The sequence below is a fragment of the Sinomonas terrae genome (assembly GCF_022539255.1).
Taxonomy (GTDB): domain Bacteria; phylum Actinomycetota; class Actinomycetes; order Actinomycetales; family Micrococcaceae; genus Sinomonas; species Sinomonas terrae.
The window spans coordinates 1,535,273-1,761,640 of the sequence record NZ_JAKZBV010000001.1; the positions used below are offsets into that span (position 1 = coordinate 1,535,273).

Genomic DNA, 226,368 nt, shown 5'->3' on the forward strand with positions numbered 1-226,368 from the left:
CTCGTGGGTGGCCTCGTGACTGTCTACGTCCTCCTGTGGCTGCGTGACGGGGGCATCAGGCTCCCTGGGGGAGTGCTCGGTCTCCTGGGGGAGATCCTCCGGCAGTACGTGCCCTCGCCCATCCCGATCACCTATGCACCGATCTTCCGGAACCGCAGTCCCCTTGAGCTGTGGCTCTTCACGTACAGCGGGCTCATCGTCTGGGCCGCAGCGCTCGTCGGCGTCAGCGTCGCGGTCCTCCGTGGCCAGCAGACCCTCGGAAGGCGGGACGACAGCCTGCAGCTTGCCAGGCGACTTGTGCATCAAGGGGGCGGAAGCCTCTCGTGGATGACGCTCTGGCCGCCGAACCGCTTCTGGTTCGACGAGCGGTCGACGGCGGGCATCGCCTTCCAGCAGCACGGCCGGGTTGCGCTGTCTGTTGCCGGTCCGATCGGCGCCGCGACGCGTTGGACCGCCGCGGTCGAGGGCTTCATCGGGTACTGCTCGCGCCACGCCCTCGTGCCGTGCTTCTATTCCGTCACAGAGGAGTTCTGGCCGCTCCTGCGCGACCGGGGCTTCCGACGGGTCGAGGTCGCCAAGGAGACGCGTCTTCGCGTGCGGGAGCTCGAGTTCAAGGGCAAGGACTGGCAGAACGTGCGGACGGCCGTGAACCGCGCCCGAAAGCTCGGGGTCCGCGCCGAATGGTCACGCTACGTGGCCCTCGGCCCTCAGCGGCGGTCGCAGCTGCACGTTCTCGCTGAGGAGTGGTCCGCGCAGAAGGCCCTCCCAGACATGGGGTTCACGCTGGGCGGCCTCGATGAGCTGATGGATCCGGAAGTCCTGCTGTGCCTCGCGGTCGATGGCGAGGGAACGCTTCACGGCGCGACGAGCTGGCTCCCCGTCTACCGTGAAGGCCGCGTGGTGAGCTGGACCCTCGACTTCATGAGGCGAAGCCCGGACGGGTTCCCCGGAGTGATGGAATTCCTCGTGGCCTCGGCGGTAACCCAGCTCCGCTCCGCGGTCGACACCATTTCGCTTTCAGGCTCACCGCTTTCGTCCGACATGAGCGGAGAGCGCGCGGCTGTGGAGGGGGAGGACGAGTTGCTCGGCCGGATTCTCGACGCGACCGGTCAGGCCCTCGAGCCCGTTTATGGGTTCCGTTCGCTCGCGCGCTTCAAATCCCACTTCCAGCCGGAATACCATGCGCTCTACATGTACTACCAGGACACCTTGCATCTCCCTGCCATTGGCAGGGCTCTGGCCGAGGCGTATCTGCCGGGTATCACGACGAGACATCGCATGCGCCTACTGCGGAGCCTCGTAAGGTAAACGGCGATTAGTGACCTTATCGGTCAAGAATATTCACAGAGGACAAACAACAGGGGCCCCGGAGTTACCCGGGGCCCCGTGCGAATAAGCCGAGGTCAGAGGGCAGTAACGCCCGTGGCCTGCGGGCCCTTGGAGCCCTGGCCGATCTCGAACTCAACGCGCTGGTTCTCCTCAAGCGTGCGGAAGCCCGTCGACTTGATCTCCGAATAGTGGACGAAGACGTCGCCTTCGGCGTCGTCCGGAGTGATGAAGCCGAAGCCCTTCTCAGCGTTGAACCACTTGACGGTTCCCTGTGCCATTCCTTGATTCTCCTGTGGATTGCCGATCGATGGCCTTCCGCCGGTGCGGAAAGCCCAGTTACTCCGCGGGAAGAACCTGACACGCACTGTTATCAGGAGCTTCGCGCTCGCAACGGTCTTGCGAGCATGTTCTGCTAGCTGAACAAGCTGCTAGCTCACAGATACTGCTGACTACTCAAGACTGGTTATAGCCAATCATGCTCGGAAGGCACGGTCAATGGCATAGAAAGACGTGGCCCTAATTCCGAGAGAACAATTTCTGAATCGAGGGACTCAGCCTGCGTTCGGAAGGGGCAGGAGCTGCCCCCGACGCACGACTGCGGCGAGGCCGAGTTCCGAATCGGTCGCTACGAGGTCCGCACACAGGCCGCGGCGCAGGCTCCCGAATTCGTCAATCCGGCCGAGCACTTCTGCGGGGACTGCGGTCGCCGAACGCACGGCCGCTGCGACCGGGACGCCGGCCTCCACGGTCGTGCGGACGACTTCGAGCAGGGTCGCCGTGCCGCCGGCGATGGCCCCGTTGGCGTCGAGGGTGGCGACGCCATCCCGCACAGTGACGGCCGAAGGCCCGAGCATGTACTGGCCGTCCCCGAGCCCTGCGGCCGCCATCGAGTCGGTCACGAGCGCGATGTTCTCCTCACCGACCAGCGAGAAGACGGTCCGTACTGTGGCGGGGTCAAGATGCACGCCGTCCGCGACGAGTTCGATCACAGCGCGCCCTGCCGCGGCCGCCCGTAGGCACGCGGCGACTGGACCCGGCGAGCGGTGGTGCAGCGGCGGCATGCCGTTGAACAGGTGGGTCACTGTCGGAAGGGTTTCCTCGCCGTCGAACCCTGCCGTCGTCAGCTCGTCGGTAGCCTGGGCCAAGGAAGCCTCGGCTGTGGCATCGTCGCAGTCCGTGTGCCCGAGCGACGGGGTGACGCCATGCTGGATGAGAAGGTCCACGAGCGCCGCGGCTCCGGGGAGCTCTGGCGCATAGGTCATGGTCTCGAGGTTCCCCTCGGCGGCCTCGATGAGGTCCTCCGCGAGGCCGATGTCTGGTTCGAGCAGGAAGTCCGGGTTCTGGGCTCCGCAGCGCGCGGACGAGAGGAACGGGCCCTCGAGGTGGATTCCGCTGACGAGGCCTTCAGCGTCGAGGCGCGCGAACAGCCGTACGCCCCTCAGGAGATCTTCGGGCGGGGCGGTGACGAGGCTTGCGAGCAGCCCAGTTGTCCCCGAGCGGTGAAGGAAGTCGAGCGCGCGCCGCGCTGCTTCCTCATCTCCGCTCGGAAAGTCACCCCCGGCAGCGCCGTGGCAATGGAGGTCTACAAGCCCGGGGAGCAGGAGTGCGCCGTCGGGAAGAGAAAGCTCCTCGCCGCCGAATTCGGCGGTGTCAAAATCCGCGGCCGGCCCCGCGTAGGCGATCCGGTCGCCCTCGATGGCGACCAGACCGGCGTCGAGCATCTCCCCGTCGCTCACGATGCGGCCGCGCGCGACCAGGCGGGTCTGCTGGGAGGAGGGGGTGCTCATACGACGATCATAGGCGAGCAGGCCCGGCCGCGTCCGTCTTCTGTCGTTTCGAAGCGGCTCGGCGACTATGGACTAGACGGTATGGAGTGACCGCCTCGTGTGGGTGGTTGCGGGCCGGGGCCTCTCTCGCGCAGATTCGTGGGTTACCGGACAGAGTTCCCTGCCCGGCCTATCCGACATGCGTGGGGAGGCCCCGAATCTTCTATGTCGCGTCAAGCTGCTGCGAGTGCGTCGCGGTGGAGTGCGTTGAGGGTGCGGTAGAGGTGGCGGGCGAGGTATCTCTTGAGGCAGCGACGGATCTCGCGTGTGGTTCTGCCTTCGGCTGTGCGTCGTTCGGCGTAGGCACGGCTGTCGGGATCGTGGACCATTCGGGTGATGGTGGCCATGTGCAGGGCCCGGTTGAGGCGTCTGTCGCCTCCTCGGTTGAGCCGGTATCGGACGATGTTCCCGGAAGAAGCCGGGACGGGGCTGACCCCGGCAAGAGTGGCGAAAGCGGCCTCGGAGCGGACCCTCCCGAGGTGTGACCAGGCGGTGTAGACCACGGCGGCGGTGACCGGTCCTATGCCGGTCATCTCCAGCAGGGGCGCGGCGGGGCTAGCCTTGACGAGCTCGGATGTGCAGTGCTGGTTGTCCGCGAGCTCCTCGTCCAGAACGCGGATTCGTTTGGCAAGGCGGACCGCCTCCGTCCGGGCGGTGGCAGCCGCGACGCCCTCTTCCCGTGCCCGCCATCGCGCCATCTCCGTGACCTGGGTGGCTGAGAGGGGCCGGCGGGCGTCGATCCCGAGGTCGACGGTCCGGGCCAGGGCAGTGAGTGCGTTGACCTTGGCCGTGCGCTCGAGCGTCATCTGCTCCCTTGCCGCGATGAGCACTCGCAGGGCAGCGCGCACGCCCTCATCCTGGCGTGGGATACGCAGGCGGGTGCCCTCGAGCGGGAGGGCTGCGGCCGCGATCGCGGCCGCGTCCAGCGGATCGGATTTCCCTGTGGTGGTTCGTGAGCGAACGTAGCCCCTGGGGGCTTCCACAGCCTCGAAGCCGGCCTTCACGACTGCCGCTGCGAGCTGGGCTCCATAGCTGCCGATTCCCTCGATGACCCAGAGTGCGTCTGCGTCTCCTCCCGTGCGGCGGGCCGCCCAGTCGAGGGCCCTCCGCATGCCCGCCGCGGTGGCCGGGAATTGCTGGCAGCCGAGCTGTTCACCGGTCGCCGCGCGGACCATGGCAAGGGTGTGGGTGCGGGCGTGGGTGTCCACGCCGATGACGAACGGGCGCGTCTGTGCGACAGTAGTCTTCGCGGCCACGGGGTTCCTTCCTCGAGTAGGGGCAGATGCTTCTGGCCGCGGCGCGGCCGGCGTCGGCCCGGGTGAAGGTCACTCCGAGGCATTCCTGTGATGGGCCACGGCCCCGCAGGGGTCGGGCAGTCTTCTGATCAAGCCATCGGTGTGGGCCGGGCGGGCGCCGGGCACCAACCCCCATGGCTGGACAATTCGGGGCGAAGGCCTATGAAGGGGCCAGTGTTCATTCGAGTCACAGCCGAGGAGAAGGCGTCCAGCACCTACCCTGCCAGCCGGTCCCGGACCAGCCGCTCCAAGACTCACAGGTGTTCATTGAGCGTACGAGTGTTGGGCTGGATGTGCACGCCCGTTCGGTTGCCGCGGCGGCGATCGACGGGGTGACCGGCGAGCTGGTGCAGGCCAGGCTCGCCCCGTCCGAGGAGGCGATCACGGGCTGGCTTGCTGGTCTTCCGGGCCCGGTCGCGGTGGTCTACGAGGCTGGCCCGACGGGGTTCGGGCTCTCGAGGGCCTTGACCTCACAGGGGGTCAGGTGCGTGGTCGCCGCCCCGTCCCGGCTCCAGCGCCCGTCGGGGGACCGGGTCAAGACCGATGCCCGGGACGCGGTCCATCTGGCCAGGCTGCTGCGCCTGGACGAGGTCACCCCCGTCTCTGTCCCGACCGCGGAGCAGGAGTCCGCCCGGGATCTGGTCCGGGCGCGGGAGGACTGCCGCGGGGACCTGATGCGCGCCCGGCACCGGCTCTCGAAGCTGCTGCTGCGCCACGGGATCGTCTACGAGGGCGGCGATGCCTGGACCGGGGCCCATGACGCGTGGCTGCGCAGGGATGCGGCTCCCATGCTGGCCTCGGAGGCTACCAGGACGGCGTTCGACTCGGACTACGAGACGGTCCTGGCTGTCAAGGCCCGTCGGGACCGGCTCGACCGCGCGATCGAGGAGCTTGCCGCGGCAAGCGAGTTCGCCCCCCTGGTGCACCGGCTGGGCTGCCTGCGCGGAGTCAGCACCCTGACCGGGTTCGCCCTCGCGGTGGAGATCGGGGACTGGCACCGCTTCACCGGGGCGACGATCGGCTCCTTCGTCGGGCTGACCCCGTCGGAGCACTCCTCAGGCTCCTCCCGCGCCCAGGGACCGATCACGAAGACAGGCAACGCGCACGTCCGTCGGCTCCTGGTCGAGGCCGCCTGGCACCATCGGCCCCGCTACACGGTGGGCAGGACCATGCAGGAGCGGTGGGAGCTCGCCCCGCCGGCTGCGCGCGTGCACGGCGATGAGGGAAACCGGCGCCTGCACGCCCGCTGGGTGACATTCCTCGAGCGGCGCAAGCGCCCCACCGTGGCCGATGTCGCCATTGCCCGCGAGCTGGCCGGCTGGTGCTGGTCCCTGGCCGTCATGGACGACTAAGGCCCCCACCGCAGACCGCTTCGCCGGGGACTATGAGGCTGGCGGCAGCGCGTGGAGCTATCCGCGCCCGTTCTATGAGCAGGCCCCGGAGGGGGTCCACGCTCGTTTCTAGACACGCGGCCCAGCTCCAGCCGAAACACCGTCCTGCGGTAGCCAACCCGCGCATATCAGTCTGACCGCGCGTCGACCACGACACGCTCGCCACCCCAACCCCAGCGAAGCACCCGAGGTGCCGCCGGGAAGTTACCCCGACGGCACCTCACCATGCCCACTTGACAGCACACCACTCCATATCAGAACAGCCTGCTCTCGGAGTCGTCGACGCCGCGCATGGCGTCGTAGTCGAGTGTGAGGCAGTCGATGCCCCGATCGGTCGCGAGGACCCGAGCCTGCGGCTTGATCTGCTGCGCCGCGAAGACGCCCCGCACGGGCGCGAGCAGCGGGTCACGGTTGAGGAGCTCGAGGTACCGGGTGAGTTGCTCGACGCCGTCGATATCCCCGCGCCGTTTGAGCTCGACGGCGACAGTCCGCCCGTCGGCGTCCCGGGCCAGGATGTCGACCGGGCCGATCGCGGTCGCGTATTCGCGGCGGATGAGCGTGTACCCGGTGCCCAGCGTCTCGATCTGCTCGGCAAGGAGCCGCTGGAGATCAGCCTCGACGCCGTCCTTGATGAGCCCCGGGTCCACGCCCAGCTCGTGGCTCGAATCATGCAGGTGCTCGTGGATGTTCACGATGAGGCGGTCGTCCGACTTGGTCGACTGGACGGTCCACTGCTCGATGACCCCGTCCTCGAACTGGACTCCCTCGGCGTCCCCCGCCGTGACGCGGAGGCTGGCGGGCGGGCTCATCCAGTTGAGGGGCTTGTAGGAGCCGCCATCGGAATGAACCAGGACGGAACCGTCGGCCTTGACGAGCAGGAGCCGGGTCGCGAGGGGGAGGTGGGCCTTGAGGCGGCCTTCGTAGTCCACCGAGCAGCGGGCAATGACGAGTCGCACCCGAGAACTCTACCGCCGCGGACGCGCAGGGTCGTGACGGATCAGCCCCGAGGGCGCGAGAGAATGAGGGCATGCCGCGTTCCAACCGTCCCCGTCGTCCGGCACGCCCCGTGTCCGGTGGTCGCGGCCGCCAATCCGGTGCGTCCAAACCGGAGGACGGCGGCGAGGACTTCGATCTCGAACGGGTCCTTGCCGGCTTCGCGCGGCTCGAGTCCGCACCCGACGGCGACTGGCGCGTCCGACAGGTGACGACTCGGAATGCCGCGAAGGAGTACACCTGCCCGGGCTGCTCCCGCACGATCCCCCCGGGAGTCGCCCATCTCGTCGTGTGGGCGGACGACCACCTGTTCGGCGAGGAGGCAGGCATCGCCGAGCGGAGGCACTGGCACACGCACTGCTGGCGGACGCGCACTTACAGATATCGGTAAGGGCGGGAGAGGCGGCGGATATTCTGGCGTCATGCCCTTCGATCCTGCCTCCTACGAGTTCGCCCCGACGTCAGGTCCCGTGGACATCCGCGCGAACACGGTACTGCCCGCTCGCCGCGAGAACATCGAACTTCGGACCGACGACGGGCTCACTCTCGTCGGCGAACTCGCACTGCCTGCGGAGGGTGAGCCCAAGGCGAGCCTCGTGACGCTCCACCCGCTTCCCACCCACGGCGGCTTCATGGACTCGCACGTATTTCGGAAGGCATCGTTCCGGCTGCCGGCGCTCGCGGGCATCGCCGTCGTCCGCTTCAACACCCGCGGGACCTCGAGCCCCCGCGGCACGAGTGAGGGCGGCTTCGAGGAAGGCATCGGCGAACGGGCGGACGTCGAGGCCGCCGTACGTTTCGCGACCGAGCGGGGGCTTCCGAGGCGCTGGCTCGTCGGCTGGTCCTTCGGGACGGAGCTGGCCCTGAAATACGGTGCGCTCCCGCCGGTCGAGCCGCAGATCGAAGGCGCAGTCCTGCTCTCGCCGCCCCTCCACCGAGCGGGCGAGGAGGACCTCGCCAGATGGGCGTCGTCGGGCAAGCCGCTCACCGTGCTCGTGCCTGAGCACGACGACTACCTGCGGCCAGCCGAGGCGCGCGAGCGGTTCGCGGCCGTGCCGCAGGCGAAGGTCATCGGGGTCGACGGCGCAAAGCACCTGTGGGTCGGGGAGAAGTTCGTCGAGCGCGTTCTCAGCGAGACCGTGGCGACGGTGACCAGCGGAACCCCAGGGGAGGGAACGGGCCTGCCGACATCGTGGGAAGGACCCATCGCGCTCGCTGCCGGCTGACCCCCGGGCAGGCCACCGAGCCGGGGCCTGAGGGTCAGTGCTGGTCTTGCCGGACGATGAAGACCTCCCGGATCAGAAGCATCGCTGCCGCTGCCGTCGGGATCGCGATCAGGGCCCCGAGGACGCCCAAGAGACTGCCGCCCGCAATGACCGAGATGACGGCGACCGGGCCCGGGACTGCGACGGCCTTCTGCATGATCCGAGGCGAGACGAAGTAGGCCTCGAACTGCAGGTAGCCGAAATACGCGATGGCAAGCACGACGGCGGTCTGCCAGCCGGCCGTGAGGGCAACCAGGACGATCGTCGTGCCGGCGATCACGCCGCCTACGAGCGGGATGAACGCGAGGAACCCCACCACGAACGCGAGGAGCGCGGCGAACGGCACTTGGAGGATGCTCATGACGATGAACGCATACGTCGCATTGAGCACCGCAACGCACACCTGGCCGATCACGTAGTTGCCCACCGACCGAGTGATCTCCTCCGAGAGCGCCTCGACCCGAGCCCTGCGCGAGCGGGGGGCGAGACGGTAGCCCCAGGCCTTGATGGCCGGGAGCGCGGCGAGGAAGTACAGGCTCAGGACAAGGACGACGAGCGCGCCGAACGTCGTGTTGGCGATCGTGGTGCCCACGCCGAGCACGCCGCCGAAGACGTTCGTGACCGCCTCGGAATTCTGGCCGAATTTCTGGAGTTCATCGGTGATGCGCTGCTTGATTCCGAACTGTTCGTCAAGGCTGCGGTACCAGTCCGAGTGCACGATGCTGTTGATCCAGTTGGGGAACGCGGTGACCAACTGGCTGATCTGGTCGACGAGCGTTGGGATGAGAGTCCCGAAGAATGCCGCGAAGATGGCGAGGAGTGCCAGCAGGGTGATCGCGATCCCTGCAGCGCGTGGCACGCGGCGTCCCTCGAGCCAGCGGACCACGGGGTCCAGGCCGAGGGAGATGAAGAGGGCGGTCAGGATCCACACGAGAAGCTGTGTCGTGTGCTGGGTGATGTAGTAGAGCGCAAGGGCGATGCCGACGCCGACTGTGCCCATGAAGCCGACGTAGACAGGGTGCTGGGTCGACATGCGCGGTCCCGGTTTGCCGAACTCGCTCTCGGGTTCAGGTTCGGCGGCCTCGAGGAGCGGGGGCATCTGGAACCTCACACGCGGCTGTGCTCCCGGGATCGGGCGCCGAAGCCGGGTCGCGAAGGAGCGCATATCCCACTGCCGCCCGACCGCTCGGGCACGGGCTTCCTCCCGCGAGGGTCTCCCGAGTCCGGCCGGACTGTCATCCGGCTTTCGATCCGGTTCGTCTGCCACAGCTTCTGCCTTCCAATCGGGCCTTTTGTCACCCTATCAGCCGCGTGATCTCGCGGTTGAGAGGGAGAAGGGACTGTGATCCGAAGAGTCCGACTCGGCCTTCAGATCACGATTTGGTTACCATTAACCGTCCCCTTCCCCGACGTGAGGTGTTTTCTGTGCGAGTCAAGACCGCAGCCGCGCTCGTGCTGCTGGGCCTGATAGCTCTTGTGGCCGGCATCGGCCAGCTGACGTTCTGGGCGCCCCCCAGCACTGTGACGGCGACTCTCCCCGCCGGCACGAAGGCGGCCCCGCTGACCGTGATCGATTCAAAGCTCGAGAGCCTCCGGGGAGGGCAATCCGAGATATCGATCAAGGGTGACGGCGCGTTCGTCCTTGCCACTGGGCGCCCGGACGACGTCGCCGCCTGGGTCGGCAAGACGGCCCACACCACGATCAACGGAGGCTCAGCTGACGGAAAGCAGCTGACCGTGAACTATACGGCGGGCGACCCTTCGGCGCCCTCGCCAGCCGGTGCCGATACGTTCGCGACGACCCAAAACGCCTCCGGCACCCTCGACTACCACTGGAACCTCCCGGACAACGGCAACTGGCAGCTCGTCGTCGCTACAGACGGCACGAAGCCCGCTCCGCAGAACATCACCGTGACGTGGCCCAGCAACGCGACGACTCCATGGGGCGTTCCGCTCATCGTCCTCGGATGCCTCCTGATCCTCGCGGGCGTCGCGCTCATTGTGCTCAAGGGCCGTTGGCCCGGCTCCGGGCAGCGCGTGACTGCCTCTGGGGGTCCGAATGCCACTCCGCGGGGCTCCCAGCCTGACGCCCCCGCCGCCGGGCGCGTCGAGCGCCGCGCCGTCGCCCGTTCCGCGTCGGCTGTGGCCGCCGTCGTCCTTGCCCTCACCGGCGGTGCGGCCGCTGCCCAAGCCGCGCCGAGCCCTGTTCCCTCGGCCAGCCCCTCCGGGTCTGCCAGCCCTGCGCCCTCGGCCAGCCCGTCCGGCTCTGCCAGCGCAAGCCCCTCGGCCTCGCCGAGCGCGGCGCCGAACGCTCAGGACAAGGTCCTTGTCGACGAGCAGCTCCAGCGGATCCTTGACCAGGTCGCGACCACCGTCGCGGCTGGCGATCAGGCCAAGGACGCTACCAAACTGCAGCCTCGCGTCGACGATTCGGCGCTTCAGGCGAGGACCCAGAACTACAAGATCCGTGCGTCGGTGTCCTCCGCGGCGGCCCTCGCGCCAGTCCGGAGCTCTCGCCTCCTCACGACCGTCGTGACGGTCCAGCGCAGCTGGCCCCGCACTGTCGTCGCCGTGACGCAGGGCGACGGCAATACGACGCCGCAGGTCCTGACGCTCAAGCAGAACGACGCGCGGTCCAACTACAAGCTGGTCGAGGCCTCCCCGCTTCTCCCGGCCGCGACCTTCCCCAATGCCCTCAGGGCTGGTGCCCAGCAGGTTGGGCTCGACTCGAAGGACGGGATTGCCTACAGCCCGAACCTCGCGCTGGCTGGTCTCGGCGACCGTCTGACGAACGTCAACGGCTCGTGGAAGGACAACATCCCCGACAACGCCTACATCAAGGACACCTTGGGCTACGAGTCGGACATTGTGAACGCAAGCCCGAACGGCAATCTCGTGTTCACCCATAGCCCGACCGGCAACGACACTGTCGCCTATCGCACCGCGGATGGTGGAGCGCTCGTCATCGCGGCCCTCCAGTTCACGATCGACGGTACGCCCAAGTCGGCTGGCGACAAGCTCACCGTCCAGGACGATGCTGCGGCCCTCGCCGGGGGTAAGGAGGCGACGACCAAGATGAGCCTCCAATTCCTCGAGTCCGTCGCGCTGTACATTCCGCCGGTGGGCTCGAAGCAGCAGCTCACCCTCGTATCGGCGACTCGCAATCTCGTGGGCGCGAGCGTGAGCTAGCCCTCACCTACGAGATTTTCGCGAGGGGCGGAGGCGCTGTGAGCGTCTCCGCCCCTCGCACTATGGTGGAGGCATGAGCGTTCCCGGTTCCCGCCAGCCAAGCCCTCTGCCCTCGATGAGCCTCCGCGGCGCCGTCGACCTCTCGGCGCTCAAGGCGCGCGCCACAGCGACGCCACCCGCGCATACGGCGAATGCCAGCGCGGGGAACACTACAGCAGGCAGTTCTTCCGCGCCTGCTGGGACCACCAGCGGGGAGCAGCCGGAGGCCGGCCAGACGATTCAGATCGACGAGGCCAACTTCCCCCAACTCGTGCAGCTCTCGGCCCAGGTGCCGGTCGTCGTCCTCCTGTGGGCGCAGTACTCGCCTGAATCGCAACGCATGCGGGACGAGCTCGCCGCTGAAGTCGCGGGCTACGGCGGACGCCTCGCGTACGCGACGGCGGACATTGAGGCGTTCCCCCAGCTTGCCCAAGCTCTGGCGGTCCAGGCCGTTCCCACTGCCATCGCGTTCCTGAAGGGGCAGCCGATCCCGCTCTTCCAGGGAGCGGCTGCCCCAGCCCAGTCTCGCCAGCTTTTCGAAGAGCTCCTCCGCGTCGCAGAGGCCAACGGCGTGACGGGCACAGTCGACGGCGAGTCGGCGGCCGAGCCTGCAGAGCCTCCCCTCCCGCCACGCCTCCAGGAGGCGTACGAGGCGCTCGAGGTGGGCAACTATGCCGCGGCTGAGGCCGCCCTGACGAAAGAGCTCGCCGAACACCCCGCCGATCATGAGGCCAAGGCCATGCTTGCGCAGGTCCACCTCATGTCTCGTGTCGAGCTTCTGGGGCAGGATGAGGCCGATCGGGCACGCGCCGCGGCAGCTTCGTCACCTGACGACGTCGACGCGCAGCTCACGGTAGCCGACCTGGACCTCGTGGGGGGCCACATCGAGGACGCGTTTGCGCGGCTCGTGGGCTTCATCGGGCGCAACTTCGGGCCTGAGCGTGAGCAGGTCCGGGTGCGCCTGCTCGAGCTCTTCGAAGTGGTCGGCACGACGGATCCGCGCGTCAGCTCGGCTCGCCAGCAGCTTGCCCGCGCGCTCTTCTAGTCCCCCGGACCGGGAGGATTCCTCCTCGGGGTGTCCTCCGTAGGAGGGATCCCATTGCTCGGTCGGCTTGCTAGCGTGAGCTCATGACACTGCCCAGCTACCCCGTGCCTGAGGGTGCGGGGTACCCCGTCGGTTCGGCGCTCTCGATCCGAGGCCTCGCCAAGGCCTTCGGAGGCAAGCCGGCCGTCAATGGCATCAGCCTCGAAGTGCCCACCGGGTCGTTCTATGGGCTCGTTGGTCCCAACGGTGCCGGGAAGACGACGACCTTGTCCATGGCGACGGGTCTTCTGCGCCCGGACGCGGGGACAGCGCTCGTGTTGGGCATCGACGTATGGCAGGACCCGCTCGGCGCCAAGCGTCTCATGGGCGTGCTGCCCGACGGTGTCCGGCTCTTCGACCGGCTCAGCGGAGAGCAGCTCATCACCTATGCGGGCCTCCTGCACGGCCTTGACAGGGCGACCGTGGCGGCACGCACCCGTGACCTCCTAGAAGCGTTCGACCTCACGGCCGATGCGCGGACCCTCGTCGTGGACTATTCCGCGGGCATGACCAAGAAGATCGCGCTCGCCGCCTCCCTCGTGCATGCGCCGCGCCTGCTGGTCCTCGACGAGCCGTTCGAGTCGGTCGATCCCGTCTCCGCCGCCAACATCCGCGCCATCCTGACCGACTACGTCCACTCCGGCGGAACGGTGATTGTCTCGAGCCACGTGATGGACCTCGTGCAGCGGATGTGCGACCACGTCGCCGTCGTCGCCCAGGGCCAGCTGCTGGCCGCGGGGACCGTCGACGAGGTGAGGGGCGAGTCGACGCTCGAGGACCGCTTCGTCGAACTCGTCGGCGGCCACGGTCCGGCGGAGGGGCTCTCGTGGTTGCGCACCTGATCACCCTCAAGCTAGTGCTCCTGCGCAACGGCCTGCGCCGTAGCGTGGGACAGCTCGTCGGCCTCATCATCGGGTCGCTCTACGGGCTCGGGCTGCTGTTCCTCGCCGTCCTCGGCCTCGTCCTGCTGCGCCTCGAAGACCCGGGCATCGCGGAACCCATCGTCGTGCTCGGCGGGTCTGCACTCGTCGCCGGATGGGCCTTCGCGCCGATCCTGATCTCCGGCGTCGACCTCACGCTTGATCCTGCGCGTTTCGCGCTCTATCCCATCCCGCTGTCCCGGCTGCTAGTCGGCCAGGCACTGGCCGGCATCATCGGCGTGCCAGGCGCCTGCACCGCCGTCGCCCTCGCCGCGACGGCGGTGACGTGGGCGCGCGGCCCACTCACATTCAGCGCGGGAGTCGTGGGCGCGGCGCTCGCGCTCGGTCTCTGCATCGTGGTGAGCCGCCTCGTCGCGAGCGCAGTGACCGACCTCGCCACGTCGCGGCGGTTCCGCGAGGGCAGCCGTATGGTCATGATGGTTCCTATCGTCCTGCTCGGGCCCATCGTCGGGATTGCGATACGTGGAATGGAGACGAACCTCGAAGCGATGCGCGCGCTCGCGCAGGTCCTCGCGTGGACGCCGCTCGGGGCGGCGCTCGCCGTGCCGGGCGCGGTCGCCGAGGGGCATCTGCTCGAGGCGTTCGCCAAACTCCTGATTGCGGTCGCGTCCCTCGTCGTCGCGGCCTGGGCCTGGTCACGTGCGCTGGCGCGGGCGCTTGTCACTCCTTCGAGCCGGGCGTCCTCTGGGAGCAAGGCCGGGCGGAGGGGGCTGGGGCCGTTCGGGTGGATGCCAGCCAGCCCGGCCGGTGCGGTTGCCGCTCGGGCCCTGACGTACTGGGTCCGTGACCCGCGCTATGGAACCGCGCTCATCATCGTCCCGCTCGTCCCGGTGATCCTGTTCTTCACCTCGGCACAGCAGCACCAGTCCGACGTGTTCCTCCTTTCGGGCCCGCTGGCCGCGTTCCTCCTCGCATGGTCGCTCGCGACAGACGTCTCCTACGACTCGACCGCGTTCTCGCTCCACCTCACATCCGGCGTCCGCGGCCGCGCCGACCGCTGGGGGAGGGCGCTCGCACTCCTGACTTTTGCAGTGCCAGGCGCGATCGTGATCGCGCTCGTGCCGTTCGTGGTCTCAGGACGGTGGGACCTTCTGCCCGGATACCTGGGGCTCGCGTTGGGCGTCCTGCTGAGTGGGAGCGGGCTCGCCTCGGTCGTGTCTTCGAGGTTCACCGTGACCGTTCCGCTCCCGGGCGAGAGTCCCTTCAAGCGTCCGCCCGGCAACGCCACGCAGACGTTCCTCGTCCAGATCGGCGGCCTGCTCACTCTTGGCCTGCTCGTCCTGCCCGAGATCGTGCTCGTGGCGCTCTCAGTCGGGACGGGGGAGACGGGGTACGGCTGGGCCGCGCTTCTCGTCGGCGTCGTCCTCGGGAGCGCCCTCTTCGTCCTAGGAATAGCCCTCGGGGGAATGTGGCTGGACCGTCGCGGGCCGGAGGTCTATGCCTCCCTCGTTCGCTCCGGATGAGGCACTCCTCGGCGGACGATTTGGCCCCGGCAATGTCGGGGCCCGTTGCTAGCATGGAGTAATGAGCACAGCTGACCCCTTCGACCCGTATGCGAATGATCCGCGGGAACCCTCGGCTGCCGGTTCAACGGCGACCATCGAGCGCGAGGAGGTCCGCGAGGAACTCGAGCCTGGCGATCGCGAGCGGTTCTCGCACTATGTCCGCAAAGAGAAGATCATGGAGTCCGCCCTCACCGGAGAACCCGTGATCGCCCTGTGCGGCAAGGTGTGGACTCCAGGTCGGGACCCGAAGAAGTTCCCGATCTGCCCCACGTGCAAAGAGATCTACGAGGGTCTCCGCCCCGGCAACGACGGGAATAACGGCAACAACGGCGACGACGCGTAAGTGGCCACGGGTGGTGCCCGGGGCCTTATGTCCCGGGCCTACCGCGGCCTCGTCATAGGGCTCCTGGCCATTGTCACGTGCAGCGCTTTCGAGGCGATGGCGGTCACCACGGCGATGCCCGTGGTCGCCGCGAACCTCGGAGGGCAGCGCTCGTATGGCCTAGCCTTCTCGCTCTATCTCACCGCGTCCTTGGCCGCTACGGCGGCGGCTGGCTCTTGGAGCGATCGGGCGGGCCCACGCCCGTCCCTGCTCACGGGTCTCTTCCTTATGTGCGGGGGGCTCCTCCTGTGCGGCGGAGCCTGGGACTTCACGGTGTTCACGATGGGCCGCATGGTGTCCGGGGCAGGCGCCGGATTCATGATCGTGCCCGTGTACGTGATCATCGGCCAAGCACTGCCGTCGGTGCTCCAACCCGTTGTGTTCGGCTGGTTCAGCGCGGCGTGGGTCGTTCCCTCGCTCGTCGGCCCGTACGTCTCGGGACTTCTCGCAGAGCATGTGAGCTGGCGCTGGGCCTTCTTCGGCGTTGTTCCCATCGTCGTCGTGGCGGTGCTGCTCATGTGGCCTCGGGTCAAGTCTCTGGGCGCGCCCGAGGAGAAGTCGATGGTGGCAGGCGAGGGCCGTCGTCGTGCCCTTCTCGGTGCTGGGCTCGCCGCTGGCGTCGCGGTAGCTCAGTGGGCGGCGCAGTCATCTGCCGATCCGGAGATCAGGACTGCCGTCACGCCCGTGGTCCTCGCGCTCTTGGGAGCCGCCGGGCTGGCTGCCGTTGTGCTGACCGTTCCCCGGCTTCTGCCAGCCGGATCCTTCCGCGTCGCGCGCGGGCTGCCCGCCGTCGTCGTCGTTCGCGGGCTCTTGACGCTCGCCTTCTTCGGGGCTGAGGCGTTCGTGCCCCTCATGCTCGTGGACCGCTACGGGCTCGAGCCGTCGATCGCGGGACTCGCGCTCACCGGCGGGGCGCTCGGCTGGACCGTCGGCTCCTTCGCGCAGACCAAAGGCTGGCTTCCACGGCCGGCGTTTCTCGTGGTTGGCCCTGCGGTGGTGGCCGCCTCGATGGGTGCCGTCGCTCTCGTGGTCCTTGCACAGGCTCCCCCGCTCCTGCTCGCGTCGGCGTGGGCAGTCGCGGGCATGGGGATGGGCCTGGCGACGTCGACGACGTCGGTGCTCGTGCTCGAGTTGAGCGACGCGGCCGAGCGCGGCAGGAATTCGGCCTCACTTCAGTTGGCCGATATGCTCGGTGGAGTGATTGGAACCGCCGGAGCAGGAACGCTGTACTCCCTGATGCTGACCCCGGACATGGTCCCCGGGCCTGGTGCCTTCGCCCTCTTGGTCGGTGCCCTCGCCGTCTCCGCGTTCCTGAGCGGGGCTGCGGGGTCGAGGACCAGCCCGCCGTTGCCCGCTGTCCGTGAGGCGGATCGGGCGTGACGGATACGCTCTTCGGCGGACCGGAGTCTTCGCGAGCGCTCTCCCCGGCCTACCCTGAGCGGGCAGCTTGGGGCACCGCGCCCAAGCTGCGCGCCTGGCAGCAGGAAGCGCTCGACAAGTACCTCGAGCGAGCGCCGAAGGACTACCTTGCGGTGGCAACCCCCGGTGCCGGCAAGACGACCTTCGCGCTCCGCGTCGCGTCCACCCTGATCGACCGGGGGCTCGTCAACCGAATCACGATTGTGGCCCCGACCGACCACCTCAAGCGCCAGTGGGCCGATGCGGCTGCGCGTGTTGGGATCGCGATCGACCCGAACTTCAAGAACTCGGACGGCCGACACGGGCGTGACTTCATCGGCGTCGCCGTCACCTACGCCCAGGTGGCGAGCAAGCCGCTCCTCCATCGGGCCAAGACCGAGGCTGCTCGGACCCTGGTCATCCTCGATGAGATCCACCACGGCGGCGAGTCGCTCTCGTGGGGCGACGGTCTGCGCGAGGCGTTCGATCCCGCCGTGCGGCGGCTCGCCCTCACCGGTACGCCCTTTCGCTCCGACACGTCGCCCATCCCGTTCGTGGACTACGTCGAGGACGCAGACGGGATCCGCCGTTCGAAGGCCGACTACACGTACGGCTACGGCCAGGCGCTCCGTGATCATGTGGTGCGGCCAGTCATCTTCATGGCGTATTCCGGGCAGATGAGGTGGCGCACGAGCGCAGGCGAGGAGATGGCCGCGTCGCTGGGTGAAGCCGCCGTGACCAAGGACGTCACCGCGCAGGCGTGGCGGACAGCCCTCAATCCGCAGGGAGAGTGGATCCCCGCGGTCCTCGCCGCGGCGGATCGACGGCTCACCGAGGTCAGGCGCACTGTGCCTGACGCCGGGGGTCTCGTCATCGCGACCGACCACGAGGATGCGCGCGCGTACGCGGGTCAGCTGAAGAAGATCACGGGCGAATCGCCAGCCATCATCCTTTCCGACGACGCGAAGGCCTCGAGCCGGATCGAGGAGTTCTCCGCCGACGAATCGCGATGGATGGTTGCGGTTCGCATGGTGTCCGAAGGGGTCGACGTGCCGCGCCTCGCCGTGGGCGTCTACGCGACGTCGACGTCGACGCCGCTGTTCTTCGCCCAGGCTGTGGGGCGGTTCGTGCGCGCACGACGGCGGGGGGAGACGGCGTCGGTATTCCTCCCTTCGGTGCCCCAGCTCATGGCGCTCGCGAATTCGATGGAGGCAGAGCGGGACCACGCGCTGGACCGACCCTCGTCCGACGAAGACGGGATCATGGACCTCGAGGAGTCCCTCCTCGACGAGGCGAACCGCGAAGAGAAAGCCTCGGACACGCTTGCCAAAGGCAAATATGAGGCGCTCGAGTCTCAGGCGGCGTTCGACAGGGTGCTGTTCGACGGCGGTGAGTTCGGTACGGGCGGTGAGATCGGTTCTGACGAGGAACTCGACTTTCTCGGCATCCCCGGTCTGCTCGACGCCGACCAGGTTGCGATGCTGCTCCGCCAGCGCCAGCACGAGCAGGTGTCCCGGCGCAAGTCCAAGCCCGCGTCGTCGTCCCCGGCCGGAGTTCCGGACCACCGTCTCCTCATGGACCTGCGCCACGAACTCGCCAAGAATGTCTCCGCGTGGAGCGCCCGTACCGGAACCCCCCACGGCGTCGTCCACACGAAACTGAGGGAAGTGTGCGGTGGTCCCGCCGTCGCTCAGGCGAGTGAAGATCAGCTGCGCGCGCGACTCAAGAAGCTGCAGGAGTGGTTCATCGGGCGCGCCTAGCCGCGCGACCCGCACGAGCGCTGTTCGACGCCGGGTTCACCGTCCCGACGCCCCACCCGTTGCGCCGTCATCTTCGCTGGGTGCGCTCTGGATGCGCCGTCACTTTCGCCGGGTGCCCTCCGGTCGCGCGGTCACCTTCGCTGGGTGCGCTTCGGTCGCGCCGTCACTTTCGCCGGGTGCGCTTCGGTCGCGCGGTCACCTTCGCTGGGTGCGCTTCGGTCGCGCCGTCACCTTCGCTGGGTGCGCTCCGGTCGCGCCGTCACTTTCGCAGGGTGCCTGTGGATAACCGTCGGCCGGTTCCGGCGGCAGCAGCAAGACTGGGGGAATGACGAAGCGCGCGCCCATCCCCGATCATCTTTCTCAACGACCATTCACCCAACCGGAGGCCGTTGCCGCCGCGGTGAGCCGTGGGCGGCTCAGGGCCTCCGACCTGAGGAAGCTGAGTCGGTTGATCTATGTGCCAGCAGGAGTCGAACCCGGCCTGGCCGACCGTCTACGTGCCCATCTTGGAGTGACTCCGGCCGCTTGGGGTTCGCACCAGACGGCGGCGGGCATCCATGGTCTTGCGGTGCCGCCATGGCTCACCGACCATGAACTCATTCACCTCAGCAAGCCTCACGGTCTGCCGCGCGTGCGCCGACGAGGGGTTGTCGGTCACGAAGTTCGCTTTCGTCCCTCCGAGCTCTGCTTTGTCGATGGATTGCGGGTTACCACGCCTGCTCGGACGTGGCTGGATCTTGCCATGCAGCTTCCTCACGAACACCTAGTGGCTTTGGGGGATCAACTCCTGCGCCGTCCGCGTCCACAATTTGAAGGGCGAGCCGAACCATTTGCCACGAGCGCTTCTCTCGGTGAATTGCTTTCCGCTCATCCGAACATGAAAGGGGTCGTCCGCTGCCGGATGGCTCTAGAGGACATGCGGGTCGGCTCGGATTCGGCTCCGGAGACCCTATTGCGGCTTGCCATTCTTCATGCCGGATTACCCGAGCCCGAGCTGCAGATAGAACTACGGCCTGGTGATCCCTTTTCGCCTTCTGGGGACATGGGGTACCGAGAGTTCAGGATCGTCATCCAGTATGAAGGCGCACACCACGACGATGAGGCGCAGCGTCTGGCAGACGCGCGTCGTGACCGGGCGTTTCGTCGGGCTGGGTGGCTGGTGATTCACGTGAGGCTGGAAGATCTCCGCGAAGATTTCGGGGGAGTAATCCGTCGCATCAAGCGCGGGATTCGGCAGCGCGCAGCCTAGGGCCCTGTGGAGGTGACGGGGCGAGGGGTGGGGACCCTGCGGAGGTGACGGGGCGAGGGGTGGGGACCCTGCGGAGGTGACGGGGCGAGGGGTGGGGACCCTGCGGAGGTGACGGGGCGAGGGGTGATGGGGCGAGGGGTGGGGACCCTGCGGAGGTGACGGGGCGAGGGGTGACGGGGCGAGGGGTGGGGGCCCTGCGGAGGTGACGGGGCGAGGGGTGACGGGGCGAGGGGTGGGGACCCTGCGGAGGTGACGGGGCGAGGGGTGGGGACCCTGCGGAGGTGACGGGGCGAGGGGTGACGGGGCGAGGGGTGGGGGCCCTGCGGAGGTGACGGGCGAGGGGTGGGGACCCTGCGGAGGTGACGGGGCGAGGGGTGGGGGCCCTGCGGAGGTGACGGGGCGAGGGGTGACGGGGCGAGGGGTGGGGACCCTGCGGAGGTGACGGGGCGAGGGGTGGGGACCCTGCGGAGGTGACGGGGCGAGGGGTGACGGGGCGAGGGGTGGGGGCCCTGCGGAGGTGACGGGCGAGGGGTGGGGACCCTGCGGAGGTGACGGGGCGAGGGGTGGGGGCCCTGCGGAGGTGACGGGGCGAGGGGTGGGGGCCCTGCGGAGGTGACGGGGCGAGGGGTGGGGACCCCGCGGAGGTGACGGGGCGAGGGGTGGGGCGGACGAACGTTAGGCGAGGGTGATCCCCGCCTCCTCCAGTTCGCGGAACGTGGGGGAGAGATCAGAGGCAATCCCGGCGCAGAGGCCTGAGAGCACTCTCGTACGGTACCCCGCTCGGACGGCGTCGAGGGCGGTTGCCCGCACGCAGTAGTCGGTTGCGATGCCGGCGACATCGACGTCGGTCACCTCGCGCTTGGCGAGCCACTCGTCGAGGGCCGGAGAGTCGTCAGAGGAACCTTGGGCGTCGCCGGCCTGGGCGAGGTGTCCCTCGAACCCCGAATAGGCCGCGGCGTACTGGCCCTTGCGGAACATGGCATCGACACTGGACACGTCGAGGCTTGGGTGGAACGAAGAGCCCTGGGTGCCGGCGACGCAGTGTGGCGGCCACGAGTCCACGTAGTCGGGTGTTTCGGAGAAATGCGCACCGGGTTGGATGTGCCAGTCCTGCGTCGTCACGATCGCCCCGTACTCATTCCCGTGCCGTGCGACGTAGTCGGTGAGCCGCGCCGCGACTGCCGCCCCGCCGTCGACCGCCAGGGACCCGCCCTCACAGAAGTCGTTCTGCACGTCGATGATGATGAGCGCTCGCTTCATGGCTCCATTTTCGGCCCTCACAGCTGCCTTCACTCCCGATCTTCGAGGTAGACGGTCGGAATCACAGCCTCGCCGCGGTGCATGCGCCGCGCCGAGGCGGGGAGTTCAGCGATCGAGGCCTCATGCCGCGCCCGCGCCCGCTCGACCCCTTCGGGCCCAGTCCAGCCCGGTTGCAGCTCGCCCTTGACGATGAAGTGCTCGAGAAGGAGACGGTCGTTGCTGTCGCCCATGGGAGGGCGGCCGACGCCGATGACCTCGGTGGTTGCCGTGCCCCGTTCGTCGAGGCGGCGCAGGGCGTACTTGCGTCCGCCGACCGATTGCTTGTTCTTGGCGGCCTTGGCGACGGAGACGAACTCCCCGTCGTCGTCCGTCCGGCTCACAAGCTTGTAGACCATTGAGGCTGTCGGGGCGCCCGAGCCGGTGACGAGCGCAGTTCCCACGCCGTACGAGTCGACGGGCGCCGCGGCGAGGGCCGCGATGGCGTATTCGTCGAGATCCGAGGTCACGACAATCCTCGTGTTGACGTTCCCGAGCTCGTCGAGGAGCCGTCGGACCGAATGCGCCTGACCGATGAGATCCCCCGAGTCGAGGCGGACGGCGCCCAGCCGCTCACCGGCGATCTCGACCGCGGCACGGACGGCGGACTCGACGTCGTACGTGTCGACGAGCAGCGTGGTGTCCGCCCCCATCGAGGCGATCTGCGCCTCGAACGCCGCGCGCTCGGTGTCGTGGAGCAGCGTGAACGAGTGCGCGGCCGTGCCCACGGTGCGGATCCCGTACCGGAGCCCGGCTTCGAGATTCGAGGTGCTCGCGAAACCGGCGACGACGGCGGCGCGGGCCGCGGCGACGGCAGCCTCCTCGTGGGTCCGGCGAGACCCCATCTCAATGCACGGGCGCCCGTTTGCGGCGATCGTCATGCGTGACGCTGCCGACGCGATGGCGGAATCGTGGTTGAGCACGGAGAGGAGGTACGTCTCGAGGATGCAGGCCTCGGCGAACGTCGATTCGACGATGAGGATCGGGGAGTTGGGAAAATAGGCCTCGCCCTCGGCGTAGCCCCAGACATCCCCGGAGAACCGGAAATCGGCCAAGTAGTCGAGCGTCTCGCGGTTCACGACGCGTGCGCGCTCGAGGAACCCGAGTTCCGTCTCGGAGAAGCGGAAGCCTGAGATCCCCTCGAGCAGCCGGCCGGTCCCCGCCACGACGCCGTACCGCCGCCCGTCGGGAAGCCGCCGCGCAAAGACCTCGAACACGGCGCTGCGATGCGCGGCGCCCGAGTGCAGGGAAGCCTGGAGCATCGTGAGCTCGTAGTGGTCAGTGAAGAGCGATGTGCGGGGCGGTTCCTGCGGCGAGTATTCCTTGGAGCTCGAAGAGGTCACGGCCTTACTCTATCTGCGGGCCGGGCGAGTGGATGCGCGAGGACCTGGGCACGGGCCTGCCTAGAATGGAAGCCATGAGCCTGAGCGTCGCCACGGAACCAAGTCCTGGCCTCCGCGAAGAGACGACGGCGGGAACGGACACCGCGCACATCGTCCCGTGGAACCTCGTCGTCTGGAACGACCCCGTCAACCTCATGAGCTACGTGAGCTACGTGTTCCAGACCTACTTCGGCTATACCGAGGCGAAGGCGGAGGCACTCATGATGCAGGTTCACACCGAGGGACGCTCGATCGTCTCGCACGGTTCCAAGGAGACTGTCGAGCGGCAGGCCGTCGCAATGCACAACTACGGGCTCTGGGCCACGGTCGAGAGGGCCGGCGAAGATGGCTGAGCCGTTCACATACGGCCGGAAGGGCATCAGCGCGCGCTTCGAGGACGCCGAGCGGGAGCTCCTCAGAGGGCTGTTCCGAGATGTCGTCGCCCTTCTCGAGCCGGAGGCGCAGCCCGACGAGGATCCGCTCGCCGCGCTTGTCGGGATCAGCCCGACTGCCTCCGAGCCCGAGGACCCGGCGGTCAAGCGCCTGCTCCCTAACGTTTCGAAGGACGACGCAGAGGCGTCGCTTGAGTTCCGCCGGTTCACCGAGCGCTCCCTTCGGGAGACGAAGGCGGGCGCGCTGCGTGCTGCCGCGCTCGGGCTTGAGGCCCGCGACGTCGTCCTCGACGGGACGGCGGCCGCCCATTGGGCGACGGCGCTCACAGACGTCCGCCTCGTCCTCGCCGAGCGGCTCGGCATCAGGACGGAAGAGGACGCGGAGCGCGTCCACTCGGTCGCCGACTGGTCCGACGTCGGGGATGACGACGTCGATGCGTACCTCGCGCTCGTCTACAACTTCGTGACTTGGCTCCAGACGACGCTCATCGACGCAATGATGACCGCCCATCAGGCGGAGGCGGGCCGCACGAGGCGGCGCGGCGAAACGCCGGGCGCCGGAAAGGGTTAGGTGGATGATCAGAAGGGCTGACAGCGGAGAGGACGCGATGCTCGAGCGCTCGGAAAGGCCGATCGGGATCTTCGACTCGGGCGTTGGCGGCCTCACGGTCGCCCGAGCGGTCATCGACCAGCTGCCGAACGAGTCCGTTCTGTACGTGGGCGATACGGCCCACGGTCCCTACGGACCCCTTCCGATCGCCGAGGTCCGCGCGAACGCGCTCGGCGTGATGGACGAGCTCGTCGATTCGGGCGTCAAGCTCCTGACGATCGCGTGCAACTCGGCCTCGGCCGCCGTCCTGCGGGACGCCCGGGAGCGCTACACGGCGCGTTACGGCATCCCGGTCATCGAGGTCATCCAGCCGGCCGTGCGCCGAGCCGTGGTCGCGACCCGCAACGGCAGGGTCGGCGTCATCGGCACGAGCGCGACGGTGGGCTCCCGTGCGTACGAGGACACTTTCGCGGCCGCGCCCGATCTGGACATCACGTCGGCAGCGTGCCCTGAGTTCGTTCCCTACGTGGAAGCGGGCGTGACGACAGGCCCTGAACTCCTCAAGGCGGCCGAGAGCTACCTCGCGCCCCTCCGCGAGGCTGGCGTGGACACCCTCGTGCTGGGCTGCACCCACTACCCCCTCCTGACCGGTGTCATCAGCTACGTCATGGGCGACGGCGTGACGCTGGTATCGAGCGCCGAGGAGACCGCGAAGGATGTCTATCGGGCACTCGTGAGCCACGGCCTCGAGCGGCGATCCTCAGAGCCGCCCACCCACACCTTCCTCGCGACGGGCGACGCCGCACAGTTCGAGGTCTTGGCCCGCCGCTTCCTCGGCCCGGAGGTGCAGCGCGTCGAGCATGCCGAGCACGTCGCTGCCCACTACCCCACGGGAAGCCTCGCGCGCATCACGCCGGAGATGATCGAGGCGGCGCGCGAGGATGCGAGCGCGGGCAGCATGGGGCGTGTCTCCTATTTCGTGGAGCCCTCCGCGGCCGTTGACCCGCCCGCGGATAGGATGCACCCGTGAAGCTCACTATCGTCGGCTGCAGCGGCTCCTTCCCCGGCCCGAGTTCGCCGGCGAGCTGCTACCTCCTGACGGCGAACGACGGCGACCGCGATTGGCGGGTCCTCCTCGATCTCGGCTCGGGTGCGCTCGGGACCCTGCAGCGGTACATGGACCTCGAGGACATCGACGGGGTCCTGCTCAGCCACCTTCACCCCGACCACTGCATGGACCTCACGGGCCTCCAGGTCGCGATCCATTGGGACCCGAAGGGCTGGGCGGCGGGGCGAGTTCCAGTCTGGGGTCCGGAAGCGACGGCGCGGCGGATCTCGATTGCTCTCGACATGGAGCCCGCGGCGGACCTCCACCAGGACTTCGAATTCCACACGTGGACTGTCGGGGAGACAGTCGAGCTCGGGCCGTTCCGCTTCGGCGTCCATGCCGCGCGGCACCCGATCGCAGAGGCATACGCCATGCGCATCGAAGCCGTCGAGCCGCGGCGTGACGGGACGACCGAGCGGCGTGTCCTCGCCTATTCAGGGGACACTGACTCGTGCCCGGGCCTGCTCGACGCCGCGCGGGATGCGGACATGTTCCTGTGCGAGGCGGCGTATCACGAGGGCCGGGACGACGCGATCGACGGCGTGCACCTCACCGGGCTCCGGGCTGGCCAGACAGCGTCCGACGCCGGAGCCAAGCGCCTGCTTCTGACGCACCTCCCCGTCTGGAACGACGCCAATCGGACGGTGGCCGAGGCGCAGCAGGCCTACTCGGGCCCGATCTCAGTCGCCGTCGCGGGCGTCCACTACATCGTCTGAGCTGTCGCTGCCCGACGGCTTCTGACGCTTCCCCCGCAGCATCACGAGGGTGAACGCGGTGGCTCCGCCGAGGAAGACAAGCCCGGCGACCCACGTGTTGACTCGCAGCCCGAGGATCAGGTTGGCGTAGTCCGAGCGCATGAGCTCGATGACGAAGCGACCGGCCGTGTACACCATGACGTAGAGCGAGAACTCGGCTCCGCGGGGAAGCCGGAAGCGGCGGGAGGCGAAGATGATCGCGAAGCCGCCGAGCGTGCACCACAGGGCTTCGTAGAGGAATGTGGGCTGGAAGTACCCGATGACGATGGGACTGCCGTCTGGGCCGAGCGCCGCCGCGCCGGTCGCCGGGTCCATCTGATGGATCTGGAGGCCCCACGGGAGCGAGGTCGGGTCTCCGTAGAGTTCGTTGTTGAACCAGTTTCCGAGGCGGCCGAGTGCCTGCGCGAACAGGAGTCCGGGTGCGAGGGCATCAGCGAAGGCGGGAAGGCTCGCCTTCAAGCGGCGGCAGCCGATCCATGCACCCAGGCCGCCGAGGGCGATAGCGCCCCAGATTCCGAGCCCGCCGTCCCAGATCGCGAACGCGTTCCACGGGTTCTTCCCAGGCAGGAAGTAGAGCTCCGGGTCGGTGATGACGTGGTAGATGCGGCCACCCACGATCCCGAACGGGACGGCCCAGAGCGCGATGTCGAGGACCTCACCCGGCTTGCCCCCTCGATGCACCCAGCGCCGGCTCGTAAGCCAGAGGGCCACGCCGATGCCAGCAAGGATGCACAACGCATAGAAGTGGACCGAGAGCGGGCCGATCTTGACCGCGTTGATCGTCGGCGACGGAATGTAGGCGGGGAGCACGCTCTTCAGTCTAAAGGCCCGCGGGGACGCTGAGCTAAAGGCCTGCGGGGACCCTGAACTAAAGGCCTGCGGGGACGCTGAACTAAAGGCCCGCGGGGACGCCGGGCCGTCACAGCATCTCGAGCGGCACTGGCCTGCTCGGCCGAGGGAAGGCCTCGTCGAGTTCGGCCAGATCCTGGGCGGTGAGGCGCAGGTCGAGGGCTTCCCGGTTCTGAGCTGTGTGCTCGGGGGTCGACGATTTGGGGATTGCCATGACGCCCTCGTGGCGCAGGACCCATGCGAGGGCGATCTGGGCGTCGGTGGCTCCGTGCCGCCGGGCGATCTCGGCGAGGGCGGGGTGGCCGAGCACCCGTCCCTGTTCGATGGGGGAGTAGGCCATGACCGGCACGCCCGCCGACTCGAGCTCGGGAAGGAGGTCGAGTTCGATTCCGCGCCGGGTGAGGTTGTAGAGAACCTGGTCCGTCTGCGAACCGTGAGATCCAGTGGCGCCACCCAGACCGCCCAGACCGCCCAGGCTACGCAGTTCGGCGAGGTCCGCAGGATCCAGGTTGCTCACGCCCCAACCACGGATCAGGCCCGCTCCCTCGAGCTCGATGAGCGCCTCGATGCTCTCCGCGAGCGGCACGGCGCCCCTCCAGTGGTAGAGGTACAGGTCGAGATAGTCCGTCTCCAGGCGGCGGAGACTGGCCTCTAGAGCTGCCCGTGTCCCTCGTCTTGTGGCATTCCACGGCAGGACCTTGCTCACGAGGAACACCTCGTCCCGACGGCCGGCGATTGCTTCCGCGACGAGTTCTTCGGACCGTCCGTCGCCGTACATTTCGGCGGTGTCGATGAGGGTGAGGCCGAGGTCCAGTCCGGAGCGCAGTGCGCGCAGCTCGTCGGCACGCCGAGAGCGCTCCTCGCCCATGTACCACGTACCCTGCCCGAGGCGGGGCACCCGGGTACCGTTGGGAAGCGCAAGGCGCGGGACGCCGCCGTCGTTCGCACCGTCGTCGTTCGCGTGAGCATTGGGCATGGCTCCCAGCGTAGCGGGCGCCGCAGCCCCCTGGATTGTCCCGCCAACCCGTGGACGACGGCGGGCGGCGGCTAAGCTGGTGCCATGACCCCGAGCACTCCCATGAGCCCCTCTGTGCGCGCCGACGGGCGCAACCCTGACGAACTGCGTCCCATCAGCATCACGCGAGGCTGGTCGAAGCAGGCCGAGGGTTCTGCGCTCATCGAGTTCGGCAACACGCGCGTGCTGTGCACGGCGTCCTTCACGGAAGGGGTCCCGCGCTGGCTCAAGGGTGAAGGCCGCGGCTGGGTCACCGCTGAATACGCCATGCTCCCGCGTGCGACCAATACGCGCTCCGACCGCGAGTCCGTCAAGGGCCGGATCGGCGGGCGCACCCATGAGATCTCGCGGCTCATCGGCCGCTCGCTCCGTTCGATCATCGACACGAAGGCGCTCGGCGAGAACACGATCGTGCTGGACTGCGATGTGCTGCAGGCAGACGGGGGCACGCGCACCGCCGCGATCACGGGAGCCTTTGTGGCGCTCGCCGAGGCCGTCCGCTGGGCAAAGGACAAGGGCCTCGTCGAGCCCGGAGCGGAGCCCCTCACGGACACTGTTTCGGCGGTCTCGGTCGGCATCATCGACGGCGTGCCGATGCTCGACCTCCCGTACGTCGAGGACGTGCGCGCCGAGACGGACATGAACGTCGTGGTGACTGGCTCCGGCAAGTTCGTGGAGGTCCAGGGCACCGCGGAAGGCGCGCCGTTCGACCGCGATGAGCTCAACAACCTTCTCGACCTGGCCCTCATCGGCACGGCCCAGCTCGCCGACATCCAGCGGGAGACGCTCGCTGAGGCGCTGAGGACGGCCCCGTGAGCGCCGGAGCGCCTCGCCTCGTCCTCGCGACCCACAATCAGGGCAAGCTGCGCGAACTGCGGGACTTGCTGCGCGGTCAGGTACAAGGGCTCGATGTGGACACGCAAGTCGTGGACGCGGCCGCGGTGGGCGGCCCCGACGTCGTCGAGGACGGCGTCTCGTTCGCGGAGAACTCGCTGCTCAAGGCTCGGGCAGTTTCCGCTGCCACCGGCCTCGTCGCGATCGCGGACGATTCCGGCCTCGCCGTCGACGTGCTCGGCGGAGCGCCCGGCATCTTCTCCGCCCGGTGGGCCGGGCGGCACGGCGACGACCAGGCGAATCTCAACCTCCTTCTCGCCCAGCTCTCGGACGTACGCGACGAGCACCGTGGTGCGGCGTTCGTATGTGCCGCCGCGCTCGTGGCCCCGGCACCGGACGGCGGAGACCCGTTCGAGCACGTTGAATACGGCGAACTCAAGGGAACGCTCCTGCGCGAGCCGCGCGGCGAGGGCGGATTCGGCTACGATCCGATCCTGCTTCCCGAGGGGCTCGACCGCAGCTGTGCAGAGTTGAGCCGCGAAGAGAAGAACGCGATCAGCCACCGCGGGCATGCGTTCCGCGCGCTGCTCCCCGCGATCGTTCGGGCCCTTTCCTAGCGCACGCGCTCCGTTGCCCGCTCGGGCGCGCCCGATCCCACGTAGCGGTGTCGCCCGGACAGGGCGCCGAAGACGGCGGCGAAGCAGCCCACACCGGCGAAGAGCACGGCGACGGCCGTGAAGGAGCCCGTTGCTGCGCGCAGCTGGGCGACGAGGAGAGTTCCGGTCGAGCCGAGCCCGTAGCCGAAGCCCTGCATCATTCCGGAGAGGCGTGCGGCCGTCCCGGCGTCGTGCGTGCGCAGCATCGCCATCGTGAGTGCTAGCGCCGTGAGGCTACCCTGGCCGAGCCCGAGCATCGCGGCCCACGCCCAGATGCCGCCGAGCGGGCCCACGATGCAGAGCGCAAATCCGCACCCCGTGAGCAGTGCAGCGACGACGTTGGGTGCGCTCTGCCGTGCCAGACGCGCCGCGAGGGACGGCGCCACGAGCGAGCCGGCCATCTGCAGGATGATCGAGAACGAGGCGAGCAGTCCCGCTGTCGCTCCGTCCACCCCACGTTCGCGGAGGATCGGAGCCAACCACGCGAAGACGCTGAACGACATCATGGCCTGGCCGACCATGAAGAGGGTCACCTGCCAGGCGATCGGATCCCGCGCGAGACGCGGGCCGTGGCCTTCGGCCGTGTGCAGGGGCTCCCGGCCGTTCCACGCGAGCGGCGCGAAGACGAGGGCGACGACGGCGGCCGGCACCGCCCATGCGCCTAGCGCGAGCTGCCACGAACCAGTCGCCGCGAGCAGGGGATACGTGAAGCCCGCAGCAAGCGCGGCAGAGGCGACGATCGCCGTCGTGTAGAGCCCGCTCATGAGCCCGAGGAGATGCGGAAAGTCCCTCTTCACAAGACCTGGGAGCAGGACGTTCCCCAACGCGATGGCAAAGCCGCAGGCCGCCGTGCCGATGAGGAGCGAGGGCAGCGAGCCCAGGCCGGGAAACGTCGTCGGCCGCGCCAGCAGACCGAGCGTGAGGATCGCCATCGCTGAGAGAAGGACGCGTTCCGCGCCGAAGCGCCGGGCAAGCGGTGGTGCGAGCGGAGCGAAGATGCCGAGGCAGGCCACGGGGGCGGTCGTGAGGACGGTGACCGCCCAGCCTGGGACTCCGGCGTCGGCCTGGACCTCAGCCAGAATGGCCGAAAAGCTCGAGAAGACGGTGCGGAGGTTGAGGCCGACGAGGATCAGGCACACGCCGAGCGCCGCGAGCCTCTGCCTCTGCGACATTCAGCGGCCCTCGGGGCGCTCCGCGTCGCCGTCCTCCATGAGGGGCAGCCCGGCGGAACCGCGGCGCTTCGCCGCTCGCGCCTTGGCGAACTCCACGAAGATCGGGATGAGGGAAACGAGCACGATGACGAGGAAGATGAGGTCGATGTTCCGGCCGACCCACGCGTAGTGCCCAAGCCAGGCGCCGAGCAGCGTCACACCTGCAGCCCAGGGGATCGCTCCGAGCACGTTGTAGAGGAGGAACTTCCGCCGTTCCATGCCGGCAACGCCGACGATGACCGGGACGAACGTGCGAATGATGGGAACGAAGCGAGCGAGGATGAGCGACTGCCCGCCGTGGCGCTCGAAGAATTCGTGGGCCTTGCGAACGTTCTCCTGCTTGAAGAATCGCGAGTCAGGGCGAGTGAACAGCGCCGGCCCGAGCTTCGCTCCGATGAGGAACCCGCCCTGATTGCCGATGATCGCCGCGATGACCACGAACAGCGCGAGGAGCCAGATGTTGAATTGGATCGCGCCGGTTGCCACGAGGAGTCCGGCCGTGAACAGCATCGAGTCGCCGGGCAGGAAGAACCCGATGAGGAGGCCCGTCTCGGCGAAGATGATGACGCACACCACGAGCACAATCCACGGACCGAGGGGCGAGTCGCGGAGGAAGACATCGGGGTTGAGCCAATCCGGAAGGATGGAGGCCCTCGGCTGTACGGCCGCCGTGACGGCGGCGAAGTGGGTCAGGGCGGCGGGAATCACTTGCCCAGCCTACCGGAGGCGCCGTGGCGGTCCCGGGAGAGGGCGGGGGGCGTGGCTAGACTCGCCACCGTGGCCCTTGACTTCACTGCGATCGACTTCGAGACCGCCAACGGATTCCGGGGTTCGCCGTGCGCCGTCGGTCTGGTCAAGGTGAGGGGCGGGCGCCTCATCGAGACCGCGACGTGGCTCATGCGGCCTCCCGCGGGGCACGACGTATTCGACCCGCGGAACGTCGCCATCCACGGCATCAGGGCCGACGACGTCGCCCAGCACCCGCGGTTCGGGGATCTGTTCGCCGAGATCGGCGGGTTCATCGGCGAGGACGTGCTTGTCGCGCACAACGCAGCGTTCGATCTCGGCGTCATCCGCTCCGCACTCGAGGTGTCCGGGCTCCCAAGCCCCGCTTACGACTACGCCTGCACGGTCGTCCTGTCCCGTAGGACTTACGACCTGCCCTCCCACTCCCTTCCGTTCGTCGCGGAGGCTGCGGGCGTGCCCCTCGTGAACCACCACGACGCGAGCGAGGATGCGGCGGCGTGCGCTGGGATCCTCGTCGACATCGCCCAGCGGCACGGAGCCTCGGACGTCGCTGAGCTCTACGACGCGCTCCACCTCGCGCTGCCGCGGCATCCCGAGTTCGTGCCTGGGCGGGACGCCCCTTCGGCTGCGACCGCGAAGGCGCTCCGCGGCCCTGCTTCGCCCCGGCGGTGGGCGAATTGGCCCGAGGAGGGGGCGAACCCCGAGGCCAATGCGGGCGCCGATCCGGCCCACCCGCTCTTCGGCCACCGCATTGTCTTCACCGGCGCGCTCGGGATGAGCAGAGCGGAAGCGAAGTCACGCGCCGCAGACCACGGCGCCCAGCCCGCGAGCTCGGTGACCCGCGCGACAACGCTCCTGGTGGTGGGCGACGGCTTCGTCGCAGCGGATCTTCGGGCGGGCGGGGGGACGGGGCGAGTGACGTCGAAGGCGCGGAGGGCGCTCGAGCTTCGCTCGGCCGGATATCGCGTAGAGGTCTTGTCCGAGGGGGAGTTCCTCCAGATGCTCGGCGGGGTGTGGCCTGCGCGGAGCGCGTGAAATGCAGTCCTGTCTGCAACGAGGCCTGCCTGCAACGCGCGTCTGTCGTAGTACGCAACATTCCTTTTCGATGACGCGTCAGCTTCCTAGGCTGGAAGGGTGACGACTTCGACCGATCCTGCCCCTCGCAGCGCTCTCCGCCGTGCCTTCGAATTTCCCAATCCCGTGAACGAATACGCGGCACGGAGCACGGCCGGGATCATTGTCGTCCTGAGCCTCGCCGTGCTCGCCGTCGGACTCTTGACGGGTTGGGGCTGGCCCCTGTGGCTCATTGCGCTCGGCTTCTGGCTCCGCGTCGCGGGCGGCCCGCGCTATTCGCCGGCCGGCCGGCTCGCCGTCCACGTGATCGTCCCGCGGCTCGGCAAGCGCAGACTCGTCGCGGGGCCGCCGAAGCGTTTCGCCCAGACGATCGGGGCCGTTCTCTCGACCGCAGCCGCCGTTCTGTGGACCGCGGGACTCGCGCCCGTGGCCTGGGTCCTCCTCGGACTCCTTATCGTCGCCGCCTCACTCGAATCCTTCGCGGGCTTCTGCCTCGGCTGCTGGATCTTCGGCCGCCTCCAGAACGCGGGAATCATTCCAGAGGGCGTCTGCGAGGCCTGCAGCAACATCGCCCTGCGAAGAGGCTGAGGCCCAAGCGTCAGGCCGCCCCTAGCGAGGAAGTTCAGTCGGGGGCGCCTGCCGAGTCCGCGAGCATCTTCGCGACGCGGGCGACGACGTCCGCTCCCTCGAGGCGTGCGGTCCATTCTGCGGGAATGGACTCGTGGCCCCACGCGGTTCCGAGAAGCGCCCCGGTGATGGCCGCTGCGTCCACACTTACCTCGGAAGCTCTCCGAACTGACTCCCCGAAGGCTGCAGAATCTCCTTCCGGGCCCGCGGAGAGTGCTGCCCGGACGGCCCCAGCCAGCGACAATGCCGCCGGGCCGGCACCTGAACGCAGCTTTTCGGAAGAGCCGGTCGCGAGCGCCTGGACGATGTCCTGCTCAGGGGAGCGGAGGCCGGAGACCGCAGCTCTCGCCTCGTCGATGGCCCCGGCGAGGCGGGAACCCGTCAGCGTTGCGTGCACGGCGTGGGCCACAGCGACGGACGCTTGGACGGCGTCGGGATGGCCATGGGTGAGGGTTGCGCTGTCGACCGCCATGGTGAGCACGGCCGACGACGGGGTCCCCGGGACGAGGCCGAGGGGCGCCGTCCGGGCGGCGGCAGCAGCGTCGTGGAACTCGGGGCCACGCGGACGGGCTGCGGTTCCCATCTCTCCCGACGCAAGGGAGGCGACCCACGCCGGACGCACGGGAAGCGGCCGTGCGACGGACTCTTCCGCATCAATCCAGCGCGGCGGGGCTGGCGGCGCGGACGAGGGCAACGTCACACCCTGGCCCACGGCCCAGCGCAGCTCGGCGAGCCACAGCGTCGCAGCCTGATCGGCATAGACCCCTTCGTTCGCCCATTCGAGCACCTGGACAAGAGCATCGGCGGTGTACAGCGCGAGCTGTCCGTCCGCGCCGAGCCGCAGGCCGCCGTCGTCCGCACCCCTCTCGGTTCCGCTGTCCGCACTGCCTGCGTGCGCGAGAGAGACGGCCTCCGCTGTGGCAAGGCCCAGAAGGCAGCCGTGGATGCTCGATCGAATGCTCGGGGTGCTCGTCACCCCTGCAATCTACCTCCGCTTTCGCGAGCCCTTTCCAAGCTGCGGGCGGCCGGGTATGTCGAGGGCCACACGCCGAGCATCGCGAAGGAAGGTAGCATGAGGGCGGTCAAGCGCCCGACCATCCCTGTGGTGGGTGCTGAGAGAAGACCTTCGCCCTCGGGCGGCGCCGCCGTCCCCACCGACGACTCGAAAGAGGAATCCCATGACCACCCCTGCGGTCACCACCGCTGCGGCCGTTCCTTCGGATACGAAGGAGTTCGGCATTGTCGCGAAGCTCGCGGCCGAGGCATTCGGCACGTTCCTTCTCGTCTTCGGCGGCCTCGGCGTTGCCCTCTTCAGCAATCCCTCCTCGGCCCCGTTGCCTGCTCCGCTCGCGATCGGCCTCAGCATCGCCGTCAGCATCGCGGCCTTCGGCCATATCTCGGGCGGCCACTTCAACCCGGCCGTGACACTCGGAACCGCCGTTGCCGGCCGTACTCCGTGGAGGCGCGTCCCGGGCTACATCGTGGCGCAGCTCGTCGGCGGTGCCATCGGCGCCCTGATCCTCTGGATCGCCGTTAAGACGCTCCCGGGCCTTTCGAACGTCCAGACCATCTTCACGCAGCTCTCGAACGGCGTGGACAGCCTTTCGCCGAACAAGTTCCCGATGGCCGCCGGTCTGCTCGCCGAGGTCGTTGCGACCGCTGCGTTCCTCGCCATCATCCTCGCCGCCACGTCGAAGCGTGCCGCGAAGGGCGTGGCCCCTTGGGCCATCGGCCTCGGCCTCGCGATCCTCGTCCAGGCCATCGCCCCGATCACGAACGCGTCGCTCAACCCGGCCCGCTCCACTGCGACTGTGATCTTCGCCGAGCCCACGGCGCTCGGGCAGCTGTGGATCTTCTGGGTCGCGCCGCTCCTCGGCGCCGCGATCGCGGGCCTGATCTTCCGCGGCTTCGGTTCCCCCGAGGACGTCATCGTCACGGGCGCCCCGGGCGCACCCTCCTTCACGACGGTCGAGGGCGAACCGACCCCCGGCATCACGGTCGCCGAGGAGGAGGAGGCCTCGGGCCACGGCTCTCACCGCGCGGAGCGGCAGTCAGAGGCGGCCGACGGCGAGCCCACTGATGCAGCGCTCGGCAAGGGCACGCTCGGCGAGGGGGCGGAGGTTCACCCGACCGCCGAGACTCCGGGTTCCGACGAGGACGACGCGAAAGACTTCTTCGACAAGAACAAGTAAGCCTCTTTGATGCTTCTGAGCGGGTGGCACCGGGAATTGTCGGTGCCACCCGTTAGCCTCCCAGCATGAAGATCCTCCACACGTCTGACTGGCATCTCGGGCGCTCATTCCACGGGCTCGGCCTCCTCGCCGCCCAGAGGGAATGGCTCGACGGACTCGTGGACTTCGTCACGAGCGAGAAGGTCGAGGCAGTGCTGATTGCGGGCGATGTGTACGACAGGGCATTGCCTGCCGTGGACGTCGTCGCTCTGCTCGACCGGGCGCTCGTCGAGCTCACCCAAGCAGGCGCACAAGTGGTCCTGACGAGCGGCAATCATGACTCGGCTGTGCGCTTGGGCTTCGGCTCGCGTCTCCTCGCACGGGGCGGGGTGCATCTGCGGACGCGCATCGCCGACATCGATGTCCCTGTGCTCCTTGCGGGCGAGGACGGGACCGAGGTGGCTGTCTACGGGCTGCCGTACCTCGAGCCGCGCCTCGTCGCCGCGGAACTCGGGGCCGAGGGCTCGGGGCACGTTCCGGTCACGCGTGCGGCGCTCGACCGGGTGCGGTCGGATCTCGAGAAGCGTCGCGGCTCCGCTGACCTCCACTCGATCGTGATGGCACACACATTCGCTTCAGGCGGGGTGCCAGCCGAGAGCGAGCGTGCCCTGGCAGTCGGCGGCCTCGACGTCGTCCCCGCCGAACTGTTCGATGGCTTCGACTATGCCGCGCTCGGGCATCTCCACGGGCGTCAGCGCCTCACTGACACCGTTCGCTACTCGGGCTCCCCGCTCGCCTACTCCTTCGGCGAGGCCAAGCAGTCGAAGGGTGCGTGGCTGCTCGAGTTCTCGACGTCGGGCCTGGAGTCCGTGACCGAGGTCGGCTGGCCGACAGCCCATCGGCTCGCGGTGCTGCGCGGCACGCTCGAAGAGCTCCTCGCCGATCCTGCGCACGCTTCGGCCGAGGGTGCATGCTGTCATATAACGCTCACGGATGCCGAGCGGCCGCAGCGTGCCATGGAACGCCTGCGCGTCCGTTTCCCGCTTGCGCTCTCGCTCCAGTTCGAGCCGGAGGGCGGCCGCGAGAGAGCCGCTTCGACGTACAGTGGCCGGCTCGCGGCGGCGCGGGACGATCTCGAGGTGTGCTGCGGGTTCTTCGACCACGTGCGTGGCCGCGGCCCGGACGAGCGGGAGCGCTCGGCTCTCACCGACGCCCTTGAGTCGGTCCGGCTTGCGGAGGCCGGCAAATGAGACTCCACCGCCTCGAGCTGGCCGCGTTCGGTCCGTTCGCCACTCGGCAGAGCATCGACTTCGATGCCCTCGCCGAGCATGGACTCTTCCTTCTCAACGGGGCTACCGGGGCGGGGAAGACCAGCGTCCTCGACGCCGTCTGCTTCGCCCTGTACGGGGGCCTGCCCGGTGCCCGGCAGGGGAGCAAGTCGCTCAAGAGCCACCACGCTGACGCCTCAGCCGAGCCGTTCGTCGAGCTTGAGTTCAGTGCGCAGGGCCGGCGCTTGGAGGTCCGGCGCACTCCCGCCTGGGATCGCCCGAGCGCACGGTCCAAGAACGGTTTCACTTCCCAGCAGGCGAGCACCCAACTGCGTGAGCTCGTTGACGGTGACTGGCAGGCCCTCTCGACGCGGAACGACGAGGCCGCGGGCATGCTTCGCGACGTGCTGGGGATGGACCGCGAGCAGTTCACTCGCGTTGCCATGCTCCCTCAGGGCGAGTTCGCCGCGTTCCTGCGTGCGGATCCGAAGGACCGCGAGAAGCTCCTCGAAAGCCTCTTCGCCACGGGGCGCTACGCCGACGTCGAGGCAGAGCTCTCAGCGATGGCACAGGAAGCAGAGGCGAGCGCGACGGCGGCCGAGAGCGCCGCACGGATGCCCCTCCGCCAGCTCGCGGCCGAGCTCGCAGCCCACCCCGAGCTCGCTGCCCGTGCCGAGCTCGCAGGCCATACCGAGCTCGCTGCCCACCCCGAGCTAGAGGGCGTGACAGCTGACGGGGCGGTCCTGACCGAGGCGGAGGAGTGGTTCCGCGCGACAGATGCTTCCTTCGAGGTCCTCGCAGAGCGCGCGCAGGCGGCTATCGCGCGGGCCCGGGATGAGGTAGCGAGCGCTCGCGTCGCGGAGGAGAAGTGCAGGCGCGCGGCGGAGGATGCCGCAGAGCTCGCAGCGGCGCGGGAGCGGCAGGAACGCTGGGAGTCCAAGTCGGCGGAGCATGCGGCGCGGCTCGACCGCCTGGAGCGTGCGCGGGCGGCTTCGGCGCTGCGTCCGGAGCTGGAGGAGGATCGCCGTGCCGCCGCGGCTTGCGCAGCCGCCGAAGGGGAGCTCAGCGCCGCGCTCGGCGCGGCTGCGGCCGTGGGCTGGGCAGGAACGGACGACGGCGAGCTCTCGCCGGGCGAGCTGCGCACCGGGGCCGGGGACACTCGCGCGCAGGCCGCCGTGCTCGCGGAACGCATCCCGCTGGAGGACGAGCTCGACCACCTCACCTCCGAGCAGGACAAGGCCGCCTCGGCGGCTCGACGTGGGCGCGAGTTGCTTTCACGCTTGGACTCGGAACGGTCCGAGACGGATCGAGCTGAGGCGGCGCTTGCAGCCGAGCGGGAGAGGATCCAGCCGCTCGCTGCGGCACGGGCAGGAGACGAGCGCGACGAGCAGTCGGCGCGGACCGTGGTGGATGCCGTCAAGGAGTACCGGGCCGCGGTCGGGCAGCAGGCAGCTGCGGAACAGCTCCTCCTTCGGCGCCGTAGCGAGGCGCTCGAACTCCGTGGACGGTGGCTCGACCTTCGTCAGGAGCGCCTCGACCACACAGCCTTCGAGCTGGCCGCCAGGCTTGAGGATGGGGTGGACTGCCCCGTCTGCGGGTCTCCGGACCACCCACGGCCGGCTATGGGGGACGAGGATCCTCTGCGATTCGTCGACCGCGAGAAGGAGGCTGCCGCTGCGGCTGAGGCCGGTGTGGAGAGTGAGCGTTCGGCGGCCGCCGGTCTCGCGGATGCGCGGGCAAGGGTGGCCGCGGTAATAGCCCGTGGGGGAGATGCTGATCCCGACAAGGCAGCACGAGTCCTGGCTGAGGCGACCGCTCGGCTGCAGGATGCGCGCGCAGCCGAGGGACGGCTTGAAGAGGTCTCGCAACAGATTGCAGCGATTGAAGCCCGGCGCCGTGAGGCGGCTGCGGAGCGCGAGGCGGCCGCGACTGAGCTGGCGGTCGCCGAGGCAACCCTCGCCCGGCTCGCAAGCGAGATCGCGCAGCGCCAGAGCGACCTCATCGAGTGGCGGGTGGGCTGGCCGAGCCTCAGCGCCAGACACAGCGCTCTCACGGCCCTTGTTCGTGCCCTCGAGCCGCTTGCGGATACCGCCGCGACGGTCGCCGCCGAGCGCGCCCACGCGGCCAGGGCCGCGGCAGCCCTCGATGCTGCACTCGACGGGACATGTTTCGCGGACGCGGAGGCCGCCCGATCGGCCCTGCTCACGGAGGACGAGGCCAAGGTTCTGCAGTCTGCGGTTGAGTCGTATGCCGCGGAGGAGCAGGCGATCGCAGGATTGCTTTCGTCCGCGGCGGCGACGCGTGCCCTCGCCGCGGAGCAGTCGGCCGGGCTTGAATCCGCTCCAGATCCGGCCGAGCGACTTGAAGGGTGCCAGCGTGAACTGGCCAGAGCAGAGGCGGAGCTCGCTTCGGCTCACGCAGCCCGGCATTCGGCGGTGGCTGCGCGTACACGTTGCGAAACGCTGCACGAGGAATTCGCGCACGCGCTCCCTGTCGTGAGGTCGGCCCGTTCGCGCGCTGACCTGCTCGGCGAGCTCCAGAGGACCGCGCGCGGGAGTGGCGACAATCGGCTCAGGATGTCGCTTCATCGCTACGTGCTCGCGGCACGGCTCGAGCAGGTCGCCCTCGCCGCGACCGAGCGGCTCGCCGTCATGAGCGACGGTCGCTTCAGCCTCGAGCACAGCGACGCCTTGGCCGCGCGGGGCGCCGCGTCCGGGCTTGGGCTCGAGGTCTTCGATGCCTGGACCGGTCAGCGGCGTGACCCTTCGACCCTGTCCGGCGGAGAGTCGTTCATGGCGTCGCTCGCTTTGGCACTGGGACTCGCGGATGTCGTGCAGCACGAGGCCGGCGGCATCGATATCGAGACGCTGTTCGTCGACGAGGGTTTCGGAAGCCTCGACGAGCAGACGCTCGAACAGGTCATGGAGGCGATTGAGGGACTTCGCGACGGAGGGCGCACTGTGGGGCTCGTGAGCCACGTCGCCGAACTCAAGCAGAGGATCCCTGCACAGATCCGCGTCACGAAGGGCCGCTCAGGGTCGAGCGTGACAGTCGTGGCCGGCGGGGATGCTCTCTAGGGCCGTCGCGCATGGAATAAGGCGTGCCCGTGTCGACCCGAGTCTCTGTCTTATCGCGCTACAAGGTCCTGCCAAACCTTGCGGGCTGCTGTAATCCGCGCTGGGCCTCACTTCCGCCGTCGCGGCCCTGAGGGGCAGAAGCAGCGCTGGTCGCGCCAGTGGCAGCCAGCAGGAGCCCTTCTTGCGCTCGGTGGGGTGATCGCCGTCGTCCGCCGCGGCAGGGGCGGAGGTCTCCGCCAACAGATCTCCAGGAGATCTCCGTCAGCCGACGGCAACGGCAATGCGCCGAGCGGACTCCTTGAGCGTCTGGCCAATCTCCTCGACCTCGATGTTCCCGCCCAGATGCACGACGGCGAGTGCGGACGGCCGCTGACGCGGGGTCAGGATGGGCGCGGCGATCGCGAAGACGCCGGGGATCACCTCGTCGTGGCTGACCGCGTACCCTCGTTCCCGGGCTTCCTCGGCCTCCGGCCGATAGGGGACTTCTGGCATCCGACGTTCCCATTCAGCCCGCCCTATGGCGGACTGGATAGCGATCCCGGGGGCTCCCGAGGAGACGCTATGCCGAGTGCCGGGGCGCTGTGCGATGGTCGTGCCGTTGTGGCGTGGCTCGACGGTCGCGAGCGTGACGCAGTCCGCATGGTCCCACACGACGACGAAGGCGGTCATGCCGAGTTCTTCGGCGATGCGGCCGAGTTCCGGTGCCGCGGCGGACTGCAGGTCGCGGGCGACGCCGCGCGCCAGGACCGCGAGGCCGGCACCGGGCTGGAGCCGCCCCGAATCGTCCCGTTCGATGAGGGAGTGGTCCTCGAGCGTGCGGATGATGCGGTAGGCGATCGAGCGGTGTAAGCCGAGCGAGTCGGCGAGCTCCGCGATCGTGAGCGGTGAGCGCGCGTCGGCGAGAACCTCGAGCGCCCGGATCCCTCGCGAGAGGGTCTGGGAGTGGGCCGCCGTCTCCGTTGCCTGCGGCATGGATGCTCCTTTCGGGGGCGACTCGGACCGAGAGGATCTGGTCGTAGAGTCTTGTGCAGGGCCGCACCTCACCCTACAGTTGAAATGTTCGATATCGGGACGTTCTGTTCAATTATAGAACTTTTATCCCGCAAACTACAGAGTACTCCCGCAAACTACAGAGCCTCGGCAGAATGTGACCGCCTGAGGAGGTGTCGCGCATGATCGCGCAGCCCGGAGGGGTCCCCCAGAGGACTGGGCGGCCCGTGAGCGCTCGCGCTCACCACTTCCGGGGCAGTCTTGGCCGCTTCGCGACCGGCGTGGCGATCGTGACCTTCGATGGCGTGACGAAGCGCCACGGCATCACCGTCAATTCCTTCACGTCGGTCTCCCTCGACCCCCCGCTTGTGCTCGTGAGCATCGCGCGCAACACGCGGGCCCACGACGAGCTCGCCGGGCGGCCCTTCACGGTGAACATCCTCGGGGCCGAGCAGAAGGCCCTTGCCATGCACTTCGCCGGCACCCCAGGGGTCGAGCCCCAGTGGGTCGAGGGGAGCATGGCTCCACGCCTCAGCAGGGTCCTCGCCTATTTCGAGTGCAAGCCTTGGGCTGCCTACGACGGTGGCGACCACACTCTCTATCTTGGCGAGGTTGTCGACTTCAACTATCGCTCCGGGGACGCCCTTGCTTTCGCGAGCGGCCGCTTCACGACAATCCCTGAGAGCCAGCTCGGCGTGGAGGACCTGCTCTAGAAACGATCGACGACGACGGGAGAAGCACCATGGGCATCCGGACCGGCCAGCAGTTCCTGGACAAGCTCAATTCGATGCGGCCGCATCTGGTGATCGACGGCGAGGTGGTTTCCGAGAACCTCACCGAATACCGCGCGTTCAGGGGACTCGCGCGGACCTACGCGAGCCTCTTCGACATGCAGCACGATCCCCAATTCCGGGACCGGCTGACCTACCCGTCGCCCGCCACGGGCGAGTCCGTCAACGCATCGTTCCTCGTTCCGCGCTCGAAGGAGGACCTTGCGAAACGACGCGACGCGATGTCGGTGTGGGCCGAATACTCCAACGGCTTCCTCGGCCGCACGGGCGACTACATGAACTCTGCCCTCACCGCCCTCAGCGCCGCGAAGAAGTTCTTCGCCCAGGCCGATCCTGTCTTCGGGGAGCGCGTTGAGGCGTACTACGAGATGGCGCGGGAGAACGATCTTCTCGCGACCCACACCCTCATCCCACCGCAGGCCAACCGCTCCGTCTCGGGCTCCGAACAGCTGGGCGGCCAACTCGCGGCCCGCATCGTCGAAGAGAAGGACGACGGCGTCGTCATCCGCGGCGCGCGCATGCTCGCCACGATCGCGCCCATCGCGGACGAGCTGCTCGTCTTCCCCTCGACCGTGCTTCGCGGCACCCCTGAGGACGCGCCGTACTCGTTCGCCTTCGCCATCCAGAACGACGCGCCAGGCTTGCGCTATCTGTGCCGCACCACGCTGCATCACGGGGGGAGCCACCACGATGAGCCGCTCGCGAGCCGCTTCGAAGAGGTGGACGCCGTCGTGGTGTTCGACGACGTCTTCGTTCCGAACGAGCGCCTCTTCATGCTCGGGCATCCGGAGCTGTGCAATCAGTGGTATTCGGAGACGGGCGCCGCTGCGCTCATGACTCATCAGGTCGTGACCCGTACTGTGGCCAAGAGCGAGTTCTTCCTGGGGCTGGCTTCCGAGATCGGGGCGACCATCGGGATCGACGGCTTCCAGCACATCCAAGAGGACCTTGCCGAGCTCATCAAGGACGTGGAGATCGGCAAGGCGCTCGTCGTCGCCTCCGAGGCGCAGGCGGAGCTGAGCGATGACGGCGTCATGCTCCCGCACTGGCCGACGCTCAACGCGGCTCGGAACTGGTACCCGAAGGTTTCGCAGCGCTATCCCGAGATCATTCGGAAGTTCTGCGCCTCAGGCCTCATGGCGCTCCCCGGCGAGGCGGACCTCTACATCGCGCGCGACGACATCGATATGTACCTTCAGGGCAAATCACTCACTGGCCCTGAGCGGATACGCCTGTTCAAGCTCGCCTACGACGCATCCATCACCGGCTTCGCAGGCAGGCAGGCGCTCTACGAGTACTTCTTCTTCGGGGACCCGGTGCGCATGGCGGGGGCGCTCGTGAACAGCTACGACCGCGAGCCTGTCCGTGCGCGCGTCCGGGAGCTCCTGCACCGCGAGGACTGAGGTCTCGGGCCCAGAACGACGACGGCGGCCCTCCCCAATGTGGGGAGGGCCGCCGTTTCACTTGGGCGGGCCCGGTGCTCGGCCGGGATCCGGGTCAGCTGTGGCTTGAAGTCGCGTCGCTGACGGCGCGGTCTCGTACCAGCCTGATGTGCTCGAGCATCGCGTCGTGGGCCTGCTGGGGGTCCCCCGATTCGAAGGCGTCGAGGATTCGAGTGTGCTCCGCGATGGCATTCTCGGCGTCCGTGACGCCGAGGTTGCCGAAGAACCGGAAGCGCTGCACCTGACCGCCGAGCGCTCGGTAGGCATTGAGCAGGAAGCGGTTCTGGGCGCTTTCGGCGATGAGCCGGTGGAAGCGCTCGTCCGCCTCCCAGTAGGCTCCGTACTCCGCAAATGTCGGGCCTGTGGGAGCGCCCCGAAGGTCATCGACCGCCTGCTCGAGCTCTTCCCGGAGGTCCGCTGTCACGTGGGCGCAAGCGCGCTCTGCGATGGCGGGTTCGATGATGGCGCGTGCAGCCATGAGCTCATCGAGCTCCTCCGCTGTGAAGAGGGGAGCCACCCGGTAGCCCTTGAGCGCCTCGCGCCGGACGAGTCCAGTGGCCTCAAGCCGGGCCAGAGCCTCGCGGATCGGTGTCTGAGAGACCTCGAGCTCCTGAGCAGTCCGGTCGATGCCGATGGCCTGCCCGGGCTCGAGCCGGCCGTCCATGAGGGACGCGAGCAGTTCCTGGTACACGTAGTCAGCCAGGAGCTGTCGGTTGGCTGGCCGACGGCCACTCGAAACGGCGTGCATGGGTCGAATCCTATCGGATATGGTCTCGAACACTGAGGCTCCTGAAGCTCTTGCTAGTGGTGCATCACCGGCTCGTCGAGCAGTTCGTCAGACTTGGCCGTCCGGAAGAACTTCGTCAGGAACATCATGAGGGCTCCGAGGAACGCGAAGACCCCGAGCGAGATGACACCCCAGGCGCCGCTCGTCGTCGGCATCGCCGAGTTGAACGCCGTCCGCATGAGCGGGGCAACGAAGCCACCGAGGTTGCCGAGCGAGTTGATGAGCCCGATGCCCGCCGCGGCGGCCGCCCCGGTGAGGAACGACGTCGGGTAGGCCCACGTGATCGGTCCGACGGCGAGGAAGCTCGCGACGGCAAGCGTGATGAACACGATGCCAAGCAGCGGCTGGTTGGTCATACCCGCCCACGCGGAGCCCACGATGAAGAGGCCGGTGCCGATGTAGAGGAGCGTGCCCCAGTTGCGGCGGCGGGCCACGGTGTGCGCGGCGCGGCCGAGGAAGTAGCAGGCGAACAGGCCCACGAGCCACGGGATCGCCGAGACGAGACCGACTTCCCAGCCGACCTTCTTGCCGAGCAGCCCGGCGACCTCCTGGGGGAGGTAGAACGTGGTGCCGTACACCGCGATCTGCAGGGCGAAGTAGATGACCGTGAAGTACCAGACCTTCCAGTTCGCCATGGCGGCCCAGATGCCCTTCGGCCCGTCCTGGTTGCGTGCATGGTCCTCAACAGCCATCGCATTGGAGAGCGCGAGTTTCTCGTCGTCGTCGAGGAATTTCGCCTTGGCCGGGCTGTTGGTGAGAAGGAACAGCGCGGCTATGCCGGCGAGGATCGCGAGGATGCCCTCGCCGAAGAACATGACCTGCCAGCCTCGGGCGAAGCCGAGGGAGTCGCCGAAGCTGATCAGGCCGCCGCTCATCGGGGCGCCGATCATCTGTGAGAAGGGCTGCGCGAGATAGAAGATCGCGAACATCTGCACGCGGACCTTGTTCGGGAACCACTCGGAGAGGAACATGATGACGCCCGGGAACAGCCCAGCCTCGGTGACACCGAGGAGGAAGCGCAGCACGTTGAACATGACGTCGTTCGACGTGAAGGCGAAGGCTGCTGCCACGATTCCCCACGTGATGGAGATGCGGGCCAGCCAGAAGCGGGCGCCGAAGCGCTTGAGCAAGAGGTTGCTCGGGACTTCGAAGATGGCGTAGCCGATGAAGAAGATGCCGGCGCCGAGGGCGAACGCGGCGTCACTGACGCCACGGTCAGCCTTGAGTGCAGCTTGGGCGAAACCGACATTCGTGCGGTCAAGGAACGCGACGAAATAGAGGATCACCAGCATCGGCATGAGGTGCCGAGCCGCCTTGCTGATGGCGGACTTCAGCTTGGCGTCGTCGATGGACGACGCCGTGAGCGTCCTTTCGGAGGGTGCGGGTGCGGACACTTCAAGCTCTCCTTTGAGTTGAACTTCTCGTGAGACGGGTGCGTTAACTAGTGCTGCTGCAGCGCCATCAGCGCTGCAGCAGCGACATCAGTGCTGAAGCAGCGAAACTGCGCCGAAGGCGACGAGGGCGAGGCCTACCGCGAGGAACAGGAGACGGGACTTCGACCAGGTGCCCAGAAGGGATTTCATAGGTGCTCCGATCAGTGCATGTAGAGGCCGCCGTCGACGTTCAGGGTCTGGCCCGTCACGAAGCCGGCGTCCTCGCTGATGAGGTAGGCGATGGCCGCAGCGATGTCGCGGGGCGTGCCGATGCGGGGCAGAACGCCGTCGGCCGCCATCGCGGTCTTGCGCTCATCGGTGAGGGTCCCGCCCATGATGTCGGTGTCGATGGGGCCGGGGGAGATCACATTGACGGTGATTCCGTTCTGGCCGAGTTCGCGGGCGACGCTGCGCGAGAAGCCGATGATGCCGGCCTTCGCCGCGGAGTAGGGGGTCTTGCTGTACGTGCCGCCGCCGCGCTGGGCCGAGACCGACGCCAGGCTGACGACGCGTCCCACACCGTTCTTGACCATCGACTCGACGGCCCTGCGCGTTGCGTAGTGGACGCCGTTGAGGTTGATGTTCATGACCCGGTTCCACTCCTCAGGGGTGACCTCGAGGTACGGGACGGGTGACGAGACGCCGGCCAGGTTCACGAGCGCGACGATCTGGGGCAGGGCTCCTTCGAGTTCGTCGAAGGCAACGCGGACCTGGGCCTCGTTCGAGACGTCCGCGCCGGCGCCGGCGGCCTGGACGCCGTGCTCGAGGGCGATCTCCTCGGCGACGCCCTTGGCGGCCTCTGCATCGAGATCGATGATCCCCACGTTCCAGCCGCGCTCGGCCAGGTAGTGGGCTGACGCACGGCCGATGCCACGCGGAGACGCGGCACCCGTGAGGACGACGGTCCGGGATTCAGGGAAGACGGTCATGGGGAAGTTCTCCTAGTTGATGGGTGCCGGGCCGAGCTCGTCCATGAGCTTCTTGATGGCCACGTAGGCCTTGTTCCGGTAGGCGACGAGCTCAGGGGTGCGGTCCGCGGGCACGTTCAGGTACCCGGCGCCAGACTTGGTGCCGAACTTCCCCGCCTCGACGAGCTCACGGAGCGATTCGGGCGTGGCGAAGCGCTCGGGCCACCGGGTCTGGAGGGACGCGTAGCAGAACGCATAGACGTCGAGGCCTGCCATGTCTGCGATCGCGAACGGGCCGAAGGCCGGGAGGCGGAAGCCGAACGTCGTGCGGACGATCGTGTCGATGTCCTCGGGCGTGGCAATGCCCTCTTCGACGATCTGCGTCGCCTCATGGAACAGCGCGTACTGGAGGCGGTTGAGCACGAAGCCCGTGGAATCCTTGACGCGCGCGCTCTCCTTGCCGGTCGAGGCGACGATCTCCTCGACGAAGGGCAGGATGCTCTCGTCGGTTCCCTCGTGCGGGATGAGTTCGACGCCCGGGATGAACGGCGCGGGGTTCGAGAAGTGCACTCCGAGGAAGCGCTCCGGGCGCTCGACGGCGGTCGCGAGTTCCCCGATGCGGATGGTCGAGGTGTTGGAGCCGATGATCGCCTCCGGGCGCGCAGCTGCGCTGATGCGGCGGAGCGTCTCGTGCTTGATCTCGATCTTCTCTGGCACGGCCTCCTCGATGAAGTCCGCGTCAGCCACGGCGTCCTCGATGGACGCTGCGGGGGAGAGGTTCGCCTCGATGCGTTCGACGGCGTCCGCCGGGAAGAGGCCCTGCTCCGCGAAGTCAGCGGCCTCGGCAAGGAGCCGATCGTAGTTCTTCTTGGCGATCTCCTCGGAGATGTCGGCGATCTTGACCGTCGCGCCGGCGAGGGCGAGCGACTGGGCGATGCCACCTCCCATGTAGCCGGAGCCGACGACGGCAATCTTCTTCTGCGATGCCGAATTGGTCATGCTGGGGGTCCTTCCTAGGCCTTGGGCAGGAGCGAACGGATGTACTTCTGATTCGTGGCGCACACGCCGAGGCTGTCGCCGCCGTACTGCTCGGTGAGGATGATGCCGTTGAAGCCGAGCTTGAGGGCGTCCCGGAACACCTGGCGGTAGTTGATGAGGCCCGTTTCCATGGTCGACGGCACTGAGGTTGCCCAGCTGCCGTCCGCGGCCTCGTCGCGCGTGTAGTTCTTGACGTGCCAGTAGTTGGCGTAGGGGAGCGTCTTGGCGAAGAGCTCGCGCCAGTCCTCGACGGGGCGGTGGAGGCGGATGAGGTTCGCGACGTCCGGGTTGAGTCCGACGTTGTCGAGCCCGACCGCCTCAACGAACCGGACTGCGCTGTCTGCCGTGCCGAGGTACGTGTCCTCGTACAGCTCGAGGGCGACCGGCAGGCCGACCTCGGCCGCGTGCTTGCCGAGCTCGCGGATGCGGCTGACGGCGAGCTCCCACGTCTCGCGGTTGTCTGGGTCCTTCGGCCCCTCGGCCGTCCAGAACCACAGGGCCTTCTTCTGGGCCTCGCTGAAGGGCTGGTGCAGCCCGGTCGAGAAGACCTGCATGCCCCATTCGGCGGCGGCGTCGATCGTGCGGTGCGCGTACTCGAGGTTCCGCTCTTCGTGGCCGGGCATGATGACGCTCTGCCGCTGAAGGTGGACCGAGGGGATGCCCACGCCGTGCGAGGCTGCGATGGAGAGGAACTCGTCGCGGCGCGAGGGGGAGAGGTCGGCCGGGCGGACGTGGCTGTCGGCGAGCTCGGCGAGGTTGAACCCGACCTCCTCGATCTGGGCGAACATGTCGTCCCAGACCTCGGGATCGGCGTCGTGCATGTTCACGCCCTGGGCGTCAGTCGCGGCGAAGCCGTGGAGGCACGTGGCAATGGGCCAGGTTTCTGCGGTGTAGTGAGGATTCTCCGGCATGGTGCTCCGTTGCATGGGTTGGTCGATCGTTCCTGATCGTAGATCCTATAGGATATACAGTGAACTAAGTCACCGCTCAAAGTCAAGCTGACGCGGTCAGGCTTGGCTAGGGCTTCTCAGAGTCCCGATGCTGCTTCGCGGAGTTCCGGTGCGAGGACGCGGATGACGGCGGAGTCGTCTTCTGCCTCCAGCCCCAGCGACTGCCCCAGGAGGAAGAGCTGCTCGGCCGCGGCCGCGACGGGGGTGGGGAGTCCGGCGGTCCGGGCGGCCCGGCCCACGATGCCGAGATCCTTCACGAAGATGTCGAGGCGGCTCAGCACCGGCGCGCCGCCGTCGTCGTACGCGCTGAGCATGCGCCGGCCGCGGTCCCCGAGCATGAACGAGCCCGCCGCGCCCGCCGTGAGGGCCTCGAGGGTGCGCGCCCGGTCGAGTCCGAGCGCGTCCGCGAGGGCGAGCGCCTCGGCTGCTGCGGCGATGTGCACGCCGCAGAGGAGCTGGTTGACGGTCTTGAGGGCTTGGCCGTCCCCGGCGCGATCGCCGACGACCGAGAGCGTCGAAGCCAGCAGGTCGAGCACGGGACGGGCGCGCTCGAGGGCCGACGGCGAGGCGCCGACGACGACGAGCAGGTCGCCCTTGCCGGCTCGCACCGGGCCGCCGGATAGGGGAGCGTCCACGAGGTCGACGCCGAGCTCCGCCAGGCGCTCCGCGGTTCCTCCGACGGCTTCGGTCCCGACGGTGCTCGTCAGGATCACGACGGCCCCCCGGGAGAGCTCTGGTGCGACCCCCGCCTCGCCGAACAGGACGTCCTCGAGCTGGGCCCCGTTGCGAACTGCCAGCAGGATCGCGTCGGCCCCGCTCGCCGCCTCGCGTGCCGATCCGAACGTCTCGACCCCGGCATCCCTGGCTAGTGCGAGGCGCTGTTCGGCGATGTCGAAGCCGTGGACGGTGAGGCCCGTGGCGAGCCGGGATGCCATCGGCAGGCCCATGGCCCCGAGGCCGAGGACGGCTACGGTGTAGCCGTGGGGAGCAGATTCAGTCATTGATCGATTCCTTCTGGTAGCTGAGCTTCTCCACTACGTCGGCCAGCGAGGCGTCGTCGCCGACGTTGCCCGCGAAGACCACGTACGGGATGCCGAGGGCGGGGCCGTCCATCGGCTCCCACAGCGAGACGATTCCAGGGAGCATGGGGCCCCGGACCATGGCGTGGCGGATCCCGAGCCCATGGGCGGCGACGTCGGAGGACGTGATGCCGCCCTTGGCGACGACGAAGCGTGGGCGGACGGCCGCGAGCGTCTGGCGCACGACGTCGACAAGAGCTGCCGAGACGCGGCGGGCAATCGCGAGGCTTCCCGCGGCGCTGTCTGCGGTGACGAGGGTGCGGCTCGTGTGCACGACGACGTCGCCCGTTGCCAGCGAGGCGGCCACGCGCTCCGCGGTCTCGGCGATGTGCGATTCGTCGCCCGCCAGGACGCGCTCGACGTCGAGCTCGATGACGCGTGCGGAGGGGAGGCGGCGCAGCAGCGCGTCGAGCTGACGGGTCGTCTGCCCCACGTGGGAGCCGACGACGACGAGACCGCCGCGCCGTGGGGCATCGGGCCCGAGCGCCTCGGCGGAGCTGAGCGGCGCCCTGACCTCCTGGCCGATCCGGCCCCTCACGAACGGTGGGCCTACCCGATAGATGAACTTCTTGCCGCGCCGCTCGGCCTCGGAAAGGCCGAGGGCGAGGCGCCGGAAGTCGTTCTCGGTGACAATGTCGACGGCGATAGGCGTCCGGTCCGCTGCCGGCTCGAGGGCATCCGCGATCGCGATCGCGCTCTCCGCGGGGGTCCCGGCGCGAAGGATCGCGAGGTCGAGCACGATCACGCTGTTCGCAGGAAAGCGTCCGCCCGACTTCTCCTCGATGTACTCCGCGAGGCTCGAGCTGCGGTAGCCGAAGGTCGCGTCGCGCGCGAACTCCGTGTCGGCGACCGGTGTGAGTCCTCCGGAGCCGCTGCGCGTGTAGTGCGTGCCGCCGATGGTCACCCGGCCGGCGTCGGGAAAGGCCGGGACGATGACCACCCCGTCGGCGCCGAGCCCGTTCTGCGCCTCGAGGGTCGCGGCAATCGTGTCGGTCTCGAGCGGGAAGTGGCCGCGAAGAGTCGAGTCGCTGCGGCTCGTGAAGGCGAGCTCGAGGCCGGACTCCCGAGCGGCGGCGAGCGCGTTCGTGACAACCGCGCGATTGCGCTCTGCTGCCTCGTCTGGATCGAGGCTGCGGGTGTTGGTGAGGACGTAGACCGCGGCGGGACGCGGGTCCAGCCCGAAGGCCCAGCGGAAGTCGCCAGGCTCCCAAGCGGTGAGGACGGGCAGGTCGGCGACGGACTGCGTTCCGGTCGGATCGTCGTCGAGGACTACGAGAATGCGCTTCGAGGCGGAGACGGAATCCGCGACCGCATGGGCGGGGACGTCGGCGTCGGCGGGGAAGTCCGCGAGCAGTTCTTCTTCGAGGATCACAAGCACCTCATCGTGAAGGGGATTGGTAAGATGTCTGACATATGGTGACATGCGGTGGATCACACCGCAAGGACCGCTGGATCGGGGATCCCGACGGCGGCCTAGACTACGAGGGGCAAGGGACGGAGGACGTTTGGCTCGCAAGTCACTCGTCGGCGAGGTTGCCGATGACCTTCTGGACCGGATCGTGGGGAGCGAGTTCCCGCCCGGCGCTCTTGTACCGGGCGAACTCGAGCTCTCGGCCCAGCATCAGGTCAGCCGCATGACGGTGCGCGAGGCGATGAAGACGCTCGAAGCCCAGAGGATCCTGAGCGTCCAGCGGGGACGCGGCACCTTCGTCAATCCCGTCGAGCAGTGGAACTCGCTCGACGCGGTCCTGCGCGCAGCTTCGGCAGCGGTGGGGAATGATGTCGCGGCCGTTCAGCTCATCGAGTTGCGCCGCATGCTCGAAACCGGTGCCTGCGCGCTCGCGGCCCAGAGGGTGACCCCGGAGGACCTGGACCGCCTGCGGGGGTGCCTGGACGACATGCGGGCGAACCACGAGCGGGGCGGCCTCGACGAATTCGTCGCCGCCGACCTCGCGTTTCACGATGTGATCCTCGAGGCCTCGGGGAATGTCTTCCTCACAGCCGTCTTCCAACCGCTTCACCGGGTCCTCGCGGCCCGCCGAGCCGAGACCTCGAAGGTTCCGGAGATCCAGCGCCACGCCATTGCGATGCACGAGCGGGTCCTCGCCGCCCTCGAGACGGCGGACCCGCGGGCGGCGCGTGAAGCCATGGACGAGCATATGACGCAGACGCTCGAGGATCTCATGACGTTCATCCAGCACAAGGCCGGCCTCTAGCGTCCCCCTGCAGCCTGAAGCGCGGCCCGAGTGCTGAGGACCTCGTCGAGGACCTCCTCGAGGGACTCGGCCCGGTGGGCGAAGCGGCCGAGGAACAGGCCGTCGACGTCATCCGCGATCTCGCCGAGGAGCCCGGGCCGCGCGCTCCCACCGTAGATTACGCGGGAGCCCGCGAAATCGGGGGACGAATCGAGATGGCGGCGAAGATGCGCGCACACGGACCGGATGTAGTCCGGTTCGGCGGGGGAGTCGGCGCCGATGGCCCAGAGGGGTTCGTAGGCGACGATGACGTGCCCGTTCCGGCCAGCGGCGCGGGCAGAGGAGAGGGCGTCGTCGACCTGCCGCACGCATTCCTGAGCAACGGATTCCGGGTCGCCGCGTTCGGCCTCGCCGACGCACAGGACCGGCGCGAGGCCGTTCCGGAGCGCGGCGTCGGTCTTTGCGCGGACGACGGCGTCGGTCTCGCCGAAGAGGCGGCGGCGCTCGGCGTGCCCGACCTCGACGACGCGACAGCCGACCTCCGCGATCTCCGCCCCGCTGACCTCCCCGGTGAACGCCCCCTCGTCCTCCATCGCCAGATCCTGGGCGCCGACGGCGGCGACGCCGCGGAGGAGATCCACCGCGGCGGTCACCGAAAGGTAGCTCGGGATGACAAAGAGCTCAGCCGCGCCGTCGCGCACCGCTGGGTGCGCCCGGGCGACCTCCGCGACTGCACTGCACCACGCGAGGGTCCTCGCGTGGCTGAAGTACATCTTGAGGCTCACCCCGACGAGGTATGGCGCCATGTCACACGCCCTCGTAGGCGCAGAGCTCCTGGACCTTCTCGTTCGAAGGGCTCGTCTCGTCGAACTCGTAGGTGAGCCATTCGCGGACGTTGCGGCGCGCGAGCTCCAGGCCGACCACGCGCTGGCCCATGCAGAGAACCTGCGCGTTGTTCGAGAGCACGGCACGCTCGACCGAGAACGAATCGTGGGCCGTGACAGCGCGGATCCCAGCCACCTTGTTCGCCGCGATCGCGACGCCGAGGCCAGTTCCGCAGATGAGGACGGCGCGGTCGGCCTCGCCGCGGGCGACGATCTCGGCAGCGCTGGTCGCGATGGTCGGGTAGTTCGTGTGCCCGTCCGCACCCACGCCGACATCCGTGACGGACGCGACGAGCTCGCTCGCCTCGAGGTCCTTCTTGATGGCTTCCTTGTAATCGAATCCAGCGTCGTCGGAGCCGACGACGATGCGCCACTGTCGGGCCATGTTGTGCTCCTCTTCTTGTGGGATGTGGGTAGGTTCAGGTGTTTCAGGGGGCGACGTCGGTGCGCTCGCCCCTGCTGAGCAGGGCCGCGACCGTCGTCACAATGAGGGCGAGCGAGACGGCACCGGGATCGGGCACGCCGAGGGCCTTCTCGCCGTGCGAGCGCGCGCGGCCCAGGCCGGGCATGAGATCTGCGGTGCGCTCGGCGGCGGCTGTCGCAGCCTGCGCGGCGGCATCCCACGCATCGGAGAGGGAGGCCCCCTCGTCCACGCGGGCCGCGAGGGTCTCGGCGAACGGAACGAGGGCGTCGACGAGGGTCTTGTCGCCCACACGGGCCTTTCCGTACGACCGCACGGCCTCTGACGCCGAGAGCACGCCAGCTCGGACGCCCTCTGCAGAGACCGGCTCCGCATCGCCGAGCTGGCCGCCGAGTGTCCGGAGGATGACTCCCCACAGGGCGCCCGAGGTCCCTCCCGCGCGATCGGCCCACGCGTCGGCTGCGCGCGAGAGCAGAGTGCCCGCGCCCGCTCGGAGCTCGACGAGGGCCGCCGCCTCGGCCGCGGCCGCCCGAGCCCCGCGCTGCATGCCGATGCCGTGGTCGCCGTCGCCCGCGATCGCGTCGATGCGGCCCAGCTCGTCCGCGTGTTCGTCAATCGTCTGGCGGGTTGCGTCGAGCAGCTCGGCGATGCGCCGCGCCGCCTCGCTCGAGGCGGCAGACGCCGAAGGCACCGTCGCGCGCTCGTCGGCATCGCCGTCGTCCGCCGTTGGCGTGAGGGAAGCGCGGTCCACTGCGCCGCAGCGGTAGGCCGGTGTGTCGGCGGGAGCGAGCCACAGGCGCTCGAGCTCGTCGTCGAGCCACAGGAGCGTGAGCGATACGCCCGCCATGTCGAAGCTCGTGCAGAACTCGCCCACCTGGGGGTCGACGATCGTAAGGCCCGCGGATTCGAGGAGGTCCGCCACCCGCGCGTAGACGACGAAGAGCTCCTCGGACTTGACCGAGCCGAGCCCGTTGACCACCGGCACCACCCTGCCGCCCGGCTTGGAGGCCCCCGCCGGCACCTCGGCATCGGCGAGGAGTTGTTCGACGAACAGCTCGGCGAGGCCGTTGGCGGTCGGGATGTCCGTCTCGTCGAGCCCCGGTTCGCCGTGGATCCCGAGACCGATCGCCATCCTCCCCTCGGGAACCGTGAAGAGCGGCTCGGCCGCCCCCGGCATCGTGCAACCGGTGAAGGCGACGCCGAGCGAGCGCGTCCGATCATTCGCGAGACGCGCGACGCGCTCAACGCCGTCGAGGTCGTAGCCGAGCGACGCCGCGGCTCCCGCAACCTTGAAGACGGTGAGGTCGCCGGCAATGCCCCGGCGCTTCTCTGCGTCCTGGGGAGGAGCGGAGAAGATGTCGTCCGTGACGGTGACCGTGCGGCAGTCGATGCCGTCGGCGCGCAGCGCTTCCTGCGCTTCGGTGAAGTGCAGGACGTCGCCCGCATAGTTCCCGTAGCTGAGCAGCACTCCGCGGCCGCGGTGGCTCGCCCGCGCCACAGATTCGACCTGATGGGCGGACGGCGAGGCGAAGAGGTTTCCCATTGCGGCCCCGTGGGCCAGCCCGGGGCCCACAAGGCCCGCGAAGGCCGGGTAGTGCCCGCTCCCGCCGCCGATCACGACGGCGACTTCAGGCTCCGCGGCCTGGGTGGAGCGGGTTACGCCCCCGTAGACCTTGCGGACCCAGCGGCCATTGGCGCGGACGAAGCCCTCCACCATGTCATCTGCGAAATCGGCCGGTTCATTCCAGAGCCGTGTCATGAGCTGCTGCCTCCACTTGAGTCATTGTCTTCTTCAGATCCTATAGGATATATGGCCAATTCGAAAGGTCGCCGGTCACAAGGGAGAATCATTCGGCCTCAACGTTCGCTCCTCGTCAAGCCGCGTGCACTCCCGTGAAGGCGCCGACTTGTGAGGGTCGGCAGAGTTGAGGCATGTCTACCACCACGTTCACGGCTGCATCGACGGCGAGTGTTCCGAGGACGTCGCAGCGGGTCCGTTCCTCCGGGCAGGCAACCTTCCACGCCCGGTGGGCCGCGGCGGCCGCGGGGGCCGGCGTCGTCGTGCATCTTGCGATGGCGAGCGCCGGGGGAGTGATGGCGGCAGCGGCCGTTGTCATGGCGATAGCGTGCGTTCCCTGCGCGTCGGGTCTGTGGCGGGCGCCGTCGGTGCGTTCCGCTCGCGTCCTTGTGGGGATGTCGCTCGGGATGGCCCTCCTGCATGGTGCGCTGCTCCTCGGCGCGGCCCCGGCGCTAGGCCATGCGGGAATGGCTGGCATGAGCGGCTCGGGCGCGGCCCCCGCCCCAACGAGCCACGCGGCGTCGTCCCTGCCCGCTAGCGGGGAGACGCGTGGTTCCACGGACGGCGACGCCCTGATGCTGGCGGCCATGGGCACCGACTTCACCGCCGCGATGCTCGCCGCGAGCTGGATCCGAAGGTCTGCGCTAGCGTGACGTGGTGAGCATCGCCACCAACCCCTCCGACGGAACCCAACTCGCGTACGAAGTCTCGGGGGAAGGGCCCGGCGTTCTCCTGCTCCACGGCTCGGCGCTTTCGCGCGCGATTTGGAGAGGCCTGGGCTACCTGCGAGCACTCGAGGGATTCACCGTCGTCCGGATGGACCTGCGTGGCCACGGGCGGAGCGGCAAACCGCACACCCCGGATGGCTACCGCATGCCTCTGGTCGTCGAGGACGTGATGACGGTCCTCGACGACGCTCGCGTTGAAGCCGCCCACCTCGTCGGCTACTCGTTCGGTTCCCGCGTGGCCTTCGCTCTGGCTGCGAGGGAGCCGCAGAGGGTCTTGAGCCTCGCGACCCTCGGCGGCACCTACCGCGGACAGCGCGGGGAGGTCGAGAAGGTCTTCTTCCCCGGGTACCTCGAGGCCCTGCGCACTGGGGGAATGCGTGCCTTCGCCGACGGCTTCCAAGCCGCCGGGAATCAGCTCGACCCGTCGACGCGCGCTGCGTTCCTCGCCAACGACGCGGAGGCGATTGCGGCCTACTTCGAGGCAACTGAGGAGGGCGAGGGGGTCCCGGAGACGGTCCTGGCCCAGCTCTCCATGCCTGCGCTGCTGATGGCGGGAACGCTCGATCTGCCGCGGCTCGAGCAGTCCCGGCGGGCGTCGGAGATCATGCCGCACGCCCGCTTCGTGGAACTGCCCGGCCGCACTCACGCCTCGACGCTGTTTCCTGCGGGTCCGGTGCTGGACGAACTCGTGCCGTTCTTGCGCAGCGCCGTCGCGGCGAGATAGGCGAAGAACTCTCGCAGACCGTACTCCCACGGCGGGAGCTCCTCGCACAGACCCACGACATTGGCGAGGGTGCCGAGCCTGGGACTCGAGATCTCCACCCGGTCCCCCACCCGATGCGTGAACCCCTTCCCCGACTCGCCTCGATCCTGTACCGGTGCGAAGAGCGTTCCGGTGAAGAGCGCGAACCCGTCCGGGTACTGGTGATGGCGGCCCACGGTCGCCGCGATGAGCTCCTCGAACGGCCGGCTGATGTGGGCGAGGCTGTTGCGGCCTTCGAGCCGGAACCCGTCCGTTCCCTGCACGTCGAGCAGGATCTCCTCGTTGCGCAGGGAGTCGAGTGTGAACGCGCCGTCGAAGAGCCGGATGAAGGGCCCGAGAGCGCACGAGCCATTGTTGTCCTTGGCCTTGCCGAGGAGGAGGGCGCTCCGGCCCTCGATGTCGCGCAGGTTGACATCGTTGCCGAGGGTCGCGCCCACGGCGCGGCCGTCGGGGGCGACGACGAGAACCAGCTCGGGCTCCGGGTTGTTCCATTCGGACGCCTCGAGGATCCCGATCTGCGAGCCGTAGCCCACCGACGAGAGCACCGGGGCCTTGCTGAAGACCTCAGGATCCTTCCCGATCCCGACCTCGAGGTACTGGGACCACAGTCCCTCCTCCTTGAGGACGGCCTTGGCCTTTTCGGCCTCCACGCTGCCGGGGCGAACACCGTCGAGGCTTCCGCCGAGTGCTGCTCCCACTCGCTCTCGCAAGGTGACGGCCCGGGCCGGGTCGCCCGCGGCGCGCTCCTCGATGACACGCTCGATCATGCTCTCCACGAACGTCACCCCACAGGCCTTGACCACTTGGAGGTCGACCGGCGCGATCACATGGGGGCCTGAGCGATCCCCTTCCTCGGCCGCCTCGATCACCTCGGCGGTGGACCAGCGGGGAGCCTGACGTTCGACGGCGCCGCGTACGACGGCGGCCGGGTCGCCCGAGGCCAGCAGGCCGGCCACGGTCGGGGTCTCCGCTTGGAGGTCGTAGACGTCGCCTCCCCGGACGGCGACGACGCGTGGGCCCCCTGCCTCGGGGTCCCAGACCCTTCCCACGAGGAGTGCCGCTTCGGCGTCTTCGGGCAGGACGTGGTTGGGGTCACTCATTCCGCCGCCCCCTCCGCGGCCTCCGGCAGGTGCCACACGCCGTCGACCCTCTGCGGGATGTGCCAGGGGTTCGCGTCCTGCAGGGCCTCGGGGAGTGCTGCCTCGGGCCAGCCCTGGTATGCGACAGGGCGCAGGAAGCGCCGAATGGCCGCCGTCCCGACCGAGGTGGTGTTGCTGGACGTCGCCGGGTAGGGGCCGCCGTGGTGCTGGGCATAGCTGACCGTCACGCCCGTCGGCCATTGGTTCCAGAGCACGCGCCCGCTGCGTTCGGCGAGCAGCTGCGTGAGTTCGTCGGTCGAGTCCTGCCCGACATCGCTCGCGGTCCCCTGGACCGTCGTCGTGAGCTGCCCTTCGAGGAGGCCGACGAGCCGGAGGAGTTCCTCGCCGTCGGCATAACGCAGCACGAGGCTTGCCGGGCCGAACATCTCGCGGCGGAGCAGTTCGGGATCGCTGAAGGCCTCGCTCGCGTCGGCGACGAGGACGGTCGGCTGCGGAACTTCGTCGAAGCTGCCGGGAACGAGCACCCGGACACCTGGCCGCGACGACACGTGCTCCACCGACTGCGCGTAGCCCGCCGCCAGGTGTCCGGTGAGGAGCGAGTGGCCGGCGACGCCGCGCAGGGCCTCCTCGAGCGGCTCCTGCAGCTCCACATCCTCGCCTGCGGGCACGAACAACAGCCCGGGCTTCGTGCAGAACTGCCCCATTCCCAAGGTGAAGGAGCCGACGTACTCGGAGATGACCTCGTCCCGCCGCTCGAGCCACGCGCTCGGCGTGACGACGACCGCGTTGATCCCGCCGAGCTCGCCGTAGAACGGGATGGGCTCGGGGCGTTTCGCCGCGAGATCCATGAGAGCCCGGCCGCCCGCCGTCGAGCCGGTGAAGCCGATCGCCTTGACCAGCGGGTGCTTGACGAGCTCTGTGCCCGCCTCACGTCCCGTGACGAGGGCGAAGAGTCCGGCTGGCGCTCCGGCCGCTTCGAGTCCCCGGACGAGGGCTGCCGCGGTGAGGACCGCGAGCTCCGGGTGGGCTTCGTGGCCCTTGTGCACGACGGCGCAGCCTGCTGCGAGGGCGGACGCCGTGTCACCGCCTGCGACGCTGAACGCGAAGGGGAAGTTGGAGGCGCCGAAGACGCCGACAACTCCGAGCGGGACATTCACCCGGCGGATATCCGGGCGCGGGCCCATGCCCCATTCGGGGTCCGCATGGTCGATCGTCGCGTCGAGGTGCTCGCCAGCGCGGATCTCCTCCGCGAAGAGCCGCAGCTGGAACACGCTCCGGCGCAGTTCACCGGTGAGACGCGGTTCCGAGAGGTGCGTTTCGCGCGCGGCGACTTGGATGAGGGCTTCCGCATCGGCCTCGAGGGCCGATGCGACGGACTCGAGCCATTCCGCCCGCGTCTGCGGAGTCGCGCTCCTTCCCTTGAGGAACGCCTCGTGGGCTGCCTCCACCGTCTGGGCGAGCTCCTCCGCCGTCGTCTGCTGGGTCATGGCGTCCTGCCTGGTCGCGTCCTCGCTCATAGCATCCTGTCTCGTAGCGTTCTGGTTCGTCGGGGCGTGGCTCGTGGATCCGTGGCTCGTGGATCCGTGCCTCGTAGGGTTGTGGCTCATCGGGCGTCTCCCGCCAAGGTCGGGGAGGAGACCGCGGCGCGGGCGCCTACCTCTGCCCAGCCCGGGCCTGCCGGGAACTCCCAGCGCTGCCGGGAGGCCGCGAGGATCTCGGCTCCCGTCCCCGGGCGCTGCGGCGCGACGTACCGGCCGCGCTCGATCCGGACGGGCTCCGCGAAGTGCTCGTGGAGGTGGTCGACGTACTCGATCATCCGATTCTCCTGCGTGCCCGAGACCGCGGCAAAGTCGAAGAACGAGAAGTGCTGGGCGAGCTCGCAGAGCCCCACGCCGCCCGCATGGGGGCAGACTGCAACGCCGAACTGGGCCGCCAAGAGGATGTTCGCGATGTTCTCATTCACCCCCGCGACCCGCGTGGCGTCGATTTGGAGGACATCGATGGCGCCCGCCTGCAGGAGCTGCTTCACCACGATCCGGTTCGCCACGGCCTCGCCCGTAGCGACCCGGATCGGCGCGACCCCCTTCCGGATGGCGGCGTGGCCGAGGATGTCGTCCGTGCTCGTCGGCTCCTCGATCCAGTAGGGCTCGAACTCGCCGAGCGCCTTGACCCAGTCGATCGCCTCGGCGACATCCCAGCGCTGGTTCGCGTCGATCCCGATAGGAAGGGCGCCTACTGCCTCCCGAGCGAGCCGCAGGCGCCGGCGGTCGTCCTCGACGCTCCCGCCGACCTTGAGCTTAATCATGGAGAAGCCGTCGGCGGCCGCTTCCTTGCTGAGCCGGACGAGCTTCTCGTCGCTGTAGCCGAGCCAGCCGGGCGAGGTCGTGTAGGCGGGGTAGCCGTTCGCCTTCAGCTCCGCGATGCGCTCAGCCTTGCCGTGTTGCCCGGTCCGGAGGAGGTCCAGGGCGTTGGCGGGGCTGAGGGTGTCGGAAATGTGGGTGAAGTCGACGATGTCGACGATTTCCTCAGGGCTCAGCTCGCTCAGGAGGAGCCAGAGCGGCTTGCCTTCCCGGCGTGCCCGAAGGTCCCACAGCGCGTTGACGAGCGCACCACAGGCCATGTGGCTCACGCCTTTCTCAGGCCCGAGCCAGCGGAGCTGGGAATCGTGGACGAGGCGCCGTGACGCGTCGCCGAGGTCGGCCACGAGCGCGTCGGCGTCGAGACCGGTCAGAAGGCCGGCGTAGGACTCGATGGCCTTGACCACGATTTCATTGCCGCGGCCGCCCGTGAAGACGAAGCCGTGGCCCTCCTCGGCGTCGTCAGTTCTGATGACGACGTACGCGGCCGAATAGTCCGGATCGACGTTGACGGCATCGGATCCGTCGAGCTCGAGCGAGGTGGGGAAGCGAATGTCCTGAGTCGTGATGGAAGAAATGCGGGCCATGGGACTCTCTCGTCGTCGAAGTGGTGATCCTATACGATATAGAGGAGCGTACCGGAGGGTCGCGCCCGTTCATTTACGCATTCATGTACGCGTCTCCGCATTCATGTACGCGCCGGTCGAGGGTGGCTAGCCTGTCGGTATGGTCGTCTCCGACTCCATTCTGGATTGGCTCGTCGAATCAGACCCCGCGTTGCGCTGGCAAGTGGAACGCGACCTCGTGCGTTCGCCTGAACACGTGTGGGAGGCGACCCGGAGCCGCGTTTCGAGCGAAGGGCTCGGTGCCCGCCTCCTCGCCCTGCAGGAGCCGGACGGCCAGTGGGCGGGAGGATCGTACTTTCCGGGCGACTTCGACTTCAACGGTCCGGAAGCCGCCGAGGGTGCTGGCCAGCCTTGGACGGCGACGACCTGGGCGCTCAACTCACTCCGCGAGTGGGGGCTCGACGCGACAGCGCTCGAGGGAACCGCACAGCTCCTCGCGGCGAACAGCCGCTGGGACTATGGCAACCTCCCGTATTGGGGCGGCGAGGTCGACTGCTGCATCAACGCCTACACCCTCGCCAACGGGGCGTGGCTCGGCGCCGACGTCTCCGGCATCGCCCAGTGGTTCCTCGACCACAGGATGGACGACGGCGGGTGGAACTGCGAGTGGGTCACCGGATCGACGCGCTCCTCGTTCCACTCGACGCTCAACACACTCCGCGGCCTCCTTTATTACGAGGCTGCGTCTTACGCGCCTGGGTATTACGCGCCTGCGTATTACGAGGCTGCATGTTACGAGGCTGCGACGGGCGGCGGCACTGCGGAGACCGGCAGGAGGGGCGAGCTCCGGAGCGCCCGCAAAGCGGGGGAGGAGTATCTGCTCGAGCGCCACCTGCTCCGGACGCTCAGGACCGGCCAGATCGTCGGTCCTTGGGCGACCAGCTTCGCGTATCCGTTTCGTTGGCAGTACAACGCGCTGCGCGCGCTGGACTACTTCAGGTGCGCCGCGCTCCAGGACGCCATCCCGGCGGATGACCGCCTCAAGGAGGCTGCCGCCGTCGTCCGCGCAGCCCGCCGTGAGGACGGCAAGTGGCTCCAAGGCAAGGTCCTTCCCGGGCGTGTCTGGTTCGACGTGGACGTGCCGGAGGGCCAGCCGTCGAAGTGGCTCACGTTCTACGGCACGCGGGTCCTGCAGTGGCTGGACGGCGCTGAATGGTTGGATGGTTGAGTGGCTAGACGGCGCTGAATGGTTGGATGGCTGAGTGGTTGGATGGCTGAGTCGTTGGACGGCTGAATGGCCGGACGGGCTCAGACCCTCCGCGCCCTGTAGCCCGTGGGCGACTCCCCGAAAGCCGCCCGGAAGATGCGGCTGAAGTGTGCCGAGTCGAGGAAGCCCCAACGGGCGGCGATTACGGTCACGGGACGATCGGCGAGCACGGGATCTCGGAGGTCGCGCCGACACCGCTCGAGGCGCCGCTCGCGGATCGACGCGGCAACGGTTGTTCCGAGCTCTCGGAACAGGTCGTGCAGATGTCGGGTGGAGATGTAGTGGGCTGCGGCGATTGAGCCGGGGGAGAGCTCGGGGTCGCCGAGGTGGGATTCGATGAAGTCATGGACCCGGGCGAGGAGGATCTGATGCGGATCGCGTGAGGCCGAGACCCGAGCGTCGAGCTCACTGTTGAACAGCGTGGTCACGAGGTCGAGCGCGTTGTGGACGAGCCGAGCGCCGTTGGGCCCCGCGATCGCGTCGAGGTTCTCGGCGAGACGGATGAGGAACGGGCTCACGAGCTGGCCGAGACCGCTCGAGCCGCTGATCGCGGTCGCCGTCACCTGGGCCATGGCCTCGGCCGGAAGGTCGAGGGCGGAGTGCGGGAACATGAGCACGAGCGAGCGGAAGTCGCCGTCGAACGCGAGCGTGTAGGGCCGGTCGGTCGAGTACACGGCGAGGTCGCCCGGCTGCAGGACTGCCTCTCTGCCGTCCTGCAGGAGCAAGCCCGTTCCGGCCAGCTGGATCCCGAGCTTGAAGTACTTGAGGTTCGACGAGGCGACGAGTTCCTCGGTGCGGTGTACGGCGTGCCCGCTCGCGTCGACCTCGATCATGGCGAGGTCGTCGGGCAGGAGCCGCTTGCCTCGAATCGTCCCTCGGAAGCCCGCTGGCCTGTCGACGGTGACCTTGAGCGGTACGAAGGATTCCGACGTCGCGCGGCGCCAGGTGTCGACGTCGTGTGCGACGGCGAGGTCGAGGGCCGGCGTCATTGCCGGCGTGAGTGGGGTCATCCTGGTCCTCCCTTAGATGATGGCGCCCTTAGATGATGGCGCCCTTAGATGATGGCGTCCTTAGATGAGGGCGTCGAGAAGCGTGTCGAGCTGGGCGATGAGCTTGTCGGGTGAGTGATGCGCGGGGGAGAGGGTGGCCGTGATCTGTGCCCCGAGCACGAGATCCATCACGGCTCCGAGGGCATTCTCGAGGTCGTTGCCTCGGTAGCCGGCACTGATGAGCAGTTGGCCCAGCGAGGCTCGCCATTGCTCCATCGACCGATCGTGTACAGCGGCCTTCGCCGGGTCCTGGAGCGCCTTCTGCCAGAAGGCGATCGCGACCCGCGCCTCGTTGAGCCGCTCGTCGTCGAGGGGCAGGATCTCGTGGCAGTAGGCGCGGACGGCGTCCCGGCCGGAGCGCCCCGAGGTGGCTTCTTCCATGCGCCGATTGGTCTGGGCGAAGATGTGCTCGAACGCGAAGTCCAGCAGTCGATCCTTGGTGGGGAAGTAGGGCTTGAGGGCGCCGTTCGCGAAGCCGGCCTCGGCCGCGATGTCCCGCATCGTGGCTCCGTCGAGCCCCTTCTCGGCGATGATCCGCCAGGTCGCGTCCACGAGCTCCACTCGGCGCTGGTCATGGTCCACGATCTTGGGCATCGGTCTGCGGCACCTTCCCGACATCTTTTTTCTACAGCTGTTGTGATTCACCTTACAGGCGCTTACTGTCTACGTCTATAGAAAAAACCGTTTCTCCCCGGAGGCACCATGAGCACTGAGACGACGACGTCCACAACCGACCAGGCCGCACACCAGGGCCAGCACGCTTGCCACAGCGCGGCAGAGGAAGCGACGGAAGGCGGTGCCTACGGCCTCACTACGGCAGCCGAGATCACGGCAGTCCGCGAAATCCTTGCCGAGGCCGGGCGCTGGAACGAGGGGACTCGTGTTGCGTACCTCGGGCTCGTCGACCCGCCCCGGGGGACTGCCGTTGATGATCCCGTGGAGCGCCGCTTCCGGGCGTTCCTCCACGACACCTCCGGCGCCCGGCCGCACGACGTCGTCGTCTCCGTGACGCACCGCGGCCTCGTCTCCGACGTCGAGCTCGACACGTCCATCATGGGCGAGCTGCCCGTCCTCGAGGAGGAGTTCGAGGCAGTCGAGGAGATCCTGAACGGGGACGAGCGCTGGCTTGCCGCACTCGCTGCCCGAGACCTCGACGTCGCGAAGGTCCGTGTCGCGCCCCTCTCTGCCGGCGTCTTCGAGTACCCCGAGGAGAAGGGCCGGCGGATCCTGCGCGGACTCGCGTTCGTCCAGGAGTTCCCGGAGGACCTGCCGTGGGCGCACCCGGTCGACGGGCTCGTCGCCTACGTCGACATCGTCAACCGCACGGTGGACCAGGTCCTCGACTTCGGGCCGGTTCCCATTCCGGCGGAGCACGGGAACTTCACCGATCCCGAGCTCACCGGCCCGCTGCGCACGAGCCAGAAGCCGATCGAGATCACCCAGCCCGAGGGCCCGAGCTTCACCGTCACCGACGGCAACCACGTCGAGTGGGAGAAGTGGAGCCTCGACATCGGCTTCGACGTCCGCGAGGGACTGGTGCTGCACAACATCGCGTTCGACGACGACGCGTCAGACACCCCGCGCAAGGCGGGCACCGCGCGTCGTCGCCGGATTCTGGACCGCGCCTCGATCGCCGAGATGGTGGTGCCCTACGGCGACCCCTCGCCAGTGCGCTCATGGCAGAACTACTTCGACACGGGAGAGTACCTCGTGGGCCAGTACGCCAACTCCCTCGAGCTCGGCTGCGACTGCCTGGGCGAGATCACGTACCTCAGCCCGGTCGTGAGCGACGCGTTCGGCAACCCGCGCACGATCCGCAACGGAATCTGCATGCACGAGGAGGACTGGTCGATCCTCGCCAAGCACTCGGACCTGTGGGCAGGTGTCAACTACGTGCGCCGCAACCGACGGCTCGTGATCAGCTTCTTCACGACGATCGGCAACTACGACTACGGCTTCTACTGGTACCTGCACCTCGACGGCACCATCGAGTTCGAGGCAAAGGCAACCGGCGTCGTCTTCACGAGCGCCTACCCCGGCAAGGGGTACGAATACGCCTCCGAGATGGCCCCGGGCCTGGGCGCGCCCTTCCACCAGCACCTCTTCAGCGCGCGTCTGGACTTCGCGCTCGACGGCGGCCCGAACCGCGTCGAGGAGGAGGACGTCGTCCGCGTTCCTGTGGGCCCCGGCAACGAGCGCGGCAACGCGTTCACGCGCAAGCGCACCGTGATCAGGAGCGAGTCCGAGGGCGCCCGGACTGCGGACATGGCCGCGGGCCGAACCTGGATCGTCTCGAACCCGGACTCACTCAACCGGCTCGGTGAGCCCGTGGGCTACAAGCTCCACCCGCAGGGGCAGCCCACGCTGCTCGCCGACCCGTCGTCGTCGGTCGCGAAGCGCGCCGCCTTCGCCACCAAGGAGCTGTGGGTCACGGCGTATGACGAGGCCGAGCGCTACCCGACCGGAGACTTCGTCAACCAGCACTCCGGCGGCGCGGGCCTGCCGGCGTTCCAAGCCCAGGACCGTGAGCTCGACGGCGCGCAGCTCGTCGTGTGGCACACGTTCGGCCTCACGCACTTCCCGCGCACCGAGGACTGGCCCATCATGCCCGTCGACCATGTGGGGTTCCGCCTCCGGCCCGAGGGGTTCTTCGACCGCAGCCCGGTCCTCGACGTCCCGCCCACGGCTCCCCGCGAGGGTGGCCACTGCCACTCCTAGTCGCTGCTTGATCCCACGCGCAAGCCTCGCTTCCGAGGACAAGAAGCGTTCGCTGTGGGACAAGTCACTCGGTATGCGGCCGCAGCACGATGGTGCTGTGGCCGCAGCCGCATCCTACGATTTTTGAGACTGGAGAATCCCATGAGCATCGAGACGAGCTCGCCCCGCCCGGGCTCACACAGCACAGCGGGGAGCACGCAGACCGTGACACACGCAAAGGAGCGCAGGCTCGGTGTGGCATCCGTGACCATGATGATCATCGCCGCGTCGGCACCGCTTACTGTCCTGGCCGGCGGCGTGACGACCACCTTTGCCGTGACCGGGCTCCTCGGCGTGCCCCTGTCCTTCCTCATCCTCGGCGCCGTGCTGGCCATCTTCGCGGTCGGATATGCGGCGATGAGCCGTCACGTCACGAACGCCGGCGCCTTCTACGCGTACGTCGCCCAGGGCATCTCCCGCCCGGCAGGGGTGGGCGGGTCCCTCGTGGCCCTCATGTCGTACAACCTCATGCAGGTCGGCATCTACGGACTCTTCGGCTTCACGGTCTCATCGCTCCTGTCCTCGCGGTTCGGCCTCAACGTCCCGTGGTGGATCCCGGTGATCATCTGCATCGCCGTCGTCGCAGTGCTCGGCGTGAACCGAGTGGACCTTTCGGCCAAAGTCCTGGGTGGCCTCGTGGCGCTCGAGTTCCTCGTCGTCATTGTCTACGACGTCGTCTCGTTCGCCGTCGCCCCCGAGGGCGTCACGGCGGCCCCCCTTTCACCCGCGAGCCTCTTCCTCCCCGGCGTCGGCGCCGTGCTCTCGTTCGGCATCGCGGCGTTCATGGGCTTCGAATCCGCCGCGATCTACAGCGAGGAGGCCAAGGACCCGCACCGCACCATCCCTCGCGCGACCTACACCGCCGTCGCCGTCATCGCCGTCTTCTACGCCGTGTCCTCGTGGGCCATGGCGGTCGGAACCGGACCCTCACAGCTCTTCGATGCGGCAGGCAAGCAGGGGCCGGACCTCGTCTTCACGTTCCTCTCGGGCCACGTCGGCCAGCTCATTGCGGAGACTGCACAGGTGCTGTTCTGCACGAGCCTCTTCGCGGCCCTCGTCAGCTTCCACAATGCCGTGGCGCGCTACTTCTTCTCCCTCGGCCGCGAGCGTGTGATCCCCGCATGGCTCGAGGCGACGAGCCGCCATGGCGCGCCCAAGGCCGGCTCGCTCGTGCAGACGGGCATCGCCGTCCTCGTGACCGTCGGCTTCGCAATCGCCGGCAACGGCGCAGATCCGCTCTATCCCGTGCTCACGATGTTCACGTGGCTCACGAACGCCGGCGCGATGGGCCTCGTGCTGCTCATGGCGATCGTTTCTGCCGCCGTCATCGGCTTCTTCCGGCGCCGCCGCCACTTGGCGCAGGGCCTCTGGTCCGCCGTCGTTGCGCCTGCGATAGGCGCCGTAGCGCTCGCGGTCGTGTTCGGACTCATCGTCGCGAACTTCGACGTGCTGCTCGGCCAGACTGAGTCCAGCCCGGTCAGCTTCATCCTGCCAGCCCTCATCATCGTCCCCGGCGTAGTGGGGATCTTCTGGGCCCTCCGCCTGCGAAAGGCGAAGCCAGCCCTCTACCAGCGCATCGGGCACGGCGAGGAAGGCGCGAAGACGCACCATCTCGGCGAGGACGACTAGCTTCCCTTCAGGCCGCCGGCTCCCGGTCCGCCAGGAGTCGGCGGACTTCGTCGTCACTGCATTGCGGAAAGCCCTCGTAAGCCCCACCCACTGAGAGAAACGCGAGCGGCTGGCGCGGGCAGACGACGCGGTCCGCGACCTCATCGAGGTCTTTCACGACGCTCGGGGGCGCGACCGGCACGGCGAGGATGACGCTGGAGGCCCCGGCCGCCCGCACCGCGGAAACGGCTGCTCGGGCGGTGTCCCCGGTCGCCGCTCCGTCGTCGCACACGATCACCGTCCGTCCCGCCGCGTTCTGGTGCCGTCCCCCGAGGAAGACGTCCTCCTGCCGCTCGAGCTCTGCGGTCTCGCGTTCCCGGACGCGCTCGAGCGACGCATTCGTGAACCCTGCGGCCAGGAGGCGGCGGATCAGGGGGCGGTCCAGGTCAGCGCAGCGCTCGCCGTCGCACGAGGCGATCGCTCCGAACGCGACCTCCTCATGACCGGGAATGCCCAGCTTCCTTGCGGGGACGACGTCGAAGGGCAGCCCGAGCGCGTGGCCCACCTCCGCAGCGACGGGAACCCCGCCCCGGCTGAGTCCGACGACGAGGGGGAGAGCGCGCGCTGACGGCGCCGGGAGCACCGAGTCTCTGAGCGCCGACGCGAGGACACGGCCCGCATGGGCGCGGTCCAAGTAGAGGCCCGTGCCCTCATCCGCTGGTCCAGCCCCCGGCGACGAGGCCATGATGTCAGTATGCGCGCTCACGCCCACGAGAGGTGGGTAATGGTGCTCCAAGGTGGTGGTGAAGTGTGAATCCTGGGGGAGCTGACGAGCTCCGGAGGCGGCTCGAGCGGGCGGCCGAGCTGAGGGCCGCAGGGGACGTGGAGAACGATCCCGAACTCGCGGCCGAGGAGGAGCTGCGTAAGAAGCGGCTCAAGTTCGATCCCGCGGCTCGGGCCGAGTACCTGGTCCGGGACGCGATGGCGCGCGGTGAGTTCGACAACCTCAAATACGCTGGGAAGCCGATTCCGGGGCTCGGGGGAACCTACGATCCAGACTGGTGGATCAAGGGACTCATCCAGCGTGAGCACCTGTCCGGCCTCGGGCCGAAGGCGCTGCTCCTGCGCGTCGAGGATGCGGAGCTGGATGAGCGCCTTGACACCCTGTTCACGGAGCGCGAGGTGCGGGCAGCGGTCGAGGACTTCAACGCGCGCGTGATCGACGCGCGGCGTCAGCTCGAGGGCGGCCCCCCTGTGGTCACCAAGACGCGCGACGTCGAGGGCGAGGTTCGTCGCTGGCGGGAGCGGCGAGAGCTGCGCGCCGTGGCGACGCGGCGCGAGGAGGAAGCGGCCGCAGCCGAGGAGGAGGTCCGCAGGAAGCAGCGGACGTGGTGGCGCCGCCTCTGGCGGGGGCAGCACTAGAGTTCACATCTCCGGTGCCGCCCCCCGCTCATCGACCTGTCAGTAGCTCGCGGGCCGATCGCCGTCGTCCCCGGCGCTCTTCGCGGCTGTCTGCGAGAAGCGTAGGGCGAGCTCTTCGCTCGAGCGGGCGAGGATGGCTACGTCCGCGCCGACGAGGACGAAGCGGGCCCCCGCGCCGATGTACCGCCGGGCTGTGGCCTCGACGAAGGCGTTGACGCCCGCGGGCTTCCCGGCCTCCTGGGCGGCGGCAAGGCAGCGTTCGACGGCCTGGATCACGTCTGGGTGCTCCTGCTGTCCCAGATAGCCCATCGAGGCGGCGAGATCGGAGGGGCCGATGAAGATCGCGTCGATGCCGTCGACGGCCAGGATCTCCTCGACGTTCTCGACCGCCTCGCTCGTCTCGATCTGCACCGCGAGCGAGATGGTCTCGTCGGCCCGGGCGAGGTAGTCCGGGATGCGGTTCCACCGGGCGGCACGGGCGAGGGCGGAGCCGACGCCGCGCACACCGTGCGGCGGGTACCGCACGGCCGCGACAGCCGCCCGAGCCTGCTCGGCGTCGTTCACCATCGGGATCAGCAGGTTCTGCGCACCGAGGTCGAGGTACTGCTTGATGAGCACCACGTCGTTCCACGGCAGGCGCACCATCGGCAGGACCGGATAGCCGTGCACGGCATGGAGCTGGGCGAGGACTGACTCGAGCGAGTTCGGGCTGTGCTCGGTGTCGATGAGGAGCCAGTCCGCGCCGGAGCCGGCCATGATCTCGGCGACCAAGGGGCTGCCGGAGCAGACCCAGAGGCCGATCTTCGCACCGGGCTCTCCAGCTTCAGCGCCAGTCTGGGCGAGCGCGTGCCGGAAGGTGCGCTCGGGTTCTAGACGAAACGGCATGTCACCGCCCCCAAAGGCCCGTAGTCCGCGTACACCGTGTCTCCTTCGTAGACCCACATGGGGCGTGTGAACGATCCGGCGAGGACGAGGTCGCCGGCCCGGAGCGACTGCCCGTGCTGGGCGAGCTTGTCGGCGAGCCACGCGACGCCCGACGCCGGGTGGTTGAGGACGCCGGCCGCGACGCCGGTCTCCACGATCTCCTGATTCTGGTACAGGAGAGCGGAGACCCAGCGGAGGTCGACGTCGTGCGGCCGCACGGGGCGCCCGCCCACCACCATCGCGCCCATCGCCGCGTTGTCCGAGATCGTGTCCACGATCGTGCGGCCCTGCATCTCGATCCGGGAATCGAGGATCTCCAGGGCCGGGACGACATAGTCGGTCGCGTCGAGGACGTCGAACAGCGTGATCCCTGGCCCCTTGAGGTCCTGATTCAGCCGGAACGCAAGCTCGACCTCGATCCGCGGATGGGTGTAGCGCTTCCAATCCACGACCGAGCCGTTCTCGAGGACCATGTCGTCGAAGATGACGCCGTAGTCCGGCTCGGTGATGCCGGTCGCGGCCTGCATGGCCTTGGACGTCAGCCCGATCTTGCGGCCGACCACGCGCTTGCCCTGGGCCTCGAGCCGGGAGGCCCACAGCTTCTGGACTGCGTACGAATCCTCGATGTCCATGCCCTCGTAGCGGGTGTGGAGCAGCGGGACGGGCGTGCGCGTCCGCCCCGCCTCCACGAGCTCATCGGCGATCGTCTCGATGGTCTGGGGATCGAGCACGTCTCAGACCTGGCTTCCGAGCTTGAAGCCCTTCGAGGCCTCGCCATGGTACGAGCCGGACTCGTCGCCGGCGCGGGTGTAGGAGAAGCCGTCCGCGCCGATCGTCACGGCCAGCTCGGACTTGTCCTCGCGCTTGATGACCTCCTGCGGGTTGCCGTCGAGGTCGAGCACGAGGGAGGCCTCGGTGTACCAGGACGGGACCACCGGGTTGCCCCACCAGTCACGGCGCTGGTTGTCATGGACGTCCCACGTGATCGTGGGGTTGTCCGGGTCGCCCGTGTAGTAGTCCTGCGTGTAGATCTCCACCCGGTGCCCGTCGGGGTCGAGGATGTAGAGGTAGAACGCGTTCGAGACACCATGGCGGCCCGGGCCGCGCTCGATCCGGTCCGACATGCGCAGGGCGCCCATCTTGTCGCAGATCTGGATGATGTTGTGCTTCTCGTGGGTGGAGAACGCGATGTGGTGCAGGCGCGGGCCGTCGCCACCGGTCAGTGCCGTGTCGTGGACGGTCTCCTTGCGGTGCAGCCACGCCGCGTAGGTGGTGCCCTCGGAGTCCTTGATGTCCTCCGAGACCCGGAAGCCGAGGCCCTCGAGGTAGACGCGCCCGCGCGGGACGTCCGGGGTGACCTGGTTGAAGTGGTCCAGCCGCACGAGCTCGCCGGCCGAGTACAGGTCGTAGCGCATGTGCAGACGCTCCACGTGCTCGACCTCGTAGAAGAACTCGTACGGGAAGCCCAACGGGTCCTCGACGCGCACGGCATCGCCGATGCCGCGCACGAAGCCCTCCTTGCGCCGCTCTGTCCGGCAGCCGAGCTCCTTGAAGTAGGCCTCGCCCTTGTCCACGTCCTCCGGTGTGCGGACCCGGAACGCGAACGCGGCGGCGGCCGCGATCGGGCCCTTGCGCAGCACGAGGTTGTGGTGGATGAACTCCTCGAAGGAGCGCAGGTAGATCGCCTCGTCGTCCTCGTACGTCACGTGCAGGCCGAGCAGGTCCACGTAGAAGTCACGCGACTTCTTCAGGTCGGTGACCACGAGGTCGAGGTACGCGCAGCGGACGATGTCCGGCGCTGGCACGGAGGGGGTGGGAACGGACGTGCTAGCGGTCATTGTCTTCTTCTCCTCTTTGAGCTGTCAGTTCTTCGAGCTGTCAGTGAGCAGAGCCCGAGTCTCAGGCGCCGAACCTGGGGGTGTGGACGTCGCCGAGCGTGATGTGGACGGCCTGCTGGTCGGTGTAGAAGTCGATCGAGCGGTAGCCGCCCTCGTGGCCGAGACCCGAGGCCTTGACTCCGCCGAAAGGGGTACGCAGATCTCGGACGTTGTGCGAGTTGAGCCACACCATGCCCGCATTGATCGACTGCGCAAAGTTGTGGGCTCGCTTGAGATCGTTCGTCCACACGTAGGCGGCGAGGCCGTACTTCGTATTGTTGGCGAGCGAAAGGGCCTCATCGTCGTCGTCGAACGGAGTGATGGCGACGACGGGGCCGAAGATCTCTTCCTGGAAGATCCGCGCGTCCGGCTTGACGTCGGCGAACACGGTCGGCGCGACATACGAGCCATGCTCCTGGCCCTCGGGGAGGTTCTCGGGACGGCCGCCACCGGCGAGGAGCCGGCCCTCCGACTTGCCGATCTCGACGTAGCTCATGACCTTCTCGTAGTGCTCCGGGTGCACGAGCGCGCCGACCTGCGTCTTCGGGTCGTGCGGGTCGCCGACCACGATGTTCTTGGCCCGCTCCGCGTAGCGCTCGGTGAACTCGTCGTAGATGCTGCGCTCGACGAGTATCCGCGACCCGGCGGTGCAGCGCTCGCCGTTGAGGGAGAAGACGCCGAACAGCGTCGAGTCGATCGCGGCGTCGAGATCGGCGTCGGCGAAGACGACGGCCGGGGACTTGCCGCCGAGCTCCATCGACATGCCCTTGAGGTTCTCCGCGCAGTTGCGGAAGATGAGCTGCCCGGTCGAGGACTCGCCGGTGAAGGAGATGAGCGGGACATCGGGGTGCTTTACGAGCGAATCGCCGGCGGTCTCGCCGAAGCCATTGACGAGGTTGAAGACGCCCTCGGGCAGGCCGGCCTCCTCGAAGATGTCGGCCCAGAGCGACGCCGAGAGCGGCGTGAACTCGGCCGGCTTGAGCACCACGGTGCAGCCCGACGCGATCGACGGCGCGAGCTTCCACGACTCGAGCATGAACGGCGTGTTCCACGGCGTGATGAGGCCGGCGACGCCGATCGGCTTGCGGTTGACGTAGTTGAGCTGGCTGCCGGGGACCTTGAGGGCATTGTCCTGCTGGGCAACGATGAGGTCCGCGAAGAAGCGGAAGTTCTCCGCCGCGCGCTGCGCCTGGCCGCGGGCCTGCGTGATCGGGAGGCCCGTGTCGAAGGTCTCCATCTCGGCGAGGCGGTCCTCCTGGGCCTCGACGGCGTCGGCGATCGCGTTGAGGATCCGAGCGCGGGCCCGCGGCTTCATGCGCGGCCATGGACCGTGCTCAAACGCTTCGGTCGCGGCGGCGACGGCGGCGTCGATGTCCGCCTTCTGGCCGGAGGCAGCGGTCGCGTACGTCGTGTTCGTGACGGGGTCGAGGACCTCGAAGGTCTCTCCGCCGATCGAGTCGACACGCTTGCCGCCGATGTAGTGCTGCAGATGGGTCGGCAGGTTCTCGGGCACAAAGTGCTTGCTCATGCTGGGGCTCCTTCTTTCAGAGGTTCGGGAAATTGGGGTGCGCATCGGTGCGCTCGAGGTAGGCGTCGAGGGTCGCGGAACGGTGTCGGCGAGCAGCGAGTTCGATCTCCGCCGTCGGGGCACCGTTCTCGATGAGCTTCAGGAGCTCCTCGTGCTCGGTGACCGATTCGCTCGCGCGTTCGGGGACGAAGCTGAACGTCGAGCCGCGGAGGGCCGTGAGGCGGTTCCAGCCGCGGTGCACGAGGTCCAGGATGTGCGGGTTCGGGCAGTGCTCGAACAGCACGCTGTGGAAGTCATGGTTGAGCTGGGTGAATTTCACTGGGTCGAAGTTCTCGGGGAAGTCCGCGAGCATCGTCTGCATGCGGGCGTTGACTTCGCGAGCGGCCTCGAGGTCAGAGCGGCCGACGGCGGGCGCGGACAGGGCGGTCGCGGCACCTTCGACGAGGCTCAGGGTCTGCATCGTGTACAGGTACTCGACCGGGTCGATTCCCGCGACGGTCGCGCCGACATTCTTCTCGAAGGTCACGAGCCCCTCGGCCTCGAGCCGGCGAACCGCCTCGCGGACGGGCACCACGGAGACGTCGAGTTCGGTTGCGACCTGGGCGAGCACGAGGCGAGCCCCGGGAGCGAGGGTCCCCGAGACAATCCGCTCGTGAAGCCACTCGTAGGCTAGCTGGGACTTGCTGAGCGCAGGTGCCGTTTCCTCGGCGGCGGCACTCATGGCTTGGCCATCTCGGCGCCGGATGTCTCCGCCTCGTACTTCGCCCGCCACTCGGCGTTCATCGGGAACAGCCCGTTCACCGGGTTGCCCTCGGCGACCCGCTCCGCGACCCACGCCTCCTCGCGCTCCTGGGCTGCGGCGTCGTTCGCGACCTCCTCGACGAGCTGCGGGGGGATGACCACGAGGCCGTCCTCGTCGCCGACGATGACGTCGCCCGGCTGCACGGCGGCCCCGCCGCATGCGACGGTCTCGTCGACGGCCCACGGAACGTGCTTCCGACCGAGGACAGCCGGGTGCGCGCTCGACCCCCAGACGGGGATGTCCATTCCGGAGACCGGGCCGAAGTCGCGGATGCCCCCGTCGGTGATGATCGCCTCGGCCCCGAGGACTTGGGCGCGGAGGGCGAGGACGTCCCCGAGCGTGCCCGCGCCCTTCTCACCGCGGGCGTCCATGACGAGGATGTCGCCGGGGCGGAGGGAATCGACCGCTCGCTTCTGCGCGTTGTACCCGCCGCCGTGCGTCTTGAAGAGGTCTTCCCGTGCCGGGATGTAGCGGAGCGTGCGCGCGATGCCGACGATCTTCGCGCCGGGCTTCGTGGGGATGAGTCCCTCGATGTGGCAGTTCTGCATTCCGCGCTTCCGGAGCTGGACGCTCAGCGTCGCGGTGCCGACGGACCGTAGCGTGGCCTCGAGTTCGGGAGTGAGGACGCTTGCAGGGCGCCCGTCCCGCGGGGCGACACCAGCGGCCTCGGGCGAGCCCCACGCATCGATGCGCTCGGCGTCGTTCACCTTCGGCATCGCTCCGATGGGGGAAAGGATCAAATCGGACTCGACGACCTTGTTCGACAGGCGGCCGGTGCTGACCGGGGCCCCGTCGAGACCCGTGCCGTCCACCTCGACCTCGAGGACGTCCCCGGGCTGGGCCACGGTGGCTCCCGCGGGAGTTCCGGTCAGGATGATGTCGCCCGGATGAAGGGTCATGAGCCGTGAAAGGTCCGCGACCAGCTGGGCGAACGGGAAGATGAGCGTGGAGGTCGAATCCTCCTGGACGAGTTCGCCGTTGCGCCACGTGCGGACACGGAGGTTGGTCGGATCGAGCTCCTGGGCCGGCAGGAGGCGTGGGCCGATCGGGGCGATCCCGTCGACGCCCTTTGAGCGGAGGTTGGAGCCCTTGTCCGGCCAGCGGAGGTCGGCCAGCCCGGCGTCGTTCGCGGCCGTCACCCAGCCGACGTGCTGCCATGCCTCATCGATACCCACGTTGCGGGCACGGCCGCCCATGACGAGCGCCACCTCGCCCTCGAAGGTGAAGAGTTCGACGCCCTGGGGACGCTCGAGCTCCGCGTCCGAGAGTGCGAGCGACGTGGCCGGCTTGAGGAAGTAGGAGGGGACCTCGGGGGTGCGGCCCCGCTGCGCTGCGCGGCTCGGGTAGTTGAGGTGGACCGCAATGACCTTGCCAGCGGCGTCCAGATGTTCCTGCGTGAGCTGTTCCACGAAAGCCCTCTCCCTCGAGTCGTCATGATGTCGCCTCTCGGCGTGATCCTGATCGTATACGAAAATCGTATACGAAGTCGGGAGGTGACTCAAGAGGCATTATTCGCCCGCACCATGGACTCGAAGGCGCCTCATGAAAATCAGCCTCGTCGACGACGTCATGCTGGCCGGCTCGTGAACGGACACCGTCGGCGTCGTCGCCTTCCCCGAGGACGTGACCCATTAGCGGACGGGCGGAACACAGGACTGGAGCACGGAGGCGAGCGCTGGCATCCACCGACAGTGCCGTCGCGTACCACGTAGATCGCTCGGGTGAGCACGGATATTTCTGCGAAAACGTCCGCGCTGACCACTGAGATTCACCCATTCCCGCACTTAGTGACTCCTTTCGTCCGTATAAACTGACGTCCTTGTGCGGGTGTTTGTTTCCTTCAATTGGCCTGTCCAAGGAGCTGTTTTTGCTGTCCTCATTCGCACGATCATCAGAAATGAGAAACTCTCCATGAAGAAGCTTTCTAAAGTTGCAGCGGCGGTCGCGATTTCCACCGCAGCGGTTTTCGCCTCGGAGCCGTGAGTTTCTACCGGCACATCAATTATGCCGGGAGCGCCTTCGGGACCTCTTATATGCGCGGCTCGGAGTACGTGGACGGGATGGGGATAGGGGTGAGGAGGGGTGAGGAGGGGTGAGGAAGATGCTTGAGGGGCGCATATCAAGGATGGGATGCATTCGGTCTTCCGTCGCGATCGCTATCGCGATGCTCGTTTCATCCTGTTCTACGGATACAGGGGGATCGATCCCTCCTGATCTGACAGGCAAGGTAAAGCTGGACTACGAGAATTCGCTTATAGTCTTCCCGTTGGATGCCTACAAGATTTCGACGGATGATTTCTCAAGGATTCTTCTCGCGCGAGAAGTCATCCTCACCACCTGCATGAAGAAGTTCGGATTCAATGATGATCCCAAAGCTGCCTATTCGAAGGCTGAGAATCGCAACTTCGGTGTATGGAACGTGGACCGGGTGCGACAGTACGGGTTCGGGTTTGCCGGCGAGAAGTCTGCGTCCAGCCAAGCGCATGATGAAGCCGGCGTCTGGGGGAACGCGCGATACAAGTGCCTGGGGAGCGAAAAGGCAGCATTGGAGCAGATCACGCCGCAGGACCAGTTCATGAACGGCGGTATCGCCAATGAGCTTTCGATGAGGAGCCTCAACCTTGCGTCGCAGACGGACGCGTGGAAGAAGTCTAAGGAGGAGTGGGCTAGCTGTATCTCCTCTGGGGGTCTCACCCCTGGTCAGGGCCCAGCCGAGTGGTCGAGTCAGCAGGCTCTTGACCTGCTGATCCGAACTGATCAGGCCAACTCCTCGCCAGCGGACGTGTCCGAGGGGATCAGAATCGCCACGGTCGAGGCCGAGTGCAACCAAAAGACCCGTTTGACGCAGACTTTGGGGGATATTCAGGCCAGCTATCAGCTGCCACTTATTAGGCAGAACGAAGCGGCACTTGCGGAGCTCAAGAAGGAGGGGGAAAAGTACGTAAGCGCCGCCGATGAAGTATTGCGTGAGAAGCAATGAGCCGTGCTGCCGAAGATCATGGATCGCCTTCAAGTGCAGGCCTCAAAAGACTTCCCAGACGATGGCTGGTCATCGTCTTGCTCGTGACCGGCATCGTCGCCGCGTCGGCTGGCCTTTTTGCGGGGCGCATCCTCGGCCAGTCGGAGATCATTCGTCCGGAAGACTCCATGGCCGACTTGCCGGTATACGCTTCTGTCACCAGGAGAATAGTTGATGACCGGCTCACGTTCTCCGGAGTCATCAAGCCCGGTCCCGAGATCCCGCTACAGATCGACCTGGACGGTCAGGAGCCGATGGTAGTTCGGCAGACTCTCCGATCGGGGGATGTGGCCGAGTGGGGGAGTCTGGCTGCTGTCCTCTCTGGGCGCCCGTACTTCCTCGTTCCGGGACCCCTTCCGCTCTACCGTGACCTCGACCAGGGCGATGAGGGCGACGATGTCCTGGCACTTCAAAGAGCGCTCCGACTCCTGGGCTATCCGACGTCGGAAGGCGGGGTTGTCGACTGGTCGACGATTGACGCCGTCCGTGACCTCTATGCAAGCGAAGGCTTCAAGCTGGATGCCGGGCGCCCCCAAGCATCGTCCCCGCGCGCGGGCGGGGGAGGCGCCGCCTTGACTGACTCCGCCTCCGCACAGGAAAAGCCTGGGTTGATCGCGTTCAGGCAGTTCGTCGTCCTGCCCAGTCAAACGGTGAAGATCGTGGCGGCAACGCCGGCGGGTCAACGAGTGACTTCGGAGCATCCAGTCGTGAAGTTCCAAATAGAGGACAACTTTGCGGAGTTCGTCGCGGATGTCCAGCAGGTTCGTTCACTCAGGGTCGGCCAGACGGTGACGGTACGAGTGGCCGAGAAGCAAGTTCAGGGCAAGGTGGCGACGGTCGGCCCGTTCAAGGAGGCCAGCGGCGGGTTAAGGGCTGGTCATCTCGTGACGGTCACACCCGCGAACCAGGCCGACGTCTCCCAGTTCATCCCGAATATGAGCGTTACGGTGCTGGGCAACGGTGGGGCGGAGGAGTCGCTAGCGGTGCCACTTTCGGCCATTCGACAAGACGGAGAGGGGACTTACGTTCTGCGAATGAGCGGCACGCCGGGCAACGAGACGGGTGAGGCGCAACGGATACCGGTGTCCGTCGTTCGCGCTGGGGGAGGTTTCGCCGCCGTGTCTGGCGAGGTGAGTGTGGGGGACAGGATAAAGCTCTCTTGACGCCAGATGATGCGCCGCAACACACCGCTCACCCCCAGTTTGGTCCGAGGAGGGAAGATCCGGCGATCCAGTTGCAGGGCGTTTCCCGAATCTATCCCAGCTCCGATGAGCCAGCTCTTAGGGACGTCTCCCTCACGATCTGTCGCGGTGAATACGTTGCGCTCGTCGGCCAGTCAGGGTCGGGCAAGTCCACCCTGCTGAACATGATCGGACTATTGGACACGCCGAGCTCAGGTGAGCTGTTGCTCTTTGGGGAAAACCTTAAGGGCATGCGGCAGCGGCGGCGCGATGCCATTCGGTCTCATTCGATTGGATTTGTCTTTCAGTCTTCACACGTCATCGGCAGCGAGAGCGTGATCGCAAACGCCGCCATTGGGCTGCGCGTCCAGGGAGTTCCGCTGGTTGATCGGGCTGGTTCAGCTCTGGAGGCGCTTGAATTTGTAGGCTTAGAGCATAAGCGACGAGTGCTCGCCAAACTTCTTTCGGGTGGGGAGCGCCAACGTCTCGCGATTGCACGGGCAATCTCCACAAGGCCGTTGATCGTTCTTGCCGATGAGCCGACGGGGAATTTGGACCCGAGCAGCCGTGAGCGCGTCATCCAGTACCTCAGGAAACTGAATTCCGAGGGGGCGACGGTGGTCATAGTTACCCACGACAGGGAGGTCGCGAGTCAAGCAGATCGTCGGATAGAGATTCGGGACGGACGGCTCGTCCTCGACTCGCTTACTCCCTCAGGACGCAATATCTCGGAGGTCCGCGAGGAGGGTGATCAAGTCCGAACTCTGCCGTCAAGTACCCCGGCCAGGGGTCAATTCTTGCGTTCGTTGTCCGACGACTGGAGCGATGCATTCAACGCGCTCTCGTCTCGAGTCCTGCGCACGGTGACCTTGATCCTCGCTTTTGCCATCGCTATCGGAGGGATGACCGCTGCAATCGGGATTGGTTCGACGACCTCCAATGCGATCAACAACCGCTTGGCAATCGCCTCGCAGGATAGAGTCTCGCTATCTATCTATGACGGCCCCTCAGTCCTGAATAGCGGGTTTGAGGAATTGGAGTTGGGCGTGCAACGAATCTCGGAAGTCCCTCGTGTGGTGGCCGCCTCGTACCTGTTCTCAGCGGTGGCCGCAGACGTCCGCATCACTCATATAACGCCGACCGAGCCAGAGCCTGACGCACCACTGACATTACACGCTGCATCCTCAAGCTATTTCAGCGACCTCGACATCGAGACCTATCCCCGAAACGCCTCGAGCCTACTCGGCAACGCCGAACTCGGCCCCTTGGCCATCATTTCGACTAAGGCGGCAGAAGAACTGGGTATTTCGTTCAGACCAGAGTATGGCCCCGCTCCGGGGTCCAGTATCTGGGTTGAAGGGGCGCTCGTTCCCGTAGTCGGCATCTTTAGGCCAACCGCAGACTCAGCCGAGTTGAGTTCGGCGGTGTTTGTGGATCCGGATTCTCTGAGAGGTGTGACACGGGCGGAATTGAAGGTCAGCGTTCGCACCGAGAAGGGCTTCGCGGCGGCGGTCGCGAAAGTTGCGTCGCTCGCCTATGCGCCCGGTGATCCAGGCAAGGCCAGAGTGGATGTGGGTGCTGATATCCAGTCAATCAGACAGGAGGTTTCTTCCGACTTGGGAGCTCTGATCGCGCTGCTTTCGCTGGTCTTGATGCTCCTCGCCACCATTACCGCAGCGTCTTCAATGTATCTGACTGTTCAGAGCAGGTCTGCGGAGATTGCGTTGCGCCGCGCCATTGGATCGACCCGTTGGTTGGTCTGCAGAACCTTCATTCTCGAGGGTCTGATTATCGGTGCTATCGCTGGTCTCGCAGGGGGCATTCTCGGCACTGCCACGACCATCATTGTGTCCCTGATTCAAGGATGGCCTCCGGTTCTTCCTTCGGAGATGGCTTGGGTGAGCTTCGTCCTGGGCGTAATTACAGGTGTCGTCAGCGCAATCTATCCGGCATGGGTCGCGAGCAGGAAGGATCCCGCTATCGCGATTCGGGACTAGCTTTCGGGCTCAGCCGGCCAGGAACTCGATGGCGGCCTGCTTGAAGGCCCGCGCGGTCACGGCATTGACGTGATTCCGGCCGGGGACGAGGACGACCTGAGCTTGGGGCACGAGCCCGTGGAGCGCTTCGATCCCCGCGGCCCGCTCGTCCTTCTCGCCGGCGACGATCAGGATCGGCTGCCTGGGGACGGCCTCGGCGGCGTCAAAGGGCTCCTCCTTGATCGCCTCGACGAGCGAGAGGAGCGCGTACATGTCCGAACCGGGCGAGGCGAGGGCCATCGTCACGAGCGCCGCAGTGGAATCGTCCTCGATGGGCGTCCCGTCCGCGAGGAATCGCTGGGCAGCGGCGAGGTCGAATTCGGCGAGCGGGTCTCGGCCGCTCGGGCCGCCCAGCACAAGGCGCCGCACCAATGCAGGCTGCGTCGCCCCGAACTCCCACGCGAGCCGCGAGCCGAGGGAGTAGCCGATGACGTCCAGCCCAGTGTCAGGGTGCCCCGCGATGAGCGGGCGGGCGCCGGCGTCGGTCGCGATCTGCAGGAGGTCGGCGCGGATCCGGCTGGGCGAGTAGGAGTCCACATCCTCGGGTGCGGCGCTCAGGCCATGGCCGGGAAGGTCGACGGCGATGACGCGCCGCCCAGCCTCGAGCAGCGCAGGGATCCAGCCGCTCTGCTCCCAGTTGAGCGCGACGGAGGAAGCGAAGCCGTGGATCAGCAGGACGGGCGGCAGGGCCGCCGCGTCGTCGGGCTCGAACGTCTGGACGTTGAGGCCCGGGTCCGTTCCCTCGACCGTGTGATGCGCCGCAGCCCCCGCATGCCGCCCCGCCGCCATCGTCATCAGTCCCTCTTCCATGAGTCCCAGAACTCCCAACCCCAGACCTCTTAATCTTCGTCCAGATTCGCGCTCAAGCGGACGCGCCGCTTGGGTGCTTCCTCTGTCGGGACCGTGCCGACGATTCCGGCGGTGTCGTCCGGGACTTCGAAGACGACGAGGGGCTCGCCGACTTTGATCACGTCGCCCGGGGCTCCGTGGACCTTGAGGACCATGCCGGATTGGGGCGAGGGCAGCTCGAGGGCGGACTTGGTGGTTTCGACCTCGACGAGCGGCTGGTTCCGCTCGACCTGGTCGCCTTCGGCGACGAGCCATTCGAGGACCGTGGCCTCGATGAGGCCTTCGCCGAGGTCGGGGAGGGGGAAGGGAAGCTCAGCCACGCTTGTACTCCAATACTCGTTGGATGCCGAAAAGGATCCGGTCGATGTTCGGGATGTACTCGTCCTCCAGGTCGCCTGAGGGATACGGTACGTCGAACCCGGTGACGCGCTCAACGGGTGCCTTGAGGGTCCCGAAGCAGCGCTCGGTGATGATCTGGGCCACCTCAGCGCCGAGCCCGGAGGTCCGCGGGGCTTCGTGGACGACGACGGCGCGCCGCGTCTTCCCCACGGAGGCCGCCAGGGCGTCGGCGTGGATGGGCTTGAGCCAGCGCAGGTCCAGAACCTCGACGTCGATGCCGTCCTCGGCAGCGAGCTCGGCGACCTGCAGGCACCGGGCGACCATCGCTCCCCACGCGACGAGCGTGAGGTGACGGCCCGGGCGAGCGATCCGTGCCCCGGCTGCGCCGTCAGCGACCGGCGACTTCCCGCCGTCGTCCAGTCCGCTTTCGGTAATGACCTGGCCCTTCTGCCAGTAGCGCGACTTGGGCTCCATGAAGATGACCGGGTCGGGCATGCGAGCCGCGGCCTTCAGGAGCGTGTAGCCCTGCTGGGGGTCGGCGGGGGAGACGACCTTGAGGCCGGGGACGTGGGCGAAGAGCGCCTCGAGGCTCTCGCCATGGTGCTCGGGGGCGCGGATGCCGCCGAAGCTGGGCACGCGCAGCGTCACGGGCATGGGCAGGGTCCCGCGGCTGCGGTAGTTCATGCGCCCGAGCTGGCACACGATCTGGTTCACGGCCGGGTAGGCGAAGCCGTCGAACTGGACCTCGGGAATCGGGTGGAACCCGGCCATCGCGAGCCCGATCGACATGCCGAGGATCCCGGATTCGGCGAGCGGGGTGTCGAAGACCCGCGCGGCGCCGTGCTTCCCAGCCAGGCCCGAGGTAACGCGGAAGACGCCGCCGAGCGTGCCGACGTCCTCGCCGAGCACAAGGGCCTTGGGGTCCTCGGCGAGGATCTCGTCGAGGGCCAGGTTGAGTGCGCCCTGGAGTGAGAGCTCCAGCGGTGCTGCGGACGCAGCCGTTCCGGCCATCATCGTCTCCGTTCCGCCCATGGGCGCCATCAGCGTCTCACTCATGATCGGACTCCTCACGCAGTTCGGTCTCTTCCTGCCAATTGGCCTTCTGCCGCTGCAGTTCGTCGGTGGGCTCCTGGAAGACCAGGTCGAACATTTCGGTGCCCGGGCGCGGTCTGAGGTCGATCACGCCGGCCCGGACCCGCTCCGCTTCGGCTGCACCCGCGGCGTCGGCCGCGTCGAGCTCCGCCGCGGTTGCGGCGCCTGCAGTCAGAATCCCTTCGCGCAGCCGGGCGATCGGGTCTGCCCCGGCGTCCGCGCGCTCGTCCTCGAGGGACCGGTAGCGGCCGGGGTCGTCGGAGGTCGCGTGCGGCCCCCGGCGGTAGGTCATCGCCTCGACGATCGCGGGGCCGTGCCCGGCGCGGGCGTGCGCGACGGCGCGGCGGGTCGCGGTCAGGACCGCGGGGGCGTCGTTGCCGTCGACTTGGATGGCAGGGATGCCGTAGCCGGCACCCCGGGTGGCGACGCTGCCGCCCGCGACCTGTTTCTCTGTCGGCACGGAGATGGCCCAGCCGTTGTTCTGCACAAAGAAGACGACGGGGGCGTTGAAGACGGCGGCGAAGTTCATCGCCTCGTGCACATCGCCCTGGCTCGAGGCACCGTCGCCGAGATAGGTGACAGCGATGTTGTAGCCGTCTGCGGGAAGCTCGCCCTGGGCCTCGAGGGTCTGGCCGTGTGCCCAGCCGACGGCATGGAGCACGGAGCCGGCGACGACGGCCTGGATCGGCGCGACATGGGTCTCCGCCGGGTTCCACAGGCCGCCGTGCCAAGTGGCCTTGTGCGTCGACATGTACTCCACCATGTCCACGCCGCACGCCAGCGCGACGCCGAGTTCCCGGTAGGTCGGGAACACGAAGTCGCGCTTGGGGTCCACGGCGAGGGCGGAGCCGACCTGTGCAGCCTCCTGGCCCAGTTCGGGTGCGTAGGCCGGCACGATGCCCTGCCGCTGCCAGGAGATGGCCGCGAGATCGAGGTGACGGACGGCGGTCATGAGCCGGTAGAGCTCCACGAGCTCGTTCCCTGTGACGGGTTCCACGGCGGGAAGCTCGGCGAGCGGCGCCCGAGGCGCCCCCGCGAGGCCAGCGCGGCCGCGCGTCGTCGTGCGTTGTACTGAAGTCTGCATAGCAAGACCGTAGTTTCGGCGCGCAGGCTGTGCAACGGGAGCGGGTATTTCTATACAAACTGTTGACGCGACGGCCTGTGTGGCTCGAATCACTCAGCACTGTGCCCACCCACACAGAACTGCCCCGGCCTCCGGACGTTGCCACGCGCTCCAGCGCAGGGCAGGGTCCGGAACCCGGGGCAGTCAGAGGTGTTGCGCTAGGCCTTCGACACCACGGCCGACGCCGAGCGTCGCCTCAAGGCGCTGGCGGCAGCCAGGACAATGACGAGGGCAAATGTGCTCAACAGCTGCGGCCGCGAGTCGTCCCCGATCAGTCCGACCGCGAAGATCGCCGCGAGCAGGACGAGGCCGAGCGAGGTCAGCCACGGGAATCCTGCCATGCGGAGCGGCAGCGCGACGCCGTCGCGGTCGGCCCGGCTCCGGAGGACGAGCTGGGAGACGAGGGCAGAGCCCCACACCATGAGGCACGTCGACCCCACGATGTTCAGCAGCACCGGGAGCACGTGGTCGGGGAAGATGAGCTCGAGCACGGTCGCGACCACGCCGAACGTAACGCTCGCGAGTACCGCGACGGCAGGGACGCGCGAGGCAGTGAGGGACTTGAGGGCGCGGGGCGCCTCGCCGCGCTCGGCGAGGGAGAACACCATGCGCGACGCACCGTACAGGTTCGCGTTGAGCGCCGACAGGAGTGCGACGACGGCGACGAGCGTGATCGCGGTTGCGGCGCCAGGCATCCCGGCGGCATCGAGGACGCCGGCGAAGGGGCTCTTGAGCGCGTCGGATCCCGAGGGGATGACCGCGGCGATGATGAAGATCGAGCCGATGTAGAACACGAGAATGCGCCAGACGACGGTGCGAACGGCCTTGCCGACGCTCCGGGCCGGGTCCCGCGTCTCCGCCGCCGCGACCGAGACGATCTCCGTGCCGCCGAACGCGAACGCGACCACGAACAGCGCGGTAGCAATTCCTTCGAAGCCGTGCGGCGCAAAGCCGCCGAAGTTGGCAAGTCCGGGGGAGTGGGCGCCGGGGATCCAGCCGAACAGGAGTGCGGCACCGATGACGAGGAAGCCGACGATCGCAGCGACCTTGAGGAGCGCGAACCAGAATTCGAACTCGCCGAAGTTGCGGACGCGGGTCAGGTTGACGGCGGTGAGGGCCGCGATGAATACGAGGGCCATGAGCCACACGGGCAGCGCCGGGAAGACGCTCGCGAGCAAGCCCGCTGCGCCGAGGGATTCGGCCGCGATGACGACGACGAGCTGTATCCACCACAGCCAGCCGACGGTGGCGCCGGCCACGGGGCCGAACGCGCGGGCGGTGTAGACGGAGAACGCGCCGCTGTTCGGGTTCGCCGCGGCCATCTCCCCGAGCGCCCACATGACGAGGATGATGAGGCCGCCGGCGACCAGATAGGAGATCAGGACGGCCGGTCCGGCGGCCTGGATGCCGGCGCCCGATCCGATGAAGAGCCCAGCGCCGATGGCGCTGCCGAGGCCCATCATGGTGAGCTGTCGGGGCTTGAGGGCGGCGCCGAGCGTCGACGTCGTTGTCACGCTCGCCTGAACTGCCGTTGCTTGTTCAGATCGTGCCGTTGCTTGTTCGGTGTCTGCTGCTTGTGCCATTCGCTCCGTCGCTTCTGCACTCTGCCTAGGTGTCATTGACCCTCTTCGGTTCTTCGATGGCCCCAGCGGGGTGTGCCGGGCCAGGGGACGATGACGAGGATAGCCTCATTTTCCGCGGCTGTGTGGCACGGATCACGGGCCTGAGCAGACTGCTGGGATCCGGCTCGCTGGCCGCCCGCCGGCTGAGCAGAATGCGCAATGACGGAATATTGAGGCATCAATCTGTACCATCGTGAAAAAGCTTGCGCGGCGCCGGGGCCGGGCTGGAAGTGGGAGGTCCCTGATGCGGGTTGACGAGCTCGACGCGAAGATCGTCCGGCTGTTCACCGAGGAGCAGCGCATGTCCGTCCTCGAGGCCTCGCGCCTCCTCAAAGTCGCTCGGGCAACCGTGCAGGCGCGCCTCGATCGGATGACCGCCAACGGCGTCATCGCCCAATGGGTGCCCCAGCCTGAGCCACGCGCGTTCGGGTTCCCCGTCGTCGCCTTCTGCTTCCTCACGATCAACCAGGACCTTGGGCACGACGCCGTCTCAAAGGCCCTGGGCGCGATCCCGGAGGTCATCGAAGTCCACACCGTCTCTGGCGACAGTGACCTCATGGCCCGAGTCGCTGCCCGGTCCAACTCCGATCTGCAGCGGGTCCTCGACATCATCATGGCGACCAGGGCCGTGGTCCGGTCGTCGAGCGTGATCGCGCTCAACACCCACTTCGAGGGCCGCACCCTGCCGCTCCTCGAGGCCGCGGCGAAGGGCTGACCCGCCCCCCACGCGGATGGGCCGGACGACGACGGCGGCGCGTCACTTTTGCCGTCGACACTGGAGCAGGCGTATCATTAGTTAGGGTCAACGTGACTTTAACTAACGGACTGACCTGTTCCCACCGAATCTCTCTCGTCCACCGAATCTCTCTCGTTCACCGAAGGAGGCCCAATGAGCACTCTCTTCGCCGGCCCCTTCGGCGCGAACGTCTCGGAACGCGCCCAGCTTCCGCCGTCGTTGGCGATTTCGACCGTGATCTTCGCGCTCAAACCCGGTCGCGACGCCGGGAAGCCGACGCTCTGGCTCCCCCTCGTCCGGCGGGTCAAGGAACCGTTCAAAGGCCAATGGGCGCTTCCCGGCGGCCCGCTCACCGCAACGGAATCGCTTGAGGATGCCGCCCGCCGAAACCTCGGGGAGACCACGGGGCTCGCGCCCGAATACCTCGAACAGCTCTACGCGTTCGGCGGCCTCGACCGCGCGCAGCGGCCCGGTCAAGGCAGCCAACGGGTGGTGTCGATCGTGTACTGGGCCCTCGTGCGGCCCACGGAGGCCGAGCTCCTCGTCGACGGTGAGGGGGAGGCAGAGAACGTCGCCTGGCACCGAGCGGACACCGCGGGCGAGGGTGAGGGCGGCCTGGCGTTCGACCATCGCGAGATCATCGACTACGCCCTCTGGCGGTTGCGCAACAAGCTCGAGTACGCCCAGATCGCCTACCACTTCCTCGGCGAGACCTTCACCCTCGCCCAGCTCCGAGAGGTCTACGAGGCGGTCCTCGGACGGCCCCTCGATCCCGCGAACTTCCGCCGCCAGCTCAAATCCGTCCCGCAGATCGAGCCGACGGACCAGTTCCTCGAGGGCGGGAAACACCGCCCTCCCCGCCTCTACCGCTACACCGGCCCTGTCCAAAGGAGCACGACATGACGTCCGTCGCAACCGCCATCGACCTCATCACCCGCGCTGAGGCGGAACGCCTCGCTGAAGGAGCGGCTGCGTCTCACGCTGCGTCCGGATCCACTGCTGCCACGAGCACCTGCAGCGCCGACCTTTCGAAGGGGCCGTGGGAGTTCGACGCCGCGGAGGCTCTCCGGGGAGCGCCCGCCTACGGGCCGGGCGCTTCGAGCGGGGACGTCGCCCCGGCGTCGACGCCGCGCCAGGGCCAGCTCCCGCAGGAGTACAAGGAAGCCAGCGAGGACGAACTGCATGCCCGGATTCGTGCAGCGAAGAAGGCCCTCGGGGACCGCGTCGTCGTGCTCGGCCACTTCTATCAGCGGGACGAAGTCGTGGAGCACGCGGACTTCATGGGCGACTCCTTCCAGCTCGCGAACGCCGCCCTGACCCGGCCCGACGCCGAGGCCATCGTGTTCTGCGGCGTCCACTTCATGGCGGAGACGGCGGACATCCTCTCGCGCGATGACCAGGCGGTGATCCTGCCCAACCTCGCCGCGGGCTGCTCGATGGCGGACATGGCCGACATCGACTCGGTCCAGGAATGCTGGGAGCAGCTCGAGGAGCTGTTCGGCACCGAGCCCGACGCCGACGGACGCGTCCCCGTCATCCCCGTCACGTACATGAACTCCTCCGCCGCACTCAAGGGCTTCTGCGGTGAGCACGGCGGCATTGTGTGCACGTCGTCGAACGCGGCGACGGTTCTCGAGTGGGCGTTCGAGCGTGGCCAGCGGGTGCTCTTCTTCCCCGACCAGCACCTCGGCCGCAACACCGCCAAGGCCATGGGCGTGCCGCTCGAGCAGATGCCCATGTGGAGCCCGCGCAAGCCGTGGGGCGGCACGGACCCCGAGACCCTCCGGGATTCGCGCGTCATCCTGTGGCACGGCTTCTGCTCCGTGCACAAGCGCTTCAACGTGGCGCAGATCGAGAAGGCCCGCGCCGACTACCCAGGGGTGCGCGTCATTGTCCACCCCGAGTGCCCCATGGAGGTGGTCGATGCGGCCGACGAGTACGGCTCCACCGACTACATCCGCAAGGCTATCGCCGCTGCCACCGAGCCGACCGTGTTCGCCATCGGCACCGAGGTCAACCTGGTGAACCGGCTCGCCGCCGAATACCCGCAGCACACCATCTTCTGCCTCGATCCCGTCATCTGCCCTTGCTCGACGATGTACCGCATCCACCCCGGCTATCTCGCGTGGGTCCTCGAAGGGCTCGTCGAGGGCGAGGTGCGCAACCGCATCGAGGTCCAGGAGGATGTCGCCGCGACGGCTCGCGTGGCGCTCGAACGGATGCTGGCGGCGCGGCCGTGAGCGAGCCCAGCCCAGCCCGCCGGTCGGCCAGCCCAGCCCCCCGGTCGGCTCGTCGCTCCATCCGACCTCGTCTTGCAATTGTCGGCAGCGGAGCCGCCGGGCTCTTCGCCGCGATCTCTGCCGCGGAGGCGGGGGCCGACGTCGTCCTTCTCACGAAGGCCGCGCTCGCAGAGAGCAACAGCATGCTCGCCCAGGGGGGCTTCTCCGCCGTCCTTCCCGAAGGGCAGCGAGCGCCGGGGGACAGCGTCGAAAGCCACGTGGCGGACACGATGGCGGCGGGCGCCCAGCTGGGCACTCGAGCCGCTGTTGTGCTGATGTGCCAGCGGGCGGCGAGCTCTGTTGAGAGCCTCCTCTCCCACGGTGTCGCTTTCGACCGCGGCCCTGACGGCCGGCTGCTCCTCGGCCTTGAGGCCGCCCACTCGTTCCCGCGCATCCTTCACGCTGGCGGGGACGCAAGCGGCGCTGGCATCACTCGCGCGCTCATCGCGCGCGTGCGCAGTCTCGAATCCGAAGGGCGCCTTGAGGTTCTCGAGCGCGCGATGGCCACGGAGGTCGTGCTCGAGGCCGGCGCAATCGCGGGCGTCGACTACGTTCCGGCGGCCGGCCGGGAGTCAGGAGCGGCTGGAACGTCTGTACGACGTCGGGTCGAAGCTGACGCCGTCCTGCTCGCCACTGGGGGAGCCGGCCAGCTTTTCGCCCAGACCACGAACCCGAGCGTGGCAACGGGCGACGGCGTGGCCCTCGCCTTCCGAGCCGGCGCCGTGCTGCGCGACCTCGAGTTCTACCAGTTCCATCCGACGGCGCTCCAGCTCCGTGGCGACGACGGGACGTTGCGCTCCTCCCTCATCTCGGAAGCTGTGCGCGGTGAGGGTGCGGTGATCCGTGACGCTTCGGGCCGGCGCTTTGTGACCGACTACCACCCACTCGGCGAACTCGCCCCCCGGGACGCCGTCTCGCGGGCGCTCGCCCTCCACAGCAGGGCTGGCGGCGGCGAAGCGTACCTCGACGCCACCGGAATTGAGGCCGAACGCGGCGCCGGATTCCTCGCGCGGCGCTTCCCGAGCCTCGACGCCATGACGCGCGCGGCAGGCTACGACTGGCGGCGAGATCTCCTCCCGATCGCCCCCGCGGCGCACTACTGGATGGGCGGGGTCGCCACCGACCTCGACGGTGCGACGAGTGTCCCCGGCCTCTATGCTGCCGGAGAGGTGGCCTGCACAGGCGTCCATGGGGCGAATCGCCTCGCCTCGAACTCGCTCCTGGAAGGCGTTGTGTTCGCAGCACGCGCCGTCGAGCATTTCCTGACACAGCCGAGGGGGTGGGCGGGGCCCGACCAGCGTGACGTGCCCGACGAAGCCATGCCTGAGCTCGCGCTGTCACCGGGTCGCTCGGCGTCGGCCGGACGCTCGGCGTCGGCCGGTCGCTCGGCGTCGGCCGGTCGCTCGGCGTCGGCCGGTCGCTCGGCGTCGGCCGGTCGCTCGGCGTCGGCCACTCAATCGTCGTCGTCCTCCATTCGCTCGGCGACCCACGCCGAGGTCGCGGCGCTCATGGAGCGAGACGCGGGTGTCCTGCGCGATGCCGAGGGTCTCGCCCGCGCGGCTGCTGAGCTCGCGACGCTCTCCTCGGGAGACCCCGAGACCGAGAATCTCATCCTTGCCGGCAGGCTCCTCGTCGCGGCGGCAGCCGCGCGTGAGGAATCAGTCGGAGCCCATTTCCGACTCGACTTCCCCGGCCGCCGCTCTGCCGAGGGCAACGCGGAAGTCGCGGTCGACGTCGCACGCCAGCCTGTCCTGGCGGGAAGGAGCGCCTCATGACGGCGCACGCTGTTCAGGCCGCTCGGCCACTCGTCTCGGCTAGCCCCATGCCTCCCGCCCCGGCGGCGCTCGGGCGCGTCCTCGAGCTCGCCTATGCCGAGGACGCGCCCCACGGCGACATCACATCGCTCGCCCTCATCCCGGAATCGGCGCGGGCCACCGCCGAGCTCCGAGCTCGGGTCCCCGGCGTCTTCTCGGGCGGCCCGGTCATCGAGGCGGGCTTCCGGCTCCACGACCCGCAGGTCAGGGTCGAGTTGCTCATTCCTGAGGGAGCTGCCTTTGAGACTGGCACTGTCCTAGCCCGTGTCTCGGGCCGGGCGCGCGAGCTGCTCACCGCGGAGCGGGTGGTGCTCAATCTGGTCCAGCGGATGAGCGCCATTGCCACCCTCACTGCCCGATATGTGGCATTGACCACGGGAACGAAGGCCCGGATCGTGGACACGCGCAAGACCACCCCGGGCCTCCGAGAGCTCGAACGCTATGCGGTGCGCTGCGGCGGTGGCCGGAACCATCGCTTCAGCCTCTCCGACGCGGTCATGGCCAAGGACAATCACCTCGCGGTTCTGACCGGGGGAGACCCTGCCAAGCTCACCGACGTGCTGCGCGCCGCGCGCGACCGGCTCGGTCACACGACCCATTTCGAGGTCGAGGTGGACGCGATCGAGCAGATCGAGCCCGTGCTCGCCGCGGGGGTGGACACGATCATGCTCGACAACTTCACTCCTGAGCAGCTTCGCGAAGGCGTCGCGCTCGTCGCGGGGCGTGCGATTGTCGAGGCGAGCGGCGGCGTGAACCTTGGCACTGTCGCAGCGATCGCGGCCTCGGGCGTGGACGTCATCTCAGTCGGCGCGCTCACGCACTCGGTCGTCAACCTCGACTTGGGCCTCGATGTTGTGCTGGACGCTTCCCAGCTCAGGACTTCGGAGGGAGATCTGGCGTGATCTACCTCGACGCCGCCGGCACGACTCCTGTGCGCCGAGAGGTCCTCGAGGCGATGTGGCCCTACCTCACGGGCGATTTTGGGAACGCCTCGAGCCATCACGAGCTCGGCGAGCGGGCGCGGGCCGCGCTCGAGTCGGCGCGTGCCGACGTAGCGCGCGTCCTCGGCTGCCGGTCCGGCGAGGTGACTTTCACCTCGGGCGGCACGGAGGCAGACAACTTGGCGGTCAAGGGGATCGCGCTCGCGCGGCGGACGGCGGACGCACGGCGCAACCGGGTTGCCGTGAGCGCCATCGAGCACCCGGCGGTCCTCGAGTCCGCGCGGAGCCTCGCCCGCCTCCATGGGTTCGCCGTCGACGTCGTCCCGGTCGACGGGGCGGGTCGGATCACGCCCGAGTCGCTCGCCGCCGTCGTCGGCCCCGAGACGGCAGTTGTCTCCGTGATGTACGCAAACAACGAGGTGGGCACTGTCCAGCCGCTCGCCGAGCTCGCCGCCGTGGCCAGTGCGGCGCGGGTGCCGCTCCACACCGACGCGGTGCAGGCTGCGGGAATGCTCCCGCTCGATGTGCGCGAGCTCGGTGTCGACGCCCTCAGCATCTCCGGCCACAAGCTGGGCGCGCCCAAGGGTGTCGGAGTGTTGTACTCCGCGGGTCGGCTGACCGTCGAGCCACTCGTCGACGGCGGAGGCCAGGAGCGCGGGCTACGCTCGGGAACCGAGAACGTCGCGGGCGCCGTCGCCCTCGCCACAGCCTTGCGGCTCGCCGAGGCAGAGCGTCCGACGGCGGCGCCGCGCCTCGCGGGCCTCCGCCGTGCGTTCGTTGACCGCGTCACCGAGCTAGTGCCCGACGCCGTCATCACGGGCGACCCCGAACAACGTCTGCCCGGGAGCGCATCCTTCTGCTTCCCTCGCGTCAGCGGCGAGTCGGTGCTGCTCGAGCTCGAGCGCCGGGGGGTGGTGTGCTCCTCGGGGTCGGCATGCGCTGCGGGCTCGAGTGATCCCTCACATGTGCTCCTCGCGCTGGGCATCGATGCGGAGACCGCGCAGACGGCAGTGCGCTTCACGCTCCCGCCCACGATTACCCGAGAAGAACTCGAGACGGCCGCCCTCGCCCTCGGCGACTCCTATGCCGCGGTGACCGGCATCGCCCATCGGTAAGCCGAAGACCGCGGGCGGGTGGCCGGGACCGCGGGCGGGTGACCGGGGTCGCGGACGGCTAGCCGGGGTCGCGACGGGTAGCCGGGGTCGCGACGGGTAGCCGGGGTCGCGACGGGTAGCCGGGACCGCGGGCGGGCAGCCGGGACCGCGGGCGGGCAGCCGGGACCGCGGGCGGGCAGCCGGGACCGCGGGCGGGCAGCCGGGACCGCGGGCGGGCAGAGGATACGGCGCTACGGCAGCGGAAATCTGGGCCTCAGGACTCGGCCTCAGGAACGGTAGTGGTTCAGAACGGAGGCGGTGCATCTCCTTCTGGGTACGTGATATAGCGGTGGCCTGATGGAGCGGTCCACTCCAAAGTTCCGGGTGGAGGCGGGGCATGGGGTGAGGCGCTAGGGACGCTCGATCCGGAGTCTCCGGGCGCCGAATTTCTTCGAGCGTCGCCTCCCGGACCTTCCGGACGGTGCTCTGGAGCCTCCGGAAGGTGCTCAACGCCAATCTGGGCGACCTTCCAATGGCCCAGGGTCTTGAGCCGGTGGTGCTCGCGGCAGAGCAGCGCGAGGTTGTTTGTGTCCGTCGCTCCGCCCTCTGACCATTCTTGAGTGTGGTCGGCCTCGACCGCCGCGGCCGGCTTGTCGCAGCCGGGGAATCGGCAGGTCCTGTCCCGCGCACCAAGGAAGCGCCGCATCGCAAGCGTGGGCGTGTAACGCCGTCGTCCGACGGCAAGGGGAGCGCCGGTGTCCGGGTCGACATACAGCCGAGTCCAAGTCGAAGCCTCGGAGGCCAGAAGCCGGGCCGCTTCGCAATCAATCGCCCCGTAACCGACGATCTCACCGGGCGCATCTGAGCCGCCGAGTATCGTGCGCGCGGGAATCGTCACAATGAGTTCGGTACGGACGCCGCCGGTTGGTCCCTGAGGCCTCGGACTGCCCTTCACGGCGTCGGGATGCGGAGTGAGTCCGGCGATGCTGTCGCAGCCTGGGTCGGGATGCGGAGTGAGTCCCGCGATGCTGTCGCAGCCTGGGTCGGGATGCGGAGCGAGTCCCGCGATTCCCTCACAGGCTGCGTCCGTTAGTAGATCCGCCAACGCATCGGCCCTGAGTTGGTTGATCGTCCGGCCTTCTACCGGACCCTGCAGCGATCGGGCGATGGCCTCCAGACGCGTGTCAATTGCGGCGCCCGTCTCAAGGGGGAGATAGGCCGAAAGCCAGCACATCCCGTCCTGCGCCGGTTCAAGGTCAACACGCCGGTGGGCGGACGCTCGTTCCTTTCGGGCTTCCAACGACTCACCTGCATGGTTCTCGGCCAAGCGGCGGAGCCGGCGCCTCAGAGTACCTTGACTAGGAAGCTGATCCGAGTCGGGCGGACAGGCGATCGTGACGGCCTGAGCAGCGAACGTGCTGAGGCCCTCCGGCGGGACGGGGGCGGCGGCCTCGAGGATCGCGTTGGCCCGACGGCGGGGGAGATCCCCGGAGGCCATGCGGTCTAGGAGGGGCGCCCAAGCGGGAGCCGTGATGGTAAGGGCCTCTGCAACTGCAGCCTTCGCAGTGCGCTGGGAGATCCGCAGCGCCGCCGCCATCTCCGAGGCGGCCACGCTGGGGGCATCCAGTCGGTGGACCGGATTCTCCGAAGAACCGCCGACTGCCGCCGTGAGCGCTGCGAGGGCCACGGCCTTTCTGGCCTCAAGTCGGGCCTGCTCTGCGTCGATCTCCTGCAGTTCGACCACGAGGGCGTCAGCACGCGCTGCTCGCGCCCGGACCACGATGGCCGCAGGGGAAAGGGTTGCCTCCCAAAGTGCTTCGAGCTCATCGTCGTCCTCCCGCAGATCAAAGAGGGCTGGATCGACGCGGGGCGGGTCTAGTAGCCTCGCGGATGGGTGAGCGCTGAGGTCCCAGCCGTCCTCCCCCAGAGGATCGGCTGGAATCACCCACGACGCCCCTCGATATCCATGGCTCAAGTCTCCGGGAGGGGTCCGACATTTCTGGCTGACCCCGAACAGGAGGATTCAGGCGTACGCGCCCCTGCTGGGATTGAACCCCAGCTCAGGCAACTCGTGCCTGCTCAGCGATTCGCGGGCGGCGCAGGCAACTCGTGCTAGCTCAAGCATTGCTGCAGGCTGAGATAACTCGTGCCAGGTCGCGCCATACCGCGCTGGATCAGGCGTTCCGCGCTCGTCGGAACACCCAGTAACGCAGCAGGACGAAACGGGCCGCGGTCGCTACCCAGCCCGCGAGGGTCGTGGTCCACAGCTCCTCGGCGACGCCAGCGTTCGGCTCGGCCCACAGGAGGGCCCAGAGGCTCCCGCTCGTGAGCGCGAGGGCGATGACGAGGGCCACGAGACCCTGAAGATGGTCGTGGAGGCGGCGCCGCCGCTCGTGGATGTGGAAGGTGAACCGACGGTTCAGCTCGGTGTTGAGCAGTGACGTCACGATGAGAGCGGTGGCATTCGCCCCGGTCGGGCCGATTGGGAAGCGCAGGCTCGCGTAGAGGCCCATGGAGGCCGCCGTGCAGATGACGCCAACTCCCGTAAACCTCGCGAGCTGCCGAACGACCGGACGACGGGCGGCGCCCCGCACCCAGCCCCACCGCGAGGATGCGGTGAGGGCGTTGGGCCGGGGGCCGTCCGTCATCGTGGGCGGTGTCGACGTCATTGCTTCAGCTTGCCATCAACTTCTGTGCCCGCGCTGTGCCGCAGCGATGCTTGCCCAAGGTGTGGGCCAGCTACTGGCGGCCGCGGAGGGGTCGGTTGGCGATGACGGGTGCTGTTCCGGTGTGGCCGTTGCGGGTGGCGGCGATGTGGTGGATGCGGTCGCGGCAGGCGTACCAGCCGATGACCATGAGGATGATGGCGATGGCGGTGGCCAGGAGGGTCCAGGGGGAGTCGGCCAGGATCATGGTCAGGACGACGGCGAGGAAGGCCAGGGTGAGGTAGCCGGTGTAGGGGGCGCCGGGCATGCGGAAGGCGGGGCGTTCGAGCCAGCCCTTGGCGGCCCAGCGTTGGAGCTGGATCTGGCAGATGACGATGGTGGCCCAGGTGGCGATGATGCCGACGGAGGCGACGTTCAGGACGATCTCGAAGGCGTCGGCGGGGACGAGGTAGTTCAGGGGGACGCCCAGGAGGGAGACGGCGGCGGTGATGGCGATGCCGCCGTAGGGCACTCCTGCCTTGTTCATGCGCAGGGCGAATTTGGGGGCGGAGCCGGCGGCGGCCATGGAGCGCAGGATGCGCCCGGTGGAGTAGAGGCCGGCGTTGAGGGAGGAGAGGGAGGCGGTGAGGACGACGAGGTTCATGATGACGTCGACGCCGTTGACGCCGATGTGGCCGAAGAAGGTCACGAAGGGGCTCACGCCCTCCTGGTAGTCGGTGTAGGGCAGCAGGAGGGAGAGCAGGACGACGGAGCCGACGTAGAACACGGCGATGCGGGCGACGACGGAGTTGATGGCCCGGGGCATGATCCTGGCGGGGTCCTGGGTCTCCCCGGCGGCGGTGCCGACGAGTTCGACGGAGGCGTAGGCGAACACGACGCCCTGCATGAGCAGGATCATGGGCATGATCCCGGCGGGGAAGATGCCGCCGTGGGCGGCGATCAGGCCGGGTCCGACGGGGCCGCCGGTGGGGGTGCCGAAGACGACGAAGTAGATGCCCAGGGCCAGGAAGGCCAGCAGGGCGGCGACCTTGATCAGGGCGAACCAGAATTCCATCTCGCCGAAGACCTTCACGGAGACCAGGTTCAGGGCCAGGACCAGGACCAGGGCGATCAGGGCCCAGGCCCATTGGGGGACGGTGTCGATCCAGGGCACGTACCGGCCGAAGAAGTGCATGTAGAGGGCGGCGGCGGTGGTGTCGACGATGGTGGTCATGGCCCAGTTGATCCAGTAGAACCAGCCGGAGACGAAGGCTGCCTTCTCGCCGAAGAACTCGCGGGCGTAGGAGACGAAGGACCCGGAGGAGGGCCGGTGCAGGACGAGCTCGCCCAGGGCGCGCAGGATCAGGAAGACGAAGAGGCCGCAGATCGCGTAGGAGAGCACCAGGGAGGGCCCCGCGGCGGCCAGGCGGCCGCCGGCGCCGAGGAACAGGCCGGTGCCGATCGCGCCGCCGATCGCGATCATCTGGATCTGGCGGGCCTTGAGGCCCTTGTGGTAGCCGGCATCCTCGGCATGGATCACATGGTCCGTCGAATGCGCATGGCCATGATCCTCAACGTGGTCTGGGCGTTGCTGGCCGCTCTGGGCCGGGTTGGTGGAGGACATCAGCGTCCTTTCATTGATCGGGAACGGGCGGGAGATGGGTGCTTCGTACGGGGAGGGGCCACAGGGCCGGAAGGGTTTTAGACGGTCGGGTTCGAAGGGGTTCTAGACGGTCAGGTTCGCGAGGCGTTCGGGGCGCAGGAGCTCCTCGAGCCGCTCGGCGGTGAGGAGGCCGCGTTCGAGCACGAGCTCGGCCACGCCGCGCCCCGTCGTCAGTGCTTCCTGGGCGATCGAGGTGGCGGCCGCGTAGCCCAGGTACGGGTTGAGCGCGGTGACGAGGCCGATCGAGTGTTCGACGCTCGCGCGCAGCCGCTCGGCATTGGCCGTGATCCCGCGCACGCAGCGCTCGGTGAGCGTGTGGCACGCGGCTTCGAGGTGGGCGATGCTTTTGTGGAGGCTGTGCACGATGACGGGCTCGAAGGCGTTGAGCTGGAGCTGGCCTGCCTCCGCGGCCATCGTGATGGTGACGTCGTTGCCGATGACCTCGTAGGCGACCTGGCTGACCACCTCGGGGATGACCGGGTTGATCTTGCCGGGCATGATCGAGGAGCCGGACTGCACCGCCGGCAGGACGATCTCCCCGAGGCCGGCACGCGGCCCCGAGGAGAGGAGGCGGAGGTCGTTGCAGATCTTCGAGAGCTTGACGGCCACGCGCTTCAGGACGCCCGAGAGGTGGACGAAGGCCCCCATGTCCTGGGTCGCCTCGATGAGGTCGACGGCGGTCACGAGCGGCAGGCCGGTTGCCTCGCCGAGGTGCCGGCAGGCAGCCTCGGCGTAGCCGGCCGGGGCGTTGAGCCCGGTGCCGATGGCTGTGGCGCCGAGGTTGATCTCGTGCACGAGCCGCGAGGCCTCGCGCAGCCGCTCGCGGTCCTCGCCGATGGTGACGGCGTAGGTCCCGAATTCCTGGCCGAGGGTCATGGGCACGGCGTCCTGGAGCTGGGTGCGGCCCATCTTGACGACCGTCCGGAACTCGCCCGCCTTGTCCGCGAACGCCTCTTCGAGCGAGGTGAGTGCCTCGAGGAGGCCCTCGATGCCGTACACCGTGGCGACGCGCACCGCGGTGGGGTAGACGTCGTTGGTCGACTGGCTCAGGTTCACATGGTCGTTCGGATGAAGCGCGGCGTAGTCGCCCTTCGTGCGCCCGAGCAGTTCGAGCGCGCGGTTCGCGATGACCTCGTTCGCGTTCATGTTCGACGACGTCCCGGCACCGCCTTGGATGACGTCGACGACGAACTGGTCGGCGAGGCGCCCGTCGAGGATCTCGAGGCAGGCCCTTTCGATGGCGCTGCCGCGGTCCGGGTCGAGGAGGCCGAGTTCCTGGTTCGCCCTCGCGGCCGCGAGCTTGACCGCCGCGAGGCCGCGCACGAGGTGCGGGTTCGTCGAGAGAGGCTGCCCCGTGATCGGGAAATTCTCGACGGCACGCAGAGTGTGGACCCCCCAGTACGCGTCAGCGGGGACCTCGCGGTCGCCCAGGAGGTCGTGGTCGATGCGGGTGGCTGGAAGGGGGGTTTCCCTGTCGAGCGTCTCTTCGTCGAGCGTCTCGGCCTGGTTCATGGGAAGAGCCTTTCGTCCTGATTCGGGCAGGGTGTGGTCGGGGCAGGGTGTGGTCGGGGCACAGTTCGGTTCGGGAACGTTGAGGTTGGGGTGCGGTTCGGGCGGTGGGCGTGGGGTCCGTGATCGGCTCAGGCGGGGAACGCGTCGTCGAGCGCGGCCACGATGCCCACGGGCCGACCGCCGCCGAGGACGGTTCCGGCGGCGAGTCCGGCGAGCGGGCCGTCCGGCGCGGCTTCGGGGACACCGAGGGCAGCAAGGGCGCGTACGGCGACGGGCATGCGGGCGCGGTCGCCGCCGTCGGAGATCTTCACTGCGATCGCGCGGCCGTCGGGAAGCCCGATGAGCTGGACCCCCTCGAAGCCGTCCTTGGCAACGGCGCCGGGCAGGAGCCGCATGAGCGCGGTCACGTCGCGGCCCTCGCCCGCCACCATCTCGGGATAGCGGGTCATGGCACGTCCGACGGCGGCTTCCGCGCTCAGGGCGACAGGCCCGCCGTCGTGCGCCCCGCCGTCGTGCGCCCCGGCGTCAAGTGCTGCATCGTCGGTCTGCGCCTCGGCCGCGGCCCGCGCGAGGCGGCCATAGGCGCGGGCGATGCCGGCGAGGCTGAGCGCGGGCAGAGGGGTGCCGCAGCCGTCCGTGCTCCAGACGGCGGGCTCTTCGCCCGTGAGCTCGGCGATCGTCGCGGCGACGAGCTGCTGCAGCGGGTGGTCCGGGCTCAGGTATCCCTTGACAGGCCAACCGTTGAGGGTGCAGACCGCCGCCATCGCGGCATGCTTGCCCGAGCAGTTCTGGCAGAGGTGGTCCGCGCTGCCGCCGTCGTGGAGCCACTGTTCGCGCTCAGGGGCGCCATAGGGAAGGTCGACTGTGTTCTCGAGGGCCGAAATGCCTAGGCCGTGCATCGTGAGGATCCGCAGAGCACCTTCGCGGTGGGCCGTCCCGCCGCTGTGGCTCGCGGCCGAGAGGGCAAGGAGCGATTCCGGGAGGCTGAGGCCTGCGCGCACGAGGGCGACCGCCTGCAGCGGCTTCAGCGCGGACCGCGGATAGAACGGCACGCTCGAATCGCCCGCTTCCCACACGAGGCTCCCGTTAGCGGCTGTGGCCGCGACGCTTCCGTAGTGGACGCCCTCGACGAGCTCGCCACGGATCTGCACGGCGAGCGGGACGTGCGCGGGGAGGCCCGGAAGCACGAGGGCGCGCCCTGCCGGGGAGACGAAGGGGGAGTGATCAGCGATGGAAGGCATAGCTCTCTGGAAATCGATAGTCGGTGGGCAACGGTGGTGGGTCGGCAACGGTGGTGGGTCGGCAAGGGTGGCGGGTGGGAGGGGCAGTCAGGCGCGAGGAGCTCCCAGGGACCCGAGAGCTTCGTCGACCGCAGCGAGATGGTCCGCCATGGCAGCGGACGCGAGTTCTGCCGAGCCGGCCTCGATCGCCGCGACGATCCGACGGTGTTCGACGTCCGAGGCGCGCTGGCGGTCGGCGACGAGGTTGAGGGTTTCGGACTGGTTCGCGAGCGCGTCGCGCAGGTCGACGACGACGCCCTCGAACACCCTGTTGCCGCTCGCCCGCGCGATGAGGCAGTGGAAGGTGGCGTCGAGCGCGACCCACGCCGCCGGCTCGTCCTCGACGGCCATGTCGGCCGCGATCCCCTTCAGGGTCGCGAGGTCCTCCTCGCTGCGCCGCAGGGCGGCGAGCCCGGCGGCCGGAACCTCGATGTGCGGCCGGGCCTCGGTGAGGTCCCGAGCGGAGTAGCGACCGAGCACGAGGTCCCCGGAGACGCGGCCCGAGACCACGAACGTTCCCTTCCCCGTGTGGGTCTCGGTGAGCCCCAGCGCGGCGCACGACCGCAGCGCTTCCCGGACCACCGAGCGGCTGACCCCGTAGCGTCCGGCCAGGGCCGCCTCCGCGGGAAGCTTCGAGCCCACCGGCACCCGCCCGGACTCGATCTCTCCCCGCAGCTCGGCCAGGACCGCCTCCGCGGCGCTCAGCCGGGCGAGCGGACGCCGCGTGACCTCAGGGGAGGTCACCTCAGGCTGTCGAGCTGTAGGGCTGTCTGACAGGCTCACCCCCCGACTATGACACTTCTCACAGAACGCTGTCAACCGGCCGCGTGCCTCAGAGTGACGGCCCGTGTGCCTCAGAACGAGGGATACAGCTCTCCCACCGGGACGTCGGGTGCCAAGCGGTTGTCCGGGCCGGGGAGCGGGCAGGCCCAAGCCTCGTCGTAGGCGCACGAGGGGTTGTACGCGAAGTTGAAGTCGAGCGTGTAGACGGGCACGCCGTCGTCGTCGGTCCGGGCGCCGAGATAGGCGCCCTTGATCGTGTCGAGGAGGTACCGCCCGGCGCCGTAGGTCCCACCCTCGCGGCCCGCGGTCCCATCTCGGAACGGCACGAAGACGCCTCCGCCGTAACCCGCATGCCGCCAGGCCGCGAGCCTGCCAAGGCCGGGCACCTCGAACGTACCGAGCCGTACGAAGTGCACCACCCCGTCCGTGCCCGTCGCAACCGGTCTCTCCTGGCCCTTGCCGTCGGGGAGGAGGGGCACTTCGAAGCGGAAGTCGGCGTAGTAGGGAGCCGTTCGCAGCCCGCGAAAGGTTGCGCGCTCTTCGCGGACGACGGCGGAGGCCGGGTGGGTGCCGAAGAGCACGTCGCGTTCGCGGCGCCACAGTTCGTGTCCGGCCCGCGGGCTTTCGGCCGCCCGCACGCGCTGATAGAGATCGAACACGCGGAGGCGCCAGTCTGCGACCTCGTGGGCGGGGATCGCGAGGCCGTCCTCGTCCTGCTCCAGCATGGCGCCAGACTATCGCTGCTGCGGTTCGCTAGTGTGGCGGCATGGTTGCGGTTCGCCCCCTCGGCAGGGTATCGGGCACTGTCCTCAGAGTATCGGGCACTGTCCTCAGCGTCTTGGCTTCAGGTCTGGCCGCGCTGCTCCTTTCCTCTTGCAGTGCCGGCCAGAGCTCCCCTCAATGGACCCCAGTGGGTCCGGAGACGGCCTCGGCGAGCGCTTCGCCGAAGCCGGGCACCAGCGTCTCCGCGAGCGGCACGCCGTCTCCGGGTGCGACGTCGGCCGAATGGAAGACCTTCACCGATCCGGGGAAGACGATCAGCTTCGAACTGCCCGCGCAGTGGATCGTGCAGTCGGCGGCGCTTGCCCCCGGTTCTGCAGCATCTGGGGTACACTACGACGTCAAGAAGGCGGACGGCACTTTCGTCGCCGCGCTACAGACTGGCCTCCCGATGCCAGCCTCGCAGCCGTGCGACGCCAGCCAGGCCAAGCCCTACGCCGTGCTCAACAGCGTTCCGGTGAAGCTTCCGTTCCAAGACGGACCGGCCGCACTGACGCCGCGCTTCGTCTTCCGGGTCATCCAGGGCTACAAGTACTTCGGCTCGTTCGGGCTCGTCGGCGTCACGACCTCGGCCCAAGACGGCAAGGCGTGCCGCCTGCTCAACATCGTGCCTGGACCGACCGGGTCCGGCGGCTACTCGTTCTCGGACGTCACAGAACTCGCGCCCCTCGCTCCCAACGCAGAGGTTGCCCCATTGCAGGCATTCGATAATCTTGCTCAGGCGTCGGATTACGTCCAGACGTCGGGAGACTTCGCCGACGCACAGCGAATGATCATGTCGCTCAAGTTCACGAAGACCTCCTAGGCCGTTCGACTCCTAGCCCCTGGAGCGCCATGCTGCGTACTGTCAGCGCCCGTCTCTCGTTCACCACCGTCGCCCAGACGAAGGTGGCCATGGCCGTCGCCGTCGCGCAGAATCCCGGATACACGTCCTTCGACGAACAGCTCACCGTGACCTCGGACGGTCAGCCTGTCCCGTGGCGCGAGCTCGTGGACGGACATGGGAGCCGCTTCCACGTGCTCGAGTTCGACTATCCCGCCGACATCGAGGTCGAGTACACGGCGAGCGTGCGGGGACGCGCGGTCCCCGAAACGGTCGACGAGATGGACCTCATCCGCTACGTCCGGCCGAGCCGGTACGCAGAAAGCGACCGTCTTCTGCCTACCTCCTATGGGCAGTTCGGAGGAATGACAGGCTCATCGCTCGTCGTCGCGGTTCGCAAGTGGGTCCACGAGCAGCTCTCCTACGTCGCCGGTTCATCCCGCGGCACCGACGGCGCCGTCGAGACCCTGCTGCACCGCCGCGGCGTCTGCAGGGACTACGCCCACCTCGCGATCGCGCTCCTGCGCGCCAAGGATGTCCCCGCCCGGCTCACGGCGGTCTACGCGCCCGGGCTGCGGCCCATGGACTTCCACGCCGTCGCCGAGGCGTACGTCGACGGCGCGTGGCACGTCATCGATCCGACCGGCCTGGCATCCCGCTACGGAATGCTTCGGATCACGGCAGGGCGCGATTCCTCCGACACCGCCTTCCTCTCGACCGTCGGCGGGAGCCTTGTCCTACGGCGACTCGCGGTCGCCGCCGACTGCGACGAAACGCTCCCCGACGACGACCCTGAAGCGCTCGCCGTCGTCGGCTGACCGCTGGCGCCGGCGGACCCCGCTAGTCGAGCGGACCCCTCACAGCGGATTGTTCTCGACCACGTGCTCACGGAGCTTGGCGGTGAGCCTCGTCAGCTCGGCCAGCTCATCGGCGTCGAGCGCCTCGCCGAAGAGGCGCCCGATCTCGCGCACGTGCCCGCGGCCGATCCGTCGCTGCGTCTCGCGGCCGGCGTCAGTCAGGGTGATGAGGATGCCGCGGGCGTCGTCGGGGGCGGCGCGGCGCGCGACGAGCCCTTTGCGCTCGAGTCGCTCGACGAGCCGGCTGAGGCTCGATTGAGCGAGCAGAACGTGGTCGTTGAGCTCGTTGAGACGCAGTCCGCCTTGGGGACAGCCGCTCAGCGTGAAGAGGACGTCGTACTCCTTGATCCCCAGCTCACGGAACGCCGGGTCTGCCTGGAGGCGGCGCATGACGGCGACCTGCGCCCGGAAGAGGGACTCCCACGCCTCGGCCGTGTCGCGGACCGAAGGACCCGGAGTCGCTGGGGCGCCAGCCGAAGGATTCACTTCGCCACCTCCGCCCCTTCTGGCTTCGCCTCTTCTGGCTCCGCCTCAGCATCCCTTGCGTCGCGACGGGCAACCAGTGCGGCGTGCGTCGGCCCCTCGGGGACGTCGGCGGGACGCCCGGCCTCGAATCCGGCCTTGAGCTCGGGGAGCACCTCGCCCAGCAGGTCGAGCTGCTCGAGGACCGTCTTGAGGGGGAGGCCCGCATGGTCTACGAGGAACAGCTGGCGCTGGTAATCGCCGAAGTAGTCACGGAACGCGAGGGTCTTCTCGACGAACTCGGCCGGGCTGCCCACGGTCAGCGGTGTCTGGGAGGTGAAGTCCTCGAGGCTCGGGCCATGGCCGTAGACGGGTGCGTTGTCGAAGTACGGGCGGAATTCCCTCACGGCGTCCTGCGAGTTGCGCCGCATGAAGAACTGGCCGCCGAGGCCGACGATGGCCTGATGCGCCTTGCCGTGCCCGTAGTGCTCGAAGCGCTCCCGGTAGAGGTTGATGAGCCGGATGTAGTGTTCCTTTGGCCAGAAGATGTTATTCGCGAAGAACCCGTCGCCGTAGTAGGCCGCGAGTTCCGCGATCTGCGGGGTGCGGATCGAGCCGTGCCACACGAAGGGTGCGACGCCGTCGAGCGGTCGCGGGGTCGCGGTGAAGTTGTGGAGCGGAGTGCGGAACTTCCCTGACCAGTCCACGACGTCCTCGTCCCACAGGCGGCGGAGCAGCGCGTAGTTCTCGATCGTGAGTTCGAGGGAGTCCTGCGGGTTCCTGCCGAACCACGGGTAGACAGGGGCGGTGTTGCCTCGGCCCAGGACGAGATCCGTCCGCCCGTCGACGAGATGCTGGAGCATCGAGAAGTCTTCGGCGATCTTGACCGGATCGTTCGTCGTGATGAGTGTCGTGGTCGTGGACAGGATGAGGTGCTCGGTCTGGGCGCCGATATAGCCGAGCAGCGTGGTGGGCGAGCTCGGGTAGAACGGCGGGTTGTGGTGCTCCCCTGTGGCGAAGACGTCGAGGCCGACCTCTTCGGCGTGCCGGGCGATCTGGACGATTGCCTTGATCCGCTCGGCTTCAGTTGGCATCCGGCCGTTCGTGGGGTCGAGCGTGACGTCGCCGACGCTGAAGATTCCGAACTGCATGATGACCTCTTTCTTCGTGTTCCATCAGGATACATGCATTTGCATCTATCCTGAACCGAAGACGGTCACCGATTGTTCCCGGGGGTTCAGCCCTCGAGTACGAGAGGCTCGGCGAGTTCGCGAAGCAGCCGCCGCCGCTCAAGGCGCCCCTCCACGAGCCGGTACAGAACCGGCACGAGGACGAGCGTGAGGGCCGTCGACGAGACGAGCCCACCGATGACGACGACGGCGAGCGGCTGGGAGATGAACCCGCCGCCCCCGGTGAGACCGAACGCCATGGGGGTGAGCGCGAAGATCGTCGCGAGCGCCGTCATGAGGATGGGCCGGAGCCTCTGGCGTGCGCCGTGCTCGATCGCGTCCTCGAGCGCGAGGGCTGGCCGGTCGGGACGCGGCCGGCGGTATTGGTTGATGAGGTCGATGAGGACGATCGCGTTCGTCACGACGATGCCGACGAGCATGAGCAGCCCGATGAGGGCCGGCAGCCCGAGCGGAATCCTGGTGGCCAGGAGGAGCAGGATTGCTCCGGTCGCGGCGAACGGGATCGAGACGAGCAGTACGAGCGGCTGGAGCAGGCTCTTGAATGCAGCCACCATCACGACGTAGACGATCGCGATCGCGGCGAGGAGTGCGAGCCCTAGCTGGCGGAACGAGTCAGCCTGTTGGCTAGCTGCCCCGCCCACCGATGCTGTAGCGCCGCCGTCGAGCGCCAGACTGCTCACGCGCTTCTGAACCTCGCCGCTCACGGTTCCCAAGTTCGAGTCGCCAGGCGTGACGGAGACCGTGGCCGTGCGCTGACCTGAGGTGCTCGTGACGGTGACCGGCACGTTCACGGTCTCCACGCTTGCAATCGAACCCAGGGTGAGGCCGGGCGCGCCCGGAAGCGGGAGCGATCGCACGGCGTCGACGCTTGAGAACTGGGTGCCCTTTCCGATGAGCACCGGGTAGTCGGTCGTGTCGATCCGCACGGATCCGGCGGGAATCGGGCTTGCTGTCGCGGCGAGCATCGCTCCGACCTGCTGCTCGTTGAGGCCGGCGGCCGTGGCCTTCGCGCGGTCTACCTTGATTTGGACGACAGGCTGGGCCGCGGCGAGATTGCTCGTGACCTCGGTCGCGCCCGGGACACCCTGGAGCGCGCCGAGGACTGCATCGTTGGCCTTGGCAAGCGTGGCTGCGTCTGGCGCCTTCACCGTAACGTCGACAGTGGAGGCGGTGCCGAAGCCGCCCTGCTGCTGGCTCAGGTTCACCTGCCCCGCGTCCTTCAGGCCGCCAAGCTCCGTGCGCACTCGTTGCTGCAGCGCCAACTGGTCTGTGTTCTCGTCGGTGATCACGGTGAACGTCGCACTCGAGGCCCCGGAGGAGAGGAACGCGCTGAAACCTGTCGTCGAGTTGCCGATCGTGACCTGAACCGTCTGCACGCCCTCAGTGTGGCGGAGCACGTCCTCGACCTTGCCGGCGGCGGCGCTCGTGGCATCGAGGCTCGTGCCCGGCGGCATCGTCTGCTTCACCGTGAAGCTGCTCGCCTGAATTGCTGAGCAGATTCGTGGGGAGGAGGGGCGTCATTGCGAAGGTCCCGACAAGGACGAGGACGCCTGCAACGAGCGTCCACGCCGGGTGCCGCTGGGTCGAGCGCAGGATCGGCAGGTAGCCGCGTTGAATGAGGCTGCGCTTCTCCTTCTCATGGGCGCGCGCCTCCACCTCGGCCCGATCGGCCGTGGGCCGCGCCTTGCGACCCAGGAACCAGTAGGCGAGCACCGGCACGATCGTCAGTGCGACGGCGAGGGATGCTAGGAGCGCGATCGTCACGGTGAGCGCGAACGGCCGGAACAGTTCGCCCGCGAGATCGCCGACGAACGCGATCGGGAGGAAGACGGCGACGGTCGTCAGGGTCGAGGCAGTGACCGCTCCGGCAACCTCGCGCACGGCGGCGAGGATCGCCGTCGTCTTCTCCTCGCCGTAGCTCAGGTGACGTTTGATGTTCTCGATCACGACGATCGAGTCGTCGACGACGCGGCCAATCGCGATCGTGAGGGCGCCGAGCGTGAGGATGTTGAGCGAGTAGTTTGCGGCGAAGAGCCCGATGAACGTGATGAGGAGCGAGAGCGGAATCGAGACCGCCGTCACGAGGGTCGAGCGCACGGAGAGCAGGAAGACGAGGATCACGAGGACAGCGAAGCCGAGTCCGAGGAGGCCCTCCGTCGTCAAATCCTGGATGGACTTCTCGATGAAGGGTGCCTGGTCGAAGACCGTGGTGAGTTTGGCGTTGGAGCCGAGGGTGGACTGGAGGCCGGGGACTGCGTTCCGGACCGCGTGCGAGATCGCGACGGTGTCGGCGTCCGGCTTCTTCGTGACCGAGACTGCGAGGGTGGGCTTGCCGTCGGTGCGCGTGATCGAGGTCGCCGCGTCGTCCTGTATGGCGACGCTCGCAATCTGGCCTATCGTCGTCGGCTGCGTCGCACCGGCAAGGGGGAGAGACCTGATGGCGTCCGTCGAGTCAATCGGACTGCCGGCCTGGAGGGAGAGCGTGCGCCCCTGCTCCGTCACGGTCCCCACGGGCACTAGCGAGCCGTTGTTCTCGAGTGCGGTCTTGATCGCAGCGACATTGACGCCGCGAGAGGCGAGCGCCGCCGGGTCCGGCTGGATCTGGATGTGCTGTGTGGCACCGCCCGTGCGCCCGTGATGTCGACGCTCCGGACGCCGTCGATCTTCGACAGCGCCGGGACGACTTGCTGGGTCAGCTCATTCTGAAGGTCGCTCAGAGGGCGGTCGGAGGAAGCCGCGAGGAAGACGATGGGGAAATCGGTGATGCTCCCGGCGAGGGTGTTGGGCGAGACATCGGAGGGGAGTTCGGACTTCGCGTTCGAGATCGCACGGTCGATCTGATTGCGCGCACGGTCCAGGTCGGTTCCGTAGGCGAAGGAGAGGAGGATCGTCGAGACCCCCGTGCGTGATGTCGAAGCGCTGCTCTCGAGGCCTTCGACCGCTTGGAGGGACTTCTCGAGTGGCTGCCCCACCTGCTTGTCGACGACGTCCGGGGACGCACCGGGCATCGACGTGACCACGGTGAGCTGGGGAAACTCGATCGACGGGATGAGCTCCTGCTTGAGTGTCCCCACGGTGATCACGCCGAAGACGGCGGCGAAGACCGTGATGAGCGCGATGAGCGCCTTGTTGGACATCGAGAGGCTCGCGAGCCGGAACATGGGTGGTCTCCCGTCGAACGACGACGGCCCGCACCGTTGTACGGTGCGGGCCGCCAGATGCCTTTGCGCTACTGGGCGGTGGCCGCCAGCTGGAGGGCATCGGCTGTATTGGCCGCTACCTCGGCGAGCAGGTCGGGGTTTTCGTTGAGCTTGACGCCGTAGCCAGGCATCATCTCACGGAGCTTGTCCTCCCAGCCGCGGTACTTCTTGGGGAAGCACCGCCGCATGAGTTCGAGCATAATCGGAACGGCCGTCGAAGCGCCGGGCGAGGCGCCGAGCAGGGCGCCGATCGACCCGTCGCGCGAGGTGATGACCTCGGTCCCGAACTGCAGGACACCGCCCTTCTGCGAGTCCTTCTTGATGATCTGAACTCGCTGCCCCGCCGTGATGAGCTCCCACTTGTCGCCGTCGGCGAGGGGGAAGTACTCGCGCAGCGCCTCGACCTTGGCGCTGTGGCTCTTCGCCACCTCCTTCACGAGGTAGGCCGTGAGATCCATGTTGTCCTTCGCGACCGCGAGCATGGGCACAATGTTCCCGAGTCGGATCGAAAGCGGCAGATCGAGGAGCGAGCCGTTCTTGAGGAAGTTCGTCGAGAAGCCGGCGTAGGGCCCGAACAGGAGCGAGCGCTTGCCCTCGACGTACCGGGTGTCGAGGTGCGGAACCGACATCGGGGGAGCGCCCACCGAGGCCTGGCCGTAAACCTTGGCGTTGTGACGGGTCGTGACCGATTCGTCCGTGCACCGGAAGAACTTGCCCGAGACGGGGAATCCGCCGTAGCCCTTGCTCTCCGGGATGCCCGAGGCCTGCAGGAGGTGGAGGGCGCCACCGCCGGCGCCGATGAACACGAACTTGGCATGAATGCGACCGCGCTCACCCGAGGCAGTGTGCTTGGTGGCGATGTCCCAGCCCCCGCGAGAACGGGCGACGTCGGTCACGTCCGTTCCGTAGTTGACCTCGACACCGTTGGCGCCCAGGAATCCGACGAGCTCGCGGCTCAGGGTTCCGAAGTCGACATCGGTGCCGGAGGCGACGCGGTTGGCGGCGACGCGGCCTGCGCCGCGCCCCTCCATGACAAGGGGCGCCCATTCCTCGATCTGTGAAGGGTCCTCGCTGAACTCCATCTCGCTGAACAGCGGGTTGGGATGGAGGGCCTCGAAGCGCTTCTTGAGATAGTCCGCGTGTGCGTCGCCGATGACGAAGCTCATATGCGGGACGGTGTGGATGAAGCGCGTCGGATCTCCGATGTCACCCTGACGGACCAGATGGGACCAGAACTGGCGCGAGAGCTGGAAGCCCTCGTTGATGCCCAGCGCCTTCGCGGGGCTGATGGAGCCGTCTTTGGCCTGCGGCGTGTAGTTGAGCTCGCAGAAGGCGGCGTGCCCCGTGCCTGCGTTGTTCCACGGACCCGAGCTCTCGAGTCCAACGGCCGGAAGGCGCTCGAAGAGCACGACGTTCCAAGCCGGTTCAAGTTTCTTGATGAACGCCCCGAGGGTCGCGCTCATGATGCCCCCGCCGATCAAGACGACATCGGCGGACCGGGTGGTGGATATGAAGGTCACTGACTCTCCCTGCGCGTATGGACCACAGGCAGAATATCCCTCGGCGGGGTCGTTCTCTAAATCCTTGCGTGCCTGTGCGTCAAGGGGTTCCTGCTCATTTTTTTCGGTGCGGCGAATTCTCGCTGGTCGCACTGGGTCGAGCGCTAGGAAGTGAGGACGACATGGTTGAACGTCTCGTTGAGCACTGGTGACGTCGGGTAGGTGTTGATGCGGCTGGAGACGGCGACGGCCGAGATCGGGAAGGCAATCGGGATCGCGGGAGCAGTGCTCGCGAGCTGCGCGTTGATGTTCTGGTACGCCGCCGTGCGGTCGTTGCCGTCGGGCAGGCCACGGGCGCGTCCGAGCTTGCTGAAGAGCTGGGCGTCGAAGAAGCCGAACTCGCCGTTCTTGGAGCCGAAGAGCGAGGCCAGGAAGTCGTCGGGATCGGCGTAGGTCCCATAGCGGCCAAGAAGGTGGAACGCATGATCGCCGGGGGTGGTCACCCGCTCCAGATAGCCATCCGACCACGCGATCGGAACCGGCTGGATGTTGAGGCCCACAAGCGTGAGCTGGGCGCTCAGCTCGGCGTAGACCTTCTCCGGCGACGGCAGGACCAGGTGAGTGACGTCGAGGGGGTAGTAGAACTTGAGCGGCTCGCCACGGTAGCCCGACTGTGCAATGAGCCGCTTCGACTTCTCCGGGTCGAAGGAGGGGAAGCCACCCGCTTGGTTGAACCCGTTGAGCTTCGGCGGGAGGAATTGGGCTGCGGGCTTCGTGTCCTCGAGGAAGATGGGGGTGATCAGGGAGTTCTTGTTGATCGCCGAGGCGATCGCCAGACGCACGCTCTCATTCTGGAGGATCGGCACGGACTGGTTCATGCCGAGGTACATGACCGAGAACGGGTCGCGCCGGACGACTTGGAGGCCCTTGCGGACGAGGGTCTCGATGTTGTCCAGGGTCACGGCGTCGTACCCGTCGATGGTGCCTTCTACGAGTGCGTCGAGCCGGTTTTGGGCTTGGTCGTACACGACGAGGGCGAGCTGTTCGATCTGGCCTCGGGTCCCCCAGTAGTCGGGCGACGCCTCGAGCAGCACGCGATCCGAGGTCCACTCTTTGAAGCGGAAGGGTCCGGTGCCGACGGGGTGCTGGGCGTAGCGCGAGATCCTCGTCCCGGCCGAGGGCTGGTCCTCGACGTCGGCCGATCCGGCCTTGAGCGCGGTGGGCGATGAAATGGCGAAGGCGGGGGCCGTGAGCGCTTGGAGCAGCCCGGTGAGCGGCGACGTGAGGTCAAGGCGCACCAGATAGTCGCCGAGGACCGTGCAGCCCTTGTAGAGCGAAAGCTGCGGTGCGTCCGAATGGGCTTGGAAGGCTGCCGTGAACGGAAGGACTCCCCGAGCGGCCCGGAGCGTGGGGGAGAAATTGAACCACCGGTCGAAGTTCGTTTTGACGGCAGCCGCGGTGAACGGGGTCCCGTCATGGAACCGCACGCCCTGTCGCAGGGTGAACGTGTAGGAGAGGAGGTCCGAACTCTGCGTCCACTGGGTTGCGAGAGCGGGCGAGGGCGCTCCGGTCTCGGGGTCCGTCGTCAAGAGGCCTTCGAGGACTTGCCGGGTGACACGCCACGATTCGATGTCGGCAGTCAGGGCAGGGTCAAGGCCGATGGGGGAGGCCGGAGTTCCGAACGTGAAGCTCTGGTTCGGGGCGGCGGCGGCGCTTGCTGTAGGAGTCGGCTTCGGCTGTGGAGAAGGGGTGCAACCTGCCAATAACGCCGTAACTGCCGCTGCTTGAAGCAGATCCCTGCGCCTGATGCCTCGCGCCACTCCTACGCCTTTCCCGCCGCGTGCCGGCATCCGTTCCCAGGTCTCGACCCGCACGGCCGGACTCATGCTCATGCCGAAGGTGGTGCGCGAGGAGGGACTTGAACCCTCACGTCCGAAGACACAGGAACCTAAATCCTGCGTGTCTGCCAATTCCACCACTCGCGCGGAACCCGCGCCGAATCGGGCGGGGCGTCTGTCAGTCTAGCGGGCGTCCCCAGTCAACCCGTTCAGGCGGCAGTCGGGTCATTCCAGACCGAGGTCGCGCCGGAGTTTGGCGACGTGTCCCTTGGCCCGCACGTTGTACTGGGCTAGCTCGATCCGGCCGTCCTCATTGAGGACAAACGTGCTGCGGATGAGGCCTTCATAGGTCCGTCCGTAGTTCTTCTTCTCACCCCACGTGGCGTACAGCTCCGCGACTCTGTGCCCTTCGTCTGCCAGCAGGGGGAAGCCGAGATGCTGGGCCTCCGCGAATTTCACGACGGCGGGAGCCGGGTCGGGCGAGATCCCGACGACGGCGTAGCCCGCAGCTCCGAGCGAAGCAAGGCTGTCGCGGAAATCACATGCCTCCTGGGTGCACGCTGGCGTCGCTGCCTGAGGGTAGAAGTACAGGACGGTCTTGCGGCCCCGGAGGTCCACGAGGGACGTCGTGCCGCCCGTGGAATCGGGCAGCGTGAAGTCGGGGGCGAGATCGCCCGGGACAAGCCGCTGTGAGGATGGGGGAGTGCTCATGCCGAAAGCGTAGCCGTGAGATGGGCGCCCCGCTCCAGACGAGCCAGCAGACGTGATTGACGACACCTGCCTCGTGCTCGTTCGCGATTTCACTCTTGACCCCGAACCGTGTAAAGTCTCATGTCGTTGCGGGGGACGCCGCGAGGGTCCAAGAACGTCGTAAGGCGGTTCAGGGCATGCGAAGATCCCGCTGACGAAACTGCGCCTCTAGCTCAATTGGCAGAGCAATTGACTCTTAATCAATGGGTTCCGGGTTCGAGTCCCGGGGGGCGCACGGCAACCCCTTCCTGACCTGCGGAAACGCGGATTAGGAAGGGGTTTTTTCGTGTCTCAACGGGCGTGGGACCCACAAATTGATCTACTTTCAGCATCGCGGTGCAGCCATCGACGACGGCCGACCTCGTCCAGCCTACGCATGGCGAGGTGCATGGAAGCGAATCAGGGAGCCGGCCCGCTCCGGCGTGATGATCTGCCCGAGGTCTTGCTGACGCGGGTTGAGGCTGCGGCCTACCTCGGGCTGTCGGTAAAGCGCCTGGCCAACCTCCGTGCGCTCGGGCGCGGACCGGCCTGTGTCCGGTTCCCGTGCGGTTCGGTCACGTTACGAGTGGAGCGCGCTTCAGGAGTGGGCCTACTCGGGACGCGGGAGGGCCGCCTGATGGCCCGCCCCAAACTGGAGCCGGGACAGTACGGCGAGATCGCGGTCAGCACAAAGAAGAACGCCAAGGGCCTTTACCGCGCCAGAGTCTACCGACGTGACGAAAAGGGGGGAACGCCACGCGGTTTCTGCATGGCGAGCAACCAAAGGGGAAGCCCGGGCAGCGGTGGTCGCCAAGCTGGAGGCACTGGAGGTGGCGGCCCAAGCGCCTCCGAGCGCACCTGGTGACCGTCAAGCAGGCTGTCTGGGAGTGGTGGCGGTCCAAGCCGAGCCACGATGTCGACTCGCGGCGGCCAGCGTCGCCGCAGCCCCTCTCCCTCTACGCCCGGACGATCCACCGGAGTGTCGAGCCGCGGTAGGGCGATGTCGCGATCGCCGATCTGACGGCAGGAAAGGTCCAGGCCGTCCTCGACCGGATCGTAGCCGACGGTCACGGCTTCGCCGAGTCGAAGCGGACCCTGACGATCGTGAAGCAGGCACTCGACCGCGCCGTTCTGCACGACTTGGTCCCCTTCAACCCGGTACTCTCCTGCACAGCACCGCGGAAGGCCCGCCGGAGGCCTCGGGCTCTTTCCGACGCTGAACTCCTCGCCCTTGTCACAGCTGCACGGGACTGGTAGGAGGGTGGCCCGAATCATGGGCCAGCACGCTCTGAGGTGCTCGTAGACACGCTGCTCGTAATGCTCGGCCTTGGCGTGCGCATCGGCGAGGCGCTCGCTCTGCGCTGGCGAGACGTCGACCTGAATGAAGGGCTTGTGCACGTTCGCGGCACTCTCGTGGACCAAGCTGCCTACAAGCTGGAGGACGGAACGCCCATCTCAAGCGAGTTTTTCCGCCAGGACTGGCGCAATTCGGGGAAGGACAAAGACGAGCTAATACTCGAGGCCCCATCTTTCGTTCTCGACGTGCTGACGCGGCGACGCCTCCAAAGCCCACTCCTGAATCCGATCGAAGCAGTTTTCGTCACTCGGACGGGTACTTGGCAGCGGCCGTCGAATATACGCAGGCAGTTCCGGATGGCCAAAGAAGAAGCAGGCCTGCGTGTCGACCCGGACTGGGCCACGCCGCACAAGCTTCGCACTACGGCTCTGACAGCAGTGGCAAACGCGGTAGACGCGCAGGCTGCTGCACTACTTGCAGGGCACAGCTCACCCCGAACGACTGAGCTCTTCTATCTCGACCCCGGTCCCGTCAAACCGGTCCGTCGGGCCGAGGGGCGCGAGCGTTTCGCCGGCGCTGCAGGAGTTAGCCATCGAGCTGTTGGTGTGCAAGGCGCGGAGGCATCTTTTCCCCTGCTGTGAGGCCCGGCCGACGAAGCCCGGGCCTCCCCGCCTCACCTCAACCGTCAATGCGCGACGAAGGCGAAGAACACAAACAGGGCTACGAAGATGACAAACCACGTCGCGCAGCCGGGCCCGAAGAGGTTCTTCCCGTTCTGGATCCGCTGTTGACCTGCTTCGGGGGACGGGTCGTTCAGGAGCGTCCGCTGGGTACGGGTGCCCCTGCTCCTGCCGTATCCGTGACGGACGTAAGGCCGATGATGGCTCCCGAGTCTACCCATAATTCCCCCCAAGTCAGGCTCGTGCGGCTCAGTCCGCGGGCCGCAGTGCCGGAGGGTGGACAAGGCGGGGGGGGGCTCGCGCCCTATCCCACGGGCATCGCGGCGGCGATCAGGCGCTGGAGGTTCGCCGGTGCGGCCGATGCGGCTGTCCCGTACCTGTGGAGGAGGGCAAGCCTCGCGTCGTCTGTCGGGCTGACGTTCCGGGCCAGGCCGGAGAAGGTGTCGAGCCTGGAGTGGACGAGCCATTCCCTCAGATCGGGGTTCTGCCTCCAGCGGGCCTGTGCTGCCAGGCTGAACAGCATTGCGCTGAGCCAGTCGCGCGGCTGGTCTGTCATGGCGAACGGTGCGCAGAGCTCGTTCTTCTCCGCCTCGTCAGCGACGGTGGCCTCGATGTGGGCGATAAGGGCGCTGCTGAACACGGGTTGGAGCGGGCGCACCATCTGCGGGGTGATCTTCCGCCCTTCGAAGACGGGCAAGGCCGGGCGGAATGCGACGCCCCGGGCGGAGCAGTCGATGTAGAGGCGGCGCGGGTCCGATCCGACAGTGCCGTCGTCCAGGACGATGCGGTCGGGTTCGAGGCGCTGGACCCGGCCCATGCGGATGACGCTGCGGATCTGCCGGAGGGCGGCCAGCTCGGCTTCGGAGACGGTCGCGCCGTGGTACATGCCCGGGTCCACGGCGGGGTCCAGCCGCAGGAGCTGCCCTGCGGCCTCGAGGCGGGCGAAGAGATCCTCGACAGTGGTCGCGGTGGCGGCGATCTCGACCTGGACTGCGAAGGCGGTGAAGGTCTGCTCGAAGAACTCCTCGGCCGGCTGCAGCTTCGCCCGGTTCTGCAGCCACGGGTCGCGCGGGACGATCCAGCTGATCATGCCGGGGGCGACGCCGTTCTGCAGGAGCCAGAGGCACACGTCGATTCCGGTCTTCCCGGCCCCGATCACCACGTAGCCGCTCGGCGGGCGCGCCTGCCGGGGGAGCAGGTTGGGCGGAATGCACCGCACGCCTTCTGCGACCTCGTACTTCGGCGGGTGGGTCGAGGGGACCTCCGTGCCGAGGTACGAGGTGTCGACCGTCCTCTCCCTGACTCGCAGCTCGGAGGCCCGCCCGTCGAGCAGGGACACCAGGCGTTGCGCCTGGTCGTAGTCGCCCTGGTAGTCGGTCAGGGGGAAGTAGCGGACGCGTCCCGTGGCGAGGAAGCCTGTCATCAGCTGCTCGTAGTAGGACAGGATCGTGGCGCTGCTGTCGCGGCGGCACATCCCCAGGTTCCAGGGTGTGGTGTCGCGTCCGCCGTCGCCGAGGCTGAGGGAGTTGACCCCGTAGGTCGCGGACGGCTGGTGCAGCCGGACGAAGGGGTAGGCGTCGTTCCAGTGTCCGCCCGGGGCGTGGTGGCGGTCCACGAGGGCGACCGTGGAGTCGGTCTCGTGGATGAGCACGTCGGCGAACGCCAGGCCCACGGCTCCGCTGCCGACGATCAGATAGTCCGCTTCAAGGACCACGTCATCCTCCAGACCAGCCACGTACCTCTGGGATCGGGCAGAGAGGGCTCAGCCGACGGGGTGCCCGTGCGAGCAGCGGTCCTGCCCGGGCGGGATCTCGTGCCCCTGGATGCAGGTGCGCTCGGGCGGGAGGGGCTGGTCGTGGGAGGCGAAGAAGATCCCGCTCGACCCTCCCGTGACTCCGGATTCCTCGCGCTTGAGCCATTCGGCCAGATGCAGGCCGTGGCGCTTCCCGCGCTCCTTGGCTTCGTGCTGCCTGTGCCCGGACGGGTTCTTGGCCATAGCCATCACGGCCTTTCTGATGAGGACCCCAACGGATATTGGGAGTGGTTGCGGCTGGAGTCAATGGATACCGCAGAGGCTGTTGACCGTCTCGCTGAGCGCGGACTGCATCTGCTCGCCGATCGAGCTGCGCTGCCGGTCGCCGCTTGGGTCTTCCGGGGTTCCCGGCAGCGGGGGCGGGATGACGGCCATGGTTGCCGTGTACTTCCCGTCGCTGCTGGAGACCCCCGACGTGAGGGCGTCCTCCTGGTTGCCCGCTAGGTGGAAGGATCCGCTGCTCGTGCAGCCCTGTGGGCCCTTCCAGATCCCGAGGGCGTAGGGCGCGGGCGAGGCACCCTTCTCCATCGCCGCCACCGAGGTGGGTGAGAGAAGCCGGCCGCCGAAGAGGGCACCGAGGAAGGTGTTCACGTCGGCCGCGGTGGAGATGATGCCTTCGCTGGAGGAGCCGGCCTGGTGGATGTTGTCGGTGGTGTCGATCCTCTGGCCGTGCAGCGTCATGTACCCGTGGAGGATGTCCTTCTGCGACAGGTCGAGCGGGGCCGTGGACGTGTGCGCCAGGCCGAGCGGGGCGATGACCTCCTCGTTGAGCACGTCGGGGAAGGGCTTCTTCCGCAGCGTCTGGACGAGCAGGCCCAGGGCGATGTAGTTGGTCTCGTCCCATTGGAACTGGCCGACGCCGCTCGCGGGCCATGGCTGGCCACCGGCGTCGCGGAGGGCCTGCTCGAGCGTCAGCGGCTGGGCGAGGGCGGGGCGGAAGTCGACGCCGCCCATCGAGGCCGGGATGTAGCTGGGGATGCCGGAGGTCTGGCCGAGAAGCTCCCGGACGGTGATCGGCCCGGGCGGGTGCAGTTCTGCCTCGAATCCGGGGATGAGGCTGTTGACCGGGTCGTCGAGGCCGATGAGTCGGTCGTCGACGAGCTTGAGCACCGTGACCGCGGTGAACGTCTCAGTAACGCTGCCCACCGACACCCGGTCCACCGGCTGGGCCGGGTCCTTGGTCGCGAGGTCCCGCACGCCGTAGGCGTGCGACCACTGGCCGCCGGGCCACTCCACTTGGACGACGGCGGAGACGGCACCGCTGCCGATGAAGAGCCGTGCCTGCTCATCGAGGGGAGCGATCGCGGGAGAAAGAGTCGGGCCCGGCGTGGATGACGAGGTCGAGCCCGAATACTGGCATCCTGTGAGCAGGAGCGCGAGAAGAAGGGCGCCTGCTGTTCGCGCCATCGATGTCATCGCGAATGCCCCTCCCTGTGTACTGAAAATACGTCCCCGACCTGCGTCGTGGAATACGCACTTCTGCGTACCGGATGGTCCGCCACGGCCGGCCTGGCCATGCACGGGGCCACTCGGATCGAGGCCTTCGCCCGCGTGGGTGATTGAATCGGGCTAGGGAGGATTGACTTGATCGACAGGCAGGGAGCAGAAGGCCAGCGGGACCGCATCGAAAAGGCTGCCCGGGAGCTGGCTCCGGGGGAGCGGCTCTGGTTCGAGGTCCGGTGTGCCAGGCGCACCGGCCGGGCTCGGTGGAAGGCGGTCGTCTGCCGTCCCGAGGAGGTCAGGGCAGAGTTCGCCGCGGCTGGCAGGGGTAGCGGTGCGGCCTTCGACCTGGACTGCCCCAGCCAGCTGGTCCAATGGCTCGAAGCGCTGCGAGTGCGGCCTGTACAGCCTGTCCCCGACGACTGGAACCACCTGGTGTTCTTCGGGTCCGACGTCGAGGTCTACTAGCCCATCCGCCGCTTCGAGCTCGGTGGCGCCGGGAAAGCGCCCGGACCTCAGGAGACGACGGTCTCTTAGCCGTCAAGAGGCCGTCTCCCTCCGGCATCGGGTCATGGGATGCGGACTACGCGCGCGTAGTCCTTCCCGACCATGCGCTCGCACAGCTCCCGGCACGCGCCGATCTTCTCGGCGAACCCCGGGTCGCGCTTCCATTGGTCCCGCGACTCGGCGTCCTTCCACTCGGAGAACGACACGAACTCCGTGGAAGTCGTCACCTCCTGCAGAAGGCTGGAGTCGACCATCGCCGGGTGATGCTGCTGGGTCCACTCGAGGAACTCCCTCCACCGGGCGATGAACTCCTCTTCCTTGCCTGGCTGGACATGCCACCTCCCAGAGGCGTATGCGTCTGCCATCACTGCTCATCTCCTCTCCTCTGGTTGTCAGGTCCCGAACGCGTCCCGTCACCTCGGGTACGCAGACAGACCCCAAGACAGCCCGGGCCAGCTGCGCTGGTTCAGGCGGTGGCCTGTCAGCGGCCATGAGATTCTCCCCATTGGCGGCCAGATAGTTCCCCGCTGACGGCCAGTTCTTTCTCCCCGTCCACGGCCAGTTGTTCTCCCCGGGTGCGGGATTCCTTCCGCCGGTCGTGGTGATGATCGCGGATGAAGAGCAACGAGGAGATCATGGAGATTCTTGAGGCGTATGACCTCACCGGCAGCTACCGTGCCGCAGCGGAGCTCGCGGGGTGTGACCATCACACGGTGGCCAGGTATGTGAAGCTGCGGGCTGCCGGAGGGCCGGATCGCGAGAAGGGGCAGCGGGCCAGGCCGATCGACGGGTTCCTGCCGAAGATCGAAGAACTCGTCGAGCGCTCGGGAGGCCGGGTCCGGGCGGATGTGGTCCATGAGCGGCTGGTCGCGATGGGGTTCACCGGCGCGGAGAGGACCACGAGGCGCACGGTCGCGGAGGCCAAGGCGCAGTTCGCGGCGGGGCGGCGGCGCGTGTTCCGCCCCTGGATCGTCGAGCCTGGGCTGTGGCTGCAGTGGGACTACGGATGGGGGCCGAGGATCGGGGGCCGGGCGACGCTGCTGTGGTGCGCGTGGCTGGCGTGGTCGCGGTTCCGCGTCGTGATCCCGATCTGGGACAAGAGCCTGCCGACGGTCGTGGCGTGCATGGATGCCACGCTGCGCAGGATGGGCGGGGTCCCGGCGTTCGCGCTGACCGACAACGAGCGCACCGTGACCGCCGACCACATCGCCAGGGTCGCGGTGCGCAACCCGCAGATCGTGGAGATGGGCCGCCACTACGGGATGACCGTGCGCACCTGCGTTCCCGCCGACCCGCAGTCCAAGGGCGGCTCGGAGTCCACGGTGCGGATCTCGAAGGCGGATCTGGTGCCCACGGCGGCGAACCTGCTCGAGGAGTACCGCACCTTCGGGCAGTTGGAGAAGGCGTGCCACGATTTCTGCGACGAGGTCAACGCCCGCCCGCACCGGGAGACACGGCAGGCGCCGGCGGCGATGCTCGCTGCGGAGCGGGAGCGGCTGCATCTGCTTCCGAAGGCGCCGTTCACGGTGGTGTTCGGGACCACCCGCCGGGTGAACTGGGACGCGACCGTGTCGATGAACGGGGTCCGGTACTCGGTCCCGCACGAGCTGGCCAACACCAGGGTCTGGGTGCGCGAGGCGGGCGAGGAGGTCATCGTCACCTCCGTGGCCGAGCGCGGGGAGGCCCGCGAGGTGGCCCGGCATGCGACCGGGCGTCCCGGGACCCCAGTCCTGGACGACGCGCACTACCCGCCCCGGGCGGATGAGGCCGCGGACCGCCAGCCCAGGGCGACCACCCCGGAGGAGGCAGCGTTCCTGATGCTCGGCGCGGGTGCCAAGGCGTGGCTGGTCGAGGCCGCCGCCGCGGGAGCCAGGCGGATCCGGGCGAAGATGGCCGAGGCCGTCGCGTTCGCCAAGCTCTACGGCACCGACCAGGTCGACCGGGCCCTGGGCACGGCCGCGACGACGGGCAGGTTCGCCGACAGGGACCTGGTCTCGATCCTGGGCTACCAGGCCGGGCTCGCCCACGTGGAGCCCTCCCGGGCCTCCGAGGCCCATTCCCTCCAGCCGGGCACGGGCGGCTGGGGCCGCCTCGATGGCTCAGAGCCCGCCGCCGCCGACATGACGGGCGAGGAGGAGGGCCGGTGACGATCACAACGATGCAGACCGTGGTCGCCCGCGCCCACGGCGACCCGCTGGCCGAGGCCCTGGAGCTGACCCGCCGGCTGAAGCTGCCCCACATGCGCAAGGCGCTCACGAACCTGATCCCCACGGCGAAGGCCCAGCGCTGGGACCCGGCCGAGCTCGTGCGGGTCCTGCTCGCGGAGGAAGTCGCCGGCCGCGACCGCGCCAACCTGATCACCCGCCGCAAATCCGCCGGCTTCCCGGCAGGGAAGACCTTCGGCGACTGGGACGAGGAGCTCTCCCCGATCCCGCGCCCGACCCAGGAAGCACTCAAGTCCCTCGAATGGGTCCGCCGGCGGGAGAATCTCGCGATCTACGGGCCGTCGGGGACTGGGAAGTCGCACTTCTGCGAGGCGCTCGGCCACGCGGCAGTCGAGGCCGGGATGATCGTGTCCTGGTTCGGGATCGAGGATCTCGGCGCCCTGGTGCGCAAGCACCGCGCCGACGACTCCATCGCCCGGGCCCTGACCAGGGTCGTGCGCAGCGATCTGATCATCGTGGACGACATAGGCCTGCTCCCGGTCTCCCCAGACGCCGCCGAGGGGTTCTACCGCCTCGTGGACGCCGCCTACGAGCGCCGGGCGATGGCGGTCAGCTCGAACCTCGCCCCGGCCGGATTCGACGAGATCATGCCCAAGACCATCGCGACCGCGACGGTGGACAGGTTCATGCACCACGCCCACCGGGTCGAGACCAAGGGCGAGTCCTACCGCCTCGCCCAAGCCGCCTCCGGCAAGGGGGTGACGCCCTTCCGCTGACCCGACAGACAGTCCAAACCCGAACCGGGGAATCAACTGGCCATACGTGGGGAGGAAAGATGGCCGCCACCGGGGAGAACAACTGGCCGTCCACGGGGAAAACCAACTGGCCGTTGACAGTGGCCTTGGCTCTGGCCACCTCCGAGACGGTCGTCACCGGGGGCAGTGGCTCGTTGAGGTCGATGCCGTCCGGTCAGTGCTCGGTGAGGATCTCGGCGAGGGTGGCGAGGTCGGCGCGGACCTGGCGCTCGTAGACCTTGTTCACGAGGGCGTCGGCGAGCTTGCCGAACATGCCGCCGAGCCCGGCCGCTGTCTCGAGGCGGTAGGTCAGGTGGGTCCCCTCGCCCTGGGGCGCCATCATGTACGCGGTGGACAGCTCGATCCGGCCCTCCACGGAGCGGGTCGCGAGCTTGTTGGGCCGGTCGAGGTCGGTGTACTCGACCACCCATTCGACGGTGCGCCCGAGCACCTTGGTCGCTCCCCTGATGCGGGATCCGGTCCGGACGGGCCCCTCGCCTTCGAGTTCGGCGTAGATGATGCTTCCGCTGAACTGCGCGAAGCTGGCTGGGTCGAGCAGGTAGTCATACACGCGCTCCGGTGGCGCGGCGATGACGACGGACTCTTCGATGGTGGGCATGGCTGCCTCGATTCGCCTGCAAGAATGGGCCAGCGCGCGCTGCAGCGCGGACGGCCCTGGAATGATGCGGTGTTCCCCAGCCGGTCTTCCGCTCCGACGCGTTCCTGCCCCGATGAGATCAAGGTACGTCCCGGGAATCGTCGGCGCGATACCCGAGTAGGCCTCTTCTGAAGAGTCAAGGAACCGGAGTTCCACTCTCGTCGCCCACACCAGGGCGACGCCCGGCCGCCAGCGCGGTCAGATACCGCGGGTCTAGAGCGGTCAGGACGCGAAGACCCTCCATCACCGGTCCGTTGCGCGCGATACGGCGCGGTCGAGCCGCAGCCGGATGCTGGCTCCGATACGAGTCGACCAGGGGTTGGCCAGAGCGGTTCCCGCCTTGGCATCCCGGGCGTTGAGGCCTGTCAGCATCATCGGCATGGCGACATCGGTCAGCTTCAGGTACACGCCGAACTCCGTGTGCGGCCCAGTCTCCGGAGAGCCCGACCGCTGCGGGCAAGGCCGCAGCGGCCGGCCAGGTCGCCGGGGGCGCCGGCAGCCGTGCGGAAGACGAAGAAGCCCGCGTTGATCCCGGCGATGATGTGCTGCGCAGCGGAGAGCTGGCTCGTCGTCTCCGGGGCCTCGAGGTCGAGCGCGAACGAGGTTCCGAGCTCTCCACGGCACTGCTTCGGGGTCGATGGTGACCACGTCGAGGTTCCAGGGCGGGCGGGTCTGGCGGATGGTGAGAGAAATCCTTCCGGGTCATCGATCTCTCCATAATCCCTGTGCGGTTCAGCGGGTTTCCGTCGGGCCCTGACTGGACCGGCTCGCGAGGGTGCAGGGGCGTCTGCCCTGCACACTCACGTCTGGCTCAACATCTCTGTTGTCCTTCGATGAGGGGGCGCTGCGCTATTGCGGGCCTCCACACGGGTTCCTACCATCGGCAGCGGTCTCTTAAGCAGCAGGAGGTCAATCGCCATGTCTGTCATCGTCGCGGTCAAGGTCTTCGGGGACACGGGAGCCTTCAGGAAGTCGCTCGAGGATAGAGCCGACGACTACCGCAGGATTGCAAAGCAGGGCAAGGAGAATGGGGCCCTGAGCCACCGTTTCGCCCTCGGGGACGGCTTCGTCCTCGTCAACGACGAATGGGAGTCCGCGGACGCGTTCCAGGGCTTCTTCGGTACCCCCGAGATGAGGGAGTTCATTGGCTCGGACGGCGGAGATCCCAACAGGGCCCCCGAGATCACCGTAGGGGAGTCCATCGACTCTCCCGACAAGTTCTGAAGCCGCCGCCGAGCGTACCCTGGACGAGGCAGGCGATCTCACGGTACCGGCGGGAGGTGCGGGTGAGGTAGGTGTCCCCGACGCACGAGCCGGTGCCGTCGCGGAAGGCCATCCCGGTCAGGGCGCCTAGGGCGGTGGCGGGTCCGCCGTTCTCCTCCGCGAGGTGGGCGAGGCGGAATCCCGCCCAGCCGGCCAGCGTCTCCCCGCCCTGCTGAGGCGTCGAGTTAAAGTAGGCCACGAGGTCGCCGCCGGGGAGGTGACCTGCGCGGAGAGGCTCCCCGGGTCGCCTTGCACGGGCCGCGCCCCAGGCGGGAGCGAGAGCACCGCGGTCCGGTCGGGAAGCTCCAAGCTCGCCCATCCCGCGGGCGCGGCCCCGTACGGAACCAGGAGAAGGGACTTTGCCGCCCTCGGACTCGTGGCCGGGGCGGCGGCGGGCAGCGCCGGGACGGCGCAGCCCGAGAGCAGCAACAGGGCCAAGGCTGCGGCGAGGGCCGCCAAGGGACGGGTGCTACCGGTTGCCGTCGCCGTCGCCCGGGCCGCCGTTGTCGTCCCCATCGTGATCGCCCCCGCGCAATCAGGTGGTCCTGGCCTGGATTGCCAAAGTGGTCCTCGCCTTGAATCGACAGAATCACCCGCCGCCCGGAAGCATGCTGGGCCTGGTCGAGGAGGCCGCCCTTGCTCCGGACCGGCTCCGACGGCCTCCGAGCCCTCGGGGTGCCAGAGCGCCCAATCGTGGCGCGCCCCCGCTGGGTCAGGCCGGCCACGACCGGTCGGGAGCCCGGGCATCCATGCAGGGTCCGGGCCGATGTCAAGAAGAGAACAGGCCTGATCTCAGGACTGAAGGACCGAGACCCCTGTGCTTGACCTCCTGCGCACTCCCGCGTAGACCGAAGGTGTCATTGGGCGCGCCCTGAGCTGGGCACCGGGTCGGCCTGCCATCTGGTCTCGCGCTGAGCAATCTGGAGTCCGTCATGGCTACCGAACGTTTCGATGTCCTGCGCGAGCAGGTTCGCGGGCAGGTCATCGAGGAAGGCGATCCCGAGTACGACTCGGCGCGTCGCGTCTTCAACGGAATGGTCGACCGCCGTCCCGCTGCAATCCTTCGCGTGTCCCAGGTCGCCGACGTCATGGCGGCCGTCCGCTTCGCCCGGGGGCTCGGGATCGACGTCGCCCTCCGTGGCGGGGCGCACAGCGCCCCCGGCTTCGGCACGGTCGAGGACGGGCTTGTCCTGGACTTCTCGGCCCTGCGCGCGGTCCGGGTCGACCCGGTCGAGCGGACGGCCGTGGCCGGGGCCGGGGCCACGTGGGCGGACTACAACCACGCCACCCATGCCTTCGGCCTCGCGAGCACGGGCGGCATCATCGGCTCCACCGGGGTCGCCGGGCTCACCCTCGGCGGCGGGATAGGGTATCTGGCACGCAAGTACGGCCTCGCGTGCGACAACCTGGTCTCCGCCGACGTCGTCCTGGCCGACGGGACGTTCGTCAAGGCAAGCAATGCCGAGAACGTGGACCTCTTCTGGGCGCTGCGCGGCGGCAGCGGGAACTTCGGGGTCGTGACCTCCTTCGAGTTCCGGCTCCACCCGGTGGACATGGTCCACGTGGGCATCGTCCTCTTCGATGCCGCCCTCGGGGTCCAGGTGGGATCGGTGTACCGCGACTGGCTCGCCGCCGAGCCGGAGGAGATGGGCGCGTTCTTCGGGTTCCACCAGGGCCCGCCCGTCCCGTTCCTGCCCGAGGAATGGCACGGCAGGCCCGTCGCCGTCGTCGCCGGCATGTGGACCGGGGACATTGACGCCGCTCCGGCGCACTGGCAGCCCATCGTCGAGGCCGGGCCTGTGCTGGGCTCGATGTTCGCACCTCTTCCGTACCCCGCGCTGAACATCATGTTCGACGAGCTCAACGGGGTCCCGGGGCTCCAGGGGTACTGGAAGGCCGACTTCCTGAAGGCACTCAGCGACGACGCCCTCCGCGTCGCCGTCGAGCACGCCCCGGACATCCCCACGGTCCACTCGGCCAACCACTTCTACCCGATCGACGGCGCCGTCCACCGCGTCGCGCCGGACGGGACGGCCTTCCCGTACCGGAACGTCAGGTTCGCGCCGGTGATCGCCGGGCAGTGGCCCGACGCTGCGGACAACGCGAGGAACATCGCCAGCGTGCGGGACTACTGGGCCGCCCTGCACGAATACTCGGAGCGGGGCGGCTACATCAACTTCCAGGATGCCGACGACCAGGCGCGCATCGCCGAGAACTACGCGGCCAACTACGCCCGCCTGTCCCGGATCAAGGCCAAGTACGACCCCGACAACTTCTTCCACGTCAACCAGAACATCAAGCCTGCCCTCGCCCCGACGGCGGGGTCCGCGGCCGCCCCGGCACCCGTCCTCGCGCCTCCCGCGCAGGCCGACCCGCCCGAGGTGACCCCAATGATATGAACGACCTCCGGGGCCGACGGCGATGCCCCCTGCTGCTCACTGCGAGGCCTGAGGCGCACCGACTCCATTCAGAGGGACTTCTGCACATGTACACCAGCAGGTGAGAGTGCGTAGACCCCCCCTCACTCGGCTGGCTCCCTCCACGTGCGACAGCCGCCCCGCGACCCCGGACCGGGGCCGGCCCCAGAACCCGACCCGGGACGGCCCTCTCAGGGCCAGACCGGGATGCCCCGGATCATGAGGGCAGCCACGTCGTTGCCGCCTGACCCCTCTCACACACCGGTCTCAGGTTCGGTGTCCGCCCGCGTCTGCGGCCCGGCGGCTCATCCGTCCTCGGGTCCCTCGCGCCAGGTGGGAGGACATTCTCCCCCGGGGGTTCGGCTGTAGGGCGCCCTGAGCGCCCCGGGCGTTCCCTGGAGGAGCTCGTTCACGGCGTGGGAGAGGAGGTCGCGCTGGATCGCAGGCAAGGCCAGCAGGCCGTTGAGGTAGGCGTCGACCTCGAACTCGCCGACGGTGCCGGTGAGCCCGAAGTAGTTCACCCAGACCTCCCCGGCGCTCAGCCCGGCATGGTCGATGGCCCGGCGGGTGAGCCGGGCCTGGGTGTCCTCACTGGTGCAGCCGGTCATCGTCCTGCTCCTTGGGAGCCAGCTCGCGGCGGGTGCCGCAAGACAGCGGAGGGCCCCTGCCCGGGCCGGGGCAGGGAGGGTGTGCGGGATCGCGGCTCTGCCACGGCCGAGAATCGGGGCCTGCCCGCTGCGGTCCTGGAGGGGGTCAGGCCATTCCCGCGGGCATGGCCGCACGCAGGCGGGAGTCGGCGACCAGGAGCGCGGCCATGCGGCGGGCTCGCCCGGCGGCCAGGGTATCGCCCTCGGCGGATGCGACGATCGAGCCCTTCAGGAGGATGTGGCAGGACCAGGCGAACCCTTCGGGGTCCTGGAGCCCGGCGTCGCGGGCCAGGCCGGCGAGCTGGTCCCGCGTGCGGGCGAGGTAGTCCATGCTCGCCCTGCCCAGAGGATGCTCCGGTCCCATCTCCATCAGCACGTGCAGGAAGGAGCTGACCTCGACGTTGCCCAGGCGGAACCACTCGTCGAAGACGTCGAACACGGCCAGCAGGGCCGGCTGGTCAGCGTCCCGGTGTCGGGCGAGGGCTGCCTCGATCGCGGCGCTGCGCTCCTCGTACCAGCGGTGCAGGCAGGCCAGGGCGAGGTCGTCCTTGGTGCGGAAGTGCCTGTAGAAGGTCGCCTTGGCCACGCCGGAGCGCCCGATGAGCTCATCGACCCCTACGTCGCGGATCCCCCTGCGGGCGAAGAGGTCGAAGGAGGCGTCAAGGATCCGCTGGCGGGCCCCGGCGGCAGTCCCGGGACGTCTGGCCTGCGCCTCTGTCCTCACACTGTCCTCCTACCCTGCGCCGGCGCCCCGAACCCGGGACGCCGGCGCGTTCGTCATGCTCGTTTCCGAGGCGCCCGTCCGGCCCTCAGTCCGCTTCGGCGGGGGCGGACCGACGGACGCCTCGGGCGCGCGTTCCTCCGGCCGTGCATGGGGGATGTCCAGCCGGAGTCCGGATGCGCGCACTGCGAACGCTACCACCCCATTGGACATGTCGAATCCACGGCTGGCTGCCAATATCGAAGTCTCGCCTGTCTATGCCTGCCCGCGAGGACCTGCCCGGCCCTGGTCCTGGTCCTGGCGGTGGCGAGGAAGCGCCAGCGCAGGGGATGTGCCCGGAGGGTCCGGCGTATCCGCCTCGAGCGCGGCCACGGCGCCGGCGGAGAAGGCAGCACCGATGCCACGGGCACCGTGAAGCGGTTCGACTCTGAGAAGGGCGACGGCTTCATCGCCCCCGACGACGGGTCGGCGGACCTCTTCGCCCACTACTCCCAGATCGACGCGAGCGGCTTCCGCGGCCTCGTGGAGGGCTAGAAGGTCCAGTACGAGGTCGGCCAAGGCCGGAAGGGCCCGCAGGAGCAGAAGATCCACCCCCTCTGAGGGGGAGCCCCGGCAGCAAGCGGACCCTGGTCGGCTGCCCCCAGGCCCTTCGGCGGGATCACGCTGGGCCGGGCGGGAACGTGCCGGGAACCCTCCTCTCGCGCCCGCGCCCGCGGCAGCAGCGCAGGGTCTGCCCGATGGCCCTGCCTCCTGAATGTGGGGCGCGCTGTGCCGGCACTCCGCCCGGAAGCGGGACCCGTCATGTGCGATCCCGTCGGGCTCGTCCGTCGCGAGTCCACGCGGGCACCGCAGCAGCGATTGGTGCGAGCCCGGCCGCTGCCCCGATAGCGGAGTTGGCGCTCCGGGCAGGCAGCCTGTGCGTTCGGCCACCGACCGCTTCCGTCCCGACCCCGCCGGGAGGCTACGTCCAGCGTCCCGGTACTCGCCACCCCAATGATGATGGCCCTTGACCGCAGCGTGCCGGGACGCTCCTTGGACGTCCCTGGCGCTGCCCGAAACGTTACCGCCGGAGGCGCTTTCCGACGCTTGCCCGCGATGTCCCTTACGGTTGGGGAGCAATCCGAGGAAGGCATTCCCTCGGGGTCCCCGGACTCTCTACGATGCCAGCATCCATCCGGATCGCACCTCTGAAGCCGACAATGAGAAGAATCGCGGCGGCGCTCGGCGCCGCCCTGCTCGCACTGGCCATTGCCCCGCCAGCGACAGCTGCCGCACCCGGCACCGCAGCCCCATCCTGCGGCATCGCCTGGGGCTCCCTTCCCAAGACGGACCCCGCACTCTCGGCGGCAGCCGTGGCCGGCGTCCGAGCGGGCGCGCACGAGTGCTTCGACCGCATGGTCGTGGACCTCAGCGGCAAGGTGGCCGGGTACAGCGTGCGCTACGTCGACGACGTCGTCGAGCCCGGAAACGGGCGCACCGTCTCCGTCGCCGGAGGCGCGAGGCTGCAGGTCACGGTCACCGCGCCCTCCTATGCGGCGAACGGAACGCCGACATACTCGCCCGCAGACCCCGGCCGGCTCGCCGACGTCACCGGCTTCCAGGCCTTCCGGCAGATCGCCTGGGCCGGCAGCTACGAGGGCTACACCGACTTTGGCCTCGGCGTCAGGGCCTGCCTGCCCTTCCGGGTCGTCGTACTCGACGGGCCCCGCACCGGATCGAGGCTCGTCATCGAGGTCGCCCACCACTGGTGAGCCTCCCGTCCCTCCTCCAGTCGTCCCCCTTCGCACGCAGCCGGTGTCCGTACTTCGAGTCTCCGCGGGACTGGTCCCGTGAGTGACCGGCCCCACATAGGATGGGCTCCTGGCGGCCACAAACCTGTTTTCGTGGCAGGTGGATGCGGCATTCGTGCTCGAGGCGTTTGAAGACGACAGAGGCCGGCTCGCTGCCGACAAAGGTGGTGATCATGGCCACGTGTTCGGCGCCTCGGCCGCCAAGAGACGGATCTGACGGGTTGACCGTTCGCGATAGTACCTGCGGCCAGGGGACGAACTCCTCGTCTGGCGCATAGATCGGCTCGGGCACAGCGTGGCCGACATGGTCGCCACCGTGGAGCTCCTGCAGGAGAAGGGAGTCAAGCTCCGCTCCCTGGTCGAGCAGATCGACCCCGACACCCCGAACGGGCGGCTCATCCTGAACTTCATGGCCGTCCTCGCCGAGCACGAGCGGCAGCTGAACTCCGAGCGGACCAAGGCCGGAATGGCAGCCGCCCGAGCACGTGGGTCCAGTTCAGCCGCAAGGGCCCGGACCCGAAGACGATCGCAGCCAAGCTGGCCACCGCCAAGAGCATGCTCGCCCAGAACGCCTCGGCAAAGGAGGTCGCCAAGGCGATCGGCTGGTCCCGGTCCACGCTCTACAGCCACCTCCATGAGCAGGAGACCGCGGGGAGCGGGGGAGTCACGACTCGAGCCCGGGCAGTCTCCAAGTACGCTTCCCTCGAGACCCTGCCCCCAAGAGACTGACAGGCAGCAATAAATGAACCGGAACCTTGATGGCTGGCATTATCGGGACAGACCGGAGCCGGCACTCGAGCAGGTGCTCCTGCCCGAGCGGCACGAGTTCCGGGTCGCCGCCCCCGAGGGCGGCATCGTGCACGGCTACGTGCTCAGCTACGAGATCTGGGACGAGTTCGTCCGCGTCAACACCGTCCTCGTCGGCTTCCAGAGCGGGGCGATCCACGACAGGCCGGCGCTGCAGCTCGCGGACGGGTCGTTCGCGCGGCTGATTCAGGGGAGCGGCGGCGGGGGAGAGCGGTTGAGCAGCTGGTCGGCGGCGTTCGCCCGGCCCGCGCCGGGCAGGGTGACGCTCGGGCTCGGCGGAGGGCACCTCGGCAAGCCCGAGAGGGGCGTCCGCTTCACCCCGATCACGGACCTGCGCATCCCCTAGGCGTCGGCCAAGGGTCTTTGGCCCCGTGTGTTCCGACAATGACTGTGGATGATGTAGATCGGGTGCGGACTCGTCATTTGGGCCAGTAGCGGGGTCCAACCCTCAGCGGCGAGCCCGCACCCTCCGACGGGAAGTCAGCCGCCCTGGGTGGCGAGGCCGATGACGAGGTTGATCGTCGCGGCGAGGATGACCGTGGAGAAAACGTACGCCAGGACGCCCTGCTTGAGGGCCTCTGTGCGCACCTGCGTGGTGGTCAGGCTTGTGTCTGAGACCTGGAACGTCATTCCGTGTCGACCGCCACGGAATTCCCCAGGGCTTTCGCCACGGAATTCCCCAGTGCCTGATGCGATGGTAGCCGGACGACGGCGTGAGCAGGGAGCCCTGAGAGTGCCTCGCTGACGGCTTTGGCGGCGCCTGTTTAGGGCAGGCGTTTCTGTCCTGTTCTGGGTCAGTGCGTGGCGGGTCGTCGCCGCGCCCGGTAGGAGCCGGCCTGGATGGTGATCTGGTAGGCGTTGTTGACGAGCCGGTCCAGGAGGGACTCGGCGACGACCTGGTTCGGGAACAGGGGGTACCACTCCTGGGGTGCCCGGTTGGTGGTGACGACGATGGAGCGGGCGGGGCGCTCGTTGACGATCTCGTAGAGGTCGTCGCCCTGGGCCGGGGTGAACTCGCGCATCGCGAAGTCGTCCAGGATCAGCAGGTCGGGCTTGGTGTAGGCGCGCAGGCGATGGGCCCAGCTCCCGTCCGCGTGCCCGCCGGCGAGGTCGGCCAGGACCCGGGAGGTGGCGGCGAACCGGACGGTGTGCCCGGCCCGGATGGCCTGGTGCCCGAACGCGGTGGCGATGTGGGTCTTGCCGGAGCCGACGGCGCCGCTGATGATCACGTGCTGGCCGGTGCGGACCCATTCGGCGTTGGCGAGGTCGCGGATCCGGGCGGCGGGGATGCCGGGGTCGGCGGTGAAGTCGAAGTTCTCGATCCTGCCGTCGGATTCGAACTTCGCGGCCCTGGTGCGCCGCTCCAATGCCGCGGAGTCGCGGCGGTTGATCTCGTCCAGGCACAGGGCCTGGAGGAAGTCCAGGAACCCGAGCTGGCCCTCGGCGGCTTGGGCGAGCCGGTTCTCGAGGGAGTCGAGCATCCCGGAGAGGCGCAGGGTGCGCAGGGAGGCGGCGAGCTGGGTGCGGTCGGCTCCCGCGGGGCTTGGAAGGGCCGGGGCGGTGCTGGGCGTGGTGGTCATGGTGGTTCTCCTCTTCGTCGTGATGGGCGCGCGCCCCCGGCCGGCACGCCGGCCGGGGGCATGCGTTCGCGTCTGCGGGGTTCAGCTGGCGGTGAAGGCGCCGGGGCCGCGGAGGTAGGCGCCGGCGCCGTTGTCGCCGTTGGAGCGCACGGGCAGGACGGTCACGCCTGCGGTCAGGAGGCCCCGGACGGTCTTCAGGGTCGGGTCCCCGGCCGCGATCGCCGCGGCGCAGGCGGTCTCCACCGCCTCGGGGCGGTGGGTGCCGGCGAGGCGGATGATGCCCTGCGCGGCGCGGATCCGGTGCACCGCCGGCTCCTCCAGCAGCCCCTCGACCAGGGCCGCGGCGGCAGGGCCGATCAGGGAAGAATTCTCCCGGCACCATGCCGCGTCCCGGGTGAAGAACCCTGCGGCCGCGGGCGGGTAGTCGGACAGGTCGGTCTGGCGTCCCTTGGCGATCCTGGGGTGGACCTTCGCGATCGCCCCGTCGAGGTGGAACTCGACCGTCGTGCCGCTCAGCCGCACGTCCAGGCGGGTCCCGACGAGCTGGTAGGGCACCGAGTAGAGCACCCCCTTGACCGAGGCGTGGCAGTCCGATCCGACCATGGCGGTGCGCCACTCGGCGGGCTCGAGCCTGCGGGGCGGCAGCGGGACCAGGGCCGGGCGCTCCACCGCGGCCAGGACCTCCCAGGACGTCTGCCCGGCCAGGGCCCTGGGCTTGTGGGCCCCGGCGACGTCGCGGCACCACCGCACGGCCTCGGCGCGCATCTGCGCCATCGAGGTGAAGGACCTGCCGGCCCAGAACGAGCCGCGCACGTACTGGACCATCCGCTCCACGTGCGGCTTGTCCTTGGGCCTGTTCCCCCTGGCCGGGTCCAGCAGGGTCCCGTAGTGCTCGGCCAGCTCGGCGTAGGCCCGGTTGAGCTTGGGGTCGTAGAGGTCGGGCCTGATGACCCCGGCCTTGAGGTTGTCCGAGGTGATCCGGCGCGGGACGCCCTCGAAGAGCTCGAACGCGGCCACGTGCGCGTTCGTCCACACCGTCTGGTCCATCCGGGTCGTGGGATAGACGAAGGGCAGCTTCGAGAACGGCAGCGTGAGCACGAACGCCCACACCCGGTGGCCCCTGCCGGTCTCCGGGTCGCGCCAGTGCCCGAGCATGCCATAGTCGACCTCGCCGAGCTCTCCCGGCGCGGACGGGGGCTTGAGCACCGTGGGCTTCCGCCCCGCCCGCCCGGCATCGGGCAGGGTCGCGGCCAGCCAGCGGTAGAACGAGCGCTGCGAGGCGTTCACCCCGTGCTCGTCCACGAGGCGCTGGTGGACCACGGCCCCGGCGACCCCGGCCTCCAGCTGCTCCCTGACCCACTCGATGCGGGCGTCGAACTCCGGCCAGGAGACCTGCCGCAGCCTCCCGTCCACCACCGTCGGGAACCAGCCCGCGACCATGTCCCGCCACTCCTCGGCGTTCAGCCCGAGCCCCGGGGACAGGCCCTCGGCCTCGGCCGGGGCAAGGTACTTCGCCACAGTCTTGCGGTCCATGCCCAACGACACTGCCAGCTCGCTCTTCGAGCGGCCCGCGTCCCAGTGCATGAACAGTTCGATCAGATCCATCGCTGCCACACTCCTACGCGCCAAACCACGAACCCCGCCTCCGGCCCGACCATCGGACCCGAGGCAAGGCTCTCGGACAAGGCACCGGCGGCGCGTGACGTCATCCCCATGGGAATTCCGTGGCGAACCACCGCTCAAGGTGGGGAAATCCGTGGCGAGAACCGACCTACGAGTGAGGAATTACGCGGCGGACGACACATTCCGAGGGTGAAACCCACTTCCTGATCTTCAACAGCCCCGAGGTTGTGGCGGCCGCCATCATGCGCTGGGACTGATGCGGGAAGGGAAGGCAGCGGCTACGACATTGCCGCCTTTTCAGTGGCCGCCCTGAGGCGAAAACAACTCCTCCACCCCTCTGCCGGGTGACTGCCCCATGCCCTTGATGGAGGCGGGCACTCGCGCTAAATATGGGTTTGGGGGATGTTTGACAACGGTTCCCGCACCCGCGCTGCGCCGTCCTGGCATGGGACGGCGGTTGGGCCGCGTGGTGGGGCCGCGGTTGGCGTGGCGGGGACCTTCTCGATGAGAGGAGGAACTCATGCACATGCGGTTAGCTCACGGGCACCCGAGGAGCGGTGTTTTCTTCCCGTCCTCGGCTCCGACCCGCCATAGCATCCGTCTTCCTTTGCCGCAGCGCAAGCGGGCAAACCCCCAGCGGTCGGCGGCGATGAGAGTGTCCCTGAGCGGGGAGCTGCTGCTGTCCGCGGTCTGCTGGGCGATCCTGCTCGTGCTGGCGCTGGGGATCGTCGTGGCTGCCCTGACCGCGCCCCCTGCGGCTGCCTCGGGCACGGCTTACACGCCGTGGCAGTCCACGACGGCTGCTGGGCCGCTTCCGTACGCCCACCCGCAAGCCGTGGCCGCGCCGCCGCTGCTTCCAGGGCTGCCTCATGTGGGGTCCGACCTGCCGTACCGCCACCGGTAGCCGCAGGCGGATGCGCGTCGAAGTAGACCCGAACCTGTCGGCCATGCATGTCATGCTGGTCTCGCGCCCCGCCGGCTTGTCCCTAGTCCGGTGTGGGCGCGCCAGCTTTCGCAGACGGGAGGGGGACGTGGAAGCGACACCGATGCGCCCAGACCCCCAGCGCGAGCTCGAACAGGCCGCGTGGGCCGCTGCCGAACGTACCGCCTCCGACTGGGTCGCCGGGCGCTACACGCCGCGGTCGGTCAAGGCACTCGCCGAATCGGCCATGCCCGCCTCCGTCCGCACCGACACCTGAAGACATCGGGCGGGCGCATTCGGCGGCTGTCAGGCCTGAGCGGGGACCCGTTCCGGCAGCCCGGGGGAGGACTGCCCCAGGATCCCGGCGATGATCTCCGGCACGATCTTCTCCGCGAGGTGACGGGCGTGTTCGACGGGCATAGTGGGGTAGCCGGAGTACTGGCCGCCGCAGGTGCAGCCGGGAACGCCGGCCTCCACCATTCCCGGTGTGCGAGCACGTCAGCTGCAGTTTTGGTGATGAGGTACTCCTCGAGCTCGGCCAGCTGCGCGGTCCGTGTCGCGGACGCGTTCCGTTCGCGCTCTGACCGGTGCACGTACCCGGCCATCAGACCATGCCGAGCCGGCAGTCGTAGCCGAGGCGGTCGAACGCCAGGGCAGGCCCGTCCGCGTCGCCATCCCTGAGCAGGTCGACGGCGGCGTCGAAGCCGGTCTGGGGGACCATCTCGTTGGGGGAGTAGGGGTCGGGTCCGCCGATGATAGCCCGGCGTGCCAGCGATCTGAGCCTCTCCTTCAAGGGAGCGGCGGGAGGACGCCATCGCAGGTCGAGGGTGATGCCTTCAGTATGGGAGCCGAAGCGGTGGCGGTCGGCTGGGGTCACGCTACTCCCCATGCGTAGAGAGCCCGGCAGCCTCGATCAGTCGTGCCGCCTCGGCGTCGAGCACCTTGCTGGCCTCCGGCCCGGGGGAGGCGCCTCGGCGAACGCCGCGCCCCAGTCCAGGATCGGGAGGTGCTGGGCGAGCTCATCCCCGACGACGCGGGAGTAGCGGCCGAGCTGCCGCAGCCAGCGGAAGACGCTCCCTACGACCTCGTCACCGGACAGGCCCTGGCAGAGGGTCTTGACGGCTTGGTTGACGATGAGATTCCGGGCCCGCTCTACCGGCGTCGGGGCGAGCTCGGGCACGAGGGGTGACCGGTCGGAGATGAGGCTGAGCATTCTGGGGCTGTACTTCCCCCGGAGAGTGAAGGCCAGCATGTGCTCGACCGGGACGCCGCTGGGCATAACCCGGTCCCACGCCTCCCGGCGGGCGTCCCACTCGGCCTCGGAGAGGCCGTCGGGGCGGTCGGTGTTGTTCCAGTAGCCGTACTCCTCGACGCCCTCCATGTCGTCGAGCGTGTTCTCGTACTGGGGGTTGTCGGCGAAGACGAGCAGGTGGAGCCTGCCGGTTTCCGGGTCGTCGCCGATGGAGGCCTCGAACCGGTGGGGGTCGTGGCCGCGCTCGGTCTCCTTCATCAAGTCCTGCTCCTTCGTTCACTCCAGGAAGGCCTGCACGGGGGCGTCCCCGGTGCGGGGCCCTCCTGCGAGGATGCTGCGGTCGATGCGCTCGGCGATGAGCCGACCTGCGAGGGCCGCGTCGAGGCGGTCCCGGACAGGGTCCATCGCCTGACGCAGGCGGCGGGAGAACTCGAACGGGTCGGTTCGGGGGGCGAGGATGTATCCGGAGTGGAATCTTCGTGCTCATGCCAACTCATGTGTGCGGAGGACGGCGGCCGGCTTACCGCGACCTTCCCATCGGACGCGCGGGCCTTCCCTGAAGGGGCCGTCCGTCGTCGGCGTGAGCCTGCTTGGACCCCTGCCTATGCCCGCCGGCGGAGCCGCCGCACCGTCACGACGACGACGGCGGTCACGATCAGGACGACGGCCAGGATGCCGAACCCGGAGACGCTCTGGGTGATCCAGCCGGCCCAAGGTGCAGCAGTGGGGAGCAGGAGGACGGCGGCGGTCCCGGCTGCGGCCAACGCCAGACCATTCGATGCCACACGCGCTGTTCGGCCTGGAACGGGCGCGGAGGGTCGGTGCGACCAGTCCTCGCGGATCGACTTCGGCACCCGCGGGAGATACGCGGCGGCGTGGACGATGACGGTCGCCAGCCAGACCAGGAAGCTGATCGCGTGGACCTGGAGGAGGACCATCGGTGCTGGGCCGGCAGCGGCAAGAGCGAGGCCGCTGACGATGACAGCCAGGGTGGATGCGACCAGCAGCGGCGCGAGAGTCCGCTGCAGCGGACGGGGCGGCCCCTTGCGCCGGTAGGCCGGGCTGCGGGTGTAGTAGCGCAGGAACCGCCACCCTGTGCTGGCCGTCTTGACTGCCACCGGTCCGGTCAGGAGGACCCCGACGAAGAAGTGCATTGGCATCAGGGCCCGAAGCGCGACCACGGTGACGATCTCGACCGCGAACAGCACCAGCAGCACAGCGCCCGCCATGGCGGTAAGACGCTCGTTGCCGAGGACCTCAGCGACCCGGCGGCCCTCGGGCTGGGATACGGCGTCCGGGTCGGGATCGGGCTTGTCGGAGGCAGTCAAAGGGGTCATCCGTCTTCCATTCCAAGGAGCGCCGATGCCGCGAAGCATACCCCTAGGAACTGGAACCAGGACGGCTGGGCTCAGACAGCCACCAGCCCCACAGAGCTCGCCGTCCGGGAGACGAGCTTGGGGCGGGCCAGGGCGGTCTGCTTGACCCCGTTGTACTCCTCGTGGGCCTTCACGGTGCCCGCCACCGTGATCTCGTCGCCCCGCTCGATGCCGAACGCCCAGGCGGCGGCGGTGAACATCTTCGCCACGGTCGTCCCGGCCTCGATGATGACGAGCATCGAGGTGGTGGTCGTGTACCCGAAGGTGTTCTCGACGGGCTGGAGGCGAGCCACCTTCCCGGTGACCTCGGTCTTCTCCCCGACCGTGCCCGCGTATTCGGATTCGGCCTGGGCCTTCGCCTGGACCTCCTTGCGGACCAGGTCGCCGACCATCCGCTCGTAGGCCGCGACGGCGGAGACGACGATGCCCAGGTGCTGGCCTTCTGTGTAGCGGGCACGCAGGAGGGCCTTGAGGTTGGTGACGTAGTCGCCGTCGCCCTCGAGTCCCTCCAGCAGGGCGTGGATGATCTCCTTGACCTTCTCGCTGGCCGAGGGGATCTCCGGGGCGGCGGCCTCGCGGCGCAGCTCGACGTCGGCGGGGGTGTTGCCGAAGAGGTAGGCGGAGACGAGGGTGCGGGTGGAGGGGCGGTCGTAGGCGGCGGAGGCGGAGACCCAGCCGTGGCTGCGGCTGATCGCCCGGGCGACGGGACGACGGTCGCGGGGGAGTACGCCTCGGAGCTTCGGCCGAGCCCGCCGATGAACCCGTCGAGTTCGGCGGCGAGATCGTCTTCGCTGTAGAACACGGGCTTGTCGGCCCACCCGGTGAAGTCCTTGATGCAGGTCGAGCCGACCTGCACGGTCTCTCCGGTGTCGGTGTTCCGGACGAGGTAGGTGCGCCGGCGGTTGGCGCGGGTGGTGTTGCAGTGCCCGCAGTGCCCGGCCTGCAGTGCCGAGCGGTCCACCCCGCTGTCCTCGGTGCCGGGTGCGGAGCGGAGCACGAAGTCGTGCCCGTCCTCGGTCTCGACGGCGTCGACGGCGGCGAGGAAGGTCCAGCCGTTGTAGCAGGGGGCTTCCCCGGCGATCCGGACGTCGACGACGGTGCGGGTCCGTTCCAGCCCGGTGGCGTCCGTCTCGGTCACCTCCCGCTCGGTGCCGGTGACTTCGATGCGGCCGGTGAAGCCGCGCTTGGCGGCGGGGGCGTTGATCTTCGCAGCGCGCTCCTTCGTGGCGGCGAACTCCGCCGGGGTCAGGGTCCATGCTGGCGGGGTCGCGGAGTCAGGTTCGGTTTCCGTGGCGGAGGCCACCGCACTGCCCGACTCGGGGCAAGTCTTCGTCGTCATGGTCCCCATGTGTGCGGACGGGAACGTGCCGGTCGCAGGGCGGATGAGGAACGGCACGCATCATCCCCTCCTCATGGGACGCGGCTTGCTCCCTGCCGACCTTTCGAAGACTGTAGGACGCGTCAGCAGATGGGGGAGACGTGAGTCCCGCGCGCAGCAGTGCCGGCAGGCCTGGCCGTCCGACCAGTCAGATTGAGGCTGCGAACACCTCGGCGCCACGATCGCCGCTCGGTGCGCCAGAGCACCGAACCGATGGTGCAGCCATGAGGCGGCTCAGACCGCGGAGAGGGCCGGGAGAATCGGCCCTCATCGGGGCGGCGGGGCATCGGGTCTGTCGTGGCGGTGCTCGAGCAGGATGGTGTCCCGCCAGAGCCCCGCGTGGGGTCCGTGGGGCATGAGGCCGATCCGTCGGCGGGTCCCGACGCGGGTGAAGCCGAGGGCCTCGTGGAGGGCGAGGGAGGCGGTGTTCTCGGGGAAGACGGTGGACTGGATGGTCCAGACCCCGTTCGCGTGGCACCGGCTGATGAATGCCTCCAGGAGGGCCCGGCCGATGCCCTGGCCGCGTGCGGTTCCGGAGACGTAGAGGGAGTTCTCGACGACTCCGGCGTAGACGGGCCGGGATGAGACCGGGGACGCCGCGACCCACCCGAGCACGCCGTCGTCCCCGGTGGCGACGAGGCGGAGGTCGGGGCGGCGGGTGGCGTCGAAGTACTCCCAGGAGGGCGGCTCGGCCTCGAACGTGGCGTTGCCGGTGGCGATGCCCTCGGCCCAGATCCGCTCGACGGCAGGCCAGTCCTCGGCCTCCATCCCCCGGATCGCGACGGCGCTCACGGGGCGACGGGCTCGCCGCTGCGCCCGTGGAGCAGCCCGGTGGGGAACCCGATGGAGACCGGTGCCGGGGTCCCGCCGCAGCAGGAGCCCTCCCCGAGGGCGGTGCCGGTCGAGCAGACCCCGGCGGCAGGCAGTCCGAATTCGAAGGCGGCCTTGGCACCAGTGACGATCCGGCCGAAGTCGGCCGCCATCCGCAGCAGGTCCCTGCGTACGGGATCAGCGACAGAGCCGTTCATCCTCGAGTGAACCTCCGTTCTCAGCAATTGCCCCTTTCTGCAATTCTGCCTCCTGCTCCTTGGGCACACCGCTCCCCTGAGAGGCGCCATCCCGCTGATCAGCAGACTTGCCACTTCGTTGCCGTAGAAGACCACCTCGTTGGCGGAGCGTTGCCCAGCCCTTTGGCAACAGCCGCGGATAAGCCTTGATCCACCGATGGGGTTCGTGGCGGCGTGGCGTAATTAAGGGCAATATGCCCGCCATCCCGGGGAGAATTGGACTTGCGACAGAACCAGTTCCCTGAGGATGAGAGGGCATCTCGTAGGTGCAAGTTTCCCACAGTCAGGCCGCGGTGGCGGTGTCCTTCGACGAGCCGAACCTCGTCTCCGCGGCAGGCCTGCTGCCGGTGATGCGCCTGGCCGAGGCCGCAGGGCTCCGGGCCCTGACCGACGCGCATCTGAGCGTGCCGACGGACAAGGGCGCGAACGCGGGCCTGAAGATCGCCTCGCTGGTGGCCGGGATGGTCGCCGGGGCGGACTCGATCGATGACATGGCCCTGCTGCGCCACGGCGGGATGGGCAGGCTCTTCAAGGCCTGCTACGCGCCCTCGACCCTGGGCTCCTTCCTGCGCGCGTTCGCCTTCGGCCACGTCCGCCAGCTCGACGCGGTCGCCGCCCGCTTCCTGGCGAACCTCGCCGCGCGGGCCCCGCTGCTGGACGCCCCGGCCGTCGGGGAGTTCGTGTTCGTGGACGTCGACGACACGATCATCGAGGTCCACGGCCACGCCAAGCAGGGCGCTGGCTTCGGGTACTCCGGGGTCCGCGGGCTCAACGCCCTGCTGGCCACCGCCACCACGGCCCAGAGCGCGCCGGTGATCCTGGCCCAGCGGCTGCGCAAGGGCGCTGCGGCGTCCCCGCGCGGGGCGTCCCGGCTGGTCGCCGACGCCCTCTCCGCCCTGCGCCGCGCCGGGACGCCGGGGAGGGCGCTGGTCCGGGCCGACTCGGCGTTCTACGGGCACCCCACCGTCGCCGCCGCCCTCGCGGCAGGGGCCGAGGTCTCGGTCACGGTGCGCCTGGACCCGGCAGTTAAGCGTGCCATCGCCGCCATCCCATCGGAGGCCTGGACGGCGATCGAGTACACCGATGCGGTCTTCGACCAGGCCGCCGGGACCTGGATCTCCCGGGCGGAGGTCGCCGAGGTCCCCTTCACCGCCTTCGCTTCGCGGAAGAAGGCCGAACAGGTCACCGGGCGGCTCGTCGTGCGCCGCATCCCGGACCTGAACCCCAAGGCCCCCGACGGGCAGGGGACCCTGTTCGACACGCACCGGCACCACGCCTTCTTCACCACCGTCCCCGCCCAGGACCTGGGCACTGTCGCGGCCGATGCCACGCACCGTGCCCATGCGGTCATCGAGCAGGTCCACGCCGACCTGAAGGACAGCGCCCTGGCGCACCTGCCCTCGGGGAAGTTCGCGGCGAACTCGGCCTGGCTCGTCGCGGCGGTGATGGCCTTCAACCTCGCCCGCGCGGCCGGGACCCTGGCCGCCGGCCCCTTCGCGAAAGCCAGGACCGGGACCATCCGCCGCAAGCTCGTGAACCTCCCGGCCCGGATCGCCGCCAGCGCCCGGAAGATCCGGCTGCGGCTGCCGGCGAACTGGCCCTGGCAGAACGCATGGGAACAGCTCTTCACCGCCGCCCACGCCCCGCCGTCCATGCCCTAGGAAGACGCAGCCTGGCCCCGCGAGGCCCCGAACAGCACCAGAAGTGGAACACCGCCGGCAGCGAGGCCGCGCCCCCACCCCTGCCCGAAACATCCATCATCCACCGCCCGCACAGGACCGCCGGACCCAACACCCGATCGGTGGATCAAGGATAAGAGGACCATCTTGGATGACAGAACCGCGCCCTTGGCGGCTGACGGAAGCCGCGGAATGACGAGATCCCTGTCCTAGGCGCTAGGACCACGATGCGGGCATTAGCCAGGTGGGCCTCGATACCCCGACCGCGCCTGGAGCCCTGGCCGCACACATAGGTGTCGGCCCCGATCGGACCCCTTGGAAGGAGGAGGCCATGGCCAGGAAGAAGGCTGAGACCCGGCACGTGTTCGCCTTGCCGGAGGAGCTGGTGCACCGTCGCGCGGAGCACGCCGCCTCCGGCGCTTCTGGAGTGCATGCGGACCAGAAGGCCCGCCGCCACCGGACCGGGGCGGTGAACCGGATCGGGTCGCGCTCGTCGCGGACCCGTGCCGCCATCCGCAACGAGGGGTGCTGATCGGGTCACCCTAGGTCCCGTGTATAACGCCGAGCCTGCCGCACACATAGGTGTGCATGAACACTCGTGCAGCCCAAGTCATCCTCGTAGCCGCAGCGCTCCTCATCGACGTCGTCCAGCCCGCTTTCAATGGTGCCAACCTGCTCGCCCTCGCCATGGTCGCCGTCGTCGGCTACCTCGAGCTGCGTCTCAAGGCGTCGCCCGCCGCGGAATCTCAGGACGTTTCGGCTCGCCGAGGACGGCGAGGCGGCCTGAGGGTCACTGCGCGTTCCCAGACTTCAGAGACGCCTTGCCGTTGGACTGGCTGTCCCCTTCCGCGTTGCCCCGGCTGTTCCCGGCTGTCGCCGAGCGGAGGGCCCGGCGCAGCGCGGACTGGGCTGCCTGCTCGGATGTGCCCCATGCGGTGAACTGCCCCTGCTGGGCGGTGGCGACGGGTGGGTCCGTGGCCCGGTCCGGTGCGGAGGCGGGGGCCTCGCCTCCGGTCTGCGCCAGCTGGGCTGGGGCGGCAACGGCTGCGGCCTGCCCTCCGCCCTGTGAATCCTGATGCCCCCGCGCCTGGCCGCCTGCCGGGTCCTCCTGCTAACGGTCGCCGGACGCTCGACGGGAAGGGGCCGCGCCCGGCAGAACCGAAACGCTCGCGCCGAATTGCACTGCTCGGCGAGTTCATGGGGGCCTTGCGCTCCATCGTCGGACGAGTCAAAATATCTGTGTCCGTAGGAGCAGATTTGATGAGCGGGCAACACATAGGTATTGCAGAGAGTCTTCTGAAGAGGAGGTTCCAGTGATGCTGATGCGAACAGATCCCTTCCGGGAGCTCGACCGGCTGACCCGGCAGGTGCTGGGCAATGCTGCGCTCCCCGCCGCGATGCCCTTGGAGGCGTGGCGGCAGAATGGCGAATTCGTGGTCGAGTTCGACCTGCCCGGCGTGGACCCCGGGACGATCGACCTCGGAGTCGAGCGCAATGTCCTGACGGTGCGCGCCGAGCGCCGCACCCGTCGGCCGGAGCAGGCCGAGGTCGTCGCGGACGAACGGGCGCAGGGGGCCTTCACCCGGGAGCTGATCCTGGGCGATGCCCTGGACACCGAGAAGATCCAAGCCGACTACCGGGACGGGGTCCTGACCCTGCGCGTGCCCGTGGCCGAGGAGGCCAAGCCGCGCAAGATCGCCGTCCAGGCATCCGGGTCCAAGAAGGAGATCGACGCCTGACCTGCGCATCCCGGGGCAGAGCCCATGGCACCGCCCCGGGCCGCGGTCCTCTGCCAGAGAGAAAGGATCGAGGCATGTCTGAGTTGATCAAGTGGTTTGATGCGCGCCGCAGCCCGTTCGAGGTGCTCGAGCGGCTCTTCGAGGGCGAGCGGGGAACGCCCGGGGCGATCAGGGTCGAGGAACTCCTCGACGGCAACGACCTGGTGGTGCGGGCGGAGCTGCCCGGGGTGGACCCGGAGAAGGACGTGGAGATCAGCGTCCAGGACCACTCCCTGCTGATCAGCGCCCACCGGCAGGAGCGCACCGAGGAGAAGGCGAAGGGCGGCTACCGCTCGGAGTTCCGCTACGGGTCCTTCTCCCGCGCCCTGCCCCTGCCCGAGGGCGCGACCGAGCAGGACATCCGGGCCACCTATGCCGACGGGGTCCTCGAGGTCCGCATCCCGGTCCCGGAGCAGACGCAGGCCGCCCACAGGAAGATCGAGGTCAAGCGAGCAGGATGAGCCGGGACGGGCGGGCAGCCGAAACCCGGCCGACCCGCCCCGAACCGGCCCTGTAGGCGTCCCAGGACGCCCGATCCCGGTTCGTCCAACGGCAGGACACTGCACTCTGGATGCAGGAATCGTGGTTCGAATCCACGGCCGGGAGCTCAAGCCCTGTCCAACGGCTCGTCGGCGGCCACACCCTTCCATGGGCACAGCCGCGGCTTCCCAGGATGCCGGAGGCGCTCGCCTCATCCAGAGATCTGGGACCAGACGGCCAGCACTCCGGCTCCCGCCATGATGCCTGCGGTGGCCCACCCGATCGACGTGGAGAGCCCGCGGTTAGCCCGTTCGCCCATGATCTTCCGATTCCCGGCGATCAGGAGCACGACGACGACGAACGGCGCCGCCGCTATCGCGTTCAGCATTGCGGAGAAGACCAGAAGGGCGATCGCGTCGGTGAACATCGCCGAAAGGACCGTGCCGATGATCAGCCCCACGACGAGCAGGCCGTAGAAGAGGGGTGCTTTGCGGGGGCTGCGGTCGAAGCCCCAGTTCTTGTCCGTCAGGCCGCTGATGCCGATGCAGGCCGCGGATGCGAGGACGGGGACCCCGAGTAGCCCGGTGCCGATGAACCCGAGTGCGAACACGGCCCCCGCCAATGGCCCGGCGATGGGCTTGAGGGCCTTCGCCGCGTCCGCGGCGGAGCTGATGTCGGTGGGGTGGCGGCCGATCGTGGCTCCGGTGGCGACGATGATGGCGAACATGACCAGAGTGGAGACCACCATCCCGGTCACCACGTCGATGCGCTGCTGCCGCCGGCGGCGGATGGCCTTGTAGTCGGGGATCTGGGTGTCGGAGGCTGGCTCGTCCCCGTTCTCGGGGCGGGCGCGCATCTCCTCGATGCGTTGCCCGCTCTCCCAGAAGAACAGGTAGGGGGAGATCGAGGTGCCGAAGACTGCGGCGATCAGGCCCCAGAACTGAACTCCGGGGTGGACCCGCTGGAAGGTGAGCCCTGCGAGGACCTCTCCCCATTGGACGCCCGCGATGAGCATCACTGCGACGTAGGCGAACAGGGCCAGGCAGAGCCAGGCGAAGACCCTCGAGACCAGTTTGTAGGAGCCGCTCATCAGCAGCACCGCCAGGCCCAGTCCCGCAATCGGTGCCCATACCCGGGACGGGCCCGCGCCGAGCAGTTCCATGCCCTTGCCCACGGCCATCAGGTCAGCGCCGAGGTTGACGATGTTGGCCACGAGCAGGCACAGCAGGAGGAGTCCGACCACGAGCTTGCCGGCCCTGCCGAAGCGACGTCGGGCGAGCCGGCCGAGGGTCTGCCCCGTCGCGGTGGCTGTCCGGTCGCACATCTCCTGGACTGTGATCATCATCGGCAGGGCGACCGGCGCCGTCCAGACAGTCGCGAACCCGAACTGGGCCCCGGCCTGGGCGTAGGTCGCCACACCCGAGGGGTCGTCGTCGGCCGAGCCCGTCACAAGGCCGGGGCCCAACGCCTTGAGCCAGCCGCGCCATCCCAGACGATCCGGCGTCTTCCGGGCCCGCTCCCTCGTCGTTACCATCGACCCTTCCCTCCCAATGCTGATGCCCACCAGAGGCCCTGTGCCGACAATTGCGTCTGCGCAACTGTCCTACCCTCTATCGGATCCCCCCAACCGCTTCCGGAAGAACCGCGCTGGCCGGTCCCGGGGAGGTTGGGGATCGCTTCCGTCCCGCCGCCGTCTGGAAAGGAGCACAGGCGTGGCGGTCTCGGGCGCTACGGCCCTCGTTGAACTGCTGCAGACCTAGAAAGTGATTGCGGTTGCGCAACTGTTGCTACTACGCTGTCTGTATGGCTTCAGCCGAAGAGGTTGCTTCGGATGCCGAGGACTTCCCGCCGCATGTGCTGAGGGAGTACGCGATGCTCGCGGACGGGGTGCGCGGGGCCCTCCTAGGTCCCCGAGGCGACATTGTCTGGATGTGTGCGCCGAAGTGGCACGACGACGCGGTCTTCTCGACCCTGCTGGGGGGCCGGGGATGCTTCGCGGTGACGCCGGCGGAGCGCCGGTTCGTCTGGGGCGGCCGCTACGAGGACGGGACGCTGATCTGGGTCAGCCGCTGGATCACAGCCGCCGGGATCGTCGAGTGCAGGGAGGCCCTCGCCTATCCCGGGGACCCGCACCGGGCAATCCTGCTGCGCCGCATCAGGGCGGCCAAGGGGCCTGCGGAGGTGCGGGTGGTGGTCGACGTGAGGGCCGGCTTCGGGCACCACGCGATGAGCCGGCTCCGCCGGGACGGGGCGATCTGGACCGCGCGCAGCGGCCCCCTCAGGATCCGCCTCAGCGGGGCGGATGAGGCCGATGACGGCGGCGGACCGGTCGAGTTCACCGTGCGCCTGCCGGAGGGCCGGCACCACGACGTGGTCCTAGAGATCTCCGACACCGAGCTCCCGTCCGAGCGGATCCAGCCCGACGAGACCTGGAGTGCGACCGAGTACGGCTGGCACCGCGAGGTCCCTCGTTTCGGGAACACGATCGCCCCGGACGACGCACGCCAGTCCTACGCCGTCCTGCGCGGCATGACCGGGGCCGGCGGGGCGATGGTCTCGGCTGCGACGATGGGACTGCCGGAGCGGGCCGAGCAGAAGCGCAACTACGACTACCGCTACGCGTGGATCCGGGACCAGTGCTTCACCGGGGTCGCGGTCGCCTCCTGCAAGGAGTTCCCGCTTCTGGACGATGCGGTCCAGTTCGTCGCCGCGCGGTTGCTGGAGGACGGTCCCGATCTGCGCCCGGCGTACACAGTCGACGGCGGCCGCGTCCCCGACGAGCATGACGTCGGCCTGCCGGGCTACCCGGGCGGGTCCGGGAAGGCTGGCAACTGGGTCGACGGGCAGTTCCAGCTCGACGTGTTCGGCGAAGCGCTCCTGCTCTTCGCTTCCGCCGCACAGCACGACCGGCTTGATCTCGACCAGTGGAAGGCCGCCGAGGCCGCCGCCGAGGCCATCGCACAGCGCCACGGCGAGCCGGACGCCGGGATGTGGGAGCTGGATCCCGAGCGGTGGGCGCATTCGCGGCTGATCTGCGCTGCCGGGCTGCGCGCGATCGGCCGGGAAGCCCCTACACGCCAGGCCGCCCTCTGGTCATCTCAGGCCGACGGGCTCATTGCCGAGGTCACTGGCGAGTGCCTGCACCCCAGTGTGCGCTGGCAGCGGTCCCCGAGCGACCCGAGAGTGGACGCCTCACTCCTGCGCCCGGTGCTGCGCGGTGCCGTAGCGCCGCAGGACCCCCGCTCGGTTGCCACTTTGGAGGCCATCCACGCCGAGCTCGCCCGCAAGGGCTACCTCTACCGGTTCCGGCAGGACCGCCGCCCCCTGGACCAGTCCGAGGGCGCTTTCCTCCTCTGCGGCTTCGACCTCGCGATGGCACTGCACCAGAGCGACGAGCCCCTCCAAGCCGCCCGCTGGTTCGAACGTAACCGGAACGCCTGCGGGACGCCCGGCCTGTTCACGGAGGAGTACGACGTCGAGCAGCGCCAACTGCGCGGCAACTTCCCCCAGGCGTTCGTGCACGCCGCGATGCTCGAAGCCGCCCGAAGGCTCGCCGACGAGCCGCCCGCCTGGGGAGGGCTCAACGCCTGAGGGCCCGGGCGAACAGGACGTGCACCAGCATGGCATCGGAACCAGCATGGCATCGGAAGAAGTATGGAAGCAGAAGAAGCAGAGGAGGATCCCGATGGGAAAGCGAACCGCAGTGCGGGCCTGGTGCGCCTTGATCCTTGCCTTCACAGCTTCGGGTGTGGCGGCCTGCACAGGACCGGGCGAGCCGGCCTCACCGGGCACGTCGCCGGCATCGGGGTCTCCAGCCAGTTCGGCCGCTCCGACGGGGGGATCGGCGCCGTCGTCCTCCTCGTCGTCCTCCTCCTCGGCCTCTGGTGCGGGTCTGGCTGCGGTCCCCGGGGTGGTCAAGGAGGTCGAGCCCTCGGTGGTCACGATCAGCACGCCGATCGGGCTTGGCAGCGGGGTCGTCTACCGCGGCGACGGGACGATCGTCACTGACGCCCACGTCGTCGAAGACCAGCAGAAGCACCCGTACAAGACGGTCCAGGTCCAGTTCGCCGACGGCTCTCAGGCCCAGGCAAACGTCGTAGGAGTTGACGACGTCGCCGACGTCGCCGTGCTCCGGGCCAGCCGTACAGGCCTGCCCGTGCCGAAGTATGCTGGAGCAGACCCCCAGGTTGGCTCCCTGACCGTGGTCATCGGCAGCCCGCTGGGCCTGGACGAGACCGTCACCGCAGGCATCGTCTCCGGCCTCCACCGCAACATGCCGCCCTCCCAGGAATCTCCCCAAGGGGCCATCGACCTCCTACAGACCGACGCGCCCATCTCGCCGGGGAACTCCGGCGGGGCCGTGGCCGACGCCGCCGGGGACGTCATAGGCCTCTCCGAGGCTTACCTCCCGCCCAGCTCCGGTGCGGTCGCCATCGGATTCGTCACCCCTGCCGCCACGGTGACGTCGGTGGCGGACCAGCTGCTCGCAACCGGCAAAGTCAAGCACGCGGCCCTCGGGATCGTTCCCACGGACATCACCGCGCAGATCGCCCAGCGCTTCGGGCTCCCCTCGAACACCGGCGCGCTCGTCGTCGAGGTGGCCCCCCAAGGTCCGGCCGACAAGGCCGGGGTCAAGGCTGGGGACATCATCACTGCCTTCGCCGGCAGCAAGGTCACCGACGTCACCGACCTCCTCGCCGCGCTCCGCAAGCAGAACCCCGGGCAGACCGTCAGCCTCACCGTTCAACGGGGCAGCAGCACCCAGAACCTGAGCGTGACCCTCGGCGACCTGGCCCAACAGGGATGACTTCCGCCACCCCTAGGCGCGGTCGGGTGTTGGTGCTTCCTCACCCCCGGCCTCGTCGCCTTCGGTGCAGGTCTTGATGACCGTCCATGCGACGGCCATGGTCGGCACGGCGAGCAGGGCCCCGACAATCCCAGCCAACAACGCGCCCGCCGCGAGGGAGAGGACGATCGCGAGCCCATGGATTCTGAGCACACGGCCCATGAACAGCGGCTGGAGCAGGTGGTGCTCAAGCTGGCTGACGCCGATGAGGACCCCGAGCACGATGAGCGCGACCACGGGCCCGTTCGAGACGAGCGCGGCAAGCACAGCGAGGGACCCTGCGATGGTGCCCCCGATGATCGGGATGAACGCGCCGATGAAGACGAAGACGGCAAGCGGCGCAGGGAGAGGCACATGGAGGATGACGAGCGCGATGCCGACGATGACGGCGTCGGTCGCGGCCACGATGGCAGTCCCGCGGACGTAGCCGCCCAGCACGCGGGCGCTGCTCTCCGCCGCCCGACGGGCCGTGGGCTGGTGCGCTCTGGGCATGAAGCCGATCAGGAAGCCGCGGATCTTCGCGCCGTCCTTGAGGAAGAAGAAGAGCACGACCACGAGGAGCACGGTCGCGGTGAAGAGCTCGGTCACGGTCTGCGCTCCGGTCAGGGCCTCCGCCGCGACGTTGCCGTCTGAGAGGACCCTTTGGACCGAGTCGCGGAGGCTGCTGAGCTGAGCGTCGCTGATCCGGAACGGCCCGTTGTTCAGGAATGAGTGGAGCTGCGCGATTCCGTTCGCGAACCGGTCCGCGATTTCTGCTGCCTGGGCGCGTACGAGGAAGACGATGCCGGTGACGATGCCGCCGAAGACGGCCAGGATCGCGAGGAACGAGACTGCGACCGCCAGCGCCCGCGGCCACCGTCGGACTGCAAGCCATCGGACCAGGGGCGAGATCGCGGAGGCGAGGATGGCCGCGATCATGACCGGGACGAGCACGAGTGGGACCCGTGTGACGGCCCACAGGAGTGCGGCGATGAGGGCGGCGACCGCGAGTACCTGGACGGAACGGACGCTCGCACGCCCGAGACCGTCAGTCCAAAGAGCCGAGAGCGGCGGGCGCGGCGGGGGTGCAGACTGCGGCATCGGATTGCCTTTCGCCTAGGGAGCGCCGAGGTTGAACAAGGGCGTCACGCGGGCGAAGAGGGCTGTCCTGCCTCCTCCCGGCCGGTTCCGCTGCCGTAGCGATGGGTCAGTCCTCGGATTCCGGATGGGCCGGTACTAGGCCGGTTGGGTTTGTGTTTCCGACCCGCGCCGGAGCCCGGCGCAGAGCAATTCGGCCACGGATGCCAGATCGTCCCGCGGGTCCCGGACTTTCATGGCCCCGGACCCTCTTAGCTGGTCCTCCAGGGGCTTGGTTGTCACCATGGCCACCCAGGCCAGCGCGGCAGCACGCAACGCTTTGGGGTCTATCTCGGAGCCGGAGAGGCTGCGGGTGAGAACCTGCTCGATCGCCGCGTACAGCGACTGCCGGTGAGCTGCGAGGTTCGCTTTGACCTCCGGGTGCGTGAGTTCCTCGCGCCAGAGGATCACCCGGAGCACAGCTGAGGCGGCCTGGGCTTCGAAGAGCTTCTCGCTGAGATTGAGCAGCGATTGCACCGGATCCCCTGGAGCGGTCAGCGGCCCGACGTCGATCGTGTCGAAGCCGAGCCGTTCGCCGACCAGTGCCGAGAGAATGTCCTTCTTGGTCGGGAAGTAGTAGAACAACAGCCCTTTCGGCACCTGCGCCGCCTTCGCCACGGCGGATGTGGCCGTCGCATCGAATCCCCGCTGCGCGAACAGATGCTCCGCGGCATCGAGGATCCTGGTCCGGGCCCTGCCTTCTTCCTCCACAACCGCCGCCTTCTTGGCCAGAACAATAAGGGCCCTCGAGCGCGGGTCGGGCGCGGCAGGGCACCCCTGCTGCTCCCGACCCGACTGCCCGATTCTAGTGCGAGGGCTGGGCGTGGCCCCGGTGGTGCAGGCGCATGGCCGGTTGGACGGCCCACAGCCCGACGATGATTCCGATGCCGCCGCAGATCCAGGCTGTCCAGGAAACGGCCAGGTTCGGGGTGAAGCCGAGAACCCAGGGGGAGATGAACAGCAAGGCGCCGATGATGGCCTCGATCCACTCCATTGCTGCCGTTCCCGGAGCTGCAAGGTTCATCAGCCCTACTGAAAGCAGCACGACGCCCAACACCATCAGCACCGGCATGGACCTGCCGATCTGCGGGGTCCAGATGGGTGACCATGCTGCGTACAGACCGGCAGCGACTGCGACCCAGTCCTGCCACCGCGTCATTCTCGTCACTGAAACCAACCTCCTCGTATCCGTTGGCTCCCTGTGCGGGGGTCGCTTCTCATTTTAGGATTGATTGACCGCCCGATCAAGATGCTGGCTGCCGAGCTACCAACTCCTTCCTGATCCGCGGCTAGGTGGATCAGGAAGGGTTTTTGTGTATCGGCACCTCTGCGGTCAGGGAGGGGCCGCTGCCGCTACTCAGCGGCCCCTCCCGCTCATTGGGTTCGATCAGCCCCAGAACGTCTCCTGAGCCTCTGCATCGTAGGGGTACGAATGGACGCCCTGGATGAGCCCCTCCGCGACCCTGCCGGCCTCGAAGAGCTCATAGGCGCGGCGCACCAGTTCCTTGTTGGTTTCCATAGCTCTTTCCTTCGACCCCGCCTCGCCAGATCCCTTCGCGCATATCCGTTGTGTCGTCGGTCAGCTTCTATTGATTGTCCGGCTATTGATTGATTGTCCGGCGCCAGCAAATAGCCCGTGAATACGCATTTGTACGTACGTCGGTTTCGGATGGCTGGATCAGGCGGAGCAGGTTCGACGGCGTGGAGCGGGTGCTCATGCCCCGAACTGGACGGCGTCGACCTTCCAGACGCCACCCTCGTTGGCCATCGTGACGCTCGCGTTCGCGAGTTCGTTCGGGTCGATGGCACCGGGTTGGCCTGCCGTTGTCCAGCGGCTGTCCGTCACGGGTGCGCCGTCCGGGCCCATGTACTGCCGGCTCAAGTAGCAGAAGACGTGGCCCGTCTGCAGCGCCGATCCGGCGGTGGTGTGGAGGGTGCACTCCATTCCGGTGGTCTGCACCGTGAAGCCGGTCGCGTGGACCTCGCTCTGCGCGGGCGTGAAGCTGGTGGCGAAGGAGCTCGCCATGCGTGCAGTGATGAGCCCTTGCGACACGAGCTCGTCGCGAGCTCCGGTGGGAGAGGCATATTTGGCGGCTGTCTCATTCATCAGCACAGGGAGTACCCGGTAGATCGTGTCGCGCGCCTTGGTCTCCTCGGGCGTCAGCGCACCCGCGTAGCCTGGGCCGTCGATCTGCAGCGATCGGAGGGTCGGGGCCACGATGGGAACGCTCACGCTGGACGGCGAGGCGGACGACGACGGCGGGGCTGACGACGCCGGTGAACTGGCCGTCGTCGTCGGGCTGCTTGACGGCGACGGCGCCGCACTGCCGGTCGTGGCGCTCCCGCTCGCGCCAGCCTGCGGTCCCGCTGCCGAGCAGCCGGCAAGGGCGGCACCCGAGCAGAGCGCGACGAGCGCAAAGGTCGAGGCGAGCAGAAGCTTCCTGGCAGCCATTCCACGTCCTTCCTGCGGACCCGATCCCGTTGGACCCTGTCTCAGCAGACGATGTCTTATCGAATTGCTCTGTCTTATCGAATTGCTCTGCCAACCTACGCGACTTCGCGGGCTGACTCGTGCAAGGCCTCAGGGCAAGTGTCTGGTGTGGGAGTCGTCAGAGTGCGCAGAGCTGGCGCATGAATGCCGTGAAGTCGTCTGCGTCGTCTTGCTGTTCGACGGTTCGAGGTGTCGTCGTCTGCTCGGGGCTGTCGAGCTGGCATAGGGAGCGCACCGTGAATGAGAACTCGCGGCCGGTGCTGGTCCCGACGTCGAACGCTCCAGGTGCTGACTCGGCCGCGTAGGCGAGGTTCGTGAGGTCGATGGTCCAGGGCCGGCCGGCTGCCTCGAGCGTCCGGCGGTCGAAGGGCGCGATGACGAGTTCGATGGGCTGCCTGCGGTACCCCAGGACGACGCCTCGCGGCATCGGCGTCCCTGCGAAGGGCCCGTCGAGCATCCCGCCTGCTTCGGCAGCGCACACCAGGTTGTACGACCCGTAATTGGGGATCTGTCCGTCGAAGACGCGGTGGAGTGCCGCCTTGAGTGCTGCGTCTGATGGCGCGGGGCCCGTTCCGCCGTCGAAGGGCGGATGCTGGCTGCTCACGCTTGCTCCTTTCGCCGCCGCGCCTCCCAGTCTACGGACAGGTACGTTCGGGGATGAGGGGACGCAGGCCGGTTTTTGCCCGCCCCTACGTCAGGTCCGTGAGCCTCGAAGGCACGTGTCCAGTATCCGGGCGTGGGTCCGCATTATGGACGAAACATTGGCGGAATTTCGCGGAAGCTGCGCTGCCGCGGTCCGGAGGAGCCTCCCGGCGGTCATAGACTCTCCCCATGACCGAGCAGAGCCAATCCTCTCCAGCGCCCCGCGAGGGCGTCGACATCAAGCCGCGCAGCCGCGTCGTGACCGACGGCATCCACGCGGCCCCGGCCCGCGGCATGCTTCGCGCCGTCGGCTTCGGCGACGAGGACTTTGCCAAACCCCAGGTCGGTATTGCGAGCTCGTGGAACGAGATCACCCCCTGCAACCTCTCCCTCGACCGCCTCGCGAAGGCAGCAAAGGAGGGCGTCCACGCGGCGGGCGGCTTCCCCATGCAGTTCGGGACCATTTCTGTCTCCGACGGCATCTCTATGGGCCATCAGGGCATGCACTTCTCCCTGGTGTCGCGCGAGATCATCGCTGACTCGGTCGAAACCGTCATGCAGGCCGAGCGCATCGACGGCCAGGTCCTCCTCGCGGGCTGCGACAAGTCCCTCCCGGGAATGCTCATGGCCGCCGCCCGCCTCGATGTCTCGAGCGTCTTCCTCTACGCGGGATCGATCATGCCCGGCTGGGTCAAGCTCGAAGACGGCACGGAGAAGGACGTCACCCTCATCGACGCCTTCGAGGCAGTGGGCGCCTGCGCGGCCGGCCGCATGTCGAAGGGGGACCTCGACCGCATCGAGCGGGCCATCTGCCCGGGCGAGGGCGCGTGCGGCGGCATGTACACGGCGAACACGATGGCCAGCGCCGCCGAGGCTCTCGGCATGTCGCTTCCCGGTTCCGCGGCTCCGCCCTCGGCCGACCGCCGTCGCGACATGTTCGCTCACCGCTCCGGCGAGGCCGTCGTCAACCTCCTGCGGCAGGGGATCACCTCGCGCGACATCATGACCCGCGAGGCGTTCGAGAACGCGATCGCCGTGGTCATGGCGTTCGGCGGGTCGACGAACTCCGTCCTGCACCTCCTCGCCATCGCCCGCGAGGCCGAGGTCGAGCTCGAGCTCGAGGACTTCAACCGCATCGGCGACAAGGTCCCGCACCTCGGCGACCTCAAGCCGTTCGGCCGCTACGTCATGTACGACCTGGACCGCGTCGGCGGCGTGCCCGTCGTCATGCGCGCCCTCCTGGACGCGGGCCTCCTGCACGGCGACGCGCTCACGGTGACCGGCAAGACTGTCGCCGAGAACCTCGAGGAGATCGCACCGCCGGACCTCGATGGGAAGATCGTCCGCGCGATGGACAACCCGATCCACAAGACCGGTGGCCTGTCCGTGCTGCACGGCTCGCTCGCTCCCGAAGGCGCAGTCGTGAAGACCGCAGGCTTCGACGCCCAGGTGTTCGAAGGGTCCGCACGCGTCTTCGAGCGCGAGCAGGGTGCGCTCGACGCCCTCGACAACGGCGAGATCAAGGCGGGGGACGTCATCGTCATCCGCTACGAAGGGCCCAAGGGCGGCCCCGGCATGCGCGAGATGCTCGCGATCACGGGCGCCATCAAGGGCGCCGGTCTCGGGAAGGACGTGCTCCTCCTCACCGACGGTCGCTTCTCGGGCGGCACCACGGGGCTGTGCATTGGGCACGTCGCGCCGGAAGCGGTCGACGGCGGCCCGATCGCCTTTGTGCGCAATGGAGACCGGATCCGCGTGGACATCCCGAACCGCACGCTCGAACTGCTCGTCGACGGGAGCGAGCTCGAGGCGCGCCGCGAGGGCTGGGAACCGCTCCCTGCCCAGTTCACGAAGGGCGTTCTGGCCAAGTACGCCAAGCTCGTCCACTCGGCCAGCGAGGGCGCAGTCCTCAACTGAGGCCTTCCTTCGAGGGCCGCACAAAACATGCCGCCGAGAGCGGCGCAGTGGTGCGGCCGGGTCCGAGGGCCTGGCCGCGCCACGGTCTCACTTGCTGGATGCCAGTCCGAATAGTGAGATGCCGAAGTCGCAGATTGACACTCTCACAAGGAATTGTGAAGACTGTGGGCATGCAGACCGTTTCGACCGACATGGTGCTCAATGTCGTCGTCCTTGCCAAGCGCGTGGCTTACTGAAGCCCGACTGGCAACGTTCTGTCACGCGCAACCCCTCGGAGAGCCGGAAGGCTCCAGGGGTTGTTTTTATTTGAGCTGAGCACAGCTCCTTCGCCACGAAGATCCTAAGGAAGAGACTGATGAGCAAAGGAACGCCGATCAGCCCATCGCTGATGGCTTCGAAGCCGTCTGCGGCCAAGGCCGCGGATTCTGTCGACTCTGTCGACTCTGCCTCTGCCGTCCTGGGGCCCAACCGCGTCGTTGAGCCTACAGAGATGACTGGATCTGAAGCAATCGTCCGCTCGCTCGAGGAACTTGGCGTGGACGATGTCTTTGGTCTTCCGGGCGGCGCGATCCTGCCGACCTACGACCCTCTGATGGCTTCGAAGATCAACCACGTCCTGGTGCGCCACGAGCAGGGCGCCGGCCACGCTGCCCAAGGGTATGCGATGGTCACGGGACGTGTCGGCGTCTGCATTGCTACGTCGGGTCCGGGCGCCACCAATCTGGTGACCGCGATCGCCGACGCGCACATGGACTCCGTTCCCCTCGTCGCAATCACCGGTCAGGTCGCGAGCGGCGTCATCGGCTCCGACGCGTTCCAGGAAGCCGACATCGTCGGCATCACCATGCCGATCACCAAGCATTCGTTCCTCGTCACCCGGGCAGAAGACATTCCGCACACCCTCGCGGAGGCCTTCCACCTCGCGTCGACAGGCCGCCCCGGCCCCGTCCTCGTGGACGTGACGAAGGACGCCCAGCAGTCCAAGATGGTTTTCAGCTGGCCGCCCAAGGTCGATCTACCGGGCTACCGTCCCGTGACTCGGGGCCACAGCAAGCAGGTGCGCGAGGCGGCCCGCCTCATCGCAGCCTCTGCCAAGCCGGTCCTCTACGTGGGCGGCGGCGTCGTCAAGGCCAATGCCGCGACCGAGCTCGTGCAGCTGGCCGAGACGACCGGGGCCCCAGTGGTGACGACGCTCACCGCGCGCGGTGCTTTCCCGGACTCGCACTCCCAGCACGTCGGCATGCCCGGCATGCACGGTTCGGTCTCGGCCGTCACCGCGCTCCAGCAGGCAGACCTCCTCATCACGCTCGGTGCCCGGTTCGATGACCGCGTGACCGGGGTGCTGAGCTCATTCGCCCCGAATGCCAAGGTCATCCACGCGGATATCGATCCGGCCGAGATCTCCAAGAACCGCACGGCTGATGTCCCGATCGTGGGCTCAGTCAAGGAGATCATCCCCGAGCTCACGGAGGCCGTCCGCGCGATCCAGGAGAAGGACGGCGGCACCGACCTCGCTCCTTGGTGGGCGTTCCTCAACAAGCTCAAGGAGGACTACCCCCTCGGCTGGACAGAGCCCGAGGACGGTCTGCTTTCGCCGCAGAAGATCATCCAGCGCATCGGCGAGCTCACGGGGCCCGAGGGCGTGTACGTCGCTGGCGTCGGGCAGCACCAGATGTGGGCCGCCCAGTTCGTCAAGTACGAGCGTCCCCGCGCGTGGCTGAACTCCGCAGGGCTCGGCACGATGGGCTACTCGGTTCCCGCGGCGATGGGCGCCAAGGTCGGCAATCCGGAGCGCACGGTGTGGGCGATCGACGGCGACGGCTGCTTCCAGATGACGAATCAGGAGCTGGCGACCTGCACGCTCAACAACATCCCGATCAAGGTCGCAGTCATCAACAACTCGTCCCTCGGCATGGTGCGCCAATGGCAGACGCTGTTCTATGACGGCCGCTACTCGAACACCGACCTCCACACGGGCGCCGAGACCGTCCGCATTCCTGACTTCGTCAAGCTCGGGGAAGCCTATGGTTGCGAGTCGTTCCGAGTCGAGCGCGAGGACGAGATCGACGAGGTCATCAAGCAGGCCCTCGAGATCAACGACCGCCCCGTGGTCATCGACTTCGTCGTGAGCCCGAACGCCATGGTGTGGCCGATGGTCCCCTCTGGTGTGAGCAACGATCTGATTCAGGTGGCCCGCAATTCCACCCCGGTGTGGGAAGAGGAGGACTGAGGCATGGCCCGCCACACCCTGTCCGTGCTGGTTGAGGACAAGCCGGGCGTGCTGACGCGCGTCGCCGGCCTCTTCGCCCGCCGTGCGTTCAACATCCATTCCCTCGCTGTCGGCCCGACGGAGGTCGACGGGATCTCGCGCATCACAGTGGTCGTCGATGCAGAGGGTGACCTCCTCGAGCAGGTGACCAAGCAGCTCAACAAGCTCGTGAACGTCATCAAGATCGTGGAGCTGCTCCCCGAGAACTCGGTCCGCCGCGACCACCTGCTCATCAAGGTCCGCGCGGACTCGATGACGCGGGTCCAGGTTACCCAGGCGGTCGAGCTGTTCCGGGCGTCGATCGTGGACGTGTCGACCGACGCGGTCGTCGTGGAGGCGACCGGCACGACCGAGAAGCTCGAGGCTCTGCTGACCGTCCTGGAGCCGTTCGGCGTCCGCGAGATCGTCCAGTCCGGGACGCTCGCGATCGGCCGCGGTTCGCGGTCCATGAGCGACCGAGCCCTGCGCGCAAGTTAAGAAAAAAAGTTTCCCAGTGAAGAGCCAAGGAGATATCAAGTGACTCACCTCTACTACGACGACGACGCCGACCTGTCGATCATCCAGGGCCGCAAAGTCGCCGTCATCGGCTACGGCAGCCAGGGGCACGCGCACGCCCTGAGCCTGCGCGACTCCGGAGTCGACGTCCGAGTCGGCCTCGCCGAGGGTTCGAGGTCGAAGGCCAAGGCTGAGGCCGAGGGCCTCCGCGTCCTCCCGGTCGCCGACGCTGCCGAGGAAGCCGACCTCATCATGATCCTCACCCCGGACCAGGTCCAGGCCAAGGTCTACGCCGAGTCGATCGCCGAGCACCTCAAGGCCGGCGACGCCCTCTTCTTCGGCCACGGTTTCAACATCCGCTACGGCTTCATCCAGCCGCCGGCCGACGTCGACGTCGCGCTCGTCGCCCCGAAGGGCCCCGGCCACATCGTCCGCCGCGAGTTCGAGGCCGGCCGAGGGGTCCCGGACCTCATCGCCGTCGAGCAGAACCCGTCGGGCAAGGCCAAGGAGCTCGCCCTCTCCTACGCGAAGGCGATCGGCGGCACGCGTGCCGGCGTCATCGAGACCACGTTCACCGAGGAGACCGAGACCGATCTCTTCGGCGAGCAGGCCGTCCTCTGCGGTGGTGCTTCCCAGCTCATCCAGTACGGCTTCGAGACGCTGACCGAGGCCGGCTACAAGCCGGAGATCGCGTACTTCGAGGTGCTTCACGAGCTCAAGCTCATCGTCGACCTCATGGTCGAAGGCGGCATCGCCAAGCAGCGCTGGAGCGTCTCGGACACCGCCGAGTTCGGCGACTACGTCTCCGGCCCGCGCGTCATCGACCCGCACGTGAAGGAGAACATGAAGGAAGTCCTCAAGGACATCCAGGACGGCACCTTCGCGAAGCGCTTCATGGACGATCAGGCGAACGGCGGGAAGGAGTTCCTCGAGCTGCGCAAGAAGGGCGAGGATCACCCGATCGAAGCGACGGGCCGCGAGCTGCGCAAGCTGTTCTCGTGGATCAAGCAGAACGACGACTACACCGAGGGCTCCGTGGCCCGCTAGTCATCATCCAAGCGGCGGGTGCGGATCGCGCCCGCCGCTTCGGCTGTCACGCCATGGAGAGTGCTCCCGCTCACACCTGTCCCTCATAAGCTCCAGACCGCGCTCCACCCACCCAACGTGAAGCATCCCGCCTGACCGACCGGAGAGGCCCCGCCCGTGTCCAACGAGAAGCCCGTCGTCCTCCTCGCCGAGGAACTGTCCCCCGCCACCATTGAGGCCCTCGGCCCCGACTTCGAGATCCGCCACGCCGACGGCGCCGATCGCTCCCAGCTCCTGCCGGCGATCGCGGACGTCGACGCGATCCTGGTCCGTTCCGCCACCAAGCTCGACGCCGAGGCGATCGCCGCCGGCAAGAAGCTCAAGGTCATCGCCCGCGCAGGTGTCGGCCTCGACAACGTCGATATCAAGTCGGCAACGCAGGCAGGCGTGATGGTCGTCAACGCGCCGACCTCGAACATCGTCTCCGCCGCCGAGCTCACGTGCGGGCACATCCTGAGCCTCGCCCGCAACATCCCGGCGGCCAACTCCTCCCTCAAGGGCGGCGAGTGGAAGCGGTCCAAGTACGCCGGCACGGAGCTCCTGGACAAGACGCTCGGCGTCATCGGCCTCGGTCGGATCGGCGCCCTCGTCGCTGCTCGCATGCAGGCCTTCGAGATGAATGTCCTCGCGTTCGATCCCTATGTCACGTCAGCGCGCGCCGCGCAGCTCGGCGTCAAGCTCGTGACCCTCGACGAGCTGCTCGCGCAGAGCGACTTCATCACGATCCACATGCCGAAGACGCCGGAAACTGTCGGCATGCTCGGCGCGGACGCGTTCGAGAAGATGAAGTCGACCGCGTACGTCGTCAACGTGGCCCGCGGCGGACTCGTTGACGAGGATGCCCTGACGAAGGCCCTCGAGGCAGGGCAGATCGCGGGAGCCGGGATCGACGTCTTCGAGAAGGAGCCGAGCACCAACCTCCCGTTCTTCGAGTACCCGAACGTCGTGGTCACTCCGCACCTCGGCGCCTCGACGGACGAGGCCCAGGAGAAGGCGGGCATCTCGGTCGCCAAGTCGGTGCGCCTTGCCCTCGCCGGTGAGCTCGTCCCCGACGCCGTCAACGTCGCCGGCGGCGTCATCGCCCCGGACGTCCGCCCGGGCATCCCGCTCATCGAGAAGCTCGGCCGCATCTTCACCGCGCTCAGCCAGGAGCCCGTCACGCAGATCGATGTCGAGGTCGCGGGGGAGATCGCATCGCTCGATGTGAAGTCCCTCGAGCTCGCTGCGCTCAAGGGCGTCTTCACGGATGTCGTCTCCGAGAAGGTCTCGTACGTCAACGCGCCGGTGCTCGCCGAGCAGCGGGGCGTCGCGGTTCGCCTCCTCACGACGTCGGAGGCCGAGGACTACCGCAACGTCCTCACGATCCGCGGCCTCCTCTCGGACGGCACCCAAGTCTCCGTCGCGGGGACACTCACGGGCCCCAAGCAGATCCAGAAGCTCGTGGGCATCAACGGCTACGACCTCGAGATCCCCATCTCGGAGCACCTCGTGGTCATGAGCTACACCGACCGCCCCGGCGTCATCGGCACGATCGGCCACATCCTCGGCATGAACGGCGTGAACATCGCCGGCATGCAGGTGGCGCGGGCCGAGCAGGCTGGCCAGGCGATGGCCCTCCTCACCGTCGACTCGAAGATCCCGGCCAACGTGCTCGAGACCGTCAAGAGCGAGATCGGCGCGACCGCGGTGCGCGAGATCGACCTCGAGGACTGACCTCCCGCACTGCTCGAGTGACAAGCACGACGGCGGGTCCCACCACGGTGGGGCCCGCCGCGCTGTGTGCGGGAGTCGCCGCGCTGGGTCCGCGAGCCGCCGCGCTGGGTCCGCGAGCCGCCGCGCTGTGTGCGGGAGTCGTCGTCGTCCGTCTCCGTCAGGACGACGCCGCCCCGCAGCATTCGCTGCCTGCCCCGCCGATCCGGTAATTTTTAGGGGTGACGTCCGCATCCGGGAAGACCCCTTACTACATCACCACCGCCATCACGTATCCGAACGGCGAGCCGCACATCGGCCACGCGTACGAGTACATCGCCGCCGATGCGATGGCGCGCTTCAAGCGGCTGGACGGATACGACGTCTTCTTCATGACGGGCACGGATGAGCACGGCCTGAAGATCGCCCAGTCTGCACAGAAGGCAGGCATCACACCCAAGGAGTTCGTCGACCGCAACGCGGAGCTCTACAAGGAGACCCACGCTGCCCTGGGTGTGAGCTACGACCGCTTCATCCGCACCACAGATCAGGAGCACTACGCGTCAGCGCAGGCGATCTGGAAGCGGATGGAGGAGAACGGGGACATCTACCTCGACAAGTACGAGGGCTGGTATTCGGTGCGCGACGAGGCGTACTACACCGAGGACGAGACCGTCGTCCGCGACGGCGTGCGGTACACGAAGGAGACAGACACCGAGGTCACATGGACGGCCGAGGAGAGCTACTTCTTCCGCCTCTCCGCGTACCAGGAGAAGCTGCTCGCGCTCTACGAGGCCGAGCCCGAGTTCGGCGCGCCGCAGTACCGCTTCAACGAGGTGATCTCGTTCGTGAAGCGCGGCCTCGAGGACCTCTCGATCTCGCGGACCACCTTCGACTGGGGCATCCCCGTCCCCGACGCGCCCGGCCACGTCATGTACGTGTGGGTCGACGCCCTCACCAACTACCTCACCGGCGTCGGCTTCCCGGACGTCGACTCCGAGTCGTTCCGGAGGTACTGGCCCGCGAACGTGCATGTGATCGGCAAGGACATCTCGCGCTTCCACGCCGTCTACTGGCCGGCATTCCTCATGAGCGCCGGCATCGAGGTGCCCAAGCGTGTGATGATCCACGGCTTCCTGCAGAACAACGGCGTCAAGATGTCCAAGTCGCTCGGCAACGTCGTGGCGCCGCGGGATTTCATCAGCCAATACGGGCTCGATCAGGTGCGCTACTTCCTGCTCCGTGAAGTGCCGTTCGGCGCGGACGGGAGCTACAACCACGATGCGATCGTCGGCCGCATGAACGCCGACCTCGCGAACAACCTCGGCAACCTCGCGCAGCGCTCGCTCTCGATGGTCGCGAAGAACCTCGACGGCGTCGTACCGGAGCCGGGGGAACTCACGGAGGCCGACCGCGCTCTGCTCGACGCCGCGGGGAGCCTGCTTGATGCTGCGCGCGCAGCGTTCGAGAAGCAGGAGTTCAGCCGCGCCCTCGAAGCGATCTGGGGAGTGCTCGGGGACACCAACGCGTACTTTGCCGAGCAGGCCCCCTGGGTGCTGCGCAAGACGGATCCGGCGCGCATGGCCACGGTCCTCTACGTGACGCTCGAGGTCCTGCGCATTGTCTCGATCCTCGTCCAGCCGGTCATGCCGGCGTCGGCGGGGCAACTGCTCGACGTTCTCGGCCAGGGCGAGGGGGATTCGCGGCAGTTCGCAGCGCTCTCCACTCGGATCGCACCCGGTACGCGACTGCCCGCGCCGGCCCCCATCTTCCCGAAGTACGAGGAGCCGGCGCAGCAGTAGGGCCCTCTACTCGATCGCTAGCCCCGGGCCGCCTTCTGAGCCTCCTCGGTGAGGACAGCGTCTTGTTATCTGAGACGAGTTGTTCAAGATGTGGATGCCCTTCCTACCGTGGGATCATGACGCAGACTCTCGACCTAGCAGTGATCCCCGGCGACGGCATCGGTCCCGAGGTAACCGCGGAGGCCCTCAAGGTCCTCCACCGGGCCCTCGAAGGGACGGACGTCGAGGTCAAGGAGACGCATTACAGCCTTGGCGCCCAGCACTGGCTCTCCACGGGGGAGACCCTTCCGGCCGACGTCCTCGACGACATCCGTGGTCGCGACGCGATCCTCTTCGGTGCCATCGGTGCCGCCCCGGGCGACACGAGGATCCCCTCTGGGCTCATCGAGCGTGAGCTGCTCCTGAAGCTGCGCTTCACGCTCGACCACTGCGTCAACCTCCGCCCGTCGCGCCTCTACACGGGGGTCGGAAGCCCGCTGGCCGCTCCTGGCAAGATCGACTTCGTCGTGGTGCGTGAGGGCACTGAGGGGCCCTATGTGGGCAACGGCGGCTCGATGCGCACCGGCACGCCCCATGAGATCGCGACGGAGGTGTCGGTCAACACTGCCTACGGCGTCGAGCGGGTGGTTCGGGACGCGTTCCGCCGCGCGTCCTTGCGCGCCCGCAAGAAGGTCACCCTCGTGCACAAGCACAACGTCCTCGTTCACGCGGGCCACCTGTGGAAGCGGACCGTGGAGGCCGTGGCAGCAGAGTTCCCCGAGGTCCAGCACGACTACCTGCACGTCGATGCAGCCACGATCTTCCTCGTGACCGATCCGGCGCGCTTCGACGTCATCGTCACGGACAACCTCTTCGGCGACATCCTCACCGACCTCGCGGGAGCGGTCACGGGCGGCATCGGTCTGGCGGCATCCGGGAACATCAACCTCGATGGCACGGCGCCCTCGATGTTCGAGCCCGTCCACGGCTCCGCCCCTGACATCGCAGGGCAGAAGAAGGCGGATCCGACGGCCGCGATCCTCTCGGCCGCGCTCCTGCTCGATCATGTGGGCCAGGGCGAGGCCGCGGCGCGGATCGAGGGCGCCGTGCGGGCCGATGTCGAGTCCCGGACAGCGGGGGAGCAGCGCTCGACGACGGAGATCGGCGACGCGATTGCCGCCCAAGTCTGAGGCGTAAGCTGTAGACACTGACAGCCCCGAGGCCCTGATCTCGCCGGGCACGCGCCGGGGGATGGACGCGCCAAGCGGGGACCAAGGCGCAGGATGATGTGGAGGAACCATGACTCAGAACGCCGTCGGCGTCGACTTCGCGCAGCGGCTCACCGAGAACCCGACGACCGCTGAAAGGCGTGCCGCGATCCTCGAGGATCCGGGTTTCGGCAACTACTTCACCGATCACACCGCAGTGATCGACTGGAGCATCGACGCCGAGGGCCGGGGCGGGTGGCACCAGGCGCGGATCGAGCCGTATGGGCCGATCGCCATGGATCCGGCCGCCGCCGTCCTGCATTACGGTCAGGAGATCTTCGAGGGGCTCAAGGCCTACCGCCATGCCGACGGGAGCGTCTGGACGTTTCGCGCCGAGGCCAACGCCCACCGGTTCAATCGCTCTGCCAAGCGCCTGGCGCTGCCCGAGCTTCCACCGGAGCTGTTCGTCGAGTCCCTGCGCCAGCTTGTCTCCGTGGACAAGGAATGGGTGCCCAGCGGCGAGGGTGAGGCCCTCTACCTGCGCCCGTTCATGATCGCGACCGAGGCCTTCCTCGGGGTTCGGCCGGCACGCGAAGTCTCGTACCGTGTTATCGCCTCGCCAGCCGGAAACTATTTCGGCGGCGCGCTCAAGCCCGTCTCGATCTGGCTGTCGGAGCACTTTGCCCGCGCGGGGCATGGCGGCACCGGCGAGGCGAAGTGCGGTGGAAACTACGCGGCGTCGCTCGCGGCACAGCTCGAGGCCGAGGCCAACGGCTGCAAGCAGGTGCTCTTCCTCGACCCCTTCAACGACAACGCCGTTGAAGAGCTCGGTGGGATGAACATCTTCTTCGTGTTCACGGACGGTCGACTGGTCACTCCTGCGCTCAACGGCAACATCCTGCACGGCGTGACGCGCGACTCGGTCCTCCAACTCGCGGCGGACCGCGGTCTCACCGTCGAGGAGCGGAAGATCACGATCGACGAGTGGCGCGCGTCTGTCGCGGACGGAACGCTCGCAGAGGTGTTCGCGTGCGGCACCGCCGCCGTCATCACGCCGATCGGCGAGCTCAAGACCGCTGACGGTTCCCTCGTCTCGCCCGACGCTGGCCCGGAGTCAGTAGCGATGAGCATCCGAGAGCAGCTCCTCGGCATCCAGACCGGGACGGTCGAGGACCTCCACGGCTGGCTCACCCGGCTCGCCTGAGCACAGGCTGCATGCGTAGCGCAGGCTGCACGTTCGGCGCAGGCTACACCTTGAGCCAGGCCGCGCCTTGAGAACGCACGACGGCGCGTTCCCGGCATACGCTGGGGACGCGCCGTCGTCGTCCGCACCGCCCTTCAGGTCACGCCTTGGCGGGTCGCGCCGTGGCACGTCACGCCGTGGCCGCGGCAGCCCTGTCTGCATCTGCCCAGAGCCGGCGGAGCGAAGCGGCGAGTCGCTCGGGTTCCACACGGTGCGGTGGGTCGAAGTGGTGGCGTTCGGCGAAGACCTCAAGCCGGAAGTCCGGGAATACCGTCGAGAGCCTCTCGGCGATCTCGCCGTAGTCGTCCGGGTTCGAGAGGCCGCCCAGCGCGAAGTAGACCGGCTGGGTGAAGCGGGCTAGTGCTTCTCGGTCGAGATCGTAGGTTTGGAAGGTTCGGATGAACGCCCGGATACCGGCTGGCCTCAGTGCCATCCATGGTGGTTCCGAGCCTTTGGCGACGGGGAGGCCTGCGGTGACGCCGGGCCGGACTCCGAGTTTGACGAATTCGGCCATGAACTCGGCGGGCGGCAAGACGTCGAGGGCTCGGTACTTCTCCCACAGCGCCCGGTGCCGGTCGCTCCACCCCCAGTTGCCCGCCCACGCGGGCTCGAGCAAGGCAAGGCTTTCCAGGCGCGCGGGGTGCTTCGCTGCGAACGCCAGCGCCGATGCACCCCCTCCGGAATAGCCCACCAGGTTGAACGTTTCCCACCCATGCTCGTCGGCGGTGCGTAGGATCCCGGCGATCTCGGTGTCGAGGCTGTAGTCGGGGGGAGGCGTTGGCCACGAGTACACCTCGAGGTCCTTCGCAACTGCCTCAATGTTGTCGCCAAGGGACCCGAGCAGAGCCTCGTAGGCGGGTGCCGCCGGAAGGACGCTGCCGGGGAGGAGCATGACGCGGTGTCGGCTGTGCTGAGTCGTCTCCATATGTTCAGAATGAGGCCGCCGGAGTGATGGCGCATCGCGCGAACGCGCTATCTCAGGCAATTCAGGATCGGCACTATTCCGCGACACCTGCTCGGTCCATCATCGATGCATGACGCGCCCGCTGCGCCTCGCCGAATTCGTCGCGGCGCTGTCCCTCGCGACCGACCTCGGCATGGGACAGCCTCTCGAACAGGGCCTGAGAACGTGCCTCGTCGCCCTCGAACTGGCGGACGCAGCCGGTACAGACGAGGTCGCGGCCGAGACCTATTACACAGCCCTCCTCCGCTTCCTCGGATGCACGGCGGACGCCTTCGAGTCGGCCCAGCTAGCCGGCAATGACATTGCCCTGCGCTCCGCCATTGCTCCCGTCCTGGGTGCTCCTCCCGGCACCTTCCTCCGGGCAGTGATGCCGGCGCTTGGCGCGGGCCTCTCCGCAGCGCAGAAGGCTTCGCTTCGGGCGGCCTTTCTCGCCAGAGGCCCCGCCCGGTTGAGAGCGGGGGTGCGAGCACATTGCGAGGCTGCCGAGATGCTCGCCTCTCGGCTCGACCTGCCGCTCGGCGTCCGCTTTGCGATGGGCGCGGCCTTCGAACAGTGGGACGGACGCGGCTTCCCCAACGGCCTGAGGGGTGAGTCGATCCCACTCGCCGCTCGCGTGGTCGCCATCGCACGTGACGTCGAAGTGATCGCGCGGGTGGCCGGAGCTGAAGCTGTGAAGGCAACCCTGCTTGAGCGGGCCGGCAGGTCGTATGACCCGGGGCTCGCCGCCGTGGCGCTCGCCCAGCTCGAGCGCCTGCTGGAGGCCGCGCGCACGGACACGGCGTGGGAGACGGCTCTCCAGCGTGAACCGGCGCCGGTCGTCGAGATTCCGCTCGCGCGAGTGGAGGAGGTCCTCTCGGTCTTCGCCGACTTCGCCGATCTCAAGGAACCCCAGAGGGCAGGATTCTCGCGCGCGGTTGCCGCGCTCGCCGCCTCGGCCGTCCCGGAGTGCGCAGAGCGGTTGCGGCTGGCTGGCCTTGCCCAGGATCTCGGGCGGGTGTGCGTGCCCAGCAGCCCTGACCGGTGGCCCAGCAGCCATGACCGGCGGCTCGGCCCGCTCGTCGAGGAACGCCTCAGGCTGCATCCCTACTACAGCGAACGCATCCTGGTGCGTGTACCCGCGCTCGAACCGCTCGCGAGGCTCGCGGGCCTGCATCACGAACGCCTCGACGGATCGGGCTACTACCGAGGTGCGCTGGCCTCCGAGATCCCCTGGGAAGCGCGCGTCCTCGCGGCAGCCGACGCGTTCCAGGAGAACCTCGTCGGCGCTCGTGGCCTCCCTGTGGCCACCCTCCAGCAGGCGGCAGACGGTCTTGCCCGGCTCGCTCCTACGAAGCTGGACCCCGATGCTGTGGACGCCGTCTTGGCCGCCGCTGGCATCAGGGGGCATAGCCCGCGAGCCCATGCCGCAGGCCTTTCCGAGCGGGAAGTGGAGGTGCTGCGGCTCCTCTGCCGAGGTGCGACCAAGAAGGAGGTTGCCCTTGCTCTGACAATCTCGACGAGCACCGCTGACCATCACGTACGCCACATCTATGAGAAGACGGGAGTCTCCTCCCGGGCCGCCGTCACCCTCTTCGCGGTAGACCACGAACTCCTCTAACTCTCGGCGCCCCACGATAGGGTAGGGGCCATGCGTATTGCCCGTTTCGTCATTGATGGTGCCTCGGATTCGACCCCTCTGTACGGCGTCGTCCAAGGCGAGCCCGGCAGTGAACAGGTGGCGGTCATCAAAGGCGATCCGTTCTTCCAGGGCCTCACGCCGACGGGCCAGGTCCATCGCCTCGAGGACGTCCGCCTCGTGGCGCCGATCATCCCGCGCAGCAAGGTCGTGGGCATCGGGCGCAACTACGCGGACCACGCCAAGGAGCTCGGGAACGAACTGCCCACCGAGCCCGCCATGTTCCTTGTCGCCAACACCGCGGTCGTAGGCCCCGGAGACCCCGTGATCCTTCCGGAGTGGACCGAGGAGGTCTCCTACGAGGGCGAGCTGTGCGTGGTGATCGGCCGCATCTGCAAGGACGTGCCCGCCGAAAAGGCCGATGAAGTGATCTTCGGCTACACCGTGGGGAATGACTTCACGGCCCGGGACAAGCAGCGCTCCGACGTCCAGTGGGCGCGCGCAAAGTCCTTCGACACGTCCTCACCGCTCGGACCTTGGATCGAGACGGAACTCGACCCCGAGGACCTTTCCCTCGTGACGCGGCTCAACGGCAAGGTCGTCCAGGACGGCACGACGGCGGACATGGTCTTCGGCGTGCGCGAGCTCATCTCCGCCGTATCGCAAGCCTTCACGCTGCTTCCTGGTGATGTCATCATGACCGGTACGCCCGCCGGAGTCGGCCTCGTGACGGAGGGCGACCGCATCGAGGTCGAAATCGAGGGGATCGGGACCCTCTCCAATCCTGTCGTGCGCAGGTAGGGGCGGAGCGGACGACGGCGCGCGGGCGAGGCTGCGTGGCCGCGGCCTAGAATGGGGTCACTATGACTTCCTCCGCCGATACCGCCGTGCTCAACGCTGACGCCATCCCTTCCGTCACCCCCGATACTCCCGTCCGCGTTCGGTTCTGCCCCTCACCTACGGGCACACCGCACGTCGGCATGGTGCGCACAGCCCTTTTCAACTGGGCCTATGCCCGCCACACGGGGGGCACTTTCGTGTTCCGCATCGAGGACACGGACGCGCAGCGGGACTCGGAGGAGAGCTACCAGCAGATCGTCGAGGCGCTGCGGTGGCTCGGACTCACGTGGGACGAGGGAATCGACGTCGGCGGACCTCACGAGCCGTACCGGCAGTCCCGCCGGCTGGACCTGTACAAGGACGTCGCTGCGAAGCTCAAGGACGCAGGGTTCCTCTACGAGTCCTACTCGACTCCGGACGAGATCGAGGCGCGGCACCGCGCAGCGGGGCGTGACCCCAAGCTCGGTTACGACAACTCGGACAGGGACCTGACCGCCGAGCAGATCGCCGCTTTCCGGAACGAGGGTCGCGAGCCGGTCCTGCGGTTCCGGATGCCGGACGAGGATGTCGCCTTCGACGATCTCATCCGCGGCGAGATCCGCTTCAAGGCTGGAAGCGTTCCGGACTTCGTCGTCGTGCGCGCCGACGGCTCGCCCCTGTACACGCTCGTCAACCCGGTCGACGACGCGCTCATGGGGATCACCCACGTGCTCCGCGGGGAGGATCTCCTCTCCTCGACCCCACGCCAGGTCGCGCTTTACCACGCGCTGCACGCCGTCGGCGTCGCGTCCTACATGCCGCTCTTCGGCCATCTGCCGTATGTCATGGGCGAGGGAAACAAGAAGCTCTCGAAGCGCGATCCGCAGTCGAACCTCTTCCACCACCGAGACCGGGGCTTCATCCCAGAGGGCCTGCTGAACTACCTCGCGCTGCTCGGCTGGTCGCTCTCCGCGGACGAGGACATCTTCACCGTCGAGCAGCTCGTCGACAACTTCGACATCGTTGACGTGCTCCCGAATCCGGCGCGCTTCGATCAGAAGAAGGCCGAGGCGATCAACGGCACCCACGTTCGGCTCCTGGAGGCCGCAGACTTCCGTGACCGGCTCGTGCCGTACCTCCGCTCTGCGGGCATCGTCGGCGAGACGCTCTCGGAGCGTGAGGAGCAGATTCTCACCGAGGGTGCCCCGCTCATCCAGGAGCGGATCACCCTGCTCGGCGAGGCGCCCGGGATGCTCGGCTTCCTGTTCGCGGAGGACGCCTCGATCACTGTCGAGGACGACGCGCGGAAGGGACTCCCGGGGAATCTCGCCGAAGTCCTCGACGCAGCGATTGCGGCCCTCGAGCCCCTCACGCAGTGGACGGCCGAGGCGATCCAAGACGCCCTGCGCACGGCCCTCGTGGATGGACTCGGCATCAAGCCGCGCCTCGCGTTCGGACCGGTTCGCGTCGCAGTTTCGGGCCGGAGGGTCTCCCCGCCGCTGTTCGAGTCGATGGTGATCCTCGGGAAGGATTCCTCGCTCGCGAGGCTCAGGGCCTTCCGTGGCTGACGGCGCACAGGGCTCTTCGGCGCCGGGCTCGTTGGTGCAGGGCTCATTGAACCTGGGCGGCGACCAACGGGTCGAGGGCGTCCTCCTCGACATTGACGAGACGCTTGTCGATCTCGAGGGTGCGATGCATCGTGCGTTGCGCGAGGTAACTGCAGCCTACGTCGAGCTCGACGAGGCGGGCTGGACTCAGTTCTGCCAGACTTTCACCCGGGGTTCGGAGGACATCTACGAGCAGTACGTCGCCGGCGAGATCACCTTTGCCGAGCAGCGGGTCCTGCGCGCTGAGCGGTGCCTCGCCAACGCCGGGACGGAGTTCCCCGACACGGAGGCCGCTGCGTCCTGGCTCAGCGCCTATGAGGCGGCGCAGCCGGCCTACGTGCGCCCGTTCGACGACGTCGCACCCCTCCTCGACGCGCTCGACGCAGCGGGCGTGCCCTATGGCGCGGTGAGCAACAACGTGCACGACTACCAGCGCGCGAAGCTCGACCACGCCGGGCTCCAGAGGGTCGAGGTCCTCGTGGGGATCGACGCCGTCGGCGCGGCGAAGCCGCACCCGGCAATCTTCCACGAGGGCCTGCGCCTCCTCGGTACGAGCGCTCGGGGCACCGTCTACGTGGGCGACAACCCTCATCACGACGTCGTCGGCGCCGAGGGCGCGGGGTTGCGGGGCATTTGGCTGAACCGTTCGGGCAAGGAGCTCCCAGAGGACCTGGCGGCGCACGTGCGCGTGCAGGTAGGGAGCCTTGAGGAGGTGCCTGCCCTCCTCGGGCTGAGGGGCGGCGATCGCAGCGAGGCGATTTGGCACCGGGGTGCCGATCTTGTAAAGTAATTACTCGTGCTGAGGGGCACAGAGCGCATCGGATCAGACGGTTCGAGACGCTCGCAGCCCGGAAGACACCTTGGGATATGGTGTAATTGGCAACACTACGGTTTCTGGTACCGTCATTCTAGGTTCGAGTCCTGGTATCCCAGCTCCTGATGCCCCGCGAGTGAGCGGCGGGTCTGACGGTCAGGTAAAGTACACGGCCCCATCGTATAGCGGCCTAGTACGCCGCCCTCTCACGGCGGTAACGCGGGTTCGAATCCCGCTGGGGTCACGAAGGTCCGAGGGATTTCCCGCCGGACCTTTCTTCAAGCCTTTGTGCGGCGGCTGTAACGGCTTTTGTTCAAGGGTGCAGTGCTCGGCCCCATCGTATAGCGGCCTAGTACGCCGCCCTCTCACGGCGGTAACGCGGGTTCGAATCCCGCTGGGGTCACTGCAGAGAACGCCCCCGATCCTGATGGATCGGGGGCGTTCTGTTTCCTTCCCCGGTCTTCCCAGTGTTCCCAGTTTTCCCGGTTTTCCCAGCCTTCGTCCCGGGAGGGTCGGCAAGCCGCGCAGGCTACTGGCCGAGCCTCTGCGCTGCGGCCTGGACCTTGAGCATGGTGCGGAGGTTTCGGGTTGTCGTGGTGGCTTTGAATTTGGACTTCGCGGTGGCCTTCGACATCGTGCTGTCGAGCGTTCCGCCGACCGGGGCGAGCCAAGCGGTGGCTGTAGGGGAGAGGCGCACATGCTCGGTGCCGGCTCTTTCGGCCAGGTCCCACAGCTCATCCAGCACAGTAGAGTCCGTCGCGAGCGTCACGTAGGTGTGGGTTGATGCGTCGTCGGGAGGGAAGGGGCACGTGCTCACCATGGCGTCGAGGTCATCAGCCGGGATGACAATCACCCAAGCGTCATAGCCGAACCGGGCGCGGAGTGCGTCCTGGATGGCTTCCTTGAGCTCGTCCGCCGAGAGGCTTGAACGGAGGACGGCGTTGCCGCTCGCGAGCAAGGTCGAGACATCCGTCACCGGGAGCTGCACGAGCGTCGCCTTGACCTCCGCCATCTTGAGGTTGATCCCGCCCACGTTGACGCCTCTCAGGAAGACGGCGTAAGCGGTCATGGGGCCTCCTTGGCGAGGTCTGGGTCCGTTCGAGCTGTGTCTCTCAGTCGTTGCCCTTGCGCAACGCCTCCGTGAGGAGGCGGGCAGCGCTGCAGACGACCTCAGCATGCTGACGGCCCGGCTGGCGAGTCAAGCGCTCGATCGGCCCCGAAATGGAGACGGCAGCGATGACGCGACCGGACGGTCCTCGGACGGGTGCGGACACCGAGGCGACGCCGGGCTCACGTTCGCCGAGCGACTGTGCCCAGCCCCGCCGTCGTACGCCCGCCAGAACGGTGGGGGTGAAGCGTGCGTTGTTGAGCCCCTCGAGGAGCCTGTCGTGATCCTCCCAAGCGACGAGGATCTGGGCGGCCGAGCCGGCCTTCATCGTCAGCTGGGTGCCGACGGGGATCGTGTCGCGAAGACCCACCGGGCGCTCTGCCGAGGCCACGCACACACGCCAGTCGCCCTGACGCCGGAAGATCTGCGCGCTTTCACCGGTGGCGTCGCGGAGCTGGACGAGGATCGGGCCCGCCGCGGCGATGAGGCGGTCCTCGCCAGCGGCCGAGGCAAGTTCGACGAGGCGGGAACCGAGCACAAAGCGGCCTTGGATGTCGCGGGCCACGAGGCGGTGATGGACGAGCGCGAGCGCGAGCCGGTGAACGGTAGGGCGGGCCAGGCCCGTTGCGGAAACAAGCTGGGCCAGAGTTGTGGGTCCTGCTTCAAGGGCATCGAGCACCATCGCGGCCTTGTCGATCACGCCGACGCCACTAGAATTGTCCATAGCTTGATATTGCTGTCTCAACATCTGAGATGCAAGTCGGCGGACTAGCCCGATCGCCGGCGTCCTGCTGCACTGGTATAGAGGCGCTTGACGGCGCGGAAGAGAACCGAAGGGAGCTGGCCATGGGACGCACTCTGGCCGAGAAGGTCTGGGACGCGCACGTCGTGCGCAAAGGCGAGGCTGGCCAGCCCGACCTTCTCTACATCGACCTGCACCTCGTGCACGAGGTGACCTCTCCGCAGGCATTCGAGGGGCTCCGCCTCGCGGGCCGTCAGCTCCGCCGCCCCGACCTGACGATCGCGACCGAGGACCACAACACCCCGACCCTCGACATCGACAAGCCGATCGCTGACCCGACGAGCCGGACCCAGATCGAGACCCTGCGGGCCAACTGCCAGGAATTCGGGGTCCGTCTGCATCCCCTCGGGGACAAGGAGCAGGGCATCGTGCACGTTGTCGGGCCGCAGCTCGGCCTCACCCAGCCCGGCCTGACCATCGTCTGCGGCGATTCGCACACCTCCACCCACGGCGCGTTCGGTGCTCTCGCGATGGGGATCGGCACCTCCGAGGTCGAGCACGTCATGGCCACCCAGACGCTGCCGCTCAAGCCGTTCAAGACGATGGCGATCACGGTCGAGGGAAAGCTCAAGCCGGGCGTGAGCTCGAAGGACATCATCCTCGCCGTGATCGCGAAGATCGGCACGGGCGGCGGCCAGGGCTATGTGCTCGAGTACCGCGGCTCCGCAATCCGTGCGCTGTCCATGGAAGCGCGCATGACGATCTGCAACATGTCGATCGAGGCGGGCGCCCGCGCCGGCATGGTCGCCCCGGACGAGACGACGTATGAGTTCATGAAGGGCCGCCCGCACGCCCCGCAGGGCGCGGAGTGGGACGCGGCGGTCGAGTACTGGAACACCCTGCACACCGACGAGGACGCGGTCTTCGACGCCGAGGTCTTCCTCGACGCCGACGAACTCGAGCCCTTCGTCACGTGGGGAACGAACCCGGGCCAGGGCGTCTCCCTCTCCCAGTCCGTCCCCGACCCGGATTCGTTCGCCGACGAGAACGCGAAGGCCGCCGCGCGCCGCGCCCTGACGTACATGGACCTCGTTCCCGGCACGCCGATGAAGGAGGTCCGCGTCGACACCGTCTTCTTGGGGTCCTGCACGAACTCCCGGCTTGAGGATCTGCGGGCTGCGGCCGATATCATCCGAGGGCGGCAGAAGGACCCGAACGTCCGCATGCTCGTCGTCCCCGGCTCAGCACGTGTGCGCCTCGAGGCCGAGGCTGAGGGACTGGACCAGGTCTTCAAGGACTTCGGTGCGGAATGGCGCTTCGCCGGCTGCTCGATGTGCCTGGGGATGAACCCGGACCAGCTCGCCCCCGGTGAGCGCTGCGCGTCGACGTCCAACCGCAATTTCGAGGGCCGCCAGGGCAAGGGCGGACGCACCCACCTCGTCTCGCCCGTCGTCGCCGCCGCCACCGCGATCCGCGGGACCCTCTCCTCGCCGTCGGACCTCGAAGCGGTGCCCGCTGCCGCCGCCACGAGCGGCGTCTCCGCCTGAGCCCCCGATACTGACCCCGCCCCTTCGGGGCCGATGACCTTTTCGAGACAGGAAGCCCGCCATGGAGAAGTTCACCTCCCACACCGGGATCGGCGTCCCGCTGCGCCAGAGCAACGTCGACACCGACCAGATCATCCCGGCCGTGTTCCTCAAGCGCATCACGCGAACCGGCTTCGAGGACGCCCTGTTCTCGTCCTGGCGCAAGGACGAGTCGTTCATCCTCAACCAGGAGCCCTTCAAGCAGGGCTCCGTGCTCGTCGCCGGGCCGGACTTCGGCACCGGCTCCTCCCGCGAGCACGCGGTCTGGGCGCTCAAGGACTACGGCTTCCGCGTCGTGCTCTCCTCGCGTTTCGCGGACATCTTCCGCGGCAACTCGGGCAAGCAGGGCCTCCTCGCCGCGGTTGTGGCGCAGGACGACATCGAACTGATCTGGAAGGAGCTCGAGAACCACCCGGGCACGCAGATCACCGTGGACCTCGAGTCCAAGACGGTCACGTGCGGCAATCTGGTAGCGCCGCTCGAGATCGACGACTACACCCGGTGGCGTCTCCTCGAAGGCCTCGACGACATCGGGCTGACCCTCCAGCACGAGGACGAGATCTCGGCGTACGAGGCCGGGCGCCCCTCCTTCAAGCCCACCACCCTCCCCGCCCGCAGCTGAAGGTGGGGCGTGCCGCCCCGGCCGGGCGGCACGCGCGGGGGCGGTGTTTCGCGGGCCGACTGGCGAGCTTCTATGCTTAGCAGGGTCCACGGCCGAGCCGTGAGGCCAGGCGAGCAGTGAGGAAGCAAGATCTATGAGCAGTGTCCTGACCATCCGCGGCGGCGTGCCGCTTTCGGGACGGGTCACCGTCCGGGGAGCCAAGAACCTCGTGCCGAAGGCCATGGTCGCGTCGCTGCTCGGAGACGAGCCGTCGGTGCTCCGGAATGTCCCGGACATCAAGGACGTCGACGTGGTGCGGAACCTTCTCCGGCTCCACGGAGTCGAGATCGAGCAGGACGCCGCGACGGGGGACCTCACGCTTGACCCTTCGAACGCTCGGACCGCCCATGTGGCCGACATTGACGCCCATGCGGGCGACTCGAGAATCCCCATCCTCTTCTGCGGTCCGCTCATCCACGCCATTGGGGAGGCATTCATTCCGGATCTCGGCGGATGCCGCATCGGCGACCGCCCGATCGACTACCATCTGGGCGTCCTCCGGCAGTTCGGGGCGGTCGTGGACAAGCGTCCGGGCGGTATCAGCATCTCCGCGCCGAAGGGTCTCAAAGGCGCCAAGATCTCCCTTCCGTACCCGAGCGTCGGGGCGACCGAGCAGGTCCTGCTGAGCGCGACGAAGGCCGAGGGGATCACCGAGCTCACGGGCGCGGCGACCGAGCCTGAGATCGTGGATCTCATCGCCGTGCTCCAGAAGATGGGTGCGCTCATCTCGATTCAGTCGGACCGGACTATCCGGATCGAGGGTGTCCGGTCGCTGGGCGGTTTCACCCACACAGCGCTTCCTGACCGCAACGAGGCGGCGTCCTGGGCGTCGGCCGCGCTCGTGACGAAGGGCGACATCTTCGTCCAAGGCGCGCTCCAGCGGGACATGATGACCTTCCTCAACACGTTCAGGAAGCTCGGCGGCGGCCTCGAGATCAGGGACGAGGGGATCCGCTTCTACCACCGGGGAGGGAAGCTCACGCCGCTCGTCCTGGAAACCGATGTGCATCCCGGCTTCATGACCGACTGGCAGCAGCCTCTCCTCGTTGCGCTCACCCAGGCCGAAGGTGTCTCGATCGTCCACGAGACGGTGTACGAGAATCGGTTCGGCTTCACCGAGGCGCTGCGGCGGATGGACGCGACGATCCAAGTCCACCGAGAGTGCCTCGGGAGCGTCCCTTGCCGCTTCGGGCAGCGGAACTTCCTGCATTCCGCCGTTGTTTCCGGGCCCGCAAGCCTGCATGGCGCCGACTTCAACGTGCCGGACCTGCGGGGCGGATTCAGCCACCTCATCGCTGCTTTGGCAGCTCAGGGCACGTCCCGGGCGACGGGCGTGGATGTCATCAGGCGCGGCTACGAGCACTTCACGGAGAAGCTCGAATCGCTCGGCGCGGACTTTGACTTCTCGGAGGGTGCTGCGTGAGCCGAAGGGCGGTCTCAGAGACCATGAGCGAGCGCGTCGCTTTCGCGTTCGCGGGTGCAGTGGTCCGGCCGATCATGAACGCGATCATGGGCAGGACCTGGCTCCACACCGAGCGGCTCCCAGAGGGCGGCTTCATCGCGTGCCCCAACCACTGCACCGAGATCGATCCGCTCGTCGTCGGGCATATGCTCTACAACCAAGGCAGGCCGCCGCACTTCCTCGCGAAGGCCGGGCTCTTCAAGCCGCCGGTGCTCAAGCAGGTCATGCAGGGCTCGAAGCAGATACCTGTCGATCGCAGCGGCGCCGGTGCTGGAAAGTCGCTCGAGGTCGCGCGTGAGGTGCTCGACGAGGGCGGCGCCATCCTCATCTACCCGGAGGGCACGCTCACCCGCGACCCTGACCTCTGGCCTATGAAGGGCCATACGGGTGCCGCTCGGCTCGCGCTCAAGACCGGGGCGCCCGTCGTCCCGATCGCTCACTGGGGGGCTCAGGAAGTATTCCCGCGCTACGCCAAGCGCGTCTACGTCTGGCCTCGCAAGCGTGTGCGAGTGATCGTGGGAGAACCCGTCGACCTGAGCGAGTTCGAGGGACGCCCGCTCGACAAGTCGACGCTCGTCGCGGCGACGGACAAGATCATGGCCGCGATCACGGCTCTTCTGGCGGAACTTCGCGGGGAAGAGCCGCCTGCGCAGCGGTGGGACCCCTCGGCGCACCAGCAGAGCCTGCACGGGCGCGACGTCGATCGCGGGACTCCCCGGACGCGGGACGCCGCAGCGAACGACGGCGGGATCCCCGCGTGAGCGCTGGACTCGCCGACGGCGAAGCGTCGCCAGCGGACGAGGCCGCCGAGGACATCACCGACGTCGCGGTCTTCGGCGCCGGGAGCTGGGGAACGACTTTTGCGAAGGTCCTCGCCGACGCGGCCGCGGCGCACGGGGTTCAGCGCAGCATCCGGGTTTGGGGACGGAACCCGGAGACTATCGCGGACATCAACCGCCGCCGAAACGGTCGCTATCTCGGCGACATCGAACTGCCCGAAGGCATCAGCGCGACGACGGACCCTTCCGCGGCCCTCAGAGGGGCGCAGCTCGTCGTCTTCGCAGTCCCCGCCCAGTCGCTTCGGGCGCAGCTCGAGCAGTGGCGTGGCCTCATTCCCGCCAATGCCGTCGTGATGTCCCTCATGAAGGGACTCGAGGTCGGAACGGATCTGCGCATGACGGAGGTGATCGCCGAGGTCACCGGGATCTCCCCGGATCGCATCGCAGTGCTCTCGGGACCGAACCTCGCGATGGAGATCGCCCGCAGGGAGCCCACCGCCTCGGTGGTCGCATGCGCCGACGAGCAACTTGCCCGCCGCATCGCGCAGGTGTGCACGGCCCCGTACTTCCGCCCCTACACGTCGAACGACGTGGTGGGCGCGGAGATCGGGGGCATCGTCAAGAACGTGATCGCGCTGTGCGTCGGCATCTGCGAGGGCAAGGGCATGGGCGACAATACGAAGGCCTCCGTCATGACGCGAGGCCTCGCCGAGACGACCCGTCTCGCCGTCGCCCTCGGCGCGGACCCCCACACGCTCGCCGGGCTTGCCGGGCTCGGCGACCTCGTGGCGACGTGCGCGTCCAAGCTCTCGCGCAACCACACGGCCGGGACCCTCCTCGGCCAAGGCTTCAGCGTCGATGAACTAGGGAGTCACATGACCCAGATCGCCGAGGGCATCAAGTCCGCCCCTGCCGTGCGCGAACTCGCCCGGCGCGTCGGCGTCGAGATGCCCATCACCGAAGCCGTCGTCGGCGTTCTGGCCGGCCGCGTCGACGTAGACCAGCTCGAGTCGCTCCTGCTTGCGCGGGAGCTCAAATCGGAAGGCGAATAGCGTGCTCAACCCAAGCCACGGCCGGAAGATCCGCGTCGCACTCCTGTTCGGTGGTCGCTCGAGCGAGCACGCCGTCAGCTGTGTGACGGCCGCAGGCGTCATGAACGCTATCGACCAGGACAAGTACGAGGTCGTGCCCGTCGGGATTGCGAAAGACGGCCAATGGGTCCTCTCCAACGGAGAGTGGCAGCAGTGGGCGCTCAACGCGGGAGAGTTGCCCGAGGTCCGTTCCGGCTCGGAGACCGTGCGCCTAGGCGGTGGCCCGGGCCGGGCCGGACTCGTCGTCAATCGCCCCAACGAGGTACCTCGCGAACTGGGCGATGTCGATGTCGTCTTTCCCCTCCTGCATGGAGCCTTCGGCGAGGACGGGACCGTCCAGGGCCTCCTCGAACTCGCCGACGTCCGCTACGTGGGAGCGGGCGTGCTCGCCTCCGCGGTGGGAATGGACAAGCACTACATGAAGGTGGCCTTCGAAGCCGCCGGGCTCAAGGTCGGGCCCTATGTCGCGGTCACGGACAAGGAATGGCGGCGCGACCCGCAGTCCGTACGCGACGCCGTGGAACGGCTGGGCTATCCCGTGTTCGTCAAGCCGTGCCGCGCCGGCTCGTCGGTCGGCATCAGCCGGGTCGAGCGGGCAGAGGATCTCGAGGCGGCGATCGCTGAAGCACGGCGTCACGACCTGCGCATCGTCATCGAGGCCTCGATCACAGGCCGCGAGATCGAGTGCGGGGTCCTCGAAGGGCGCGGAAGCGACGCGCCTCGGACCTCCCTGCCGGGAGAGATTGTCGTGCAGGGCGGCGCGCACACCTTCTACGACTTCGAGGCGAAGTACGTCGAGGACAATGCAGCGTCCCTGAGCTGCCCTGCAGACCTGCCCGCCGACGTGATTGCCGCGGTGCGCGAACAGGCAGCCCGCGCCTTCGATGCGGTCTCGGCCGAGGGGCTCAGCCGGGTGGACTTCTTCTACACCCCGGACGGCGAGCTCGTGATCAACGAGATCAACACCATGCCCGGATTCACTCCCATCAGCATGTACCCGCAGATGTGGGCGGCCACCGGGCTTTCCTACCACGACCTCATCGACGAGCTCATCCAGCTCGCCTTGGATCGGCCCACCGGCCTGCGCTGAGCGCCGCCAAGCTTCCTTGAGACTGGCCGGGAGGGCCGGGTCAGCCCTGGGTCATCCGCCTTGGGGGAGCTGGGCGACCTCGGACTCTCCCACGCACTTCTTGGTCTGGGGGACCTTCGCCACGGCTGAGGCGACGGTCGCGAGGACGGTCGCGGAGCTGATCTTCGAGGTGTCGATGACGAGCTCGGTCGCCGGTGTGCGGCCGAACGTCGTCAGGAGGTAGGTGTCGTTCGGGCCCTCGGTCGCGTCGCCGGACGGCGTGGGCCCGGTTCCGGCGGACGCTGACGCGGAGGGCGCCGGCGAAGCCGCGGACGACGACGGCGTCGGGGAAGCGCTCGCCGTCGTCAGGTCCTTGATCACCCAGTCGACGCCGTTGACGGTGACGCAACGATCCGTCGTCGGCCCCGGGGCCGGGACGCCGCAGCGGAGGATGACCGCTGATGGGTCGCCCCACGCTGCAGTCGCCTGGCTCGTCGTCGTGCGCAAGGCGGCGTCACCGAGCGTGTCTGGCATCGCGATCATCTCCGGGGCGCACGCGGGGTCCGCGGCGTCGGGAGCGGGATCGACCGAGACCGCCGCGCTGCAGGCCGAAAGCGAGGCGCCGAGCACGAGGGCAGAGGTGAGCGCCGCGGCGCGCACGAGGACTGCTGCGCGGCGACGGCTGCGGGGCATGATTCTCCTTACGAGTGTCTTGTGGGGGCGTGTCTCGCAGGGACGAGGCGTCCATTCAAGACTACTAGGCTGGGATCGTGCGCACGTCCCCGCTGCCTCTGACCGTCGGCGACCTCAGCGAAGGCGAACTCCTCGACCGGATCCTCCCGCGCCTCGCCGCTGGCCCGTCGGCTCTGCTCGGACCCGGGGACGACGCCGCGGTGCTCGCGGCGCCCGATGGGCGCGTCGTCGTGAGCACGGACACCCAGACCCAGAACGCTGACTTCCGGCTCGAGTGGCCGAACGGCTACGCGCACACGGGCTACGACGTCGGGTGGAAGTCGGCGGCCCAGAATCTCAGCGACATCAACGCGATGGGTGCCATCGCCACGGGGATCGTGGTGAGTCTCACCCTTCCGCGGGCCACCCCGGTCGGCTGGGTCGAGGACCTCGCGCACGGTCTCCTGGACGCAGTCCGGGGCCTGGGGGCGAGCCGATGCGCCCTCGCCGGGGGCGACCTCGGTCGCGGCGACGAGCTCTCGATCACCGCAACAGTTCTGGGAAGCCTCGAGGGGCGCCAGCCAGTCCTGCGGAGCGGGGCGCGGGCGGGGGACCGGCTCGCCGTCGCCGGCTCGCTCGGTTGCGCGGCGGCCGGGCTCGCGCTGCTCGAACATGGACCCGCCTACGAGGGCTTGGAACCGGCGCTGAGGAAGCTGGTGGCCCTCCAGTGCAGACCGGTTCCACCGCTCGACGCCGGTCCTGCTGCCGCCTCATCAGGGGCAAGCGCGCTCATGGACCTCTCCGACGGGCTCCTTCGCGACGGTCTGAGGCTCGCCATGGCCAGCGGCGTGCGCCTGGACCTGGACGCGGACGTCCTCGCCCTCCACGCGCACGCGCTGAGGCGAGCGGGGGAGACGCTGGGCGCCGACCCACTCGAATGGGTCCTGGGCGGCGGTGAGGACCACGGACTCCTCGCGGCTTTCCCCGCCGACGCACAGCTCCCGCACGGCTTTGCTGCGGTAGGCTCGGTGCTGCCTGCCGACGGTGGAGAGCCTGGAGTGTCCGTCGGGGGAAAGCCGGCGGTGACGAGGGGATGGGACCACTTTGCCAAGTAGAAACGCCGCGAAGACGGCGTCGAACGCTGCGGCGATGCGCCGTTGGCTCGGCATGGCGGAGACAGTGCTTGCGAATCACAGCGACCGGCTCAACGCGATCAACATCTTCCCCGTGCCGGACGGTGACACGGGCACGAATCTCTACCTGACGGCGCGCGCTGCCGCGCAGGCAGCCGCGGCGGTGGACAGCCAGGATCTCGGCGTCGTCGTGGGCACCGCCGGGCAGGCGGCCATGGAGGAAGCCCGCGGCAATTCGGGAACCCTGTTTGCCGTCTTCCTCGATGCGTTTGCCGTACCGCTAGTCGGCCAGTCGCGCCTGAGCGGTCCACTGCTCGCCGAGTCCCTCCACCGTTGCCGCATCCGGGCCTGGTCCGCCCTGAGCGAGCCCGTCGAGGGCACCATGCTCTCGGTCCTCGCGGCGGCCGCTGACGCTGCGGCGAGCGCCTCGGAGACCGCCGAGGCGGGCGAGGCCCCGCACAGCAACGCGATCCTGATCCGCACGATCGACGCCGTGGTGGACGCGGCCCTCGGCGCCGTCGTCGAGACGGAGGGCCAGCTGCCGACGCTGCACGATGCGCGCGTCGTCGATGCAGGGGGTGTCGGCCTCCTTCTTGTGCTCGGAGCCCTCCGTGCAGCTGTGATCGGCGAGGGCCTCGGCGATCAGATCTTCGACCGGCTGCACGGCTACGCGGTCCAGGACCCGCACATCCACGCCCAACAGCCTGCCGCCGAGGGCGTCGAACTGATGTGCACTATCACGCTGAGCCCCCTCGACGCGGCCGGGCTCCGCCATCGGCTCGACGAACTGGGCGAATCGGTCATCATGAGCCCCCTCGGGCCCCTCGACGAGGATTCCGGATGCGTGCGCTGGCGGGTCCACGTGCACGTCCTGGATCCGGAGGCCGCCCTTGCAGAGATCCGGAACGTGGGCGAGCCCGAGAAGATCGCCTTTACCGAGCTCCATTCTGATCACGCGCACTGACCACCATGTCCACTGACCGCAATACCCCTCTCAACCGGCTCATCGGAGCCCGGAGCGGAAAGAAATTCGCCGACCAGCTCGGCATCGTGACAGCGGGCGACCTGCTCGACCACTTCCCGCGCCGCTACCTCGCGCGCGGCGAACTCACGCCCATCCGCGAACTGCCGCTGGACGAGGACGTCACGCTCGTAGCCCAGGTCGTTTCGTCCTCCAACCGCCGCATGACGACGCGCAAGGGCAGCATCACCGAGGTCCTCGTGAGCGACCGTCCCGGCCAGACCCAGGGACCGAGCACCCTGTCCCTCACGTTCTTCAACGGCTATCAGGCAGCCAAGCAGCTCACCCGTGGTGTCATCGCGATGTTCTCGGGCAAGGTTGGGCTGTACCGCGGGAAGCTGCAGCTGACCAACCCGATCTACGAGCTGCTCGATCCGGATGAGTTCGACGCCGACGCCGCCGCCCGCCTCGCAGGCCGCCCGATCCCGGTCTATCCCGCGACAGCTTCCATTCCGAGCTGGACGATCGCGAAGGCCGTGGGCACCGTGCTCGGGCAGCTCGACCTCGACTCCCTTCCGGAGGCGCTTCCGCCGGACATCCGCTTGAAGTACCGCCTGCCGCGCGTGTCCGACGCGTACCGGATGATCCATGAGCCGGAGGACGACGGCGCGTGGCGGTCCGCGCAGCGACGCTTCCGTTACGAGGAGGCGCTCGTGCTCCAGGCGGCCCTCGCCCGTCGCAAGGCCCAGCACGCCGCGCTTCCGTCCCGCCCGAGCCCGGCGCGGCGCGGCGGCCTGCTCGAAACGTTCGACAGCCAGCTGCCGTTCGAGCTCACCACGGGCCAGCGAGAGGTCGGCGAGGTTCTCGAGCGGGAGCTCGCCGAGAACCACCCGATGAACCGGCTCCTCCAAGGAGAGGTCGGTTCGGGAAAGACGGTGGTTGCTCTGCGCGCGATGCTCCAAGTGGTCGACGACGGCGGGCAAGCCGCGCTTCTGGCCCCGACCGAAGTCCTCGCGGCCCAGCACTACGCGTCGATCCGCGCGACCCTCGGACCTCTCGTGCGCGACGGGCTGCTCGGCGGGTCGGGCGATGACGGGGTCGAGGTCGCGCTCCTGACCGGGTCGCAGTCGGCCGGGGAGAAGAAGAGGAGCCTCCTCGCGGCGGCGAGCGGCCAGGCCGGAATCGTCGTGGGGACCCATGCGCTCCTGTCCGAGCACGTCCAGTTCGCGGACCTCGGCCTCGTCGTCGTCGACGAGCAGCATCGGTTCGGGGTCGAACAGCGGGACGCGCTGCGCGCCAAGAGCCTCGCGACGCCCCATCTGCTCGTCATGACGGCCACGCCGATTCCGCGCACCGTTGCCATGACGGTCTTCGGCGACCTTGAGACCTCGGTCCTGCGCGAGCTCCCCGCGGGCCGCTCGCCCATCGCGACGCACACAGTGGGCCTCGTCGAGAACCCGGCGTGGGAGCGCCGCATCTGGCAGCGGGCAAGGGAAGAGGTCGACGCCGGGCGGCAGGTCTACGTGGTGTGCCCGACGATCGGCGCGGGCGGGGGCGACGAAGGCGATCTCGACGTCCTGGATCAGGCGACCTGGGGAGGTACGGCGCTCGCTGCGCCCCCGGCCCTCTCTCCTGAGGTCCAGCCAGCCTCCGTCGCAGAGGTCGCTGAGCAGCTCGGAACCGAACCCGCGCTAGAGGGCATCCGGATCGGCATCCTCCACGGACGGCTCGACACGGAGGCGAAGGCATCGGCGATGAGAGCCTTCGCGGCAGGGGAGACCGGGATCCTCGTCGCCACCACCGTCGTCGAGGTCGGCGTGGACGTGCCGAACGCGACCCTCATGGTCATTCTGGACGCGGACCGCTTCGGCATAGCCCAGCTGCACCAGCTCCGCGGGCGGGTCGGGAGAGGCGGTCACGCCGGCACGTGCCTCCTCGTCACACGCCTCGAACCCGGTCACCCGAGCCGCGAGCGGCTCGGCGCGGTCTCATCCAGCACGGACGGCTTCGAGCTGGCTCAGAAGGACCTCGAGTTCCGCCGCGAGGGCGATATCCTCGGCGCAAGCCAGTCCGGCCGGCGTTCCACACTGCGGCTCCTGCGGGTACTCCGCGACGGCGACGTCATCGCGAGCGCCCGAGAGGACGCCCTCGCCCTCGTGGCGGAGGATCCGGACCTGAACCAGCACGTCGAGCTCGCGGACGCGATCGAGGACTACCTCGGACCGGAGAAGGAGGTCTTCCTCGAACGTGGGTAGGGATATTCCGTGGGCAGTGGCCTGCCCCGGCGGGGCGAGGTCTTGCGGCTCGGGAGGGACGGGGAGGACGGTGCCATGAGCAGGATCATCTCGGGTATCGCGGGCGGCGTTCCGCTGGCCGCCGTGCCCGGTTCCGCGACACGCCCGACGACGGATCGCGTCAAGGAAGCGCTGTTCTCACGCCTCGACGCCCTCGGCATGCTCGCCCGAGCGAGAGTGCTCGATCTCTACGCGGGCTCGGGGGCGCTCGGAGTCGAGGCGGCGAGCCGGGGCGCATCCACCGTCGAGCTCGTCGAGTCCGAGGCCAAGGCCGCGCAGGTGTGCGAGCGGAACGCCCGGACGGTCAACGACGCCGTGAGCCGCCGTGCGGTCACCGTCCGCCGTTCGAAGGTGAACTCGTTCCTCGAACGCGTCCCGCCGGGCCCTCATTGGGACTTAGTCCTCATGGACCCGCCGTACCCGCTCGGGGAGGCGCAGTTGACCAACGTTCTCGACGCCGTCGCCGAGCGCCTTGCGCCAGACGGGCTCGTCGTCGTCGAACGCTCCGCACGCTCGCCCGAGCCCTCGTGGCCCGAGGGGCTGGTGCACTACGGGGAACGGAAATACGGAGAGACGCGGCTGTGGTTCGCCGAACCCGCCGCGAACGACGGGGGCGGCGCCAGCTGACTGTCCTCTGGTCCGCTGTGACAGGAGCCGTTCTCAAGTGACGAGGCCGTCCAGCTCGACGCCGCGCCTCACTGCGGTCGGATGCGGGCCCGCAGCGACGAGGGCCGGAGTCCACGCGGCCTCCCATTCATCCATGAGGCCTATGGCGACGACGTTTCCGGGGTAGCGCGCTTCGAACATCTCGGGTTCGCTCAGCGCCGCGACCTCCGCGAAGACGGAACGCATCGCGCCGAGCTGCGACCGGACGAGCGGGAGCGGGGGATCGTCGCCGATGTTCACAAGCATCGCGCCGCCCGGGGCGAGAAGTGCGGCCGCCTCGGCATAGAAGTCGCGGTGCGCAATGTGGGCCGGAGCCTCGGGGCCGGAGAAGATGTCGAGCACGACGGCGTCGAACGGCCCGCGCGAGGCAAGGTCACCGAGTTCCCAGCGCGCATCGCCGACCCGCGTTTCCAAGCGGGTCTCCGACGGCAGGGGGAGCTGCTCGAGGACGAAGTCGAGCAGCTCGCGTTCGAGTTCGACGGCGATCTGCGCGGACCCAGGGCGGGTCGCCTGGAGATAGCGCGCGAGGGTGAGCGCCCCCGCGCCGAGATGGAGCACCCGGAGCGGCTCGCCGGGAGGGGCGAGCAGGTCGAGCACGTTGGCCATCCGCCGCAGATACGCGTAGAAGACGCGTTCGGGGTGGGCGAGGTCGACGTGCGACTGCTCGGCGTCGCCGATCGAGAGGACGAATGCGCCTTCGACGAGATCGTCGGGGAAGATGCTCGCGTGGGTCCCGATACCGGCGAGGTACCGCGTTGTGCTCATTCGAGTTCCGCGATCACACGAGTTCGCCCAGGCCAGCGAGCCTGCCCGCAGCCTCTTCGAGGATGTTGTCACGCTTGCAGAACGCGAAGCGCAGGAGCGAGCGAGTCCGCCGCGCGCCCTCCTCATGGCAGAAGACCGAGACGGGGATGGCTGCGACCCCGACGAGCTCGGGGAGCCTTCTCGCGAGGTCGAGCGCGTTGTCGAAGCCGATGGAAGCCGTGTCGGCAGTGATGAAGTAGGTCCCATCGGGAAGGTAGACGGTGAGGCCTGCCTGACGGAGTCCGTCCGCGAGGATGTCGCGCTTCCGGCGGAGGGCATCGGCCGCGTCGGTGAAGAATTCGTCCGGCAGGCCTAGGCCGTGGGCGACGGCTGCCTGGAAGGGTGTGCCCGAGCTGTAGGTGAGGAACTGCTTGATGGTCCGCACCTTGGCGACGAGGTCCTCCGGGCCGGTCACCCAGCCGACCTTCCAGCCCGTGAACGAGAACGTCTTGCCAGCCGAGGAGATGCTGAGCGTCCGATCGGCCGCCCCGGGGAGCGTCGCAACCGGAACGTGGGGCCGACTGAACACGAGGTGCTCGTAGACCTCGTCCGTGACGATGATCGCGTCGTGCTCCGCAGCGAGATCCACGACCCGCTGAAGGACCTCCGGGCCGAAGACCGCGCCCGTCGGATTGTGCGGGTTGTTGAGGATCACGACCCGTGTCTTGGGGCCGAACGCCGCCTCGAGCTCGGCGAGGTCCGGCTGGAACCTCGGCGCGTGCAGGGGCACCGTGACGTGATTCGCTCCGGCCAGCCCGATCATCGCGCCGTACGAGTCGTAGAACGGTTCGAACGTCAGGACGTCGTCGCCGGGTTCCGCGAAGGCGAGCACCGCAGCGGCGATCGCCTCGGTCGCGCCGGTCGTAATGAGGACTTCGCTCTCGGGATCCGGGTCGAGCCCGTAGAAGCGCTTCTGGTGGGCGGAGACGGCCGTGCGGAGCACGGGGATGCCCTTGCCGGGTGCGTACTGGTTCGAACCCTCGGCGATCGCGCGGCGGGCTGCCTCGGCCATGACGGCGGGGCCGTCCTCGTCCGGAAAGCCCTGACCCAGATTGATGGCCCCGGTCCTGACCGCGAGCCCAGTCATCTCCTCGAAGATCGTTACCCCGAGGCGTCCGTCGGTGCCCAGTACGTTCGCGCCCGCGGCGGTGCGCTGCCAAGGAGAAGTCATGGAGTCATGCTAGCGAGCAGCGCGCTCTGGCTTCGGTTATGTTGGCAGCATGAGACGCGCCGTCTGCCCTGGCTCCTTTGACCCGATCCACAACGGCCACCTCGAAGTCATCGCCCGCGCCGCGAATCAGTTCGACGAGGTGGTCGTTGCCGTGTCGACCAACTACGCGAAGAAGTACCGCTTCCCCCTTGAGGAGCGGATCGATATGGTGCGCCGGACCCTCGGTGCGATCAGCGGAATCCTCGTCGAGCCGATGGGGGAGGGGCTCCTCGCGGACTACTGCCATGAGCGGGGCGCATCGGCGATCGTGAAGGGGCTCCGCTCGTCGTCGGACTTCGACTACGAATTGCCGATGGCGATCATGAACCGCCAGCTCACGGGCGTGGAGACAGTCTTCCTTGCGGCCGAGTCCCACTACGTGCACCTCTCGTCGACCCTCATCAAGGAGGTCCACGACCTCGGCGGGGACGTCTCCGAGTTCGTTCCGCGCTCGGTGCTCGCCCGGCTTGACGCGACGTCGGCGCGCCGAGGAGCCTGAACCGTAGGGATCGCCGCAAGGCGCTCGGGTTTGGGACTAGGGCGCGCGCAGGCTAGGATTGTTTGTCGGTCTATGTTCTACAGGAGTTCTCATTAAGCGCGAAGATCGTTCGCCCTTGACGGTTGACGTCAAGGACCTCGGGCGGAGCCCGGGCACAATGCGAACACTCAAAGAGCATGTCCCCGCACCGAGCGAACTCGGTGTGGCGCTCATCGGCGTCAGGGAAGGGTCCCCCGTGGACCTCGATCTGAGGCTCGAGGCGGTCCACGAGGGGATCCTGGTATCGGGAACCGCACGCGTCGACGTAACCGGCGAGTGCGGGCGGTGCCTGGATCCCATCGAGTACAGCCTCGACGTCGATGTGCAAGAGCTTTTCTCCTACGAGGGCGCCGAGCCCTTGGAAGGGGAAGACGATGAAGAGCAACGTCGAGTCGAGCACGATTCCATCGATCTTGAGCCGGTGTTGCGGGACGCAGTAGTGACCATGCTGCCGTTCCAGCCGGTGTGCCGGGAGGACTGCCCGGGGCTCTGCCCCGAGTGCGGGATCCGCCTCGCGGACGAGCTGGGCCACCATCACGAGGTCGTTGACCCGCGGTGGTCGGCTCTGGCGGATCTGATCAGGCCCGACCGGCACAGCGATGAATAAGTGTTGGCCCTAAGAGAGAAATGAGTTAGCCGTGGCAGTTCCCAAGCGGAAGATGTCCCGCTCGAACACGCGAGCCCGCCGCTCCCAGTGGAAGGCAACCGCGCCGAACCTGATCAAGACGGTCGAGAACGGTCGCGTGGTCTACAGCCTTCCCCACCAGGCGAAGGTCGTCACCGACTCCGCCGGCACCCCGCTCTTCATGGAGTACAAGGGCCGCAAGGTCGCCGACGCCTGAGCAGTCAGCCGGCCACGACATGCCCGCTCGAGATGAGCTTCTGAAGCGTCTCGGCGTCGACATCGACGCCGAGACGCTTCGTCTTGCCCTCACCCACCGCTCATACGCCTACGAAAACGGCGGGATCCCCACGAACGAGCGCCTCGAGTTCCTCGGCGACTCCATCCTGGGGTTCTCGGTGACCGACCACCTCTACCGGAAGTACCCGGACCTTTCGGAGGGTGAGCTCGCGAAGCGGCGTGCCGCCGTCGTGAGCACGAGGGCTCTCGCCGCGATCGCGCGGCGCCTCGGCGTCGGGGAGTGCATCTACCTCGGGCACGGCGAGAAGGTCACGAACGGCAAGAACAAATCCTCCATCCTCGCGGACACGATGGAGGCGCTCATCGGCGCCACCTACATCTCCAACAGTCTCGAGGAAGCCCGCTGCCTTGTGGTGCGCCTCGTCGGGCCGCTGCTCGATGACGCCGCCGTGATGGGGGCGGGCACCGACTGGAAGACGCACATCCAGGAGCTCGCCGCGAACCGCCAGCTCGGCGCCATCCACTATGCCGTGGTCGGGGACGGACCGGACCACGCGCGCACGTACACCGCGACGCTTTCGATCGGTGGCGTTCCCTACGGCACAGGTACCGGAAACTCCAAGAAGGAGGCCGAGCAGTACTCGGCCGCAGACGCTTGGAAGGTCCTCTGCCCGGAAGAGTCAGGCGTGATCGGCAGCGTGCCGGGCCAGCGTGAGAGCGCTGGCGGGTCCGCCTAGCCTTGCCCGAACTTCCCGAAGTCGAGGTCGTCCGCCGCGGCCTCTCGACGTGGGTGACAGGACGCCGGATCGAGCGCGTCGAGGTCCTGGACCCCCGCTCTGTCCGCCGCCACGTGCTCGGAGCCGACGACTTCCGCGGTCAGCTCGAGGGCGCTGTCGTCCTCGATGCGGTCCGTCGCGGCAAATTCCTGTGGCTCCCCCTCGCCGACGGCGAGGATGGCGTTGCTGATTCCCTTCCCCACACCGCCCTCATGGCCCATCTCGGCATGAGCGGTCAACTCCTCGTGGAGGATCCCGAGCAGCCGGACGAGAAGCACCTCAAAGTCCGCATCACCCTCTCCGACCCGCCGAGCCTCGCTCCCGGGGGCGGCTTCCCCGCCGAGCTCCGCTTCGTCGACCAGCGCATCTTCGGAGGGCTCGCCGTCGTGCCGCTCGTGCCGACCGACGACGGCGGCGCGGGAGGATGCGCCGCGCGGCCCCTTCCGCTCATCGCGGCCGAGGCGTCCCATATCGCGAGGGACCCGCTCGATCCGTCGTTTTCGGCCGCCGAGCTTCACGAGCGCTTCCGTGCCCGCCGCACGGGAGTCAAACGGGCACTCCTCGATCAGCGGCTCGTCTCGGGAATCGGCAATATCTACGCCGACGAGGCCCTCTGGGCTGCACGCCTGCACTATGCACGCCCCACGGAAACCCTCCGCAGGGCCGAGACGCTGCGGCTCGTCGATGCCGTCCGAGACGTCATGCTCCGAGCTCTCGACGCCGGCGGGACGAGCTTCGATTCGCTCTATGTCAACGTCAACGGTGCGTCGGGCTACTTCGACCGCTCCCTTTCGGCGTACGGCCGCGCAGGTCAGCCGTGCCTGCGCTGCGCGGAGGAAGGCCGAACGAGCATCATGGTCCGCGAGCCCTTCATGAACCGCTCCTCGTACCGCTGCCCTTCGTGCCAGCGGACACCGCGCAACGCCCGCCGTTAAATCGCTGGGGCCACGGCGGTGCGACGGACTCGCCAAACGCCCAAGCGGCTCAGTCAGTGGCAGAATGCAGTGGCAGAACCACCCGTCCCGCTGACCGACAGGAGAGCTCGGGCCCCTTGCATCTCAAGACCCTGACCATCCGAGGCTTCAAGTCCTTCGCCTCGGCCACGACCTTCGAGTTCGAGCCGGGCGTGACCGCCGTCGTCGGCCCGAACGGTTCGGGCAAGTCGAACGTCGTCGACGCGCTCGCATGGGTCATGGGGGAGCAGGGTGCCAAGACGCTCAGAGGCGGCAAGATGGAGGACGTCATCTTCGCGGGCACCGCGGGACGCCCGCCTCTGGGCCGCGCGCAGGTCTCCCTCACGATCGACAACGCCGATGGCGCCCTCCCGATCGAGTACAGCGAGGTCACGATCTCGCGGACCCTCTTCCGCACGGGAGGGTCGGAGTACGCGATCAACGGGGAGTCGTGCCGCCTGCTCGACATCCAGGAGCTCCTGAGCGATTCGGGTCTGGGCCGGGAGATGCACGTCATCGTGGGCCAGGGCCAGCTCGACCGAGTCCTGCACGCTACCCCCGAGGACCGGCGGGGCTTCATTGAGGAAGCTGCCGGAATCCTCAAGCATCGGCGCCGGAAGGAGCGCACGGTCCGCAAGCTCGACGCCATGCAGGGCAACCTCCAGCGGCTCGCGGACCTCACCGGGGAAATCCGGCGGCAGCTCGGCCCCCTCGGACGGCAGGCGCAGGTCGCTCGCCGCGCACAGACGATCCAGGCCGACGTCCGCGACGCCAAGGCACGTCTCCTGGCAGACGACGTCGTCCGGCTGCGCGACACGCTCGAGCAGGACCTTGCCGACCAGTCCGCACTCACGGCGCGGCGCGCCGACGCCGAGCGGGAACTCGAGGGGGCCCGCCGCGAGCAGGCCGAGGCCGAGCGCGCTGCCGCCCTTGCAACCCCCAAGCTCAATGCCGCCCGTGACCTCTGGTACCGCCTCTCGGCTGGCCGCGAGCGTCTGCGATCGCTCGCGAGCGTCGCGGAGGAACGACGCCGGCTCCTCGGCACGTCCGAGGCCCTGCCCTCAGGACGCGACCCCGAGCGGCTCGACCGGCAGGCTGAGGAGGCCCGGGAGGAGCTCGCTGTTCTTGCCGAGGCAATCGACGTCCGTTCCGAAGGCCTCGAGGCAGCGTCCGAGGCACGCGTCGAGGCGGAGGAGGAGGCAGCGGCCGAAGACCGCCGGCACACCGCACGCCTCCGCGCCTCGGCAGATCGTCGCGAGGGCCTGGCGCGGCTTGCCGGGGCCGTGGGCGCGGCGCGGAGCCGGGTCGAGGCTGCCGAGGGGGAGATCGGCCGACTCCAGGCATCGCTTGCATCGGCCGCGGAGCGCCGGCGGAACGCGGAGATCGAATTCACGGCGCTCGAGACGCAGGTCGCGGGCGTGGAGCAGGGCGAAGAAGGCCTCGACGCTGCGTACGAGGAGGCAGCCGCCCTTCAGGACTCGGCCGAGGAGGAGCTCGCCGCGATCGAGGAGCGCCGGCGAGCGGCAGAGACGGCCCGCCGCTCGCTCGAGGCCCGGCTTGAGGCGCTCCGGGCCGGTCTCCGCGGCAGGGACGGCAGTGGCGCCGTCCTGGCATCGGGGGACGGCGTGCTCGGCCCGGTTCCTTCCCTCGTCAAGGTCGAGCCCGGATTCGAGGCGGCCGTGGCGGCCGTCCTCGGGGGCATCGCCGAGGGCCTCGCGATGGAGGACGCCGAGGCCGCTGTCCGCGCCCTGACGCGGCTGCGCGACGACGACGGCGGCCAGGCAGCCCTTCTGGTGGGCGGTGCGGTGGCGGCGCCTCGCCTCGACGAGCGGCCCGAGCTCCCGGCCCACGCGCACTGGCTCGACGCCGTGGTGACGGCCCAGCCGGCGGTGCGCGCCGCCGTCGTGCATCTCCTCCATGGTGCGGTCGCCATCGAAGACGTGGGCCAGGCCTTGCCGCTCCTCCTGGCCCACCCCGAGCTGACCGTTGTGACGCTGCAGGGGGACGTGCTCACAGCCGGCGCGGTGCGCGGAGGGTCCGCGGGTGCGCCTTCGACACTCGAGCTTCAGGCCCAGGTCGACGAGGCGGAGACTCAGCTCGGGCTGGCCGTTGCCGAGTACGAGCGTGCGGGGTTCGAGCTCGCCCGTGCCCGAGAGCGAGTGCGCGAGACGACCGAACGCGCCGACGCCGCCCTGGCCGCCCTCCACGATTCGGACGCGAAGTTCGCGGCCGTGGCGGAGCGCCTCGCAGCCCTCGGCGCGCAGCTCCGCGGAGCCACCGCGGAGGACGAGCGGCTCCGGGCCTCGCTTGCAGCCGCCCAAGCGCAGCTCGACACCGAGCAGGAGGCCTTGGCCTTGACGGCCGAGCGCCTCGAGACGGCAGAGGAAGCCGAAGCCGAGGAGGACGACGCCGAGCCCTCCTCCGCGGAGCGCGATCGGCTCGCGCAACGGGCGACGGCGGCACGCGGGGCAGAGCTGGAGGCGCGCCTTGCGCTGCGCACCGTCGAGGAGCAGCACCGCGCGCTCGAGGCGCGGGCCGAGTCACTCGAGCGGGCGGCTGCCGCCGAGCGGAAGGCCGCAGCCGAGGCGCGCAGACGGGCCGAGGACCGAGCGCGAAAGGCCGCCCGGGCTGAGGCGGTGGCCCGCGCGGCACTCGCCGGAGTCGCCGCGATGGACCGCGCAGTAGAGGATGCCGCGGAGGAACGCGATGCGGCGGAGGAACGGCGCCAAGCACTTGACGAGCGGCTCTCAGCACTGCGCACCTCAACCGAAGCGCTAGCGAAGGAGCTCGCCGAACTGAGCGACGCCGCCCACCGCGACGAGCTCGCCCGCGCCGAGCTGGGACTGCGGCTCGAGGCCCTCGAGGACCGCGCGATCGAGGAGCTCGGGCTCTCGGCCCACCAGCTCGTCGACGAATTCGGGCCCCACCTCCCGATCCCGATACCGGACGACGGAGCCGACAAGTGGGCCTCCCTCCGAGTCGAGGTCGACGACGAGGGACGGCCGGTGGGCGGGATACCGTTCGTGCGCGCCGAGCAGGAGAAGCGGCTCAAGAAGGCCGAACGCGATCTCGCGTCCCTCGGCAAGGTCAATCCGCTCGCGCTCGAGGAGTTCGCCGCGCTCGAGGAACGGCACCGCTTCCTCAACGAGCAGCTCGAAGACCTCAAGTCGAGCCGACGGGACCTGCTCGCGATCATCAAGGACGTCGACGACCGCGTGCAGCGCGTCTTCGCGGAGGCCTATGCCGATACGGCCGTCCAGTTCGAGCGTGTCTTCGGACGGCTGTTCCCTGGAGGCGAAGGGCGGCTCGTCCTCACCGACCCGGAGGACATGCTCACGACCGGCATCGAGGTCGAGGCGCGTCCAGCGGGCAAGAAGATCAAACGGCTCTCGCTGCTCTCGGGAGGGGAAAGGTCGCTCACGGCGGTTGCGCTCCTCGTCGCGATCTTCAAGGCCCGGCCATCCCCGTTCTACGTCATGGACGAGGTCGAGGCCGCCCTGGACGACACGAACCTCGGCCGCCTCATCACGATCTTCGAGGAGCTCCGGGAGTCGAGCCAGCTCATCGTCATCACCCACCAGAAGCGCACCATGGAGGTCGCAGACGCCCTGTATGGGGTCTCGATGCGTGGAGACGGCGTCTCGACCGTTGTGAGCCAGAAGCTCGAGCGGGTCTGAGGGCAGGGCTTCGCCGAAGGCGGGGGAGGAAGCGCCTGTGAGAAGCTAGGTCACGTGACAGCCTCCGCACTCCTGCCCATCGTCATAGCCGTGATCGTGCTGTTCATCGTCGCCGGGTCCGTCATCGGGCTCGTGCGCGGGAGGCGCTCGAAGGTGCGCTACCCGGGGACGAGGGACACGAACGATCCAGTTCTCGCACCGAACCAGCCGAATGTCGCAGGCGACGACACGGGGGCCCCGACCGCGGTCGCCGAGCCCCCGACTCCACTCCTCGAGCCCGACCAGGCCGTCGAGGTTCCCGAGGTCTTCGAGCAGCCGACGGTCGAGGAAGTACCAACCGAGACCCCGGCGCCCGTCGCTGGTCGCCTCCAGCGCCTGCGCGAACGGCTCGTCAGGAGCAACAACGTGCTCGGGAAGGGCCTCCTCGCCCTGCTCTCGAGTGACCGCATCGACGAGAACGTGTGGGACGAGGTCGAGGAGACCCTCCTTCTGGCCGATATCGGCACCGAACCGAGCCTCGAGCTCGTCGAGACGCTCAAGGACCGCGTCAAGGTCATGGGCAGCCGTAATCCGGACGAGGTGCGCTCGATGCTCCGCGAGGAGCTCGTCAAGCTTGTCGATCCGACCCTCGACCGCTCGCTCAACGTCGACCGCAAGGGCGGCAAGCCCGCCGTCGTCCTCGTTGTGGGCGTCAACGGCGTCGGGAAGACGACGACGGTGGGCAAGCTCGCGCGCGTCCTCGTCGCCGAGGACAAGGACGTGCTGCTCGGCGCTGCCGACACCTTCCGCGCCGCCGCGGCCGAGCAGCTCGCCACATGGGGCGCGCGCGTCGGTGTCCCGACCGTCAAGTCAGACGTCGAAGGCGCCGACCCGGCCTCCGTCGCCTTCGAGGCCGTCAAGGCTGGCATCGAGCAGGAGGCCGACGTCGTCATGGTCGACACGGCGGGCCGACTTCAGAACAAGGTCGGTCTCATGGACGAGCTCGGCAAGGTCAAGCGCGTGATCGAGAAGCTCGCGGAGGTGGACGAGGTGCTCCTTGTCCTCGACGCGACGACCGGCCAGAACGGTCTCAACCAGGCCAAGGTCTTCTCCGAGGTCGTGCGCATCACGGGCATCGTCCTCACGAAGCTCGACGGCACCGCGAAGGGCGGCATCGTCGTCGCGATCCAGAAGCAGCTTGGCGTGCCCGTCAAACTCGTCGGCTTGGGCGAGGGCCCTGACGACCTTGCCCCGTTCGACGTCGAGGGGTTCGTCGACGCGATCCTCAACTGACTCCGGGCCGTCCCTCTTCTGACCCCCAGCTGCGGCGGGTGCTCGCTCAGGCGGGCGCCCGCCGTCGTCGTCCCGCCCAAGCCGGCATGGCCAACAGCAGGCAGGTGCCTGAGGCCGCGAACGCCCAGACGTAGCCGACGTGGTCGGCGAGGAGGCCCGCGAGCAGCGGGCCCACGATGCTTCCGACGTCCGAGACCATCTGGAAGACCGCGAGTGGGGCACCACCGCTCCGCTCACGGCCGATCGTGTCTGCCACGGTCGCCTGGAGCGCCGGGCTGAGGAGCCCCGAGCCAAAGCCTGCGATGGCGGAGAGCGCGAACAGGATGGGTTCGTCCGGGCTCAGCCCCATGACGCCGGTTGCGGCGGCCGCGGTTGCAAGCCCCGAAAGCGCCAAGGGCCGCCGCCCCCATGTATCGGCGAGCCGTCCTGAGAAGGTGAGGGCGCCAGCCGTTCCCAAGGCGAAAAGTGCGAGCGCGAGCCCGGCGGCGGCGGGCGCGGCACGGAGAGCCTGCGCTGCGAACAACGGGACGAGGGCCATCCGGATGCCGAGCGTCGCCCATCCGTTCGCGAAATTGGAGACGAGCGCGGCACGGTACGGCGCCAGCTCGAGGGCTTCGGCGAGGCGGAGGGGAGGGAGCGCTGTGCGAGCAACCGCGCCCGGTCCCCGGCCCAGCAGAATGCCCACGATCGAGGCGGCCACGACGAGCGTCCCCGCGTAGACGAGGAACGGGACGCGGAGCCCGAACCCGGCGAGCAGGCCGCCGACGAGCGGTCCCGCGATGCTGCCGAGCAAGAACGAGGATGCGTAGAGCCCACTGACCCGCCCCCGGGCCTCAGGCGGGGCGAGCCGGACGATGAGACCCGACGAAGAGATCGTGAACATCGTCGAGCCGAGGCCGGCGAGACCCCGGAACAGGAGGAGCTGCCAATAGCTCCCTGCGAAGGCGCAGGCCCCCGTGAAGACCGCAACCGTGAGGACGCCGATGACGTAGACGGGCCGCTCGCCGAGGCGGTTCACGAAGCTCCCCGCCGTGGGCGCGAGGACGAGGCGCGTGAGGGCGAACGCGCTCACGATGATCGACGCCGCCGTCGCCCCCACGCCGAAGCTCGCGGCGAACTGGGGGAGCACAGGAGAGACGAGGCCGAAGCCGATCGCGATGGCAAAGGCTGCGACGACGAGCACCCAGACGTCGCGCGGAATCGGCGCGCGGGGCGTCTTCTCGGCCCTCCCCGTGGGGCGGAGGGGAGCCGGGAGCGGGACCCGGAAAGCTGGTCGGGGCATGGCACAAGATTACGTAACGCGGCGGAAACGAGCTGGTGACGAGGGCTTAACACCCAAGCGGAAGTTGTAACGGCAGAGCAATTTTGGCCGCGCGCAGATGAAACACCGCGGCGTCAGTCTTTTCTCAGTGGTCCGTTAGACCGCCGGGGCAGCGGCGGAAGCGGGCCAGGCGCCCCCCGTTCCACCCCTCGAAAGGCAACTCACCATGAATGCTGGCGACACCGCCTGGGTACTCGCCTCAGCAGCGCTCGTGCTGCTGATGACCCCCGGGCTTGCGTTCTTCTACGGAGGCATGACCCGCGCCAAGTCCGTGCTCAACATGATGATGATGAGCTTCGGCGCCATCGCCCTCGTGGGCGTGCTGTGGGTGCTGTTCGGCTACTCGATGTCGTTCGGCACCGACGCGTTCGGCGGCTTGGTCGGCAACCTTGCCAAGTTCGGCCTCCACGGCGTCCTCTCGACAGGCAAGGACATGCCCCTCACGGGCACGATCCCGGAACTCGCGTTCGTCGGCTTCCAGGCCGTCTTCGCGATCATCACCGTCGCGCTCATCTCCGGTTCCATCGCCGACCGCGCGAAGTTCGGTTCGTGGATGGTCTTCGCGGCGCTCTTCTCGGTCCTCGTCTATTTCCCGGTCGCGCACTGGGTCTTCGATGCGAACAAGGATGCGAGCGGAAACTTCATCGGCGGCTGGCTCAACCAGCTCGGCGTGATCGACTTCGCGGGCGGTACCGCTGTTCACATCAACGCCGGCGCCGCAGGCCTCGCCCTCGCGCTCGTCTTGGGCAAGCGCAACGGCTTCGGCAAGGACCCGAACCATCGCCCGCACAACCTCCCGTTCGTGATGCTCGGTGCGGGCCTCCTGTGGTTCGGCTGGTTCGGCTTCAATGCCGGCTCGGCCCTCGCCGCCAACGGCACAGCCGCCTTCGCCTGGATCAACACGCTCGTCGCTCCGTGCGCCGCGACGCTCGGCTGGCTCATCGTGGAGAAGATCCGCGACGGCCACGCAACGTCGCTCGGCGCCGCCTCGGGCGCCGTCGCGGGTCTTGTTGCCATCACCCCGGCGTGTGCGGCGGTCTCGCCTCTCTGGGCGATCATCCTCGGTGTCCTTGCCGGTGCCGTCTGCGCCCTCGCCGTAGGGCTCAAGTACCGCTTCGGCTACGACGACTCGCTGGACGTGGTGGGCGTCCACATGGTCGGCGGCATCGTCGGAACGCTCTTCATCGGCCTCGCCGCGAGCCCGGGCGCACCTTCCGCGGGCACCGGCCTCTTCTACGGGGGCGGCTTCGACCTCCTCGGCAAGCAGGCCCTCGGCGCCTTCACCGTCCTCGGCTACTCGTTCGTCGTCTCGCTCCTCATCGGGCTCGCCATCAAGGCCACCATCGGATTCCGCGTCACGACCGAGGCCGAAGAGGCTGGCATCGACATCGCGATCCACGCGGAGACGGCCTACTCGTCGGCGGCCTCGGGCGGGAACGGCTTCCACCCGCTCGGCGGCAAGGCGGCGAGCGAGGAGATCTCCCGGTTCAACGCCGACGATCTGCTCACCCCATCGACGAAGGCAGGGAAGGTCTCCTCATGAAGCTCATCACCGCGATCGTCCGGCCCGAGAAGCTCGACTCCATCCGGGAGGGCCTCGAATCGTACGGAGTCCAGGGCCTGACCGTGAGCTCAGCGAGTGGCTACGGCCAGCAGCGTGGCTACACCGAGGTGTACCGCGGCGCCGAGTACAGCGTGGACCTTCTCCCGAAGGCACGGATCGAGGTCCTCGCGACGGACGAGCAGACGGATGACATCCTCGACGTGATCATCACAACCGCGAACACCGGCCGGGCCGGCGACGGCAAGGTCTGGACCGTCGACGTCCACGAGGCCATTCGGGTTCGGACCGGCGAGCGCGGGGCCGCCGCGATCTGAGAAGGCAGCCAACGCGAGCGGTGCCGGAAGGCAAGCGGACGACGGCGGGAGGCACCCGCCGTCGTCCGCTTGCCAATCTCCTCAAGAGCCCCGGAATCTCGCGGGGGAAACATTGCGGAAACACGCACGTGACCCTCTCTTAACGTGAGTGGCAATCTTGTAACTTTCGGGCAACACGGACGGTGAAAGTCCGAAACACCGCCGGGGGAATCTAGTTCGCGTGGCCCCACCGTCCACCGCTTCGAAGCGATGGTGAGGGGCCCGGCGAACGTCCCCCTCCGGAAGGCCCCACGACTCATGAATGCTGGCGACACAGCCTGGGTTCTCGTTTCGGCAGCCCTGGTTCTGCTCATGTCCCCTGGTCTCGCGATCTTCTACGGCGGCATGACGCGGGTGAAGTCGATGCTCAACATGATGATGATGAGCTTCGGCGCGCTAGCGGTGATCGGCGTCCTCTGGGTCGTCGTCGGCTATTCGATCTCGTTCGGCAACGACGCGTTTGCCGGCCTGTTCGGCAACCCCTTCCAATTCTTCGGACTCCACGGGCTCCTCTCGACCGGCAAGGACATGCCGCTCGTCGGGACGATTCCCGAAATTGTCTTCGTCGGCTTCGAGGGAGTGTTCGCGACCGTCACGGTCGCACTCGTCTCCGGCGCCATCGCCGATCGCGCCAAGTTCGGGTCGTGGATGGTCTTCGCCGCACTGTGGGGGGTGCTCGTCTACTTTCCGGTCGCGCACTGGGTCTTCGACGGTTCGAGGGACTCGGCTGGGACCTTCATCGGCGGGTGGCTCAACCACATCGGCCTCATCGACTTCGCGGGCGGCACGGCGGTCGAGGTCAACGCGGGCGCCGCGGGCCTCGCACTCGCGATCGTGCTGGGCAAGCGCATCGGGTTCGGCAAGGACCCGAATCACCGCCCGCACAACCTCCCGCTCGTCATGCTCGGCTGCGGCCTGCTGTGGTTCGGCTGGTTCGGCTTCAACGCGGGTTCGGCGCTCGCCGCCAACGGCACGGCCGGCTACGTGTGGATCAACACCCTCGTGGCGCCGTGCGCCGCGGTCCTGAGTTGGCTCCTGGTCGAGAAGCTTCGCGACGGCCACGCCACTTCGTTCGGCGCAGCCTCCGGCGCGATTGCCGGCCTCGTTGCCATCACCCCCTCCTGTGCCTCGCTTTCGCCGCTGTGGTCGATCGTGCTCGGCGCGACGGCCGGCGCCGTCAGTGCGCTCGCCGTGGGGCTCAAGTACCGCTTCGGGTACGACGACTCCCTCGACGTCGTCGGCGTCCATCTGGTCGGCGGCATCGTCGGGACGCTCTTCATCGGCCTCGCCGCGAGCCCGGGTGCGCCCGTGGGGGGCAAGGGCCTCTTCTACGGCGGCGGCTTCGACCTCTTGGGCAGGCAGGCACTCGGAACGTTCTCGGTGCTCGGCTACTCCTTCCTCGTCTCGCTCGCGCTCGGCTATGCCATCAAAGCAGTCATGGGCTTCCGCGTCTCGAAGGACGTCGAGGAGGTCGGCGTCGACCTCGCGATCCACGCCGAGACGGCTTACCACTCCGGCTCCTCCTCGGCTGGCGGCTTCCACCCCCTCGGCCGGCCCGGTCCGGTCCCCGACGGCCTCGAGTTCGACGACGACGAGCTTCTTCCGGGACATCACCAGCGTGAGCTCGTCAAGAGCGGCAGCGGCGGGGAGGCGGGCGCGTGAAGCTCATCACCGCAATCGTCCGCCCCGAGAAGCTCGATGCGATCAGGGAGGGGCTCGAATCCTACGGGGTCCAGGGGCTCACCGTGAGCCGAGCGAACGGCTACGGGCGCCAGAGGGGCTACACGCAGGTTTACCGTGGAGCGGAGTACAGCGTCGACCTTCTCCCCAAGGTGCGCGTCGAGGTGCTCGCCGCCGAGGATCAGTCCGAGGACATCCTCGACATCCTGATCACGACGGCGAACACCGGCCGAGCCGGCGACGGGAAGGTCTGGGTCATCCAGCTCGACGAAGTCGTCCGCGTGCGGACGGGCGAGCGGGGGACAGCGGCGATCTGAGGGTTGGACGCCGTTTCGACGCTCAGGCGTCGCCCGCGTTCTCCGGACCTTGGAGGCCGTTGCCTGTCCCGTCCTCGGTGGGCGACGATGTGGCCCAATCCGACGGGCCGAGCGAACCGGCAGGGTACGTGTCCATCGGCACCTTGCCCGCGGCCCAGGCATTGAGCACGGGTTCAACCACCCGCCAGCAGCTCTCCGCGGTGTCGCCTCTGACGGAGAGGAGCGGGTCCCCATTGAGGACGCCGTCGAGGACCTCGCCGTAGGGCAAGAGGTCGGTCGCGTGGAGCTCGGCGTTGAGGGTGACGCGGTTGAGGCTCAGGATGTCGCCCGGGCCGTTGACGTCGACGTCGAGCTGGAGCACGTCGGGGCCGAATCCGATGCGCAGCCGGTTCGGTTCGTCGACGCCGACGAACCCCTCGGGCAGGTGGGGTACGGGCTTGAAGGTGATGACTGCCTCTTTGCGCTTCATGCCGATGGCCTTGCCTGAGCGCAGGATGAACGGGACGCCGGCCCAGCGCCAGCTCGCGAGCGTCACCGTGACCTCGGCGAGGGTCTCGGTGCCCCGCGACGGGTCGACGCCGGGCTCCTCCGTGTAGTCGGGGACCTGGCGGTCACCGATCCTCCCGGCCGTGTACCGGGCCCGGCGGGTGGTCTCGGTGAAGGGCTCCTCGATTCGCGCGGCACGGAGGACAGCACTGATCTGGTCGCGCAGATCGCGTTCGTTGAGCTTCGCCGGCGCGTCCATGGCAAGGATCGCCATGACATGCAGAAGGTGGCTCTGGATCATGTCCCGCAGGGCCCCGGCGCGGTCGTAGTACCCCGCGCGGCCCTCGAGCGCGAGGTCCTCGTCGAAGAAGACCTCGACCTTCTCGATGTGGTCGCGGTTCCACACCGGCTCGAGGAAGTTGTTCGCGAAGCGCAGGCCCAGGATGTTCAGGACCGTTCCCTTGCCCAGGAAGTGGTCGACCCGGTGGATCTGCTGCTCGGGAAGCAGTGCACGAAGAGTCTCGTTGAGGGCAGCGGCCGAGGCCTCCGAAGTTCCGAAGGGCTTCTCGAGGACAAAGCGCGTTCCGGGCGGCAGGTCACCCGGCGCGAGCGCGTCGCAGGCCTTCTCGGTAATGTGCGGTGGGAGGGCGAAGTAGACCGCGACAGGGGCCTCGAGTTTGCCCAGGGCTCGCGCGAGTTCGCCGGGCGCGGTGACGTCGAGCTGCTCGTAGCGGGATTCCCTGCGGACTCGGTCGAGCTCCTCACGGCCCTCGGGCGTCGCATCGGGGAGCGCGTCCTCCGTAGCCTCGTGCACACGTTCGGACCATTGGTCCTCGGACCAGTCCTCAGCGCCGGCGCCGGTCACCGAGAGTCCAGCGTGGCGGCCGGTTGCAAGGAGTCGGGCGAGGCCCGGGAAGAGCAGGCGTCCCGTGAGGTCTCCGGAGGCTCCGAGAATGAGGAGGCTCCGCACGGGGTCGGGTGACCAGTTGCGCTCCGCGGTCGACGGCGCGGTCGATGGGCTGTTCTTTTCTTCTGCAGTCTGGGTCGTCACGGTGCCCAGCATGCCACCGCGTACTTGCCGTTGATACCCTTGTCATTGACAGATCCGTCGATTGGCGGGCAACTCACAGGACTGAAAGCGACTCCGTCACGTGTTCAACTCCCTCTCGGACCGTCTGACTGCGACGTTCAAGAACCTCCGCGGCAAAGGCCGCCTGAGCGAAGCCGACGTCGACGCTACCGTCCGCGAGATCCGGCGTGCCCTGCTCGACGCCGACGTCGCCGTTCCCGTCGTACGCGATTTTGCCGCCAGAGTGCGCGAGCGCGCGCTGGGCGCCGAGGTCGCCGCCGCGCTCAACCCGAGCCAGCAGGTCGTCAAGATCGTCAACGACGAGCTCGTGGCGATCCTCGGCGGCGAGACCCGGCGCATCCGCCTCGCGAAGAATCCTCCGACGGTCATCATGCTCGCCGGCCTCCAGGGCGCGGGCAAGACGACGCTGGCCGGCAAGCTCGCGAAGTGGCTCAAGGGCCAGGGACACTCGCCCATCCTCGTCGCGGCCGACCTCCAGCGCCCCAACGCGGTCACGCAGCTGCAGGTCGTCGGCAATCGCGCAGGTGTTCCGGTCTACGCCCCGCATCCTGGTGTGCAATCCGAGTTCGAGGCGGCAACCGGCGATCCCGTGGGCGTCGCCCGCGGGGGCGTCGAGGAAGCGCGCCAGAAGCTGAATGATGTCGTGATCGTCGACACGGCTGGACGCCTCGGCATCGACGCAGAGCTCATGCAGCAGGCCGCGGACATCAGGGCCGCGGTCAACCCGGACGAGGTCCTGTTCGTCATCGACGCGATGATCGGCCAGGACGCCGTCAACACCGCGAAGGCGTTCGAGGAGGGTGTCGACTTCACCGGCGTCGTCCTGACGAAGCTCGACGGCGACGCGCGCGGTGGTGCTGCCCTCTCCGTCGCGTCGGTCACGGGCCGTCCGGTGATGTTCGCGTCGACCGGCGAGGGCCTCGACGACTTCGAGCTCTTCCACCCCGACCGCATGGCCTCGCGCATCCTCGACATGGGCGACGTCATGACGCTCATCGAGCAGGCCGAGAAGAACTGGGACCGGGACGAGGCAGCCCGGATGGCGAAGAAGTTCGCCGACCAGGAGGACTTCACGCTTGAGGACTTCCTGACCCAGATGCAGCAGATCCGCAAGATGGGCTCGATGAAGAAGCTGCTCGGGATGATGCCGGGCGCGGCCCAGTTCCGGCAGCAGCTCGAGCAGTTCGACGAGCGTGAGATTGACCGTGTCGAGGCCATCGTCCGTTCGATGACCCCGCATGAGCGCGTAGCACCGAAGATCATCAACGGTTCGCGCCGTGCGCGCATTGCTCGGGGTTCGGGCGTGCATGTCTCCGAGGTCAACGGCCTGCTCGAGCGCTTCGGGCAGGCGCAGAAGATGATGCGCCGTATGGCCGCAGGCGGGGGAATTCCCGGAATGCCCGGCATGCCGGGCATGGGCGGCGGCTCCCGCAAGCCCGGCGGCAAGAACAACAAGAAGAAGGCCCGCTCGGGGAACCCCGCGAAGGCTGCTCAGCAGCTCCGCGAGGCCGAGCAGCGCCGCGCTGCCGGCGCGTCGAACGCGGTCAAGGCGGGTTCCTCCTTCGGCCAGCAGGCCTCCGAGGACTTCGATCCGGCGTCGCTCAACCTGCCCAAGGGCTTCGACAAGTTCCTGGGGAAGTAAACAGCGGAACTTGCGCCGTCAGCTCCGCGGGGGTGTGAACCCAGCAGAGCTGACGGCGCAATGCGTTGTAGACCCCTTCGTTGTCCTGGGCCTGCCCCGGCGCCGCTAGTCCGGCGAACCGACGGAGATGGTCTCCGGGAGGTAGACCTTCCCGCCTTGGGCGAGGAACTCGGCGCTCTTCTGCTTCATCCCCTCTTCGGCGATGGCCTCCTGCGCCTCCTTGGAGCCGAACTCGTCCCGAATGTCCTGCGAGATGCGCATCGAGCAGAACTTCGGGCCGCACATCGAGCAGAAGTGGGCCGTCTTCGCAGGTTCAGCCGGCAGGGTCTCATCGTGGAATGCCTCGGCCGTGGCAGGGTCGAGCGAGAGCGAGAACTGGTCCTTCCAGCGGAATTCGAAGCGCGCCTTGGAGAGGGCATCGTCACGCTCGTTCGCGCCGGGATGCCCCTTCGCGAGGTCGGCCGCGTGGGCTGCGATCTTGTAGGTGATGACGCCGGTCTTGACATCGTCCTTGTTCGGCAGCCCCAAGTGCTCCTTGGGGGTCACATAGCACAGCATCGCCGTCCCATAGCGCGCGATCTCGGTTGCACCGATCGCCGACGTGATGTGGTCGTAGCCCGGGGCCACGTCGGTGACCAGCGGACCCAGCGTGTAGAACGGGGCTCCGTCGCACAGCTCCTGCTGGCGCTCGACGTTCTCGCGAACCAGGTGGAACGGGATGTGGCCCGGCCCCTCGACCATGACCTGGACGTCGTACTTCCACGCTCGCTTCGTGAGCTCGGCGAGCGTGTCCAGCTCGGCGAACTGCGCGGCGTCGTTCGCATCCGCTGTCGAACCGGGGCGCAGGCCGTCGCCGAGGGAGAAGGCGACGTCGTACTGGGCGAAGATCTCGCAGAGCTCGTCGAAGTGGGTGTAGAGGAAGTTCTCCTCGTGGTGGGCGAGACACCAGCCGGCCATGATCGACCCGCCGCGCGAGACGATGCCGGTGACGCGGTTGGCCGTGAGGGGAACGTAGCGCAACAGGACGCCCGCATGGATCGTCATGTAGTCGACGCCCTGCTCGCACTGCTCAATGACGGTGTCCCGGAAGACTTCCCACGTGAGGGCCGATGCGTCCCCGTTGACTTTCTCGAGCGCCTGATAGATCGGCACGGTGCCGATCGGCACGGGGGAGTTGCGGATGATCCACTCGCGGGTCGTGTGGATGTCGTCACCCGTCGAGAGGTCCATCACGGTGTCGGCGCCCCATTTGGTGGCCCACTGGAGCTTGTCGACCTCCTCGGCGATCGACGAGGTCACGGCCGAATTGCCGATGTTCGCGTTGATCTTCACAAGGAAGGCCTTGCCGATGATCATCGGCTCCGACTCCGGGTGGTTGATGTTGCTCGGGATGATGGCGCGGCCGGAGGCGACTTCGCTGCGTACCAGTTCGGCATCGCAGTTCTCGCGGAGGGCCACATAGCGCATCTCGGGCGTCGTGATTCCCTGACGTGCGTAGTGCATCTGGGTCACACGCCCCCCGCTCTTGGCTCGCCTCGGAACAGGCCGTGCGCCCTTCCACTCCGACGAGGCTGCCCCGCGCCGCAGCGCCGAGCGGCCGTCGTCGAGCAGGTTGCGTTCCCTGCCCTCGTAGGCCTCGGTGTCATCCCGTTCCTCGATCCAGGCGGCCCGGTAGGCCGGAAGCCCGACGACGGGATCGCTCCCTGGGCCGGCGGTTCGGTACACGCGCAACGGCGGGTTGGGGGAGCCGTTGGGGGAGTCGTCCAGCGCGATCTCGGTAACTGGCACGCGGAGCCCGTGCTCGCTCTCCTCGACGAACGCGAGGGAATGGGCTGGGTGCTGCTCCGTTGTAGCAGAGGTGGTGCTGATTGCAGAGGTGCTGACAGTTTTTTCCAAAGGAGCTCTCACTTCCTACGCCGGCATGACCCGGACAGGTTCGACGGTCGCAGGCCGCGTCAGCCTGATCTCAGCCCCTGCGAGGGCACCCGTGTGGACAGTCACGCACGCTAGCAGATCGGCGAGGAAGAGGCACGGACGGCTTCGTCATCCGCGCGGGAATAGCCGTTCTTGATTGAAGGTTCAACTAAAAGTACCCTTGAACCAGTAGCCAACCTGAGGAGTCAACAATGAGCCTGCCGTCCAGCCTCTCCACGCCGAGCCAGGATCTCCTTCCAGCCGATCTCAGCATGGGCACCGTCATGCTCAAGGTCGGGGACATGAGCCTCATGCTCGACTACTACCAGCGCGCCCTCGGGCTCGTGCCCCTCACGGAATCCCTCGGAGGCGTGTACCTCGGCCGCAAAGGCGTCCCGATCATCCACCTGAGCCCCGCGGCGGGGCTCCAGATCCCCGGACGAGGCGAAGCCGGACTGTTCCATACGGCGATCCTCTTCGACAATCGTTCGGATCTGGCGGCTACGGTCGCGACCGCCGCGCAGTATGACCCGCGTCTCTTCGCGGGCAGCGCCGACCATCTGGTCTCCGAAGCTTTCTACTTCACCGATCCCGAGGGCAACGGCGTCGAGCTCTATTTCGACAAGCCGCGCGGAACGTGGGAGTGGCACGGCGACCAGGTCGTCATGGACAGCCTCCCACTTCCGCCCCAAGGCTTCCTTCAGTCCAACCTGACAGAGCAGGCCGTGGCCGGGCAGAGCGAGGCTGCAGCCGGAGTCGGTCACGTCCATCTCCAGGTTGGGGACGTGGCGACGGCCCACCGGTTCTACGTGCAGACCCTGGGCTTCGAGCAGACGGCGGGATGGCATGGCCAGGCGCTCTTCGTCTCGGCAGGCAAGTACCACCACCACATGGCCATGAACGTCTGGAACAGCCGCGGCGCGGGTCCGCGCAAAGACACACTGGGGCTCGGGGAAGTCCTCATCCAGGTTCCCGACAGCGACGACCTCCTCGCTGCGGCGGACCGTCTCAAGACGGCGAAAGTGGCGACGCAGCACACCGGGCTGGAGCTTCGCTTCGAGGATCCGTGGCGCAATCGCATCCGCATGGCATCCGTGGCAGCGTGACCCCTCCTGCGTTACGCTCAACGTGTCCGCGGTCTCCGCGGGCACGTTGCCCGTCCCACAGCCCGTTCCGCCGGGGGTCCGGCCCAGCGGCTGTCCGATCGAGGGGGATACTGTGTCAGCTCCCAACCCGTTCGCCGAAGTCTTCGTATCGACCCACACCGACGCCGTTCGCCGCGCCGCCGACCTTGACTCCGGATCCGCCGCCGACGTTGATGGCGAGGGAGTCCGCATCCCCGGCGTCTCCGACTATGAGATCGAACAACTCGGCACCCTCGTCGGTGCCGCCGTGCATGCCGCCGGTGCCGACTACGAGCTCACCATGGTCGATGTCGCGAGCGATACCCTCCTCGCTGTCCCGGCCGCGATGGTCCGCGCGCTCGCTGACCTGCTCGCCTACGAATCGGACGAAGGCGAGGGCAACGCCGTCGAACGCGTCGCGGCCGCATGGGTTGACCAGGAGGACCTGCCGTTCGACGCGCAGGAGGCCTACGGCTACGTCGAGCAGCTCGCCAAGCTCGCAGCCGACGTCGACGACTCCGGTCAGCAGGAGCTCTTCGTCTGGGCTGGCGCTTGAGGCGGATCGCGGTTGCCCGAATCGCGAAAAGGTCCAGCTGTCTGGCACAATAGTGGGGTACCCGACTGGCGTGGCCCCTCTCTCCGCGTGCGTCGTGTCAACCAGAACCTGCCCGAGTATGGCCCGCCCCACGGGAGCAGAAAGCGCGAGTTCGCCCTTTTCCAGAAACAGGAGTGACCACAACCGTGGCCGTTAAGATTCGCCTCAAGCGCTTCGGCAAGATGCGCCAGCCGTTCTACCGCATCGTCGTTGCGGACTCACGCACCAAGCGTGATGGCCGTGCAATCGAGGAGATCGGCAAGTACCACCCGATCGAGGAGCCTTCGTTCATCGAGGTCAACTCGGAGCGCGCGCAGTACTGGCTCTCTGTCGGCGCCCAGCCGACCGAGCAGGTTCTCGCCCTCCTCAAGGTGACCGGCGACTGGCAGAAGTTCAAGGGCCTTCCGGGCCAGGAGGGCACCCTCAAGGCCCCCAAGGCCAAAGAGGCCTTCGTGGCTCCCGAGAAGGATTCGGTGATCCGTCCGGAGGCGCCGAAGGCTTCGAAGACTGCCGACGAGGCTCCGGCCGAGACGACCGAGGCTGAGTAACTTGCTGGCCGACGCGCTCGAGCACCTCGTCCGTGGAATCGTGGACAATCCCGACGATGTCATCGTGGAGGCGAAGAACAGCCGCCGCGGCGATGTGCTCGAGGTCCGCGTCCATCAGGATGACCTGGGCCGGGTGATCGGCCGACAGGGCCGGACCGCCCGTGCGCTGCGCACGGTCGTCGGCGCCCTCGCCGAGGGCGACTCGGTTCGGGTCGACGTCGTCGACACCGACCGTCGCCGCTAGGCCCTGGCCTCCGGCATCAATATCTGAAAGGCTCCGGCCCCTCCGCCCGTACGAGACGGCTGAGGGGCCGGGGCTTTTTCTGCGCAAGATCTGCGCATCAACGTCAGGACGAGGAGAGGAAGACATGCAGGTTCGGGTCGCGCGCATCGGAAAGCCCCACGGGATCCGGGGCGAGGTGACGGTGCAGGTCCTGACGGACTCGCCCGAGGACCGCTTCGTGGGGGGCGCAGTGTTCGACGTCGATCCCGCCGCCCAGAGTCCGCTCGCCGTGCGCTCACTTACCGTGCGGTCTGCGCGCTGGAACAAGGACATCCTCGTGCTCGGGTTCGAGGAAGTCGCAGACCGCAGCAGGGCCGAAGAACTGCGCGGTGCCACCCTCTCCATCGACACCGATGAGGTCGAGGACGAGGACGACGAGGGCTGGTACGAGCACGAGCTCGTGGGGCTCGAGGTGCGCGTTGATGGCGAGCGCGTGGGAACCGTGTCAGCGCTGCAGGTGATGCCAGCTCAAGACCTGCTCGTGATTGAAACTCCACAGGGCGAGGTTCTCGTCCCCTTCGTCGAGGAGATCGTGCCGGAAGTCGACCCCGAAGGCGGCTTCGTCGTCGTCGTCCCTCCGGCAGGCCTGTTCGAGCTCAATGCCGAGCCGAAAGAGGCGGCTGAAGGCGTTCCCGGGGCCGAGGACGACGGCGGGAAGGGCGCCTAGATGCGCATCGACGTCGTCAGCATCTTCCCGGAATATCTGGCGCCGCTCCGCCTTTCCCTGCTCGGCCGCGCGCAGGAAGACGGCATCCTCGAGCTCGAGGTGCACGATCTCCGCGAATTCACGTTCGACCGGCATCGCACGGTAGACGACACTCCCTACGGCGGCGGGGCGGGCATGGTCATGAAGCCCGAGCCTTGGGCGCTCGCCCTCGAAGCCGTCTTCACGGCGCATTCGGAGCGGCGTGGCTCCGATCGCCAGACGGAGCGCACCACTCTTGGCGAGCGGCCTGTCCTCATCGTGCCCTCGCCGGCCGGCGAGGTCTTCACCCAGGCGCTCGCGCACGAACTCGCCAACGAGCCCACGCTGGCCTTCGCATGCGGCCGCTACGAAGGCATCGATGAGCGCGTGCTGGACTGGGCGCGTGAGCGGTTCGAAGTACGGCCGGTCAGCCTCGGAGACTATGTTCTGAATGGGGGAGAGGTGGCCGTCATGGCCATGGTCGAAGCGATCGCTCGGCTGATCCCCGGCGTCGTGGGGAACCCGGAATCGCTCGTGGAGGAGTCGCACTCGGATGGACTCCTCGAATATCCGGTGTACACGAAGCCTTCGTCATGGCGCGGACTCGACGTTCCAGAGGTTCTCCTGAGCGGCAACCACGGGCGGATCGCCAAGTGGCGTCGGGAGCAGCAGCTGCGACGCACCGCCGCGCGCCGGCCCGAGCTGTTGGACGGCGCGGACGCTTCCCAATTCAGCGGCGGCGAGCGTGAGGTCCTGCGGGAACTCGGGTACGGCGTGGACGACGGCGGGCATCTGGTCCGCGCCTGACGGGCAGGGACGCGGTGGCACGCGGGCGATTCGCGCGTCGAGGGCAGCCCATGGCAAAATGGAGCGTTGCGCCCGCCGGGTTCGGACTCTGCCACAGGGGAGCCGGCCAACGGCTGGGGCGTCCCGTCTCCGGGCCATCCGGTCGGCGGGTGAGAGCACGGGCCCTCGGGTCCGCGACTGAAGCGATTGACCTGTGGCAGTCGCCAGGAGAAGCATCATGCATCATCTCGACGCTGTCGACGCCGCCTCCCTGCGCTCCGACATCCCCACCTTCGCGCCCGGCGACACCATCAAGGTGCACGTCAACATCATCGAAGGCAAGAACTCCCGCGTTCAGGTCTTCCAGGGCTTCGTTGTTGGCCGTCAGGGCCACGGCGTCCGCGAGACCTTCACCGTCCGCAAGGTTTCCTTCGGTGTGGGTGTCGAGCGCACGTTCCCGGTTCACTCCCCGATCATCGAGAAGATCGAGGTCGTGACGAAGGGTGACGTTCGTCGTGCCAAGCTGTACTACATGCGTGCGCTCCGCGGCAAGGCCGCGAAGATCAAGGAGAAGCGCGACTACAGCACCTCCAAGTAACCTTTGGTGAGTCCTACGGCCTCCATCGCTGACGCGTCGTGACCGCTGAGACCGACACTGACCGCAGCACCCGGTCCGAGCGCCGGCCCAGGCTTCTGGGCTGGCGCTCGGCGCTTCTCGGCGTCGTTGTCGCGTTCGTTGCATGGAGCCTGATCCGGGCGTTCGTGGTGGATGTGTTCTACATTCCCTCCGGATCCATGGAGCCGCTGCTGCAGCCGGGCGACCGCATCGCAGTCTCCCGAACGGCCTTCGAATCCCAGCCGATCCAGCGCGGCGACGTCGTCGTCTTCGATGGACGCGGATCGTTCGCACCCCTCGACAGTGGGCGTGGTTGGATCGCCGACGCCCTGCAGGGGGCAGGGGAGTGGCTCGGCGTCATTCCCAATGAAACAGTGTTCGTCAAGCGGGTCATCGGCGTCGCGGGGGACCACGTCGCGTGCTGCAGCCCCGATGGACGGCTCACGGTCAACGGAACGCCGATCGAAGAGCCATATCTCTACCCCGGCGACGCTCCGAGCACGATGAAGTTCGATGTCATCGTTCCCGCAGGGCGTCTGTGGCTGCTCGGCGACCATCGGTCCGACTCCACCGATTCGCGGGCGCTGCTCGGGGCACCCGGCGGTGGGCTGGTCCGCACCGATCGCGTCATCGGCGAGCCGATCGCCATTCTCTGGCCCCTTGATAGATTGGGGACGATGACCACCACTCCGAAGGAGGTCCGGTGACCCACGGGGCCGAGACAGGACCGCACGACGCCGACCAAGGCCCCGCAGCTCAGGAACCGAAGGATCCGGTCGATCCTGCGCGCGAGCGAAACCCGCGCCGAGGTGGGCTGCTGTCGTGGATTCGCGAGATCGCGCTCATCCTCGTCATCTCGATCGTGCTCTCGTTCGTCATCAAGACGTTCTTCTTCAAGGCGTTCTACATCCCCTCGGAATCGATGGTTCCGACGCTCGAAGAGAACGACCGGATCTTCGTGAACCTCATGGTGCCGCGCAACTTCGGCCTCCAGCGGGGCGACGTCATCGTCTTCAAGGACACGAAGGGATGGCTGCCGCCGTCGACCGATGGCACCCAGAACTGGTTCCAGAAGACCTTGGAATTCATCGGGCTGCTTCCGGACACGTCGCAGCAGTACCTCATCAAGCGCCTCATCGGCCTCCCCGGGGACCACGTTGTCTGCTGTGACGCCCAGCAGCGGATCACCGTCAACGGGGTGGCGCTCGTCGAGCCCTACGTCAACCCCGCGGAGGTGCCGCGGCCGGTGCCGTTCGACGTCGTCGTTCCGGCAGGCGACGTATGGGTGATGGGCGACAACCGCAATCACTCGTCCGACTCGCGGTTCCACAACGCCGCCCAGCCGGGCAACGGCTTCGTTGACGAGAAGGACATTGAGGGTCAAGCTGTCGTTATTGCTTGGCCGCTCAACCGGCTCAGGACCCTCAGCAACTACTCCAGCACCTTCTCGTCTATTCCTGCACCGCACTGACATGACTGCCATCGACTCCGTCCGCGTCCGCCCCTCGTCACGGAAGCCTGCCGCTCCCGCCCCGACCTTGCGGTACGTCCGTCAGCTCGCGGCTGAGCACGGTCCGCTCGTAGCGGGGTGCGACGAAGTGGGCCGTGGGGCTCTTGCTGGCCCTGTGAGCGTCGGGGTGGTGGTTGTCGATGTACGAAGCGTCCGCACCCGTACCGTTCTGCGGGACAGCAAGCTGCTGACTCCGGAGAAGAGGGTAGAACTCGTCCCGCTCGTGAGATCGTGGGGGGTCGCGAGCGCTGTCGGCCACGCGAGCGCCGACGAAATCGACGCCTTCGGGCTCATGGAGGCCCTCCGTCTCGCCGGCACCCGAGCTCTCGCGGAAATTGCCCTGGCCGGGGTCGTCCCCGACGTCGTCCACCTCGATGGCAACTACGACTGGCTCGGCCGCGGCGGCCAGGACGCGCTCTTCGGTGATGCTGCCACGGGGCCGGCTACCCCCGTTCGAACCATGATCAAGGCAGACATGAAGTGTCAGGCAGTTGCTGCCGCGAGCATCCTCGCGAAGGTGGAGCGGGACACTCTGATGATGGAGCTGGGTGCCGAGGATCCACGCTTTGGCTGGGCAGTCAACAAGGGCTACGCGACTCCTGAGCATCGCGCGGCGCTTGTCGAGTTCGGGCCTACGGCGTGGCATCGGCGCAGCTGGCACCTTGAAGGCGCCGCCGTGCTCCTCGACGACGATGGGAAGATGGGACTATGAGCGCTGAAGACCTCGAGAACTACGAGACGGACATGGAGCTCCAGCTCTACCGCGAGTACCGCGACGTTGTCTCGTTGTTCAGCTATGTCGTGGAGACCGAGCGGCGTTTCTACCTGGCCAATCACGTCGACCTTCAGGCCCGATCCGCCGACGGCGAGGTCTACTTCGATCTGACGCTCCAGGACGCGTGGGTGTGGGACGTCTACCGCAGCGCACGCTTCGTGAAGAGCGTTCGCGTCATCACCTTCAAAGACGTCAATGTCGAGGAGCTTCCGAAGGTGGAGGACTTGGCGCTTCCGAAGGATGGTCTGGGGACATAGGGGTCTCGGAGTCGTAGATCTCGCGTCTTCCTCGGCTCTCTCGCATGCCGCGAGACGGTCGCAAAGGCGAGCAGTCCGACTGCCGTGAGAGCGCGACGAACCGAAACTCCTCGCTCATTTCCTTGACGCGCGAATCCCTCAATTCCAAGGCGCCGTTGGGCGGCAACCCATGGCCGTTGACAGAGGAAAACATGGACAGGATTCCCCGGGCTTAACCCGAGATGGATGGTGTACGCTCCGCTCCATCGGCGTCGGATTCGTTTCTGGTCGACCGGGTCGGCCAGAGGTTGGGGGGTAGGAGATGGGTCGAGGAACATCTGCTGTGATTCTGGCCGCTTTCTTGGCTGTTATCGCCTCAGGATGCACGTCGGCAGGGCCTTCTGGTTCCGCTTCTTCCAGCGGCACCGCCACCGCTACCGAGAGCGTGACGGCGACGCCTACAGCTAGTTCTACGCCCACCGCGCCGACAACCTCGGCGATCTCCGACTCGGGGTCGATTGCTCTCACATCGACCAGAGGCTATACGGCATCGATCGATTACAGCGTGAGCGCCTCGGACTTTACGATGTCGACAGCCACGAATGCGCCAGGTTTCTCGAGCGTTACGTTCAAGGTGAATGCGAAAGCGACGGTAACGAACACAACCTCCGGTCGGGACAATCCGGAATCATACGATTGGTCGCCCTTCGCGCTTTATCCCATCAATTCACCGGTCTGCACCATTGGCAAAGGCCTGCTCAATAATGCGCCAACGCCAAGCGATGCCTCAGCAGTCCTACCGGGGCTTACAACGTCAGACGGCGGAGCACCCGCTTATTGTGCCTTGCAGCTGACGAACGAGATGTCGTTCGGCCCGAGCCCCAGCAATGCCTCTCCTGCCCCTCTTGCCCCGGGGCAGATGGCGCCCCTGGTGGCCGCCCCGGGCTCCGCGGCCACGGCCGGCACAATTCCGAAGGTCCCACAAGCCTCGGCGGCCCAACTCGTCTCGGGACTGGTTCAGCCGGCGAAGATCGTCTATCAAGTGACCTACATCCAAGACGGCCCAGCGAATCAGAAACCTGCTGGCGAGAATTGCAGTGCCTACCTCTATACCGTTCCGGGTGCCAGCAACACGACGAGTCCGTTCGTGATCTCCGTTCCCGCGAGGTATGCCGGGGTCTGCTCCTCGAGCGCGTCAGCTGGGAGCTGAGCGACCCGACGATTCCCGGGTCACCGATTCCAAGTCGGCCTGATTGGTCCTCCACAGCGGTCTCCACGGCGTGTTCCTCACATAGTTCCCAGATTGGTGTCGAGGCTGCCCTCGGGCGGCCAAGCTGGCTGCATGAGGGCGAAGGATATTGTCGGCCAGCGCGGTGAGCGGCTCGCCGAGGACTACTTGAAGGCGAGCGGGGCGGTGATCCTGGATCGCAACTGGCGGTGCCGGGAGGGGGAGTTGGACCTCGTGGCGCTTGACGGTGCGGTGCTGGTTGCGGTCGAGGTGAAGTCGCGCTCGTCATGGGACTTCGGGCATCCGTTCGAGGCAGTCGATAGCGCGAAGCTCGCCCGGGTGGCGCGGCTAGCCGCTGCGTGGGCGAGGGAGCATCGACTTCAGGCTGCTCGACGTCGGGTGGACGTGATCGCTGTGACGGGGCCGGAGAAGGCTTCTCCTTTGGTCGAGCATCTGCGAGGTGTGGCGTGAGTGGGGTAGGCCGTGCGCTGGGGATCGGGTTGGTCGGTTTGAACGGGTTTGTGGTTGAGGTGGAGGCGGATATCGGTCAGACTCTGCCGGCGTTCGTGCTGCTGGGGCTTCCGGATTCGGCGTTGAACGAGGCGAAGGAGCGGGTGCGGTCTGCGGCGCAGAACTCGGGTCTGCCGTTGAGCCGGCGAAAGATCACCGTGAATCTGATTCCGGCTTCGCTGCCGAAGCGGGGTACGGCGTTCGATTTGGCGATCACTGTTGCGGCGCTGGCAGCGGCGGGGGACATTCGTCCGCCGGCGGATGCGGTGTTCGTGGCGGAGCTGGGTCTGGACGGGCGGTTGAGGCCGGTTCAGGGGGTGCTGCCGGCGGTGATGGCGGCGGTGCGGGCGGGCTATCGGGACGTGGTCGTTGCGAAGGCGAACGAGGCGGAGGCCGGGCTCGTGCCCGGGGCGCGGGTGCGCGGCTATGAGAGTCTGGGCAGTCTGGCGTTGGATCTGGGTGCGGACCCCCTGAGCGTGATCCTGCCCGAGGAGGCAGACTCGGCTGCTTCGGCCGGGCGGGCAGGCGAGGGCGACGGCGCGGCTCCGCCTCCGCGTTCGGCGCCGGACCTGCGGGACGTGGCAGGGCAGCATGAGGCGCGGGCGGCTTTGGAAGTGGCGGCGGCGGGAGGACATCACATCCTGATGCTCGGCCCGCCGGGGGCGGGCAAGACGATGCTGGCTGAGCGGCTTCCGGGGATCCTGCCGGATCTCGACGACGAGGCGGCGATGGAGGTCACTGCCATCCATTCGCTCTCCAGCCACCCGAGCGCGACTCGCGAGCTCGTGCGTCGGCCCCCGTTCGAGAGCCCCCACCACACGGCTAGTCCTGCGGCGATTGTCGGGGGAGGCGCCGGGATCGCCCGTCCCGGCGCGGCATCACGCGCCCATAAGGGCGTCTTGTTCTTGGATGAGGCTCCGGAATTTCATCGGAACGTCCTCGATTCCCTGAGACAGCCTCTTGAGAGCGGTGTGGTCAGTATCGACAGGGCGGCTGGGACGGCCGCCTATCCTGCCCGCTTCCTGCTCGTCCTCGCTGCGAATCCCTGTCCCTGCGGACAAGGATCTGGAAAGGGCCTCCTGTGCTCGTGCCCGCCTCAGGCGAAGCGTCGATACCTCGCACGGCTGTCCGGTCCGCTCCTCGATCGCGTCGACATTCAGCTTGGCGTCCGGCGGGTGTCCGCCGTCGATCTCGCGGGCAACTCTTCCGGGGAGTCTTCGAAGGCCGTGGCGGCCCGCGTCCTTCGGGCAAGGGAGCGTCAGTCCGAGCGGCTGAGGCCCTTTGGCTTTTCGACGAATGCGGAGGCGCCTGGTCGGCTCCTACGTGGTGCACTCAGGCTCCCGTCGAGCGCGACGGGCATCTTGGATCGAGCTCTCGAGACGCACACGCTCACGGCACGGGGCTACGATCGCGTTCTCCGGCTCGCGTGGTCAATCGCGGATCTCGCCGGGAGTGAGCGGCCGAGCCCCGACGACGTGGGCGAGGCATTGCTGCTGCGCACCACGGAGGAGGCACGGTGAGCGGGGAACCGCGAGCCCGTGGGGCTGGACTGGGGGTTCCGGCCGGCGCGGAAGGCCTCGACGAAACAAGGATCGCGCGAGCGGCGCTCACTCGGCTCATCGAGCCTGGGGATGCGACGGGTGCGATGATTGTGGCCGCTTTGGGCCCGACCGAGGGCCTTCGAGTCGCGACAGGAAGCCAGCAAATTGATCCAGCGATCGAAGCCCGTCTGAGGAGCGTCCTCATCGGTCGCGGTGCGAAGGCGTGGGAGGGCGTAGCTGCTGCCGTCGAACGGTGGAGGAGCCGTGTTCCCGACCTCGCTCCCCACCGAGACCTCGAGACGATAGCGCGGTTTGGCGGACGGTTCGTTATTCCCGAGGACTCTGAGTGGCCCGACGGATTCGGGGATCTCGGGGAGCAGGCTCCGCACGGGCTCTGGGTGCGCGGCGAGGAACACCTGCCTTCTCAACGGTCCGCGGTCGCCATCGTCGGCTCGCGTAATGCGACGAACTACGGCCTGAGTGTGGCGGGGGAGATCTCCAAGGGCCTTGTGGACCGCGGAGTCACGGTCGTGAGTGGGGGCGCGTACGGAATCGACGCGCAGGCTCACAGAGCGGCCCTCGTGACTGATGGGAGAGGGCTTCCCACGGTTGCCGTGATGGCCGGGGGATTGGACCGCTATTACCCATCCGGCAATGAGCAGCTTCTCCGCGAGGTCGCGCGCCGTGGCCTGCTCGTCTCCGAACTGCCGCCTGGAGGGGCGCCGACGCGCCATCGGTTTCTGCGGCGGAACAGGCTCATCGCGGCGCTCACGGGCGTGACCGTTGTAGTCGAGGCGCAGTGGAGGTCGGGGGCACGCAGTACGGCGCATCACGCTGCCGATATCGGGCGCGTCGTGGCTGCCGTCCCCGGCTCTGTTTACAGCGCGAGCTCGGCTGGTTGCCACCGTCTTCTGAGGGACGGTGCTGCGGTATGCGTCACGGACGTCCAAGAGGTCTATGAGCTGTTGGCGCCGGCGGGCGAGGGACTCGCCGGAGAGCGGGAGGGGCATGTTGCCATACACGATGGACTGGCGGTCGAGGACTTCCTCCTCCTCGACGCGCTGCCCGTCAAGAGGGGAGCAGGGATCGACAGCCTGAGCACAGTGGCAGGGCTCAGCGCGGCCCAGGTCAGGGCTGGGCTCGGACGTCTCCAGCTGATGGGCCTGTGCCAGCAGACGGCGGGGGGATGGCGGAAAACGGACAAGGGAGGCTCGGCGAAGTGAAGAGGGGGATCGGGTTGAGGGGGTGGCAGCAGCGAGCGCGGACCAGGTTGGGTGTGGCAGATGGGCCGATCGTGTGCGGAGGCCATAGGCCGAGCAGAACCGATGAATGATCGTGACCGGACGTACGCGAGTGTCGCCTTGTTCTCTGCACCGCCTGCAGCGAGAGTGGGCAGGTGACCGATGCGACGCCGCTTTCCCCGGGCCTGCGTGAGCCCCTTGAGGGCTTTCTGCGCCATATCGCGCTGGGCCGAGGTCGTTCGGAGCACACCGTTCGCGCCTACGAGGGGGACCTTTCCTCGATGCTCCGGTCGGCGCAACAGGATGGGGCAAGCGATCTCGTCGACATCGACCTCGCTCGGCTCCGTCGATGGCTCGGGCGCCAGAGCGAGGCCAAACTCGCGAGGGCGACGTTGGCTCGTCGCACCGCCGCCGTGAGGTCTTTCATGGCGTGGGCCGTCCGCGAGGGCAGGCTCGAGGTTGACCCCTCGCTGAGGCTTGCCTCGCCCAAGCGGCAATCGAGTCTCCCTGACGTCCTCCATCAAGAACAGACGAGGCGCCTGCTTGACTGTTTCGCTCAGGCGGCGGAGAGCGGAGACCCCGTGGCAGTTCGGGACTGGGCGCTGGCTGAACTCCTCTACGCCACCGGGATCCGAGTTTCCGAACTCGTCGGCCTCGAGATCGACGATGTGGACCTCTACGCCCGTACTGTGCGCGTACTCGGCAAAGGCAACAAGCAGCGGACGGTGCCCTTCGGCGTGCCAGCTGCCAACGCCGTCGTGCGCTGGCTCGGTGCGCGCTCCGCGTTGGTGACTCAGGACAGCGGTTCCGCTCTCTTCCTGGGCCGTCGGGGCGGTCGTCTGGGCCAGCGGCAGGCGAGGGAGACGATTGACGCTGCCCTCAAGTCCCTCGGAGATACCGCTGCGAGTGGACCTCACGCTCTCCGCCACACCGCCGCCACGCATCTTCTCGATGGCGGCGCCGACCTTCGGTCAGTTCAGGAGCTACTCGGTCACTCGAGTCTTGCCACGACCCAGCTGTACACGCACGTCTCGGTCGAGAGGCTCCGTTCGAGCTATATCCAGGCCCATCCGAGAGCATGAGAGCAAGCTCACGCCACGTCCTCCACCGCAACACGCCGCAACCTCGCCAATGGTGCTGGCGGATCGTCCGCCTCTCGTGCAGAATGGCCCCTGATGGCTTTGTACGTCCAAGGGGCAAGAAATGCGCCTCAACAGGACGAGAGGGCCACTGACAACTGAAACAACCACTGGTTCACACACTCCGTGCTGACGGTCGTAGGGGAAGACGTACCGACAGCGATGGAGGATGGAATGTCTGCAGTGATGACCCGTGGTCTGCTGTTCGTGCACTCGGCACCGAGTGCGCTATGCCCGCATGTGGAGTGGGCTATCGGCTCCGTCGTTGAGAAGCGCACGGATCTTGAGTGGACCCCTCAACCAGCCGCGCCCGGGATGTTCCGAGCCGAACTCTCGTGGGTCGGCGCCCCCGGGACGGGTGCGCAGCTGGCGTCTTCCCTCCGGGGATGGGCGCATCTGCGGTATGAGGTCACCGAAGAGCCCAGTTCAGGCGTGGATGGTGCGCGCTGGTCGCACACTCCCGAGCTAGGGATCTTCCATGCGACGACGGACGTTCACGGAAACATCATGGTGACTGAAGACCGCATCCGCTACGCGTATGAGTCGGGGGCTGGGGACCCTGCAGTCGTCTTCCAGGAACTTTCGCTTGCGCTGGGCGAGGCATGGGACGAGGAGCTCGAGCCGTTCCGGCATGCCGCGGAAGGCGCGCCCGTGCGTTGGCTGCACCAAGTGGGCTGAGCCGCCTCGTCATTCACCTTCATCGCGCACCAAGAGGGCCCGCAGATCGCGGGCCCTCTTCGCAGTCTCCGGCGAGCTCGTGGAGCAGCGGCTCGGCGGGTTCGAGGGCTCAGTGGTTGCGGAGGACCAGGACGGCGTTGTGGCCGCCGAAGCCGAACGAATTGCTGAGCGCCACAATGTCACCCTGGGGCAGCTCGCGGGCCGTCGTGACAACGTTGAGAGGGATCTCGGGATCCTGATGGTCCAGATTGATCGTTGCGGGCGCCTTGCGTTCGTAGATGGCAAGCACGGTGAGCACGGCCTCGACGGCGCCCGATGCACCAAGGAGGTGGCCCATCTGAGACTTTGTCGCGGAGACCGCTACGTCGTCGACGTGCTCGCCCAGAGCGGCCTTGAGGGCCGTGTACTCGGGCTTGTCGCCGACCGGGGTCGAGGTTGCGTGGGCATTGACGTGCACGATGTCCTCCGGCTGGACCCGGGCATCGTACATCGCGGCCTTGAGTGCGCGCGTTGCCCCGAGACCTTCAGGGTCGGGGGCGGTGATGTGATAGGCGTCGGCCGTTACAGAGGTTCCGGCAAGCTCCGCGTAGATGCGGGCTCCACGGGCGAGGGCGTGCTCCTCGGCCTCGAGGACCAGGGCTCCCGCACCTTCGCCCATCACAAAGCCATCCCGGTCGATGTCGTACGGGCGCGATGCGTGCTCGGGATCGTCGTTCCGCTTCGACAGGGCCTGCATCGACGCGAATGCGGCGAGCGGCATGGGGTGAATTGCAGCCTCGGCGCCGCCGACCATGACGACGTCGGCCTTCCCTGAGCGGATCAGTTCCTGCCCCACCGCCATCGCCTCTGTTCCGGAAGCGCAGGCCGAGACGGGGGTATGGGCTCCGGCCCTCGCCCCGAGGTCGAGGCTCACGGCTGCAGCGACACCGTTGGGCATAAGCATCGGTACGGTCATCGGCAGGACCCGACGAGGGCCCTTCTCCCTGAGCGTGTCCCACGCGTTAAGCAGGGTCCACACGCCGCCGATGCCCGTCGCAAACGCCACAGCGAGGCGATCGTGGTCGATCTCCTCGATTCCGGAATCCTTCCACGCCTCGCGGGCAGCGATCACGCCGTACTGCGTCGAAGGATCCATGCGCTTCATCTCGACCCGTCCGAGTACGTCTTCGGCCGGGACGGAGAGCTTCGCCGCGATCTTCACGGGAAGGTCGTACTTCTCCACCCAGTCGTCAGTCAGGGGACCGACGCCCGAGACGCCCTTCACGGCGTTCTGCCAGAGGGTGGGAACGTCCCCGCCGATGGGGGTGGTGGCTCCGAGGCCGGTGACGACAACTTTGCGGGCCATGCTGCACTCTTTCGGGGTCGGTTAGCCGCTGCTGCGGAAGCTGCGAAGTCTGGCAGGGTGGAGCAGACGGCCGGCACCGAGGAGGTACCGGCCGTCAGCGAAGAGAGGTCAGGCCTGAGCCTTCGAGATGAAGTCGACAGCGTCGCCGACGGTCGAGAGGTTCTTGACCTCTTCGTCCGGGATGCGGACGCCGAACTTCTCCTCGGCGTTGACGACGATGGTCATCATCGAGATCGAGTCGATGTCGAGGTCGTCCGTGAAGGACTTGTCCAGCTGGACCGCGTCGGGGGCCAGACCCGTCTCCTCGTTGATGATCTCGGCCAGGCCGGCGAGGATCTCTTCGTTGCTAGCCATTTCGGCTCCTTCTCTCTGATCGCCGGCTCGCGCCGACTAGCTGGGCAAGCCGCTTGTGCGGCTTGGCTTCACGCGCCCCGGGCACCGGCCCGGCGCACTGGGGAACTAGGGGAGGCTGATGACCTGTGCGCCGAACACAAGGCCGGCACCGAACCCGATCTGGAGCGCGAGCTTGCCGCTCAGATCGGGGTTCTCCTTGAGCAGCCGGTGCGCGGCAAGCGGGATCGACGCCGCCGAGGTGTTGCCGGCGTCCGCGATGTCGCGGGCGACGATGACGCTCTCGGGCAGCTTGAGCTGCTTGACCATCTCGTCGATGATACGCATGTTCGCCTGATGCGGCACGAACGCGGCGAGGTCCTCCGGTTGGATGCCCGCGGCGTCGAGCGCGCGCTTGGCGACCTTCGCCATCTCCCAGACAGCCCATCGGAAGACGGACTGGCCGTCCTGGCGCAGGGTCGGCCAGATCTTCGCTTCGGTGCCAAGGACGGCAGCTGCCTCGTCCGCCCCCTCGCGTTCTGCCTCGTCCGAGAGGTCGCGCACGTCCAGGAGCGAGTGAGTCATGCCGATCGTGCTCCACTTGCTCCCGTCGGAGCCCCACACAGAGGGCCCGATGCCCGGGACTTCGGACGGGCCGACGACTACCGCCCCGGCGCCGTCTCCGAGGAGGAATGAGATGCTGCGTTCGGTGTTGTCGATGTAGTCGCTGAGCTTCTCCGCGCCTACCACGAGGACGTATTCGGCGGCGCCTGCGCGTACAAGCGCGTCTGCTTGGGCTATGCCGTAGCAGTAGCCGGCGCAGGCGGCGGAGATGTCGTAGGCAGGCGCGGGGGTCGCGCCGAGGCGCTCACAGAGGAGAGCAGCAGCCGACGGCGTCGCATAAGGATGAGAAACCGTCGAGACGATGACGGCGCCGAGCTGCGAGGCCTCGATCCCTGCCTTCTGAATCGCCTCGCGCGCGGCGCCCTCTGCCATATCGATGACGTCAACCTCGGCGGGCGCCCGGTGACGCGTGACGATGCCGGTCCGCTGACGAATCCACTCGTCCGAGGAGTCAATCCATTGGCAGATCTCCTCGTTCGTGACGTATACCGAGGGACGGTAGGCCCCGAAGCTCAGGATGCGCGAGTGCTCTTGAACGGGAGTCTGGCGGAGCGTTGCGGTGCTCATGCGAGTTCTTCTTCGGTCGAAGGGTTCTGCTCTGCGTCGGCCGCGAAGAGCTCGAGGGCTGCCGTGAGGTCACCGGGGGCCTTGACCGCAACGGTTTTGATACCCGGCAGCCCGCGCTTCGCGAGACCGGTCAGCGTGCCCGCAGGGGCGAGTTCGATGAGCCCGGTGATGCCGAGCGCCTTGAAGGTCTCCATGCAGAGGTCCCAACGCACCGGACGCGAGACCTGGGCCACGAGGCTTTCGACAGCGGCAGCGCCCGAGACGACCTCGCGTCCGTCGTAGTTCGAGAGCAGCGGCACTGCGGGGTCCACAACGTTCAGGCTGCGGCGCAGCTCTTCCAGGGCAGCGACAGCCGGGGCCATGTGCTGGGTGTGGAAGGCTCCCGCCACCTTGAGCGGGATTACGCGGGCCTTGGCCGGGGGATTCGCGGCGAGGGCAGCGAGCTGCTCGAGGGTTCCGGCAGCCACGATCTGACCGCCGCCGTTGACGTTTGCAGCGGTCGCGCCGACGGCCTCGATCGCACGGCGAACCTCGTCGGCGTCACCGCCGAGCACCGCCGTCATTCCCGTCGGGGTGACTGCTGCCGCCTTCGCCATCTCGCGCGCACGCAGGCCGACGAATTTCATGGCGTCCGTCTCGCTGAGGACGCCCGCGAGGGCCGATGCAGTGATCTCGCCGACCGAATGCCCGGCAAGGACGACGGGCAGCGTCGAGAGTTCGACGTCGAAAAGTGCCCGGGCGGTCACGAGGCCGGCGGCAACGATGAGGGGCTGGGCGACAGCCGTGTCCTTGATGGTCTCTTGGTCAGACGTCGTTCCGTGGGCGACGAGATCGAGGCCGACGACCTCGCCGAGCGCGCCCAGCTGCTCGGCGACGGACGGCAGCTCGAGCCACGGGGCGAGGAAGCCCGGCGTCTGGGAGCCCTGTCCAGGGCAGACAATTGCTAGCACGTTTCCAGCTTTCCAAAGTGCGGTTGGTTCCAGCGGTGCCCCCACGCACCAAGCTCCAGAACTCGGATTGTAGGAAGTCTACAACGGCGTCTCGCTCGCCGAGCGAGATTTCAGGTGCTCTGGCGGGCCGGCCGGTCGCGGGCCGAAGGCTGTGCCGCGAGCCTTCCGACGACCAGAGCGGTCTGGAGGACGAACGCTTCCCGAGGCAGGAGCGGGTCCCAGCCCGTGACGTCGCAGACACGGCGAAGCCGGTACCTCACGGTGTTTGCGTGCACGAAGAGCTCCCGAGCGGTGGCCTCGAGCGAGTGCCCGAGCTCGAGGTAGGCGCTGAGCGTTTCGACGAGTCCGTTCGACGCGGCGAGGAGCGGGCGGTAGATCTTCTGGACGAGAGCGCGGCGGGCCGCATCGTCGCCAGCGGCGACGCGCTCGGGTAGGAGATCGTCCGCAGCGACGGGCCGCGGGGCGTTGGGCCACGCGCGCGCGGCGGAGAGGCCCGCGAACGCGGCTTGAGCCGACGAGCTCACTTCAGGGAGGCTGTCGGCGCGAGGCCCGAACACTACCGGGCCCGGCGCGAACAGCTCGCTCAGGCGCGTATACGCCGTTTCATCCTCCTCGACCCCACCCAGAATGAGGATGAGCCGATCTCCCTGAATGCCCACGAGGGCGTCCTTGGCGTAGCGGCTCGCTGTGCGGCGCATGTCACCGACATAGCTCGGGCTGGGTTCGAGGGGGGAACTGCCTACCATGACGGCGAAGTTGTCCTGCGCCTTCCACCCGAGTGCCGCGATCCTCGACCTCAGAGCATCGGTGTTCTCGCCGCGGAGGATCGCGTCCACGATCAGTGCCTCGAGCCGTGTGTCCCATGAACCACGCGTCTCGGCTGCCCTCGCGTACACGTCCGCGGCCGCGAAGGCGACTTCGCGCGAGTAGCGGAGCACCGCCTCTCGGAGCGCGGGCTGGTCGTCCTCCGAAGCGAGGTTCGGCACCTGATCCTCGACCACTTCGACGACGATCCGGATGAGCTGGAGCGCCTTCTGCAGGCTGATCGAGCGCGTGAGTTCGGTGGGCGCGTTGCCGAAGACGTCGGAGAGGACCCACGAGGGAAGGCTCGGCCGCTCGTACCACGTGACGAATGCCGCGATGCCGTTCTGGGCGACGAGCCCCAGGGCCGAGCGCTCGTCCGCGCTGAGCCGGCCGTACCAGGGCAGCGCACGCTCAAGTTCCCGAGTGGTCGTCGTCGAGAGCTGGCCGACGCTGCTGCGCAGCTTCTTGAGCGTTTCGGCCTTCGCAGGGGAAGCCTTCAGGCGCCCGCGGCGGGCACCTCCTGCTGCATGCGTCTGAGTCGGCATGTGAAGAGCATAGGCTCCGCTCCGCCGTCGCCTGAATTTGTGAGAAGGCTACAACCGCGCAGATCGCCTGAAGTGCTTCCGCGGTTCGTGCGAGAGCCTCCTGGGGGCGGACGACGACGGCGGCGCCCCCGCTGTGGGGAGCGCCGCCGTCGTCTGTGGTCCCCTGGGGGACAGTGGGCAGGTTAGCTCTCGCCGCCCGCGTTGCCGGTCGTCCCGGCGTTGACGTCGAGCAGGCGGTACCGCTCGAACGCCTGACGTGGGGCGTCGGCGTCGACCTCGCCGCGGCGGGCGAGCATCTGCAGGGCCCGGACCACGACGGAGTGGCTGTCGATGTGGAAGTACCGACGTGCGGCGGCCCGCGTATCAGCGAAGCCGAAGTCGTCCGCCCCGAGCGTGGCGAACTCGTTCGGGAGGAACTGCCGGATCTGGTCCGGGACGGCCTTCATGTAGTCCGTCACGGCAACGATCGGTCCCGTCGCTCCGGCGAGCTGCTGCGCCACGAACGGCACGCGTGGCTCCTGACCCGGGTTGAGGAAGGCCTCCTGCTCGGCGGCAAGGCCGTCCCGGCGGAGCTCGTTCCAGGAGGTCACGCTCCACACATCGGCGGAGACGCCCCACTCCTCGGCAAGGATCTGCTGGGCCTCGAGGGCCCACGGCACAGCAACGCCGGAGGCGAGCAGCTGGGTGCGCGGGCCATCGATCTTGGCCGGCGCAAGCAGGTAGATGCCCTTTACAACGCCTTCGACGTCGAGCTCCTCCGGCTCAGCCGGCTGGACGATCGGCTCGTTGTACACCGTGAGGTAGTACATGACGTTGGGGTCCGGGTGGTTCCCGCCGTACATGCGCTCGATGCCGGACTTTACGATGTGGCCGATCTCGTAGCCGTATGCCGGATCGTAGGTGACGACCGCCGGGTTCGTCGAAGCGAGGAGCGGCGAGTGGCCATCGGCGTGCTGCGTTCCCTCGCCCGTCAGGGTTGTCCGGCCAGCCGTCGCGCCGATGATGAAGCCGCGGGTCATCTGGTCGGCTGCGGCCCAGATGCCGTCGCCCGTCCGCTGGAAGCCGAACATCGAGTAGAAGACGTAGACCGGGACAAGCGTCTCACCGTGCGTTGCGTAGGATGTGCCCGCGCCGGTGAACGCCGCGACCGAGCCGGCCTCGTTGATACCGGCGTGCAGGATCTGGCCTGCAGGGGATTCCTTGTACGCGAGCACGAGGTCGCGGTCCACCGAGAGGTAGTTCTGGCCCTTCGGGTTGTAGATCTTCGCCGTCGGGAAGAACGCATCCATACCGAACGTGCGGGCCTCGTCCGGGACGATCGGCACAATGCGCTTGCCGAATTCCTTGTCCCGCATGAGGTCCTTGAGCAGACGCACGAAGGCCATGGTCGTCGCTGCCTGCTGCTTGCCCGAGCCGCGCTTGGCGACCTCGTAGGACTTCTCGCTCGGAAGGGCGATCCCTTGGTGGGGATCCCGCCGCTCGGGCAGGAAGCCGCCGAGGAGCTTGCGCCGTTCCATGAGGTACTGGATCTCAGGAGAGTCCATTCCCGGGTGGTAGTACGGCGGACGGTACGGATCGGCCTCGAGCTGCTCGTCCGTGATCGGGATCCGAAGATGATCGCGGAAGTCCTTGAGGTCCTGCAGCGTCATCTTCTTCATCTGGTGGGTCGCGTTGCGGCCCTCGAAGTGCGGACCCAGGCCGTAGCCCTTGACCGTCATGGCGAGGATGACTGTCGGCTTGCCCTTGAATTCGGTCGCAGCCTTGTAGGCGGCGTAGACCTTCCAGTAGTCGTGGCCCCCGCGCTTGAGGTTCCAGATCTGCTCATCCGTCAGGTCGGCGACGAGTTCCTTCGTCTCCGGAGTCTTGCCGAAGAAGTGGTCGCGCACGAATCCGCCGGACTCGGCCTTGTACGTCTGGTAATCGCCGTCCAAAGTCTCGTTCATGATCTTGACGAGCTGGCCGTTGGAGTCCTTCTTCAGAAGGCCGTCCCACTCGCGACCCCAGATGACCTTGATGACATTCCAACCGGCACCGCGGAAGAACGCCTCGAGTTCCTGGATGATCTTGCCATTGCCGCGCACCGGGCCGTCGAGGCGCTGGAGGTTGCAGTTGATGACAAACGTGAGGTTGTCGAGGTTGTCGTTGGCGGCGAGCTGAAGAAGACCGCGGCTCTCGGGCTCGTCCATCTCGCCGTCGCCGAGGAACGCCCACACATGCTGGTCCGAGGTGTCCTTGATGCCCCGGTTGTGCAGGTAGCGGTTCGTCTGCGCCTGATAGATCGCGTTCATCGGACCGATGCCCATGGACACGGTCGGGAACTCCCAGAACTCCGGCATCATGCGTGGATGCGGGTAGGAGGAAAGGGCGTGGCCCTTGTGGGACTTCTCCTGGCGGAAGCCGTCGAGGTCTTCCTCGCTCAGGCGGCCTTCCATGAAGGCGCGGGCGTACATGCCGGGGGAAGCGTGGCCCTGGAAGAAGACCTGGTCGCCGCCGCCGGGGTGGTCCTTGCCCCGGAAGAAGTGGTTGAAGCCGACTTCATAGAGCGTCGCCGCGCCGGCGTACGTCGAAATGTGCCCGCCTACTCCGATGCCGGGTCGCTGAGCACGATGCACCATGATCGCGGCGTTCCAGCGCATCCAGGCGCGGTAGCGCCGCTCGTACTCCTCATTTCCGGGGAACTCGGCTTCCTGGTCCGCAGGGATGGTGTTGACGAAGTCCGTCGTGGTCACCATCGGGACGCCGACACTCTGGGCCCCGGCCCGCTGAAGAAGGCTGCGCATGATGTACTGCGCGCGCTCGGTGCCCTGTTCTTCGATCAGGGCGTCGAGAGACTCGATCCATTCGGCGGTCTCTTCGGGGTCGCGGTCCGGCAGCTGATTCGTCAGGCCGCTGAGGATGTGCGAGGTTTCCTCTCCTACAGACACGTCCAAACCTCTCTTCGAGCCCGGTGGCCCGGAGCTGGTGGCTGCCGGACGTCGGGCGATATCGTCGCTGGGCCCTACGTGCAGGCCCCGTTTTCGTGTGGGCGCCCCTCTAGGCAGCCGGGTTCCCCAGCTGGAGCAGCGGCGCGCTCCCTGCCACTCTAGTCGCGTCCGCTGGGCACGCGCAGCGCGTGCGCTTGATGCTACGGGCCAAACGGTGTTGGCTTATAGATACATTCCGCGTGCTGTCCGGGCGTGGTGCCAGTAGACAGGCCCGGGAATCGGCGCGGATGCACATGAACACTGCAAGGAGGAAGAACGTGGGCGAGACCGACACCGCCGCGGGAAGCAACGTGGCGGGGCGATTGGGTTTCAAGGACGGAGACCTGATCCAGGAGTTCGGCTACGACGAGGACGTCGACTTCGACCTCAGGGCCGGCATCGAGGACACGGTGGGATCCGAACTCCTCGACGAAGATGAACACGATGTGGTCGACGCGGTCGTTGTCTGGTGGCGCGATGGCGACGGGGACCTCGTGGACATGCTCGTCGACGCCCAGACGACGCTCGAAGATCATGGCGTCATTTGGCTCCTGACTCCGAAGCAGGGGCGCGAGGGGTATGTTCCGCCCGTAGAAGTGCAGGAAGCGGCTCCGACGGCGGGCCTCCACTCGACGTCGACCGCCGGCGTTTCGAAGGATTGGCACGCCACGCGGCTCGCGCGCAAGAAGTGACCTCGCTGGGGGGCGAAGCAGCCGCCCTGGAAATCGGAAGCGCAGTTCCAGACTTCGAACTCGCGAACCAGTTCGGCGAACCGGTGCGGCTCTCGTCGTTGCGGGGCTCGCCGGTGGTGATCGTCTTCTACCCGTTTGCGTTCTCGCGCATCTGCACAGGTGAACTGGCGGAGATCCGCGATCGTTGGGATGTCTTTGCTGCAGCCCGAGCCCACGTTCTGGCTGTCTCCGTTGACAGCAAGTTCGCGCTCAGGGCTTTCGCCGAGGCCGAGCGCTACGAATTCCCGCTTCTCGCCGACTTCTGGCCGCACGGTGAGGTCGCGAGGCGCTACGGGATCTTCGACGAAGCGAGCGGGATGGCCCGCAGGGGAACCTTCATCCTCGACCGGGAAGGGATCCTGAGGTTCCGCGTCGTCAATCCTGCGGGGGCGGCACGCGACCTCGATGCCTATTCGTCGGCCTTGGCAGAGATCGGATAGAGTAGGTCAGCGTCGGCCGTGCCGGCCAAGGGTCTTTAGCTCAGCTGGTAGAGCGCCACGCTTACACCGTGGATGTCATCGGTTCGATCCCGGTAGGACCCACCCGACTGAATCGTCAACGCCTGAGGCCTTCGGGCAATCTCTTCTGCGCTGGAAGCGCGCCCCGCACTGGAATGTCGGTGCAGGGCCATCGAATGTCTGTGCAGCCCTATAGCTTCTCGGCATGGAGAGAGTCCTTGTTCGCACCGCTGCTGACGGCGCACCCCGTTCCTTCACCCGAGGAAGCCTGAACTGGCGCGTCGCAGCGGAGCCCGTGCGCTGGTATGAGCGGGTGCGGTGGTGGGAAGCACAACGGCCTCTCCCGCGGGGCCTGGGGCGGGTCGATGTCGAGGTATGGCAAGTGCAGGCCACGCCCGGCCAGCGCGGAGGCGGCCTCACAACCTTCCAACTCGTCCGCGACGCGACGGACGGATGGAGCCTTCGCGGCCGCATGAGCTGAGGGATCCCGAGCATGGAAAGAGCCTCCCGCCGCAGCCATTGGGGGATGCCGCGGTGGGAGGCTCTGAATGTGAATGCTAGGTGAACTCCGCGTGAAGGCCAAATCGGAGAGCTCGCTCGCCTCTTCTCAGTAGAATGTTCCTTGTTCAGTATTTTGGACGAAGCGGGGTTGCCCGCCGACGTGAGGAGCTCCGTGCCACCGAATCGCTCATCGACTACTCCCGCTGAGGCAGAGCGGGAGCGGGGTGAGGGGCAGGCCTCTTCGCCTGCGCCCGCCGTCACGCGCGCAGCGGCGGTGCTCGATGTGCTTGCGGCGGCGACAGGCGGCCGCGCAACCCTGAGCGATCTGGCTCGTGAACTGGCGATCCCCAAGTCATCGACGTCGAACATTCTGCAGGCACTCGAGGACGCGGGCCTCGTCACCCGGGACGGAAGCGACTTCTCGCTGGGCCGGAAGCTTGTCGAACTCGGCGCGTCCTACCTGAGCCGGCGCGACGAGATCCGTGAGTTCTACCAGTTCTGCGGCCAGGCTCCGGCCCTCTCGGGCGAGACGGTCCGTGTCGCACTCCTCGACGGCGATCACGTTATCTACCTGGCCCGCTACGAGGGCCATCCCGCTGTTCGCCTCACCTCAACGATCGGCGACAAGATGCCTGCTTCGCTGTGTGCCGTCGGCAAGGCTCTGGTCGCGCGTCTTCATGAGCGGGACTGGGAGGAGATGTACCCCGATGATGCTGAACTTCCTGTGCTCACGCCGCATTCGATCCGGACGGGCAAGGACTTCAAGGAAGAGCTCCGCCGAATCAGGCGGGAGGGCTACGCCTTCGAAGACGAGGAGTCCACTCTCGGCGTGGTGTGTGTCGCGGTCCCAGTACCGACTCGCGGAGCCCATGGACCCAACCTGGGGGTTAGCGTGACCGCCCTCAAGGCGACGTTCACCGAAGAGCAGAAGATGACGATGGTCTCCGAGCTCACCGAACTCGCCCGAGCTCTCGGCAATCCGATGGGTGGGTGGCCCACGAGCTGAAATGCGTCTGCGCGCTCAACTGCGAGCCCGGTTGGAGGGCGGAGACAGGAAGGGTTCCCGCGGAGACGCGGGAACCCTTCCTGTGCTGGAACTCGCTCGTGCTGGAATCTCTACGACCCCAGCCCGGCTTCGGAAATCGGTCAGTAGAAGTGGACTGGGTCCACACGGTGGGGGAGCGGGGCGCCAGCGAGGAACTTTCGCAGGTTCTCCACGAAGCGCTCTGCGATGAGGCGGTTCTCCGCGACGCTGAGCGCCGAGGTGTGGGGTGAGACGAGAACGTTGGGGTGTTCCCAGAGGGGTGAAGCCGCAGGGAGCGGCTCCGTGGCGAACACATCGAGACACGCATACCCGACCGCGCCGTTCTCGAGGGCCTCGACGAGCGCCTCCTCGTCGACGACCGTCCCGCGGCCGACGTTGACGAGGATCGTTCCCGGTCGCATTGCACGGAACACGTCTCGACCGATGAGCCGCTCCGTGAACGGTGTCCCGGGCAGTGTGTTGACGAGGACGTCGGCGTTGGCAACGAGTTCGGAGAGACGATCCGCTGTCGTGACCTCGCGGATGCCCTCGATCGGCTCGGCGTTTCGCTTGGTTCCGCTCACCGTCATGCCCAAGGCACGGGCGAGCCTCCCGGTTTCGAGTCCGATTTCCCCCAGACCGGCGATGACCACGTGGGAGCCAGCCGCGAGCCGGGTCGGAATGCGCAGCTCTGGCCAGTGCTTCTTGCGCTGGTCCTCTGCGAGCTCGGCCGTTCTCTTGAGCCCATTGAGGATGCCCATGACGGCGAATTCGGCGAGCGGGAGCGCATGCACTCCAGCCGACGTCGTAACCATGACCCGCTCGAGATCAGCCGCCGAGACGCCGCTGGCCTTGACCGCGCCGCCCGCTCCAGCGGCCATGGCATGAACCCAGCGGAGCCGGGGATTCTCGGCGACCACTCGCGCGAACCCGGCGGCCGACTCGTTCGGGAACCCGTACAGCACGTCCGCTGAGTTCACGAGCTTCCAGTAGCGCTCTTCCCCGTCTGGCGATCGCCGGAAGTTCGGATCACCCGAGTGGTCTGCGGGGAAGCGTTCGGGCGGGAGGAGATCGGGTTCATAGAGGACCGTGATCTGGGGATCG

The 226,368-nt window shown here is 68.1% G+C and carries 212 protein-coding genes, 7 tRNA genes, 2 pseudogenes and 1 riboswitch (2 of these 222 only partly in view); of the genes and pseudogenes, 124 read left to right on the plus strand and 97 right to left on the minus strand.

Translation table 11 applies throughout. The annotated features are described in order from the left end of the window. A protein-coding gene (locus tag L0M17_RS07110) for a DUF2156 domain-containing protein (protein ID WP_241053192.1) crosses the window boundary here: on the plus strand, positions 1 to 1,308 show its 3' portion. The gene continues 1,194 nt to the left of window position 1, outside the view; only the last 1,308 of its 2,502 coding nucleotides appear in the window; the start codon falls outside the window, past its left edge; it ends in the stop codon at positions 1,306 to 1,308. A 95-nt stretch (positions 1,309 to 1,403) separates the two neighbouring features. Here the strand turns inward: L0M17_RS07110 and L0M17_RS07115 are convergent, their stop codons facing one another. The 3 genes from L0M17_RS07115 to L0M17_RS07125 all read right to left on the minus strand — a co-directional run bounded on the left by L0M17_RS07115 (position 1,404) and on the right by L0M17_RS07125 (position 4,411). Next, the gene (locus L0M17_RS07115; protein WP_043119926.1) at positions 1,404 to 1,607 is read right to left on the minus strand and encodes a cold-shock protein; all 204 of its coding nucleotides are present in this window, start codon (positions 1,605 to 1,607) and stop codon (positions 1,404 to 1,406) included. Between the two features lie 273 nt (positions 1,608 to 1,880). Next, the gene (locus L0M17_RS07120; RefSeq protein WP_241053195.1) at positions 1,881 to 3,116 is read right to left on the minus strand and encodes an N-acetylglucosamine-6-phosphate deacetylase; all 1,236 of its coding nucleotides are present in this window, start codon (positions 3,114 to 3,116) and stop codon (positions 1,881 to 1,883) included. A gap of 212 nt (positions 3,117 to 3,328) precedes the next feature. After that, a complete protein-coding gene (locus L0M17_RS07125; RefSeq protein WP_241050952.1) occupies positions 3,329 to 4,411 on the minus strand; it encodes an IS110 family RNA-guided transposase in 1,083 nt (360 codons plus the stop codon). 299 nt (positions 4,412 to 4,710) lie between these two features. Between L0M17_RS07125 and L0M17_RS07130 the strand changes: the two genes are divergently transcribed. Next, positions 4,711 to 5,802, plus strand: coding sequence for an IS110 family RNA-guided transposase (locus L0M17_RS07130; RefSeq protein WP_241053197.1), 1,092 nt, complete (start codon positions 4,711 to 4,713; stop codon positions 5,800 to 5,802). Between the two features lie 293 nt (positions 5,803 to 6,095). On the opposite strand, the gene nucS is transcribed toward L0M17_RS07130, so the two are convergent. Continuing rightward, positions 6,096 to 6,797, minus strand: coding sequence for an endonuclease NucS (nucS, locus tag L0M17_RS07135; protein WP_241053200.1), 702 nt, complete (start codon positions 6,795 to 6,797; stop codon positions 6,096 to 6,098). Positions 6,798 to 6,868: 71 nt separating this feature from the next. Between nucS and L0M17_RS07140 the strand changes: the two genes are divergently transcribed. Together L0M17_RS07140 and L0M17_RS07145 are read left to right on the plus strand one after the other, a co-directional pair. Next, positions 6,869 to 7,225 carry an Rv1322 family protein gene (locus L0M17_RS07140; RefSeq protein ID WP_241053202.1) on the plus strand — a complete coding sequence of 119 codons (357 nt, stop codon included), beginning with the start codon at positions 6,869 to 6,871 and terminating at the stop codon, positions 7,223 to 7,225. Positions 7,226 to 7,256: 31 nt separating this feature from the next. Beyond that, on the plus strand, positions 7,257 to 8,060 hold the full coding sequence (locus L0M17_RS07145; RefSeq protein WP_241053205.1) for an alpha/beta hydrolase: 804 nt from the start codon (positions 7,257 to 7,259) through the stop codon (positions 8,058 to 8,060). A 34-nt stretch (positions 8,061 to 8,094) separates the two neighbouring features. On the opposite strand, the gene L0M17_RS07150 is transcribed toward L0M17_RS07145, so the two are convergent. Beyond that, entirely contained in the window at positions 8,095 to 9,198 is a 1,104-nt protein-coding gene (locus tag L0M17_RS07150; protein ID WP_372498000.1) for an AI-2E family transporter, read from the minus strand. A gap of 326 nt (positions 9,199 to 9,524) precedes the next feature. Between L0M17_RS07150 and L0M17_RS07155 the strand changes: the two genes are divergently transcribed. The 8 genes from L0M17_RS07155 to L0M17_RS07190 all read left to right on the plus strand — a co-directional run bounded on the left by L0M17_RS07155 (position 9,525) and on the right by L0M17_RS07190 (position 19,646). Further along, entirely contained in the window at positions 9,525 to 11,288 is a 1,764-nt protein-coding gene (locus tag L0M17_RS07155; protein ID WP_241053208.1) for a DUF8094 domain-containing protein, read from the plus strand. A 73-nt stretch (positions 11,289 to 11,361) separates the two neighbouring features. Next, positions 11,362 to 12,372 (plus strand): tetratricopeptide repeat protein, encoded by a 1,011-nt coding sequence (locus L0M17_RS07160; RefSeq protein ID WP_241053209.1) that lies wholly within the window; start codon positions 11,362 to 11,364, stop codon positions 12,370 to 12,372. Positions 12,373 to 12,455: 83 nt separating this feature from the next. Further along, positions 12,456 to 13,253 carry an ABC transporter ATP-binding protein gene (locus L0M17_RS07165; RefSeq protein ID WP_241053210.1) on the plus strand — a complete coding sequence of 266 codons (798 nt, stop codon included), beginning with the start codon at positions 12,456 to 12,458 and terminating at the stop codon, positions 13,251 to 13,253. Next, positions 13,238 to 14,815, plus strand: coding sequence for a transporter (locus L0M17_RS07170; protein WP_241053211.1), 1,578 nt, complete (start codon positions 13,238 to 13,240; stop codon positions 14,813 to 14,815). Before L0M17_RS07165 ends, L0M17_RS07170 begins: the two co-directional genes overlap by 16 nt. A gap of 61 nt (positions 14,816 to 14,876) precedes the next feature. Beyond that, the gene (locus L0M17_RS07175; RefSeq protein ID WP_241053212.1) at positions 14,877 to 15,200 is read left to right on the plus strand and encodes a DUF3039 domain-containing protein; all 324 of its coding nucleotides are present in this window, start codon (positions 14,877 to 14,879) and stop codon (positions 15,198 to 15,200) included. Between the two features lie 27 nt (positions 15,201 to 15,227). Continuing rightward, positions 15,228 to 16,619 carry an MFS transporter gene (locus tag L0M17_RS07180; protein WP_241053213.1) on the plus strand — a complete coding sequence of 464 codons (1,392 nt, stop codon included), beginning with the start codon at positions 15,228 to 15,230 and terminating at the stop codon, positions 16,617 to 16,619. Beyond that, positions 16,616 to 18,397 (plus strand): DEAD/DEAH box helicase, encoded by a 1,782-nt coding sequence (locus L0M17_RS07185; RefSeq protein WP_241053216.1) that lies wholly within the window; start codon positions 16,616 to 16,618, stop codon positions 18,395 to 18,397. The genes L0M17_RS07180 and L0M17_RS07185 overlap by 4 nt, the downstream gene beginning before the upstream one ends. Before the next feature lie 325 nt (positions 18,398 to 18,722). Further along, positions 18,723 to 19,646: a DUF559 domain-containing protein gene (locus L0M17_RS07190; protein WP_241053218.1), complete on the plus strand. Its 924-nt coding sequence runs from the start codon at positions 18,723 to 18,725 to the stop codon at positions 19,644 to 19,646. Between the two features lie 675 nt (positions 19,647 to 20,321). On the opposite strand, the gene L0M17_RS07195 is transcribed toward L0M17_RS07190, so the two are convergent. Further along, on the minus strand, positions 20,322 to 20,906 hold the full coding sequence (locus L0M17_RS07195; RefSeq protein ID WP_241053219.1) for an isochorismatase family protein: 585 nt from the start codon (positions 20,904 to 20,906) through the stop codon (positions 20,322 to 20,324). Positions 20,907 to 20,935: 29 nt separating this feature from the next. Then, positions 20,936 to 22,204 carry a nicotinate phosphoribosyltransferase gene (locus L0M17_RS07200; RefSeq protein WP_372498058.1) on the minus strand — a complete coding sequence of 423 codons (1,269 nt, stop codon included), beginning with the start codon at positions 22,202 to 22,204 and terminating at the stop codon, positions 20,936 to 20,938. A 155-nt stretch (positions 22,205 to 22,359) separates the two neighbouring features. Here L0M17_RS07200 and clpS point away from each other — a divergent pair, with 155 nt between their 5' ends. The 4 genes from clpS to L0M17_RS07220 are packed head-to-tail and all read left to right on the plus strand — an operon-like array spanning position 22,360 to position 25,090. Further along, positions 22,360 to 22,677 carry an ATP-dependent Clp protease adapter ClpS gene (gene clpS / locus L0M17_RS07205; protein ID WP_241053221.1) on the plus strand — a complete coding sequence of 106 codons (318 nt, stop codon included), beginning with the start codon at positions 22,360 to 22,362 and terminating at the stop codon, positions 22,675 to 22,677. After that, a complete protein-coding gene (locus tag L0M17_RS07210) occupies positions 22,670 to 23,287 on the plus strand; it encodes a DUF2017 domain-containing protein (protein WP_241053222.1) in 618 nt (205 codons plus the stop codon). The genes clpS and L0M17_RS07210 overlap by 8 nt, the downstream gene beginning before the upstream one ends. A gap of 4 nt (positions 23,288 to 23,291) precedes the next feature. Further along, on the plus strand, positions 23,292 to 24,296 hold the full coding sequence (gene murI / locus L0M17_RS07215; RefSeq protein ID WP_241053223.1) for a glutamate racemase: 1,005 nt from the start codon (positions 23,292 to 23,294) through the stop codon (positions 24,294 to 24,296). After that, on the plus strand, positions 24,293 to 25,090 hold the full coding sequence (locus L0M17_RS07220; protein WP_241053224.1) for an MBL fold metallo-hydrolase: 798 nt from the start codon (positions 24,293 to 24,295) through the stop codon (positions 25,088 to 25,090). The genes murI and L0M17_RS07220 overlap by 4 nt, the downstream gene beginning before the upstream one ends. Here L0M17_RS07220 and lgt read toward each other — a convergent pair. Both lgt and L0M17_RS07230 read right to left on the minus strand, forming a co-directional pair. Next, on the minus strand, positions 25,055 to 25,939 hold the full coding sequence (lgt, locus tag L0M17_RS07225; protein ID WP_241053227.1) for a prolipoprotein diacylglyceryl transferase: 885 nt from the start codon (positions 25,937 to 25,939) through the stop codon (positions 25,055 to 25,057). The genes L0M17_RS07220 and lgt overlap by 36 nt on opposite strands. A gap of 109 nt (positions 25,940 to 26,048) precedes the next feature. Then, positions 26,049 to 26,954: an aldo/keto reductase gene (locus L0M17_RS07230; RefSeq protein ID WP_241053229.1), complete on the minus strand. Its 906-nt coding sequence runs from the start codon at positions 26,952 to 26,954 to the stop codon at positions 26,049 to 26,051. An 84-nt stretch (positions 26,955 to 27,038) separates the two neighbouring features. Here L0M17_RS07230 and rph point away from each other — a divergent pair, with 84 nt between their 5' ends. Together rph and rdgB are read left to right on the plus strand one after the other, a co-directional pair. Further along, positions 27,039 to 27,809 (plus strand): ribonuclease PH, encoded by a 771-nt coding sequence (gene rph, locus L0M17_RS07235; protein ID WP_043119905.1) that lies wholly within the window; start codon positions 27,039 to 27,041, stop codon positions 27,807 to 27,809. After that, positions 27,806 to 28,444, plus strand: a complete 639-nt coding sequence (rdgB, locus tag L0M17_RS07240; RefSeq protein ID WP_241053230.1) for an RdgB/HAM1 family non-canonical purine NTP pyrophosphatase — start codon at positions 27,806 to 27,808, stop codon at positions 28,442 to 28,444. The genes rph and rdgB overlap by 4 nt, the downstream gene beginning before the upstream one ends. Here the strand turns inward: rdgB and L0M17_RS07245 are convergent. Both L0M17_RS07245 and L0M17_RS07250 read right to left on the minus strand, forming a co-directional pair. Then, on the minus strand, positions 28,441 to 29,655 hold the full coding sequence (locus L0M17_RS07245; protein WP_241053231.1) for an MFS transporter: 1,215 nt from the start codon (positions 29,653 to 29,655) through the stop codon (positions 28,441 to 28,443). The two genes, rdgB and L0M17_RS07245, sit on opposite strands and share 4 nt — an antisense overlap. Further along, positions 29,656 to 30,402: a DedA family protein gene (locus L0M17_RS07250; protein ID WP_372498001.1), complete on the minus strand. Its 747-nt coding sequence runs from the start codon at positions 30,400 to 30,402 to the stop codon at positions 29,656 to 29,658. It abuts the gene before it with no gap. 69 nt (positions 30,403 to 30,471) lie between these two features. On the opposite strand from L0M17_RS07250, the gene L0M17_RS07255 reads away from it, so the two are divergent. Beyond that, entirely contained in the window at positions 30,472 to 31,476 is a 1,005-nt protein-coding gene (locus L0M17_RS07255) for an exonuclease domain-containing protein (protein ID WP_241056348.1), read from the plus strand. A 99-nt stretch (positions 31,477 to 31,575) separates the two neighbouring features. Then, the gene (locus tag L0M17_RS07260; protein ID WP_241053232.1) at positions 31,576 to 32,103 is read left to right on the plus strand and encodes a DUF4395 domain-containing protein; all 528 of its coding nucleotides are present in this window, start codon (positions 31,576 to 31,578) and stop codon (positions 32,101 to 32,103) included. A gap of 34 nt (positions 32,104 to 32,137) precedes the next feature. Here L0M17_RS07260 and L0M17_RS07265 read toward each other — a convergent pair whose 3' ends face one another. Then, positions 32,138 to 33,118, minus strand: a complete 981-nt coding sequence (locus tag L0M17_RS07265; protein ID WP_241053233.1) for an ADP-ribosylglycohydrolase family protein — start codon at positions 33,116 to 33,118, stop codon at positions 32,138 to 32,140. Between the two features lie 202 nt (positions 33,119 to 33,320). Between L0M17_RS07265 and L0M17_RS07270 the strand changes: the two genes are divergently transcribed. From L0M17_RS07270 to L0M17_RS07280, 3 genes are all read left to right on the plus strand, one after another. Beyond that, positions 33,321 to 34,334, plus strand: a complete 1,014-nt coding sequence (locus L0M17_RS07270) for an aquaporin (RefSeq protein ID WP_241053234.1) — start codon at positions 33,321 to 33,323, stop codon at positions 34,332 to 34,334. Positions 34,335 to 34,399: 65 nt separating this feature from the next. After that, positions 34,400 to 35,563 (plus strand): exonuclease SbcCD subunit D, encoded by a 1,164-nt coding sequence (locus tag L0M17_RS07275; protein WP_241053235.1) that lies wholly within the window; start codon positions 34,400 to 34,402, stop codon positions 35,561 to 35,563. Further along, a complete protein-coding gene (locus tag L0M17_RS07280; RefSeq protein ID WP_241053236.1) occupies positions 35,560 to 38,658 on the plus strand; it encodes an AAA family ATPase in 3,099 nt (1,032 codons plus the stop codon). The genes L0M17_RS07275 and L0M17_RS07280 overlap by 4 nt, the downstream gene beginning before the upstream one ends. A 261-nt stretch (positions 38,659 to 38,919) precedes the next feature. Here the strand turns inward: L0M17_RS07280 and L0M17_RS07285 are convergent, their stop codons facing one another. Further along, on the minus strand, positions 38,920 to 39,630 hold the full coding sequence (locus L0M17_RS07285) for an IclR family transcriptional regulator (protein ID WP_241053237.1): 711 nt from the start codon (positions 39,628 to 39,630) through the stop codon (positions 38,920 to 38,922). A gap of 200 nt (positions 39,631 to 39,830) precedes the next feature. Here L0M17_RS07285 and L0M17_RS07290 point away from each other — a divergent pair, with 200 nt between their 5' ends. Together L0M17_RS07290 and hpaB are read left to right on the plus strand one after the other, a co-directional pair. Next, positions 39,831 to 40,361 (plus strand): flavin reductase family protein, encoded by a 531-nt coding sequence (locus L0M17_RS07290; protein WP_241053238.1) that lies wholly within the window; start codon positions 39,831 to 39,833, stop codon positions 40,359 to 40,361. Positions 40,362 to 40,390: 29 nt separating this feature from the next. Continuing rightward, the gene (gene hpaB, locus L0M17_RS07295; protein ID WP_241053239.1) at positions 40,391 to 41,842 is read left to right on the plus strand and encodes a 4-hydroxyphenylacetate 3-monooxygenase, oxygenase component; all 1,452 of its coding nucleotides are present in this window, start codon (positions 40,391 to 40,393) and stop codon (positions 41,840 to 41,842) included. 94 nt (positions 41,843 to 41,936) lie between these two features. Here hpaB and L0M17_RS07300 read toward each other — a convergent pair whose 3' ends face one another. The 7 genes from L0M17_RS07300 to L0M17_RS07330 form a co-directional block, all read right to left on the minus strand. Further along, positions 41,937 to 42,629 (minus strand): GntR family transcriptional regulator, encoded by a 693-nt coding sequence (locus L0M17_RS07300; RefSeq protein ID WP_241053240.1) that lies wholly within the window; start codon positions 42,627 to 42,629, stop codon positions 41,937 to 41,939. A 53-nt stretch (positions 42,630 to 42,682) separates the two neighbouring features. Then, positions 42,683 to 44,062: an MFS transporter gene (locus L0M17_RS07305; protein WP_241053241.1), complete on the minus strand. Its 1,380-nt coding sequence runs from the start codon at positions 44,060 to 44,062 to the stop codon at positions 42,683 to 42,685. A gap of 200 nt (positions 44,063 to 44,262) precedes the next feature. Beyond that, complete coding sequence (locus tag L0M17_RS07310; RefSeq protein WP_241053242.1) at positions 44,263 to 45,030, minus strand: SDR family NAD(P)-dependent oxidoreductase; 768 nt, start codon at positions 45,028 to 45,030, stop codon at positions 44,263 to 44,265. A gap of 12 nt (positions 45,031 to 45,042) precedes the next feature. Then, a complete protein-coding gene (locus L0M17_RS07315) occupies positions 45,043 to 46,008 on the minus strand; it encodes a 3-hydroxyacyl-CoA dehydrogenase family protein (protein ID WP_241053243.1) in 966 nt (321 codons plus the stop codon). A 14-nt stretch (positions 46,009 to 46,022) separates the two neighbouring features. After that, positions 46,023 to 46,958: a sugar phosphate isomerase/epimerase family protein gene (locus L0M17_RS07320; RefSeq protein ID WP_241053244.1), complete on the minus strand. Its 936-nt coding sequence runs from the start codon at positions 46,956 to 46,958 to the stop codon at positions 46,023 to 46,025. Positions 46,959 to 47,074: 116 nt separating this feature from the next. Next, positions 47,075 to 47,998: an NAD(P)-dependent oxidoreductase gene (locus L0M17_RS07325; protein WP_241053246.1), complete on the minus strand. Its 924-nt coding sequence runs from the start codon at positions 47,996 to 47,998 to the stop codon at positions 47,075 to 47,077. Beyond that, the gene (locus L0M17_RS07330) at positions 47,991 to 49,448 is read right to left on the minus strand and encodes a four-carbon acid sugar kinase family protein (protein WP_241053247.1); all 1,458 of its coding nucleotides are present in this window, start codon (positions 49,446 to 49,448) and stop codon (positions 47,991 to 47,993) included. Before L0M17_RS07330 ends, L0M17_RS07325 begins: the two co-directional genes overlap by 8 nt. A gap of 133 nt (positions 49,449 to 49,581) precedes the next feature. Between L0M17_RS07330 and L0M17_RS07335 the strand changes: the two genes are divergently transcribed. Next, positions 49,582 to 50,292: a FadR/GntR family transcriptional regulator gene (locus tag L0M17_RS07335; RefSeq protein ID WP_241053249.1), complete on the plus strand. Its 711-nt coding sequence runs from the start codon at positions 49,582 to 49,584 to the stop codon at positions 50,290 to 50,292. Here the strand turns inward: L0M17_RS07335 and L0M17_RS07340 are convergent. Genes L0M17_RS07340 through L0M17_RS07350 form a run of 3 tightly spaced genes read right to left on the minus strand, consistent with a single transcriptional unit; the run spans position 50,289 to position 53,335 of the window. Further along, positions 50,289 to 51,077, minus strand: a complete 789-nt coding sequence (locus L0M17_RS07340) for a triose-phosphate isomerase family protein (protein ID WP_241053251.1) — start codon at positions 51,075 to 51,077, stop codon at positions 50,289 to 50,291. The two genes, L0M17_RS07335 and L0M17_RS07340, sit on opposite strands and share 4 nt — an antisense overlap. A 1-nt stretch (position 51,078) precedes the next feature. Further along, positions 51,079 to 51,540, minus strand: coding sequence for a ribose-5-phosphate isomerase (locus tag L0M17_RS07345; protein WP_241053253.1), 462 nt, complete (start codon positions 51,538 to 51,540; stop codon positions 51,079 to 51,081). 43 nt (positions 51,541 to 51,583) lie between these two features. Further along, complete coding sequence (locus L0M17_RS07350; protein WP_241053256.1) at positions 51,584 to 53,335, minus strand: dihydroxyacetone kinase family protein; 1,752 nt, start codon at positions 53,333 to 53,335, stop codon at positions 51,584 to 51,586. A gap of 173 nt (positions 53,336 to 53,508) precedes the next feature. Between L0M17_RS07350 and L0M17_RS07355 the strand changes: the two genes are divergently transcribed. Beyond that, on the plus strand, positions 53,509 to 54,027 hold the full coding sequence (locus L0M17_RS07355; RefSeq protein WP_241053257.1) for a hypothetical protein: 519 nt from the start codon (positions 53,509 to 53,511) through the stop codon (positions 54,025 to 54,027). A gap of 4 nt (positions 54,028 to 54,031) precedes the next feature. Then, on the plus strand, positions 54,032 to 54,826 hold the full coding sequence (locus L0M17_RS07360; RefSeq protein WP_241053258.1) for an alpha/beta fold hydrolase: 795 nt from the start codon (positions 54,032 to 54,034) through the stop codon (positions 54,824 to 54,826). Here L0M17_RS07360 and L0M17_RS07365 read toward each other — a convergent pair. The 3 genes from L0M17_RS07365 to L0M17_RS07375 form a co-directional block, all read right to left on the minus strand. Then, on the minus strand, positions 54,745 to 55,965 hold the full coding sequence (locus L0M17_RS07365; protein ID WP_241053259.1) for a fumarylacetoacetate hydrolase family protein: 1,221 nt from the start codon (positions 55,963 to 55,965) through the stop codon (positions 54,745 to 54,747). The two genes, L0M17_RS07360 and L0M17_RS07365, sit on opposite strands and share 82 nt — an antisense overlap. Further along, positions 55,962 to 57,482 carry an aldehyde dehydrogenase (NADP(+)) gene (locus L0M17_RS07370; protein WP_241053260.1) on the minus strand — a complete coding sequence of 507 codons (1,521 nt, stop codon included), beginning with the start codon at positions 57,480 to 57,482 and terminating at the stop codon, positions 55,962 to 55,964. Before L0M17_RS07370 ends, L0M17_RS07365 begins: the two co-directional genes overlap by 4 nt. Before the next feature lie 86 nt (positions 57,483 to 57,568). Beyond that, entirely contained in the window at positions 57,569 to 58,909 is a 1,341-nt protein-coding gene (locus L0M17_RS07375) for an enolase C-terminal domain-like protein (protein ID WP_241053261.1), read from the minus strand. Positions 58,910 to 59,048: 139 nt separating this feature from the next. Between L0M17_RS07375 and L0M17_RS07380 the strand changes: the two genes are divergently transcribed. After that, a complete protein-coding gene (locus L0M17_RS07380; RefSeq protein WP_241053262.1) occupies positions 59,049 to 60,116 on the plus strand; it encodes a squalene cyclase in 1,068 nt (355 codons plus the stop codon). Between the two features lie 80 nt (positions 60,117 to 60,196). On the opposite strand, the gene L0M17_RS07385 is transcribed toward L0M17_RS07380, so the two are convergent. Further along, on the minus strand, positions 60,197 to 61,165 hold the full coding sequence (locus L0M17_RS07385) for an AraC-like ligand-binding domain-containing protein (protein ID WP_241053264.1): 969 nt from the start codon (positions 61,163 to 61,165) through the stop codon (positions 60,197 to 60,199). 60 nt (positions 61,166 to 61,225) lie between these two features. Further along, a complete protein-coding gene (locus tag L0M17_RS07390) occupies positions 61,226 to 61,798 on the minus strand; it encodes a TetR/AcrR family transcriptional regulator (protein ID WP_241053265.1) in 573 nt (190 codons plus the stop codon). Positions 61,799 to 61,906: 108 nt separating this feature from the next. Here L0M17_RS07390 and L0M17_RS07395 point away from each other — a divergent pair, with 108 nt between their 5' ends. Both L0M17_RS07395 and L0M17_RS07400 read left to right on the plus strand, forming a co-directional pair. After that, positions 61,907 to 63,922 (plus strand): primary-amine oxidase, encoded by a 2,016-nt coding sequence (locus L0M17_RS07395; RefSeq protein ID WP_241053266.1) that lies wholly within the window; start codon positions 61,907 to 61,909, stop codon positions 63,920 to 63,922. 141 nt (positions 63,923 to 64,063) lie between these two features. Continuing rightward, positions 64,064 to 65,590: an APC family permease gene (locus L0M17_RS07400; protein WP_241053267.1), complete on the plus strand. Its 1,527-nt coding sequence runs from the start codon at positions 64,064 to 64,066 to the stop codon at positions 65,588 to 65,590. Between the two features lie 7 nt (positions 65,591 to 65,597). On the opposite strand, the gene L0M17_RS07405 is transcribed toward L0M17_RS07400, so the two are convergent. Next, the gene (locus tag L0M17_RS07405) at positions 65,598 to 66,335 is read right to left on the minus strand and encodes a phosphoribosyltransferase (RefSeq protein ID WP_241053268.1); all 738 of its coding nucleotides are present in this window, start codon (positions 66,333 to 66,335) and stop codon (positions 65,598 to 65,600) included. A 44-nt stretch (positions 66,336 to 66,379) separates the two neighbouring features. Between L0M17_RS07405 and L0M17_RS07410 the strand changes: the two genes are divergently transcribed. Beyond that, complete coding sequence (locus L0M17_RS07410) at positions 66,380 to 66,991, plus strand: DnaJ family domain-containing protein (RefSeq protein WP_241053270.1); 612 nt, start codon at positions 66,380 to 66,382, stop codon at positions 66,989 to 66,991. A 39-nt stretch (positions 66,992 to 67,030) separates the two neighbouring features. Here L0M17_RS07410 and L0M17_RS07415 read toward each other — a convergent pair whose 3' ends face one another. The 6 genes from L0M17_RS07415 to L0M17_RS07440 all read right to left on the minus strand — a co-directional run bounded on the left by L0M17_RS07415 (position 67,031) and on the right by L0M17_RS07440 (position 73,531). After that, positions 67,031 to 67,876 (minus strand): HpcH/HpaI aldolase family protein, encoded by an 846-nt coding sequence (locus L0M17_RS07415; RefSeq protein WP_241053271.1) that lies wholly within the window; start codon positions 67,874 to 67,876, stop codon positions 67,031 to 67,033. Then, a complete protein-coding gene (hpaH, locus tag L0M17_RS07420; RefSeq protein ID WP_241053273.1) occupies positions 67,861 to 68,646 on the minus strand; it encodes a 2-oxo-hept-4-ene-1,7-dioate hydratase in 786 nt (261 codons plus the stop codon). The genes L0M17_RS07415 and hpaH overlap by 16 nt, the downstream gene beginning before the upstream one ends. Before the next feature lie 3 nt (positions 68,647 to 68,649). Further along, positions 68,650 to 69,753 carry a 3,4-dihydroxyphenylacetate 2,3-dioxygenase gene (gene hpaD / locus L0M17_RS07425; RefSeq protein WP_241053276.1) on the minus strand — a complete coding sequence of 368 codons (1,104 nt, stop codon included), beginning with the start codon at positions 69,751 to 69,753 and terminating at the stop codon, positions 68,650 to 68,652. 61 nt (positions 69,754 to 69,814) lie between these two features. After that, a complete protein-coding gene (hpaE, locus tag L0M17_RS07430; protein WP_241053278.1) occupies positions 69,815 to 71,320 on the minus strand; it encodes a 5-carboxymethyl-2-hydroxymuconate semialdehyde dehydrogenase in 1,506 nt (501 codons plus the stop codon). Positions 71,321 to 71,336: 16 nt separating this feature from the next. Next, positions 71,337 to 72,041 carry a GntR family transcriptional regulator gene (locus tag L0M17_RS07435; RefSeq protein WP_241053279.1) on the minus strand — a complete coding sequence of 235 codons (705 nt, stop codon included), beginning with the start codon at positions 72,039 to 72,041 and terminating at the stop codon, positions 71,337 to 71,339. Further along, complete coding sequence (locus tag L0M17_RS07440) at positions 72,038 to 73,531, minus strand: fumarylacetoacetate hydrolase family protein (RefSeq protein WP_241053280.1); 1,494 nt, start codon at positions 73,529 to 73,531, stop codon at positions 72,038 to 72,040. Before L0M17_RS07440 ends, L0M17_RS07435 begins: the two co-directional genes overlap by 4 nt. A gap of 683 nt (positions 73,532 to 74,214) precedes the next feature. Between L0M17_RS07440 and L0M17_RS07445 the strand changes: the two genes are divergently transcribed. From L0M17_RS07445 to L0M17_RS07455, 3 genes are all read left to right on the plus strand, one after another. After that, positions 74,215 to 75,102, plus strand: a complete 888-nt coding sequence (locus L0M17_RS07445) for a hypothetical protein (protein ID WP_241053281.1) — start codon at positions 74,215 to 74,217, stop codon at positions 75,100 to 75,102. A gap of 83 nt (positions 75,103 to 75,185) precedes the next feature. Beyond that, positions 75,186 to 76,304: an efflux RND transporter periplasmic adaptor subunit gene (locus L0M17_RS07450; protein ID WP_241053282.1), complete on the plus strand. Its 1,119-nt coding sequence runs from the start codon at positions 75,186 to 75,188 to the stop codon at positions 76,302 to 76,304. A gap of 71 nt (positions 76,305 to 76,375) precedes the next feature. Further along, complete coding sequence (locus L0M17_RS07455) at positions 76,376 to 78,319, plus strand: ABC transporter ATP-binding protein/permease (RefSeq protein WP_241056349.1); 1,944 nt, start codon at positions 76,376 to 76,378, stop codon at positions 78,317 to 78,319. Positions 78,320 to 78,328: 9 nt separating this feature from the next. On the opposite strand, the gene L0M17_RS07460 is transcribed toward L0M17_RS07455, so the two are convergent. The 5 genes from L0M17_RS07460 to L0M17_RS07480 all read right to left on the minus strand — a co-directional run bounded on the left by L0M17_RS07460 (position 78,329) and on the right by L0M17_RS07480 (position 83,224). After that, positions 78,329 to 79,147, minus strand: coding sequence for an alpha/beta fold hydrolase (locus tag L0M17_RS07460; RefSeq protein WP_241056350.1), 819 nt, complete (start codon positions 79,145 to 79,147; stop codon positions 78,329 to 78,331). Between the two features lie 50 nt (positions 79,148 to 79,197). Then, positions 79,198 to 79,527 carry a biotin/lipoyl-containing protein gene (locus tag L0M17_RS07465; RefSeq protein WP_241053283.1) on the minus strand — a complete coding sequence of 110 codons (330 nt, stop codon included), beginning with the start codon at positions 79,525 to 79,527 and terminating at the stop codon, positions 79,198 to 79,200. Beyond that, complete coding sequence (locus L0M17_RS07470; protein WP_241056351.1) at positions 79,520 to 80,578, minus strand: alpha-ketoacid dehydrogenase subunit beta; 1,059 nt, start codon at positions 80,576 to 80,578, stop codon at positions 79,520 to 79,522. Before L0M17_RS07470 ends, L0M17_RS07465 begins: the two co-directional genes overlap by 8 nt. A gap of 16 nt (positions 80,579 to 80,594) precedes the next feature. After that, positions 80,595 to 81,722, minus strand: a complete 1,128-nt coding sequence (locus L0M17_RS07475; protein ID WP_372498002.1) for a thiamine pyrophosphate-dependent enzyme — start codon at positions 81,720 to 81,722, stop codon at positions 80,595 to 80,597. A gap of 197 nt (positions 81,723 to 81,919) precedes the next feature. Continuing rightward, positions 81,920 to 83,224 (minus strand): amino acid permease, encoded by a 1,305-nt coding sequence (locus tag L0M17_RS07480; protein WP_241056353.1) that lies wholly within the window; start codon positions 83,222 to 83,224, stop codon positions 81,920 to 81,922. 403 nt (positions 83,225 to 83,627) lie between these two features. On the opposite strand from L0M17_RS07480, the gene L0M17_RS07485 reads away from it, so the two are divergent. The 6 genes from L0M17_RS07485 to L0M17_RS07510 all read left to right on the plus strand — a co-directional run bounded on the left by L0M17_RS07485 (position 83,628) and on the right by L0M17_RS07510 (position 90,268). Beyond that, positions 83,628 to 84,098: an Lrp/AsnC family transcriptional regulator gene (locus tag L0M17_RS07485; protein ID WP_241053285.1), complete on the plus strand. Its 471-nt coding sequence runs from the start codon at positions 83,628 to 83,630 to the stop codon at positions 84,096 to 84,098. A gap of 174 nt (positions 84,099 to 84,272) precedes the next feature. Beyond that, positions 84,273 to 85,022, plus strand: coding sequence for an NUDIX hydrolase (locus tag L0M17_RS07490; RefSeq protein WP_241053286.1), 750 nt, complete (start codon positions 84,273 to 84,275; stop codon positions 85,020 to 85,022). After that, positions 85,019 to 86,359, plus strand: a complete 1,341-nt coding sequence (gene nadA, locus L0M17_RS07495; RefSeq protein ID WP_241053287.1) for a quinolinate synthase NadA — start codon at positions 85,019 to 85,021, stop codon at positions 86,357 to 86,359. The genes L0M17_RS07490 and nadA overlap by 4 nt, the downstream gene beginning before the upstream one ends. After that, positions 86,356 to 88,173: an L-aspartate oxidase gene (locus L0M17_RS22680; RefSeq protein WP_241053288.1), complete on the plus strand. Its 1,818-nt coding sequence runs from the start codon at positions 86,356 to 86,358 to the stop codon at positions 88,171 to 88,173. Before nadA ends, L0M17_RS22680 begins: the two co-directional genes overlap by 4 nt. Beyond that, positions 88,170 to 89,114, plus strand: a complete 945-nt coding sequence (nadC, locus tag L0M17_RS07505; protein ID WP_241053289.1) for a carboxylating nicotinate-nucleotide diphosphorylase — start codon at positions 88,170 to 88,172, stop codon at positions 89,112 to 89,114. The genes L0M17_RS22680 and nadC overlap by 4 nt, the downstream gene beginning before the upstream one ends. Next, positions 89,111 to 90,268 (plus strand): cysteine desulfurase family protein, encoded by a 1,158-nt coding sequence (locus L0M17_RS07510; protein WP_241053292.1) that lies wholly within the window; start codon positions 89,111 to 89,113, stop codon positions 90,266 to 90,268. The genes nadC and L0M17_RS07510 overlap by 4 nt, the downstream gene beginning before the upstream one ends. Positions 90,269 to 90,551: 283 nt before the next feature. Here L0M17_RS07510 and L0M17_RS07515 read toward each other — a convergent pair whose 3' ends face one another. The 7 genes from L0M17_RS07515 to L0M17_RS07545 all read right to left on the minus strand — a co-directional run bounded on the left by L0M17_RS07515 (position 90,552) and on the right by L0M17_RS07545 (position 98,855). Continuing rightward, positions 90,552 to 92,192, minus strand: a complete 1,641-nt coding sequence (locus L0M17_RS07515) for an HNH endonuclease signature motif containing protein (protein WP_241053294.1) — start codon at positions 92,190 to 92,192, stop codon at positions 90,552 to 90,554. Between the two features lie 229 nt (positions 92,193 to 92,421). Next, on the minus strand, positions 92,422 to 92,916 hold the full coding sequence (locus L0M17_RS07520) for a GtrA family protein (RefSeq protein WP_241053295.1): 495 nt from the start codon (positions 92,914 to 92,916) through the stop codon (positions 92,422 to 92,424). A 70-nt stretch (positions 92,917 to 92,986) separates the two neighbouring features. Continuing rightward, entirely contained in the window at positions 92,987 to 94,516 is a 1,530-nt protein-coding gene (locus L0M17_RS07525; RefSeq protein WP_241053296.1) for an amino acid permease, read from the minus strand. A gap of 102 nt (positions 94,517 to 94,618) precedes the next feature. Beyond that, positions 94,619 to 96,067, minus strand: a complete 1,449-nt coding sequence (locus L0M17_RS07530) for an aspartate ammonia-lyase (RefSeq protein ID WP_241053297.1) — start codon at positions 96,065 to 96,067, stop codon at positions 94,619 to 94,621. A gap of 128 nt (positions 96,068 to 96,195) precedes the next feature. Continuing rightward, entirely contained in the window at positions 96,196 to 97,308 is a 1,113-nt protein-coding gene (locus L0M17_RS07535) for an asparaginase (RefSeq protein ID WP_241053299.1), read from the minus strand. Between the two features lie 87 nt (positions 97,309 to 97,395). Then, a complete protein-coding gene (locus tag L0M17_RS07540) occupies positions 97,396 to 98,130 on the minus strand; it encodes a FadR/GntR family transcriptional regulator (RefSeq protein ID WP_372498003.1) in 735 nt (244 codons plus the stop codon). A gap of 71 nt (positions 98,131 to 98,201) precedes the next feature. After that, a complete protein-coding gene (locus tag L0M17_RS07545; protein WP_241053302.1) occupies positions 98,202 to 98,855 on the minus strand; it encodes a DUF1684 domain-containing protein in 654 nt (217 codons plus the stop codon). A gap of 185 nt (positions 98,856 to 99,040) precedes the next feature. Between L0M17_RS07545 and L0M17_RS07550 the strand changes: the two genes are divergently transcribed. Then, entirely contained in the window at positions 99,041 to 99,715 is a 675-nt protein-coding gene (locus L0M17_RS07550) for a hypothetical protein (RefSeq protein WP_241053303.1), read from the plus strand. A gap of 29 nt (positions 99,716 to 99,744) precedes the next feature. Further along, positions 99,745 to 100,551: a transglutaminase-like domain-containing protein gene (locus L0M17_RS07555; protein WP_241053304.1), complete on the plus strand. Its 807-nt coding sequence runs from the start codon at positions 99,745 to 99,747 to the stop codon at positions 100,549 to 100,551. 39 nt (positions 100,552 to 100,590) lie between these two features. Here L0M17_RS07555 and L0M17_RS07560 read toward each other — a convergent pair whose 3' ends face one another. The 7 genes and pseudogenes from L0M17_RS07560 to bcp form a co-directional block, all read right to left on the minus strand. After that, complete coding sequence (locus tag L0M17_RS07560) at positions 100,591 to 101,076, minus strand: MarR family winged helix-turn-helix transcriptional regulator (protein ID WP_241053305.1); 486 nt, start codon at positions 101,074 to 101,076, stop codon at positions 100,591 to 100,593. Next, the gene (locus tag L0M17_RS07565; protein WP_241053307.1) at positions 101,073 to 102,203 is read right to left on the minus strand and encodes an LLM class flavin-dependent oxidoreductase; all 1,131 of its coding nucleotides are present in this window, start codon (positions 102,201 to 102,203) and stop codon (positions 101,073 to 101,075) included. The genes L0M17_RS07560 and L0M17_RS07565 overlap by 4 nt, the downstream gene beginning before the upstream one ends. 107 nt (positions 102,204 to 102,310) lie before the next feature. Next, a pseudogene (locus L0M17_RS07570) lies at positions 102,311 to 105,403 on the minus strand (efflux RND transporter permease subunit); the annotation flags it as partial. Positions 105,404 to 105,471: 68 nt separating this feature from the next. Continuing rightward, positions 105,472 to 106,962: a malate:quinone oxidoreductase gene (locus tag L0M17_RS07575; protein ID WP_241053309.1), complete on the minus strand. Its 1,491-nt coding sequence runs from the start codon at positions 106,960 to 106,962 to the stop codon at positions 105,472 to 105,474. 143 nt (positions 106,963 to 107,105) lie between these two features. Next, positions 107,106 to 108,530, minus strand: a complete 1,425-nt coding sequence (locus L0M17_RS07580) for an ABC transporter substrate-binding protein (protein ID WP_308196835.1) — start codon at positions 108,528 to 108,530, stop codon at positions 107,106 to 107,108. A 311-nt stretch (positions 108,531 to 108,841) separates the two neighbouring features. Next, positions 108,842 to 108,926, minus strand: a tRNA-Leu gene (locus tag L0M17_RS07585). A 78-nt stretch (positions 108,927 to 109,004) separates the two neighbouring features. Beyond that, positions 109,005 to 109,490 (minus strand): thioredoxin-dependent thiol peroxidase, encoded by a 486-nt coding sequence (bcp, locus tag L0M17_RS07590; protein ID WP_241053311.1) that lies wholly within the window; start codon positions 109,488 to 109,490, stop codon positions 109,005 to 109,007. A 201-nt stretch (positions 109,491 to 109,691) separates the two neighbouring features. Here bcp and L0M17_RS07595 point away from each other — a divergent pair. Together L0M17_RS07595 and L0M17_RS07600 are read left to right on the plus strand one after the other, a co-directional pair. After that, positions 109,692 to 109,764 (plus strand) — tRNA-Lys (locus L0M17_RS07595). Between the two features lie 1,061 nt (positions 109,765 to 110,825). Next, on the plus strand, positions 110,826 to 111,446 hold the full coding sequence (locus L0M17_RS07600; protein ID WP_241053312.1) for a tyrosine-type recombinase/integrase: 621 nt from the start codon (positions 110,826 to 110,828) through the stop codon (positions 111,444 to 111,446). 343 nt (positions 111,447 to 111,789) lie between these two features. Here L0M17_RS07600 and L0M17_RS07605 read toward each other — a convergent pair whose 3' ends face one another. Genes L0M17_RS07605 through L0M17_RS07615 form a run of 3 tightly spaced genes read right to left on the minus strand, consistent with a single transcriptional unit; the run spans position 111,790 to position 114,705 of the window. Next, entirely contained in the window at positions 111,790 to 113,199 is a 1,410-nt protein-coding gene (locus tag L0M17_RS07605; RefSeq protein WP_241053313.1) for an NAD(P)-binding protein, read from the minus strand. A 48-nt stretch (positions 113,200 to 113,247) separates the two neighbouring features. Further along, positions 113,248 to 113,487 (minus strand): hypothetical protein, encoded by a 240-nt coding sequence (locus L0M17_RS07610; protein ID WP_241053314.1) that lies wholly within the window; start codon positions 113,485 to 113,487, stop codon positions 113,248 to 113,250. 54 nt (positions 113,488 to 113,541) lie between these two features. Next, positions 113,542 to 114,705, minus strand: coding sequence for a serine hydrolase domain-containing protein (locus tag L0M17_RS07615; protein ID WP_241053315.1), 1,164 nt, complete (start codon positions 114,703 to 114,705; stop codon positions 113,542 to 113,544). A 177-nt stretch (positions 114,706 to 114,882) separates the two neighbouring features. On the opposite strand from L0M17_RS07615, the gene L0M17_RS07620 reads away from it, so the two are divergent. Continuing rightward, entirely contained in the window at positions 114,883 to 115,206 is a 324-nt protein-coding gene (locus L0M17_RS07620; protein WP_241053316.1) for a hypothetical protein, read from the plus strand. Positions 115,207 to 115,307: 101 nt separating this feature from the next. On the opposite strand, the gene L0M17_RS07625 is transcribed toward L0M17_RS07620, so the two are convergent. Beyond that, a complete protein-coding gene (locus tag L0M17_RS07625; protein ID WP_241053319.1) occupies positions 115,308 to 115,610 on the minus strand; it encodes an antibiotic biosynthesis monooxygenase family protein in 303 nt (100 codons plus the stop codon). A gap of 249 nt (positions 115,611 to 115,859) precedes the next feature. On the opposite strand from L0M17_RS07625, the gene istA (L0M17_RS07630) reads away from it, so the two are divergent. Together istA (L0M17_RS07630) and istB (L0M17_RS07635) are read left to right on the plus strand one after the other, a co-directional pair. Further along, on the plus strand, positions 115,860 to 117,392 hold the full coding sequence (istA, locus tag L0M17_RS07630; RefSeq protein WP_290427274.1) for an IS21 family transposase: 1,533 nt from the start codon (positions 115,860 to 115,862) through the stop codon (positions 117,390 to 117,392). Then, positions 117,389 to 118,186: an IS21-like element helper ATPase IstB gene (gene istB, locus L0M17_RS07635; protein ID WP_308196827.1), complete on the plus strand. Its 798-nt coding sequence runs from the start codon at positions 117,389 to 117,391 to the stop codon at positions 118,184 to 118,186. The genes istA (L0M17_RS07630) and istB (L0M17_RS07635) overlap by 4 nt, the downstream gene beginning before the upstream one ends. 193 nt (positions 118,187 to 118,379) lie before the next feature. Here istB (L0M17_RS07635) and L0M17_RS07640 read toward each other — a convergent pair whose 3' ends face one another. Both L0M17_RS07640 and L0M17_RS07645 read right to left on the minus strand, forming a co-directional pair. Then, positions 118,380 to 118,823 (minus strand): SRPBCC family protein, encoded by a 444-nt coding sequence (locus tag L0M17_RS07640; RefSeq protein WP_241053320.1) that lies wholly within the window; start codon positions 118,821 to 118,823, stop codon positions 118,380 to 118,382. Between the two features lie 282 nt (positions 118,824 to 119,105). Further along, the gene (locus L0M17_RS07645) at positions 119,106 to 119,270 is read right to left on the minus strand and encodes a hypothetical protein (protein ID WP_241053321.1); all 165 of its coding nucleotides are present in this window, start codon (positions 119,268 to 119,270) and stop codon (positions 119,106 to 119,108) included. 510 nt (positions 119,271 to 119,780) lie between these two features. Between L0M17_RS07645 and L0M17_RS07650 the strand changes: the two genes are divergently transcribed. Next, positions 119,781 to 120,086, plus strand: coding sequence for an antibiotic biosynthesis monooxygenase family protein (locus L0M17_RS07650; protein ID WP_241053322.1), 306 nt, complete (start codon positions 119,781 to 119,783; stop codon positions 120,084 to 120,086). On the opposite strand, the gene L0M17_RS07655 is transcribed toward L0M17_RS07650, so the two are convergent. After that, positions 120,046 to 120,324, minus strand: a complete 279-nt coding sequence (locus tag L0M17_RS07655) for a hypothetical protein (protein ID WP_241053323.1) — start codon at positions 120,322 to 120,324, stop codon at positions 120,046 to 120,048. The two genes, L0M17_RS07650 and L0M17_RS07655, sit on opposite strands and share 41 nt — an antisense overlap. A 733-nt stretch (positions 120,325 to 121,057) precedes the next feature. On the opposite strand from L0M17_RS07655, the gene L0M17_RS07660 reads away from it, so the two are divergent. Then, the gene (locus tag L0M17_RS07660) at positions 121,058 to 122,524 is read left to right on the plus strand and encodes an FAD-binding oxidoreductase (protein ID WP_241053324.1); all 1,467 of its coding nucleotides are present in this window, start codon (positions 121,058 to 121,060) and stop codon (positions 122,522 to 122,524) included. A 323-nt stretch (positions 122,525 to 122,847) separates the two neighbouring features. On the opposite strand, the gene L0M17_RS07665 is transcribed toward L0M17_RS07660, so the two are convergent. Together L0M17_RS07665 and L0M17_RS07670 are read right to left on the minus strand one after the other, a co-directional pair. Next, entirely contained in the window at positions 122,848 to 123,150 is a 303-nt protein-coding gene (locus tag L0M17_RS07665; protein ID WP_241053327.1) for a hypothetical protein, read from the minus strand. Between the two features lie 145 nt (positions 123,151 to 123,295). Then, the gene (locus L0M17_RS07670) at positions 123,296 to 123,913 is read right to left on the minus strand and encodes a TetR/AcrR family transcriptional regulator (protein WP_241053329.1); all 618 of its coding nucleotides are present in this window, start codon (positions 123,911 to 123,913) and stop codon (positions 123,296 to 123,298) included. 300 nt (positions 123,914 to 124,213) lie between these two features. Between L0M17_RS07670 and L0M17_RS22525 the strand changes: the two genes are divergently transcribed. The 5 genes and pseudogenes from L0M17_RS22525 (at position 124,214) to L0M17_RS07690 (ending at position 126,853) form a co-directional block, all read left to right on the plus strand. Then, positions 124,214 to 124,444 (plus strand): cold-shock protein, encoded by a 231-nt coding sequence (locus tag L0M17_RS22525; protein ID WP_372498004.1) that lies wholly within the window; start codon positions 124,214 to 124,216, stop codon positions 124,442 to 124,444. Between the two features lie 665 nt (positions 124,445 to 125,109). Next, entirely contained in the window at positions 125,110 to 125,661 is a 552-nt protein-coding gene (locus tag L0M17_RS07680; RefSeq protein ID WP_241053332.1) for an AMIN-like domain-containing (lipo)protein, read from the plus strand. 280 nt (positions 125,662 to 125,941) lie between these two features. Then, positions 125,942 to 126,178: pseudogene (locus L0M17_RS22895) on the plus strand (recombinase family protein); the annotation flags it as partial. A gap of 77 nt (positions 126,179 to 126,255) precedes the next feature. Continuing rightward, a complete protein-coding gene (locus tag L0M17_RS07685) occupies positions 126,256 to 126,429 on the plus strand; it encodes a helix-turn-helix domain-containing protein (protein ID WP_241053334.1) in 174 nt (57 codons plus the stop codon). Between the two features lie 13 nt (positions 126,430 to 126,442). Beyond that, positions 126,443 to 126,853, plus strand: a complete 411-nt coding sequence (locus L0M17_RS07690; RefSeq protein WP_241053335.1) for a hypothetical protein — start codon at positions 126,443 to 126,445, stop codon at positions 126,851 to 126,853. Positions 126,854 to 126,987: 134 nt separating this feature from the next. Here L0M17_RS07690 and L0M17_RS07695 read toward each other — a convergent pair whose 3' ends face one another. The 3 genes from L0M17_RS07695 to istA (L0M17_RS07705) all read right to left on the minus strand — a co-directional run bounded on the left by L0M17_RS07695 (position 126,988) and on the right by istA (L0M17_RS07705) (position 129,692). Continuing rightward, positions 126,988 to 127,137: a DUF1345 domain-containing protein gene (locus tag L0M17_RS07695; RefSeq protein WP_241053336.1), complete on the minus strand. Its 150-nt coding sequence runs from the start codon at positions 127,135 to 127,137 to the stop codon at positions 126,988 to 126,990. Between the two features lie 164 nt (positions 127,138 to 127,301). Next, entirely contained in the window at positions 127,302 to 128,087 is a 786-nt protein-coding gene (istB, locus tag L0M17_RS07700) for an IS21-like element helper ATPase IstB (protein ID WP_255731779.1), read from the minus strand. 81 nt (positions 128,088 to 128,168) lie between these two features. Then, a complete protein-coding gene (gene istA / locus L0M17_RS07705) occupies positions 128,169 to 129,692 on the minus strand; it encodes an IS21 family transposase (RefSeq protein ID WP_241053337.1) in 1,524 nt (507 codons plus the stop codon). A gap of 625 nt (positions 129,693 to 130,317) precedes the next feature. On the opposite strand from istA (L0M17_RS07705), the gene L0M17_RS07710 reads away from it, so the two are divergent. Next, positions 130,318 to 130,614 (plus strand): hypothetical protein, encoded by a 297-nt coding sequence (locus L0M17_RS07710; RefSeq protein ID WP_241053338.1) that lies wholly within the window; start codon positions 130,318 to 130,320, stop codon positions 130,612 to 130,614. 127 nt (positions 130,615 to 130,741) lie between these two features. Beyond that, the gene (locus tag L0M17_RS07715) at positions 130,742 to 130,909 is read left to right on the plus strand and encodes a hypothetical protein (RefSeq protein WP_241053340.1); all 168 of its coding nucleotides are present in this window, start codon (positions 130,742 to 130,744) and stop codon (positions 130,907 to 130,909) included. A gap of 29 nt (positions 130,910 to 130,938) precedes the next feature. Here L0M17_RS07715 and L0M17_RS07720 read toward each other — a convergent pair whose 3' ends face one another. The 8 genes from L0M17_RS07720 to L0M17_RS07750 form a co-directional block, all read right to left on the minus strand. After that, positions 130,939 to 131,112, minus strand: a complete 174-nt coding sequence (locus L0M17_RS07720) for a hypothetical protein (protein WP_241053342.1) — start codon at positions 131,110 to 131,112, stop codon at positions 130,939 to 130,941. A gap of 124 nt (positions 131,113 to 131,236) precedes the next feature. Beyond that, positions 131,237 to 131,509, minus strand: a complete 273-nt coding sequence (locus L0M17_RS07725; RefSeq protein WP_241053344.1) for a hypothetical protein — start codon at positions 131,507 to 131,509, stop codon at positions 131,237 to 131,239. Positions 131,510 to 131,545: 36 nt separating this feature from the next. Then, positions 131,546 to 132,145: a hypothetical protein gene (locus tag L0M17_RS07730; protein ID WP_241053345.1), complete on the minus strand. Its 600-nt coding sequence runs from the start codon at positions 132,143 to 132,145 to the stop codon at positions 131,546 to 131,548. 15 nt (positions 132,146 to 132,160) lie between these two features. Continuing rightward, positions 132,161 to 132,289, minus strand: coding sequence for a hypothetical protein (locus tag L0M17_RS22230; protein ID WP_255731784.1), 129 nt, complete (start codon positions 132,287 to 132,289; stop codon positions 132,161 to 132,163). Between the two features lie 197 nt (positions 132,290 to 132,486). Next, a complete protein-coding gene (locus tag L0M17_RS07735; RefSeq protein WP_241053346.1) occupies positions 132,487 to 133,221 on the minus strand; it encodes a hypothetical protein in 735 nt (244 codons plus the stop codon). Positions 133,222 to 133,292: 71 nt separating this feature from the next. Further along, positions 133,293 to 134,078, minus strand: coding sequence for a hypothetical protein (locus L0M17_RS07740; protein WP_241053347.1), 786 nt, complete (start codon positions 134,076 to 134,078; stop codon positions 133,293 to 133,295). A gap of 827 nt (positions 134,079 to 134,905) precedes the next feature. After that, entirely contained in the window at positions 134,906 to 135,430 is a 525-nt protein-coding gene (locus L0M17_RS07745) for a GNAT family N-acetyltransferase (RefSeq protein WP_241053348.1), read from the minus strand. Further along, positions 135,427 to 135,666 carry a hypothetical protein gene (locus L0M17_RS07750; protein ID WP_241053349.1) on the minus strand — a complete coding sequence of 80 codons (240 nt, stop codon included), beginning with the start codon at positions 135,664 to 135,666 and terminating at the stop codon, positions 135,427 to 135,429. Before L0M17_RS07750 ends, L0M17_RS07745 begins: the two co-directional genes overlap by 4 nt. A 305-nt stretch (positions 135,667 to 135,971) precedes the next feature. Here L0M17_RS07750 and L0M17_RS07755 point away from each other — a divergent pair, with 305 nt between their 5' ends. From L0M17_RS07755 to L0M17_RS07780, 6 genes are all read left to right on the plus strand, one after another. Next, a complete protein-coding gene (locus L0M17_RS07755; RefSeq protein ID WP_229230975.1) occupies positions 135,972 to 137,366 on the plus strand; it encodes an IS1380 family transposase in 1,395 nt (464 codons plus the stop codon). Between the two features lie 349 nt (positions 137,367 to 137,715). Beyond that, positions 137,716 to 137,916 (plus strand): hypothetical protein, encoded by a 201-nt coding sequence (locus L0M17_RS07760; protein WP_241053351.1) that lies wholly within the window; start codon positions 137,716 to 137,718, stop codon positions 137,914 to 137,916. 56 nt (positions 137,917 to 137,972) lie between these two features. Beyond that, entirely contained in the window at positions 137,973 to 138,323 is a 351-nt protein-coding gene (locus L0M17_RS07765; protein WP_241053353.1) for a hypothetical protein, read from the plus strand. A 377-nt stretch (positions 138,324 to 138,700) separates the two neighbouring features. Beyond that, positions 138,701 to 139,123, plus strand: coding sequence for an Hsp20/alpha crystallin family protein (locus tag L0M17_RS07770; RefSeq protein WP_241053354.1), 423 nt, complete (start codon positions 138,701 to 138,703; stop codon positions 139,121 to 139,123). Between the two features lie 74 nt (positions 139,124 to 139,197). Then, positions 139,198 to 139,623: an Hsp20/alpha crystallin family protein gene (locus L0M17_RS07775; RefSeq protein WP_241053355.1), complete on the plus strand. Its 426-nt coding sequence runs from the start codon at positions 139,198 to 139,200 to the stop codon at positions 139,621 to 139,623. 74 nt (positions 139,624 to 139,697) lie between these two features. Beyond that, positions 139,698 to 139,768 (plus strand) — tRNA-Gln (locus L0M17_RS07780). Between the two features lie 85 nt (positions 139,769 to 139,853). Here L0M17_RS07780 and L0M17_RS07785 read toward each other — a convergent pair. Beyond that, positions 139,854 to 141,176, minus strand: a complete 1,323-nt coding sequence (locus tag L0M17_RS07785; RefSeq protein WP_241053356.1) for an Nramp family divalent metal transporter — start codon at positions 141,174 to 141,176, stop codon at positions 139,854 to 139,856. Between the two features lie 269 nt (positions 141,177 to 141,445). Between L0M17_RS07785 and L0M17_RS07790 the strand changes: the two genes are divergently transcribed. Both L0M17_RS07790 and L0M17_RS07795 read left to right on the plus strand, forming a co-directional pair. After that, entirely contained in the window at positions 141,446 to 143,233 is a 1,788-nt protein-coding gene (locus L0M17_RS07790) for a glycoside hydrolase family 15 protein (protein WP_241053357.1), read from the plus strand. Positions 143,234 to 143,327: 94 nt separating this feature from the next. Beyond that, entirely contained in the window at positions 143,328 to 144,449 is a 1,122-nt protein-coding gene (locus tag L0M17_RS07795; protein ID WP_241053358.1) for a S1C family serine protease, read from the plus strand. A 12-nt stretch (positions 144,450 to 144,461) separates the two neighbouring features. Here L0M17_RS07795 and L0M17_RS07800 read toward each other — a convergent pair whose 3' ends face one another. From L0M17_RS07800 to L0M17_RS07820, 6 genes are all read right to left on the minus strand, one after another. Next, entirely contained in the window at positions 144,462 to 145,568 is a 1,107-nt protein-coding gene (locus tag L0M17_RS07800; RefSeq protein ID WP_241053360.1) for an AI-2E family transporter, read from the minus strand. Between the two features lie 135 nt (positions 145,569 to 145,703). Continuing rightward, positions 145,704 to 146,315, minus strand: a complete 612-nt coding sequence (locus L0M17_RS07805; RefSeq protein WP_241053361.1) for a TetR/AcrR family transcriptional regulator — start codon at positions 146,313 to 146,315, stop codon at positions 145,704 to 145,706. 94 nt (positions 146,316 to 146,409) lie between these two features. Further along, positions 146,410 to 146,763, minus strand: a complete 354-nt coding sequence (locus tag L0M17_RS07810; protein WP_241056356.1) for an SPW repeat protein — start codon at positions 146,761 to 146,763, stop codon at positions 146,410 to 146,412. 228 nt (positions 146,764 to 146,991) lie between these two features. After that, entirely contained in the window at positions 146,992 to 147,123 is a 132-nt protein-coding gene (locus L0M17_RS22235; protein WP_255731787.1) for a hypothetical protein, read from the minus strand. Between the two features lie 195 nt (positions 147,124 to 147,318). Further along, positions 147,319 to 148,056: a hypothetical protein gene (locus tag L0M17_RS07815; protein ID WP_241053362.1), complete on the minus strand. Its 738-nt coding sequence runs from the start codon at positions 148,054 to 148,056 to the stop codon at positions 147,319 to 147,321. A 157-nt stretch (positions 148,057 to 148,213) separates the two neighbouring features. Then, positions 148,214 to 148,699: a hypothetical protein gene (locus L0M17_RS07820; protein WP_241053363.1), complete on the minus strand. Its 486-nt coding sequence runs from the start codon at positions 148,697 to 148,699 to the stop codon at positions 148,214 to 148,216. A 227-nt stretch (positions 148,700 to 148,926) separates the two neighbouring features. Here L0M17_RS07820 and ilvD point away from each other — a divergent pair, with 227 nt between their 5' ends. From ilvD to L0M17_RS07865, 9 genes are all read left to right on the plus strand, one after another. Next, positions 148,927 to 150,654 carry a dihydroxy-acid dehydratase gene (ilvD, locus tag L0M17_RS07825; protein ID WP_241053364.1) on the plus strand — a complete coding sequence of 576 codons (1,728 nt, stop codon included), beginning with the start codon at positions 148,927 to 148,929 and terminating at the stop codon, positions 150,652 to 150,654. A 355-nt stretch (positions 150,655 to 151,009) separates the two neighbouring features. After that, a complete protein-coding gene (locus L0M17_RS07830) occupies positions 151,010 to 152,884 on the plus strand; it encodes an acetolactate synthase large subunit (RefSeq protein ID WP_241053365.1) in 1,875 nt (624 codons plus the stop codon). Between the two features lie 3 nt (positions 152,885 to 152,887). Continuing rightward, entirely contained in the window at positions 152,888 to 153,400 is a 513-nt protein-coding gene (gene ilvN / locus L0M17_RS07835; protein ID WP_241053367.1) for an acetolactate synthase small subunit, read from the plus strand. A gap of 39 nt (positions 153,401 to 153,439) precedes the next feature. Then, positions 153,440 to 154,465 carry a ketol-acid reductoisomerase gene (gene ilvC, locus L0M17_RS07840; protein WP_241053369.1) on the plus strand — a complete coding sequence of 342 codons (1,026 nt, stop codon included), beginning with the start codon at positions 153,440 to 153,442 and terminating at the stop codon, positions 154,463 to 154,465. Positions 154,466 to 154,621: 156 nt separating this feature from the next. Continuing rightward, positions 154,622 to 156,217, plus strand: coding sequence for a phosphoglycerate dehydrogenase (gene serA / locus L0M17_RS07845; RefSeq protein WP_241053370.1), 1,596 nt, complete (start codon positions 154,622 to 154,624; stop codon positions 156,215 to 156,217). 17 nt (positions 156,218 to 156,234) lie between these two features. Further along, on the plus strand, positions 156,235 to 156,426 hold the full coding sequence (locus tag L0M17_RS07850; protein ID WP_241053371.1) for a hypothetical protein: 192 nt from the start codon (positions 156,235 to 156,237) through the stop codon (positions 156,424 to 156,426). A gap of 9 nt (positions 156,427 to 156,435) precedes the next feature. Next, positions 156,436 to 157,995 (plus strand): methionine--tRNA ligase, encoded by a 1,560-nt coding sequence (gene metG / locus L0M17_RS07855; protein WP_241053372.1) that lies wholly within the window; start codon positions 156,436 to 156,438, stop codon positions 157,993 to 157,995. Positions 157,996 to 158,111: 116 nt separating this feature from the next. After that, on the plus strand, positions 158,112 to 159,164 hold the full coding sequence (locus L0M17_RS07860) for a 3-isopropylmalate dehydrogenase (RefSeq protein ID WP_255731788.1): 1,053 nt from the start codon (positions 158,112 to 158,114) through the stop codon (positions 159,162 to 159,164). A gap of 109 nt (positions 159,165 to 159,273) precedes the next feature. Beyond that, on the plus strand, positions 159,274 to 160,386 hold the full coding sequence (locus L0M17_RS07865; protein WP_241053373.1) for a branched-chain amino acid aminotransferase: 1,113 nt from the start codon (positions 159,274 to 159,276) through the stop codon (positions 160,384 to 160,386). A 169-nt stretch (positions 160,387 to 160,555) separates the two neighbouring features. On the opposite strand, the gene L0M17_RS07870 is transcribed toward L0M17_RS07865, so the two are convergent. Next, complete coding sequence (locus L0M17_RS07870; protein ID WP_241053374.1) at positions 160,556 to 161,350, minus strand: alpha/beta fold hydrolase; 795 nt, start codon at positions 161,348 to 161,350, stop codon at positions 160,556 to 160,558. A gap of 109 nt (positions 161,351 to 161,459) precedes the next feature. Here L0M17_RS07870 and L0M17_RS22530 point away from each other — a divergent pair, with 109 nt between their 5' ends. The 7 genes from L0M17_RS22530 (at position 161,460) to L0M17_RS07910 (ending at position 166,647) form a co-directional block, all read left to right on the plus strand. Beyond that, the gene (locus L0M17_RS22530; RefSeq protein ID WP_290427280.1) at positions 161,460 to 162,986 is read left to right on the plus strand and encodes an HD domain-containing phosphohydrolase; all 1,527 of its coding nucleotides are present in this window, start codon (positions 161,460 to 161,462) and stop codon (positions 162,984 to 162,986) included. A 30-nt stretch (positions 162,987 to 163,016) separates the two neighbouring features. Next, on the plus strand, positions 163,017 to 163,805 hold the full coding sequence (locus tag L0M17_RS07885) for a fumarylacetoacetate hydrolase family protein (protein WP_241053376.1): 789 nt from the start codon (positions 163,017 to 163,019) through the stop codon (positions 163,803 to 163,805). 62 nt (positions 163,806 to 163,867) lie between these two features. Next, a complete protein-coding gene (gene gltX / locus L0M17_RS07890; protein WP_241053379.1) occupies positions 163,868 to 165,391 on the plus strand; it encodes a glutamate--tRNA ligase in 1,524 nt (507 codons plus the stop codon). Beyond that, entirely contained in the window at positions 165,384 to 166,220 is an 837-nt protein-coding gene (locus L0M17_RS07895; protein WP_241053381.1) for an HAD family hydrolase, read from the plus strand. The genes gltX and L0M17_RS07895 overlap by 8 nt, the downstream gene beginning before the upstream one ends. 71 nt (positions 166,221 to 166,291) lie before the next feature. Continuing rightward, positions 166,292 to 166,363: transfer RNA gene (locus L0M17_RS07900), tRNA-Gln, on the plus strand. A gap of 52 nt (positions 166,364 to 166,415) precedes the next feature. After that, positions 166,416 to 166,488 (plus strand) — tRNA-Glu (locus L0M17_RS07905). 86 nt (positions 166,489 to 166,574) lie between these two features. Beyond that, positions 166,575 to 166,647 (plus strand) — tRNA-Glu (locus L0M17_RS07910). Between the two features lie 126 nt (positions 166,648 to 166,773). Here the strand turns inward: L0M17_RS07910 and L0M17_RS07915 are convergent. Next, a complete protein-coding gene (locus L0M17_RS07915; protein WP_241053383.1) occupies positions 166,774 to 167,313 on the minus strand; it encodes a DUF1697 domain-containing protein in 540 nt (179 codons plus the stop codon). A gap of 43 nt (positions 167,314 to 167,356) precedes the next feature. Next, positions 167,357 to 168,076, minus strand: coding sequence for an IclR family transcriptional regulator (locus tag L0M17_RS07920; RefSeq protein WP_043127887.1), 720 nt, complete (start codon positions 168,074 to 168,076; stop codon positions 167,357 to 167,359). Positions 168,077 to 168,198: 122 nt separating this feature from the next. Between L0M17_RS07920 and leuC the strand changes: the two genes are divergently transcribed. The 6 genes from leuC to L0M17_RS07950 all read left to right on the plus strand — a co-directional run bounded on the left by leuC (position 168,199) and on the right by L0M17_RS07950 (position 174,763). Next, the gene (gene leuC / locus L0M17_RS07925) at positions 168,199 to 169,641 is read left to right on the plus strand and encodes a 3-isopropylmalate dehydratase large subunit (protein ID WP_241053385.1); all 1,443 of its coding nucleotides are present in this window, start codon (positions 168,199 to 168,201) and stop codon (positions 169,639 to 169,641) included. Positions 169,642 to 169,702: 61 nt separating this feature from the next. Then, complete coding sequence (gene leuD / locus L0M17_RS07930; RefSeq protein ID WP_241053386.1) at positions 169,703 to 170,302, plus strand: 3-isopropylmalate dehydratase small subunit; 600 nt, start codon at positions 169,703 to 169,705, stop codon at positions 170,300 to 170,302. Between the two features lie 133 nt (positions 170,303 to 170,435). Next, positions 170,436 to 171,764: a UDP-N-acetylglucosamine 1-carboxyvinyltransferase gene (murA, locus tag L0M17_RS07935; protein ID WP_241053387.1), complete on the plus strand. Its 1,329-nt coding sequence runs from the start codon at positions 170,436 to 170,438 to the stop codon at positions 171,762 to 171,764. A 23-nt stretch (positions 171,765 to 171,787) separates the two neighbouring features. Next, the gene (locus L0M17_RS07940; protein WP_241053388.1) at positions 171,788 to 172,564 is read left to right on the plus strand and encodes a lysophospholipid acyltransferase family protein; all 777 of its coding nucleotides are present in this window, start codon (positions 171,788 to 171,790) and stop codon (positions 172,562 to 172,564) included. Between the two features lie 53 nt (positions 172,565 to 172,617). After that, entirely contained in the window at positions 172,618 to 173,634 is a 1,017-nt protein-coding gene (locus L0M17_RS07945) for an NAD(P)H-dependent glycerol-3-phosphate dehydrogenase (protein WP_241056359.1), read from the plus strand. A 1-nt stretch (position 173,635) separates the two neighbouring features. After that, positions 173,636 to 174,763 (plus strand): D-alanine--D-alanine ligase family protein, encoded by a 1,128-nt coding sequence (locus L0M17_RS07950; protein ID WP_241053389.1) that lies wholly within the window; start codon positions 173,636 to 173,638, stop codon positions 174,761 to 174,763. A gap of 51 nt (positions 174,764 to 174,814) precedes the next feature. On the opposite strand, the gene L0M17_RS07955 is transcribed toward L0M17_RS07950, so the two are convergent. Beyond that, entirely contained in the window at positions 174,815 to 175,435 is a 621-nt protein-coding gene (locus tag L0M17_RS07955) for a DUF3515 family protein (RefSeq protein WP_241053390.1), read from the minus strand. A 77-nt stretch (positions 175,436 to 175,512) separates the two neighbouring features. Here L0M17_RS07955 and L0M17_RS07960 point away from each other — a divergent pair, with 77 nt between their 5' ends. The 4 genes from L0M17_RS07960 to rsmD all read left to right on the plus strand — a co-directional run bounded on the left by L0M17_RS07960 (position 175,513) and on the right by rsmD (position 180,429). After that, a complete protein-coding gene (locus tag L0M17_RS07960; protein ID WP_241053391.1) occupies positions 175,513 to 176,529 on the plus strand; it encodes a thiamine-phosphate kinase in 1,017 nt (338 codons plus the stop codon). A 34-nt stretch (positions 176,530 to 176,563) separates the two neighbouring features. Next, a complete protein-coding gene (locus L0M17_RS07965) occupies positions 176,564 to 177,511 on the plus strand; it encodes a DAK2 domain-containing protein (RefSeq protein ID WP_241056360.1) in 948 nt (315 codons plus the stop codon). A 5-nt stretch (positions 177,512 to 177,516) separates the two neighbouring features. Continuing rightward, complete coding sequence (locus L0M17_RS07970) at positions 177,517 to 179,763, plus strand: ATP-dependent DNA helicase RecG (protein WP_241053393.1); 2,247 nt, start codon at positions 177,517 to 177,519, stop codon at positions 179,761 to 179,763. Positions 179,764 to 179,838: 75 nt separating this feature from the next. Further along, positions 179,839 to 180,429, plus strand: a complete 591-nt coding sequence (gene rsmD / locus L0M17_RS07975; protein WP_241053394.1) for a 16S rRNA (guanine(966)-N(2))-methyltransferase RsmD — start codon at positions 179,839 to 179,841, stop codon at positions 180,427 to 180,429. Positions 180,430 to 180,462: 33 nt separating this feature from the next. Here rsmD and L0M17_RS07980 read toward each other — a convergent pair whose 3' ends face one another. Both L0M17_RS07980 and L0M17_RS07985 read right to left on the minus strand, forming a co-directional pair. Beyond that, positions 180,463 to 181,233, minus strand: a complete 771-nt coding sequence (locus tag L0M17_RS07980) for a spermidine synthase (RefSeq protein WP_241053395.1) — start codon at positions 181,231 to 181,233, stop codon at positions 180,463 to 180,465. Between the two features lie 13 nt (positions 181,234 to 181,246). Beyond that, positions 181,247 to 182,443: an aminotransferase class I/II-fold pyridoxal phosphate-dependent enzyme gene (locus tag L0M17_RS07985; protein WP_241053396.1), complete on the minus strand. Its 1,197-nt coding sequence runs from the start codon at positions 182,441 to 182,443 to the stop codon at positions 181,247 to 181,249. Positions 182,444 to 182,492: 49 nt separating this feature from the next. Between L0M17_RS07985 and coaD the strand changes: the two genes are divergently transcribed. From coaD to ftsY, 7 genes are all read left to right on the plus strand, one after another. After that, complete coding sequence (gene coaD, locus L0M17_RS07990) at positions 182,493 to 182,981, plus strand: pantetheine-phosphate adenylyltransferase (protein WP_241053397.1); 489 nt, start codon at positions 182,493 to 182,495, stop codon at positions 182,979 to 182,981. Between the two features lie 115 nt (positions 182,982 to 183,096). Further along, complete coding sequence (locus L0M17_RS07995) at positions 183,097 to 183,627, plus strand: YceD family protein (RefSeq protein WP_241053398.1); 531 nt, start codon at positions 183,097 to 183,099, stop codon at positions 183,625 to 183,627. 31 nt (positions 183,628 to 183,658) lie between these two features. Beyond that, the gene (rpmF, locus tag L0M17_RS08000; RefSeq protein ID WP_241053399.1) at positions 183,659 to 183,862 is read left to right on the plus strand and encodes a 50S ribosomal protein L32; all 204 of its coding nucleotides are present in this window, start codon (positions 183,659 to 183,661) and stop codon (positions 183,860 to 183,862) included. A 19-nt stretch (positions 183,863 to 183,881) separates the two neighbouring features. Next, entirely contained in the window at positions 183,882 to 184,619 is a 738-nt protein-coding gene (gene rnc, locus L0M17_RS08005; RefSeq protein WP_241053400.1) for a ribonuclease III, read from the plus strand. A 2-nt stretch (positions 184,620 to 184,621) separates the two neighbouring features. After that, entirely contained in the window at positions 184,622 to 185,593 is a 972-nt protein-coding gene (mutM, locus tag L0M17_RS08010; protein WP_241053401.1) for a bifunctional DNA-formamidopyrimidine glycosylase/DNA-(apurinic or apyrimidinic site) lyase, read from the plus strand. A 116-nt stretch (positions 185,594 to 185,709) separates the two neighbouring features. Beyond that, on the plus strand, positions 185,710 to 189,288 hold the full coding sequence (gene smc, locus L0M17_RS08015; RefSeq protein WP_241053402.1) for a chromosome segregation protein SMC: 3,579 nt from the start codon (positions 185,710 to 185,712) through the stop codon (positions 189,286 to 189,288). Between the two features lie 54 nt (positions 189,289 to 189,342). Beyond that, on the plus strand, positions 189,343 to 190,560 hold the full coding sequence (gene ftsY, locus L0M17_RS08020; RefSeq protein ID WP_241053403.1) for a signal recognition particle-docking protein FtsY: 1,218 nt from the start codon (positions 189,343 to 189,345) through the stop codon (positions 190,558 to 190,560). A gap of 46 nt (positions 190,561 to 190,606) precedes the next feature. On the opposite strand, the gene L0M17_RS08025 is transcribed toward ftsY, so the two are convergent. Further along, positions 190,607 to 191,842 (minus strand): MFS transporter, encoded by a 1,236-nt coding sequence (locus tag L0M17_RS08025; RefSeq protein WP_241053404.1) that lies wholly within the window; start codon positions 191,840 to 191,842, stop codon positions 190,607 to 190,609. Between the two features lie 205 nt (positions 191,843 to 192,047). Here L0M17_RS08025 and L0M17_RS08030 point away from each other — a divergent pair, with 205 nt between their 5' ends. The 4 genes from L0M17_RS08030 (at position 192,048) to L0M17_RS08045 (ending at position 195,795) form a co-directional block, all read left to right on the plus strand. After that, the gene (locus tag L0M17_RS08030; RefSeq protein ID WP_241053406.1) at positions 192,048 to 193,424 is read left to right on the plus strand and encodes an ammonium transporter; all 1,377 of its coding nucleotides are present in this window, start codon (positions 192,048 to 192,050) and stop codon (positions 193,422 to 193,424) included. After that, complete coding sequence (locus tag L0M17_RS08035; RefSeq protein WP_241053407.1) at positions 193,421 to 193,759, plus strand: P-II family nitrogen regulator; 339 nt, start codon at positions 193,421 to 193,423, stop codon at positions 193,757 to 193,759. The genes L0M17_RS08030 and L0M17_RS08035 overlap by 4 nt, the downstream gene beginning before the upstream one ends. 297 nt (positions 193,760 to 194,056) lie before the next feature. Continuing rightward, positions 194,057 to 195,460 carry an ammonium transporter gene (locus tag L0M17_RS08040; RefSeq protein WP_241053409.1) on the plus strand — a complete coding sequence of 468 codons (1,404 nt, stop codon included), beginning with the start codon at positions 194,057 to 194,059 and terminating at the stop codon, positions 195,458 to 195,460. Beyond that, positions 195,457 to 195,795, plus strand: a complete 339-nt coding sequence (locus L0M17_RS08045; protein WP_241053411.1) for a P-II family nitrogen regulator — start codon at positions 195,457 to 195,459, stop codon at positions 195,793 to 195,795. Before L0M17_RS08040 ends, L0M17_RS08045 begins: the two co-directional genes overlap by 4 nt. A 22-nt stretch (positions 195,796 to 195,817) precedes the next feature. On the opposite strand, the gene L0M17_RS08050 is transcribed toward L0M17_RS08045, so the two are convergent. Further along, entirely contained in the window at positions 195,818 to 197,251 is a 1,434-nt protein-coding gene (locus L0M17_RS08050) for a glucose-6-phosphate dehydrogenase (protein WP_241056361.1), read from the minus strand. 181 nt (positions 197,252 to 197,432) lie between these two features. Between L0M17_RS08050 and ffh the strand changes: the two genes are divergently transcribed. Then, positions 197,433 to 199,013, plus strand: a complete 1,581-nt coding sequence (gene ffh / locus L0M17_RS08055) for a signal recognition particle protein (RefSeq protein ID WP_241053413.1) — start codon at positions 197,433 to 197,435, stop codon at positions 199,011 to 199,013. A 105-nt stretch (positions 199,014 to 199,118) separates the two neighbouring features. Here ffh and thiC read toward each other — a convergent pair whose 3' ends face one another. After that, entirely contained in the window at positions 199,119 to 200,882 is a 1,764-nt protein-coding gene (gene thiC / locus L0M17_RS08060; protein ID WP_241056362.1) for a phosphomethylpyrimidine synthase ThiC, read from the minus strand. A gap of 22 nt (positions 200,883 to 200,904) precedes the next feature. Further along, positions 200,905 to 201,012: riboswitch (TPP riboswitch) on the minus strand. Positions 201,013 to 201,139: 127 nt separating this feature from the next. Here thiC and L0M17_RS08065 point away from each other — a divergent pair. From L0M17_RS08065 to L0M17_RS08140, 16 genes are all read left to right on the plus strand, one after another. Next, a complete protein-coding gene (locus tag L0M17_RS08065; protein WP_241053414.1) occupies positions 201,140 to 202,033 on the plus strand; it encodes a VOC family protein in 894 nt (297 codons plus the stop codon). Between the two features lie 112 nt (positions 202,034 to 202,145). After that, complete coding sequence (locus L0M17_RS08070; RefSeq protein ID WP_241053415.1) at positions 202,146 to 202,607, plus strand: hypothetical protein; 462 nt, start codon at positions 202,146 to 202,148, stop codon at positions 202,605 to 202,607. Between the two features lie 185 nt (positions 202,608 to 202,792). Next, positions 202,793 to 203,194, plus strand: a complete 402-nt coding sequence (gene rpsP, locus L0M17_RS08075; RefSeq protein WP_241053416.1) for a 30S ribosomal protein S16 — start codon at positions 202,793 to 202,795, stop codon at positions 203,192 to 203,194. Position 203,195: 1 nt separating this feature from the next. Continuing rightward, positions 203,196 to 203,438: an RNA-binding protein gene (locus L0M17_RS08080; RefSeq protein WP_241053417.1), complete on the plus strand. Its 243-nt coding sequence runs from the start codon at positions 203,196 to 203,198 to the stop codon at positions 203,436 to 203,438. 124 nt (positions 203,439 to 203,562) lie between these two features. Beyond that, positions 203,563 to 204,144, plus strand: coding sequence for a ribosome maturation factor RimM (rimM, locus tag L0M17_RS08085; protein ID WP_241053419.1), 582 nt, complete (start codon positions 203,563 to 203,565; stop codon positions 204,142 to 204,144). Next, the gene (gene trmD, locus L0M17_RS08090; protein ID WP_241053420.1) at positions 204,145 to 204,969 is read left to right on the plus strand and encodes a tRNA (guanosine(37)-N1)-methyltransferase TrmD; all 825 of its coding nucleotides are present in this window, start codon (positions 204,145 to 204,147) and stop codon (positions 204,967 to 204,969) included. Positions 204,970 to 205,186: 217 nt separating this feature from the next. Further along, positions 205,187 to 205,546 (plus strand): 50S ribosomal protein L19, encoded by a 360-nt coding sequence (gene rplS, locus L0M17_RS08095; RefSeq protein ID WP_241053421.1) that lies wholly within the window; start codon positions 205,187 to 205,189, stop codon positions 205,544 to 205,546. Positions 205,547 to 205,584: 38 nt separating this feature from the next. Beyond that, positions 205,585 to 206,271, plus strand: a complete 687-nt coding sequence (gene lepB / locus L0M17_RS08100) for a signal peptidase I (protein ID WP_241053423.1) — start codon at positions 205,585 to 205,587, stop codon at positions 206,269 to 206,271. Beyond that, positions 206,268 to 207,035, plus strand: a complete 768-nt coding sequence (gene lepB, locus L0M17_RS08105; RefSeq protein WP_308196838.1) for a signal peptidase I — start codon at positions 206,268 to 206,270, stop codon at positions 207,033 to 207,035. Before lepB (L0M17_RS08100) ends, lepB (L0M17_RS08105) begins: the two co-directional genes overlap by 4 nt. A 1-nt stretch (position 207,036) precedes the next feature. After that, positions 207,037 to 207,786 carry a ribonuclease HII gene (rnhB, locus tag L0M17_RS08110; protein WP_241053424.1) on the plus strand — a complete coding sequence of 250 codons (750 nt, stop codon included), beginning with the start codon at positions 207,037 to 207,039 and terminating at the stop codon, positions 207,784 to 207,786. Continuing rightward, complete coding sequence (locus tag L0M17_RS08115) at positions 207,783 to 208,106, plus strand: DUF2469 domain-containing protein (protein WP_043127802.1); 324 nt, start codon at positions 207,783 to 207,785, stop codon at positions 208,104 to 208,106. Before rnhB ends, L0M17_RS08115 begins: the two co-directional genes overlap by 4 nt. Positions 208,107 to 209,427: 1,321 nt before the next feature. Beyond that, positions 209,428 to 209,784, plus strand: coding sequence for a YraN family protein (locus L0M17_RS08120; protein ID WP_241053425.1), 357 nt, complete (start codon positions 209,428 to 209,430; stop codon positions 209,782 to 209,784). A gap of 50 nt (positions 209,785 to 209,834) precedes the next feature. Next, positions 209,835 to 211,343: a YifB family Mg chelatase-like AAA ATPase gene (locus tag L0M17_RS08125; protein WP_241053426.1), complete on the plus strand. Its 1,509-nt coding sequence runs from the start codon at positions 209,835 to 209,837 to the stop codon at positions 211,341 to 211,343. Then, positions 211,340 to 212,587 (plus strand): DNA-processing protein DprA, encoded by a 1,248-nt coding sequence (dprA, locus tag L0M17_RS08130; RefSeq protein WP_308196840.1) that lies wholly within the window; start codon positions 211,340 to 211,342, stop codon positions 212,585 to 212,587. Before L0M17_RS08125 ends, dprA begins: the two co-directional genes overlap by 4 nt. A 173-nt stretch (positions 212,588 to 212,760) precedes the next feature. Beyond that, positions 212,761 to 213,687, plus strand: coding sequence for a tyrosine recombinase XerC (locus L0M17_RS08135; protein ID WP_241053428.1), 927 nt, complete (start codon positions 212,761 to 212,763; stop codon positions 213,685 to 213,687). 231 nt (positions 213,688 to 213,918) lie between these two features. Next, complete coding sequence (locus tag L0M17_RS08140) at positions 213,919 to 214,422, plus strand: DUF3145 domain-containing protein (protein ID WP_241053430.1); 504 nt, start codon at positions 213,919 to 213,921, stop codon at positions 214,420 to 214,422. Positions 214,423 to 214,531: 109 nt separating this feature from the next. Here the strand turns inward: L0M17_RS08140 and fabF are convergent, their stop codons facing one another. The 6 genes from fabF to aceE form a co-directional block, all read right to left on the minus strand. Then, the gene (fabF, locus tag L0M17_RS08145) at positions 214,532 to 215,767 is read right to left on the minus strand and encodes a beta-ketoacyl-ACP synthase II (RefSeq protein ID WP_241053431.1); all 1,236 of its coding nucleotides are present in this window, start codon (positions 215,765 to 215,767) and stop codon (positions 214,532 to 214,534) included. A gap of 108 nt (positions 215,768 to 215,875) precedes the next feature. After that, on the minus strand, positions 215,876 to 216,121 hold the full coding sequence (locus L0M17_RS08150; protein WP_043127785.1) for an acyl carrier protein: 246 nt from the start codon (positions 216,119 to 216,121) through the stop codon (positions 215,876 to 215,878). 105 nt (positions 216,122 to 216,226) lie between these two features. Continuing rightward, positions 216,227 to 217,288 (minus strand): beta-ketoacyl-ACP synthase III, encoded by a 1,062-nt coding sequence (locus L0M17_RS08155; RefSeq protein WP_241053433.1) that lies wholly within the window; start codon positions 217,286 to 217,288, stop codon positions 216,227 to 216,229. Then, complete coding sequence (locus L0M17_RS08160; protein ID WP_241053434.1) at positions 217,285 to 218,238, minus strand: ACP S-malonyltransferase; 954 nt, start codon at positions 218,236 to 218,238, stop codon at positions 217,285 to 217,287. The genes L0M17_RS08155 and L0M17_RS08160 overlap by 4 nt, the downstream gene beginning before the upstream one ends. A gap of 110 nt (positions 218,239 to 218,348) precedes the next feature. Next, positions 218,349 to 219,587 carry a PucR family transcriptional regulator gene (locus L0M17_RS08165; protein WP_241053435.1) on the minus strand — a complete coding sequence of 413 codons (1,239 nt, stop codon included), beginning with the start codon at positions 219,585 to 219,587 and terminating at the stop codon, positions 218,349 to 218,351. A 182-nt stretch (positions 219,588 to 219,769) separates the two neighbouring features. After that, entirely contained in the window at positions 219,770 to 222,511 is a 2,742-nt protein-coding gene (gene aceE / locus L0M17_RS08170; RefSeq protein WP_241053436.1) for a pyruvate dehydrogenase (acetyl-transferring), homodimeric type, read from the minus strand. 317 nt (positions 222,512 to 222,828) lie between these two features. Between aceE and L0M17_RS08175 the strand changes: the two genes are divergently transcribed. From L0M17_RS08175 to L0M17_RS08195, 5 genes are all read left to right on the plus strand, one after another. Further along, positions 222,829 to 223,242 (plus strand): DUF3052 domain-containing protein, encoded by a 414-nt coding sequence (locus L0M17_RS08175; protein WP_372498005.1) that lies wholly within the window; start codon positions 222,829 to 222,831, stop codon positions 223,240 to 223,242. After that, a complete protein-coding gene (locus L0M17_RS08180; protein ID WP_241053440.1) occupies positions 223,239 to 223,721 on the plus strand; it encodes a peroxiredoxin in 483 nt (160 codons plus the stop codon). The genes L0M17_RS08175 and L0M17_RS08180 overlap by 4 nt, the downstream gene beginning before the upstream one ends. A 29-nt stretch (positions 223,722 to 223,750) precedes the next feature. Further along, a tRNA-Val gene (locus L0M17_RS08185) sits at positions 223,751 to 223,823 on the plus strand. A 121-nt stretch (positions 223,824 to 223,944) separates the two neighbouring features. Beyond that, the gene (locus L0M17_RS08190) at positions 223,945 to 224,220 is read left to right on the plus strand and encodes a hypothetical protein (protein ID WP_241053441.1); all 276 of its coding nucleotides are present in this window, start codon (positions 223,945 to 223,947) and stop codon (positions 224,218 to 224,220) included. Between the two features lie 192 nt (positions 224,221 to 224,412). Next, the gene (locus L0M17_RS08195) at positions 224,413 to 225,246 is read left to right on the plus strand and encodes an IclR family transcriptional regulator (protein ID WP_241053444.1); all 834 of its coding nucleotides are present in this window, start codon (positions 224,413 to 224,415) and stop codon (positions 225,244 to 225,246) included. A gap of 140 nt (positions 225,247 to 225,386) precedes the next feature. Here the strand turns inward: L0M17_RS08195 and L0M17_RS08200 are convergent, their stop codons facing one another. Continuing rightward, positions 225,387 to 226,368 carry the 3' portion of a D-2-hydroxyacid dehydrogenase gene (locus L0M17_RS08200; protein WP_241053445.1) on the minus strand. 113 nt of this gene lie beyond the right edge of the window, so the window shows 982 of its 1,095 coding nt (coding positions 114-1,095); the start codon falls outside the window, past its right edge — the gene reads right to left on this strand; the stop codon is at positions 225,387 to 225,389.

Excerpts from the sequence above, each read along its gene's own strand:
- L0M17_RS07115 (WP_043119926.1), bottom strand. The coding sequence starts at position 1,607 with ATGGCACAGGGAACCGTCAAGTGGTTCAACGCTGAGAAGGGCTTCGGC.
- L0M17_RS07120 (WP_241053195.1), bottom strand. The coding sequence starts at position 3,116 with ATGAGCACCCCCTCCTCCCAGCAGACCCGCCTGGTCGCGCGCGGCCGC.
- L0M17_RS07140 (WP_241053202.1), top strand. The coding sequence starts at position 6,869 with ATGCCGCGTTCCAACCGTCCCCGTCGTCCGGCACGCCCCGTGTCCGGT.
- L0M17_RS07145 (WP_241053205.1), top strand. The coding sequence starts at position 7,257 with ATGCCCTTCGATCCTGCCTCCTACGAGTTCGCCCCGACGTCAGGTCCC.
- L0M17_RS07150 (WP_372498000.1), bottom strand. The coding sequence starts at position 9,198 with ATGCCCCCGCTCCTCGAGGCCGCCGAACCTGAACCCGAGAGCGAGTTC.
- L0M17_RS07160 (WP_241053209.1), top strand. The coding sequence starts at position 11,362 with ATGAGCGTTCCCGGTTCCCGCCAGCCAAGCCCTCTGCCCTCGATGAGC.
- L0M17_RS07165 (WP_241053210.1), top strand. The coding sequence starts at position 12,456 with ATGACACTGCCCAGCTACCCCGTGCCTGAGGGTGCGGGGTACCCCGTC.
- L0M17_RS07175 (WP_241053212.1), top strand. The coding sequence starts at position 14,877 with ATGAGCACAGCTGACCCCTTCGACCCGTATGCGAATGATCCGCGGGAA.
- L0M17_RS07180 (WP_241053213.1), top strand. The coding sequence starts at position 15,228 with ATGTCCCGGGCCTACCGCGGCCTCGTCATAGGGCTCCTGGCCATTGTC.
- L0M17_RS07190 (WP_241053218.1), top strand. The coding sequence starts at position 18,723 with ATGACGAAGCGCGCGCCCATCCCCGATCATCTTTCTCAACGACCATTC.
- L0M17_RS07195 (WP_241053219.1), bottom strand. The coding sequence starts at position 20,906 with ATGAAGCGAGCGCTCATCATCATCGACGTGCAGAACGACTTCTGTGAG.
- L0M17_RS07200 (WP_372498058.1), bottom strand. The coding sequence starts at position 22,204 with ATGCTCCAGGCTTCCCTGCACTCGGGCGCCGCGCATCGCAGCGCCGTG.
- clpS (WP_241053221.1), top strand. The coding sequence starts at position 22,360 with ATGAGCCTGAGCGTCGCCACGGAACCAAGTCCTGGCCTCCGCGAAGAG.
- L0M17_RS07210 (WP_241053222.1), top strand. The coding sequence starts at position 22,670 with ATGGCTGAGCCGTTCACATACGGCCGGAAGGGCATCAGCGCGCGCTTC.
- murI (WP_241053223.1), top strand. The coding sequence starts at position 23,292 with ATGATCAGAAGGGCTGACAGCGGAGAGGACGCGATGCTCGAGCGCTCG.
- L0M17_RS07230 (WP_241053229.1), bottom strand. The coding sequence starts at position 26,954 with ATGCCCAATGCTCACGCGAACGACGACGGTGCGAACGACGGCGGCGTC.
- rph (WP_043119905.1), top strand. The coding sequence starts at position 27,039 with ATGACCCCGAGCACTCCCATGAGCCCCTCTGTGCGCGCCGACGGGCGC.
- L0M17_RS07245 (WP_241053231.1), bottom strand. The coding sequence starts at position 29,655 with ATGTCGCAGAGGCAGAGGCTCGCGGCGCTCGGCGTGTGCCTGATCCTC.
- L0M17_RS07270 (WP_241053234.1), top strand. The coding sequence starts at position 33,321 with ATGACCACCCCTGCGGTCACCACCGCTGCGGCCGTTCCTTCGGATACG.
- L0M17_RS07275 (WP_241053235.1), top strand. The coding sequence starts at position 34,400 with ATGAAGATCCTCCACACGTCTGACTGGCATCTCGGGCGCTCATTCCAC.
- L0M17_RS07280 (WP_241053236.1), top strand. The coding sequence starts at position 35,560 with ATGAGACTCCACCGCCTCGAGCTGGCCGCGTTCGGTCCGTTCGCCACT.
- L0M17_RS07285 (WP_241053237.1), bottom strand. The coding sequence starts at position 39,630 with ATGCCGCAGGCAACGGAGACGGCGGCCCACTCCCAGACCCTCTCGCGA.
- L0M17_RS07290 (WP_241053238.1), top strand. The coding sequence starts at position 39,831 with ATGATCGCGCAGCCCGGAGGGGTCCCCCAGAGGACTGGGCGGCCCGTG.
- hpaB (WP_241053239.1), top strand. The coding sequence starts at position 40,391 with ATGGGCATCCGGACCGGCCAGCAGTTCCTGGACAAGCTCAATTCGATG.
- L0M17_RS07300 (WP_241053240.1), bottom strand. The coding sequence starts at position 42,629 with ATGCACGCCGTTTCGAGTGGCCGTCGGCCAGCCAACCGACAGCTCCTG.
- L0M17_RS07310 (WP_241053242.1), bottom strand. The coding sequence starts at position 45,030 with ATGACCGTCTTCCCTGAATCCCGGACCGTCGTCCTCACGGGTGCCGCG.
- L0M17_RS07315 (WP_241053243.1), bottom strand. The coding sequence starts at position 46,008 with ATGACCAATTCGGCATCGCAGAAGAAGATTGCCGTCGTCGGCTCCGGC.
- L0M17_RS07320 (WP_241053244.1), bottom strand. The coding sequence starts at position 46,958 with ATGCCGGAGAATCCTCACTACACCGCAGAAACCTGGCCCATTGCCACG.
- L0M17_RS07325 (WP_241053246.1), bottom strand. The coding sequence starts at position 47,998 with ATGACTGAATCTGCTCCCCACGGCTACACCGTAGCCGTCCTCGGCCTC.
- L0M17_RS07340 (WP_241053251.1), bottom strand. The coding sequence starts at position 51,077 with ATGGCGCCATACCTCGTCGGGGTGAGCCTCAAGATGTACTTCAGCCAC.
- L0M17_RS07345 (WP_241053253.1), bottom strand. The coding sequence starts at position 51,540 with ATGGCCCGACAGTGGCGCATCGTCGTCGGCTCCGACGACGCTGGATTC.
- L0M17_RS07350 (WP_241053256.1), bottom strand. The coding sequence starts at position 53,335 with ATGACACGGCTCTGGAATGAACCGGCCGATTTCGCAGATGACATGGTG.
- L0M17_RS07355 (WP_241053257.1), top strand. The coding sequence starts at position 53,509 with ATGTCTACCACCACGTTCACGGCTGCATCGACGGCGAGTGTTCCGAGG.
- L0M17_RS07365 (WP_241053259.1), bottom strand. The coding sequence starts at position 55,965 with ATGAGTGACCCCAACCACGTCCTGCCCGAAGACGCCGAAGCGGCACTC.
- L0M17_RS07370 (WP_241053260.1), bottom strand. The coding sequence starts at position 57,482 with ATGAGCGAGGACGCGACCAGGCAGGACGCCATGACCCAGCAGACGACG.
- L0M17_RS07375 (WP_241053261.1), bottom strand. The coding sequence starts at position 58,909 with ATGGCCCGCATTTCTTCCATCACGACTCAGGACATTCGCTTCCCCACC.
- L0M17_RS07380 (WP_241053262.1), top strand. The coding sequence starts at position 59,049 with ATGGTCGTCTCCGACTCCATTCTGGATTGGCTCGTCGAATCAGACCCC.
- L0M17_RS07385 (WP_241053264.1), bottom strand. The coding sequence starts at position 61,165 with ATGACCCCACTCACGCCGGCAATGACGCCGGCCCTCGACCTCGCCGTC.
- L0M17_RS07390 (WP_241053265.1), bottom strand. The coding sequence starts at position 61,798 with ATGCCCAAGATCGTGGACCATGACCAGCGCCGAGTGGAGCTCGTGGAC.
- L0M17_RS07395 (WP_241053266.1), top strand. The coding sequence starts at position 61,907 with ATGAGCACTGAGACGACGACGTCCACAACCGACCAGGCCGCACACCAG.
- L0M17_RS07400 (WP_241053267.1), top strand. The coding sequence starts at position 64,064 with ATGAGCATCGAGACGAGCTCGCCCCGCCCGGGCTCACACAGCACAGCG.
- L0M17_RS07415 (WP_241053271.1), bottom strand. The coding sequence starts at position 67,876 with ATGCCGTTTCGTCTAGAACCCGAGCGCACCTTCCGGCACGCGCTCGCC.
- hpaD (WP_241053276.1), bottom strand. The coding sequence starts at position 69,753 with ATGACCGCTAGCACGTCCGTTCCCACCCCCTCCGTGCCAGCGCCGGAC.
- hpaE (WP_241053278.1), bottom strand. The coding sequence starts at position 71,320 with ATGAGCAAGCACTTTGTGCCCGAGAACCTGCCGACCCATCTGCAGCAC.
- L0M17_RS07435 (WP_241053279.1), bottom strand. The coding sequence starts at position 72,041 with ATGAGTGCCGCCGCCGAGGAAACGGCACCTGCGCTCAGCAAGTCCCAG.
- L0M17_RS07460 (WP_241056350.1), bottom strand. The coding sequence starts at position 79,147 with ATGGCGGCGGGGCGGCATGCGGGGGCTGCGGCGCATCACACGGTCGAG.
- L0M17_RS07470 (WP_241056351.1), bottom strand. The coding sequence starts at position 80,578 with ATGGGCGGAACGGAGACGATGATGGCCGGAACGGCTGCGTCCGCAGCA.
- L0M17_RS07475 (WP_372498002.1), bottom strand. The coding sequence starts at position 81,722 with ATGCAGACTTCAGTACAACGCACGACGACGCGCGGCCGCGCTGGCCTC.
- L0M17_RS07480 (WP_241056353.1), bottom strand. The coding sequence starts at position 83,224 with ATGATGGGCCTCGGCAGCGCCATCGGCGCTGGGCTCTTCATCGGATCG.
- L0M17_RS07485 (WP_241053285.1), top strand. The coding sequence starts at position 83,628 with ATGCGGGTTGACGAGCTCGACGCGAAGATCGTCCGGCTGTTCACCGAG.
- L0M17_RS07490 (WP_241053286.1), top strand. The coding sequence starts at position 84,273 with ATGAGCACTCTCTTCGCCGGCCCCTTCGGCGCGAACGTCTCGGAACGC.
- nadA (WP_241053287.1), top strand. The coding sequence starts at position 85,019 with ATGACGTCCGTCGCAACCGCCATCGACCTCATCACCCGCGCTGAGGCG.
- nadC (WP_241053289.1), top strand. The coding sequence starts at position 88,170 with ATGACGGCGCACGCTGTTCAGGCCGCTCGGCCACTCGTCTCGGCTAGC.
- L0M17_RS07520 (WP_241053295.1), bottom strand. The coding sequence starts at position 92,916 with ATGACGTCGACACCGCCCACGATGACGGACGGCCCCCGGCCCAACGCC.
- L0M17_RS07525 (WP_241053296.1), bottom strand. The coding sequence starts at position 94,516 with ATGTCCTCCACCAACCCGGCCCAGAGCGGCCAGCAACGCCCAGACCAC.
- L0M17_RS07530 (WP_241053297.1), bottom strand. The coding sequence starts at position 96,067 with ATGAACCAGGCCGAGACGCTCGACGAAGAGACGCTCGACAGGGAAACC.
- L0M17_RS07535 (WP_241053299.1), bottom strand. The coding sequence starts at position 97,308 with ATGCCTTCCATCGCTGATCACTCCCCCTTCGTCTCCCCGGCAGGGCGC.
- L0M17_RS07545 (WP_241053302.1), bottom strand. The coding sequence starts at position 98,855 with ATGCTGGAGCAGGACGAGGACGGCCTCGCGATCCCCGCCCACGAGGTC.
- L0M17_RS07555 (WP_241053304.1), top strand. The coding sequence starts at position 99,745 with ATGCTGCGTACTGTCAGCGCCCGTCTCTCGTTCACCACCGTCGCCCAG.
- L0M17_RS07565 (WP_241053307.1), bottom strand. The coding sequence starts at position 102,203 with ATGCAGTTCGGAATCTTCAGCGTCGGCGACGTCACGCTCGACCCCACG.
- bcp (WP_241053311.1), bottom strand. The coding sequence starts at position 109,490 with ATGAGCACTCCCCCATCCTCACAGCGGCTTGTCCCGGGCGATCTCGCC.
- L0M17_RS07600 (WP_241053312.1), top strand. The coding sequence starts at position 110,826 with ATGCTCGGCCTTGGCGTGCGCATCGGCGAGGCGCTCGCTCTGCGCTGG.
- L0M17_RS07610 (WP_241053314.1), bottom strand. The coding sequence starts at position 113,487 with ATGGCTATGGCCAAGAACCCGTCCGGGCACAGGCAGCACGAAGCCAAG.
- L0M17_RS07615 (WP_241053315.1), bottom strand. The coding sequence starts at position 114,705 with ATGGCGCGAACAGCAGGCGCCCTTCTTCTCGCGCTCCTGCTCACAGGA.
- L0M17_RS07625 (WP_241053319.1), bottom strand. The coding sequence starts at position 115,610 with ATGGCAGACGCATACGCCTCTGGGAGGTGGCATGTCCAGCCAGGCAAG.
- istA (WP_290427274.1), top strand. The coding sequence starts at position 115,860 with ATGAAGAGCAACGAGGAGATCATGGAGATTCTTGAGGCGTATGACCTC.
- L0M17_RS07640 (WP_241053320.1), bottom strand. The coding sequence starts at position 118,823 with ATGCCCACCATCGAAGAGTCCGTCGTCATCGCCGCGCCACCGGAGCGC.
- L0M17_RS07650 (WP_241053322.1), top strand. The coding sequence starts at position 119,781 with ATGTCTGTCATCGTCGCGGTCAAGGTCTTCGGGGACACGGGAGCCTTC.
- L0M17_RS07660 (WP_241053324.1), top strand. The coding sequence starts at position 121,058 with ATGGCTACCGAACGTTTCGATGTCCTGCGCGAGCAGGTTCGCGGGCAG.
- L0M17_RS07665 (WP_241053327.1), bottom strand. The coding sequence starts at position 123,150 with ATGACCGGCTGCACCAGTGAGGACACCCAGGCCCGGCTCACCCGCCGG.
- L0M17_RS07680 (WP_241053332.1), top strand. The coding sequence starts at position 125,110 with ATGAGAAGAATCGCGGCGGCGCTCGGCGCCGCCCTGCTCGCACTGGCC.
- L0M17_RS07685 (WP_241053334.1), top strand. The coding sequence starts at position 126,256 with ATGCTCGCCCAGAACGCCTCGGCAAAGGAGGTCGCCAAGGCGATCGGC.
- L0M17_RS07690 (WP_241053335.1), top strand. The coding sequence starts at position 126,443 with ATGAACCGGAACCTTGATGGCTGGCATTATCGGGACAGACCGGAGCCG.
- L0M17_RS07695 (WP_241053336.1), bottom strand. The coding sequence starts at position 127,137 with ATGACGTTCCAGGTCTCAGACACAAGCCTGACCACCACGCAGGTGCGC.
- istB (WP_255731779.1), bottom strand. The coding sequence starts at position 128,087 with ATGACCACCACGCCCAGCACCGCCCCGGCCCTTCCAAGCCCCGCGGGA.
- istA (WP_241053337.1), bottom strand. The coding sequence starts at position 129,692 with ATGGATCTGATCGAACTGTTCATGCACTGGGACGCGGGCCGCTCGAAG.
- L0M17_RS07720 (WP_241053342.1), bottom strand. The coding sequence starts at position 131,112 with ATGGTGGAGGCCGGCGTTCCCGGCTGCACCTGCGGCGGCCAGTACTCC.
- L0M17_RS22230 (WP_255731784.1), bottom strand. The coding sequence starts at position 132,289 with ATGGACCCTGTCCGGGACCGCCTCGACGCGGCCCTCGCAGGTCGGCTC.
- L0M17_RS07735 (WP_241053346.1), bottom strand. The coding sequence starts at position 133,221 with ATGACCCCTTTGACTGCCTCCGACAAGCCCGATCCCGACCCGGACGCC.
- L0M17_RS07750 (WP_241053349.1), bottom strand. The coding sequence starts at position 135,666 with ATGAACGGCTCTGTCGCTGATCCCGTACGCAGGGACCTGCTGCGGATG.
- L0M17_RS07760 (WP_241053351.1), top strand. The coding sequence starts at position 137,716 with ATGGCCAGGAAGAAGGCTGAGACCCGGCACGTGTTCGCCTTGCCGGAG.
- L0M17_RS07765 (WP_241053353.1), top strand. The coding sequence starts at position 137,973 with ATGAACACTCGTGCAGCCCAAGTCATCCTCGTAGCCGCAGCGCTCCTC.
- L0M17_RS07770 (WP_241053354.1), top strand. The coding sequence starts at position 138,701 with ATGCTGATGCGAACAGATCCCTTCCGGGAGCTCGACCGGCTGACCCGG.
- L0M17_RS07775 (WP_241053355.1), top strand. The coding sequence starts at position 139,198 with ATGTCTGAGTTGATCAAGTGGTTTGATGCGCGCCGCAGCCCGTTCGAG.
- L0M17_RS07785 (WP_241053356.1), bottom strand. The coding sequence starts at position 141,176 with ATGGTAACGACGAGGGAGCGGGCCCGGAAGACGCCGGATCGTCTGGGA.
- L0M17_RS07790 (WP_241053357.1), top strand. The coding sequence starts at position 141,446 with ATGGCTTCAGCCGAAGAGGTTGCTTCGGATGCCGAGGACTTCCCGCCG.
- L0M17_RS07795 (WP_241053358.1), top strand. The coding sequence starts at position 143,328 with ATGGGAAAGCGAACCGCAGTGCGGGCCTGGTGCGCCTTGATCCTTGCC.
- L0M17_RS07800 (WP_241053360.1), bottom strand. The coding sequence starts at position 145,568 with ATGCCGCAGTCTGCACCCCCGCCGCGCCCGCCGCTCTCGGCTCTTTGG.
- L0M17_RS07810 (WP_241056356.1), bottom strand. The coding sequence starts at position 146,763 with ATGACGCGGTGGCAGGACTGGGTCGCAGTCGCTGCCGGTCTGTACGCA.
- L0M17_RS22235 (WP_255731787.1), bottom strand. The coding sequence starts at position 147,123 with ATGGAAACCAACAAGGAACTGGTGCGCCGCGCCTATGAGCTCTTCGAG.
- L0M17_RS07815 (WP_241053362.1), bottom strand. The coding sequence starts at position 148,056 with ATGGCTGCCAGGAAGCTTCTGCTCGCCTCGACCTTTGCGCTCGTCGCG.
- ilvD (WP_241053364.1), top strand. The coding sequence starts at position 148,927 with ATGACCGAGCAGAGCCAATCCTCTCCAGCGCCCCGCGAGGGCGTCGAC.
- L0M17_RS07830 (WP_241053365.1), top strand. The coding sequence starts at position 151,010 with ATGAGCAAAGGAACGCCGATCAGCCCATCGCTGATGGCTTCGAAGCCG.
- ilvN (WP_241053367.1), top strand. The coding sequence starts at position 152,888 with ATGGCCCGCCACACCCTGTCCGTGCTGGTTGAGGACAAGCCGGGCGTG.
- L0M17_RS07860 (WP_255731788.1), top strand. The coding sequence starts at position 158,112 with ATGACGCAGACTCTCGACCTAGCAGTGATCCCCGGCGACGGCATCGGT.
- L0M17_RS07865 (WP_241053373.1), top strand. The coding sequence starts at position 159,274 with ATGACTCAGAACGCCGTCGGCGTCGACTTCGCGCAGCGGCTCACCGAG.
- L0M17_RS07870 (WP_241053374.1), bottom strand. The coding sequence starts at position 161,350 with ATGGAGACGACTCAGCACAGCCGACACCGCGTCATGCTCCTCCCCGGC.
- L0M17_RS22530 (WP_290427280.1), top strand. The coding sequence starts at position 161,460 with ATGACGCGCCCGCTGCGCCTCGCCGAATTCGTCGCGGCGCTGTCCCTC.
- L0M17_RS07885 (WP_241053376.1), top strand. The coding sequence starts at position 163,017 with ATGCGTATTGCCCGTTTCGTCATTGATGGTGCCTCGGATTCGACCCCT.
- gltX (WP_241053379.1), top strand. The coding sequence starts at position 163,868 with ATGACTTCCTCCGCCGATACCGCCGTGCTCAACGCTGACGCCATCCCT.
- L0M17_RS07915 (WP_241053383.1), bottom strand. The coding sequence starts at position 167,313 with ATGACCGCTTACGCCGTCTTCCTGAGAGGCGTCAACGTGGGCGGGATC.
- L0M17_RS07920 (WP_043127887.1), bottom strand. The coding sequence starts at position 168,076 with ATGGACAATTCTAGTGGCGTCGGCGTGATCGACAAGGCCGCGATGGTG.
- leuC (WP_241053385.1), top strand. The coding sequence starts at position 168,199 with ATGGGACGCACTCTGGCCGAGAAGGTCTGGGACGCGCACGTCGTGCGC.
- leuD (WP_241053386.1), top strand. The coding sequence starts at position 169,703 with ATGGAGAAGTTCACCTCCCACACCGGGATCGGCGTCCCGCTGCGCCAG.
- murA (WP_241053387.1), top strand. The coding sequence starts at position 170,436 with ATGAGCAGTGTCCTGACCATCCGCGGCGGCGTGCCGCTTTCGGGACGG.
- L0M17_RS07940 (WP_241053388.1), top strand. The coding sequence starts at position 171,788 with ATGAGCGAGCGCGTCGCTTTCGCGTTCGCGGGTGCAGTGGTCCGGCCG.
- L0M17_RS07955 (WP_241053390.1), bottom strand. The coding sequence starts at position 175,435 with ATGCCCCGCAGCCGTCGCCGCGCAGCAGTCCTCGTGCGCGCCGCGGCG.
- L0M17_RS07965 (WP_241056360.1), top strand. The coding sequence starts at position 176,564 with ATGCGCCGTTGGCTCGGCATGGCGGAGACAGTGCTTGCGAATCACAGC.
- L0M17_RS07970 (WP_241053393.1), top strand. The coding sequence starts at position 177,517 with ATGTCCACTGACCGCAATACCCCTCTCAACCGGCTCATCGGAGCCCGG.
- rsmD (WP_241053394.1), top strand. The coding sequence starts at position 179,839 with ATGAGCAGGATCATCTCGGGTATCGCGGGCGGCGTTCCGCTGGCCGCC.
- L0M17_RS07980 (WP_241053395.1), bottom strand. The coding sequence starts at position 181,233 with ATGAGCACAACGCGGTACCTCGCCGGTATCGGGACCCACGCGAGCATC.
- L0M17_RS07985 (WP_241053396.1), bottom strand. The coding sequence starts at position 182,443 with ATGACTTCTCCTTGGCAGCGCACCGCCGCGGGCGCGAACGTACTGGGC.
- coaD (WP_241053397.1), top strand. The coding sequence starts at position 182,493 with ATGAGACGCGCCGTCTGCCCTGGCTCCTTTGACCCGATCCACAACGGC.
- rnc (WP_241053400.1), top strand. The coding sequence starts at position 183,882 with ATGCCCGCTCGAGATGAGCTTCTGAAGCGTCTCGGCGTCGACATCGAC.
- L0M17_RS08025 (WP_241053404.1), bottom strand. The coding sequence starts at position 191,842 with ATGCCCCGACCAGCTTTCCGGGTCCCGCTCCCGGCTCCCCTCCGCCCC.
- L0M17_RS08030 (WP_241053406.1), top strand. The coding sequence starts at position 192,048 with ATGAATGCTGGCGACACCGCCTGGGTACTCGCCTCAGCAGCGCTCGTG.
- L0M17_RS08035 (WP_241053407.1), top strand. The coding sequence starts at position 193,421 with ATGAAGCTCATCACCGCGATCGTCCGGCCCGAGAAGCTCGACTCCATC.
- L0M17_RS08040 (WP_241053409.1), top strand. The coding sequence starts at position 194,057 with ATGAATGCTGGCGACACAGCCTGGGTTCTCGTTTCGGCAGCCCTGGTT.
- L0M17_RS08065 (WP_241053414.1), top strand. The coding sequence starts at position 201,140 with ATGAGCCTGCCGTCCAGCCTCTCCACGCCGAGCCAGGATCTCCTTCCA.
- rimM (WP_241053419.1), top strand. The coding sequence starts at position 203,563 with ATGCAGGTTCGGGTCGCGCGCATCGGAAAGCCCCACGGGATCCGGGGC.
- trmD (WP_241053420.1), top strand. The coding sequence starts at position 204,145 with ATGCGCATCGACGTCGTCAGCATCTTCCCGGAATATCTGGCGCCGCTC.
- rplS (WP_241053421.1), top strand. The coding sequence starts at position 205,187 with ATGCATCATCTCGACGCTGTCGACGCCGCCTCCCTGCGCTCCGACATC.
- rnhB (WP_241053424.1), top strand. The coding sequence starts at position 207,037 with ATGACTGCCATCGACTCCGTCCGCGTCCGCCCCTCGTCACGGAAGCCT.
- L0M17_RS08115 (WP_043127802.1), top strand. The coding sequence starts at position 207,783 with ATGAGCGCTGAAGACCTCGAGAACTACGAGACGGACATGGAGCTCCAG.
- L0M17_RS08120 (WP_241053425.1), top strand. The coding sequence starts at position 209,428 with ATGAGGGCGAAGGATATTGTCGGCCAGCGCGGTGAGCGGCTCGCCGAG.
- L0M17_RS08140 (WP_241053430.1), top strand. The coding sequence starts at position 213,919 with ATGTCTGCAGTGATGACCCGTGGTCTGCTGTTCGTGCACTCGGCACCG.
- fabF (WP_241053431.1), bottom strand. The coding sequence starts at position 215,767 with ATGGCCCGCAAAGTTGTCGTCACCGGCCTCGGAGCCACCACCCCCATC.
- L0M17_RS08150 (WP_043127785.1), bottom strand. The coding sequence starts at position 216,121 with ATGGCTAGCAACGAAGAGATCCTCGCCGGCCTGGCCGAGATCATCAAC.
- L0M17_RS08155 (WP_241053433.1), bottom strand. The coding sequence starts at position 217,288 with ATGAGCACCGCAACGCTCCGCCAGACTCCCGTTCAAGAGCACTCGCGC.
- L0M17_RS08165 (WP_241053435.1), bottom strand. The coding sequence starts at position 219,587 with ATGCCGACTCAGACGCATGCAGCAGGAGGTGCCCGCCGCGGGCGCCTG.
- L0M17_RS08190 (WP_241053441.1), top strand. The coding sequence starts at position 223,945 with ATGGAGAGAGTCCTTGTTCGCACCGCTGCTGACGGCGCACCCCGTTCC.